Here is a 201,479-nt window from a genome sequence, read left to right on the forward strand (position 1 = left end):
CACCTTTACAAGGCGATCAAATTCATCCGTCTCGGAGCGCTGGACCTCCCGGAGTTTTTGTATCGGTCTGGCGACTCGCTTCCGATCGTACGGTTTCAGAAGATAGTCGACGGCATTTACCTCAAACGCTTTCAGTGCAAAGTCGCTGTGTGCCGTGCAGAAGACAATCCGGGGTGCATGATCAAGATGTTCGATGACCTCGAATCCATCCATCCCCGGCATTCGAATGTCCAGGAAAACCACGTCCGGCTTTCCTTCGTTGATGGCCTTGATGGCTTGCCGACCCGATCTGCACTCTGCGATGACGCTGATTTGCGGGTATTCCTGCAAGTACTCATTGATGAGCTGGCGGGCAAGTCCTTCATCATCGACGATGACTGCTTTTAGCATCAGTGGACCTCAGGATCAATCGGAATGGAAAACGCCACTTCGAATCCTTCCGCTTCTGCCGTCTTTGTTTGGAGGGCTGAGCGTTCACCATATATGGTCCGCAGCCGAAGGTCGGTGTTGCGCAGTCCGATGCCATCCGTGCGGCCGCCCTCGTTGGGCCGGGCGCCTACTCCGGTGTCCACGATCCGAATCATGAGGCGTGAACCGTGCACCTCAACGACAATCGAGACCTTTCCCCCTGTCTCGCTCGGCTCGATGCCGTGCTTGATTGCGTTTTCTACGAGGGGCTGAAATATCAGCGGAGGGACCCGATGGTGCAGGGCTTCGGGTGCAACGTTGTACTCGATCTGTAGACGATCGCCGAGTCTCTTCGACTCGAGACTCAGATAGGACCGCGTGAACCCAAGCTCCTCCTGCAACGACACAACATCCCTCTTCGAAATCTCGGTTGCATAGCGGAAAAGATCGCCCAGTTCGGCTATCATCGTCCTCGTCTCCTCGGCGTCCCGGGACGCTACAGCACTGATGCTGTTGAGGGTGTTGAAAAGGAAATGAGGATTAATCTGGGATTTGAGCGCCGAGAGCTCCTGTTCCTTGGCCAGGACTGCCAATACAAGCGCCTCCTGTTCCTTCTGTCTCAGCCGTGCCATTATTTGAATCCCATGGTAAATCGCAAACTGGAGGAGGTAGACCGTGGTATACGAAAAGATGATCCACTGAGAGAACGGGGTAATATATCGCGATCCATTCGGAGCAATCAGGTTCAAGTATTCCGCGTAGACAGTGAACGCCGTGATCGCATAGATCGGGGCCAGCAGAGCATGGGCGGATATGACCCAAACCCACTTCTTTCCGTCCATCCACCGGATGACCACGAGCCATGGGATCACGCTCAGTGCAGCCAGGAAGAAGTTCTGTGAGAACTCGCTCACGAGCGCAAGACCGAAAGAAATCGAACTCCCCGTCGCCAAGGGGATCGTCCCCAGAAAAGCAAAGACAGTCCAGGCCAGAGCAGAGAGACCAACGCCGCGGGGAGTGATTCGTGGTTTCATCGTGGTTGAGTAGTCAAGTGGTGAAGAGTTTTTGTGTGTTTCGAGATCGATATCTTCGGCACGGTCATTTTGCTTCGGCCTGAGCCGCGAGCTTGGGCAGCAGGTCGTGTTTTACCCAGCCGTTTTCCGGGTTGATTTCCAGCGCTCTGTCGAACGCGCGCTTCGCTTGAATCGTCTCTTTCCTGTCCATGTGCGCGATACCAATCCACACCCAGACTTCGTCCTTCCCCCAATCCGGTTGGAGTGAATCGACAATCCTCCACTGATCGAAGAGCTCCACTCCCCACTTCAGTTCCCCCAATCCTTTGTCCTTGCCGCCACCAAACAAAGCGGGGGTGTTGTAGGTGCTGATAGCCGAAACCAGCGCAACACGCGGATTCATCGGCGCAAGTTCCTTCGCCTTCTTGAGTGCAGCACTGGATTGAGGACCAAGGATGATTCCTTTGATCGGCGAAAAGGAGATTTTCAACCCATAACAACTGGAAAGGAGCGCATACGCTTCTGCGAATGTCTTGTCCCTGGAGATCGCTTCCTCCAGCCGGGAGACGGCTGTGTCAAGATACGCAACTGCCCTCTCTTTGTCTACTTGCTGCAGAACGACCGCTCGCCGGTACGCCACGTACCCAAGATAGTAATTCCCGAGAGCGCTGAAACGACTGTCATGTTGAGCATGACTCAGAAGGTTTTCTGCGGTCGCAAACAAATCCTGATTTGCTGTATTGACCCCCCTTTGGATAATGGCTTTGGCCTGCGAAATTCTCTCCGCTCCGCCAGGTTCGTTTGTCTGCGCAAGGAGCATTTTGCAGAGAATAATTGTCAGAACTGCTGTAGTTGTCGCGCGCATTGTTACTCCTTTCGAATAGTGTGGTTTCCGCTTTATATACCAGCGCCAAGGGCCCCGATGGAAACGGCAACGCCAAAGTAAATTGACTTCCTAAAGTCGGTTGTTCGAAGCCGCCGAACGGAATAGTCCTTGGAGTACTCGTAGAGCACCGGGTTTGCCCGATCGAGCAGGTTGGAGACTGCAAAATAGAAGACGGCTGAGTTCGAAGTACCGAACGTCGTGTAATAGCTCAGGGTCGCATCGAGACGGACAAAATCCGGCATACGTTCTGAACTCACCGGTCCATCTACCGGCAAGTAGTAGTCTCCCTGCGGTTGTAACACCGCTCCGACGATCGGCGTGGTGGGTCTCCCCGTAGCATATCGAAACGTGATTCCTCCACTCACAATCGAGATCTGGCCTTTCGCGACAATCGTCAGGTTATGAGTGATATCGTAGGGGGAGGGGGCATCCTCGTACACATAGCGCTCAAGTTCGTCGCGTGCCTGAAGACGGTTGGAGTGAAGGTAGCTGTACGAAATCCAGCCGTTGACCGGCGTTTGCAGAAAGGATCCGTACTTGAAGAAGAAATCGATTCCACGCGCCGCACCATCTCCGTCATTCACAAAATACGCTGTCTTGCTCGGCACAACGAGATGAGAATAGACCTTATAGTATGCTTCCAGCCGCACGATCAGCAAATCGTTCGAGTGCTCTAGTCCCACAATCAAGTGTTGTGAGCTCTGAGCTTTCAACGCAGGATTGCCGCTTTCCGGGTTGAATTGGACCGGCGCAGGAAACTGGTGATAGATCCCCCAGCTCACGCGCACATTCGAACCAGGAGAGAAATCGTATCGCAACGACGCTCGTGGGTCGACGACAGCCTGCGCAGACAAATTGTGATAGTCAGTTCGGAGACCGATGCTTCCAACCACGCGACGAATCAGATGCATCTCCATCTCCCCGTAGATCCCCGATCGCTTCGCTGCATATCGTTCGTCGAACTGATAAACGTCAGCGCTCGGATCGAGGACGTTGTTGTTCTTCGGAGACGTGCCGGAGAACACGTTTTCGAGACGCTCAATTTCACCCCCGGTCGAGATCCGAACGCTTTCGCCTATCATGCGCTCGGCGTCAGCACGGACCTTGTAGGTGACATCGGAAGAACTGAGGTTCAGGTTCCCCAGGTGCCGATCATCGCTGAAACGGTTCTGCGAAATGCTTGTTTTGAGGAGCCAGCTCCCGACGAAATCAGACCATTGGAGGTTGTGGAACCAGCCCGTCTCTTGAGAGCGATATTCTCCTGCAAATGATGGCTCGTCGATTCGAACACCGATCCGATCGTCCATCACGTAGTTGAAGAACTTGACCTGACCGGTGGATGAGTATTTGTAGATCACGCTGAGATTTCCGTCCTTCCCATTCGGAGGATCCGCAAACTGATTGCGGACTCCGTTCACGCGAAACATCAGATCCGTCGTGCTTTGATTGCCCGAGAACCGGATACCGAGCTTGTCCTGAATAATGGGGACATTCACGCCCAGCGAGATGGCTGCAAGACCTACACCGACGTCAAAACCCTGCCTGGCAGGAAGGTTCAGGCTCTCCATCGAGAGCACGCCGGAAAGCGCGTTGCCGTACTTCGCCGAGAACCCTCCGGACGAAAAGAAGGTCCCGCCGACCAGGAAGGGAGAGATGACACCAAAGACCCCCCCCGTCGGGCTTTCGTATTTGTATGGATGGACAAGCGTTGCCTGGTCCAGAAGGATCACCGTCTCGCTGACATCGCCTCCCCGAACAAAAAGGCCGGAACCTTCGTCCACCGACACCACTCCGGGAAATGTCTGCACCGTCCGGAAGATGTCGGCAGCGGCCCCCGGCGTCGTGACGACGTCAAGAGACCGGAGCGTGATCGCCTTCGCCTCGTCGCCGGTTGAATATGCGCTGGCCGTTACGAGGACTTCATTGAGGCTCACGGCCGACTCCCGCAGAACTAACTTAACGTAGAGGGAATCTCCCGGCGCAATTCTGATATTCATTGTCGCCGCTTCCATGCCGACCATTGATGCTCGCACAACCTGAGAGCCAACGTGCGATGTGCGAAACGTGAATTGACCCTTCGGCCCGGTGACATCTCCTTCAAGTGTCCCGACGATCAGCACATTGGCAAATTCCATGGGCTCACCGCTTTCGTTCTCCACCCTCCCGGCGACGATCGCCTTGTCACGTGACTGTCCCGGGGCGAGACAAGACAACCAGACAAGAAGAAGAATGACTTGGCAGACCTTTTTCTGTATCGCATACGACATGACGTGGCGCGTCATAGTTCTCTTTCCTCGATGGATGAATGACCACTCAAAGTTACGACAACGAAACACCGGAGTTGTAGTCTTTCCGATGAACCGCGGAATGAGTCGCCGAAAGGCGGATTGGAGGATACAACTTCTGTCGGTGATGAAGGGAAGGTGGGGTTCCCGCATGCCAAAAGGAATCTCCGGCGGCGGGCAGGCTCAAAACGACAAACGAGTTAGCTAACAACGCTAACTCGTTCTTGTCCACACCGATAGATCAGATCCCGACAGAACACGTCGGGTCATTTCATCAACAGCATCCTGCGCGTCTGAACAAAACCTCCGGCCGTCAATCGTGCGAAATAAACGCCGCTGGAGAGATCCGAGGCATTCCAGGTAAGTGAATGATAGCCGGCAGATTGTTCGGCTTCTACAAGATTCGTTACCGCGCGCCCCTGGAGATCGTACACTCTCAGCGTCACGCGGCCCTTTGCCGGCAGCTCATAGCTGATGGTTGTTGCCGGATTGAAGGGATTCGGAAAACAGTCGTGGAGGGCAAACGAAGTGGGAACAGATTCTCCGGTGGCGTGAACCGCTGTTGCTGTTCCGGCGGTGGTGAATTTCAATCCAGGGATCCGATTCCCTTTGTAGAGCGTGTTTGCCTGGACTTCGCAGATGTTCAGGCTGAAGGTATATTTCCCTGTGCTTTGATATGATTTCACAAGGAGCCTGTTCATCCCCTGCTGGACGTTGATCGTGACGATCTCTTTGTAGAACTCGTTCCCTGCAAACGTTCTTGTTCCTGTGTAGTTGTACACGACAACGCCGTTGAGGTAGATCTTCAATGGCTCATCCGACCCAACCCATAATTCAGCCTGCTGCGCGGACGGAGCCGTGAAATAGCTGAAGGCGTAGCTGACGGCTGCCTGAGAACCGAGTGTTGAGTAATAGTCGCTCAGGAGGATTTGATCATCGATGAAGTAAACGGGCTGACTCCATCCGCCTGCACCCGCGGCAGGCGCAACAGAAGATTCGTTCGGAATGAACTCCTGGCTCATCGGATTGCTAACCCCGCTGGCAGGAAAGAAACCGGTCAGCAGCCATGTTCTGTTGCTTTGACCGAACGAAGAAGAGTTCGTGGTCCCGAATGGCTGTGGATATCTGAAGAGTCTCTTGGCTTGTTCGATGGTTGAACCCACAACCGTAATATTGACGGGATTATTCGTGCCGAGGCCGACACGTTCCGCCAGTGTGATATGATCAATGTCGTCCGGATTCAGACCCATGACCCGGCAGCAGACATTATCGACTGCGACAGGATCAGCTCCGGCGATGATCGTGTTCATTTTGACGCGATGGGAGATTTTCAGGTTCGAACTGTCGGATCTATTATAGTTCGGGGACTTTGTCGAATCGAGACAGGTAATGGCGTCGACCACCGAAAATCTGATCCGGGCAATCGATGCCAAATCGACGATCTCCTTGTCCTGCCAGTTATGCCAGGTCGAAGACATTTCGCTCATGTGAAGCAATTTGTGAGTTTTGCCGTCCTGTGATACACCGCTCATTTTGTTGAATCCGTAGCGCGAACTCGCCGCCAATCCGATCTGATTCTTGAGTGCGCCCGTGTAACGAACATCTTTATGAATTTTCATGACCGGCACCGAGATGTAGACACTCGCATGAGTGACATCCCGATGAACGAAGTACTTCCCGCCTTGCGGCTGCGCCTGTCCGCCCCCGGGTACCGCCACATTGTCAAGTTCCGACCAGGGATCGGTATCAGAGTTACCGTTGAGATTCGAAAGCCGAAAATCGATTCCTGCAGCGAGGGCTTCCGTTTTGAGACCCTGGTATCCAGGGACATCGAAGAGCTGCTTCCAGGCAGCGGCCGTCGTGCCGCTTGCTTTCTCGAATGTCGTGAACGGCCTCGGAGATCCTTCCCCCACAATAACTTTGATCTTGCCATGGTCAATTTCGTCGACCAGGAAGACCAGCGCCTTCACCACACGCACGTCAGTGATGCCGCCGCTGCCGCTGGAATCCTGCTGAACAAGATTCGGTTTGATCAGCACCGTATCGCCGCTCTTGATGACGTTCCGGAATCCGCCGGCAAGATCCACAGCGCGTCGGACCATTTTTGAAATCGTGGTGTACGTAATTGCTTCAGAGGTCAGGCCGCACGTATCCTGTCCGAGCGCAGGATCATTGGATTGCACGATCGAGACGGTCGCCGGGAGCGCCGCAGCCGCCTTTGTGTCCGAATCCGGGAAGAAGGAAGAATACACCATGGCGAGCTTGCTGTGAGCCTGGGTGAGATCCCACAGGATGAATCCGGACATCACACCGGCGTATGCAGCGAGCTTGATGAAACGAGAGAGTTTGGTATTCCGGATACGGGGGAGTTTCATTTCGTCTTCTTTCGCTAGAGAAAAGAATACACTACACCAGCAACATACGAGAAGACAAGCGTAAGTGCCAGATAAAAAACGAGGACTCTGATGCCCAGCTGTGATCGGTACGCATACAGGGTCTCGAGTTTTGTGGCCGGACCTGCGATGAAGAAGGCAAGCATGGGCCCCTTCTGCATCCCCATTTCCATCAGTGTTTCCATGAATGGAATTGCTGAACCCCCGCAAGTATAGAAAGGGACTCCCATGCCGATCGCAATCAGTGTGCTGACTTTTCCGTCCCCTCCCAGAAGGCTTGCAATTGTTTCCGGCGGAACCAAGGCACGGACTGCCGAACTCAGCAGGAGGGCGATGGAGAAATATTTCAACATGTACTTCGAATTGCCCACAATATCCTGTGCCAGCGTCTTCTCTGCAGATCCCCGCAATGCGACTATGCCAGGCTGCTCCTGATACAATCGTGTGAACACTTTCGAGGTCAGAAATCCTCCCCCGACAGCAAGAAGGAAAGCGGCGACGGTCCGTGCGATGGCCATGCTTAAGCTTATCTGCGTCGCTGTCAGGAAGAAGATCGTCGGATTCATCAGCGGAGAAGAAAGGATGAATGCCATCACCGCGCTGAACGGAAGACCCGTTGCCATAAGGGAAAGGCCGATCGGCACGGCCGCGTACGTCGGCAGCGGAGAGACAAGCCCGACCATGGCTGCAATGACGATCGAAAGGAATTCGTTGGAATTTGGAATCGACAGCTTCTTGGTACGCACATAACGCGCGCCTGCGACATTCAATCCGATACTGATGATGATATAGGGAAGCATCTTCCACCACAGTTCGAAGAAGTCTTCAAGGATGCGGAGGGAGTACGTTCCTGCAAGCCAATTCCGTATGTGATAGTACAGTTCGATGGCTGATAGCTCGATGTTGGTATCTGAGCACGGCTTGAGCACAAATCAACAATTCTTCTGCCAGAAGATCAAACCGCATCTGCTCTCAACAAATCTAGCAATTTTTCTTCAAGAAGCTCCGATCTATCTACAGTTCAACACCATTTTCCCGCGTACGTGGTGTGCACTGGCGGAAGGGGAGACGACCTGACTCACATGAAGAAGGCAACATACCCCACCAGCAATGATGGAGTTCCGTCTTCCCGACCCCAATTCATTGACCCATAAAAAAGCCCCGGCACATCGTGTCGGGGCTCTGAATTGCACATCCATGAATCAGCTGCTTATTTCGTGAGAACCATCTTCTTTGTCTGCGATGCGCCGTTCACTTCCAGGCGATACATATAGACACCGCTCGGTTGCGAGGAAGCATCCCATTGCACGGTACGGTTTCCAGCGGAGAGCGTGGCGTTTACAAGCATTGCAACCTCTCTTCCGAGAATGTCAAATACCCTGAGCGTCACGAAGCTGTTAGCTATTAGCTGATAGCTAATAGCTGTTGTCGGATTGAACGGATTCGGATAGTTCTGCTCAAGCCCGAATGATGATGGAATTGATTTGGATTCTTCAACTGCCGTGGCCGTACCATTCGATTTGCCGCGGGTGCGCGCATTCGCGAGCTTCCATGGACCGCCATCCGGAACCCTGCTGTACGATTGCACGGTATCCATCGCTGCGAAGGTGACCGTGTCAATGATCGCTCCGGCTGAGTCTTCCAGCCAAACCGTTTCCCCCCCACTGGAGAGACCGAATCCACTGGGATCTGTCGTCGTCGGAATATCGGTTACGACAACCAGGAACCCTTTCGCGGGTATTGTCGTCCCCGTGGGCAGCACCATCTTAGGCTTGGTTCCTCCCTGTCCGCCGACGTCATAGATCTTGTAGCCGTTCAGCTTTACCGGAACCGTCGACGTGTTATAGATCTCGATCCAATCAGGGTCGGTTGTCACTCCCCTTGAGTAGATCTCATTCATCTTCAACAACACGTTTGAGGTCCCACGCGTGCGTGTATTCACAAGCTTCCAGGCTCCCGCGTCCGGATACCGGCTGTACGATTGGACCGTGTCCATCGCAGTGAAGGAAATGCTGTCGATAATTGCTCCGGTAGCATTCTCAAGCCATGCCGTTTCACCTGCGCTCGAGAGGCCGAATCCGCTCGGATCGATCGTCGTTGCGATGTCGGTGACGACGACGAGATAACCGGTGGCGGGGATCGTTGTCCCGGCCGCGAATGTCATCTTGGGCTTTGTACCACCCTGTCCGCCAACGTCATAGATCTTGTAACCGCCGATATTCACGGCGACAAGCGAATTGTTGTAGAGTTCGATCCAGTCAGGATCTCCCGTTACTCCCCTGGAGTAAATCTCGTTCATCTTCACGACCGATGCCTGGGCATGACCAACTTCGGTCACCACGAGCACCACGACCAACACTACAAAAAGCATGCTGATATATTTCATTGTGTACCTCCCTTGATAGAAAGCTGATGTGTCGCCAGCCAGCAGTGATAAACCGCGAACGCATTATCATATCGGTTTGTCAAATACATACATCTTGTTTTCCGCGTCATTGACGATATAGATCTTGTTCTGAACGATCGCCAAACCTTCGCCTTTGGTGAAGGGGACAGACCACGAACCCAATAGGTCACCGCTTCTCGACATCTTGATCACCCTCATCGATTCGTCGCTGACAATCCAGAAACAATCCGTCGAAGACTCGTAAAAGATGTCAGAGCAGTCCAGTGTGAAGTTGATTTCCTTCCTCCAGACCTCTTTGCCCTGGTTGTATTCCAGTATCATTGTTGGGAATTTTTCATTCAGCACGAACACGTGGTTGTTCTTGTCAACAGTCACTCCTTCCGGGCCGTGTTTGAGAACAGTTGCGACGTTGACCGGGAATGACGACAACTTTGTCCCGTTGATCAGATATTTCGTTATGATTTGGTTCGTTTCTTCCGCTATGTACATCGTATCGCAATTGGAAGAAAGTGTAATGCCTTCCATGTCAGAACTTGGAACAACGAGCGACTTCAGAATACGCCCGGTGAAATCGATCTCATATACCGTCGAGTTCCCGTCTGAAACGGTCATCAGCGTATTGTTCTTGCTGTTATACACAAGACCGGACGGCTCGGGAACTTCGATGTTGTAGACGGCAACCTGCACGAGAGAGGTGACGGCCGGAGAGATAATGCCTCCACCTGGTTCCTGTCTTGTACATGTCCATGACAGAAGAGCCAGAAAAACCATGACGAGTTGTTTCTTCACTTTTGCATCTCCGTGTTGCATCGTTCGCCGGACATACCGTCTCCGGCCGTTTCTCACTCTTTGACTGCTACTTGTTTGCTGTGCCTTTGGTCATGCTGGATGTGAGCACCCATGTGCCACCGTCTGGGACTCTGCTGTACGTCTGCGTCACATCCATGGCCGGAAATACAACATCGTCGATCACCTTGCCCGACGCGTCTTCCAACCACACTTCTTCGCCCGCGCTCGACAAGCCAAAACCACTTGGGTCGATCGTAGTCACTATGTCAGTGACAATGACATAGTATCCTTTTGCAGGTATCGTGACACCTGCAGGGATCGACATCTTCGGCTTCGAGCCGGTTTGGCCGCCAGTGTCGTAAATCTTGTACCCGGCCAGCGTGACCGGGAACGACGACGCATTATAGATCTCAATCCAGTCAGGATCTGTCGTGACGCCCCGGCTGTAAATCTCGTTGATCTTGATAACAGTCGGTTCGACCACAATGGGAGCTACTACTGGTTCGGGTCTGGAACAAGAAACGAACACGAGCGAAGTAAAGAGGAAAATAAGAATCAGGTAGTTTTTCATGATTTCACCTCAGGCCTTATAATGATGCTTGAATTCTGACTTGAAGGAACGAATGATCGTCGTCCCCTACAAACTTCCCCTTGCTCGTTGCGTATTGATCAAGGTTTACCATGCCGTAATTGAGCATCAGCTTGATGTTCGGATTTGGGTAGTAGTTGATCCCGAGCATGAGGATATTGGACTTCCCGCCATGGATCCCTGCCTCCTGATCGTTCAGATCGCAGATGCTGTAGCGGGCGGCCAGCTCCAACGCACCCCATGAATGGATCGGAGCGTCGATCGGACCTATCTCACCTTCATCGACAAAGTACTGCCTCGTTTCTCCCGTGACCATCCAGGATAGCATCGCATAGGCCCCACCAAGACGCACGGCAGGTTTGCCGTACCAACGGATCACTCTTGTTCCGAGGTATTCCGCCTGCAGATAGAGCGGGCCCTGGATCGCAAGCAATTCGCCGCTGATACGGTTGAAGTAGTTGACATCCCCAATATCCCCCGTGTGCAACAGCTTGGGATCGAAGACATCCGTTTCTGTTCTCGCCTTTATCTCGATGGTGTTGGCGGCCAGATCGGGAACTGCATCCGGAGTTTTAAAGGCTGCCGCGGTGCCAAAGTGGAGGTTTGAGCCATGCCTGTTGATCGGCGCGAAGGTCACGCGGGCATTTGTCGAATAGCCTTCATCACGCGTTCCCTTGTCGATCTTGGTGCCGGCCTCATGGCCGAAGACTCCAATCGTCGCCTGCCCATAGTCGGTATAATACTGTGCGCTGATTCCAACACGCCGCCCCAGGGCAAGCGCATTCGAAACGGCAGAGCGTTCCATGAAGGTCACCAGGCGAGAACTGTTCAATTCTTCCATCCCGAACGGTTCCTTGAAATTGCCGGCCTTCAGCGAGAGATTGAAAGTCGGGAAACTATACATCACGAAAGCGTCCCGCATATCAAGCACGGCTTCCGAAATGTCGAAATCGATCTCGGCTTGCCAGTCTTTCCAGAGAATGGTCTTCATCGCGAAAGTGACGCGGCGCAAGATCGTTCCGTCGCTCATCTCATTCTTATTCTCGAAGTACTTTGCTCCGTCCACCTGGATTCGGGAATCAAACCACCATTGAAACGTGGTATCTTTGGATTCGAAAACGAGTTTGCCCTGGCGCGCCTCGACGCCAAGGGGGACTCTCGTGGCTTCCTGCCCCGGGATTCGGCCATCCTGCGCAGCAACCATGCCGATGCCCGCAAGCGTCAGCATGATGACCAACGCTAATTGATTCTTCCATTGATTCATTGTTCTTGCTCCTTTCCACCCTCAGGTGTTGTTATTTGATTACAGGACTTGCGAATCGTCCACCGCAGTACATGACTATTTGGTTTTGCCTGTTTTTTCAATCGTGAACAATCTTGTCAGTGCAGCTTTCTTGTCGGTTATTTGTTTGTCAACGAGTTTGTTCCCGGTCGGCGACCACGCGGCCTGACTGTCGAACACCAATCGCTCGAAGTCGATCTTGTGCCCGAATGTGGCGCCATGGTTGAGCCGAAGAGATTGGTACTGCTCCTCGGTCAGTCGTCCCGCATCAAATCGTTTCAGAACGAGAGACGTATCCACTCGTATGCTGTCAACGAGGGAGTACTGGAAAATATCAAAAACCTGTTCGCTGGAAAACGGTGTCCGGCTCATCAGTTCATTTTTGAAGACTTTCTTGTTGTCAAACCGCCGGCCAACCAGGTCTTCGATGGTGCTCGTCGGGATTCCCGACGTCCGCAGCCGCTCAATCACCGACCCTGTGACTTCGTACGGCACAGGGTAAATGACATTTTGCTCGAACACATTCTGAATGAAAAAAAGCGAGAAAAATGTGATGATCCCCGCGCCGACAGGCGCCACGATCCATCCGATGCCGATTTTTCCCAGAACTTTGAAGTTGATCGAGAGCGGGTCTTTTGCCAGGCCCACGCCGATAACAGCACCGATGAATGCCTGTGTCGTCGACAACGGGACGAGGGGAAACGACGGAAGCCTGAGCGAGATGAGAAACGTCTCCAAGGTCTCGGACGTAAAGAGCATGAGCACGAGGAACTCGGCAAAGACCACGACAAGACCCGTGAGAGGTGATATCTTATAGAGATCCTTCCCAACGGTGTTCATCACCCTTTCGCCGTAACTGTAGATGCCAACCGCAATTGCCAGTCCGCCCAGAAAGAAGAGCTGCTGTGCTCCACTGACTGCGAAGAGGCCTCCGACTTTGAGATCCCCGAACAGGGGGGCTGAGGCGAACATCCCCATAACATTGCCGATGTTGTTCGCACCGAGCGAGTAGGAAGCCAAAGCGCCGACGACGATTAATCCAATACGCGTGTACTTATCGAGCTCGAGGAGGTGGATGTTCAGCTTGCGCAGCATCCGTTTAACGAATTTGAAAAGAACGAATCCAAACAGAGCGGCGATAATCGGCGAGGCGACCCAGCTGAACAAAACCTTCGAAAGCGAGTTTTGATCGGTGGGAGAGCCCGTGAAGAGGTTCCAACCGATGATGGCACCGATGACCGCCTGCGATGTCGATACCGGCAGCTGAGCTTTTGTCATCGCGGTGACAGCAATCCCCACCGCCAGGGCAACAGCGAAACTTCCTGCCAGCGCGTTGATGGACCCGAGATCTGTCAACGTACGCGTCGTTCCTGCACCGCTGAATACGGCGCCAAGAATGACGAAGATCCCCGCGATCACAGCAGCCACCCGGAAACGAACCATCTTTGAAACCACGGCCGTTCCGAATACATTGACGGCGTGGTTCGCACCGAGCGACCAGCCGAGAAAAAGACCGCTTGTGATAAAAAACCAGATGGTGATATCCACTGCTATTCAAACCTCTTTATGATCGCGATCGACAATCTGTCGCACACATCTTCGGATTGCTCGGCAATCCGTTCTATATGAAATGTGAAATACCTGATATGGATCTTGTAGCTGTAGTCTTTTTTCGAACGGAAGACCGTCCTCTTGATGCGCTCTGCGATTCCGTTGGTTTCCTTCCTATAGAACTGGACCTTGGTAACATAATCGCGCACTGCGTCGATGTTCTTGAAGTACGATCGAACGCCGCTGACCGTGTTTTCAAGACACGAGATCGAGCTGTCTGCCAATTCTATGAAGTCCTGCTTGAGCCCCCTGGCAATGTCCGGTATCTCGACGGAGAATTCGAGCAATGTCTCTGTGGTAATATTGAGCACCTTATCGCAGCTCTCCAGCAATCCGAGGACATCGCCCCGGGCTTCAGGGATGAGCGTTCTCGTGTAGAGCTTGATCTCGATATTCCTTCGCAGATCATCAGCGCGCTCTTCGATCTTCCGGAGCTCGGCGAGATGGTTCTCGAATTCCGCGGTCTGGCCTTCGAGGTAGCACTTGATCCCGATCTTGAAGATCAGCCCGCCTTTGATGACGGAATCGAGGTACTCATCGATCTGCGATTCCAGTTCTTTGGTTTTCTTGAATAGCACGGACATGCGAACCTCGCCAAAGTAAGAAACATGCTACAGAGGACAGCAGAGAACACCGGTGACGGGTCTCTGCGTCAGAATAATCCAAACACGCCGTTCGGAGTGATGCCGAGAAATCTGAACCACGTTTCACCGGCGACAATGTTCAGCACCCAGGCGATCACCATCATGGTCATGCCGAACTTGAACGTATCAGCGAGACTGTAGTGATCGGTTTCATACAACAACGCCGCAGGCTTGCTGTTGAAGGGGAGAACATACACATGCTCGATCATGAAAGCGACCGGGAGCGCAAGACTGATGACGGGAAACCCGAATCTATTCGCAACGCCTATGGCAATCGGGATGAAGATCATCGCGCGCATCGTTTTGGACTGGAACAGCAGAGCGCTGAAAACCATCACGCCGGTCAGCATGAGATACAAAATCCAGAAAGGGGTTGCCGTGCCGATGCCGAGATGATCAAAGAAGGCGTTCACGCTGATGGCGGGTAAATCGGTAGCGTCCAGGCCCGCACCGAGCGTATAGGCCCCTGCAGAAAAAAGCATGAGATGCCACGGGACATCCACCTCGTTCCACTGAACAATGCCGTACCGGGGAATCAGGGCGATGATTGCCCCAACGAACGCCACAGCCGTTGGGCTGATGCCGTGCAGACTGTCCGTGGCCCAGAACCCCAGGATTGTCAAGAACAACACAGTAGCTTTTATTTCCGCCCTGCTAATACGCCCGAGTTTGTTGTATTCCTCTCTGAGCCGATCCATACCACCTTCTATCTGCGGCAAACGCTCGCCGGGGGCAAGGGGGAAAAAGATCTTCATCGCAACGAGATAGCCGATCAACATCAGGCAGATCACCACCGGCAGCATCGCTTCCATCCAGTCGGCGAAAAACAGGCTCGAACTGAGTGCGCCGCCGATCAAACCGGCGCCGAGCAGGTTCGCGCCCGATCCGGTCATGAACCCGGCAGCTCCGATATTGATGCAGAAGAGATTCTGCAGAACAACGCTTCTGCCGAAGTTATTCCGGTTCTTCCCCCCTTCCGCACCATAGATGGCGGCAATCACCATGAAGATCGGTAACAGAATGGCAGCTTTTGCAGTTGTCGCTGAAATAAACGCCGACAGGATCAGATTGATGACGATGAAACTCATAAAGATGGTGCTGGCACTCTTCCCGAAGCGAAGTATCAGCCACAGGGCGAACCGTTTTGCCAGCCCGGTCGCAACAAGCATGCTTGCGAGGACGAACGACATGATGTTCAACCACATGACCGGATGACCAAGCTGCGCATACGCTGTCTTTTCTGAGAGAACGCCGGTCAGAACCAGGCTGATGATCACTATGAGCGATGTCAGGTAATTCGGGATCGCCTCCGTCATCCAGAGGATGATCGATGCGGCGAAGATTGCAAGCATGAATTCATTGTTTCGGATGAACTGTCCCGCGCCGATTTTCTGAAAGGCTTCTTTCGCCGTCGAGGTGACGACATCGGAAGACCCGATGGACTGCAGGAACGGAAGCTTGATGACAAAAGCAAAAAGAACAAAGGCGGCCAAAGCGAGGAAGGGGCCTGAGAGGGCAAGCCATTTCTCGATCGTCCCTTTTTCACGTTTCGGGAGCCGCTCGATACGGTACTGATTCATATCGAGGGGATCGTGTATCGTCATGGAATTCTCCGTTTGAATGTATCGAGGCAGCAATGGAGAAGGGAACCTGTCACCAGCGGGTGAAGGGATTCTTCATCAGCATAGAGTTGTAGTAGCGCGTATCGCCGGTGACCTCTTCCCCCAGCCAAGCGGGTTTCTCAAACGCCTCGGTCTCCGATCCCAGTTCGATTTCGGCAAGCACGAGTCCCTGATTGTCTCCGTGAAACTCGTCCACCTCGAACGTATGCGCGACGGCCTTGACGAGATACCTGGTTTTGTCGATGACGCCCGGCTCGCAGATCTTCAGCAGGTCGTCGATCTCATTGACCGGGAGTTCCTTTTCCCACTCGAAGCGGCTGGCGCCGGAGGCGTTACCGATACCCTTGATCGTGATGTACCCCTTGTCACCCTTGATGCGAACCCGAACGGTGCGCTCGGGAACGGACGAAAGATATCCCTGCACGATGCGAGTCTGTTTACTGATAAAGGGTTTGAAGTCGCCCTTCACCAGAAACTTCCGCTCGATCTCTTTTCCCATGTCCGTTCTCCTTATTTCATTCCGACGAGGTTCTTGAGGCCCCGCAGATAGTTGATGTTGGGGAATGCATCCAGGCCAAGTTCACGGACGGTCTTGATGACCAGAGCCGGATCTTCCATTTCCACAGCAGCGGTCTTGATCCACTTATCTTCGACCTTTACTTCCGCGATCTCCACAATGCAGTTGTTGATGGTGAAGCCGGTTCTCTTCTTCACAACGTTGACCGCTTTCAGCAACTTCGACGGCTTGATCACTTCATCAACATATTGCTCGAACGTGTATTCCGACCGATTAAACTTGGGCAGAGCGACTTTGAAACATTTGAACACCTTTTCGATCTCAGCGACCGGGAGGGGAAAGGTCCCCTTCATGATCGGAAGCCACAATTCAAGCCTGTCTTCGTTCACCTGCTGGAGCGTCTTGATATCCATCAGATTGTCACGGACCTTTGTGTTGTCCATGCTCACTTCGGACAGAATGTAGACCTCTGAGCTTTCCCGGCTCTTTCCCTCCGGGAACTTCCTTATGTTCTCTTCAGCTTTTCCCAGGTCATTTGTGAACGTCCGCCATTCCCAACGTGGAATAATTTCTTGCATAGGATCTCCTTGGTTTTGTTGGTAAGAGTAAGTATTGAGGTCAATCTATATGCCAGAAAGCCTCTGAGATTCGCCTCTATTTCTAGAGAAAAAACAACCTTTCTGAAAAAAAGCTATATTGAATTGACGACCCATGGTCAACCTGACGAAAATTCGTCGCCGGCAGAAGACACCTGCGTTCGAGAGGCTCGAATTTCGTCTATGAGGACCAGCCGGACTCTGGAACGTTTCTTTATACTCTGAGAGCACATGATCTCCAAATACTCTCTGAATCAGATGTCAAAGAAAAAGCTCATTGGCAGTCTCGCCATCATTCTCTTTCTCGCCGTGGCGTTCACGGTCGCCTTCTACCAGTACTCGCTCGACATCGGGCGCGAACGTATCATCGTTTCCAATCACTCCCCCGTTGACTCCATTGCTCTTTTAAAGCCCGTTGTGTACCTGGGAGTGATCTCGCGGTATCCGCCGAATATCATCTACCGTGGCTATCAGCCCATCCTGGATTATTTGACATCGAAAACCCAGTACAGATTTGAATTGAAACTGAGTGATGACTACAATCAGGCGGTCCAGATGCTGGTGCGGAAAGAGGTTGCCGCGGCATTCCTTGGTTCCTATGTCTACGTCAAGGCTCACCAGGACTATGGAATCATTCCGATCCTGAAGCCGCTCAATGAAAACTCCGAACCGTTTTCGCGCTCCGTTGTCATCACCGGGATCACGAGCAAGATCTACAGCATCAATGACCTGAAAGGAAAACGGCTTGCCCTCCCTTCCAGGGAATCATTCTCAAGCATCTGGCTCGTCAGAAATGAACTGCCAAAGCATGCCATCAGGGAGCGGGATCTCGCCGAAATACGGAACTTCCCTCATCACCAGAGCGTCATCCACAACGTGATGAAGAATGTGTATGATGTCGGCGTTACCCGCGAGTACCTCGTCAAGCGATTGATCAACAAGTCCCTTCGCGTGCTGCTATATTCCGACCCTGTGCCGACTTCACCCATTGTCGTCGCGGCAGATTACCCGAAAGACGTCATACTGGCAATCAAGAAGACTCTGCTGGCGATCGATCAGACGCATCCGGAACGGTCGACCGTTACGAAGGGTTGGGATATCGAATTCGTTTATGGATTTGTGGAAGCGTCGGATCACGATTACGATATCATCCGGAATCTCGGAAGGTAACCGAAAGCATGATGTTCACATTGCGGTCAAGCTTGAAAACAAGGATACTCCTGCTCATCGGCTCCGTTGTCGTGCTGCTGATGCTGCTCATTTCCTCTGTGCTGCTGCTGAAATGGCGGGAGCTCATCATACAGAAGGAAACCGACAATGCGATCTCGATTTCGAAGACATTTTCGGTCACGGTGATCGACGCCATGATTTTCGAAGAAAAGAGCGTCGTTCAGAAGGAGAATATCCTCGACACGTATGTCGACAATTTTATCAACAGCCTGAAGACTGTGCAGTATGTGGCCCTCTTCGACCGGAACGGTGCATCGATTCTTCAGACAATCCGCCATGAGAACGGTCGTCCGGATCGGAGCACCGATCACGAGCTCACTCCACAACCCGACGAGCGTGTCACAATCCGCCGCGACCCTCAGTTCGGATGGGTACTGGAAGTCAACCTCCCCTTCATGTTTTCCGGCAAGCACTGGGGCACCGCCACAATCGGGTTTGATGCTCAGCCCATACGGGATGAAATCCAGAGCATCTTCCTGCTTCTGTTGTCCGCGACCGTCCTCATTACCTCCATCGTCCTCATCATCCTGTTCTTTTCCATCGACCGAATGACCTCTTCGCTGGAAACGATCGTCAGGGAGATCGACAAGATCGATTTCGTTTCCGATGTCGACATCTCCTTGCCCAGCCAGAACGACGAGATCGGCTTTCTCTACCATCATTTCAGATTGATGATGGACAGACTTGACGTCTCGAAGAAGGAACTCGAACAGGCGCAGCGACAGATTTACCAGGCCGAAAAGCTGGCATCGATCGGAAGGCTCGCATCGGGGGTGGCCCACCAGGTAAACAACCCTCTCAACGGCATCCGGGCGTGCCTGTATGCGATTCAGCAGAATCCCGCAGATATCCCGCAAACCCGCGAATACCTCGGATTGATCAGCGAGGGGATTGCCAGCATCGAAACGGTGGTAAAAAAGCTCCTTGGCTTCGCACGTCAACAATCAACATCCGACCACGTCATCAACATCAACGACTCCATCGCGACCGTTGCGAACCTCTTTGACCTTCGGCTGAAGGAGAAGAACATCGAAACCACGCTGGAGCTCTCCGGGGATATCGGCTCCGTCAGGATCGATCATCATCTCTTTCAGGAAGTTGTCATGAACCTCCTGCTCAACAGTTACGATGCGGTGGGAAACGGCGGCGTCATTCAGATGGCCACCGGCAACAAGGGCAATTCGTCGGTTTTCATGCGAATCAGCGACAACGGCTGCGGTATCAGTCAGAACGACCTGAAAAGGATTTTCGATCCATTTTTCACAACGAAAGAAGTTGGCACCGGGACCGGATTGGGGCTTTCCGTATGCATGGGAATCATCGAATCTCACGGAGGGACGATCGAGGTCCGGAGCAATGAGGGAAACGGAACATCATTTACGATTACACTACCACGGGCTGACGCTGATGAAATTACTGATCATTGAAGATGAGAAGATCACCCGCATTTCGCTGAGCGACATCCTCAAACGGGAAGGATATGAAGTCTATTCCGCTGAGGACGGCGAAGAAGGACTCGCCACCTACAAATCGGTGCTGCCTGAAGTTGTGATCACCGATCTGCGATTGCCCAAGCTCGGCGGCATGGAAGTGCTGCAGACCGTACTGTCGCTGGATCCCCGATGCAAGGTAATCCTTATCACCGCGTACGCGAGCGTCGAGACTGCCATCTCGTCGTTGAAGCTCGGCGCATTCGACTACCTGACAAAACCCTTCTCTCCGGAGAAGCTGTTGTCTATCCTGCGGAACATCACGCTGCTCCAATCGGCGCTCAACGAGAACGCAGAACTGAAGAACCGGATTGAGATCCTCGAAGACAAGACGATCATCGGCAATTCGCTGATCATTCATAAGCTCAAGGAAACAATCCTTCAAATCGCCCACAACGATTCCACGGTACTGATCGAGGGGGAAAGCGGAACAGGAAAAGAACTGGTGGCGCGTGCGCTGCACAAAGCGAGTCCACGGCGCGATGGGAGCTTCGTGGCCGTGAGTTGTTCGAGCATTCCGGAAAGCCTCCTGGAGAGTGAACTGTTCGGGCATGAGAAAGGGGCCTTCACCGGAGCCATAAGAAAGCACATCGGGTACTTCGAGCGGGCGAACAAGGGAACGATCTTCATCGACGATGTTGACGATTTTCCTTTGAGCATGCAGGTGAAGCTCCTGAGGGTGATTCAGGAGAGAGAGCTCATGCCTGTCGGCGGGAGCGCAAACGTGAACATCGATGTGCGGATCATTTGCGCCACAAAAATCCATCTCAAGAAACGGGTTGAGGAGAAATTGTTTCGCGAAGACCTCTTCTATCGATTAAACATCATCCCCATCAGAATTCCCCCGCTGCGAGAGCGCAAAGAGGATATTCCTCTGCTGGTCGACCATTTCTTCAGAAAACACCGGGCCGAAGACAAGATCATGCTCCTCACCCACGAAATCTACAATGCCCTCAAGGAGCACGATTGGCCGGGCAATGTGCGCGAGCTGGAAAACATCGTTGAAAGGATGATCGCTTTGTCGTTCAGCGGAACAATCGATCTTTCTGTTCTGGACTTGTCGGAGAAAAAGCGGGGCGTGCTGCTGAAGGAGAATTATGGTGACTACGGTTCATTCGATGAGTTCATCTCGAAGAAGGAGAAGGAAATGCTGGAATGGGCGCTGGATGCCTGTCAGAACAACGTCACTGGCGCTGCGAAACTCCTGAACATCCCCAGAACAACTCTCAACAGCAAACTCGGCCGGCTGCTTCCCCATCTTAAAACTCACTGACAACACTGGCGCAGACTGCATTCTTCGGACAGCCCGCGATAAGAACCTTCCTCATTGGTTCGTGGATCAGTTTGACGGGGCAGGTCAGTTTTTGAGATGTCTTCCGGCATCACTGGTTGTCAAATGGAGCATTTGGGGCGTTCCACGCACCTATTGGCCCTGCTTTCGCTTGCGTCATGCCAACGATTTCCATATCTTGTAAACAGAGTGTGCGCCTTGGGTTGACGTCTGACCCGGGCTCGGTTGTGCGGGTTCCAGGCAAGGGAAGCCTGGTTTTCTTGTCGCTGGCTCTGGTAGCTTTGTCACCCCCCTGCCTCACCAGAGTCGTTCTCGTCATCGCGCTCTGTTCCACTCTCGATCTCCGCTGAGCCGTCTGGCTGTTGTGTTTCACCAGTTGGGTGTTCACGATCAACGTGCACTGTGATGGCAACGTCCTGGTGCAACTGGTCGGGTTTTTCACTTTTCGCAAAGGTCGCATATGAGCGAAACCAGAGTGCACACATTTCACATTCCGGTGATGGGGCTGGCGTTCTCCATCGACACACCGGTCAAAGTCGCGCGGTTTGGGATATCCTCCGTGGTATCCATCGTCGACGACATCCTCATCGAGCATATGCGGAAACAACATGCCGCCGAGCGCGGTGAGGCTTACACCCCCATCACGACGAAAGATTACGACTACCGCGCCCGCAGAATTACCGAGTACCTCAATCTCCTGCAGCGAATCGTGCATGATCAAATCGCGTCGCTCAGGACCTCTGCGTTCGAAAAAGGAAGCGAAATAGTTAAATACTTCGAAATGCTCGCGGACCAATCTCCGTTGAAAGCGATGTACCAGCGACTGATGCACACGGACGACTCTGCTGCACGTGCGCAACTCGAACAAGAGCTGCGCTCAAAGATCGTCGCCGGCGAGATCGACGTCAACATCATGACGAAGCTGGACCGCCTGGCGCCGCCGAAAAACGGGCAGCCGCTCCCGTCTGAGTTTTCCGATGCACTGTCTTCACTGCGGGGATTTGCGAAGAGCGACCTCAACTCGTCCGTCGTTCTCTCCGCCGGATTGAATTCGCGCCTCTTCAATTATATGGCGCAGTTCCCCGATTTTCTTCCCGATGAACACGGAGAGCTTCGAAAAAGAGTCACATTAAAAGTGAGCGATTACCGGTCTGCCTACATTCAGGGCAAGATCCTGGCGAAGAAGGGAATCTGGGTTTCAGAGTACCGCGTCGAGTCGGGGCTGAATTGCGGCGGTCATGCGTTTGCGTCCGACGGAGACCTTCTCGGACCGATCCTCGAAGTTTTCAAGACTAATAAAACCACCCTGATCAACGAACTTCACGAGCTCTACACCGCAGCCCTGGTGTCAAAGGGCGTGCATGTGCCGGATCAACCATTGCCGGTGCTGGTTACCGTTCAAGGAGGAATCGGCACGACGAAAGAAGACGAATTCCTCCGTGACTTCTATCAGGTTGATGGCACGGGCTGGGGATCTCCCTTCCTCCTCGTTCCGGAAGCAACGAATGTGGACGACAGGACGAGGCAGCAACTGGCCCAGGCAACAAGGGAAGACTTCTATATCAGCGATTCATCTCCGCTCGGCATTCCGTTCAACAACATTCGCAACACAACAGGCGAGCAGCAACTCTACCAGCGCGTCGCAAAGGGAAAGCCCGGCAGTCCGTGCGAGAAGAAGTTCCTCTGCAGCAACACGGAGTTCACCAAAGACCCTATCTGCACGGCGTCGTCACAGTATCAGCGGTTGAAGATCAAGCAGCTGGAAGATATGGAACTTCCGTCGGACGAGCTGCAATATAAGCTCGGGAAGCTTCACGAGAAGACCTGCCTGTGCGAAGACCTCGCGGCCACAGCCCTGAACAACAACGGCGTGTGCGGAGACACCCCTCTCCCCGTTGCCGTATGTCCGGGTCCAAATCTGGCCTATTTCTCCAGAATCGCGACGCTCGAGGAAATGGTCGGACACATCTACGGCCGCATTCAACTCATGACCGTGAGTAACCGGCCGAACATGTTCATCAACGAGATCAGGCTGAACATCGATCACCTGAAGAGCGAAATCCAGAAGGCTCTGAATTCGATTTCCGCGAGGGAGCAGGCACGATTCTCTGAATACAGGAAGAACTTGCTGGAAGGAATAGAGTACTATAAGAAGCTCGTTCCGCATCTGGTGAAGGAAAGTGAACGGTATCATGAAATCATGCGTGCGCAGCTCCTGGAGCTGGAAAACGAGTTGATGCAAATCGTCATCCCTTGCCCATTCGAAGCACAAGGGGAATACCTACAGACGGCGCGTGTTGCGTCCGTTGGCTAAGCACATTCGATAGATAGAGTGGAGAGTGATCGTGTCAGCAGAACTGAAACAATGTCTTAGCTGCGCCAAGACTGAAGAATCTGTGCCGCTTGTTACGCTGCAATTCAAGGGGGCTGCTCAGTGGATTTGCCCTCAATGCCTGCCGCAACTTATCCATGCCCCCCACAAGCTCGCCGGAAAGCTGCCGGGAGCCGAAACCATGGGCGGCGCGGAGCACCACCACTAGAGGCTATCTCAAAAACCCTCAAAGTCATTGCGAGCGACGCAATCTCACCAAGGTTTGTCGAGACAAAAGAGAGATTGTCCGCCTTTCTGGATCCCGCATAGAGGCGGATCCAAAGAGCGGGACTTCGGCAAGAAGCGCCTCGCAATGACGTGGCTGGTGTTTTTGAGATGAGTTCTAGAAATGTTGAAGGTCGCCCTCCGCCGGATTGCCTGCGGCTGAAAGCGACCTTCATTGTGTACATCTGCTCAAAGCTTCGAAACGATCTTCCGCCTACTTGTTCGCCGTGTAAAACTCCTCCATGAACTTCGCCAGCGTTTCCACCGACTCCAACGGGCACGCGTTGTATTGGGACGAGCGGATTCCGCCAACGGAACGATGCCCTTTCAATCCCACCATCTGTTTCTTTTTCGCTTCTGCCACAAACTTGTCCTCCAGCTCGGGGGTCGGAAGATTCCAAGTGAGGTTCATGATCGACCTGTCCGACTTGTCGGGCACGGTCCCTTTGTAGAAATCAGGATGTGCGTCGATCACATCATAGATCATCGCGGCTTTCTTCTGGTTGCGGGCTTCGATCGCATCGAGTCCTCCCTCCTTCTGGATCCACTTCAGCGTCTTGCCGAGAACGAATACAGCCAGGACTGGCGGAGTGTTGTAGAGAGACTTGCCATCGACGTGCGTCTTGTATTTCAGCATCGTTGGCACCTCCTCCTTCGCCTTTGCTTCGAGATAGGCTCGCTTGATGACAATCATCGTGACGCCTGCCGGACCGAGGTTCTTCTGAGCTCCGGCATAGATGAGGCTGTACCGGCTCCACTCCCGCTTCATACCAAACATATCCGACGACATGTCAGAGATGAGCGGCACGCTGCCGACATCCGGAATTGATTTCCATTCCGTTCCGTAGATTGTATTATTGGTCGTAATGTGCATGTAGTCAGCATCAGGTGAGAACTTGAAGCTCTTGGGTAAATAGTTGAAATTCTTGTCCTTGGAGCTTGCGGCCTCATTCACGGTTCCAAATGCCTTCGCTTCCTTCGCGGCTTTCGTGGCCCACTCACCGGTTACAAGATAGTCGGCTTTCGTATGGAGAAAATTCATCGGCAGCATCGCGAACTGAAGGCTTGCCCCACCGCCGACAAAGATGACGGCGTAGTCCTGGGCATTCAGTCCCATGATTGCCAGCGCGTCCTTTTCTGCGTCCTGAATAACGACATCGAATTCCTTCGAACGGTGGCTGATCTCGAGAATCGAGACCCCCAGATTGGCAAAATTCACAACAGCATCCCGCGTTTCTTCGAGGACCGATACCGGAAGAACTGCTGGGCCCGCATAGAAGTTATGTGCTCGATTAGACATCGGAAGTCTCCTTCGTCAGGCTTGAAGTGGGTGGAGAAGCAGAAATTGTACATATGCAATATATGATTTTTTCGATCACGCGGAAAGTGAGGCGTTTTATTTTCTGTCCTGGCGTCAAATGAAAACCGGCGGTCTGTCGTCTCGAAAACAGGAATTGTCACGCCGCTCCGATCGTTCTCAGTTGTCACTTCAAACAAAATTCATTACGTTTCGCCCCATCAAGCCGGGAACCAGAGCGATCATTGACGCGGCTTCCTGCAAGCGTTCTCTGTATGTACTGACTCTCGTCCGGGCTCACAATCTCATCTTTGAATTCGGAGGCGTCCATGAAGATACTCATCACAGACGGAATTTCTCCTGAGGGGGCAAAAATCCTGCTTGATGCAGGGCACGATGTCGACCAGGTAAAGTATACGCCGGAAGAACTGCTGACAAACATCGGCAAGTACGATTGCATTATCGTTCGTTCGGCCACAAAGGTTACCAGGGAAGTCATCGAAGCTGGGAAGAACCTGAAGGTCATTGCACGGGGCGGCGTCGGGCTGGACAACATCGACGTCGAAGTTGCAAAGGCGAAGAACCTTGCGGTCCTCAACACTCCCGGCGCATCGGCGATCTCCGTCGCCGAGCTGGCAATCGGACACATGTTTGCCCTGAGCCGGTTTCTGCACGTCAGCAAAATGGACATGATTGCAGGCAAGTGGCCGAAGAAGGAATACTCGAAGGGCATCGAACTGACGGGCAAGACGCTCGGGGTCATGGGATTCGGAAATATCGGCAAGGAAACAGCCCGCCGGGCTTTGGGTCTGAGCATGAACGTGCTCGCCTTCGATCCACCGTTCACGATGATGGACTTTGTCGTGCGGATCACGACGCGCGAGAAACTCCTCGAAGCATCCGACTTCATCACGCTCCACATCCCCGCGGATAAGAAAGCCGGTCCGGCCATCGGGAAAAAGGAATTCGACATGATGAAGAAGGGGGCTATCCTCATTAACTGCTCTCGCGGCGGTGTGGTCGATGAATCTGCGCTCCTCGACGCACTCGAAAGCGGCAAGGTCGCCGGCGCGGCGCTGGATGTATTTATGAACGAACCGCCGACGGATGCTCAGAAGGCCCTCATCAATCATCCGCGGGTCAGCGTGTCTCCGCATATCGGTGGATCTACAATAGAAGGCCAGGAGCGGGTCGGCATCGAGATCGCTCAGCGCGTCGTGAAGGCGTTCAATCCCGACGCATTCCACTAGCCAGGGTGCGGAAAAACAAAATATCGTCACGTTGAGCGAAGCCTGACGAGGTTTTTCTTTTGGATGCCTTTTTCCGCATCATCCTTGGGTCCACTTACAACAATCGCTTCACCACAAAGGCACTGAGCCAAAGGCTCATGCGCCTCTGGCGCAGAAGACTCGAATTGAGTTGCGGAGACGAGAGGTTATTTGTTTCTCTTTGTGTCTTCGTAGTTGAAAAAAGGAATCAACACTCTCTATGGCAACTGTTCGTCCGTTCAAAGCATTTCGTCCAAAACCGGAATTCGCAGGCGAGGTCGCAGCGAAACCGTATGACGTCCTGAGCTCTGAAGAAGCGCGTCTGGAAGTCCGCGGGAACCCCCTGTCATTTCTTCACGTCGGCAAACCAGAGATCGACCTGGATCCGGCGATTGACCATTACGATCCTCGTGTCTATACGAAGGGGAAAGAGAATCTTCAGAAGCTGATCGACCAGAAGATTCTGGCAGAAGACCCGGCTCCGTATCTGTATGTGTACGCGCAGACAATGGAAGGACGGACACAGTACGGCATCGTCGGCTGTGCCTCGGTAGAGGAGTATCTGAACGACACGATCAAGAAGCACGAGCTCACTCGTAGAGACAAGGAGGAGGACCGCTGCAACCACGTGCGGGTCACCAACTCGCACTCCGGCCCGATCTTTCTGACGTATCCGGACAACGCTGAGATTGATGCCATCGTGGAGGCGGTCACGAAGCAGCCTCCCGAGAATGATCACGTTGCTGCTGACGGGATTCGGCATCAGTCGTGGGTTATCAGGGATTCGGGCACGGTTCAGAAGCTCCAAGATCTCTTCAGCGGAATCCGGAACTTGTACGTTGCTGACGGACATCACAGGACAGCCGCGGCGGCAATCGTGGGACGCGAACGGAAGCTCGCAAACCCGAATCACCGGGGAGACGAAGAGTACAACTTCTTCCTGGCTGTCTGCTTCCCTGCCAGTCAGCTCAAGATCCTCGACTACAACCGTGTTGTGAAAGACCTCAGCGGTCTGAGCCCGGAAGCGTTCTTCGAGAAAGTGAAAAAGACCTTTGCTGTGGCACATATCCAGGGCCGGCCCCGGCTTGCACGAAAGGGAGAGTTCGGCCTGTATCTCGACGGTGAGTGGTACTTGTTATCGGCGCCGGATTCATTGCTGATGAACAGCGATCCCGTTGAGCGGCTTGACGTGACAATCATCCAGAAACACCTGCTCGACCCGATACTTGGCATCAAGGACCCACGCGTGGACAAGCGCATCGATTTCGTTGGCGGCATTCGCGGCCTGGGCGAACTTGAGAAGCGGGTAGACTCCGGAGAGATGAAGCTCGCGATCTGCATGTTCCCCACTTCGATCCACGAGTTGATCGCCATAGCCGATGCCGGCAAAATAATGCCTCCCAAATCGACTTGGTTTGAACCGAAGCTGCGGGACGGGCTGTTTGTGCATTTCCTGGAGTAGAAGAAACCAGTTAATTGGTTAAATGGTTAAATAACCAATCACCAATTAACCAGTCACCACATACCCCCGTGAACTAAACCTGAGAATTGTTGGTTGATATGTAGCAGACCACCACATTGAACCAATACTCGGAGATGATCCATGAAATCCAGCCTGACAGCAGTGTTGACCTGCGTGCTCGCCTTCACAGCTGCTGCTCAACACGATATGCAGAAGATGGGAAACGTGCCGTTGAAAGCCATCGCGCTTCTGGCTCCTGCCAAAGACAAGACCGTGAAAGGTGTCGTCACTTTCACCCAATCGGACAACGGTGTCAAAGTGTATGCACACCTGGAGGGGCTCACTCCCGGAAAGCACGGATTTCACATTCATGAGTTTGGGGATTGCACGGCGGCCGATCTGACGAGCGCTGGCGGACATTTCAATCCGACTCAATCATCCCATGGTGCGCCGGCTGATGAGATGCGCCACTCTGGCGATCTTGGCAACATTGTGGCAGACGAGAAGGGGATGGCAATACTGGAGTGGGTGGACCCAATGATGCAGCTCTCAGGTCCGAACGCGATCATCGGTCACGCAGTCATCGTCCATGCAAAAGAGGACGATCTGAAGACTCAACCAACGGGGAATGCCGGTGCGCGTGAGGCGTGCGGAGTGATAGGTATCGCGAAATAGAATCGACCTCATCCGTCGAGAATTCCAAAGGCCCGCACACCGGGCCTTTTTTTTGTTTGAGCCCTTTCGAGGAATCGAAAACATTGGATAGCAACCACCTTGGAGTGAACCCAAGCTAACCCTCACCTGCCGGCTCGAACATCGAATCACCAAACCTCCCCTCCTTCTGTGAAGGAGGGGGCAGGGGAGGTCAGCCCAGGAACAACCCATTCGACGTTCCCACCCACCCTCCTTTTTCCGCCAATCATATTTTCTTGTTCCCCGAATTGCGACTGACTAAGTTTCCCTTCAATTGACTAGAACCTATCTCAAAAATGCTCACGCCCGCCTGCCTCTGGAATTGCCCGAGGCGGGCAGGCAAAGGCGCCCCCGACAATCCTTCGACTCCGCTTCGACTCGTGCTGGCAAGAACGCACTCGCTCAGCGTCGCTCAGGACGTCGGGGCAAGCAAGACAGCAAAGGTAAGATCTTGAGTTGAAAATTCTCTCCTTTGCGGCTTTGCGTGAAATTCTCATCTTACCGAGGTGTTCTTGAGATGGCTTCCAGAACCAAAGCGCTCTCTGCAACGATGACTCTCCACTTCAACATCACTCCCCTCAAGAAGAGGCGCCGCTACCTTCGGACCCATCTTCCGAAAGCCGAAGTGCTCCTCTGGATGCGACTCTCGAACCGTCAGATGCTTGGGTTCAAATTCCGACGTCAGTACAGCGTTGACAAATTTGTGATTGACTTCTATTGCACGGAGCTGAGACTTGCGATCGAAGTCGACGGCGACAGCCATTTCACACCGCGGGCCAGGATTTACGACCGTGGCCGCCAGCATCACATCGAGTCGTTTGGAATCAGGTTCCTGCGGGTAATGAACGAAGATGTCTACCATAATCTGGAGGCGGTGTTGGATGAGATTGAGTCAACGATTCGAGCAATCGAAGGCAGGGGATAGCGACCAACCCTTCGATGTGTCCCCTCCTTTGCAGGAGAGAATCTGTGGGAAGCAGCCTGAACTAACCGTCATCAGCGAGCTCCATCATTGACCCGCCAACCCTCCCCTCCTTCATTGGAAAGCGGGGGCAGAGGAGGTCGGCCCCTGAACAACCTGCCCGACGATTCCTCCCCTATTGTATGAGCAGAGCCGCTGTTTCGCTTACCCAAAAAAAACAAAGGCCCGCACACCGGGCCTTTGTCGTTCGCTGGTGGACAGATAGTCAACCAGTCCGACAGTAATGATCACAAGAGAGAGCTATTTCGTCAGTTCATACCCCCGCGTCTTCCCCTTCTCGATGGCCGGTATCCCCCTGGTCATCCACACAGGCTCCGGTTGCCCCATCAGGTAATGATCGAAGAACTGGAGCATGCGCACCGAGAGATCTTTCCGGTTCTTGCGCTGCACGAGGTTGTGCGCCTCGCCGTTGTACGTCAGCATCCAGGCCGGCTTGCCGAGGCGGCGGAGAGCCGTAAACAGTTCGATGCCCTGATACCAGGGAACAGCCCCATCCGCATCATTTGCCATGATCAGAAGCGGTGTCGTGATGTCCGGAGCACTGAACAACGCTGAGTTCTCGATGTAGAGCAGCGGCTTCTCCCATAGCGTAGCCCCAATCCGACTCTGGGTCTTTTCATACTGGAACATTCGGCTCATGCCCGACTCCCACCGTATCCCGCCATACGCACTCGTCATGTTTGAAACGGGAGCCCCCGCGCCGGCTGCAGCAAACATGTGTGAATGCGCCACAAGATACGCCACCTGGTATCCCCCCCAGCTCTGACCTTGAATGGCGATCTTTGAGCTATCCACATATCCCTCTCCGATCAGTTTCATGATACCGGGGATGACACAATCATACGCGCCTTTCCCGGGGTATCCTACCTGATAGCGAATATCGGGGACGAAAATGACATAGCCGCGGCTGACGAAGAGTGAGATATTGACCGTCGATGCTGATGGAGCCGGCGCAATGTAGCGATGGAGGAGATCGGAATTGCGTTCATAGAAGTACGAGATCAGAGGATATTTCTTCTTCGGATCGAAATTCTCCGGCTTGAAGAGCAGGCCTTCGATCGGCTTGCCGTCCGCTGCGATCCACGAAATCAACTCCACCGAACCCCAGAGATACTCTTTTTGCTGCGGATTGATGTCGCTGATCCGCTCGAGCTTTGCCATCGCCATATCGGAGACATACAGATCAGGACACTCCCTGAACGTGCTGCGTGTGAGTATCAGTTTCTCCGCCTTGTCGGCCTTCTTCGGGGCAGAGTAATCACAAGCCTGCATGACGATCTTGCGCGGCGCCTGCCCATCGTTGAGCTTCATCGTGTAGAATCCTGAGGACTTGTCGGTAAACGAAAATGCATCGAGAAGAATCTGCGCGTCAGGGTTCAGAAACTTCTCTTCGGGATCGAGTCGGACGTACCGGAATCTCAACTGCTCCTTGCGTCCAAGTCCGCGCGTCAGATTCTCGGGGGCCTTCTTCCCTTCCGGATCGATTCTCCAGATATCATGGCGATCATAGATCAAAACGTCCTGGTCATCTTTCGTCCACCCCATCATACCATGGGGGTTGGGGTCATCCGGCACGTCATTCAGCTCGTTCCACACCGGGAAGGGAATCTGAGCGGATAAATTGATGGTCTTTTCTTTCTTCAGCGAATACGCGCGCCAGCAGGTGTCCTCCTCAGCATACCAAACAACGTACTGCGCGGAAGGGGACAGGGTTGGATTCCCTCTCGTTTTGCCGGCAATCTTCTTTGCTTCACCCGTCACGGGATCTACCACGTACACATCCCGGTACGAAGCATCCCACGAAACGAGCTGGCGGTACGGGACATCGGTCGAGCCGACAGCCACGTCAGCGTTTCCGTCGAGCCCTACCGTCACATTCGGCATGGCGACCGTGGCAAGCTGCGAGAACTTTCGCTTCTTCAGATTTACGACCGCCGTATATGATCGCTTCTTTTCCGTATCGAGGTTCTTGAGCTGCTGCGGCTGCAGCAAAGGATCCTGCCAATTCCATACGTCGAGCTTCGCAGATTCCTCATCGTTCATGGTTGTGTCTTCCGGCATCGGAACCGGCGCCGTTCCAAGGAACAGCCTCTTGCCATCCTTCGAGAAAAACAGTTTTCCATTTTCGCTGACCAGCCACTTTTTCGGTAATCCCTGCGTGAGCGTGTCGGCCAGAAGCTCCGGAGCTGTTGAATTCTCCGACCAATAATAGAGAGAGTAATACCTCTGCTTCGCCTTGGAAGTGTCACGGTCTGCCACGTATGCCGCCTGCGTTCCTTCGTCGTCGCAGACGACGCCCTTGAACTTTCCTTTTCCGGCAGCGAGAGTGTCGATGTACGCTCGGGATGTATCGGTAAACGCCTTTCCCGTGTTCACCGTGATCACCCCTGCTTTGACCGTGCTGTCATTCCCGGTTGTCGCGGCGATGAAACGCTTTCCGTTCTTCGAGAATGCATAGTCACCGCCAAACGGGAAGCTGTAGTCTTTGCCCGAGAGGAGATTGCGGAGAAGAATGGTAGTTCCCTTTTCTTCCTTCTTGGTCGTCTCTTCGTCCGCCGGATCAGCATCATCGCTCTTCTTTTCGACGTTTCGCTTCCCTTTCTTCGTGGTATCCGGGAGTTCCTTTTCGAGCTGATATGCGACCCATCCCGATCCCTTCTCGGGGAGCTTGAATGATTTCACTCGCGCGATCTTTGTCAGTTTCATCGTCGAGAGCGCGATGATGCCGAGGGAGTCCTTCGGAAGATCGTCCTCTTTCTTCTTGGCGATCTTGAGCTTCCTAACCTCTGCGAAGAATGGCTTGATCGAGAAGACGACGTAGTCTGACGACTCCGATATCTTCGCGTTCATGCCCCGAGGAATCGTGTCATACCTGCGAGATTCGGTGTTGTAGATTACCAGATGCGCATCCCCCTCCTGGGGTTCGACCGAGTAGACAACCCATTTGCCGTCGTTGGAGATCGATTCTCCGGCGACTCTTTTCCACTGATCATATACGTCATGACTCAACGGTTTCTTCCCGGCCGTCTGGCCTAGCGCTATGCACATGGATGCGATGATGAACCCCGCGAGGAGAATGAAGCGCGATTTCATAGGCACTCCCAGATTAATCGTTTGATGGACTGCGTTCGGCAACCTAAGTTACGGCAGAGATGTGGCTGGAATAGTAATGATAATCCTGAATTCATCCAAGCCTTTGTTTTTCCCCGCCGTTTGTCGTAGATTTATCCAGCGGCATAGAAGTCTTCCATCCTACCAACCGATCAAACCGCACCATGACTGCACCCAAAGAGATCGTCAGGCTCGTCGAGCGCTTCGACCAGAACAGAGAACAGTATACCTCGGGAAACTACAACGAAGCGCAACTGCGCCAGGAGTTTCTGAACCCGTTCTTCTCAGCTCTGGGATGGGATGTTGAGAACCGGCAAGGGTACGCTGAGCCATATAAAGAGGTTATACACGAGGACGCAATAAAGATCGGCGCAGCGACGAAAGCGCCGGACTATGCGTTCCGCATCGGCGGCACGAGAAAGTTCTTTGTTGAAGCAAAAAATCCATCGGTGAATCTGAAAGAAGATTTTTCACCTTCCTACCAGCTTCGCCGTTACGCATGGTCGGCGAAACTCCCGCTCAGCATCCTTACCGACTTCCAGGAATTTGCCGTCTACGATTGTCGCACTCAACCTTTCAAGACAGACAAAGCCTCAACGGGCCGGGTTCGATATCTTACTTACAACGACTACGCAACGGAGTGGGAGTCCATCGCGACCGTCTTTTCCAAGGAAGCCGTCTTAAGAGGCGCCTATGACAAATTCGCCGAATCGACGAAAGGCAAGAAAGGAACGGCCGAGGTCGACGACGCGTTCCTCAAGGAAATCGAGTCGTGGCGCGACATACTTGCGAAGAACATCGCCCTCCGGAACCCGAAGCTCTCGCAGCCGCAACTCAACTTCGCCGTGCAGCGAACAATTGACCGGATCATTTTCCTCCGCATTTGCGAAGACCGCGGGATCGAACAGTACGGCCGCCTCCTCGCCCTCGTCAACGGAGAGCGCGTCTACCGGCGGCTGTACGAGCAATTCGAACACGCGGACGAAAAATACAACTCGGGACTTTTCCACTTTGAACCGGAGAAGGGGCGACCGGAACAGCCCGACGAGCTGAGCCTCTTGCTCCACATCGACGACAAACCGCTCAAAGAGATTATTGGCAACCTGTACTATCCGGATTGCCCGTACGAGTTCTCGGTGCTTCCTGCAGACATACTTGGCCAGGTCTACGAGCAATTCCTCGGAAAGGTCATCAGGCTCACAGCGGGCCATCAGGCGAAGGTCGAAGAGAAGCCGGAGGTGAAGAAGGCCGGCGGCGTCTACTACACGCCAACGTACATCGTCGATTACATCGTCAAGAACACCGTCGGCAAGTTGCTCAATCCCGAAACTTCCGAAACAGGGTCCGACAAAAGCAAACGTCACCCTGAGCGCAGTCCCGACGTTCTTAGTCGGGACGGAGTCGAAGGGTCTGCACACAAGCCAACGAAGCCCTTTACCCCCAAGGAAGCCGCGAAGCTTCGCATACTCGACCCCGCGTGCGGCTCGGGTTCGTTCCTCATTGGAGCGTACCAATATTTGCTCGACTGGCACCGCGACTGGTACTTCAACGACGGCCCTGAGAAACACGCAAGCGGCAGGAACGCGACGGTTTTTCGCGGGCCGGGGGGAGAGTGGCGCCTCACCACTGCGGAGCGGAAGCGTATTCTATTGAACAACATTTACGGTGTGGACATTGACTCGCAGGCGGTTGAGGTAACGAAGCTCTCCCTTCTGTTGAAAGTGCTGGAGGGCGAGAACGAGCAGACGATTTCGCAGCAGCTCAAGATGTTCCATCAGCGGGCTCTCCCCGACCTCGGCAGCAATATCAAGTGCGGCAATTCGCTCATTGGACCGGATTTCTACGATGGGAAACAACTCTCCCTACTGGATGAGCAGGAGAAGAATCGGATCAACGTCTTCGACTGGAAGAAAGAATTCATGGAGATCATGGATGCAGGCGGGTTTGACGCGGTGATTGGGAATCCGCCATATGTGAGGCAAGAGGGCCTCAGTTTTGCGAAGGACTATTTCGAAGCGCACTTCAAGACCTTCCGAAGCACTGCGGACCTATATGTCGGGTTTGTTGAGATGGGACTCAGACTGCTGAGGCCTCTCGGCCATTTCGGGATGATCATCTCAAACAAATGGCTCAGAGCAGATTACGGCGATCGGCTTCGTGATTTTCTTCAGAAAGAGGCATCACTTAGCTGTATCATTGATCTTTCGGGACTGCCGGTTTTCGAAGGTGCAACAGTCCGAACGATCATTTTGATTTGCTCTCGAAGTAAGGTCAAACGGCTTGAGTTTCAATATCTACCTCCGATGTCGATAGAGGACTTCAGAACAATTCGCAGCGGCGGCGAATTAGAACGCATGGCGTGTAATCGAAGCCACATGATCTCCGTCCAATCCTTGTCATCGACAGGCTGGTCACTATCGAGGTCTTCATCAACTCGGCTTGTTCAGAAACTCGTTGATGGGAAAACACTGTTGGGGGAATACATTAAGCGAGGACCATTTTTCGGAATCAAAACTGGTTTCAATGAGGCGTTCATCATTGATCAGGAGGCGAGGAACAAGCTCGTCGAGAAAGATAGGCGCTGCGCCGATATTATCAAACCTCTTGTCGGAGGTAGGGATGTGCAGAGATATCATCTTGATTTCGACCATAAGTACCTTATTTGGACTTACATCGGAGTCCCGATAAATAAGTATCCCTCTATCCTGAAACACTTGACGAAATTTGAAGACCGGTTAAAAAAACGCTCGGATCAAGGTAACGAATGGTGGGAACTTCGTGCATGCGATTACTATGAAGATTTCCAGAAGCCAAAGATTATTTATCCGGACATTTCAACGAGTTGCCGGTTCACCTTAGATCTCGATGGTTTCTTTGGTTCTAATACCAGTTATGTTATTCCTAGTGACAACTTGTACTTGCTGGCACTATTGAACTCACGAGTCGCCAATTTCTATTTTCACGAAGTTTGCGCGGGACTCGAGAGCAAAGGAACGACGTATCTCAGGTTCTTCGGGCAATATCTGAGCGGATTCCCTGTGTGCCAGATTGATTCTACGATCGCATCCGACAAATCCCGCCACGACAAAATGGTGCAGCTTGTGGAGCAGATGCTGTCATTGCACAAGCAACTTCCCGCCGCGAAGACTGAGCAGGAGAAGACGGTGATACAGCGTCAGATCGATGCGACGGACAAGCAGATAGATCAGCTTGTCTATGAGCTGTACGGGTTGACTGAGGAGGAGATAAGGATAGTGGAGGGGATAGAATAGATCCGAATCGTCTGGACGGCCTTATTGGCATCCGTCCGAAACGAAATGGCGAACATGAACAGAGTACAAACTGTCGGGGGCGAATCGCTATTCGCCCCCGACGATGACGCCATTTCGTCCGCCCCGACCAGGCCCGCTAATTGTACCGCGCCTTGTACGCTTTCCTGAGCTCCTCCGCCTCTTTCGGGCTCAATCCTTTCATCCAGATATGCTCGTCCTGTGTCAGGATTTGATTGACAATGGCCTCATACTTCTTCCCCATCGCAGGACTCCGCTGCGATGCCGCTTCAATCACCTGAGGAAGGAACTTTGTATAGTAATGCTTCGAGACTTCGTAGAGACCGTGCCAATGCGTGTAGTCCGGGCCCATCATCGCTGCTCCGTGACGTGCGCGCCGCCCCTCATGGTGCCATAGTTCATAGTATGTCCATTGAAGCTCGTGCTCGAAGGGCGCGGTCGCCTTCAACACGCTGTCCGCGATCAAGTCGGCCATCAACTTCGCTGACGGTTTCCCGAATTTGTCGTTGAAGAGGCCCACGAGGTTGTCGTACTGCGCATAGAAATTGTCCGTGTGCATCTCGCCGTGACAGTTCTTGCAGACTCCTTTCATGCTCGCCCGCCTCTCCTCCCAGCGAATGATCCGCTCGACCTTCCGATCGACATTTTTGTTCACGAGTTTTTCCCCTTCCACAACTTTGTCGATTGTCTTTAGGACATCACCGATCTTGGGAAGCGGCCTGTCTTCCGGATAGTCTTCCTTCTCTCCATCCTGAAAAACCACGAGATTCTGTTTCTTGCTGATTGCCGGGCGAAGTGTCCAGCTGATCCGTTCTCCGACATCATGGGTATTTCCGGCAACAACCCCCGTCGGAGTGTTGTAGCTGCTGATGTGGCACGTTGCGCAGGTCGGAGCTGCCGAGTAGTCCTTGCCGAGCACCCAGTCGCCCTCCTTGTCGAGCGCCATACGATCACGGTTTGCATGGAACGCGATGCCGTGTTTCGATTCATTATAGATCTCAATCTGCGGATGGTCCGGTCCCATATGACACTTACCGCAATTCTCAGGAGACCGGGCGAGCTTCGCTTCAAACGAATGTCGTGAATGACAGGCGTGGCACGATCCCTGCGATCCATCGGGATTCATGCGCCCCATGCCGCTGTTCGGCCACGTCGTTGCATCAATGACCGGTATTCCCTCCGCCCCCTTCTTCATCATCTTCCCCTCCTTGTCACGGACAAACTTGACGATCGTGCCGTGACACTGCCAGCATCCGCTCACCGCGTCGGCATTGTTTCCCGGCATGCCGGCTGCCCGCTCCGCCAAAACGTTATCGAGACTTGCAAGAATCTGTCCGGCTTTGGCGTGGTGGCTTCTCGCGAACTGCTGGTATTCCTGGTCGTGACATCGCGCACAGTCTTTAGGCGTCACGAGGGCTGCGACCTGAACACCATGATGATTCCAGCTGTCGACGTCTGTTTTTTCCGCACCGTGACACTCCAGACATCCGATGCCACTCTGCGCGTGACGCGATCGCTGCCATTCCATGACGAGTGCCTGGTCGAGTTTGCGATGGCAGGAAACACACTGGTCGCTTGGATCGGAGCTCTTGGGTTTTACTTCCTGGCAGAGTGCGCTGGCGAACAGGATCAGAGTCATGGCTATCGCGAAGGGAATTGCCAGCGAAAAACTGGAAATACCTCTCTTATGGTGAGTCATCGTAACCTCCTTGGATCGGTGTGCCCGTGAGAGCAGTCGGTGCGGTGGGTAGTTGAAATCAAGGTATATCAGATAATGCTCGGAATCAAGGGAACTCAATATCGTTCAGCGCCACATGGATCCGTCCATTCATTTCACATTCCCGCTTGAAAGGCTGCACATCGGCGGCTATATTCAGATGTTAAAAAGATCTCAATTCGGCTGCTGCTCATTGGGAGGATTTCTCATGGAAACAAACAGACTACTTTCGGCCGCCCTTATTGCAATTGGCATTACTGCCGCGGGATGGTTCGTCGGACGCGGTTTCATCAAAGCACGATCCGCTGACCGCTGCGTCACGATGAAAGGCGTGGCAGAACGTGAAGTGCAGGCAAACATTGCCTTGTGGCCGCTTCGGTTCGTTGCAACGAGCGACAATCTCGCGGAAGCACAGAACAGGATCAAGAAGAACAGTGCCGCAGTGTATTCCTTCCTGAAGCACAGCGGGATCGACTCGGCTTCAACGGAGGTCCAGAAGACCGAAGTGACAGACGTTCTTGCCAATCAGTACAGAAGTGGGACCACCCAGAGCCGGTATATCATTGCCCAAACGATCATGGTGCGAACAATTCAGATCGAAAAGGTCGTTCGTGCAAGCCAATCGGTGGGAGGACTCGTCGACGCCGGCGTTGTGCTGTCTTCTGCAGGCGGACCCGAAAGCGGCCCCACCTACCTCTTCACCGAACTGAATGCTCTGAAACCTGATATGATCGCTGAAGCAACAGCAAGTGCCCGCAAAGGGGCAGAGCAATTCGCCAATGACTCGGGAAGCAAGCTCGGTGGAATCCGGAGAGCGAGTCAGGGGGTTTTTGAAATCCTCCCTCGTGATCGCGCTCCCGGCATCTACGAGGGGACACAGTTGAACAAGACTCTCCGCGTCGTCACGACGGTTGAGTACTTTCTGGAAGATTAGCTGAACCGAAATCAATGCCGGTGAACTCCAGTCATTCAGACACGAAGCGTTTTTCGATTTGAGAATTCCCCTGCAGCACTCTTCATTGCCTGTGTTCTTCGACAGTTACACTGTCGAAGAAGGCTCATGCTGGAGTTACACTCCAGGAAGTTGGAAGCGAACCCGGGGCAGGGTGCGAGAGTGCAACTCTCGCATAGACGGTGAGGCTGTCCAAAAAGTAATCCCGACGGACAGAGAAACCTTTGAAGGTTGCGGAATTCATGCGATTTGTGAATCTTTACCAGGTCGAAATTGCATTCCCGCCTGACCTCTCGGAACAGAAATGGCGGGCAGGTCGACCTACAATTTGGACAACCTCAACTTCGCGTCTTTTCCGCCCAGCACAATGGACGCCGCGTAGGATTCCCATCGGATCTTCATTGCACTTCAAGGCGATTCTTCCTTCTTTGATTAGCCCAAGAATGAAGAACGCCGATGTTGAACGAAGATATACCCGCCGATGATCGCCTGTAGAATCTCGCGGCCGAAGTTCCCTTCGGCCTTTCTCGTACTTGTTTCTCTTCTCTCCTTCATTCCCCACATCAGCGACGCCCAGGTCTCTCTCCGTCGCAAGATCGGCCAGATGGTCATGGTGACGTTCGTCGGCGACTCGTTGGAGAAATCCTCCGCCAGCCTCGATACGATGAAATCCGATCTCGCGAACGGGTTCGTCGGCGGAACAATCTTTTTCACGTGGAGCAACAACCTCAGGCGGCCTCAACAAATTACTCACCTGACGAGCGAACTTCAGCGGCGATCTTCTATTCCCCTGCTGATCGCGACAGACGAAGAAGGAGGCCAGGTTGCCCGCTTGAGCAGCTCAAACGGCTTCGCAAACACCCCCTCTGCGTATCAGATGGGCACAGTGACCAACTCGGAAGCATACACACGATCCACCGCCTCCATGATGGCAGGATGGTTTCAGCAAACGGGCATCAATGTAGATCTTGCCCCCGTCGTGGACGTCAACGTCAACCCGACCAGCCCGGCAATCGGAGCGCTCGGACGCAGCTTCTCTTCAGATCCGTTCCTCGTAGCTTCTCACGCTGGATGGTTCATCGATGAATTCCGTAAGAAGAGCCTCTTCACAACATTGAAACACTTCCCGGGGCATGGGAGCGCGAAGACCGACTCTCATCTCGGACTGGTCGATATCACAAAGACGTGGGCAGACAGCGAACTCACTCCGTATCGCAGACTGCTGAGTGCCGGAGTCGTCGACCTGATCATGACGGCGCACGTGTTCAATGCAAACCTCGACAGCGTGTATCCTGCAACTCTTTCAAAGAAAATTGTGACCGGTCTCTTGCGCCAGAACCTCGGCTACCAGGGGGTCGTTGTCAGCGATGAAATGAGTATGCAAGCCATCGTCAACTATTATGGATTCGATGAAGCGATCACACTGGCGGTGAAGGCGGGCGTCGACATCCTCCTCTACAACAAGAACCAGGACAGCAGCGGGTTTTCCCTGGCCAGGCATGTCGTCGATTTCCTCGAACAGAAGGTGCTCGATGGCACGATCGCCGCCAGCAGAATCGACGAGTCGTACAACCGCATCATGGCCCTCAAGCAACGGATTGTCTCCGACGTTCCCGCCATATCGATTGCGTCGGTACCGGCCAATTTCGACCTGGGCAATTATCCCAATCCTTTCAACTCTTCAACAGCTATCAGCTACCGGCTACCTGCCCTGAGCGGAGTCGAAGGGGCAGCGAACAGGTACGTAACGCTGAAGTTGTACGATGTCCTTGGCAGAGAAGTCGCAACACTTGTTGACAAGCTTGAATCTCCCGGCACCCACATTGTCCGATGGGATGCATCCCGATTTTCCAGTGGAGTTTATTTTTACCGGCTTTCGGCCGACGCAATCGTCCAGACCAGGAAGATGGTTCTGACCAAATAGCCGTTTCGTCCCACTCAACTAGTACGCATTCCTTGCGTCCACCTCCTTTTTTTCGTAATGTCGAGGTGCTTCCTCAACTGTTCACGTCTCCTGACCGGTCACAATACTTTCACCCAGTCATCACTACGACAGGATCTCATCATGAAACGCTCTGCGATCTTCCTGCTTCTGCTTGTGCTCCCCTTGCTGGCGCTCGCGGGTTCCCCGCAAGGGTACTACCGCTTCCCGACTCTCACCTCCGACAAGATCATCTTCACCGCTGAAGGCGATTTGTGGAAAGTCGATCTCAACGGCGGCATCGCGCAGCGACTGACATCTCACCTGGGAGGCGAAACAAATGCGGCCGTCTCGCCCGACGGTAAACTCGTGGCCTTCTCGGCGCAATACGAAGGTCCGACGGAAGTATATACTATGCCGGTCGAAGGAGGACTTCCAACCCGCCGCACGTATGACGGCGACGCCATCGTTGTCGGGTGGACACCCGACGGCAGGATCATGTATCAGTCCGGCCATTACTCGACGGTCCCGAACCGTCAGTTGCTGACGATTGACCTGAAGACTGGGATTTCCGAGTTGATTCCCCTGAGCCAGGCAAGCGATGGATGTTTCAACCCGCAAGGGACGACGTTGTTCTTCACCCGGCTTCCTTTCCAGGGAAGCCATACCAAGCGCTATAAGGGAGGAACGGCTCAGAACATCTGGAAGTACGAGCTCGGCAAACCGGAGGCCTCCCCGGTGACTGCGGATTTCACGGGAACGAGCAAAGTCCCGATGTGGTGGAACAAACGGATCTACTTCGCGAGCGATCGTGACGGCACGATGAACCTCTGGTCGATGAACGAAGACGGAAAGGATCTGAAACAACTCACCGTTCATAAAGGATGGGATGTCAAGTCCCCCTCATTGAGAGATGGGAAGATCGCATACCAGGTGGGTGCCGACATTCACGTGTTCGACATCTCCTCGAACACTGACCGGCTCGTGACGATAACGCTGTCTTCCGACCTCGATCAGGAGCGCGAGCGATGGGTCAAGAAGCCGTCCGATTATCTCACGGCGACAAACGTCTCGGCGAACGGAGACCGTGTCGTCCTGACCGCGCGCGGGCAGGTGTTCGTCGCACCGGCACAGCAAGGGAGACTGGTGCGCGCGACCAGCCGGAACAACATTCGCTATCGCAGCGCCCAATTCATGCCCGACGGTAAGTCCCTCCTCGTCCTTTCCGATGAATCGGGTGAGCTCGAATTCTGGAAGGTTCCCTCGAATGGCGTCGGAGATCCGGAGCAGCTCACGAACGACGGGAAAGTCTTCCGCAACGATCCTACGATATCACCGAACGGGAAATGGATCGTATTTGATGACAAGAATCAAGATCTCTGGCTATTCAATCTCGAAACGAAAAAGATGACGAAGATTGCGTCGTCGGAGTTCGACGGATTCAGCGGCTTCAGCTGGTCGTCCGACAGCAAGTGGCTGACGTTCGTCCAGACGGCAGAAAACACCTTCTCACAGATCATGCTCTACAATGTTGCTGACGGGAAAACGGCTGCCTTGTCACGCGACCGCGTCGACAGTTACAATCCCGTGTGGAGCGCTGATGGAAAGTGGATCTACTTCATCTCTGAACGCGTCTTTCAGTCGCTCGTTGGCAGCCCGTGGGGAGCCCGACAGCCCGAGCCCTTTTTCGACAAGACCAGAAAGATCTATGGCATTTCGCTGAGGAAGGACGGGCGATTCCCGTTCCTCCCGACGGACGAACTCGTCGCTCTACAGTCAGAGGACAAAGACAAAGAAAAAGAGAAGGACAAGAAGAAAGAAGCGGACGATCAGAAGAAAGAGAAGACAGTCGATGTCGTCGTCGACCTTGACGGGATTCAGGACAGAGTTTTCGAGGTTCCGCTGCCGGCAGGCAGATACCGCGCACTTTCGATCAACGATAAAAACCTGTTCTGGACAGAGTCCGAGGGAGTGTTCGGTTCGAAAACCAAGCTCATCGCGCTTGAAATCAAAAACAAGGATATCACCCCGAAGACCCTGCTCGATGAGGTCGACGGCTACGATCTCTCCGGCGACGGCAAGAGGTTGATGGTCCAGAAATCAGGCGACCTCTACGTCATTGAAGCTTCGACATCACCTCCTTCTGATCTCCCGAAGAGCAAGGTAAACCTCGACAACTGGACTCTTTCGATCAGTCCCCGTGAAGAATGGCGCCAGATGGTCATGGAAGAATGGAGACTCGAACGGGATTATTTCTACGATCCAGATCTTCACGGTATCGACTACAAGGGTCTGCTGCAACGGCATCTGCCGCTTGTGGACCGCGTGACCGACCGCGACGAACTCAATGACCTCATCACAAACCTGGTGGGCGAACTTGCTGCCCTTCACATTTTTGTAGGGGGCGGCGACAGGCGGCTAGGACTTGACCAGATCAACCCGGCATCCCTGGGCGCTCTTCTCGTGAAAGATGAGGCGAATGGCGGGTACAGGATTCAGCACGTGTACCGCTCCGATCCGGATTATCTTGAGGTCTCTTCGCCTCTTGCGAAGCCCGGCCTGCCGATCAGAGAGGGAGATGTGGTCAAATCGATCAACGGAGTTTCGACGTTGTCCGTCCAGTCACCTTACCTGCTCCTGAGGAATCAGGCGAATCAGCAGGTGCTTCTCAAACTGAAATCCGCCACGACCGGGAAGGACTATGACGCGGTTGTAAAGCCGATCTCGCAGGGAGACGAATCAAATCTCCGGTACAGCGAGTGGGAATACACCCGCCGGCTGCGTGTCGAGGATGCGAGCAAGAACGACATCGGCTACGTCCACCTCCGCGCGATGGGAGGAGGCAACTACACAGAATGGGTGAAGAACTTCTACCCGGTGTTCAATCGCAAGGGCTTAATCATCGACGTGCGGCACAACCGGGGCGGGAACATCGACAGCTGGATACTCGAGAAACTGATGCGCAAGGCATGGTTCTACTGGAAACAGCGCACACAGCAGCCAACGTGGAACATGCAATATGCATTCCGCGGCCACCTCGTAGTGCTCTGCAACGAGTTTACAGCTTCCGACGGCGAGGCGTTTGCGGAAGGATTCAGACGGCTCGGTTTGGGCAAAGTGATCGGCACAAGAACGTGGGGAGGTGAAATATGGCTCTCTGCGCGACCATGGCTGCAGGACAGAGGAATGGCGACGGCGGCCGAGACCGGCGTCTACGGACCGGAAGGCGAATGGCTCATTGAGGGACACGGCGTCGATCCCGACGTGGTTGTGGACAATCTTCCGCGGGCGACGTTTGACGGGAAGGACGCGCAGCTCGACGCGGCAATCAAATATCTGCAGGAACAGATCAAGCTGCATCCTGTCGAAATACCCCCTGCTCCGAAATTCCCGAACAAATCGTTCGAGTATCGATAGCCCATCTCTTCAATGATGGGACATGGAAACCGAAGGTGACCGTCACTTCCAGAGATTCTCGCTGAAGTGCCGGTCACCTTCCTGTCCATGCGCCCCGCGTCACCGGGTTAAACCAACCTTTTCCCCGCGTTGTCTCACCTTCAGAAGACGTCAACCACCGCATCATTCACGGAAGACAGTTGAACGATGTCTGAGGTCCCCGGCCCCTTCTCCGGCAAGAACAAAAAACCCTCAAACAACTTGAGGGTTTCTTTATTGCATCGACGATGCCTGTCCATCATTCCATGGGATATCGAATTGATGTCACAGGGGACCACGCCTAGATGAGTTCGAGGTGATCCCCCTCGCCCATATAGATCAGAGTGATGCCCGCCTCTTTTGCATAGGCCGTAATCCGCTCATCGCGATAGAACTCCTTATAGTAGACCACTTTGATGCCGCAATTCGCAACCAGCTTGAAACACGCAAGACACGGTGAGGCGGTGACATAGATTTCGGAGTTGTCGATGGACACGCCATTCTTCGCAGCCTGAGCGACCGCGTTCGCCTCGGCATGCACCGTTCGCACGCAATGATCATTTTCCATGTCGTGGCCGGCTTCATCGCAATGCGCCGCTCCGCGAAGACTTCCGTTGTATCCCGTGGAAAGTATTGTTTTGTCCCGAACGATCACCGCGCCGATGTTTTTCCTGTCACAGGTGCTTCGCGTCGCGACCTGTTCGGCGATTTTCATGAAATACTCGTGCCATTCGAGCCTTTTTTCATCCATGATGATTTCCTTCGAGAGGTGGGGGTCGACACAATGGGGGTTTTGCCTCGACCTGCGAATGATATTCAAAGAAAACCCTGAAAGCAAGCGCTCCACCCGTCCAAGTCAGAGGAAAAAGACCGCTCGATCCGTTGTTCCTTTTCAATTTTCAGACTCGTATCTTGTTCTCTACGAAAGCTCTTCTCAACCAGCACCGAATTCCAGCGAGATTTATGGGACGAATATTCGAAACACGCAAAGCGAAGATGTTCAAGAGATTTGCCCGCATGTCGAAGGCGTTCAACCGGATTGGGCGTGAAATCGAAATCGCAGTCAAGTCGGGGGTGACCGACCCGAAAATGAACCCGCGGCTGCGGATGGCCATTCAGAATGCCAAAAGCGTCAATATGCCGAAGGACCGCATCGAGTCGGCTATCAACCGCGCTGCATCAAAGGATACGGCAGGATACCAGGAAGTGCTGTATGAAGGGTATGGACCGCATGGGATCGCGATCATGGTGGAGTGCGCCACGGACAATCCGACGCGCAGCGTCGCCAACATTCGCATGATCTTTTCCAGGAACAGCGGGTCCCTGGCATCGACCGGCTCGATCGCCTTCATGTTCGAACGGAAAGGACTTTTCAAGGTCGCGGCAGACAAAATTTCCAACGTAGATGAGTTCGAACTCGAAATGATCGACCACGGGCTGGAAGAAATGGAACAACAGGATCAGGAGGTGTTCATCTATACATCCTTCCAGGACTTCGGCAAAATGCATAAAGCTCTGGAGGAGAAGGGGATCGAAGCGATCAATACGGAGCTTCAATACATCCCGACGACAACGAAAGAGCTCTCCGAAACCGAAGCGAAAGAAGTCCAGGACCTGATCGACAAGCTGGAGGAAGACGACGACGTGCAGTCGGTGTTCCACTCGATGGCGTAAACGAGACAGCTTGACATTGTATCTTCTTGTTAACAAATCTGAAATTCGAATACCGAAATCCTAGGCAAATACTGAGCACGAAATCCGAATTTCGAGTTAGCGCGTCCTTCACACCTCTTCACCAGAACCGTCTAAACTGCTGCAATAATTCGATTGGCAATTCTCTCCCACTTCAGATAATGTCGGTAACTTGGTGTATATTCGATTGAAACTGATCTGATCGAATCGAAATGACTCAAGTGCACGCACCACCAAAGTACGATTTGGAAGAGCGAACTCTTCGCTTCGCGAAAGAGACAATCAAGTTTGTAGGTCTCCTGCCAAAAACCCTCCCCAATATTGAAGTTGCCAGACAACTTGTCAGGTCGGCTGGTTCAGTTGGAGCAAACTACATTGAAGCGAACGAGTCCTTGGGAAAGAAGGACTTTCTGATGAGAATTAAAATCTCAAGAAAAGAATCGAAGGAAAGTCGGTATTGGTTGGAGCTTGTGACGTGTGAGGCCACATCGGAACCAGCTCGAGAGCAGCTCATTCAGGAGTCAACGGAATTGATGAAGATCTTTGGAGCAATATTGCGCAATTCAATGAGCTGAAACGGTGGGAGCGAGGATGAATAGGAAGGAAGTTATCATCCCCCACGGTTTCGTATTTTCGAATTGGGATTTTGGATTTGTCTCGGATTTCGAGATTCCTGCCGGCAGGCAGGATAATTTCGAATTTGTCGTGATCCCTTTGGATATTGGATTTCGAGCTTCGAATAATAGATGTCGCAGTTTGGTTTGCGGCAAATGAAAACGCCAGGAATCCCTCCCTTGGACCCCTGGCGTTTCCTTGTACAGCCGACCTGCTTCTTTACGCGAGCGCTTTCTCTGTCTCGTTCTTCAGCACCTGCAATCCGTACTCGTACCCCTTTTCGAATGCTGCAAAGTTGAGTTCCTCCGTTCCCTTCGGCACTGAAACCTTCACTGCGCTCCGTGCCGCTTCGCGGCCTACGAAGTTCGTCACCGCCGTCGCGAACCCCAGCATCACGATGTTCAGCACAAGCCTCTTTCCAAGTTCCTCGGCGAAACGGGTTGCCGGAATGGAAAAGTGCTTGACGTCCGAGCGAAGGTTGTGCGTTACAACCAGATCCTCCTCCGTCAGAAGAACACCGCCGGGGGCAAGTTCGAGTGAAAACTTCGAATACGCTTCCTGCGACATCAGCACCATGACATTTGGCGCAATGATGTAGGGATACGTGATCTGTTCGTCCGAGACGATCAATTGAGCGCTGCAGGCGCTCCCGCGGGCCTCGGGCCCGAACGCCTGGATCATCGTAGCATATTTGTTGTCATAAATCGAGGCAGCGCGTCCAAGGATGTAGCCGCTGAGAATTACCCCTTGTCCGCCGAACCCGCCGATTTTGATTTCAGTCCTTGGCATGGAACACCTTCCTCATTTCTTCTGAAGGGACATAGCGTTCGCCATACTTTTTCTGATAGTGTGCGTTCATCGCTTCAAGGTAGGTCGGACGTTCTTTGTCAACAAATTTGCCGACGGTGATTTTCCCCTGGAAATCGAGCGCAACGCTCTTTGTGTCAGCGCCATTCTTGATTTCGCTGTTATCTCGATAGAATTCCATTTGATCCAGACCGTCACCAAGCTTGTTCCGCCGGCTATACAGCGTTGGGCAGGGGGCGAGGATCTCGACAAACGAAAACCCCTTCTTGGCAAGAGCTTCTTTGATGGACTTCGTCAGGTGACGCACGTGGTGAGCTGTCCACCGTGCCACGTACACCGCACCGCACGACTCGGCAAGGAACGGGAGATTGAATGTTTCCTCAAAGTTTCCGTGCGGCGTGGTTGATGCCGTTGCACCCACGGGAGTCGTAGGAGCCGCCTGTCCGCCGGTCATTCCATAGATCATGTTGTTGATCAGAATCACGGTGAGATCCATGTTGCGCCGCGCCGCGTGGATAAAGTGATTGCCGCCGATGGCCGTCAGGTCCCCGTCGCCGCTATAGACAACGACTTTCATCTCCGGATTGGCGAGTTTGAGGCCGGTGGCAAAGGGAATTGCCCGGCCGTGCGTGGTGTGGAACGAATCCAAATTCATATATCCTGCGACACGTCCCGTGCAGCCGATCCCGGACACGACAGCCACCTTGTCGAGATCCAATCCGCTGGTCTGCAGCGCGCGGACAAAACAGTTGACCGTTGTACCAATTCCACAGCCCGGACACCAGATGTGCGGCATCCGGTCCATGCGCAGATAATCCTCGATCGGGTTCGACGGGATGGTAGCTTCGATTTCGTAAAGTTCTTCCGGCATGTTCACTTCCCTCGCAATGATTTCTCAATCGCCGCAAAAATCTCTTTTGGCTGGTGGACAGTTCCACCTGCGTGCGGCACGGACACAACACTGCACTTCCCCGCCGCGCACCGCTCAACTTCAAACACCATCTGACCCATGTTCAGTTCAGGCACGACGATCGATTTTACGCGTCCCGCCAGTTCCCTGATTCGCTTCTCCGGAAACGGCCACGCGACGATGAGTCGCAAATGACCGACCTTCAATCCTTTGGCCCTCGCCTGCTCGATTGCCGGAATTGCAGTACGCGAAGTAATCCCGTACGTCACCACGACAACATCTGCCCCCTCAACGTTTTCCTCTTTGTACATGATGATGTCATCCGCGTGGAGCCGTATCTTGTCCATCAACCGCTGGACCAGTTTTCCCTGGGCGCTGACGGACATGTCGGGATATCCTTTTTCGTCGTGCGTCAAACCCGTCACGTGAATGCGGTACCCGTCTCCGGCCTTGACCATCATCGGCACGAGGTCTCTTCCGGCGTCGAACGCACGGTAGTTTTCCTTCGGACCTTCATACACTTTTCTGTCGACCACTTCGATTTTGTCCGCCGCCGGGATGACGACGCGTTCGATCATATGACCGACGCACTCATCCATCATCATCATCACCGGAACGCGATAGCGTTCGGAGAGATTGAAGGCATGGATCGTGAGGTCGAAACACTCCTGGGGCGAATTGGGGCACAGAGCAATAATCTGGTAATCGCCATGCGACCCCCAGCGAGCCTGCATCATGTCGCCTTGCGCCGGCATGGTCGGCAATCCGGTGGACGGACCGGCGCGCTGCACGTCGACAAACACGCACGGTGTCTCGGTCATCGCCGCGAGGCCGATATGCTCCATCATCAGAGAGAACCCGGGTCCGGAGGTCACGGTCATCACTTTCTTTCCTCCCCACGCCGCACCCTGGATTGCAATGGAGGAAGCTATTTCGTCTTCCATCTGGATGAACACTCCGCCGACAAACGGGAACCGGTCTGCAATACGCTCGACGACTTCCGTTGACGGGGTGATGGGATAGCCGGCAACAAACCTGCATCCGGCCGCGATCGCTCCTTCGCTGCACGCGTGGTCGCCATCGATAAAATGGGCTCCGGTAAGAACTCCAATTGGATCAGCGTGCACGGTTAAGCCTCCTTCGTCTTTTTCTTGATGATATAGCCGTAGATCGCAAAGTCAGGGCACACCATTCCGCAAATATCGCATCCGGTGCACTGATCCTTCTTCACCAGAACCGGTACGTGATATCCTTTGGAATTGTACTCGGTGGAGAGCTCAAGCACTTCAGGGGGGCAAAACTCTACACAAAATCCGCAGCCTTTGCAGCGTTCGGCAGCGATGACTACACTTCCCTTTGCCTTTTTCGTCGGTTCCGCCACTTGGGCCATATCGGGTATCCCTCTCAGTGATAAGAATCTTGTCAAATGGCACAAATTGTATGCCGACCAAAATTGGCTGTTTTTGGCCGTTAAGGCGGTGAGACATAAGAAGAGGGGACAGGAATTCTTATTTGTGGTAAGTCAATCCTGTTTGTCGGGGAAAATTGAGGGAATTTGGAACGGTGTTCAGCAATTAATCGCCTAGCCAGACTGAAGGAAATTTTACCACGAAGACACAAAGAACAGCCTTCTTCTATGACTTCGTGCCTTTGTGGTTGAAAACCCTTTGCATGAGGATTGTCAGAATTTGTAGGTGTACTTCGTCCAGAGTTCATCTCCCAGCTGCCAGTACCTTTCAACTGCGTCGTTGGCAAGCTTGTGACTGTACTCCGTCAACTGTCGTTTTGCTTTCGCGGGATCTTTCTTCCAGAGTTCCAGCACCTTCTTCTCAAACTCCGGCTGGTTGTCGAATGCCTTCTTCTCAATCTCCTGCCACACCAGTTCGACATCTTTCTGCATCTCCTGGAAGCGGAGGTAGCAAAGCTGACCCACAGATCTGTACGCCCACCAGGCACAATCTCTTCTGAACTTCTGGCGGCCATCGATCATATAGCTCTGAGGCATGCTCTCAATGCCGGAATAGAATGGGGTGTGAGGTGTTGTGGCAGGATTGTCGTATCCTAACCACACAACTCCGCCGATCGCATCTGGCAGCCACGCTCTCGATTGCGTCACATGAACATACGTTGCCCTCGCACACGCGATGGTCCTTTCGCCTTTCACTCTGAAGAGCTCTTTGTAGTCGTTGCTCATGAACGGATTCGCGACAGGGCTCTTGACAGCCTTCCCGTCCTTGTCCTTCACGTAGATACCATTGGTCATGTCAAATTCTGTTCCCTGGTAGTAGTCACGAAATATTTCCAGAACATCCTTCACCGAGAGCTTCTTCTCTGCTTTGACTGAGAGCGGATAGTTTTCTGCGTTCGGATCCAGCTTGAGAGACGGAGCTGCCTGGCTGAGAACACGCCACTCCCTTCTGCGGCTATATAAACCATTTCTGTCTGCATATGCATTACAGAACACGAACGGCTTTCCGCTTTCCGGTTTCCACCATCCATGTTCTTGTGCGAGCGAGAACACGTTGTCCGAAGCCAGGACATTGGCCGTATCGTTCACATCGATTTGTTGTATCCTGCTCGCATTTGCCGATACACCGACGTGATCATCGGGTATCCGCACCGCTGCCCAGACGGCCCCCTTCTTTCCTTTCCCCGGACCCATTATTTCGAAGTGCCATGCTTCTTTCGTGTCCGCGAATGTGAAACACTCCCCATAGTCATTGTACCCGTAGGCCTTCGTAAGTTGATCAATGACACGAATTGCCTCCCTGGCGGTGCCGGCTCGTTCGAGGGCCAGCCGGTAGAGCTCGGGACAATCGAGTATTCCTTCGTCGCTCTTGAGTTCCGATTTCCCCCCGAATGTCGTCTCGCCGATCGCGAGCTGCTTCTCATTCATGACAGGATAGGCGGAATTGATGTAGGCGTACGTTTCCGGTATCTGCGGAATCTGACCCACTGAGATAGCGTCCGGATCACCCGGTCCCTTTGTCTCTTTTGAGCCCATATAGACCAGCGCCATATCGCCCTGCTTGTGCTTCATTCGCGGGACAACATTGATCCATGTTCTGTCTGTCTTGGAATCGCAGGAATGAGATGTCATCGTTGAACCATCGGACGACGCGGCTTTCCCCACGATGACGCTTGTGCAGGCGTCAAGATCGGGTCCGGCATCACGCCTCTCAGGTGCGTTCGCTGGCCTCGCGGAGAGAATTGAAAGGATGAGGATGAAGAATGGGATCATTACACGGTGCAGGTGGTTCATTTGTTTCCGCCTTCTGGATTGGTGCTCTGTTCTCACGTTTTCCGGGCTTCACAATTCGTTATTTCTGGTTCGATAATCACTATCCATACGAAAGAGACGGAGGTTCCGGAGAATATCCAATATCGAACAAATGAATTTCGAATCATGAAGTTTGGTTCTGCTAGTACCCCAGCTCTTCCCCCACGAACACAACCGCCAGCCGATCCTTGACCCGATTGGACTCGATGATTGTGATCTGGCTGCACACGCGTGCTGGCGCAAGACAGTTCGCGTCATCACAGAACCCGGTGCGGGCGCATGGCGTGTCGAGGCCGAGTCGTATGCAATTCAGAGGTGCTGCAATCTCTCGTATGCGTGTGATGCCGTCTTCCACGCTTTGGACGATCTTGTTCACTCCCACCATGATGATGACCTTTTTGGGACCGAAGATCAATCCCGCAACGCGATTCCCACGACCGTCTTCGTTCACAAGCTTTCCGTCGGACGTCACCGCGTTGCAGCTCATGAGCTGGATATCGGCTGTCATTCCACGAGCCATCACCGCTTCAACTTCCTCGCTCGAGATGCCTGGACGATAGCGGTCGAGAAGATCGATCTTTTTGTTTCGCAACTCGTCGAGAAGGCCCGACTGCATGATTGTGACCGATCCTCCCAGTGAAACGGAGGCACCTTCCGGTATCATCCGACAAATCTCGGCGACTGCCTCTTTCGTTGTATGGCAGTAAATCCCGTTGATATTTCTTTTCTTCAGCTTCTCAATGACAGACTCGGCTTTCTTCCTGAAGATGATTTCCCGCGGTTTTGTTACGATGTCGTCCATGTTCATCATGACGGTTGCCATACAACCTCCTTTGGTCTCTGAACAGATCTCCCGGCCCGGAGAATGTAAGATCTTTTTCTTGAAACGTCATCAGATTGATTTCGTGCTCGGAAGACGATAGTCGGCTTGTTTATCAGATTTGGGAATCGATAGAACATAACGAGGTAAGAAGGAAGAAGCAGTTCTTCGACAGATGATCTGTCGAAGAGGATTCGTGTCTCACAGCTGACCTGTCGGACAGGATGACATCCTGTCCGACAAGTATTTTCTAGTGATGCCCACCCGCTCCATGTGCGTGCCCGTGGTCGAGTTCATCGGAGTTCGCCTCGCGTACGCCGACGACGATAACATCGAAGTTGAGCGTCTTCCCCGCAAGCGGATGGTTCGCATCAACCGTAACCGTTTCATCCTCGACTTTTGTTACAGTAACGATCTTCTCTCCCACGTTACTGTGGACGCTGAACTCCATGCCGACTTGTATTTCCTCCACACCGCTGAACTGTGCTTTCGGGATGATCAGGATTTTCGACTCTTCCCAGATACCGTAAGCATCTTCCGGAGGAATGGAGACATTGATCGATTCGCCGGCTGATTTTCCCTCGAGCGATGCCTCGAGTCCGGGTATGATATTTCCCTGGCCGTGAAGATACGTCAACGGCTCCTGCCCTTCAGAGCTTTCGATGAGGCCGCCGGTATCATCCTTGAGCGTATAGTTGATTGTCACGACTGAGTTCTTCTGAATGGTCATGCGAAGTCCTTTTTCTGGATTGGAGGAAATTGACCGTTCAAGATAAGAAGAACAAGGGAAATCAGAAAGCGATTTTTGGAAACTGCGGAATGATATGAAGGGATGATTCCTACGCGATGTAATTGCAGCATGAGATGTTCGATGCCGGGATTCCGATAGACCTCGAATTGAGAAGGTCAGCCACTGAACGTGGTCTGAGACCCACCCTCACAATTCCCTTCTACCGTAGAGCCAGACTGATAACCGCCAGGAGATCGACAGGGCGATGCATATGACGACTACCGAAAAGAACATCCACCGCTCCAACCCCAGGAAGAAGCCTGTATACAATGAAAAGCGAAGCAGTTGTTTGACCACCGTTGACCACGCGAATATCAAGGCAAGATATCCCAGGAGGATTCTCCACAGCGACCCGTAGCGAATGATCAGCGGAACCGCAAGAGAGATCATAATGGTGAGTGTGAGCGCGCGTGCGATGAGCGAATGTTCCAGTGCATATCCTGAGTCCACCTGAGTGGTCAGGTCGTGGACAATCCTTCCCGGGAATCTTCGCACCCACGGGCCCAGGCGAGAGTTTGTTGATTGGACCGCCACTCCGTACGCGATATTTGCGATACCAATCAGGAAGATCGCGATGTACCTCGCCGAGACGATCTTCGCGTGACTCAACGGAAGGCTGCGATATATGATCTGTCCTTTGTTTTGATCTTCCCTCAGGAACAAAGCGAGCACCATGACTGACGTTATGGCGAGGCCCATTCCGATGCCTCCGGGACCGTAGCCCCATCCGAGCATGTCAATCCGCGCCAGAAGCAAGTACAATAGATTCGAGATTACAAACAAGGAGAAGAACAGGACGGCATTTAGTTTGAAATCATTCGCGACAAGCCTACGCATGGTTTCCTCCCGCGTGCATATAGTACAATAGATCTTCCAGGGTTGGGTGCTCAATGATCACGCTGCCCGCCAGAAGTTGCCGTACTTTCGGAACGTCGGATGTCAGGGCCTCAAAACCGTGCGGATGCTTTCTCCACCCTTTGAAAAGCGCCTTGTTTTCCTGTGTGATGAAATCTTCGCGCCCCTTGACCACTCCCCACTTTTCCTGTATCTCGTCCTTCCATAGAGAACAGAGAATCTCGCCGTTGTCGATGATGACCGTGTAGTCAGCCGCGCGGTCGAGATCGGAGGTGATATGCGTCGAAAAGAGGACTGATTTCTCCTCGTCCTGGATGATCTCTGTGAGCATGTCGAGGAACTCCCTTCGAAACAGCGGATCGAGTCCCGCCGTAGGTTCGTCCAGAACGATCAAATCAGCATCATGCGACAAAGCGAGGGCGAGGGCAAACTTCGTCTTCATCCCTTTGGAGAGCGACATGAACTTCTTCCTCGGAGATAATCCGAAGCGGTCAAGCAGCGACGAGAATTTCTTGCCGTCCCACTTTGAATAGAATGGACCGATGCCACTCATCAGCGTTTGCAGGTCCTGATCTTCGTAGAAATACGGCGTGTCGTAGACGAAACCGATACGGTCTTTTATTTCAACATCGTGCTCGAGGTTATCAAGACCGAATACCCTGATCGTCCCGCCTTGTTTCGTGATCAGGTTCATGATGAGTTTGATGATCGTCGTCTTCCCCGCTCCGTTCGGCCCGACAAGTCCGGTGATGTAGCCCTTCGGGATACCGAATGAGACATCTTTGAGCCGGAATCCGGTGTACCCTTTGGCGAGCGAATCCACTTCAATGACGTTTTCCATTAGTCTTCCTTCAGGAGCAATGAGAGCATCCGTTCGAGTTCTTTGGGTTTGACGCCGAGCATGTTTGCTGCTTCTATTGCTTCTGCGAGCTTAGATTCGAGAAGTTTGAGTTTCTTTTCTTTCAGAAAGTTTTTGTTCTTTGCCGAAATAAACGTCCCCTTCCCCGCGACCGAGGATATGAGTCCCTCCTTCTCCAGATCGTCATAGGCGCGTTTCGTTGTGATGACACTGATCTGCAGATCCATCGCGAGTTTCCGGATGGATGGGAGTGCTTCACCGTCGCCGAGAGCTCCCGTGACGATCTGACGCTTGATCTCGTTCTTTATCTGCTCGTAGATCGGATCAGGGGAGGAATTTGAAATAAGGATTTTCATGTACGTTGTGGACGCGCGGCGATGATGGGATTCGATGACTGTATATACTGTATATAAGATATATATACAGTTAACAAATGTCAAGAAGAAAGTGAATCCTCTTTCTGGGGGGCTACAACGAAGAGAGAACCAAGGGGCTTTGAGTGGCCTAACGAAGGCGGAGAAACCGCCCGCTCTCATCGGGAGCGGTGCTCCCGATGAGTACTGCGGCGAGTTTAGTCGGAAAGTGCGAAATCGACAGCAGCCAGCGAATGAATGTGCGTCGTATCAAAGACCGGGAGGTCCGTATCTTCCTGCTTAACCAGAAGCGGTATCTCGGTGCAGCCAAGAATGACACCTTCAGCACCATGGGTCTTGAGTTTCTTGATGATTTCAAGAAATCCCGCTTTGCTTTTCGGCAGGAAGAGATTTTTCACCAGTTCGTCATTGATGGTCCGCTGAATGAAGTCCCTCTCCTCTTTCTCCGGAACCAGGACCTCGATGCCGGCATCGTTCAATTTCTTCTTGTAGAATTCCCGTTCCATGGTCATCCTGGTCCCCAGGAGCCCTATCTTCTTCATCGATTTCGCCCGGATTTGCTTCGCTGTCGCCTCCACGATGTGAATCAAAGGAACCGGAACCGCCGCCTGGACGCGTTCGGCGTGCATGTGCATCGTGTTTGCGCACAGGAGGATGCAATCGGCACCAATGCTCACGAGCTTTTTCGACGCGTCCGTGAGCAATGCGCCCACACCATCGATATCCCCCTTTGCGTGGAACGCATCAATTTCTCCGAAATCCACTGAATAGAGAACGATCTTCGCGGTATTCTGGCCGCCGCGGCGGGCGTTCACTTCAAGATTGATGAAGCGGTAATAGTCGATCGTAGAAATCCAGCCAGTCCCTCCAACCAATCCAATTGTCTTCATCGAATGATCTCCTTCCAATCTTGGAACTTATTTCAGCGGCGAGCCGTCAGCGTTCAGCCATCAGCGCAGAACACCAGCAACTTGAAACTCAAAACTCACCTGCTTCCAGATTGAATTTCCTTCGCTACGCGTTCGACATCTCTCCACACGCGAAGCAGGTTCCCTCCCCAGATCTTATCAATGTCTTCCTCCGTGTAGCCGCGCTTCACCAACTCCGTCGTGATGTTCATTGCTTCGCCCGCATCGTTGAATCCCGTCACCCCTCCGCCGCCATCAAAATCAGTTCCGATCCCGACATGATCCACGCCGATGACCCTTACGACATGATCGATGTGGTCGACCATATCCTGGACCGTTACGAGCGATCTCGGGTATTTTGTATCGAGCCCCCGGATCTTCTCCCTGAACTTCGCGCGTTGTTCCTCACTGAGAGCCTGCATCGCCTTGCGGGCTGCGTCGCCGCGACCTTCGGGAATGCCGTACTCCTTACGAATGGAATCTTGTGCAGCAGAGCGTCCCGGCGGATCCACCCGCGTCTTGATGTAATCGGCCAGGGAAACCACCTGCACGACGCCGCCATTCTTTCTTATTGCCAGCAGCGATTCATCATCCAGGTTCCGAAGATGCTGATTGACAGCGCTTGCACCGGAGTGCGATGCGATAACCGGAGCCTTTGAGAGCGCGATCGCTGCGAGAGTTGCCTTTTTCGACGTATGAGACACATCGACCATCATGCCGAGCCTGTTCATTTCTCGAACAACATTTTTGCCGAAGTCGCTCAGTCCTCCGTACTCTTCGTTCGGCTGGCCGTCCCGCGGCGTTGAAGAGTCGCAAATTTGATTGTGCGCAGTGTGGGTCAGCGTGATATACCGAGCCCCCTTGTCGTAGAACTCCTTTATTCTCCCCAGATCGGCTGCAGCCGGGTAACCATTCTCCATGCCAATGCAGGCAACCAGTTTGCCACTCTTGTGAATGCGGAGAACATCGGCAGCCGTGTATGCGATCTCGACCAGCTCGGGATACCGCTGAGGGAGCCGTCGTATCGCATCGAAGAGAGCGATTGCCGTCTTATAGGCCGCCTCGTAGGATGCAGCCGAACGGTCGCCAACGCTTGTGAAAACGGCGAAGAATTCAGCATCAAGTCCTCCTTTTTTCATTTTGAAAAGGGTGACCTGTCGTTTGTTCTCCGGGCTTGCCTCATCATCCCCCTCCGCTCCAAAATTGCCGGATATGTCGTCGTGCGTATCCATTGTAAGAGCCCGTTCATGGATTCCTGCGGCCAATGCCCTCAGCTCCGCTTCAGGGATAGATTTCGCCTGACGCTGCAGCGTTCCTGTGGAAGAACAGCCGGAGAAAAACAGAACCAGTACTGGTAGAATGACGACCCCTAGCAAAACTCGGCGGAAAACAACGACGAACAAACGGTGTTTGGTCATGGCGGTCTGGAATTGAAGTGATTGTTCCGGTGCGAATCTGGATTTCATGATAAACGGAGTCAATCTACGAAGGTTTCTGAGAAAAGAAAGGGGCGGCGGAGAATTGTCGTTACCCGGAGCAGGATGGTGTCCCTCGGGACTCAAGCCGGGCTGGCAGCCCAGATTGTTCCGAGGCTGAAGTGCATTTGGTGCAACGTGAAAATGCGTTGTTGTTCTTCAAGAAATGTCAGAGTTCGGTGGTATTCCTTCTGCGCTTCGATAAATTGTTCCACATCCTTGACGAGCGAATTCGCCGTTGAGATCGCCGTGTAAGCTTTTTGCCAAGCGAACTTTGAAATAATGAAATCGTTGCTATTGACCCAGTGAGAAGATTCACCCTTGATGTTTTTGAGTATGTCCTTCACCGCGTAATTCGGATTGAGGAGGAAAAGAAGGTGGAGATGGTCTGAAGTTCCGTTGATACTTTGAAGGAGGCAATGGAAGTCATTTTCAAGATGGTCTTTGACATGGGCATGGAGCTTGGGTTCAAACGATGCATCGATAAGGGGCATGCGGTTCTTGGTGCAGAAGAAGGTGTGAATCCAGATTTTGGTGAGGGAGGAGGACATGGTGGGGAGCTGCAAACCGGGTCTGCATTGAAGAAAGAATGGTCTAAACGGTACACCAGAGTGTGGGATAAATCTACATCATCCGAGAAGATGAATCAACCCCTCCCGCCTTACTATCGCTTGACAAAAAAGAACCCCCCCTCACATCCGCCACAAGTATGACATCTTGAAGAAGAACCCGCGCTGTGATTCCAGAAACCGGTCACTGCTCACATAGCTGCCACGCGTGTTATCCCATTCCACTCTCTCGTAGAGCGAACCATAACCGGCATGTGCAACGGTGCCGGGAATGTACGTGAACGAAGCAAGGAAATCAGTCAGCATCCTCCCCCGGTACTTGTTGTACTCGAGAATTCCCCGGAAGAAGAGGTACTTGTTCATCTGATAGGTGATCTTCGCGCGCGCGATAGGATACTCGTAGACTTTTTCCGAGTTCGATGCGCGATAGAAATCAGAGTACACAAAGCTCACGTTGGTCTCGAGGTTCGCCGTGGGCTGATAAATGACCGCCGCTGAAGCCCGGCTGCTTCTTCCCTGATACGGTGTCGAAGAATAATAGATCGCACTCCCGGCTCGGAACGAAAGAGAGGTGCGCACTTGCTTCGTCACCAACCCGCTGACAGAAGCCTGCCCCCCCCCGGTGTTGAATGATTCGCCCGCGAAAATCTCCGTCGCATACGCATAGAGGAGCGTCGCGTTCATCGCACCGAGAAATGCGGGACGTATGGCAACGTGGTTGTAGGTCTCCCACATGCGGGCAAACTTGTCCCTCGTTTGGGCCGATACCAACTCAAACGAAATCCGCTGGAACATGCTTCCCTGAGGATAGATCTTCGGCCGAACCATTCCGGACAATCCGAGGAGGCCTGTTCGGGTGACATAACCCGATTCGGTAGCAAAATCTTCAGAAATCGTATTGGCACTCAGCGAGAAGTCCAGATCCCGCGTCCCGTGCGAAAAATCCGCGCTGACCGAATATCCCGGCGCCTGCTTCGTCGCTGCATCAAGTTTCGTCGCCGAATACAGTCCATTGAATTGAACCATGCTCGCCTGCGTCGCCCTCAGCATTCCATCAACTCCCAGCACACGATTATAACGATCCTTGAGCTCCCGGCCGGCGTAGATTGCTCCGAGATAGCTGTCCTCTGCCAACGACCGCTTATACCGGAAAATCGGAAAATGGGAATAGTCGCCCGAAAGCGTCCGCTCATCAGATGGGACCTCATCCATAACGTACAACGAGGCGATGGTGTTTTTTGCATCGATCTTGCCCGAGAGCTTTCCGCCCACGAGCGGATTCACCATCATCCTTGTATGAACAACTGAGACAACAGGGTCAATCGCCGACATTTGTGTAGCGGCAACATTGTAGATTTCGCTTCCCTCGAGGAAGAACGGCCTTTTCTCCGGATAGAACAATGCAGAGCGCAGATTCACGTCTACCTGCCCCGCATCCGCCTCGACCTGGCTGAAATCGGGATTATATGTCCCGTCGAGGATGAGATCAGAGGTGAGCCCATAGGTAGCAGTGAGACTGAAGTCCCCTTTGTTCTCGTCGACGATGAGCTTCCCTGCGTCCAGCTTGTATTTCTGGCTGTACGTCACTGCAGGAAGAATATCAAGGAGGGAAAAGTGCTTCACATCCGGATAGAGCAACGGAGTCATCTGAGGAAGGAAATTCATTCCTTTTGCGGGATTGAGCTCCGGATACGAGGAATGCTCGGAGAGCCGCGTGATGTATCGCTCGAAGAAGACCGACATTTGAACAGGATTCGTTTCGGAATATCGTATGCTTCTCAGCGGGATCTGCATTTCTATGGTGTAGCCATCGGGGGTCTTCTGTCCTGCACTGTACCAAACTATGTCAGCGCTGAAATCTTCACGTCCGGCCGCGAAGCGGCTGTCCATTTGGATACCATCCGGATTGACGTAGAACGCATACAGCGATTGCTGATCGTTGAAGGAATCGAGATTGATGCAAACCCAATCGTCCGACCCCACATTGTCGCGACTGCTGACGACGCTCTTGATCTTGTCGGGCTCCCCGTCGAAACACCGAAATGCAAAATAGAGGTTCTCGCTGTCGTACGCCATATAGCCGATCGTTTTGCCCGACCCGTCACGTCCGAAATCCGGAGCGAAGGTCTTGAAATTCGTGACGCTGGGACACACCTGCCAGATGGCATCATCCAGCCTCCCATCGATGATCGGAGGTGTATCGGTTCGCAGAGGCCTCAGTATCTCCTTGGCTGAGAGGGTGCTGAAGATACACGCGACCAAGAGACACCCGCTTGCCACTGTGAACCGCTGAATCGGAGTCTTCATTACTTCCCCTTTACGGAGTCTGTGTCAATTGTGATTGATTTGACGCGCGCGAAGGTACCGGTTTCTTTTGCCCGAGCTATGGTTCTGACGGCCCCGGGAGCCAGGTAGATTGCCGGTTGTGGCGAAATTCCGCAGGTGATCGAATAGTGCTGAAGAATCAAACCAGAAAACATGTGCAACCCGCCCGGATTTGTCCCTTTTCCGACAAGACTGATCGATATCGACCAGCGTGACTCATGGCACAGCAGGAGAATTGGCGGCAAGCTATCATTGGATAACACCGTTCGATTTACTAACGGTATCTGGCGCTACTTGTTGCATCAACACAAACGAATACTCGCTTGTCCTGCAATTTGGAAGCGCTCGACGCAGGCGACCGGCTTGGTTGACTTTGGCTGCAGGGAGCTTCGGGTTTTGCAGGTACCTGAATCGGGACAATAGACTCGGTTTTCACCCACAGTCTTGTATTAGCTAGGGATGAAGAAGTCCTGCAACCAATTGATTTGCAATGAGATACAGGTTGGTGACGTCGGGCACTGCGCTTCCCGCTGATTCCTGCTAATATTGTGCTGGATTCTTGAAGTTGAAAGCGCGAACTTGAAACAACCACTATGGATGAATCAACTAAAATAAGAGCCCTGGTCGCCGAGGATGAAGAGTCTTTCCTCCGTGTCCTCACCACCGTGCTCGAATCGACGAAGCGCTTTGAGGTGTATCCTTGCGAGTCGGGTGATGAAGCGGTAGAGACGCTCAAGAGGTCTCATTTCGACATTATCATCCTCGATCATAAGATGCCGGGCATGACCGGGCTGAACGTTCTTCAGTGGCTGCACGAGCAAAAATCGGAAATACCGGTCATCATGCTCACCGGCGCCGGATCAGAGAACATCGCTGTCGAGTCAATGAAGCTGGGCGCCTACGACTATCTGAGGAAGGATCAGTTCGACAAGACGCACTTTCCGATCTTCGTCAACGGTGTATACGAGAGGTACCTTTTCAGAAAAGAAAAGGAACAGCTTGAAGCCACCGCACGCGAACGGGAAAAGAACCTGGCTGCTCTTGGCCAGATCATCAATTCCGTAACTTCACTTTCTGAGATTGTTCAAATGGCGATTGCGAAGGTGGCGTTCCTGACCGACGAAAGTGAACACCTTCTCCGCTCGCACGTTCAGGCAGGCGGAAAGGAAAAACTCGATCACTATTTCCGGCAACTCCGTGAAGAACTCGAAACGCTCGCTTACGCGAGCAAGTCGATGGTTGGCGTTCCGAGCTCCCCTGGCGTGACTTCATCGAATGACAAGCACAAGCCCGCAACGGACAGATCCGATCTCCCGCAGAAGGAGACAGTGTCGCTGAAGTCGACCCCCAATCGATAGCGCAGCCGACCCTGTTCAGTCCTACCCCCCAGTACGCGGTTCCTGCACCTGCTTCATTGAAACTCTCTCTTCCCTCCACTTTCCGCGCCTATGCGGCTTTGCCTCGAACAGGACTATCCCATCTTTACTTTGGTAGCCTGGTGCGCTGCGAACTATCCGTTCCGACTGAGCTACGAAGTTGAGATAGAATAAGCGCCGCCCCACAACCAAGCCAAGACCTGACAGGGATCGTCATATCTCAGGACAACGGCGGAGGGGATAACAGGCGGAGCAACAATCCGAGGACCACGATAAGGAAAGAAGCCAGGAGGGAGATAATCACTTCATTCCGCCCGAGTTGATCGAGCTTGACCACTTCTGCTTCAAGAAATGTTCAGACCAAGAGGTATCGGGAGAGTTCCATGACACGCACTTTCCCGTTGTGCGTTCGTCACTTTGATGACATTCCCGCACTCACCGCACACGTAGACAAATCGCGTCAATCTGTAGGATTTATATCGAATCACCCAGGCCCATTCGAGTCGCTTGGAACAGCGAGCGCAAACAAGCTCAATTTTGACCTTTTCAACGCGGGAGTCCATTCGTGAGCAAATGCCTGCAATTCTAGGGGTTTATGGGGGTTCTTGCAGAGTCGCTGGCAGCATTCCGGCTTCTGTATCTAAGACGTTATGAAGTCCCTGAGGGTTCCCCCCAAAAAGGACCGCTCGTCCCCGATTGAGGGCTGTTCACGTCAGCCTGAACACCATTGGAGGAAATGTCAGAACACGGAGAGAGTGAAGGCGTATCCACTCCTGAACGCACCTGGTATCTTGACACTCGGGCCACCAAATTACAACCATCGTTACGGAGGATGCAATGAAGCGGAGCGGAAAGGTTTTCGGAGTGATTGCACTGGCTATCATTCTGGCCCTGCCAGCAACGGCAAGTGACGTGAAGAAAGAAATTGGTGAGGCAAAATATGATCTCGCCGTCCAGAATCTGCTCAAGGGCGTGTCGAGCACAAACGACGGTTTGCGCCGAAGTTCGATTTATCAGCTGGGCGAACTGGAAGCTCAGGACGCAGTGATCCCCCTGATGAGAGTTCTGCGGTCCTGTACCGATGTACGATGTCGGGTTGCTGCAGCATGGGCGCTGTGCAAAATCGGCGACGACCGTGGAGTCTATGCGGTGAAGCAGGCCGTGCGATTCGACGACAACCCGAAGGTCCAGCTCCACAGCGCGTGGTATTATAATCTGTATGTGTCGGAGGGAACATTTGCCTTCATTCCTTCTGTCAGCGCCCCAACACAGATTGCAGAGAATCGCTAGGTTCTTCGTTCTATTGCATCCCGAGGTCATGAGTTCCGGCGGGTGAGCAACGCATGCTCACCCGCTTGTCTTGTACGTCCAGCAGGCGACGTCGCAGACCCCCGCCACACCCATACCACCTGTCACACCCGAACCTGCGCACCTCCGACGCATCAATGTCTGCACACACATCAAGAGATCCTTCACCTGTTCGCGCCGGATGCAATAACAACAGGGCAAGGTTTTTCCAGAATTATTTGGTATACTCTCCTGTCCGAACGAGGGACTTGTTGTCTTCTTGCAGACTAGAAGAGAGACCTTCTCGTTGCGTAACTCGATGCACTTGTTCTCTCCACGCACATCCGAATTTCCTATTTGCAAAGTACACCGCACCTGTCATGCATAGAAACTGGATTCACGGGGTCATTGCTCTTGCCACCGCCGCATCGTTCTTCATGCTGTCACTGCATGGAACAAAACAAAGGGTGGAAGTCACACTGCCCTTTCAGCCGGAGGGTCCTCCCGTCGATCGAGTGGCCAGCACTGACAGCCTCACGATTCCTCTTCTCGCAACCGCGAAACCATCCGGGACTATTCAACCAATTGCTCCGGTCGTGATTCTCCACGGCCCCCGGGATCTCAAAGTGATTGCCCTGACGTTCGACGCTTGCTCCACCACGCTGCCGAGCCGCTACGATGAGCGAATCACAAACATCCTGATTGAAACGAAGACTCCAGCGACGCTTTTCCTTGGCGGCAAATGGATGGAAGAAGAACCGGAGCATACACGACAGCTCGCCTCCCATCCTCAGTTCGAGCTGGCCAATCACACCTATCAACATCCGCATCTGAATACGATGTCGGACGACAGCATCCGCCACGAGCTCCAGCGAACGCAGGACGTCATGGATTCGCTTACGGGCAAACGGCCCACGCTCTTTCGACCTCCGTATGGTGAATACAACGACAGGGTCGTGCGTGTTGCGGCGGAGCTCGGACTCAAGACCATCCAGTTTGACCTCGCCTCGGGTGATCCGGATCCCGGCTTTACGAAAGAGAAGCTGATCAGCTACGTGACGTCGATGGCGAAGAACGGTTCCATCGTCGTCATGCATATCAACAGGCGGGGATGGCACACTGCCGAAGCGCTGCCGGAGATCATTGCCCGGCTTCGCGGGCGCGGATTCACGTTCGAGACTGTCTCCGAAATGATATCACAGACAAATCAAAGGTGAATGAACACATGACTGTCGCCTCCATCCTCATTACGCTCGCACTCGTCTTCTATTCCCTGGGGGTCTGGTCCGAACGTCTTGTACGCTACCTTAAACCATGGCACGTAGCCGCGTTTTGGACCGGATTCCTGTTCGACGTCTCCGGAACCTGGGCGATGCATCGAATGGCCCAGGGGCCCTTCGATCTGACCGCCCCTCACACGTTGACCGGGCAGATCGCCCTTATACTTATGCTCTCGCACGCGTTGTGGGCTACATACGTCAGCTTGAAGGGAACCGAAAGCAGCAGATCAGGCTTTCATCGGTTCAGCATGATCGTCTGGCTGATATGGCTGATACCGTATTTCGGCGGGATGTACATGGGGATGCACAGGTAGCATACTCATGAGAAGATTTGTTCTGCGAACGGGACCTTCTTTGTTCCGTCTTACTTCTTGCCTTCTTCGAATCGCTTGACGATGTTCTTGTTCTGATGATTGCAGAAGTCCTTTCCTTCAGGCGTCAACGCGTACTCGATACGGTTCTGATAGAACTCTGAAATACGCCCGCGCACAATCTTCATCGTACTGTTCATCAATCGGTTCTGCTCCGTAAATCCCTCACCAAGAACTGCGACCGCTGCAGGGAGCCATCGCTCAGGGAACATGCCGGCGCTTTTATTCCCTTCCCGGTACCGGTTGATCTCCGATTCCAGCAGCCGCAACGCAGCCGTCTGCCCTTCGTCGGTGTGGCAGGAAAGATGCTTGTGTTTCAAATAGCCGAGAACCGCTTCTTTGTTCGGGACTATGAGCCCAACAGTGTACGACGATTGATTGTTGTACAGCATGACCTGTTCGATGAAGGGCGAATGGGCAACGATCGTTTCTTCGATTCCTTCCGGACTGTACTTCTCGCCGTCGTGGCCGATGAGAACACTCTTCTCACGCCCCAGGACAAAGAGGAATCCATCCGCATCCAGGTAGCCGATGTCGCCCGTGAAGAGCCATTCATCGCGGAGGGTTTCTCGCGTTGCGCGCTCGTTGTTCCAGTACCCCGCCATCACGTTTTCGCCCCGGACAACAATCTCCCCCTTCTGTCCAACAGGCAGAGCATTTCCCTGATCGTCACAGATCTTAACGTCGATACGCGGGAGCACCGTGCCGGAAGAACCGAATTTGTGCTTCGTCGGAGTGTCGCAGGAGACAACGGGTGCGGCCTCACTCAAGCCGTAGCCTTGATACATCGGGAGGCCGATAGCATTAAAGAACCGCTGCAGTTCGACGTCGAGGTGCGCCGCGCCACCAACGAAGTAATCCAGCCGGCCGCCAAAGCTCGCACGGATCTTTCTGAAGATGAGCGTTTCACAAAGAGTGTAGAGCGGATGTATCGGCTTGCCGACATCCTTCCCGCCATTGTAGCCGTCACCGTAATGTGCGTACGCGATTTCCAATCCTTTCCGGTACAGATTCCAGACCAGCTTTCCCTTCTCGCTGATTCCTTTTTCTATGTTCTTTCTGAAGTTTTTGGCCAGAGCGGGTACACTCAGCAAGAATGTCGGCTTGATCTCTTTGATGTTCGTTGGGATGTTCCTGAGTGTCTCCAGCGCAGTCTTCCCCGACTGTATCGAAGCCATACTTGCCCCGATACTCGTCAGCAGATAGATACCCGCGGTGTGACCAAACGAGTGGTCCCATGGGATGATGATAAGCGAACAATACCACTCTGGCTGCGGCAGGTGATCTGAACATTGTTTGACATTCGCCGTGTAGTTGCGGTGCGTCAGCGTGACCCCCTTCGGGTCTGCTGTCGTCCCCGATGTATAGCTGATCGTCGCCGGGTCATGTTCCTGAATAGACTGCCACCGTCGTTCAAGATCAGATCGATGCCGCTTCAGGTATTCCTTTCCACGACTGAGCAGTTCGGGAAACCCTATTTCATCCTCAGCAAGCTGTCCCTGCGGATCAAGCAGGATGATCTTTTCAAGATCCGGCAGGTCGACCCTCATCTTCATGACCTTCTGGGCCTGGTTACCTGAGACGACGACCATTCTGCAACCCGAGTGGGCGAGGCGAAACTTCAAATCCGAGCGCTCCTCGAGCTTGACAGAAAGCGGGACGTTGATGGCCCCGGTGTAGAGGATCCCGAGCTCCGCGATGACCCAGTCGTTTCGCCCTTCGGAGATGAGTCCGAGGCGGTCCCCTTTTTCCAAACCCAGGCTTATCAATCCCGCAGCACATTGATGGACGGATTCCTGAATCTCACGATACGTCGACCCTTTGTACGCGTCTCCTCTTTTCTCCCACATCATTATTTTCTCGGAGAATTTCTGGACACTGTCTTCAAAGAGTCTTGGGATTGTGCGTGGATACGATGCGGACATGACGTTCAGGCCTGTCAATGTTATTGGTGAGGGATGGTGTCGACGAATTCCTTTTCGGTGCGTGCGGAACCGGCGACTGCAATCTATGAAAGAAAATGAAGATGTGCTTGAAGATTGGAGATGGGATTGTCCGCTGTCTCAAGAATGAGAAACGCAACAAGGGTCAATGAATGCGGCAAAAGAAAACGGTCGGGACGAATGCTGTGGAATAATCCGGCGTGTGCGGGAAGTTATTGTTCGGTGCGGACTTTCTCGATTTCGGTCTGGATCGTCTCCCACTGATCGTACGCGTGGGCGAGGTGTTGTTCAATCTCCCTGCGTTCTGCAGATACTTTCTTGGTCTCCGTTCCGTTCTTGTAGAGCTCGGGGTCGAGCATGGCTTCTTCGATCTCTTTGTGCCGAGACTCCAGCTGTGCAATTTCGCGTTCAAGCGTCTCCACACGCTGTTTCAGGGGACGGAGTTTCACTGAGAGCTGCTGTCGTTTCTCCGCTTCGCTCCGCTTTCGCTCCTTGTCGCTCAGTTCGCGTCCTGTCGAGAGTTTCAGCTCGTCCAGCGCAGGCGGTGCAACCGCTCTCTCCTTCTCCTGACGTTTCTTCGCAATGTAATCCGAGATGGTTCCGATATATGTGCGCACCGTCCCGTTCCCCGCTTCGATCACTTTGTTGACAATGGGTTCGAGAAACGCTCGGTCGTGCGAAACAATCAGAAACGTCCCGTCATATCTCGAGAGCGCTTCCTGCAAAACCCTCTTCGATTTCATGTCCAGATGGTTCGTCGGTTCGTCGAGGATCAGAAAATTCGCCGGCTTGAGGAGCATTTTTGCAAGGGCGAGCCGGCTTTTTTCGCCGCCGGAAAGTACAGATACCTTTTTGAACACATCATCATCGTGGAACAAGAAGGAACCAAGGAGCGTGCGCAGCTTCTTCCGTATCTCCCCTTCGGCGATCTCATCCAGAGTATCGAACACGTCACGCGCGGGATCCAGTTCTTCCGCCTGATGCTGGGCGAAGTACGAGAGCGTGACGCTGTGCCCGGGTATCCTCTGGCCTCCATTGAACGATTCCGCGCCTGCAAGAATACGGGAGAGCGTCGATTTACCCGCACCGTTCGGACCGACGACGGCGATTCTGTCCCCCCGTTCGATCTTGTAGTCCAGGCTTTCAAAAACCTCCAGCGCACCATAACTCTTCGAGAGATCTTTCAATTCCATCACGATACGACCGCTCGCCGGGGGCTGCGGGAAATCAAATCGAATTCCGCTCTCCTCGGGCTCGATTTCAATTATTTCGGTCTTCTCCAGCTGCTTAATGCGGCTTTGCACCTGTCGGGCCTTTGTCGCCTTGTAGCGAAACCGGTCGATGAACTCCTGCGTTTCCTTGATCTTCTGCTGCTGGTTCCTGAGGGACTGAACCTTGAGCTCCCTTCTCTTAATATGCTCTTGCTCATAGAAAGAGTAGTTCCCTGCATAGTGCTCCATTTTCCCGAGGCTAAGGGCAAGCGTACGGGAACAGAGGCTGTCGAGAAAAGCCCGGTCGTGCGACACGAGGACGACCGCCCCGTTGTAGTTTCTGAGATATTCTTCAAGCCATTGGAGCGTTTCGAGGTCGAGGTGATTGGTCGGTTCGTCCAGAAGCAGGATTGAAGGTTCGCGGAGAAGCAGTTTCGCGAGCTCAATGCGCATCTGCCAGCCGCCGCTGAATTCTTCCGTCATCCGGTCCAAATCTTTGACGGCAAATCCAAGCCCCATGAGCACTCGCTCCACTTTCGATTTCATACGGAACGCATCCAGGTCTTCGAGTTTGTGCTGCAACTCGCCGTAGATCTCGAGCGTTTCGGCGTATTCTTCAGATTCCGGATTCAGGCGCGTGAGGTTCACCTGAGCTTCTTCAAGCTCCCCCTGCACTTCGAGAACATCTTCAAATGCCGACTCGGCCTCCCTGTAGAGCGTGCGTCCGGAAACAGCGACCCCTTCCTGCGGCAAGTACCCTACGGTGACATAGTGTGCCTTGCTGATGACGCCCGAATCCGGCTGCACAAGCCCGGTGACAATTCTGAGGATTGTGGTCTTCCCAGCGCCATTCGAGCCCACCAAGCCTATGCGGTCGTGGGGACCGATCATGCACGACAGGTCATCAAACAGAACTCGTCCGCCGTACTGGAGCGATATGTGATCAAGTGTGAGGATGGGATTGTGTAAATATGAAAGTAGTGGAGTATTAAGTAGTGAGTATTAAGTGGTTGAGTAGATGAGTTGTGAAAGCAACGAATGCCGCTGCAATCGAATACTGTAATAATATGCAAAAACCTGTGCCTAATATACGAAAATGAGTGATGAAGTTCAGATTGATCATGGTCTGAAAACAAAAAAGCCCCCTCGCGGGGGCTCTGAGATCTCTGAGAGAGACTTCTCGCTATTTCACGAGCTGCATTTTCTTTTCCTGAACAAAATCGCCTGCACGAATCCGGTAAAAATAGACTCCGCTGGAAAGATGTTGTCCATCGAACGTGAAGCTGTGACTCCCCGCACCAAGTTCTGAATCGACCAGCGTGGCGACCTCCCGGCCGAGTGCATCATAAACGACGAGGGAAACGTGCTGTGCCTCCGGGATGGAAAAAGAAATCGTTGTCGAGGGGTTGAAAGGGTTCGGATAATTCGACTCGAGAGCATACCCTGCCGGAGCACCATCCGTTGCCTTGTCGGGATTCAAATTCGCTTCATCGAAAAACTGGCCGATTTCAGGAAGGTCGTTTCCGTCCCACAGCATGAAACGGGCAGCAGCGAGCTTCGCTTTCAGCCCCGCATCCATGCCGGCAAACAGCTTCAGCTTCTCGATTCCCTTCGCGAACGCCTTCTTGTGGTCCGCCGAGAGATCGCCCATATGCTTGAGATACCATCCGGCGACGAGCTTCTTCACGTCCTCCTGCCAGACTTTTCCGGAAGGCTTCGCATCCTTGCCGATCTCCTCCAAAGTAGTCTTGTATTTCAACCCCAGTGGTTTGAGGTCTTTGAGGAGGTCATCGCGCCCGCTCTTGAGGTCTTTGATCTTCCCCACGTACAATTTGACATCAATGATGTTGTTGCTCTTCCAGGCTCTCTTGAGCATCAGAGCATCCTTCTTCCCCTCGGCCTTCATCTGTGAGGCCTGGTCACGGAGCTTGTCAAGACTCTGAAGGTCTTCGGACGACATTGAGTTGTCCAGCCTGGTTTTCATCTCTTTCATCTTCGGGATAATGTTCGTCTGAGCATAATCCCGCAGCTGCTGGAACAGTTCCTTCAACGCGAGCAGCGACTTCTGATTGGCCGGATTCGGCGCTTGTGAGAATGCCGAGGTTGCAGTCATCAACCCGAGCACCAGCGTGACGATGAGAACTTTCTTCATGAATCCTCCTTTGGACAGCCGAGGGGTCCGATTGTCTTCCTTCTGAAACACTTTCTTAGGGACATTCCGTTGAGCCAAGCCCGCAGTATGGACACACGCAGCAGCCGGTCGGTTTAAGACGAACTCCCAACGCCACACAAAGTTGGGCATTTGGTAGCAAATCCGCAAGCGGTTCCACACTCTCTTAGCAATTGTGGCGCGAAAATGCTAAATTTTGCCTGCTTCGTGATCTTATTCAACAAGCTCAATGGCGGAAATGTATGGGAATCAGGGTTTTTGTCACCGGCGGAACCTTCGACAAAGAATACAATGAGCTCGACGGGACGCTCTTTTTCAAAGACACGCACCTCAAAGAGATGCTCGGCCTGGGAAGATGCAAACTCAGCGTTGATATCCGGACTCTCATGATGGTCGACAGTCTTGAGATGACAGACCAGGATCGGCACATCATCGTAGACCAATGTCTGAAGACAACAGAGGACAAGATTGTTATCACGCACGGGACTGATACGATGGAAGTGACTGCAAAGGTGCTCGGCGCGACGGTTCAACAAAAGACGATCGTCCTGACTGGAGCGATGATTCCGTACAAATTTGGAAGCTCAGACGGGCTGTTTAACCTTGGCAGCGCGCTCGCATTCGTCCAGACGCTTCCGCACGGTGTCTATATTGCGATGAACGGGAAATATTTCCAGTGGAACAATGTCCGGAAGAACAAGCAGACCGGACAGTTTGAGGAATTGAAGTAGAGACTCTCCGGACCACTATGATATCTCATCTCACAGACCATGAAGTTATCAAGCGCGCAAAGCAAGGGGACGATCGCGCCTTCACGGAGCTTGTGAAGCGGAATGAGACCCTCGTATACAGTTTCGCATACAAAGTATGCCGTGACAGCGACAAAGCAAGCGAGACGTGGCAGGATACATTTGTCAACGTGTACCGCAAACTCCACCAGTTCGACGGACGGTCGAAGTTCACAACCTGGCTTTATAGCGTCGTGGTCAACAGCTGCCGGATGAAGCGAAGACAGCGGAAACTCGATAAGGCCTCGATTTCGATTGACTCCGCCGAGATGTCGCAAGACCATTCTGATGTCGGCCACGATGTGCAAACAGCTCAGACAATCCCATCGTGGCGGGACACGCCGCTCGACAAGGTGATGGATAAGGAACTCCGATCCCTCCTGGATTCCGCAATTCAAAAACTGCCGTACGACTACCGTCTGGTGTTCTTGCTGCGCGACGTTGAAGGACTCTCAGCCGAGGAAGCGGGCAAGATATTGAAACTGAGCGTGCCGGCGGTGAAATCCCGGCTGCGTCGTGCCAGGGTCTTTCTCCGTGAGCAACTCAACTCCTACATGGCCATATGAAAACACGCACCATGCATTGCCCGGAAATTCTGGACCACATTTGTGAGGAACTCGACACGAAGATCTCCTCTGCGAAGTGCCGGGAAATCAAGCGCCACCTCGCCCAGTGCCCGAATTGCACGGCCTATCTTGACAGCCTGAAGAAGACCATCAGGCTCTACAAGACCTATCCGGACAAGAAAGTCCCTCAAAAAACCCACAAACAGCTTTTCGCCGTGCTCAAAATCAAAGACTAGAGGCGCTCGAAAGGACTCACACGCAAACGCGCTCAGCCGTCAATGCCAGGGCTCTTCTCACCGCGAATCCTTTTTGAGATCCGCGCATCTTACATGGTGAAATCAATTTCACCTATCCCATCACTCAATCTCCGTGGAGAGCAAAATGAAAAAGAACATGGGCAATGCCGACCGCATTATCCGCGTGTTGGCCGCCGTAGTTGTTGCAGCTCTTTATTTCACAGACCAGATTTCCGGAACACTCGCAGCGATCCTGGGGCTTTTTGCCGTGATCTTTGTGGTCACGAGCGCGATGAGTTTCTGCCCATTGTATCTCCCGTTCAAATTCTCAACAAAGAAATCGGACGCCTGAATCGAACGCCGATCGCAAAGGGGAAATCGGGTCATCGGCGATACGAGGCGGCGACATAGCGGATCCGGCTCCCCTTTTCTATTCAATTCAAGAAGATCATTGATGCAAAGAATCCATCGACATACGCCAGCGTGCAGGGAGGTTGCAGCACATCTGCAGGAGGAGCTTGACGCACGGCTTCACTCCCGCGCATGCGGTGAAATCCGCAAACATCTCGCCCGGTGTTCCAATTGCACTGCATACCTGGACAGTCTTCGGAAGACCGTCTTGCTCTACAGGCGTTTCCCCGATCCTCAGGCACCGAGAAGGATGCGGGAGAAGTTGATCGCGGTTCTCGAGCTCCACAGACCCCGGGGCTGAGTCTTCAAACCCCCATTGGTATTCCAGAACGAAAAGGAAGATTTGCTATGACCAAAGAAATAGTGCTGAAACAGGTGGACGGGATTACGTTTGTGGCCAAAGGCAACTCAAGTCATTGGGTGGTGATGGACGGATCACCCGATTTCGGCGGAAGCCTCGGCGGTTCAACGCCAAAAGAGCTGCTTCTTATGGCCCTTGCCGGCTGCACATCATCTGATGTCATTCCGATTTTGAGAAAGAAACGCATTCCGCTGCAACGATACGAAGTCCACGTGAAGGGAATTGAGAGGGAAGAACATCCGAGAATCTTCACGGAGATCCACGTGGAATACGTATTCTACGGAAACGGCATCAGCCCGGCCGACGTTGAACGCGCCATAGAGCTTTCCGACACGAAGTATTGTTCCGTCAGCGCGATCCTCAAAGCAAGCGCACCGATCAAACATACGTATCGTATCGAGCCCGGAATCTGAACCACCGCGCGCCACGCCCCGCAGGCTTCCTAAAGTTGTAACACCTCTGATTATCACTTATATTCCGCCGTGCAAGAAATGGCCGAGCGAGAACCCCCAAGGGTTCCCGCTCGGCCGTGGCGATCGGGTCCACTTACTTCTCGCCTGCTGAGGTCACATGTACAAGCTCGAACGCGTGCTTTGTCCGACAGATTTCTCTCCTGCCTCGATCGAAGCGATCCGCTTTGCCTCGTTCCTCGCTCAGAACGCTGCATGTCAACTCACGTTGATCCACGTCGACGAACAGGAAAAGAACCCCCTCGGCTTTTTCGAGAAGGACGAACAAACCATCAGCCATCACCACGAGGAGGTTTCAGCATTTGCGCAAGGCAAGTTCGCCGAGATCGTGAAACAGGAAGGTCTCGCGCCTGAACGAACATCGTTGCTCGTACGCTTTGGGACGGCGTATCACGAAATCGTTGAAGTGGCAGAGGTCAACCGCTTCTCGCTCGTTGTCATCGCCACCGAAGGACTTGGACGATCATCGCCGCACCTGATCGGTAGAACCGTAGAGCGAGTGGTGCGACTTTGCCGCACACCCGTCATAACGGTGAAGCCGAGACAGGAAAAGCCGACCAAGAAGATCGAGACGATCCTCTGCCCGACCGATTTTTCTGAATACAGCAATTTTGCCATCCCCTACGCCGTTTCGATTGCGCGCACCTATGCAGCGAGAATCATCCTCGTGCATGTCACAGACCTTACCGTTCAGCACCCCGAAGCACTTCTGCAAAAATTTCCAGACCCGCGATTCTACCACGACGAGGCTGATAAGATCCAGATCGAGAAAATCGTTGGAAGGGACGTCGAGCCGGAAAACACGATCGTTCGGCTTGCTGAGGAATACCAGGTCGATCTCATCGTCATCGGTACGCACGGAGCGCGCGGCATGCGACGGGTCCAGATCGGCAATACCGTGGAAGAGGTCGTGCGCCGCACAGCATCACCGGTTCTGACGATCACCCACCCGATTCACAAAGCCGTCTTTCCCCGCAGATTCAAGGAAGACTATGCCGGAGATCAAAACTAGGGGGGCGTGCAAAAAAGGGGGTCACAGAGGCTCAAAGATCTCCAGGACGACTACGAATGTGCACTTCCGTCCCAGGTTCGGGAAATCTCTCTTTGTTCTTTTGAATTTGCGCCAATCCTTCTCTATCTTCGACGCACACCGGAATTTCTATTTTCGACTGTGACCACAACACAATTCAGGAGATACTCCTCTGAGCACGACAGCAAACGACCAACTGTGCATCAACACTCTTCGCACATTGTCCATGGATGGTGTCCAAAAAGCAAATTCGGGCCACCCCGGCATGCCGATGGGTGCTGCCCCCATGGCCTATGTGCTTTGGACCCGCCATCTCAAGCATAGTCCAAGCAATCCACATTGGTATAATCGGGATCGTTTCGTCCTTTCTGCCGGTCACGGCTCAATGCTCCTCTACAGCCTTCTTCACCTCGCCGGCTACGATCTGACTCTGGACGATCTAAAAAACTTCCGGCAGTACAAGGGCAAGACTCCCGGCCATCCGGAATATCACCTGACCCCCGGTGTTGAGACGACCACCGGACCTCTCGGGCAGGGTTTTGCCAACGGCGTCGGGATGGCGATCGGCGAAAAATACCTCGCTGCCCGTTACAACCGGCCGAATTTTGAAGTCGTGAAGTACCGGGTCTACGGAATCGTCGGCGACGGCGATCTGATGGAAGGCGTCTCGTCGGAGGCAGCCTCGCTCGCGGGACACTTGCGGCTGGGAAACCTCATCTACCTGTACGACGACAACCACATCAGCATCGACGGGAGCACGAAGCTTGCCTTCACCGAAGACGTGGCAAAGCGATTCGAAGCGTACGGATGGCACGTTCAGATCCTGGAGGATGGAAACGACGTCGACGCGATCCAGAACGCGATCAAAGTCGCAGAGGAAGAAACGAACCGCCCGTCGCTCATCAAGATCCGGACCCACATCGGATTTGGAAGTCCAAACAAGCAGGATACGTCGGAAGCGCACGGTTCCCCGCTGGGCGAAGATGAAATCCGGCTGACGAAGAGGAAACTCGGATGGGATCCGGACAAACAGTTCTTCATACCGCCCGAGGCGCTGCAGCATTTCCGCCGTGCCGTGGAGCAGGGGAAGAAATGGGAATCGCTATGGAAAACGATGTTCGACAACTACCGACGCGCCCACCAGGACCTGGCGAGCGAGTTGGAACACGTCCGGGAGCGCAACTACGGAGACGCTTGGAAGAACGCTCTTCCCTCCTTCAGCATCGAAGCAAAAGCAATGGCGACGCGTGACGCGTCGGGCAAAGTGCTGAATGCCATCGCTGCTCACCTTCCGACGCTCCTTGGCGGCTCCGCTGATCTTGCGCCGTCGAACAACACGATGCTCAAAGACATTCCTGAATTCCAGGCAGGCGTTTACACGGGACGTAATTTCCACTTCGGCGTCCGCGAGCACGCCATGGGTTCGATTCTGAACGGCCTCGCGCTCACCGACGGTATGATCCCGTACGGCGGGACGTTCCTTGTGTTCTCTGATTACATGCGCCCACCGATCCGGATGGCGGCCCTTATGGGCATCCGGCCGATTTATGTTTTCACGCACGACAGCATAGGCCTCGGCGAAGACGGACCGACACACCAGCCCGTCGAACAGTTCGCAGCCTTGCGTGCGATCCCGAATATCACGTTCATCAGACCCGCCGATGCAAACGAAACGACTGCCGCCTGGAGAGTCGCAATCGAGCACACAACGGGACCCGTTGCACTCGCATTGACAAGACAGAAAGTCCCAATCATCGACCAAGCCAGGTACGCCTCTGCAGACAATTTGTCCAAGGGCGCCTACATTCTGGCTGAGAACTCCAAGACGCCGAAGATCATTCTTATTGGCACCGGCTCCGAAGTCCAGTATGTGATGGGAGCCTACGAACAGCTGGTGAAGGACCAGGTGCCGGCGCGGGTGGTCAGCATGCCGTCGTGGGAGCTCTTCGAGAAGCAATCGAAAGAATACCGCGAATCGGTCATCACGCCGTCGGTCAAGAAGCGGCTGGTAATCGAAGCCTCGATCGCGATGGGGTGGCACAAGTACGCCGGCGATGAAGGCGTCATTATCGGGATGACCGGCTTTGGGGCTTCTGCTCCATACGAATTGCTCTACAAGGAATACGGCTTCACGGTCGACAACGTGCTGGCGAAAGCACACGAGCTTCTCGGCTGATCCCCCATCCACAATGCCATAACTCGATCCACTATGCCGAACACTGCCTCAGAACGCCCCGTCCACAGTGCCGCGTTCAAGCGCCGCAGGGCAATCAACTGGTTGACCCTTGGCGTCACGTACGCTGCGATGTACATGGGTCGATACAATCTTTCGTTCGCTAACAAGGCCCTCTCCGATACCTACGGGTGGGATAAGACACAGATTGGCTCGATCATATCGATCGCCCTGACGATCTACGGCGTGTCGGCGTTGTTCAACGGTCCGGTTGCCGATCGGATCGGGGGAAGGAAGGCGATGCTCATTGGCGTCTTCGGAGCCGTTGTTTTCAATATCGCCTTCGGCCTGGGAGCGTACATCGGGTTTCTGGGAACGGGCACCGTCCTGATCGGGTATTTTGCCACAGCCTGGGCGCTGAACATGTATTTTCAGTCCTACAGCGCGCTGTCGCTCATCAAAGTCAACTCAAGCTGGTTCCACGTTCGCGAGCGGGGAGTCTTCTCCGCCATCTTCGGCTCAATGATCCAGAGCGGCCGAGCATTGATCTTCGTGATCGGTGGCTTTGCGGTCACCGTGCTCCCCTGGCAGTGGGTGTTCTTCATTCCCGCGGTGATCATGTTCACCATGGGAATCTTTACTTACAAATTCGTCCGTGATACGCCCGAGGAAGCCGGCCATCCACCGTTTGATACGGCAGATGCATCGAGCGGCGACACGGACAAAGTCGACTTCAAGTATCTTGCGAAGAAGGTCTTTACGAATCCGGTTACGCTCACCATTGCAGCGGCCGAGTTCTGCACCGGGTTTGTTCGGCACGGGTTCGAGCAGTGGTTCCCCCGCTATATGATCGAGGCCCAGCACCTGACGCTGGAATCGAGGATCTTCCAGGGAGGCGCGCTTGTTGTCGTTCTCGCCGGCATTCTTGGGGCATTCGCTGCAGGCACGATCTCGGACTGGGTTTTCAAGTCGCGCAGGCCGCCCGTGGCCTTCATCGGGTACTTCCTTCAGATCATCTGCCTGGCGATCATCTGGAGGTCACCGGGACTTGAATGGATTATCGGAGCGTTCGTCGTCAACTCCTTCGCGATCAGCATGGTTCATTCGATGCTTTCCGGAACGGCCTCCATGGACTTCGGCGGGAGGAAGGCAGCAGCAAGCGCCACGGGGATGTTCGACGGCATGCAGTACATCGGCGGCGCTGCGGTCGGGTCTGGCATGGGCTGGATGCTCGAGCGTTTCGGGTGGGGTGCGTGGGGACCAAGCATGATCGGCTTCTCGCTCATCGGTGCGATTCTGATGATCAAGCTCTGGAAGGTTGTGCCGAAAGGGAGCGGGGGGCACTAAGAAGACCGCGGCTGGCAGTCAGCCATCAGCGTTCAATCAACGAAAAGGCGAGAGCAGAAGCTCTCGCCTTTTTTTCTTCCTGAGAAAGAGGTCAATCCCGACTGCCGATTGCTGAACGCTGACAGCTATTTCTTCACCCCCCACAGCTTCTTCGTTACTCTTTCCAACTCCTCCCCGATCAGTTTCGGATCCAGCGTTTTCTCCGGCATGTTCTCAAAAACACCGTACGGGATCTTGAAACCTTTCACCTCGATGAAGTTCGGGTCTTTCGCTTCCAGCTTGTCCCAATCATTGGTTTTGTAGTAGAAGTCCATTTTCTCGTCGGGAAGAGAATGGAACAGGATCGAATCCTCCTGCCCTTTGCGGGCGCGGCGATGGTTCTTGCGGACGGACTCTTCGTACGAAACCTTGATATACATGAGGTGTACACGCCGGAGAATGTCTTCATGCAAATAACTCAACGCCTCGTGAATACCATTATCGCCGCCGCGGGCAAATTCGACAAGCGTTGTCTTCTTGTCGTGATAATTGGGATCGCGGGCGAGTTTCTTTCTGTACTCGAGATTGATCCGCTCCATGTAGAGGTTCCAGATAAAATGGTCTTTGAACCAGTATTTCTCATCCGTCCAGATCCGCGGCTTGCCGTGCTTGGTGAGCATGTCGTCGATCTCGAACGTCTCCCAGACGTAGACGAAATCATCCAACTCTTCGAAATCCGCGATATGAAATCTCTCCAGCCGCTCCTTCGGATCCGCCTTCCTGAGGAAGTCAATGACTTCAGACTTACCGGCCGCAGGTCGGCCCGTGATGATCAGAATGGGAAAATTGTTCATGCTCTCTCCATGATTGACTACTTGATTTCTTTGAAAGGTCTCTCTGCTTTTGCTTCAACAGTTTTCATTTCGCGGACTCTCTTCTCCACCGCGTTAAACACCGTCTCGTTCATATAGGTAAGCTGAGGGGCGTCAATCCCGAGATATCGCTTCGCTTCACCCATCAGATAATCGCTTGCGGCCCCGGTGTAGGTCGCATTCAGGTCCACCGGCTTTCCGTTGATGAGGAGTTTCAGAATCTCAACGTCACCGGACGCGCTTTTCTTCCATTCGCACGAGAGGCCAGCAATGATGATGCCGGGACGGCCGTTGAGATAATGCAGCACCATGGTCTGGACCTGTTTTCCGGTGAGATCGAACTTCATCAGCAGATTCCTGAATGGGAGAACCTCGAACAGATCCTGTTTGGTGATGGGCCCGGGCGAAAGCTTTTTCCGGACGCCGCCGTTGTTCATGAACCCGAGATCCGCGTGCGCCGCATCGCGCTGCGCGGCGGCGAGAAATGCGCCGAGGCCGGCTTCGGGCTGGTCGCTGGTCGGGTCAGCCACCCATGTACCGATAACCTGACTGTACTCCCGCTTGATCTCCGTATTGAAGGAATCCACGAGTGCCGTCACGACAGTTCTCCGGTCCGAATGATACCAGAGTTGATTCAGATTACCGTCCCATCGTGTCACTGTTTTGTTCTCGATCGTCAGGTCGAGCACGCCGAGGTTCTCGGCGTTGGACCCCGCCTGGGCGATGATGACACCGTTGACATACTTTGGTTTCTTCAGCCGCGTGTGCGAGTGTCCGCCGATGATCACATCCAGTCCCTTGACGTTCGCGGCGAGAACCGAATCGTCATCGACGCCTGTGTGCGTAAGCGCAATCACCAGGTCGGTCTGTGGACGGAGGAAGTCGATCATCCTCTTTGCCTCGGCGAGATACGGAAGCAGCTTCACTCCCTTCGCGCTGTTCACGCTGACGAGACTGTAATACTCCTGCGACATCACTCCAAAGACCCCTATCTTCAGCCCGTTCTTCTCAACGATGACGTATTCCTTCCGTGTGATGGGGAGACCGGACTTCTCATCGACGAGGTTTGCCGTGAACACAGGAAACTTCGCGATCGAAGCGAGTTGCAGGAAGTTTGCGTACGATATGTCGAAATCATGATTCCCCGGTTCCCAACCCTCGTATCCCATCAGGTTCAGCATTTCAACGAGGGCACCCCCTTCCGCCCCCTTGTAGACGCGGTCGGTAATCGGGTTTCCGGTCATGAGGTCGCCTGCATCGAGCAGAAGCGTCGCGGATTTGGTCTTCCGCACGCTGTCGATTGTAAACGCAAGTTCATTGAATCCGCCGACGAGGGGTTTCGGAGTCGTCCGTACCCAATACGCTTCGTGCGGAAGGAAGCTGGCGTGCATGTCGTTTGTGTGCAGAATCGTAATCTGTTTCGGCTGCGTAAGAACCGGCAGCGAAACGAGGATGAGGGTTGTAAGGATGAAGGTGAACAACCTTGCGGTACGGGATCGTGTGGAGATCATAGATGTGATGGACCGGGAATCGTGTGGAAACAGTTAGTTTGGGAACGCAAGATACTGAGAAATTTGTTATGTTGGAACAGATGCATACCCGCAAAAACATGCACCCATTCCTAGCCGAGGGATTGTACCCTGTGAAACGTGCCGTGTTGTTCCTGAGTATCCTGATTGCCAGCGCCGTCATTGCGGCGGAGGCATCCGAACGCCCAAAACTCGTCATCTACATTTCCATCGACCAGATGAAGGCTGAATACCTTGATTGGTACAAGGCCGAATTCATTGGCGGATTCAAACGGTTTCTGAAAGACGGAACCGTCTTCACAAACGCCGACTTGAACTTTGCTCCAAGTGAAACCGGCCCGGGCCACGCTGCGCTTGGAACCGGAGCATATCCTGCGCACAGCGGGATTCTCTCGAACGAGTGGCTTGATCCCAAGTCCGGCAGTCAGGACTACTGTGTCCAGGACTCGTCAGCTGGAAAAGTCGATGGAGAAGGGGGCGGAGTCTCGCCGCGTATGCTCATGGTCACGGGGCTGGGGGACTGGTGGAAACAGGCCATTCCTCACTCCAAAGTGGTATCGGCATCGATCAAGGACAGGGCAGCAATCCTCATGAGCGGCCAGCATCCCGACTACGCCTTTTGGTACGACAGGAAATCGGGGCATATGGTGACATCCGACTACTATGTGCGCCACCTGCCGGAGTGGGTGAAGACATTCAATGAAGAAGATTGGGTCCAGCACAACTTGCCCGATGCATGGACGAAGCTTCTGCCTGACTCAATGTACACCAAGTACGGCCCGGATGAATTGCCGGGCGAGCAGCAAACAGACGGCTCGACATCGTTCCCGCATGCCTATCCGCGCGAGAAAAAGAAATCGCTGCTTCCGTCGGGCCCGTTTGGCGACGCTATGGTGCTCGATTTTGCGCGCGCGGCCGTGCGGTCGGAACAACTCGGCCAGCGCGGCGTCAGCGATCTGCTCACGATCAGCCTCTCGTGCGCAGACTACGTGGGCCATGCATATGGAGGCAACAGCCACGAGTTGATCGATCTGATCATCCGGCTCGACCGGGCGCTCGGTGAGTTCTTCGCGGACATGGAGAACATCGTCGGCGCCGGAAATGTTCTTTTTGTGTTGAGCGGTGACCATGCCGCGATGCCGCTGCCCGAGTATCTATCATCCGTCAAGCACACAACGGGCCGGCGGGTTCTCGTTCGGAAAGAAGTCTATCCGAAGATCGAAGCCCTTGATCAGAAACTTCAGAGGGAGCTGGGGACGAGGGACCACATTATCAAGTCGAACGCTTTCCTGAACTATGCGGCGGCCTCAATGGCAGGTGTCGATTCTGTTGCGCTGGAGCGACGGGTGAAAGAGGGACTGCTGCGCATCGACGGAATCGCCGGAGTCTATTTCCGCCGCGAGATCCTGCACCCGGCGAGCAGAAACAAACCGTTCGTCGGGTATTATCAGAAAGGGTACTATCCGCCCCGAGGCAGGGATTTCTTGATCCTCCCGCGCAAGAACTACCTTTTCACGACATCAACGACAGGAACCACCCACGGCACCCCCTATTCGTACGACACACATGTGCCGATGCTCTTCCTGGGCAAGGGAATGAAACCAGCCAGAATCACAAACCCGGCCCAGACGGTTGACATTGCGCCGACAATCGCCCGTCTCATGGGCATCCCGTTTCCGAAGACTGTCGATGGCATTCCTCGAAAAGAGCTTGTGAGGTAGGGATTACCAGGAGAATGTGCCAGCCTTCGCTGATCCGCCCTCTCAGGATCGAGGGCCCGGGAGGATACTTCCTGGCAGAGAGCGTGAATTGACGATCTTGTCCGGTCATCAATGATGATTTCCCTCTTTCCTTTTTGAGCGGTGTTTTCTACATTCCACTGAGACCCCGCACCGCATTTGAAATCACCTCCTCTCGCTCGTTATGGATCATATCGCACCACGGCCCATGAACGATACACCGCAATCACACTTCGCGCTCCAAGAGAAACGATGCACACCAACCATCAGGAGGAAGCACCATGGCTCATACCTATGAAGAGCTTCACAAGATGACGGCTATTCAACTTCGTGTCATTGCCGACGGCATCGACGATGAATCACTGAAGGGGCACAGCGTGATGCACAAGGAGCAGCTGCTGCCGATCCTGTGCAAAGCGCTCGGCGTCACGGTCCCGCATCATCACACGGTCGTACAGAATAAAGGCGAGATCAAGGCAAAGATCCATGCGTTGAAGAAAGATCGGGGAGCAGCAATCGAAAAGAAGGACTACAAGAAACTTGAGGCAATACGGGACGAAGTACACAAACTGAAGAGAAAGTTGAGAAAAGCGATGGTGTAGGGGGGGGGAGCAGTGTCCGATCCGCGACCGGACTGACAATAGATCGCTCAATGTGCAAAGGGGCGCTGGCTTGCTCTTCCAGCGCCCCTTTTTGTATTTTGCGAAGCAGTTCTTCCAGAGTCAATGAGCGGAGTAGAATTCCGCCATGGGTCTTCTTCGACAGTCCAACCTGCCCGAACCATGCTTTTTGGGGCAGGCGGGCTGACGAAAAACAATCCTAGCCTGAACTCGACTCGTCTACCAACGCCGCCCTCTCCTGTTGTCCGACAGTTGTACTGTCGGACTGACCTCATGCGAGAGTTCCACTCTCGCTCCTTGCCGAATAGTCGCCAGGGCGTTGACACTGTTTCCCTGGAGTGAAACTCCAGCATGGGCCTTCTTCGACAGTGTAACTGTCGAAGAACAACAGGCCGTTCACTCCAGCGCCGCTTCTGCCGTCGCAACAACGTTTATCCTCGACTCACACGAGAGTTCTACTCTCTAGCCCTTCCCAAAGCGTCAATCGTTTCAAGTAGCACGCTATCACCAGAACCTCTATCTTGATGATAAACCCATTCGTGCCGTTGATCTCCCGGAGCACAACTCCGGCATGGATCCTTTTCGATAGTGCAACCTGCCCACCGGATCCTTCATCTTGGGCAGGGGCTGTCGAAGAACGACAGACTCTTGGTGTCAGCCCAATCTTCTGTTGTCCGACTGTTGTACTGTCGGACTCGACTCAAGCGAGAGTTCCACTCTCGGTCCTTGCCAAACAACCGCCAGGTCGTTGAAATCGTTTCCCTGGAGTAAAACTCCAGCATGCGCCTTCTTCGACAGTCTAACCTGCCCGCCAAACCATGCTTTTTGGGGCAGGCGGGCTGTCGAAGAACAGCAGGTTGTTGCCACGACGCTTCCCCCAAGTCGCAAACGTTGTCCGACAGTTGTACTGTCGGACTAACCTCATGCGAGAGTTCCACTCTCGCTCCTTGCCCCACACCCTGTGAGTCCGGCATGAAAAAGCCATGGACATTCGATGATTCGAATTCCCTTTTCTTCTGCACTGACGTCATTGTCGGATGGCAGTACGTTTTCACATCAACCGAGTTCTTCGAGACGATCATCGATTCGCTCAAATATTGCCAGGAGAACAAAAGCCTCAGATTGTTTGGATATGTTGTCATGCCAAACCATGTACATTCCATAGTCTCTGCCGCACAAGGTAACCTGGCATCAATCATACGAGATTACAAACGGCACACGTCCTGGAGGATCTCAGAACTTCTCGGAGAGGCAAGAAACAGGCGTTTGCTAAAGTACTTTCATACGGTTGCAAGACGGGAGGATAGGGGAAACGAACACAAGATCTGGCAAAGCGGAAGTCACCCCGTATTGATCGAGAGCAGCCATTTTTTCGAACAGAAGCTGGAGTACATACACAACAATCCGGTCACCAAGGGTTATGTTGAAAGGCCTGAAGATTGGAAGTTCTCAAGCGCGAGGAACTATGCTCTAGGGGATAACTCCATCATCAAGGTCGATTTCTTGGAGTGAAACTCCGGCTTGGGCCTTCTTCGACAGTGTAGCCTGCCGAACCATGCTTTTTGGGGCAGGCGGGCTGACGAAAAACAATCCTAGCCTGAACTCGACTCGTCTACCAACGCCGCCCTCTCCTGTTGTCCGACAGTTGTACTGTCGGACTGACCTCATGCGAGAGTTCCACTCTCGGACAGCGGGAAGTGAATTGCTCGTGAGGTTGCTCATCCTGGAGTATAACTCCAGCATGAGCCTTCTTCGACAGTGCAACTGTCGAAGAACAACATTGCCGAATAATCGCCAGGGCGTTGACACTGTTTCCCTGGAGTGAAACTCCAGCATGGGCCTTCTTCGACAGTGTAACTGTCGAAGAACAACAGGCCGTTCACTCCAGCGCCGCTTCTGCCATCGCAACAACGTTTTCCGGCGGCACGTTGGGAAGCAGCGCCTCGTGGCTCGGGCTCACAATCAGCCGCGGCCCCAGTAAGTTCTTGATTCGCCGGACCTCCGCCCTCACTCCCTCCGGCCCGGAATTCACCAGCACATCCTGCGTGTCAATACCGCCAAGGAATGCAATACGTCCGCCGAACTCACTGGCAAGCGTCTGCGCATCCATATTCGCCGCCCGCGCCTGCAGCGGATGGAGACAATTGACGCCGGCATCGATGAGCCGGCCTATGACGCGGTGGACCGATCCGCACGAATGCAGGATGACCTGGTAACCGTGCCGGTGTGCCTGATCGGTAAACTTCCGAAACCAGGGAAGAACGAATTCATCGAACACCTCCGGCGCAAGGATCAGGTCCCGCTGCGTTCCGAAATCATTGCCGAAGAAAAACCCGTCCATCGAATCCCCCGCCTGCGTGAACAGCTGCCCGTTTGCCGCGTGGTAGAACCCGCAGACCCGATCGGTCACGGCGTGCACAATCTCCGGATGCGTGTACATCTTCGTCAGATAATTCTCGGCGCCGAAGATATCCATCACATTATGGAAGAAAGGCGTCCAGAATCCACCAGCCCGGTAGAATTCACCCGCGTTGTTCATGGTCTGGAGGCATTCGGTGAGGTCGAGGTACTTGATGTCCGGCCAGTCGTACGACTCCACTTCGTCCAGACTCTCACACTCCGCAAGCGGACCGGGTTCCCCAAGGTATTTCTTGTATTTCCACAGGTCGAAGATCCCCTTCCCGTCGGGATGCTGATAGCTCGATTCGATGAAGAGCGGCGTGATCCAACGGAAATCATCGCCGACTGCGCGTTGGAGCCCCTCAAGCGTGGAGGTGCCAAAGTACTTGTGATAGATAGGCAGTGTGTCGGGATGCGGATTTCCCAGCCAGAACCCGCAGCGGTCTGCCGGCTTTCCATCGATAATATTGCGTATGCGTTCGCGGCTTGTCATATGGTCCTGATGCAAGGAAAGTAATCATTCAAAATCTCTCCCGCAACCAGCGACGTAAGCTGGCATCGGCCCACATTGACACTAGTTTTCAACGCGGAGGCGCTGAGTTCGCAGAGAAACGCGGAGATCTTCCTCTATTTTCAACCCTCTGCGATCATCCGCGTGCTCCGCGGCTCTGCGATGAAAGATCAGGGCTGAAGATACACCCCGCGAATTTCTTGAATATCGCCCGACAAGTATCTACATTGGCCTCACACGTCACAGTGCCTCCCCTCCTCACAACCGGCACCCAACAATGAACTTCCATCCGATAGACCTCACCATCATTGCAGTCTATATGTTGATTACTCTCTCACTTGGATTTCTTGTCCGGCGCAGAGCAGTGAAGAGGCTTGAATCGTACTTCCTGGCCGACCGGAGCATCCGATGGTGGATGCTTGGGCTCTCCGGGTGCTCAAGCTACATCGATATCGGCGGAACGATGGTGATCATCGGCATGATGTTCTATGTCGGCCTGAAGTCCGTCTGGGTGACCCACGTCTTCTGGGGCTTCTTCATGATGGCGTTCTATATGGCCTTTCAGGCGAAATATATCCGCCGCTCCGGTGTGATGACACTCGCCGAATGGAATGAAACCCGCTTCGGCCAGACACGAGAGGCGGAATACGTGAGACTCGCTACCGCGACGTTCCTGCTCTTTCTCATGGTGTTTAATTTGATCTACCTGGCAGTCGGCACGGGCAAATTCGCCGAGGAGTTTCTCCCGTTCTCACGCGGGACATCGACATTTCTCGTCTTCGCTGTTGTCGGCGTTTACGTGACCGTTGGCGGCTTCTTCGGCGTCGTGCTCACAGATATTTTCCAGACCATGCTCATCGCCATCGGCACGATCGTTTTGACGGTGATGGTGTTTCAAATACCGGAGACAGCGAATCTCCTCGCTATGAAAGATCCGGCCTGGAGCACCCTGGCCCCTTCCTGGACGCTCTGGACTTCCTACGCTTCTCAAACCCCCGAGAGTCACCTACACTATTATCATTTCGGACCGATCATGCTTGCCGGACTAAGCTGGCTCGTGTTCAAAATTCTCGCGGGACCGGTGGTGTGGGATTTCACGTTCTTCCTGACTACAAAGAACCCGCGTGAAGCATCGCTCGCAGCCGGAATGTGGACAGTCGGACACACGCTTCGATGGTTCCTCGCAGGCTCATTTCTCTTCCTGGGCATCTTCTATCTTGGGTCCAGCGCCGATTTTGATGCCGAAAAGATCATGCCGCTTGTTCTCAAAAAACTTCCTGTCGGGCTTTCGGGCCTCTTCATGGCTGTCCTCCTTGCAGCCCTGATGTCGACGATCAGCGCCATGGTAAATGTCACAAGCTCGGTGATCCTCAACGACTTCCTGAAGCGTTACTTCGCGAAGAACATGCCCGAGAAGCAGCTCATCCGTCTCGGCATGGCGGCATCCATCATTACCGTCACGCTCGCGTTTTCGTTCAGCTTTCTGTATGACAAGATCATCTCCATCTGGGAGCTTATGATCTTCGTGATCCTGACCATGATCCTGCTCCCGGGGACGATGCGTTGGCATTGGTGGCGCTTCGGCTCACGAGCCTTCGTCTGGAGCATGGCGGGGACAGGATGCATCGCTCTCGCTCAGAAGCTCATGTTTCCCGGCTGGCCCACGCACACAGCCATCGCAGTCAATGTCATCGCATCATTCGTGCTGACGGTAATCGCCACGTTTCTCACCAAGCCGGCGGACACAGAACTGCTTGTGAAGTTCTATGCGAAGGTTCGCCCGTTCGGATTCTGGAAACCGATCCGGCTAGAAGCCGAACGCCGGGGCCTCGTACCGGTGAACGACAAGATGCCATCCATCGACCTGATGAACGGCTTCATCGCATCGCTCTTTCAGCTCACGCTCGGAATCATTCCGTTTTACATGTTCCTGAGGAAATGGGATCAGGTCTTGCTCTGGTCCGGGATTTGCATCGTCGTGACGATTGTTCTCTATTTCACGTGGTATAAGAACCTGCCGTCGCCTGATGAAATCTAGAACACTCTCAAGTCCTGACGGCTCAATACGACATCAAAGCCGCCACCCACGGCCTGACCGAAACAACTCAATGAACGAGACGTCCCCTCTGGAGCTGGGGGAAGCGGGAGGTGAGAGGGGAGCAGAGGGGTGTGTGTTTCTGACCTGCGCCTCGAACAACTAAGGCACACACCGCTTCCGCCCAACATGACGGCGGACGAGTCCATCCCCTCTCCCCTTCTCACGAGCGACCGCACAGAGGGGACTGTTTGAACCGAGCGAGACATTTCATGGGGACCAAATGCGCTGCACTGACTCATAAGTGCGGTTCGTGTGTTCGGATATTTGAGAATCTTGGATCTTTTCATACTAGATCGGAAAATCTAATGATCAAACGAACCAACCCAACCCGAATCGCGTTGCTGTTCATCATGCTCTGCATTGGCATCCTCGATGTTCACGCCCAACGCCTCCCTCTCAAGGGATTCGACGCGTACGTTCAGAAGGCCCTTCAGGACTGGGGATGTCCGGGGCTTGCCATAGCCATAGTAAAGAACGACAGCGTTGTCTTTGCCAAGGGATATGGCGTGCGTCAGATCGGAGGCACCGCCGCGGTCGATGAGAAAACAATTTTCGGCATCGCTTCCTGCTCGAAAGCGTTCACCTCGGCATCCGTTGCGATCCTCGCCGATGAAAAGAAAATCCGGTGGGACGATCCGGTGACGAAGTATCTCGACGGATTTCAATTGTACGATCCGTACGTGACCAGAGAGATCACCGTCCGGGATCTCCTCTCGCACCGGAGCGGCCTCCCTGCATTCGGCGGGGATCTGATCTGGTGGGGATCGACCCACAGCCGGGAGGAGACTCTCAAGCGCATCCGTTCTGTGAAGCCAGCAACGAGTTTTCGGAGCCGATACGCGTATCAGAATATCATGTTCATCGCCGCCGGACAGGTTGTGTCGGCCGTGGCCGGAAAGCCGTGGGAGGAATTCGTGAGGGATCGTTTTTTTGTCCCACTGGGAATGCACTCGTCAAGCACCAGCGTGAAAGCACTGGAGGGAATCGGGGATATCGCCACACCTCACATGCGAGTCGGAGGAAAAACCCGAGCGATCGCATGGCGGAACCTGGACAATGGCGCTCCGGCAGCCGGCATCAATTCGAACGTACTCGACATGGCTCGCTGGATCCGCCTGCAGCTGGGTCACGGCACGTTCGAGCGAAAGCAGATTTTCAGTTCGGCAGTCAGCGAGGAAATGTGGTCACCTCAAACCATCATTGCATCTTCCACGCCTGAGCCTCCGCTTCCATCATTCCTCAAGGGACGTTTCAATGCATACGGCCTCGGCTGGAGCCTCGGCGAATACCGCAGCCGATTCTTCGTGCGCCATTATGGCGAAGATGACGGGATGTCTTCTGTTGTTGGCTTGCTCCCCGAAGAGAAACTCGGCGTTGTGATCCTCACGAATTTGCACGTTACGTCCCTGCACACCGCGCTTCTCTACCGCATCTTCGATGCATTCCTGAAAGCCAGGCCGGAAGATTGGAGCGCGTTGTACCTCAAAGTGCGGACAGATGCGGAAGCGAAGGCCGCGGCGGAGGACACTGTCGCAGAAAAGGCGCGGGCACGCCATTCCCAGCCATCTATCCCCCTGAGCCGGTATGCGGGGAAATATTCAAACACGACGTACGGTGACGCAACGGTGAACGAGGAAGGTGGAAAGCTCGTTGTGCGATTGAGCGCCTCACCGACGTACATCGGGGACCTCGAGCACTGGCAGTACGATACGTTTCTTTCCCGATGGCGCGATCCGGTGGCCGAGAAGACCTTGGTGTCATTCACATTGAATGCCGACGGAGACGTCGATGAGATGAAACTGAAAATCGCCGATTTCATTGATTTCGGAGAATATCTGTTCAAACGCTCAAAGTAGTTTTGTTAGGATTTTTCTCGTATCTTGATGAGGGGAAGTCGGAGTTCATGCTCCGGCGACTCTCAGGAACGAGTTGTGAATCCGACACGCATGAACAACTGAAAGTGGGAAGGCAATGACTCATTATAAAGAACTTGGTCTTACTAATTCCAAAGAGCTGTTTCAAAAAGCCGTGAAGGGGGGCTATGCGATACCCGCCTTTAACTTCAACAACCTCGAGCAGTTGCAGGCAATCATCGGGGCGTGCGTAGAGACGAAGTCGCCCGTGATTCTCCAGGTCTCGAGTGGAGCCCGTAAGTACGCTAATCAGACGCTCCTGAAGTATCTGGCGAAGGGGGCTGTCGATTACGCAAAAGAACTTGGCTATGCAATTCCCATCGTGCTGCATCTGGATCACGGGGATACGCTTGAACTCTGCAAGTCGTGCGTGGAATCCGGCTTTTCGTCGGTTATGATCGACGGCTCGCATCATCCATACGACAAGAATGTCGAAGTGACGAGGCAGGTTGTTGAGTATGCACACAAGCACGACGTGAGCGTGGAAGGCGAACTCGGTGTGCTGGCCGGCATCGAGGACGAAGTCTCAAGCGCCGTTACGCACTATACCAAACCGGAAGAAGTTGAAGATTTTGTGAAGAAGACAGGGGTCGATTCGCTGGCGATTTCCATCGGCACGTCGCACGGCGCGAACAAGTTCAAGCCGGAACAATGCACGCGGACACCTGAAGGCATTCTGGTTCCTCCCCCGCTGCGATTCGACATCCTGGAAGAAGTCGAAAAGAGAATTCCCGGCTTCCCCATCGTACTTCACGGCGCATCATCCGTTCCGCCCGAGCTGGTAAAAAGTATCAACGCAAACGGCGGGAAGCTGAAAGACGCAGTGGGAATTCCTGAGGAGCAATTGCGGCGGGCAGCTGCTTCGGCGGTGTGCAAAATCAACATTGATTCTGACGGCAGACTGGCGATGACAGCAGCGATTCGGAAGACGTTCGTGGACAACCCGGCGGAATTCGATCCGCGCAAATATCTCGGTCCGGCACGCGATCAACTCAAAGAGCTGTACAAACACAAGATCGTCAACGTCCTGGGAAGCGCGAACCGGGCGTAACATCACCACCGTGAGCCACTTGAAGGTGACCTTCTCCGTTGCGCAAGCAAGGATGAAGGTCATCTTCGCGTAAAGCCGTATTCTCAGAAGAGCGTGTAGCTCAACCCCAGTGCCAAGACCTCTTTCGCCTGCAATCTCGACGATGCCTTCGAGTCATTGATGAGCTGAATATTGAGAATGACAACAACATACTTGCTGACGTTTGCCGTGAGCGTGTTGTCCATCCTCATTGTGACCTGCTGAAAGTCCTTAATGGGAGCGAAGAGTTCCAGTTTTGATCGAAGCAGGAGATTGTCATCAAGCTTCAGCTCAAGATCAGTCACAGATTCAACGCCGCCATCGATCTTCGTTTTAACACGCTGGTTTTCCGGCGTTGACGCGTCGTTTGCGTAGACTGTGTACGCCGATGTTACAATCTCTCGTAGAGCCGCTCCAAATCGCGTTCTGATTATCGACGACGGTCTGTACCCGAACCCTGCGCTTTGTGTCAGGTATGCCGGATCGAAGAACTTCGAAACAGGGGTCGTTTTTCCCAATCCATCGATCATAACACCTTCGGCAAATTGCGTCTTCAATGTCGCACCAAGATAAGGATTGACCTCGGTTCCCAATTTGTATGTGAACACTGATTCAAACTCCAGCCTGTCCTCCGTCTTGCGCGTGGTTTCGCTTCCAAGCTTCGCCTGGCCGTATGACATTTTATATGTATTCCCCCAGACGTACACCGTGTCTTCAAGCTTCGAGAGCCCGTCGACTCGGATCGTCCAAGCCAGAGCGTCCTCGCCCCCTTGTGCCCAGTCCTTAAATGAGACCTGGGTCAGCGTGAGGCCGGAAACCACCGAGTGTTTCCACCCCCACTTGCTGGAATCGGGCTTCTGTGGTGCCGGCGTCTGAGACAAAGCGCGTCCCGCAAGAACAAACAACAACGCCATGATGATCCTTTTCATCTTGCATTTCCTTCCAGTTCTTGTTCCGTGAAACTCGACAGGTTCGTGGCTACAGTTTCGTTGTGCAGTGGCCGCATCGTTTCGCTTCCAGGGGGATATCCATCAGGCATTGAGGACATTTTTTCGTCGTTGGAGCGACAGCCGGAGCGGGCTTCTGCTGCATCCGGTTCACGGCCTTGACGACCAGAAAAACAGCGAACGCGACGATCGTAAAGTCGATGATATGGTTCAGGAACACACCATACTTCAGGACAGCCGCCGGGTTCTTGTCGACCGCCTCTTTCAGAGTGAGGCCGAACGAGCTGAAATCGACGCCGCCAATAAGGACGCCAATGGGGGGCATCAGCACATCGTTGACCATCGAACTGACCACTTTGCCAAAAGCCGCCCCGATGATGATACCGATGGCGAGGTCCAGCACATTTCCCCTCATCGCAAATTCTTTGAATTCCTTGACCATAGACATTGGAAAACCCTCCTTGGTTGTTCGTTAGTTCTGAGAATGGATCCGGTCGACCACAGCGATCAGCTGCCAGTAAGCTTCGCAAGGTCAGACGCATCCACCGGAGAATAGGGCGGACTCCTCAGCGCGTGAACAAGAAGGTAATCACCGATTGTCAGAATGGCAAAGGGGACGGCAGGCTGTCGATCAAGCCGACGGACCTGAACGACACGTGATCAGTCGCTCGACAGGGCTGTTGATCGGAGCGGCGCATCGACCAACGTCTTCCCTCATTCCCGGAAAAACCGTATCTTTCTGCCAACCACAGGGAGAGAGCATGACAGCCAACCAAGAACCTCTCAAAGCCCCCATTCCAGAAAGCGTCGTCGTTGAGCATGGCCCGAATGGACTCGTATGTACGTACAACTGGTTCTCATGGAAGTTCATCGCGCTCGCGGTCTTCGCGCTCTTCTGGGACGGGTTCCTCGTGTTCTGGTACAGCATCGCCTTTTCCCAGGACGCTCCTTGGATCATGTTTGCGTTTCCGCTGATCCATGTGAGCGTCGGTGCAGGCCTTACCTATTACGCGCTTGCCGGATTCTACAACAAGACCATCGTCACGGTCGGAATGGGAAGGCTCTCGATTCGTCACACGCCATTTCCCTGGCCCGGCAGCCAAACCGTGCAGGCGTCGGACCTTCTTCAGCTCTACTCCGAAGAACAGTTGACACGCTCGAACAATGGCACGCGCATAACGTATCAACTCAGCGCAATTTCAAACCAGAACAGGAAGATCAGGCTGCTTCGCGGACTGAACTCTCCCGACGAAGTCCGCTTTTTTGAGCGCCAGATCGAAGAGCAGCTGGGAATCCAAGACAGACCGGTCGACGGGGAGATGCGTCGATAGGCACACTCAATCAATCCATTCTTCTACAGGACCACTTATGGCTACCGACAAATTGAATATCGGATCAACTGCGCCGGGCTTCGACAACCTCGTGGGTGCAGACGGGAAGAAGTACTCCATGAAAGATTTCGGAGACAGGAAGGGGCTTGTTGTCGTCTTTGCGTGCAATCACTGTCCAACCGTTCAGACATACGAAGACAGGATGATCGCGTTCCAGAACGAATACGGCCCGAAAGGATTTCAACTCCTCGCAATCAACTCCAACGAAACGAACAACTACCCGGAGGACAACTACGAGGAGATGGTGAAGCGCGCACGAAAGCTCGGGTTCAATTTTCTCTACCTCCGTGACGACGATCAGTCCACAGCGCGGGCCTACGGCGCCACGCACACGCCGGAGTTTTTCGTGTTGGATGGCACGCGGACGCTGCGCTATCATGGGAAGATGGACGACAACAAGGTGCATTCGGCCTCGAGAGTAAACTACGTTCGCGACGCTGCCGATGCGATCCTCGCAGGGGAAGAAGTGAAAGAAACTGAGACATACTCGATCGGCTGCACGATCAAGTGGAAGTGACATCGCCTGCTGATCGTGAGCTCCGCTCACAATCTTTCTTGCGCTTCACAGTATCGGGTTACACCAAACAACCATTGCTGGTCGTGAGCTCTGCTCACGACCATTCAGCGTTATATCATCGGGAGCGAACTCCCGATGAGCCTGGGATTGAGGAAACGGCACAATGAAAGGTCAAGATCCATATCCCGAATTCATAGCACGCTTCTACGACGTCATCTACGCTCATCTTCGTACAGTCGATCGCGACTACTTTCTCAATGAGATCCTTGCGGTGAGGGGGCCGATCCTTGAGGTCGGTGTTGGAACGGGCCGGTTCTTTCTGGACGCTCTGGGCCGGGGAGCAGACATCTACGGCATCGACGTCAGCGAGACGATGCTTGATGAGCTGAAGAAGAAACTGGATCCAACACATCACCGGCGTGTCTTTGTTCAGGATACACGGTCATTGAATCTGGACAGGACATTCGACCTCGTCGTGGCGCCGTTTCGTGTCTTCTCACACCTCATCAGCGTCGAAGACCAACTGAACGCGCTGAACAGCATCTATGATCACCTGAATCCGGGAGGGAGATTCATTTTCGATCTCTATGTCCCCGACCTGAAGATCCTTCAGAACGGAATCAACGCGGAGACGGATTTCGACGGTGAATATGCGCCCGGAAAGAGACTGAAACGAGTCGTATCGGCTAAAGCAGACCTCATCAACCAGGTCAACAACGTGACGATGACCCTGACCTGGGATGAAGGGGGCGGGCAGAGGACTTCATCGTGGCAGCTGCTGATGCGGTTCTTTTTCCGGCATGAACTTGAACACCTCGTCGCCCGATCGAAGTTGAAACTCGACCGTATCGACGGTGACTATGAAGGGCACGCATTGACGAGCGAGTCGAAAGATTTCATCGTCGTGTGCAGGCGCTCATAGGTACGATGAGCCTCCACAATACGCCGGCTTCACGCGAAGGGCTTGGAGCAGCTTTCGGAAGGAATCGAAGAGAGAAACGGGCTTTCGTCATGGTTTCACTGGTAACACGCGGATAACTCGTAATCAATAAGGCAGACCTCATGCGTCGAAGTATACTTGCTTTCGTGCTGCTTCCGATGTTGTGCTTTCCATGTCTTCGTGCGCAGAATTCGCTCAGCTTCAAGCAGTTTGGGGACGAGACAGCCGATTTTATCAAACAACCAGCACGTTGGGATGGCAATGATTGGCTGAAGCTCGGACTGACAGGGGCGGGGACATTCCTGGTTATGCAGCTCGATCAACCTATCCGGGATGCCGTGATGAAGGACAGAAGCTACTACAACAGTGCACCGATCAGGTTCGGAAAGTTCTGGGGGGAAACATACTCCACAGCCGTGTTCGCGGGCGCGTTCGGTTTGCACGGAGTGCTCACAAACAACAACGCGACGAAGAAGGTTGGATTTGAGATCGCGCAGGCGGCTCTTTACTCAGGAGGAATCACTACCATCCTGAAACTCGCGCTTGGCCGGGCGAGACCCTACACCGATGAGGGTGCAACGAAGTATCTGCCTTTCACAATCATGGACGACGGATTCCACTCACTCCCCTCGGGACACTGCACACTTGCGTTTGCCCTTTCGACGGTGCTCTCGAGAAACGTGGAGTCCAGGGCGCTGAAAGTGCTTGTGTTTGTTCCGGCAGCTCTCACTGCGTTGTCACGGGTTTACCAGGACTATCACTGGGCATCCGATTGCGTTTTGGGGGCCGTCATCGGCTACGTCGTGGCCACGTGGGTGGTGGACCTTCACGACAGCAAGGATTCGCCGGTCCACATCTCCGGAATATATCCCCTCACGATCAGGATCAACCTCAACTGAACAGTTCAACACACTTTGAGATTCGGAGATCGATTACTCGATATTCGTTATTCAAACGGTGTTACGTCAGTGGAGTGACTATCGAACGCCGAGCAAGGGATACGGACTGTTGAAGTTGGTTGAGGTGATCATCTCTCCCCCTCACAATGAGCGTGGATCAGTTCCGACCTCAGCCTCACTTCCGCAGAAGAAGAACGTAGTTTTCATCCTCGAACACCACATCATAGTATCGCAGAAACAGCTCCTTCCGATCTATCCAATAGTTAACCGTCTCCCGCGAATCGGGCAGCCTGACCTTCCCCAGAACGACATACCGGTCGCCTGACCGGACTGCTGCCTGAATATCCTGACCCCCGGGAAATTTGACAAGGTGGAAGTTTTTCAACGGGATGCCGCTTGAAATCATGATTCTTTCACCAAGACCCGTTCCCGTGAACAGAATAATCGACCCTCCTTTGTACGTTGCTCCGAGCTTCTCGCCAAAGGCAGTCGCGTATTTCGTCAGTCCGCTGAAGATCTTTGCAGCATCCTCATAGGTTGCCACGCTGACCGACGGCACTGTCAATTGAATGATGGGCATGGCTAGAAGTGCAGCGACTACGACTCCGCGCACAATACGTGAACGCACGTTCTTGAAGAGCTCTGACAGAGCGATCCCGACCGCGACAGAAGCGAATAACCCGAAGACAATCACAAACCGCCAGTTCCACCACCATTGGTCGATGAGAACATTGTCGGTCAGAATACCGCCAAAAATGAAGAGGGAAGGAAGGACCAGAAACACAAAGAGAAGATACTGTTTTGGTTCCCGGATCACCCTGCGCAAAACCCCGATGCCGCCCAGGCAGGCGAGGAGCACAACCGGACCAAATATGTTCAGGAGGGCTCTGACGAGCGTCAGTGAAACGGCCTCCTGCCGGTACCACATCGGGTTATTCGCTGCCGAAGGAGGCGGGCGGTATTTCCATGGAGCGAATTGGAGAAAATCGCCGTACACCAACTTGTTCCAGAACAGCCAAATCACGATTCCGCTGAGGCTCAGCACTGCGACCCAGAGCATGGCGTGAATTCTGCTATGCTCCTTCCGCTTCCAGGAGAGCACGGCTTCCGTCGTTGCAACCAGAGCAACACTTGGAGCAAGGACCCATGCTTCGTACCGGGTGAGGGTCGCGAGCATGACAGCGGAGGAACAGAGGAGCAGCCAGCGATCATCCCGTCCATATAGCCATCGCTGGATCGCGTACCCGCCAAGCGTGATGAAGAAGAAGAAGGTGAGCTCGCTCATCGGAGTGAGGGCGAGATACACGACGTTGGGATTGAGTCCAAAAATAGAAGCGCTCAGCAATGCAATCGGGCGGGAGCCCGTGAGCCGCCGGACCATTGCGAACAGCAACAACGACGTCCCGATCAGGAGGGGAATTCCGACAACGGGCCCTGCGGCACCTGACGAGAAGAGCGAGTCGATCACACTGAACGGGAGCAGCACAACATGAGGAATCGGGAGCCAGACCGTTCCGAAGTTCTCTATCCCCGGTTGCCAGGAATCAATGAGCTGGCGCGCTTTGACGAGATGCGATGCAGCATCCCCGTACAGGATGAAAGAGTATTTGTCGGCTGAGTACAGCCTTACTGCAGCTGCAAATGCTGCAAGGAGCAGGGCGATGCCAAGCAGGAATTCTTCGCGTCTCTTCAGGACCGCCGGCTGGTCTTGTCCTGAAGGCGGGCTCTCGCTTTGTAGTGGTCGTGGCATGTTGTTATTAAGCACAAAAATCCTGCCGATGGCAAGTGGTTTGTGGGACCCGAAAAGCCCTTGATTTCGTCGGACACATTTTGCTATTTGTGTTCGCCAAGCGGAGAATACCTCAATGGACCTGGAATCGGAAGTACTCAGAGAGCATTCGAAGCTCAACACAGTCAGAATCGCCCGCTGGATCGGATCGGACCGCCTAAGGTTTGAGCATCTCATGGAGTTGTTTCTTCACGGTGACTATCGCGTCACACAGCGATCGGCATGGATCGTTGGCGAATGCTACGAACAAAACCCCGGGCTCATCGTTCCCTGGCTTCCCGCAATGCTGAAGAAAATGCAGGAGCCCGGTGTTCACGTTGCCGTGAAGCGAAACGTTGTCAGGATACTTCAGTGTGTCGACATTCCCAAAGCTCTCCTCGGAACCGTAGTCTCCCTCTGCTTCGACTATGTCAATTCCTATGACACGCCGATCGCAGTCAAGGTATACTCTATGACTGTCCTGGTCAATGCTGCTGAGCGCATGCCCACCCTCCAACGCGAACTCAAAGCCACTATCGAACTCCAGCTCCAATCGCCGATCCCTGCAGTGATGTCTCGTGCCCGTAGAATGATGAGAACACTCCGGAAGATGGAAAAGCACGCTCTGGTTTCAACTCGCCGAAAACAAGTCGGCTGAGTTCATCTTCCTCCCGGCATGTCGTCCTGTGGCTCGCAGTGAAGCTTCCCGAATTCCGTCGGGTGCTCCTCGACGAAGGAGGTGGAAGTTTTTGACTGGATTTCGCTATATTCCAAAACCGCTCTGTGTGGTCAAGCCAGGCGGGGACACCTGCAATTCTCTTTCTATTGACACTATGATCACTGCATTCTTACGGCAAGCTACAGGCGCAGTTCTGCTGCTGACCGGGTTTGTCTGCGGCGCGATATCCGGCCTGGAGGCTCAGCAATCACTGCGAGCAGCTCAGGACACAACCATTGTTGTCATGCTCGGCACTGGAATGCCCCGGCCGAACCCAGGGGCTTCCGGCCCGTCGGCTGCCGTCGTACTCGGTGATAAGGTCTTTCTCTTTGATGCGGGGCCGGGAGTTGAAAGACAGCTTAGCGCTTCGGGGCTCCCCATCAACGGCGTCACAGCGTTGTTCATCACGCACCTCCACAGTGATCATACTCTCGGGTATCCCGATTTGATTTTCACATCGTGGGTCATGGGTCGGAAGAAATCTCTCCAGGCTTACGGCCCCCCGGGACTGCAAAAAATGACAGACCACCTCATCGCCGCATACTCCGAAGATATCGCCATCCGCATCGAAGGCCTGGAGCACCAGACTCCACAAGGTTATGCGGTGTCTGTCCACGAAATCGATACAGGCGTGGTCTATGATTCTGTCGGAGTGCGAGTGACCGCGATGAAGGTCCCCCACGGGAACTGGCAGGTCTCGTATGCGTATAGGATTGATACGCCTGACAGACATGTTGTGATGTCGGGAGACACGCGGTACAACGAAGACCTTGTCGGTTTCTCCGAAGGCGCTGACGTCCTTGTTCATGAAGTGTACTCATCGGCGCATCTCAAGCCCGAGTCCAGGCCCGGTGGAGAGGACTGGCCGAAGTACATGCAGCAGTTTCACACTTCCGACATTGAGCTCGGGGCTCTGGCCATGCGCATTCAGCCAAAGCTGCTCGTTCTCACGCACATTATCCGCATGGGAGCCAGCGACGAAGAACTCCTTGCGGGAATCCGGAACGGTGGATTCACCGGACGGGTGGTTGTTGGACACGATCTCGACAGATACTGAGCAAGAGACTATGAAAGAACTCCGGGATATCCTGCGCGGGTACGAAGCCGCCAAACTCGCCGAAGAGAAAGCGATGCTCGCCACGATTGTCGACGTGAGAGGATCAACCTACCGGCGTCCCGGCGCACGGATGCTCATTCGTCAGGACGGGACAACGATTGGTGCAATCAGCAGCGGCTGCCTCGAGGCTGACGTCGCGGAGCGGGCAAAGAAAGTCATGAACTCCCACGATGCGATCACTGTTCTCTATGACCTCACGGGTCCTGAAAACGATGTCTGGGGACTTAACCTCGGCTGCAACGGCGTCATCCAGATATTGCTGGAGCCCCTCCCGCTGAGCATGCGATCATTCCATCTCAAATCAATCGCAGACTGCCTGAATTCGGGTAGAGTTGGAGTGCTCGCCAGCGTATTCCGCGTAGAAGGTGAATTCAGGGCAACGATCGGATCGCATCTCTTCCTTCTTGAAGACGGTTCCGTCTCAGAAGACATCAAGAACCCCGCTCTGACAGCAGCGATCACGGAAGATTGCCTCACAGTTTTGCGAACGAAAAATTCAGCTGTCAAAGAATATCGGTTCATGGAAGGCACCGTCGAGGCCCTCATCGAGGTCATCCGCCCTCCCCTTCCGCTGGTTATCATCGGCGCAGGGGCCGACTCTGTACCGCTTGCACGAATGGCCAAAGAACTGGGCTGGACCGTCACAGTAATCGATCATCGTCCCACGTCTATCACACAAGAACGATTTCCAGATGCGGACTCTCTCATACTTTCCCGCCCGGAGGAAATCTCGGAGAAAGTCAGAATCAAAGGAAATACTGTCCTTGTGATCATGACCCACAACTTCTCCCACGACCTCCAGCTTCTCCGGACACTTCTCCCTTCCCCGGCCCCTTATATCGGAATTCTCGGCCCGTCGAAGAGAACAGAGCAATTGCTTGAAAAAGTTCGCGAGTCGGGTTTCACCCCCACGGGGAAACAGCTCGACCGTCTACACGGACCGGTCGGTCTCAACATAGGGGCAGAATCACCGGAGGAAATCGCTCTGTCAATTCTCTCCGAGATTCTGGCATTTGTGAACGGCAGGCGAGGCGGTTTTCTGCGTGAGCATGGCGGGCCGATCCATGCATAGAGGACACCAGGAGATCTTACCATCGGGTCATCTGACCATCCGAAGATCTGACATTGTAGTGATCTGTTCATCGCATCATTGAACCATCGAAGAGGCTGACGAAACGGTTTTTTGGCTGGAACTACTCATTGAAGCCGATGTAGTGGAAAAAAGAAGAGTCGAAGCCTTGCTCTCCGAAGCCAATGAACTCCTCGCAATATTCGCCGCTTCTCAACGCACAGCCAAAGAAAACAGGAATTGACACTATCGAGCTAATTCCTGATGAGCAGATCACCCGATGACCCGATTTCTTCTCCCCACATCCTCCTTGCCGTTTCTTTCAGCAACGCGTACATTCAGGGAGTTCCTGATCGGCCGTCACCATTCCAGTATGTTCTTTGCCAAGACTATCGATGAAATCATTTCACTCACATTTCAGCCCTCAATGCGCGCCTCAGAAAGGTGATCCAATGCATCCGTTCACAGCCATTGCCGTGTCGTTTCTGACCCTCTCGCTCTCAGTTCCCGATATGTCGTATTCACAAGAGCGCGACCGATCCAAGATCCCCGACAAGTATAAATGGGATCTCACTCATGTATACCCCAGCGATGATGCCTGGAAGCAGGCAAAGCAGCTCTTAGCAGGAGAGGTTCCTTCCATCGAGAAGTTCAAAGGAACGTTGAGTAAGTCGCCGTCGCAGCTTCTCGGGTGCCTCGAACAGGTCAGTCACATCGCCAAAGAACTGACGCGGCTGGGCAGTTACGCGAGCATGAACTCAGATCAGGACACCAGGGACTCGAAGTACCTCGCGATGCAGCAGGAAGTGAGACAGGTTTCGTCGGACTTCGCGGCAAAGGCGGCGTATATCGAGCCTGAGATTCTTGGGCTCGACAAGAAGACCGTCGACGGATTCATTCAGCAGGAGAAAAAGCTGGCGGTCTACAGACATTATCTGGATGATATCCTCCGCAGAAAAACCCACACCGGCACTGCCGGCGAGGAGAAGATCATTGCCGATGCCAGCCTCATGTCCGACGCCGCATCGAGCATCTATGGCGTTTTCTCCGACGCTGATTTTCCATACCCGGAACTGAAGCTGAGCAGCGGCGAAACCGTCAAACTCTCCAAGTCTGCCTTCTCGCTGTACCGCACGGTTCCCAATCAGGAGGACAGGAAAAAGGTGTTCGCGGCCTTTTTTGGCAGGCTGTATGAATTCCGCAGAACATTCGGGACTCAGACAAATGCCGAGGTGAAAAAGAACATGTTCTATGCCCGCGCACGCAACTACGGCTCCAGCCTCGAGAGCGCGCTCGACGCCAACAATATCCCCGTCAAAGTCTACCACAGCCTTGTGGACGGCGTCAACAACAACCTGACGACATTTCACCGCTATCTGAATCTCAGAAAGCGGATCCTCGGACTCAAGGAATTGCACTACTACGACCTCTATGCACCGCTGCTGAGCAGCGTGGACCTCAAATACTCGATCGAAGAGTCGGAGAAGAACGTCGTGGCATCACTTGCTCCGCTCGGCAAGGAGTACGTGTCTGTCATCGAACAAGCGTTCAAGGGCCGGTGGATCGACTTCTATCCGACGGAAGGCAAGCGGTCAGGGGCATATTCAAACGGATCGGTGTACGACGTGCATCCCTACATGCTGCTGAACTACAACAACAAGTACGACGACATGAGCACGTTAACCCACGAACTGGGTCACACGATGCAGAGTTACCTTTCAAACAAGACGCAGCCGTACCCCACAGCCGATTATCCGATTTTTGTTGCAGAGGTCGCCTCCACATTCAACGAGGCGCTGTTGATCGATTATATGCTGAAGTCGATTACCGACGACAAGGCGCGCCTGTCGCTCCTTGGAAACTACCTGGAAGGGATCAAGGGGACCGTGTTCCGTCAAACACAGTTCGCGGAGTTCGAGCTCCGGATGCACGAAATGTCAGAGAAAGGCGAATCGATCACCGGCGACGCGCTCAACGACCTGTACATGCAGATAACGAAGAAGTACTACGGCCACGACAAGGGGGTCTGCATCGTCGATGATGAGATCAAATCAGAATGGTCCTTCATACCTCACTTCTACTACAACTTCTATGTGTATCAGTATGCGACGGCCTTCACGGCGTCTGCTGCGCTTTCAGAGCAGGTCCTTGGCGGCGACAAAGCTGCGACCAAGCGGTATCTTGAATTTCTCTCGGCAGGAGGATCGGACTACGCTATTGACCTTTTAAAAAAGGCAGGTGTCGACATGACAACACCGGCGCCGTTGGAATTGACGATGAAGAAGATGAACCGGGTGATGGATGAGATGGAGAAAATCCTCGACAAGATCAAACAGTAGCTCCCACTCGTGCTCGTTCGTCCGTCACCGATAAGGAGGAGTTATGCACAGAACCATAGATGATTTCGTGCTCGACTGGGAGTACGAGAGCGGCGCAACCTTGAAAATCCTTCGCACTCTCACGGATGATTCGCTCAAACAGAGAGTCACTCCTGAAGGACGCTCACTGGGATTCCTTGCGTGGCACCTGGTGCTCACGCTGAGCGAGATGGGATCGAAGATGGGCTTACAGGTCACCGCTCCCGCCGAAGATTCCGAAATGCCGACGGTTGCTGCCGAGATCGCGTCGACGTACGACATCAGCTCTAAATCCGTTTTGGAGGCCGTGCGGCGCTCCTGGACTGATGCTTCTCTCAACGACGAGATACCGATGTACGGCGAGATGTGGAAACGCGGCGGGGCTCTCACCTCGCTGCTTCTGCACCAGACACACCATCGCGCCCAAATGACAGTCCTCATGCGCCAGGCGGGCCTGAAGGTGCCGGGTGTCTACGGTCCTTCCAGGGAGGAATGGGCGCAGATGGGAATGCAAACGCAGGAATAGATTTATGTCCGAGTCGGAGGAGAATTCCCAATGCAGCGGAACGACGCTGGCCATCCTGCGACTCCGTCCCGACAGAAGACGTCGGAACTGCCCGCCCGAACGACTGCGTCGTTCAGTCGGGCGGGCGCCCAGGATGACGATCGTTCATGTTTTGATTTGCCTGTAGCCAATGAATCCTTCCTCTACTGCTATCATCATACTCGCGGCGGGGAATTCTTCGCGCCTGGGATTGCCCAAGCAACTTTTGCAGTATCATGGAATGAGCCTCCTGCGCCACGCCGCCGAGACGGCGCTTGCGACGCATCCCGCAGAGATCGTTGCAGTCGTTGGCTTTGAATCCGACCGGATGAGACACGAGCTCGACGACCTCCCCGTTCACATCGTAGTAAATTCCACCTGGCAGGAAGGGATCTCCTCATCAATCAGAGAAGGAATTGAATCGCTGCCGCCAGCTTCTGACGCCGGTCTTCTCATGCTCTGTGATCAGCCGTTCGTGACCACCGAGCTGCTCATCCGGCTTATCACCGGTTGCACAGATTCGAGACCCATCGCGGCCACAGGATACGAGCAGACCTCCGGAGTCCCGGCCTGCTTCAAACGATCTCTCTTCCCGGAATTGATGGATCTTACTGGTGACCGTGGGGCAAAACGGGTTATCGACAAGAATCCAAGCCGGGTAGCGACAATTCTCTTCGACGCTGCGAATATCGACATTGACACACTGGAAGACTACCAAAAATACATCAATTCCACACACTAGCCCTCCGTATTCTCCACCGTTCGCCGATGCAGAACCTCCGTTGACCGAATAGGCCGAAACTATCCGCTCCAGCTGAAGTATCTTTGAAATGAACACACAGATCAAGGAGACTTCGATGGATTACACTTCATCCCCTCAGTACCGGGGATCACTTATCGCAGGAATTCTTCTGCTTGCTGTCGGCGTTGCTTTTCTTCTCGATAATTTTCATGTCATCTATATCGGCGAGCCAGTCTCGCATTTTTGGCCCCTCATCATCGTCGCTCTAGGACTCGTCAGAATCTTCCAGGGCGAGAATTCGTCAGAACGGCGGAAGGGCTTCGGCTGGATGTTTTTCGGACTCTGGCTTTTAGTCTCGGTTCTTCATATGTTCGGATTGACCTTTCACAACTCCTGGCCACTTCTCCTGATCGGCTTCGGCATCAATGCCATCTGGAAAGCGGTGACACCGCATGCCGAGTGGCGCATATCAAAGGGATAAGACCATGGCAACAAACAATTTCAAGATGAGCTTTCAACTCATGCTCGGCGTTTTCATCATCCTTCTGGGTGTCCTGTACACCCTGGAGAACCTTGGAATTCTGTACGCCCACAACATTCTGCGATACTGGCCGATCCTGATTGCCTTCTATGGTGCTTCGCGGGTTGCGCAAAGCCAGACCGTTGCGCAGAAGGCATGGGGTGTTTTCTGGATCATCGTGGGGTCATTCTGGTTCCTCGATCGGCTCGACATTCTCTACTTCAACATCTGGGATCTCTGGCCGTTGATCCTCGTCGCACTTGGCGCCAGCCTGATCTGGAGACCGACACGGAGCCGCCATGGGTTCCCCGGAATGAGCACTGTCGGTGACAGCAGCTCAACGATCAACGCGTTTGCGCTGATGGGCGGGTTCAAGCGTTCGAACGATTCGCAGGATTTTCGCGGCGGCGAAGCAACGGCGATCATGGGGGGATGTGAACTCGACTTGCGGAGAGCCTCCATTCAGGAAGGTGAGGCGGAATTACACGTGATCGCGATCATGGGCGGCATTGAAATCTGGGTGCCCGAAAATTGGATCGTCGTCATGCAGGGGGTTCCCCTGCTGGGCGGTTTCGAGGACAAGACTCATCCTTCTCAGGCAGACACAAACAAACGCTTGATTGTGAAAGGGTATTCTGTGATGGGCGGCGTGGAGATCAAGAACTGATCCATGCACCCCATCCTCGCACATCAGGAACGTATCAGCATCTACCTGCTCGGCTGGCTGGTGTTCGGCATCATGCTGGCAGCGGTGCTTGCGTTGCCTCACGACGATTTCACATGGACTGAAGCGCTCGGCGTCGCGATCCCACTCACCATGGTGTACGGCGCTATCTGCCTGTCATCATGGTATGTATGCAGAGTGTACCCGCTGCAGAAAACGCCGTTTGCACGCGTGCTGCTCGTGCAGGCGCTGGCCGGGATCCTGACAATTCTGATCTGGGTGGCGGTCGCGGCCGCCTGGGTCGTGTTCCTCCAGAACGCTTTTTCTCTGCCGACGCTGCGACCTCATGTGCTCGCCAAAGCTCCCCTCTTCATCGGCGTTGGATTCATCATGTACAGTCTGACCGTGGCTATTCACTATCTCATCGTTACGTTTGAGGCCTCGAAGGATTCGGAGCAACGAGAGCTTCAGTCGAGGATCTTCGCCCAGGAAGCAGAGCTCAAAGCGCTCCGTGCACAGATCAATCCGCACTTCCTTTTCAACAGCCTGAATTCCATCAGCGCTCTTGCGACACAAAACCCTGCAGCTGTTCGGGCGATGACGCTCCGCCTCGCTGATTTTCTCCGGAAAAGTCTGCGGCTCGGCGCTCAGGAGTCCATTCGGTTGGAGGAAGAAGTGTCGATGTCCCTCAGCTTCCTCGAAATCGAACAGATCCGCTACGGTTCCAGGCTCCAGATCGTCCAGAAAATCGAAGAGGTTTGCAGGGATTGTGTTGTCCCGCCGCTGATCCTCCAACCGTTGATCGAAAATGCCGTTCATCATGGAATCGCACATATGCTCGACGGTGGTACGATCACGCTTGAGGCTGAATGGCGGGGAAGCGTTCTCCACGTGAGAATCGAAAACCCGATAGATCCCGATCGCCCGAGGAAAAGCAAGGGGGGGCTCGGGTTGGAGAATGTCAGCAAGAGGCTCCGGGCAATTTACAAAGACGATGCGCAGCTGCAAACGTCCGAGAGTGATGGTATGTTTCATTCGGACCTGTGGCTGCCGGCTCAGACGAGCCCCGGGTTCCGCCGAACTGCTCCGGTCACTGCACCATCTACTGTCCAGCTATAGCCATCCTCCTTCTTTCCGCAGGCAGAATTCCCAGATGTGCAATCGGAATTGACTGAAAGAGATGCCGGAAATCGATCTCTTTTGCTATCTTTACTACTAGACCTATGGACACGACACGAGCTATAATCGTTGATGACGAGGAACTGGCACGCAGTATCATTCGCGAGTACCTCGCCGAGCACGTAGAAATTGAGATTGTGGCTGAGTGTTCGAACGGATTTGAAGCCGTCAAGGCGGTCACGGAGCTGAAACCTGATCTTCTCTTTCTTGACGTTCAGATGCCGAAGCTGAACGGGTTCGAAGTCCTTGAGCTCGTCGAGTCCGATATCGTCGTCATCTTCATCACGGCCTACGAGCAGTATGCGGTCAGGGCGTTCGAGGTTCACGCCGTCGACTATTTGCTCAAACCTTTCAGCAGGGAGCGATTTGATGAGGCGCTGGAACGCGCCAAGGAAAAGCTCGACCTGCGCCAGTTTCCTCCCCAGCAGGAGATCATCAGCTCGGCACGACCAAAGGGAGAGACTGTTGAGCGGGTTCTCATCCGCGACGGCTCGCGCGTCTTCGTCATCCCCGCAGAGAAGATCGACTATGTTGAAGCTCAGGATGATTACATCGCGATCAAGTCAGAAGGCAAGACCCATCTCAAGAAGCAGCGGTTGTCCGATCTTCAGGCGCTGCTCGATCCGGCGCGTTTCGTACGCGTCCACCGGTCGTACATCCTCAACATCGATCGCCTGGTGCGTCTCGAGCTCTACGCAAAAGACAGTCGGATGGCTATTCTGAAAGACGGGACGCAACTCCAGGTTAGCAGATCGGGTTATGACAAGTTGAAGGAGATGCTGTAGAGTCGATCTGACAGGTCTCACAGACCTGTCAGATTTTACAAGGACGGAGATACCATTGCAGAAGATCGTCAAACTCGAGTCGGGTAAGTTCTATCATATCTATAACCGGGGCAACAACAAAGGATACATCTTCTTCGAGGAGCGAAACTATGCTTACTTCTTGGATCGCTACAAGGAGTACATAGGTGGAATTGCTGACACCTTTGCATATTGCTTGTTGCGGAATCATTTCCACTTCCTCGTTCGTTTCAAAGACACTTGCGACTCTTCGCAGAGTATTGCTCCGCTGCAAGTTCCCGTGAACCTCTCCAAGCCATTCTCTGACTTCTTCAACTGCTACACAAAGGCCATCAACAAGGCATGCTTTCGGACAGGAGGCTTGTTTGAAGGACCGTTTCGCAGGATTGAGGTTGCCACTGAGGCGTACCTGATACAACTACTTCTCTATATCCATCTGAATCCTCAGCGACATGGAGTTGATAAGAACTTTGAGGAATACCCTCACTCTTCATACAGATTGCTGATCTCAGATGAAAGCACCACCCTAAAAAGACGTGAGGTGCTCAGCTGGTTCGGATCGAAGCAGTCCTATATCGAAGCTCATCGGTCTTATCGCGATGAAACGGTTCTCAAACGACTAGTTGGAGATGATGACGAGGGAGGCTGGTGAGATCTGACAGGTCTCAAAGACCTGTCAGATCTACCATGCAGCCAACGGTGTGTTCCATTGTTTCAGGTTTCGACTCTCAGTTCCCAAAATTCCTAACGATATGCCCGCCGGAAATCCAGCTACCAGCAATCCCTCCATAGTGCAGACGGCTCAACGCGGTGACCCCGCCGAGAGAGCGAAGGCCATCGAGCACATTGTCGTTGCCCATTGGAAACCGTTATACAAGTATGTCCGCGCCCAGTACCGACTGTCGCATACGGAGGCATGGACGATCACGCTGAATTTTCTCAAGCTCCTTGACGAGGGGATATTTTTCGCCAAGTTCGACGGCAGTAAGACGTCGTTGCGGGAATTCATCAGGGGAAGACTTGATGTGTTCATGCCGACTCCGGCTGCGAGAAAAGTCATCGCCCCCCCGACAACCATTGACATCGTAGGCGCTGAGGAGGAGTTTCTGGCGGATCAGACAGCCCCGAATCAATCCGCAATCGAATACTATAACAACGAATGGGTGCGAAACCTCCTCACGCTGGCAGTCGAAGAGCTGCATAACAAGCTGGCCTCAGAAGGGAAGAGCCGGGATGCCGAGCTGTTCATGAAGCTCGATCTCCAGGACAGGTCTGGAGATCAGCGCGTCACTCTCGAAGCCGTCGCCAACGAACTCTCGATGCCGTTGGGCGACGCCTGGAACTCTCTCGCAAAAACACGCCAGCGGTTTCAGAACATCCTCATCGACCTCATCCGGTCGTTCATATCTTCAGATGCGGAATTCCGCCGGGAAATCCAGACATTCATGCACTCATGATTTTCTCCCAGCCCTCATTGAGACCTTAGCGCATTGAAAGGAAGCATCCTATGAAGCTCCGATTCTCTTTGTGCCTTCTCGCCCTGCTTCTCCCCATCCCGGGAGCCGGACAGGGAAACCCTGCCTTCACCGGGAAGTGGACATTCGTGCAGCAGATGAGTGACGACATCGGCCTGTATGCCAGCCTCTCGATTGAGCTCAGGCAGGAGGCTTCTCACCTTGTCATCCTGCAGAAGTGGGGAACCGGCCGGTCGTTTCTTGACTCCCTCTCTCTCGAGGTTGGCGGCAAACTCAACACCGTGCCGATCAACAACCGCGTGTGGCCTACCAATGTCTTCATGGGTCTTTCAATGCCGGTCGGCGGAACGAGACACATCAAAGCCACGTGGGAGAATTCAAACAAGGTGCTGAAACTCGAGGAATCGTATTCGATCAGGGGATCCCAGGGCATGAGTTCCATCTCCGCCGTTCACACCTATGAACTCTCGAGCGATGGAGAACTGCTGACGTACGTCGTCTCCCGATCAACCCGCACATCGGGTCCCCCCGTCAAATATGTTCTCAAGAGAGCAGGATTGAAGGAATCGTACTTCATGAAGCTCGAGAACAACTGGGAAATCCAGGGGAAACTCCCAACGCAGGCCTTCCTCATCAGCCTCCAGGGGCTGGCAAATGCCGATGCCCCGCGCCTGTACTTCATCTATCCTCCCGGCTGGGATTTCACCTATACAGAGGACGTGTTCAGTTTCTTCAAGAACAAGCGGAACTTCACATTCACAGAGCTGCGGAATGAACAGGCGGCGCTCCAGACGTTCAAGAAGTATGTCAAGGGTTACGTCGTCTGGGACAAGTCCGTGAGGACATCGCTCATCGTCGCCTTCACGGTTGCGGGACTGGAGCGATCTGTGGTCGTCAGCGAAGAACAGATTCCGATGGTGGAAAAAGCTGGATTGAAAATGACGGCCGATCTCCGCGGCAGGTTCACGGGGCAGAAGGACGCTCAGATTTACGCATGGGCGTATGAGCAATACGGAAGCCGTTGCAGCAAGGACTACATCGTGTGGCTCGGAGGCGAGCACGGGGGCATCATGAGGCCGGGCATCGTCGACTTCGGCGTCAACAAGCAGGCGTTTTTCAACGACCTCTCATGCCGACACACGGATACGGCGGAATACCAGCTCGCACGCAGAATTCTCAGCGAGATGAAACCCATGTCGATGGTCATGGGCTGGCACTCGTATGCGAAAGATCTCGAAAGGGAATTCGTGACGCTTACATCGAATTTCGGACTGCGTGTTGAGGGGCTGCACACGCTTCCCAACCTGAGCTTCACCAGCCAAGTGCCTGTCTCTCAGGGTTTCAAGTTCATCAACAACAACAAACTCGTCGCCGGAAGAACATACAAACCGGAGAACAAGATTTATGTCTCCTGTGTGCAGACAGACGGCATCGGTCTTGGCGCATGGCTGGAACCAGGCCGCGGTGAAATACCGATGGCGTGGGAAGTGCTGATGAATTACGTCTGGATGGCTCCTTCGATGGCGGAGTACTTTTATACGGTGGCGACGCCGAACGACTATTTCATCGGATGCCTCTCCGGGCCGGGTTACCTCTATCCGAAAGCCGTACCGCCAAAACTCCTTCCCGGATTGATTGCAAAAGCGAACGAGGACATGACAGTCCTTGATCTCTCGGTGTTCGAAACCATGGACTATTCCGAAGGAGCGACGGTGGAGGGGAACACCGAACTCACGAAAGATGTTGTCGACGCGTACTATAAGGGTATGCCGAACGCGATCGGATTTATCAATGGCTATGCTCCTTCCTATACGTTCACGGTGAGGGACGGCAAGCCGTTTATTTCCTTCGACTACTACCTCTCCCCCGAGCGGCCTGAGGCAGAGGCGGCAGCAGATTTGGAAGAACTTGCGAAGATCAACGCGAAGCGTCCCTACTTCCTTCTCATCCACGTACGCGAATACAGCAACGTGAAGCGTGTGAAAGGGATCCTCGACAGGCTCAGTCCGCAATTTGAAGTTGTGCCGCTGGATGTCTTCCTGACACTGGCGGGCAAGGCCCCGACGTATCAGGAGCGATTTCTCGAGCCGAAAAAGAAGTGATCCCATCGCGGCGCGCGGACGATTTCGTTTTGCACGACATTTGGCTACATTGCAGGCAGCCATCTCAAGAGCCGTCTCCACATTCAACAATACACAACCATGCCCGGACGATCCTACATTCTCGCTGAAACACCCTGGAAAATAATACAAGAAACCCCGTACGTGCTGGCGATTCTCCCCTGGGGGGCAACTGAAGCTCATAATTATCATCTCCCCCACGGTACGGACATCATCGAGTCCGACTACATCGCATCGGAATCGGCGAGGATCGCATGGGATGCAGGCGCAAAGGTGATCGTCCTTCCTACCATACCGTACGGCGTCAACACGGGGCAGATGGATATCAAGCTCACGATCAACATGAATCCGTCTACTCAGGCTGCAATCCTGAGAGACGTTGTTGACTCGCTTTCAGGCCAGGGAATTCATAAGCTCGTCATCCTGAACAGTCATGGCGGAAACGATTTCAGGCAAATGGTGCGCGAGCTCCAGCTGCGCAACCTGGAGATGTTCATTTGCACAATCAACTGGTGGCAGATTGTCGATCAGAAGAAATATTTTGACGAAGCGGACGATCACGCGGGCGAAATGGAAACGAGTGTCATGCTGAATATCGCCCCGAATCTCGTCCTGCCTCTCGATCAGGCTGGCGACGGAAAGGCGCGGAAGTTCAGGCTGAACGGTCTGCGCGAGAGGTGGGTCTGGACCCCGCGCCAGTGGACCAAAGTGACCGACGACACCGGTGTTGGGAACCCCAAGCGGGCAACAGCAGAGAAAGGGGCCGGTTACCTGAAGGCGGCTACAGAAAAGATCGGCGGTTTCCTCAGGGAACTCGCCGCCGCCGACACGAATGACCTCTACGAGTAAGGCGGAATTCACTTCGCCAGCAAGGACCAGCAATGTCAACATTGACCGCATCATCCTCCTGGAAAGCCCTCGAGCTTCATCACAAAGAAATCGCGCCCATTCATCTGCGTGAGCTTTTTGCCGCTGATCACCGGCGATTCGACGCGTTTTCGATCAGATGGAACGACTTCCTCGTCGACTATTCGAAGAACCGGATCAGCGAAAAGACTATGGAGCTTCTCTTCGGGCTTGCCCGCGAAGCCGGGGTGAAGGAGTGGACGGAGAAGATGTTTGCGGGGGAGGAAATCAACTCCACGGAGAAGCGCGCCGTTCTGCACGTCGCCCTCAGGAACCGGTCCAACACACCGATCCTGGTTGACGGGACCGACGTGATGCCGTCTGTGAACAAGGTTCTGCTTCATATGCGTGAGTTCACGGAGACAATCCGGAGCGGCCGGTGGACCGGATACACCGGGCAGCCGATCACCGACGTCGTCAATATCGGCATCGGCGGGTCGGACCTCGGACCGGTTATGGTCACCGAAGCCCTCAAGCCGTACGGCCACCAGCGCATCTCGGTGCATTTTGTTTCCAATGTCGACGGTACGCACATCGCCGAAACAGTGAAGAGACTGAACCCTGAGACGACGCTGTTCATCATTGCCTCCAAGACATTTACGACGCAGGAGACTCTCGTCAACGCGCAGTCGGCAAAGAAATGGTTTCTCGATCAAGCGAAGGACCCCTCGGCAGTTGCGAAGCACTTTGTCGCTGTCTCAACGAACGCCGAAGCGGTCTCGGCCTTCGGCATCGACACAAAGAACATGTTTGAGTTCTGGGATTGGGTCGGCGGACGCTATTCTCTGTGGTCAGCGATAGGTCTTCCCATCGCTATCTATGTCGGCATGGACCATTTCGAAGATCTGCTCGCCGGCGCCCACGAGATGGATCTCCATTTCCGCACTGCTCCCCCCGAGAAGAACATCCCCACCATTCTTGCTTTGCTGGGAATTTGGTACAACAATTTCTTCGGCGCAGAATCACACGCCATCATCGCGTACGATCAATACCTCCACAGGTTCGCTGCGTATCTCCAACAGGGAGATATGGAGAGCAATGGCAAGGGGGTCAGACGCGACGGAGTCAGGGTGGACTATTCAACAGGTCCTGTGATCTGGGGAGAACCGGGGACCAACGGACAGCATGCGTTCTTCCAGCTCATCCACCAGGGGACGAAACTGATACCGGTTGACTTCATTGCCCCGGTGCAATCGCAGAACGCGCTCGGCGAGCACCATGCCATTCTGCTCTCCAATTTCTTCGCCCAAACCGAAGCCCTGATGCGCGGGAAAACTAAGAGCGAGGCCCGCCAGGAGCTCGAATCCGCAGGGATGAAGGGGGAAGATCTCGCCAAACTCCTTCCACACAAGGTCTTTCCGGGCAATCGGCCGACCAACTCGATTCTGATCAAGAAACTCACGCCTCGAGCGCTCGGATCCCTCATCGCGATGTACGAGCACAAGATTTTCGTCCAGGGAGTGATCTGGGACGTGAACTCTTTTGACCAATGGGGTGTTGAACTGGGAAAGCAGCTCGCGAAGGCAATTCTGCCCGAGCTTACCGGGGATGGTCAGGTCACAAGCCACGATTCCTCAACGAATGGATTGATCGGATTCTACAAATCGAATCGCCGGTAGGTGCAGTGCGGGTTTTCTGATGAATCAGACCAGCTCTTCTTTTTTGAATCGTTCATCAACTCACGTCCCGGAGATTTGACCATGCGCAAAACGCTCACGAGGATCGCCATCGGACTTGTCGTTCTGTTCCTGGCAGCTCAAGTCTACCAGCCAGAGCGGTCCAATCCCCCCGTCGATGAATCGAAGACGATCTTCACATCTCTGAACGTTCCTCCCGATATAAAAGCGGTACTCGATCGCTCATGTACCGACTGCCACACGAACAATACCACATGGCCTTGGTACAGCCATGTCGCTCCCATGTCGTGGCTCGTCGCACGCGATGTGAAAGACGGCCGATCGAGCATGAACTTCTCCGTTTGGGGAACCTACAAGAGAACCAGGCAGTCAGGAAAGCTCGACGATATTTCCGAGCAGCTCTCCACTGACCAGATGCCACTTAAGCCCTATCGCATCATGCATCCGAACTCAACCCTTTCAAAAGAAGAAATTGATCTTGTCGCACGATGGGCTGAGAAGGAGCGCGACCGGCTGTCGGAGCCTGACACGACTGACGGACCTGCGAAGAAATAGGCCGGGTTCCTGACGTTCCAAAGCACCGGACTAGCGGATCATCTTCGTGCTCTGGGGTTCTCTGTGTGTGCACATAGGGAGCCTCATGGCTCCATACGCGCACGTAAACACAGTCATTTCTGATTATTCCTAGGCTCAGAAACGCGATCGACGAATCCCCCCTCTATGCGTGTGGTTTTTCTCCGATTTCTTCCTTAACCTTGCCACATCGTTTCACTGCTGACCAGACTGCTCAGGCATCAATATTGATGGTATAGCCTGCGATGCGCGCACCGGCATCCTTCCAACGCATGTGAACATCTTCGAGGAACTATTCCAATGACTCGTCCGATCTACACGTACACCGTAGCTCCCTCCCTGCCGAAAGAACTCGAATCACTCCACGAGCTCGCGTATAACCTCCTCTGGGTTTGGGATCACGATCTCATGGAACTCCTCATTCGCCTTGACCCCGACCTGTGGGAGAAAACGAATCACAACCCGGTGTTGATGCTTGGCATGATCAGCCAGGAGCGGCTGAATTCGGCTTCACGCGACGACGCATTGCTCGCCCAGCTTGAACGCGGATTTGAACGGTACAAAAAGTACCTCGACACGAGCTCCACGTGGTTTCGCAAGGCCTACTTTCAAATTCCTCCGAATCAGATCGCTTACTTCTCGGCTGAGTTCGGACTTACGGAGTGCCTGCAGAACTATTCAGGAGGGCTGGGAGTCCTTTCGGGGGATCACCTCAAGTCCGCGAGCGATCTCGGATTGCCTCTTGTCGGTATTGGCTTGCTGTACCAACAAGGATATTTCCGCCAGTACCTGAATGCGGATGGCTGGCAGCAGGAACGAAATCCCGAGAACGATTTCTTCACGCTTCCAATTATCCTCGAGCGTGACAAAGAGGGCAAGCCGCTGATTATTTCCGTCGATCTGGACAACCGGCCGGTCTACGCGCAGATATGGCGCGTGCAGGTAGGCCGCGTTCCGCTGTACCTCCTGGACACGAACTTCTCAATGAATTCCCGGACAGAGGATCAGGACATCACGGATCAACTCTATGGCGGGGATCGTGAACTGAGGATCAAACAGGAGATTCTTCTGGGCATCGGAGGATACCGGGCACTGAAGGCGCTCGGACTTTCCCCTGCCGTTTTTCACATGAACGAAGGACATTCTGCATTCCTCAGCCTCGAACGATGCCGGGATCTAATGGAGACTCACAAACTCTCTTTCGCAGAGGCACGCGAAGCATCGACTGCCGGGCTCGCGTTCACCACACACACACCCGTCCCTGCCGGCAATGACTACTTCACGCCCGAGCTTATCGAGCAGTACCTCGGACGCTATTATCGGGACCTCGGACTGGCCCCCAAGGAATTTCATGGTCTTGGCAGGCAGGACCCGAACAACGATCAGGAAGCGTTCTGCATGACGGTGCTGGCGCTCAAGATGGCAGGGAGCAGCAACGGAGTTGCAAAGCTGCACGGAACCGTCTCCCGCAAGATGTGGCAAAACGTGTGGCCTGGATTGCCGGTGAACGAGATCCCGATTCATTCGATTACCAACGGTGTTCATGCTCCTTCATGGATCAGTCGTGAATTAGCGGGACTGTACGACCGCTATCTTGGTCCCCGGTGGCGGGAGGATGCCGGCGAATACGGTCTCTGGAGCAGAGTGCACCACATACCGGATGAGGAATTGTGGCGCACGCACGAGCGCAGGCGCGAACGCCTTGTTGCATTCGCTAGGGCGCGTTTACGTGCCCAGCTTGAGGCGCGCGGCGCGCCGCCGTCCGATGTTGCCCAATCGGAAGAGGTCCTGAATTCTCAGGCCCTGACGATCGGTTTCGCCCGCCGGTTCGCGACGTACAAACGATCTACGCTCATCCTCAAAGACGCTGAGCGGCTCATCAAGATTCTTACGGACAAAGACCGTCCGGTTCAGATTATTTTCGCAGGAAAAGCACATCCCCACGATAATCCAGGAAAAGATCTGATTCGCCAAATCGTTCATTTTGAGCGCCGACCAGGCGCGCGGCGGCGCATGGTATTTCTCGAAGACTACGACATGGTTGTCGCCCGGTACATGCTGCAGGGAGTGGATATCTGGCTCAATACACCGCGCCGGCCTCTCGAAGCGAGCGGAACGAGCGGCATGAAGGCGACCTTCAATGGCGGCATCAATCTCAGCGTTCTCGACGGCTGGTGGGATGAAGCCTACAATGTTCACACCGGCTGGGCGATCGGGCGGGGAGAGGAATACGCTGACGAAGACATGCAGGATGAGATCGAATCGAACGCGCTCTACGATCTTCTGGAAAAGGAGATTGTGCCCCTGTTCTATTCACGCGGCGCTGACGACTTGCCGCGTCAATGGATCACGAAAATGAAAGGGGCAATGAGGGCGATCGGACCCGAATTCAACACGAATCGCATGGTGAGGGAATACACGGAAAAAATGTACCTGCCAGCCCTCGATCGCGAGAACGAACTCAAATCGAACAACTTTGCCAGAGCCAAAGAGATCTCTGTTTGGAAGGAACGCCTGCGGGAGCATTGGCACGGATTGAAAATCCTTGACGTGCTCGTTGATAACCACAAGACTCTCAAGGTTGGTGAGTCTGTTACCGTGCGTGCTCATGTCGACGTCGGACAACTCAAGCACGAAGACGTCTCCGTCGAGCTTTTCTATGGTGTCCTGAACGCACAGGGAGAAATCGAGAATCCGAAAGTGGCGCTGATGAAGCCGTCGGATAAGCCGAAGGGGACCGTATTCGAATTCGTAGCCATCAATAAGCTCATCATGAGCGGACGTTTGGGTCATACCGTTCGGGTGCTGCCGCGGCATCAGGACCTGGAGAATCCACTGAAGTTGGGATTGGTCCTCTGGGCGAAATAATGGTCAATCGTCAATAACTAATTGACAATTGTCAATTCACCATTCACAGTTCACAATTAAACACAAAGCCCACCCCGCGTTACGAGGTGGGCTTTGGTTACATAGCAAATGTTGATTAACGAACTACGAATGTAGAAGTTGGGGCGTGGATAGGAGGCGCCTAGAACCCCCCCGAGAACATGCCCCAGAACTGGTCCCCCAGCTCCCACCAGCGGACCATAGCGGCCCGGGCGGTCGTGTTGGTGTACGTAGTCAGAAATTCCCGCACCTTCTGGTGTCCCGCTTCCGAACCATCGCTTTTCAGCATCTCCTGAACGCGTTGTTCCAGCATCGGCAAATCCGACAGACCTTTCTGCTCAATCTCTGCTGCGGCTTTTTCCATGATGGGTCGTGTCCTCCCCCACATGATTGTCGCCAGCCGGTTCGCGCGACGGAACCACCACGTCGCTGCATCTTCGCGATATCTCTGCTGGCCGCATACCTCGAAGCTTTTTGGAAGCTCAAGGGCACCCGCGAAGATCGGGAACCGGGGACTTTGAGCCGGATTATCAAATGAGAACCACGCCACACCGCCGATTTCATTTGGCAGCCACCCGCGAAGCTGAACAACCTGTGAATAGGAGCATCGCGCGATTGCAATCGTCCGGGTCGGAGTCACCGCACCAGGCTTTAAGGTGTTCAGGAGCGTCATCAGTTCCCGACTCATCCAGGGGTTTCCCACAGGACTCTTGACCATCTCGGGCGCCTTTCCTGCGATGCTGTCCTTTACGAATTCCTCCCGCGAGCGCTGAAAGCGCGGGACCATGAAATTCTTGAGCATGTCGTTCTCAGTCCCCTCGTACGTCTCGTCATACATCTTCAAAACATCCTGCAATGATACCTTCTTCTCCGGCTTGATGCTGAACGGAAGCTCTTCCGATTCCATCGAAATATTCAACGATGGGGCAAAGCTCTTGAAAACATACAGCTCACGGGTTGAAAACGGCTTCCTGCCGCTGTACGCCTTCCAGAACTTGAACGTTTCTTTGCCGTCCCACCATTTCATCTCTTTTGCGAGGGAGAATACGTTTTCGGAGGCGAGGCAGTTGTCCGGGTCGTTGATGTTGATGTCACTGATGCGCGGGATGTTCGCGGAAACTCCGATGTGACCATCGGGAATCCTGACCGCAGCCCATACCGCCCCTTTCTCTGCCGGACCGCCGCCGAAGATTTCAAACTGCCAGACTTCCTTCGTGTCAGCAACGGTCAGACACTCTCCCCAATCTCCGTAACCGTATTTCGTGGCCAGGCTTCCCATCAGCTTGATGGCATCGCGGGCCGTCGTGCAGCGTTCGAGAGCGATCGCCTGCAACTCTTCGATCAGGAACCACCCTTCATCATTCCGCAGCTCATCGCGGCCGTTGATGGTAGTTTCACCGAACCCCAATTGCTTCTCGTTGAGGGACGGATACGCGACATTCACGTATGAGTACGTCTCTTCGACGTCGGGCACCTCGCCCTTGAGGATCTTACCGCGCATATCGGTCACAAATTCAGTGTGCAGGTTGCCCCAGTAGATCTTCTTCATCGCGCCCTTGTCGTGTTTCTTGTGTGGCACGATGTTGAGCCACGTCCGGTAGTTGCCGTCGCATGTGTGTCCTACCATGACGGACCCGTCCGTGGAAGCAAGCCGGCTCACCATGATGCTCGTGCATCCTTCATCGGTTTCAATTTGCTTTTTCTGCTGCGCGAGAGTCTGCGAGCAGATCGCCACAAACAGCAGCGAGAACAGAAGCACCAGGAGTTTCCGATGCCTTGGGTGCGTGAGGAGTTTCATTATTGTTTCCTTTCGGTGTTATCGAGTTGAGTCCCGAGTTGAACTATCTTCTCATTCAAACATCAGACGATCCGGTTTGGCCAGCGCCGGGTTATGGAGGAACGCGCCGATTCCCTTTTCGATTACTTCGGCGTAGCGCGGCACTTCGCCGCATACCATGGGCTTCTCCGGATGGGCTTCCGTCCAGCTGGCCATCGTCTGCAGAACGGCTGATGTGTGCCTTCCCACCCGAACATCGATTGGCCAGCCATTCTCATCGATCTTCTCGAACAGGAGTCCATGCTTGCCGGCCTTCACAACAAAGTCATCTTTTCCGGTCAACAATTGTTCCGTTGTCGTCTTACCCCTCGTGGCGTCGAGAAACGGCTCGGGGGCTTCGAACAGCAGCGAAATGGCGTCTGAGTGATCCCCGATCTCGCGGTGTGAAAGACCATGGAGGTTCTTTGGAGAAAACTCCATCCCCATCTTGAATCCTTCCATGTCCGTCAGGGTCATCGAGACAATGGTGGCAAGTTCCTGGCCTTTTTCATGTGCCACAATCGTGCTGATCACCGGGTATTGCAGCTCCGCTTCGTGCAAGTCGATGACAATGTCGACTTTCTCCTGCCTGATCATCTCGAGAAAAGCATAGGTGGTTTTCTCAGTCAGCGTTCCGTTCGGCCGGCCCGGCCAGCAGCGGTTCAGATTGCGACCGTCCATATAGGCAAGATATTGCCCGCTGGGATAATGAATATACACTTCGGGATCGGGCCATTGGTCGAGCGGATTTGACCACCGGTCGCCCATACGAAACGTCTGACCGCCCCACGGGGCCGGAATAGTGAACACAGGCGGATACGCGCCTCCGACGCGGGTGACCGTGGTTGCGCTGCGGTTGGCGCTCAGAACGACGATGAGCCGCCCCTTTTGCATCACAGCGTTTTCGGCGAAGAGCCAAGCGGCAAGCCGCCCCGCCGGTTCCTCAGCATGTGTCCCGCCGAGGATGCAGAGCGTCGCGCCCGGTTCCTTTCCTTCGAGCACATAGATGTTGCAGTCATTCGCTGTCCCCTCGATCGCAGGGAAATAGCTGCTCAGCTTCTGCACCCTCGTCACGCCGTTTCCGATGACGACCGGCTCCTTGAGGCGTCTGCTCTGATAGAAATCCATGCCCGAAAGAACGAGCAGGACTATTCCCGCAGAACACACAATGATCTTTCGAATCGAAGCGTTCATGCGAGGCTCACTTCACCATGAAAAGTCGGAGGAGGAAAGGAATCAGGACGATGACGTAGAGGATCTCCTTCTGCCATTCCTTTGTGTTGATCAGATTGTAGATCATCAAGGCGCTCACAAAGCCAACGAGTGCGTAGTAAATGACTGATACAATAAGTTCCATAAGAATTCCTGCGGCTATGACAAATCTGAATCTAGACCTAGAGACCCGTAAGGAAACCAAGCTGCTTACTGTAAACGACCATCAGTGTGCCGATCACCATCATGATTATCGCCGGAACGAGACACGCTTTGAGGAACTGACTGTACGGACCGTCGTACCCGGTGACGTCAATTGTCAGTCTTCCGATGATTGCTGTGGGCGGCAGTGCATCACCGAGCGGCCAAATGATGCTCATTCCTGCAAGGGCGACGATGGGGTTCAGGCCCATCGTATTAAAGAGCAGAACAAGCGGAACGCCGATCACCGGCGCGGCGCCCCACATCAACACTGCCTCGGACACCGGAAGCACGATGAAGAGTGACGCATAGACGACTGCGATCGGCAACGTCACCGTGGTCACTGCAAGCAAGCCCCGGACACCGGTGAGTGTCATGATCTGAACAAGAATCCCAACACACGTCAATGTGCCGAGAAGCGGCAGCAGCTGTTCGATCGTCCGGCGGGAAATCTGCAGGAAGTGGATCTTCTGCGGCGAGAGGATGTAGGACGTCAGCGCCGCACAGAGAAACATCAGCGGAAGGCCTGTGACAACCGTGGAATGAGGCCACGTCCTGCCTATGAAAATCAGGCCGAGAAATACAACGAAGGGCAGTATAATCTTCAACCAGTTCATCCCGGCAGGCGGCATCGGCAGTTCATCCAGCGCTTTGTCGAGATCGGCGGGAGCTCCTTTCCATCCGAGGTAGAAGATCGATATCAAACCAGCAATGAGACAGGGGAGCATCAACGGCCAGAAGAACCCGACATACGGCATGTTCACGCCCGCTGCCGTCATCATGGCCCAAAGGCTTATCGGAGGGGCCGCGGCGCTCAGTCCGGCAAGAATAAAGACAATCGCGGCAGTCTTCACCTTCGGCACTCCGAGCCCGAGCAATACGGTGGATACCATGCCGCCGGTAATGAGAACGGTGACGCTTCCGGCTCCGGTCAGCGCTCCCGGGATCAGGAGCAAGATCGTTAAAAGGACAAGGAGGATTGCGCGCTGATGACGGAACCGCCTGAACATCGCCCGGACCACAAAGGCAACGCCGCCCGACTCTTTCAGAATATTCATGAACAGCGTGGCGGTGATGAAAATCAGGTTGATGTCGAGATACGTCATCGCCCCTTCGGCGATGTGCCGGGGAGAGATCCCAAATCCTCCCGCGACGCACCCCGCAACGGCGGCGATGAACATCGAGATTTCGGTCGAGAGCTTCAAGAGTTTGGCGACGGCGTACGCCAGCACCATGACGCCGAGAATGATCAGGGCATATGTTGTGAGATCCATACGCTACTTCTGGTAGAGGTTTTTCAGGACGTCAGAGAGTTCCATGTTTTTCTCGAACGTCACGAGAGGGATCTTTTTTCCTGTGGAGATAGCGGTGAACCGTTTGTCTTCATCCCCGTCTTTTCGAACGAGGAGAAGATCCGACTGCGGACAGACTGCATCGATGGAGAGTTCATCAGAGTTGTCGCCGGGCGAAGCTCCCTGCGACCGACGCTCCATCCCTTCGACGTGGGCGCCCACGATCTTGATCCCCTGCTTCTTCGCTTCTGCGATCAGCTTCTTGATCCGATCGATCTCATCTTCCATGGATACTTTGGCTGCCCCCATTCCCTTCAGGCTCGCCCCTGTGACAATGATGAGGGACTTGAAGGGCTTTCCTTCTTTCTTTTTCGCTGCGAGATCGTTCACAGACGCAACCGTGTTGTACACATAGTCCATATTCAATCGGCCGAAGAATACCTTGATCTTCAGGGGACCGGGACTCTGACCGCACGACGTGAGAAGCACCGGCTGATCAAGCCTGACCGTCTGTTTTTGTGCCTGGGCCGGTGACATCACCAACCCTGCCAGGATCATACACAGAATGACACAGGAGAGACATTTCATGGCAGTATCCTTCAGGAATATTTTCGAAAAAAGGCTTTTCTGTAGTAAGCAACAATCAGAGTAACCGAAATGAAGTACGCCACCGCGAGTATCCATTCAGATCGGGAGGCAACGGAATGCACCAGGAAAATCCCGCCTCCCGAGACGGGCGGCAGAGGAATTGGATCCCACGGGAGACCGTATGCAAGAGCCAGCCCCTTGATATGCAGGAGGTGGACTACTGGAATATGGTGCTTGGACATCGCAAAAACAACTCCATGCGTCCTTTCATCCGAAGGAACTGTCATATGCGTATTCACCCCCGGCTCGAGATTAAGAATCAGAGGATTCGTTCCCATGTCCGCATAACTGCCTCCGATGTTCACGAACGCGGCAATTCTTCTTTTCGAGGACGGTCCGAAATATATGCGCATACGCTCGTCGACATTCTTCGAAAGGTCGGGTTCGTTCAGAAACGGGATACCTGACATTTGGATCTTCTCGATCAATTTGTTCCTGATTTCAGGCTCAAAGTCCGAACCGGAATCGTTCGCACCCCCGAGCGACACCGCCGCAGCAGGGAAATTGAGGTCAGTGCGGCGTCTGACCAGCTCGTAGATGTCAAGGAGCGTCTGGTCGACTCTTGTAGCTCCAAACGATGACGCCCCAATCGAAAGGATCACAACGGGATAGACACCCATGGCCTTCGCCGCCGACAACGTGGCCACAGCGAGAGCCGGAAACGAACCCGAGCACCCCACAGCGATTGTGTCGCCTGCACTGACGCCCGCTTCCCTTAGCAGTTGGACGAGCAGCGCGGCAGTATTCGGATTTGTCGTGGTTCGCTTCGCCTCGAGGCTGCCAAGCGTCGAGGTGAGTCCTGTATATTCTTCACCGATCAGGGAGGTATGATTCGGATCGATGGCATCGTCGAATCGGCCGCCGCATGAAACAAACTCTTCGCGGACTACAGAAATTGCCCGCTCCATCGTTGCGGCCGCAGTTCCTCCTGCTCCGGCCCCTCCCAAGACTCGCTCCGTGGAAAAGAGTTTTGCGAGCGCGAACGCGGCGAGACTCACCAGCGTCAGGAGTAGCAGCGCGCGATGATTTGGAGCAAGTGAAAAACTGCGGGGCCGTGTGCCTGGCGATTCAGTCACGATTCAGCCGACCATCCCAAAAATCCTGCCGATCAGGTAAACAGCCACGGTGACGGTCACAATACCCGCCGAGGTCGGAAGGATCCCCTGGCGCTGGAAATTATTCGCGATCAGTCCGGGCACGACCCAGCCAATGACTCTGAATTGAAGCGCGGCAGGATACAGCAACGGAAAGAATTGAATCCAGCAGAACGTCCAGACTGCTCCGGTCAGCACCATGAAGACGAACATTCTTTTTCCGAAAATGATGAGGTATCGCGACGCGATCTTGTAACAGGCATAGGTGAGCAGTGCAGCGGCGATTGTTCCAAGTAATCGGGTTGGCTGATTGATGAACAAGACGAGATAGCTCGGGACGATGATTCCCCCCGGATAAAATCCCGTGATTCCGGCAAAAAGAAGGGACGCCAGAAGTGCGACAAAGATCAGCTCAGTGTCCATATTCTTCACCTACGTGCTGCCAGTGATCAACCAATGCATGTCCCATCCCACCGATGTTTCCGAACCCGAAAAGGACTCCCCCTTCCTCCATTGTTTCAGTCACGGCGTCGGTGAGTTTCTTCGCATCGGAATGCGGGAGCACGGTTACCGAATGTATGTTTCTTCTGAGAACGTTGGCATGACCGTCAATCGCATAGATCCTCTTGAAACGTGATGCCGCACCTTCGTGCAGCGATTCGATCCATTGTATCGTCCTGTCGGCCCGGTCATGCCGGAGATTGAGAAGCCCGGAAAACGATGACGGCGCGGCCGACAGGGCCCGAGCAACTTGATCATAGATTATCATCGTCGAATCAGGGTCATTCGCAGCGAAAGCATTCACGAGAAAAACGGTCTTGCCGCTGACCTTGTGTTTCCAGATTCTCAGCTTTCCGATGTCGTAGGGGACATTCTCCATGCCTCGCGCCAGTACTTCATCCGCCACGCCGAGATCTTTCGAAACTGCCGTCACAAGATCCATGTTCTCGGCGAACTCAGTTGCACCCAGTCGGGTGTTTTCCTTTGCGACTGGCAGGACACGTACCACGATCGGGCCTTCCTGCGAGGAAAGAAAAAGAGGCGCATACTCTTCCGGAACATAGACCGAGGAGCCGCGGGGAAGCGCCTTCGTAAACACGCTTGCGATCTCCGGCCCGGTTTCGCCCATTGCCTCGACATGGTCCCGCCGGACGTTTGTCACCACAACGATATCGGGTTTGAGAATTTGCTGCGCTTCGACGAGATGGTTTTCGGGGCGGATGCTCATGATTTCCACGACGACGTAGTCCACGTTCAGATCTGCCGCTTTCTTCAGGATTTTTTTCTGCTCGAGAATCGAGACGACCCCGCGCCGCGGGATATCCTGTATCGATCCATCCGGAAGCACAAGCTGGGCCTGCGAACCTGTCGTTTTCGCAAGCACGCGGCGGCCATCTTCGCGCAATACTGAGGCAAGCATGCGGACCACGCTGGATTTGCCACGGGTCCCGGTTACTGCAATCACCAACGGAATCGAGCGGCGCAACTTATTCAAGACTACGCGTTCGTAGACAAGGTAGAGCAGGAACAAGACCAGGAAAATCAGAGGAATTGTCACGATGATTCTGGGGAATACTGGGTGGGAGAATTCGAGAGGCGAAAGAACTGCACGTTGTTACGGAACCTCAAGATTGTAGAAGCAGACTTGCCCAAGCTTTTCTGTGGGGGATTGGAGAAGACGCCCAATCAAGTTCCCTCCCAACTTCGTGAAGATACTCCACCCTTCCGGTTTCACCAAGAAGGATAAGTATGCTTTTCGCGAACGCAACGATATCTGTAACATAGACGTTCTGACCGCTCCCAAATTCGTGCGCAATTCGCTGTTCGACCGCATTGACTTCTGAGATCTCAATCCCACCCTGGGCCAAGAACATTAGTTCATTGATTTTCTTTGATCGCGCCGTCGCTAATTTAGTATCCAACTGCACCAACGTCAATGTCCTGTCTTTGACCTCAACGATGAGAACTATCTTTCCTTGCCTGCAACATTCGATGTCACCCGCCATCCCTGATGAAACGTCTGCTACGTTCACCGTTTGACGGCGGACTTCATCGTACAAGTTGAAAGCCTTACCCATCACGCGAAAGAGAGCTGTCACGAGGGCTTCCAATCTATCCCCGCCTGATCTTGCGGTTAGGAATTCTGCCATCACATTCAGTGTGCTCGAGAGGCTTATCCTGTTGGGCACCGGATAAGTCACCTTCACGTCGTCAAGCATACTGTAAATGATGAACAGAATCTGATCAAAAATCACTTTGGTAAACTTTGAGTCGTCCTTTTCCTGAACCGTTCCCAACACTCCCACAAGTCTGTCCCAATCCACTTTGTTCTTCTGATTGGACCTGTTCTTGTCGGTGATTGAGTCGCAGCGCAATGGGTTGTTCACATATGGCTCAGTAGAGCCACCGAGGACTTTATGATTCCTGACGTCAAATGGAACGATCACTTCGTGCGCTATGCTTCTAGCATCAAAAGAGCCAGGCGAGTCAAACGATTTTTGGATTGAACGACAGTCAAGATTGGGATCCACACACTTGCAGAGGACCTGGGTTGGCAAAACGTATCGGTACGTTTTCGTGGAGCTTCTTAGACAAGCACTTATGTCTTCCTTCAGCTTCTGGTGTTCGCTTATTAACGGCTCTACTATACCTCCCTCGGTCCGGAGAGCTTCCATTTCGGTCCACCGGAGATTCAAGAAGTCAACACACTCTTGTGAGAAAGATACGTATTCTACTTTTTTGGCCATCTGTAGTTTGTCCACAACACTTCAGTTCGGTCAGCCTTAATAGACAGTGCCTTCTTCGTTCTAGCTGTATGAACATGCCAACCCTTGTATAGTCGATCCATCAATTCACACTTGTATCCAGAGACCGCCACCTTTCCCTTGACCGTTTTCAGAAGAGCCGCTAGCCTTTCGTGGTCCCCATCTTTCATTTCGAAACCATAAGCCTTGGAATCTCCCCTTGATTCGTGAGGATACGGGGGATCACAATAGAATAATGTCTCTTTGCTGTCGTATCGCCGAATGACATCGAGCGCATGATCGTTTTCAATCTGAACTCGGAGAAGCCTTGATGCGATATACTCCAAAGCTTCAACGCTGCCCAACCATCTGGACACTGCACCAGCCATCCCGGCCCGAGAAGTTGCGAGGCAATTCGCCCATCTTCCAACGGACGCAGTCTGAGCAAGTCCAGTTCTGACTTGTCGGGCTCGTACGAAGAACCTCCTTGCTCTCTCGATCTCGGAGAGATCTCTCCCGTTGCCATTAGACTCTATCGCGATTTGAAACTCCTCGCGAGAAAACGGAGTCATTCCAATTGAATAAATAAGTTTCTCTTTTTCCTTCCGTAGGACCTTAAAGAAATTAACTACTTCTCCGTCAACGTCATTGTATGTTTCGACCGGTGAAGGCCTTTTATTAAGGAGAACAGCTGCCGACCCTCCAAATGGTTCACAGTAGTGAACGGATTCGGGGAGAAGTGGCAGAAGCCAATCTAAGTGGCTGAATTTTCCTCCATACCAGCCAAATGCGATCAGTTTCTTTTGCCTACTTTGAATCGGCCTATCGCTTCTCAATACCAGTTGGGACATTGATTTCTCCTTCTGAATCCAATATATCGCATCTTCGCAAAGGTATCAAGAAGAGAGATAGAATTCGCTTGGCAAACTCGGTTCTCAGTCCTTGGATCCTACACCTTGTTGTCCGCCCATCGTTTCTTGACTCTGGCTGATCTTTGGTGAACTGAGGATTATTCAAGCGAGGTTGGGAGATCTCCCGACGAGCATGGGGGCCTCGCTTCCTCCCTCACCATTCATTCCCGTTCATGAGCCCCGCCCAACCGTGTTGTTTGAACAGGGTGGTCTACTTATGAAGATTCACAAGCGGTATCGAAGCGTGTATGCGGACTACAAGAGGAGTTTTTCAACATACCTCGCTATCGCAGCGGAAGCAGTCAGCGCAGGAGATTCCATACCGATCAGGTTAATGAAGCCCTCCAACCCCCTCTCCTTTTCATGCACGATGACCCAATCTTTCTCCGGCTCCCCTTTTCGCTGCAGCTTGGGTCTGATGCCGCTCATGTCGGGTACAATGTCCTCATCCGTAATGGAAGGAAGGATTTTTCGCACGGACTCTGCGAACACCGCTCGTTTCGATTCCGCCACCGAATAGTCGGTGTTCAGCTCGTCCATGTAATCCGTGTCAGGACCCATGCGGAGGCGCCCGCCGGTATCGATGACAACGTGGACACCGAGCGTTTCCTTGTTGGGAACCGGGTATACGAGCCGTGAGACAAGTTTTGCCTTGGAGGAGACGACAGAGAAATACGACCCTTTCGCATACACCATGCGATACCCGGCTTTGTCGATATCGATGCCCGCCAGCGCTGCAACACGATCAGAATAAAGGCCCGCGGAATTGATCACCTTCTCACTCGTGAACGTGGATCGCTGCCCCCCTTCGCTCACCGTGATCGCATACTCTCCCCCACTCTTCTCAATTCCCACTACTTCGCAATGATGCTGCACTGTGACTCCATTGTTGACTGCGATTCGATAGTAACAATCCATCAGCTCGTGTGCGCTAACAATACCAGTCGTCGGCGAAAAGATCGACCCGACCGTATTGATGTGTGGTTCAAGCTTCAACGTCTGTTCCTTCGTGAGCATCTCAAGGGGAACGCCGTTCTTCCTCCCGATCTGCAATGTCTCTTCGAGAATCTTCATCTCACGCTCATTCGTCGCCGTAATGAGCTTCGTGATCCGGTTATGCCCCACGTCGTGCTTCCTGCAGATCGCATAAAGCTCGTCCCGCCCCTCGACACAGAGCGTGGCTTTGAGCGAACCCGGATTGTAGTAAATGCCGGCGTGAATCACCTCGCTGTTCCGGCTGGAAGTCTCCATGCCGTACTTTTCGTTCTTCTCGAGGATGAGCAGGTTGGGATGTTTTTCCGAAAGCCGGGCGGCAACCGCCAGGCCAACAACTCCGGCACCGATTACAGCTACTTCAAAATCGGCCATAGTGAGGGTCAAGTCTGGATTGTTCCACATTCGTTGACAGCGTATGGAATAGTACCAAAAAACCAAACGAAACGACAGGACAAATCCGGCGTCACCACACATATCACGATCGTGAACATCCCGTGGTCCTTCCGCCTGCTGCTTACCGCCGGCTGCTTCCTGTCCTCGGTCGCGAACATTCCGAGATTAGTCTGCCTGCTGCCCGCTGCAGGCTGTTTTCTGTTTTACTCTTTCCTCATTCATTGCTACTATGGATTGCGACTGTATCTGGGAGCGAGTTTCCCAATTCACTCCCACAAAATCGGAATGAAAGGGACCTGATGAGAATAGCTTTGATTCAGCAACGCGCAACCAACGACAAAGCAGCCAATGTCCGAAAGGGCCTGCAGGCAGCGGAAGAAGCCGCCAGGCAAGGTGCCCAACTTATTTGCTTTGCCGAGCTCGCCTTTGAGCCCTTCTATCCGCAGGAGATAGCATCCGGCAATGTCGCTGACCTGGCCGAGGCCATTCCCGGTCCGACAACTGAAGCCTTCCAAACGCTCGCCCGGAAATACCGCACAGCGTTCGTTCTCAATCTTTTCGAGCGGGATGGAGAACGAACATACGATACGTCGCCGGTCATTGCGAGCGACGGAGCGTTACTGGGCAGAACGCGCATGATTCATGTGACCGACTACACATGCTTTCACGAGAAGGGATACTATGCGCCGGGTGACAGCGGAGCGCCGGTCTACGGCACGGAATTCGGCAGAGTTGGTGTCGCCATCTGCTATGACCGGCATTACCCGGAATACATGCGCGCACTGGCCCTCGCAGGCGCCCAGATTGTCGTTATTCCACAGGCAGGGGCTGTTGACGAGTGGCCCGAGGGACTGTACGAAGCCGAGATGCGTGTCGCGGCGTTCCAGAACGGATATTTCACCGCGCTCTGCAATCGTGTCGGCAAGGAGCCGAAGCTGGAATTCGGAGGCGAGTCGTTCGTCTGCGATCCCGACGGACGAGTCATTGCACGCGCAGGAAAGGGACGCGAGGAGATACTCTTCTGCGATCTCGACCTGAGTATGATCGAACGATCACATGCACAGAAACTTTTTCTGCGTGACCGACGACCGGAGCTGTACGGGAAATGGCTTAAGTGACTCCCGGGCCAAATCCTCCGCCGGAGGCGCCAGCCCGCCGCATTGAGTTCTTGAGGCCGGCAGGGATCCACCTTTGGCGGAGAAATCCGAATATCGCCTGCCGGCAGGCAGGAAACACGAAACAAATTCTAGATCCGAAAAACAAAGTTGACGCGGCGAAATGCGGGGCGGGCAGGCAGGTGAAGCCATGAACCTGCTGATCTATGATTTCGAGCATCGGATTTGTTTCGGATTTCGTTTTTCGTGCTTCGAGTTCAGCGCCTCGAATTTGATTGGGATTTAGCATTTCGTATTTCGGATTTTGAAATAGACTGAGCGCTACAATGAGCAATCTCGAAAGCCTCATCCTTGCGTTTTCACTGTCTCTTGACGCAATGGCCGTCGCGCTGGCGTTGAGCGCAGCAGGTCATCTCGGCAACACGCGTGCAAAGTTCCGTATCGCATTCCACTTCGGCCTCTTTCAGTTCCTGATGCCGGTTGCCGGCTGGGCCATTGGGACCCGGATCGAGCCTTACATCAAGTTGTTCGATCACTGGATCGCTGCCGGCCTTCTTGCATTCGTGGCCATACGTATGATCCGATCCGCGAACGAGCCCCCCGACACGCGGTCGGCAAATGACCCCAGTCGCGGATGGACCCTCGTGACGCTTTCAACCGCCACAAGCATCGATGCACTCGCTGTCGGACTCGGACTCGCCGCACTCCGGATTTCCGTCTGGTATCCAAGCGTCGTTATCGGACTCATTACACTGGCGCTCTCGACACTCGCGATCTTGCTGGGCGAGCGGGCCGGAAGCAAGCTCGGCAAGCATGGTCAAATCCTGGGAGGAATCGTCCTTCTCCTGATAGCTCTCAAGATCGTTGTCACCCACAATCCCTAGCTGCATCCTGAGGGGCGAGATCCTCTCGCGGTCATATCTCCCGACAGGTTGCACTTCCTCCCTTTCGCTCTAATCACCGTCCGGGCAACAATTTACCATTGGTGACGCCGCGACCTTTTTCCGTGAACAAGAGAAGCTGGCTCCGCACTACCAGCCTTGAGGTTTGATGAGGAAATAGTACATTTGGGAAGACCTTGGTGATGCGTTCAGAGTACTCGGAGGTCTGTCCTGCGGGTTCAAAAAGCAGGAACAGGAGTAATCCTACCAAGCGATTGAGAGGCCAACGCCCGGAAGAATAGACCTTCGTGGTAGTTTCACTCTTTGTGTCTTCGTGGTTTATTTCAAGATCGAGGAGTACATCATGACAGAGACCATCCAATTCAAACTCAACGGCAAATCCGTGCAACTGACCGCCGACACAGATCGCATGCTTCTGTGGGTTCTCCGGACCGATTTGGGGTTGACGGGGACGAAATTCGGTTGCGGCGAGAGCTTCTGCGGGGCGTGCACTGTCCTCGTCAACGAGCTTGCAGTTCGATCATGCTCTACCCCCCTCAAGTACGTGCACAACACGGAGGTTGTCACCATCGAAGGACTCTCGAAGGACGGAAAACTCCACCCCTTGCAGAAAGCGTTTATGGACCACGACGCCCTTCAATGCGGCTACTGCACACCGGGCATGATCATGAACGCATACTCCCTGCTCAAGAAACATCCGCAGCCGTCGGATGCGGAGATCGTCGAAGGGATGGACGACAACTTCTGTCGCTGCGGAGCGCATCCTCGTATCGTGCAGGCGATTCACGCAGCCGCCAAAGACCTGAGAGGAGGGCTCTGAGATGAACAACGATGAACACACAGGCCTCGAGTTTCTCGAACAGCCATCCGGCAATGATCTCACCCGACGCGATTTCTTCAAATCGGCAGGAGGCGGCATCTTCCTCCTCTTCACCATTGGAGATTCACTGTTCGCAGGCCAGGAGAGACAAGGGAGACCACAACGTGGAGTTCCTACCGACTTCAATGCATTCCTGAAAATCGGTGAGGATGGACGCGTTTCATGTTATGTGGGAAAGATCGAAATGGGCCAGGGCGTCGTCACTTCGCTCGGACAAATGCTCGCGGATGAACTTGATGTGCCGCTCGAGTCTGTGGACATGGTCATGGGCGACACAGACTTGTGTCCATGGGACATGGGGACGTTCGGCTCGTTGTCGACGCGCTCCTTCGGACCTTCGCTGCGTAAGGCCGGCGCAGAAGCGCGGCAAGTCATGCTGGAACTCGGCTCCGAACATCTCAAAGTCCCGATTGACCGCCTTACGGCGGAGAACGGTTTCGTGCTCGATGCGGCCGACAGGAAGAACAAAGTCTCGTACGCTCAGCTCGCCAAGGGAAAGAAGATCGAACGCCGCCCCACCGGAACGGTGAGCGTCAAGAAACCCGGCGAATTCAAGATCATGAACAAGTCGCTGGTTCGGAGAGATGCGCAGGAGAAGGTGACCGGCAAGGCGAAATACGCCGGCGACATCCAGCTCCCCGGTATGCTCCATGCCAGGATCCTCCGGCCGCCTGCCCACGACTCCAAACTTGTCAGCGCTGATATTTCCGAAGCGAAACAGGTGGACGGCGTGCAGGTGATCAAAGAAGGGGACTTCATCGCCGTCCTGCATGCGCATCCTGATGTTGCCGATGCCGCACTCTCGAAAATTCAGGCGAAGTATGATACGCCGAAAACCGATCTCGACGACAAGAACATCTTCGACCACCTTCTGAAGGTCGCTCCTGCGGGAAAAGTGGTCGCGAAGGATGGAAACCTCCAGGCAGGAGAAAGCGGAGCAAAGACAGTTGTCGAAGCCACGTATTTCAATGACTACGTGGCGCATTCGCCGATGGAGCCGCACACGGCCGTTGCTCAGGTCGTAGGGGGCAAAGCAACCGTGTGGGCTTCGACCCAGAACCCTTTTACCGCAAAAGAGGAGATCGCAAAAGAGCTCGGCTTCCCGTCCGAAGACGTCAGAGTGATCACTCCGTTTGTTGGCGGCGGCTTTGGCGGGAAGACGCGCAACCTCCAGGCAGGCGAAGCCGCGCGGCTGTCGAAGCTGACGGGGAAACCGGTGCAGGTGGCGTACAACAGAAGAGAAGAGTTCTTCTACGATGCCTTCCGCCCGGCAGCGGTGGTGAAAATAAAATCGGGAATCACCGACAAGGGAAAGATCAGTCTTTGGGATTACCATGTTTATTTTGCGGGCGAGCGGGGATCGCAGATGTTCTACGACATTCCGAACCACAGCACGATTGCTTACAACTCGAGCTGGGTGGGAGCACCGGGATCGCATCCGTTCGTCACCGGCCCGTGGCGTGCGCCCGGGAACAATACAAACTCCTATGCGCGAGAAATGCAGATCGACATCATGGCGGAGAAGGCGGGAATGGATCCGGTTAAATTTCGCCTGCAGAACATGGCGAACAAGAAGATGCTCGGAGTCCTGAAGGCAGCCGCGGAGAAATTCGGATGGAAGCCAGCCAAGTCACCCAGCGGACGGGGATTCGGCGTGGCCTGCGGCGTGGACGCAGGGACGTTTGTGGCATCGATCGCCGAGGTTGAAGTGAACAAATCGACAGGCGGCGTACGTGTCAAGAGAGTCGTCTGCGCTCAGGACATGGGATTGGTCATCAACCCCGAAGGTGCCACGATCCAGATGGAGGGGTGCATCATGATGGGGCTCGGCTACGCGCTGACAGAGCGGGTGAAGTTCAAAGGTGCCGAGGTTCTTAATCACAACTTCGATTCGTACGAGATACCGAAATTCTCATGGCTGCCAAAGATAGAGACTGTCATTCTTGACGACAAGGGGGCCGATCCGCAGGGGGGCGGCGAACCTGCGATCGTCATCATGGGAGCCCTCATCGCCAACGCCATCCATGACGCGGTCGGAGTCCGGCTTTATCAGCTTCCCATGACTCCGGAGAGAATCAAAGAAGCTTTGAAAAAAGGCTAGGATCTCACGACTGCCCGAAAGGGAAAGAGGGGACTTGCCATAACCGTGTCATCTGAGTGTAAGGAAACGGCACACTGATAACACAGAAGAAATACGAGATAATCACAGTTTGAACACTCAGTGGAAATCATTTAGCATCAGCGTCATCAGTGTGCAGTACAATGATGGAGTGCATCACTTTTAGGAACTCGAGAATCCCTACGCTGGTCAGCAATCTCCAATCTGCTCCCTCCAAATCTGCAAATTGACAATTTGAAGTCTGCAATTTCTTTCGTACAGTCGAGAGGGCTGGAGCGAGCGGCATCGACGTCCTCGGCCGCTTGCGTGACGGTAGCCCTTGGTGAATAATGAATCACAAACATTCGAATATTGAATATCGAAGGGGTTGGAGACAACGATGACACACTATGCTCCATCAGAAACGCGATATGATTCAATGAAGTACAACAGATGTGGACGCAGCGGACTGAAGCTGCCGGCGATTTCGCTGGGACTGTGGCACAACTTTGGCGGCGTGGACACACTTGAGAACATGCGAGCAATACTCCGCCGCGCATTCGATCTCGGCATCACGCACTTCGATCTGGCAAACAACTACGGCCCTCCCCCCGGTTCCGCTGAAGAGAACTTCGGCAGAATATTGCGCGATGATCTGCGTCCCTTCCGCGACGAGATGATCATTTCAACGAAAGCCGGCTACCTCATGTGGCCTGGGCCGTACGGCGAATGGGGTTCACGAAAATACATGCTCGCAAGCCTCGACCAGAGCCTCAAGCGTATGGGGCTGGAGTATGTCGATATCTTCTACCATCATCGCACCGATCCCGAAACCCCGCTCGAAGAATCCATGGGGGCGCTCGACACGGCCGTCCGGAGCGGCAAAGCACTCTATGCCGGGATATCCAACTATCCCCATGACCTCACGCGAAAAGCGCATCAGATTCTGCAGGATCTCGGGACACCGTGCCTTATCCATCAGCCTGTCTACAACATGTTCAACCGTTGGGTCGAAAGCGATTTGCTGCGCACTCTCGACGAGGACGGGATAGGGTGCATTCCCTTCTCCCCTCTCGCGCAAGGCCTGCTGACAAACAAGTACCTCAACGGAATCCCGCCCGACTCCAGGGCCGGCAAGCCGCATGGATTTCTCAGACCTCATCAGATCACGGATGACAAGGTCGCGAAGGTCCGTCGACTGGATGAACTCGCTCAGACCCGCGGTCAGACGCTGGCCCAGATGGCGCTTGCGTGGATACTCAGGCATCCTCAGATTACCTCCGCTCTTATTGGCGCGAGCAGCATTGCCCAGGTGGACGACGCGGTTGGAGCGTTGAAGAAGCTGGCCTTCTCAAGCGATGATTTGCAGGTGATTGACAAAATTCTGGCAACCAGTTGATTTTTGCCCAGACGCGATGTCTCGGGTGCCATCTTCAAAAAGATCTATCGTAGTAGTGATTGTCTTGGTTTCTAACGCAGAGACTATTTCCTGGTGAGAGCTTGAAAAGGGACAAACCACTCTCCCCAACACAAAAGCAGCCGCACTGAGGGGACTGTTCAATCTTCTGAAAGGATTCAGGCCAAGACTCCAGGAATCATGCGTCCCCTCTCGTGTGAAGGGACGCGGGGTGCGAGAGGGGAACGAGGGGTGTGTGCTCTTGACGAGTAAAATGGAAGATCATTGCACACACCCCTGACATCCCCTCTCCCTTGCGCACAAGCGATCGCACAGAGGGGACTGCTGAAACTCAGAGAAGGATTAGATCGACGCGCGAACCAAGGAATTGCGAGTCCTCTCGATGATGAGCACGCCGGTACGACGAGCTCGTCAGGCGTTTGGCGTGAAATCCAGGCGGCGCTTTCTGGACTCCCGACAATAACGTTCGGGAGTGACAAGTTGTTTTTGAGATGAAATATGGCATCTGGCTAACACGATCCTAACTGCGCACCGAAGCACATTCACAGAGCAAACAAACAGGGAGAAGCACAATGACAACAACGATCGACAATTTAAAGGAAGCTTTCGCCGGCGAAAGCCAGGCGAACCAGAAATACCTCAGCTTTTCCAAGAAGGCCGAGCAGGATGGATTCAAGAACATCGCGAAACTCTTTCGCCTGACCGCAGAGGCTGAGAAAATCCACGCTGAAGGACATTTCAAATCGCTTGATGGCGTTGGCTCCACGGCACAGAATCTTCAGGCAGCCATCGACGGCGAGACCTACGAATACACGAAGATGTACCCCCCGATGCTGCAGCAGGCGGAAACGGACGGACACAAAGCCAAGCGGATGTTTGCTTATGCAGTCGAAGCCGAGGCAGTTCACGCGAAACTGTACGCTATGGCACTCGAAGCGGTGAAACAGGGGAAGGATCTGACAAACGTGGAGTTCTATCTGTGCACCGTATGCGGTTACATCGAGATCGGGAAGCCCGCAAACGACTGCCCGATCTGCGGGGCAAAAGCGGAAAAGTTCATTACGCTATAGATCCTCGCTCATTATTGACTGCTCAGTTCGAACTTCTGTAGCAAACGATACCCCCGCCTGTAAATCTCAAGGAGATTGGCAGGCGGGGGTTCATATCAAAAAATCTCCGAACTTTCATTTCTTGCTCAGGAAATAGACATGCGATTTCAGAAAATGACCCGGCTTCCTCAATTCCTCACACGTTTTGCCCTCCTCTTTGCCTGTGCCCTTGCAACTGCGGCCCAAACTGCGATTGGTCAAACGGTGCCGGCAAAGCCAAGCCCCGTCGTCATCGACTTGAAAATGACTTCGTCCGAGTATCAGGAAGTCCTTGGCGGGCCGCCGAAAAGTGTAAGCATGGAATCCGGGCTCGTGACGCTAGCCCCATCAAAGTCGGGTCAGAAACACTCGACAAAGAAATACGAAGAAGTCCTGGTTGTTTTTTCCGGCACCGGCGAAATGCGAATTACGGGGAAACCGTCCTTGAACCTCAAGCCGAATGTCGTCGCGTACTGCCCGCCAATGACGGAACATTATATCGTCAGCACCGGCTCTGAACCACTGAGGTACCTTTACGTTGCATCGAAGGCACTGCAATAGGAATCAGGTATCGCGCTCTGACGCGGCGCGCTAACAGCTCATCAAACCAGGCCTTGGGGCTCCTTTTCTGTTGAGGGAATTCAGATGAACTTGACTCTTGTTGTGACGCTCGCAATAATTCTGTTCCCAGAATTGTCCCCGGCGTTTCAACAGAATCCGGCTTCACCCGTTGCAGACATTGTCTTGCGCAATGGGTACGTCTACACGGTTGACAATTCCCGATCCAATGGCACTGCCGTTGCAGTCAAGAACGGGAAGATCCAGTTTGTCGGGACGGATGACGGAGCGGCGGCGCTCACCGGCCCATCCACGAAAGTGATCGACCTCGCCGGAAAGATGATCCTCCCCGGGTTCATCGACAGCCACTGCCATCCAACCGGCGCATACAAACATTTCTTCGAGATCAATCTCACAGGCCTGCCCACACTCCAGTACTACCTGAAAACGATCAGGGAGTTTGTCCAACAGCACCCGAATTCAAAATTCGTACGAGGCAGAGGATGGAGCAATACCCTTTTCCCAAAGACAGGGCCTGACAAAAAACTCCTCGATGACATCGCGAGTGACATCCCGATGTCGTTCTCAGACGATGGCGGCCATGCCAAATGGGTGAATTCACGAGCCCTCAAGCTTGCCGGCATCACACGGGAAACGCCAAATCCTGCCGGAGGCGTAATCGAGCATGACCCTGTAACCGGAGAACCCACCGGAACACTCCGGGAAAGTGCCGAGGATCTGCTCGCGAAAGTGTTCCCCGACTACACCACCGAGGAAATGACCAAGGGACTCGAGGCGTATCAAACCATGGCGCTGGCGTTCGGCATCACCACAGCGCACGCCGCATCGCTCGACGTCGGGGGAAGTGACACTCAAGCCTACGAGAACCTCAGTCAGGCGTCGAGACTCTCGATGCGATTTTGTGGATCGCTCTATGTCAATCCAAAAGGAGGACCAGCGCAAGTTGCTGGTCTCGTGCAGGAAAGGGACAAACACAAGAACCCGCGGTTCCAGATCACCGGAGCGAAATTGTTCGTCGATGGAGTCGTCGAGGGGAGCACGGGGTACCTGAAAGAACCCTACCTGCACATCAAGGATTTCAGGGGCGAGCCTTTGTGGAAACCGGCCGACCTGAACACGATGTGCGCCGAGCTCGATAGAAACGGATTCCAGATTCACGTACACGCCATCGGCGACGGCGCTACCACCATGACGCTGGACGCCATGGCGTTTGCAGCAAGCGTCAACGGGAAACACGATTCGAGGGGCATGATCACACACCTGCAGCTCGTTGATCCGCTGGACATTGCCCGGTTCAAGAAACTCGGTGTCTGCGCAATTCCTCAGCCGTACTGGTTCATGAAAGACGACTACTATTACAAAATCCAGGTGCCCTACCTGGGTCTGAAGCGTGCCGACGAGGAATACCCGATGAAAAGTTTTTTCGATGCCGGTGTCGTCGTCGCGTCGTCGAGCGATTATTCCGTCACCATTCCGTGCACCCCACTCAATGCGATCCAGATCGGTATGACCCGATGCAAACTGGACCAGACAGATCCGAACGAAGTCTTGTGGCCGGCCGAGCGGGTCACGCTCGACCAGATGATCGCCAGCTTCACGATCAATGGGGCCTATGCAAACTTCCTCGACCGAACAACCGGATCGATCGAGGTGGGAAAAATGGCCGACCTCATCGTCCTCGACAGAAACCTCTTCGATATTCCGGTCACAGAGATCAGCAAGACAAAAGTCCTGCTCACCCTCTTCGAGGGGAAGGAAGTATTCAAGGACAAGTCATTCACATACTAACTACGGGGCTCCCCCGATGAAACTCGGTCCGATCCTGATCATCGCATCCGTATCACTCTCCCTGTTCACGCTCCGCGCTCAAACATCCGTCGATCACCGCACCGATTCCCTGATCGCCTTGATGACGCCCGATGAAAAAGTCGGACAACTCGTTCAGTATAGCAGATCGTCCGCCGAGCGAGAAACGCTCCTGCGTCAGGGGAAGATCGGATCGTTCCTCAATATTACCGGCGCAAAGGCTACGCGCGAAGTGCAGCGCATCGCCGTGGAGGAAACGCGGCTGAAGATACCCCTCCTCTTCGGACTCGACGTCATTCACGGCTTCCGCACAACATTCCCGATTCCTCTGGCGACTTCCTGCAGTTGGGAACTTGAGCTCATAGAAAAATCAGAACGGGTCGCCGCCGTCGAAGCAACTGCGGCCGGCGTCAACTGGACTTTTTCTCCCATGGTCGATATCGCACGTGATCCCCGCTGGGGCCGCATCGCCGAGGGGGGCGGTGAGGATCCGTATCTGGGGGCTGCGATCGCCGCCGCCCGGGTTCGGGGACTGCAAGGGAACGACCTGCGTTCCCCCACCTCGCTCCTTGCCTGCGCCAAACATTTTGCAGCGTACGGCGGCGCTGAAGGAGGGCGGGACTACAACACAGTCGACATCTCTGAACGCACCCTTCGGGAGATCTATCTTCCTCCTTTCAAGGCGGCTGTGGATGCGGGAGCAGGTTCCTTTATGTGCTCATTCAACGAAATCGCAGGAATGCCGAGCAGCGCGAACCGAAAACTCCTCACCGACATCCTGCGCGGTGAATGGAAGTTCAACGGTTTCGTCGTGAGCGACTGGAATTCGATCGGCGAACTTGTCCCTCACGGGCTTGCCGCAACTCTCAAGGACGCCGCCGTACTCGGCCTCAAAGCCGGTATCGATATGGATATGGAGGCGAATGCGTATCATGATCACCTCGCGACGTTGGTGAAAGAGGGACGTGTGAGCGAGACAGAACTGAACGAAGCTGTGCGGCGGGTTCTGCGCGCCAAGTTCCGGCTCGGACTGTTTGACAATCCCTATAAGAATTGCGATGTCGACCGGGAAAAGAGAGACCTTCTTACAAGTTCCCATCGGGAAGCGGCCCGGGCAATGGCGCAACGCTCCATCGTCTTGCTGAAAAACACCGGCCGTCTCCTCCCCCTTTCCGGGTCCGTCAAGACAATCGCCGTCATCGGTCCGCTCGCCGACGACAAGAAGAATCCGCTCGGCTCCTGGCACGCAGCCGGCAGTCCGGACGATGTCGTGTCGGTGTTGGACGGAATCAAATTAAAGGCCGGGACAACTGCCCGCGTGGTCTTCGCCCGCGGGTGTGATTTGGAGAAACCGGCAACCGACGGATATGCTGAAGCACTGGCTGCCGCACGAGCAGCTGATGTCGTCATTGCAGTAGTCGGTGAAGCCGAGACGATGAGCGGCGAAGCTTCGAGCCGTTCTTCTCTTGGACTCCCCGGCAGCCAGGAAGAGCTTGTCCGCGCGTTGCTAGCAACCGGCAAGCCGCTGGTAGTGGCGCTCATGAACGGACGACCGCTGGCAATCGACTGGATTGCACAGCACGTTCCGGCGATCCTCGAAACCTGGTTCCTCGGTGTTGAAACGGGCAATGCCATTGCGGATGTTATTTTCGGTGACTACAACCCCAGCGGCAAACTCACAACCTCATTTCCGCGTGCAACCGGTCAGGTTCCGATCTACTACAACCATAAGAACAGCGGACGACCGGCGAACGATACGGTGCATTACACTTCAAAGTACCTTGACCTTGAAAACACTCCGCTTTTTCCGTTCGGATACGGCCTCAGCTATTCATCGTTTGTCTATTCACAGTTGGAGCTGAGTTCGAAGATTCTGAAGGAAGGCGGGAATCTACTTGTGCATGCCGTGGTGAAGAACACCGGAGATCGCGGTGGAGAAGAGATCGTTCAGTTGTACGTCCGTGACGAGGTCGCCAGTGTGACGCGTCCGGTCAAGGAACTCAGAGGGTTTCAGAAAGTCACCCTTGCTCCCGGCGAATCAAAGCGCGTCCAATTCACGCTGAATGCAGAGCAACTCAAGTTCTACGATCGCGACATGAAGTGGACGATCGAACCGGGAGCGTTCACAGTCTATGTTGGGCCGAGCAGCGCTGAAGGATTGGAGACCCGATTCGAGTATCAATCGCGATAGAGATCAAAGGAAATGCTATGAAACCACGAGCCAGAAAACAGGTCACGCCTCGCAAAGAGGCGAAACAAGCTCGGCACACCAGTCACACAACGTATCGCGGTTTTCTTGAGTCCGCCGGCGATGCCATCTTCCTCCTCAGCGGCGGCACAGGCAAGATCGTCGATGTGAACAAGGCGGCGTTGCGAATGTTCGGATTGCGTTCGAAGAAAGCTATCCTGGACGGGCAAATCGACGGATTGAATGCCGGAGGGACGCCATTCACGATCAAAGAGTTACATCGCCGGATGCGTCTCGCCTCGTCCGGGAAGCCGCAGAGGTTCGAGTGGTTGGTCAAAAAACCGAATGGAACGAAGTTCTGGGTCGAAGCTTCGCTTTGCGCCACGGAGGTTGAAGGAGAAAAGCGCATCCTGGCCCTTGTGCATGACATCGATGAACGAAAACAGACGGAACAGACGCTTCGCGAGAGCCGGGATCGATACCGCAATCTGATCAACCTCGCTGTTGATGGTGTGCTTGTCGGTTCATCCGAGGGGATTATCATTGAGGCGAATTCATGCATGTGCGCCATGACAGGGCGGAGTCGCAAAGAACTCCTCGGCAAACACATAAGCAAAGCGTTCTTTGCGCCGGAAAGTCTGAAGCATACACCGCTGCGCTTTGATTTGCTTGAAAAAGGTGAAATGGTTGTCAGCGAAAGAACCATCGTGCGCCCGGACGGGACGGAAATCCCCGTCGAAATGCGATCGAAGAAAATGCCTAACGGTACGTACCAATCGATATATCGCAACATCACTGAGCGCAAGCGGGCGGAGGAGACACTGCAGGAAAGTGAATCCGAATTCCGCCAGTTATGGGGCGCCACAGTTGAGGGAATCGTGATCCATGACGGAGGTGTGATCCTGGAAGTGAATAATGCGATGTGCCAAATGTTCGGAATTGCCCGTGAACAAGTCCTTGGCAAATCGTTGTTTGCTTTTGCGCCACCTGAGTCCCGCGACGGCATCCGGGCACATGTTGCGTCAGAATCAGGGGAACGCTTTGAGACTCCTGCTCTGCGTGCCGACGGTACCCCGTTTACAGTCGAAGCATTTCCGAGTCAGATTTACTATCACGGCAAGATGGTGCGGATGGTAGCGTGCAGGGATATCACAGCGCGAAAACAATCCGAGCTTTCGCTCGCAAAACTGAAACAAGCGATCGACACCTCCGGCGAGGCGATATTCATAACTGACCGGGAAGGTGTTTTTACGTATGTCAATCCCGGCTTCAGTGACCTCTACGGGTATACAGGAGATGAGGTGATTGGAAAAGAGACGCCGCGCATTCTTAAGAGCGGCCTGCTGAACGAGAAGACATACGAACAATTTTGGAAAACGATATCTTCCGGCCAGGAAGTAAGAGGAGAACTTCTCAACAAGCACAAAGACGGCCGTGTGATCGAAATCGATGGATCGGCAACCCCTATCGTTGATGAGAACAAAAGAATTATCGGCTACCTGGGGATTCAGCGCAACATCACGGAACGCAAAAACGTCGAGAGGGCGCTGCGTGAAAGCGAAACACGTCTGCGCACCATCATCGATGCCGAGCCGGAATGCGTTAAAGTCCTCTCTCTCGACGGCAAGGTTCTCGAGATGAATCAGGCGGGGCTTGCGATGCTTGAAGCAGAGTCGCTCGAAGAACTCCGCCGGCAGAGCCTGGCAGAGTATGTTGTTCCGTCTTGTCGTGACAACTTCCTCAAATACTTTCGCGATACTCTCCGCGGTCCGACCTCCCGGACCCTGGAATTTGAAGTCGTTGGCCTGCGGGGTACGCATCGGTGGCTCGAAACCAGTGCGGTCCCTCTGCTCGACGATCAGCAGCGGACAGCGGCAGTGCTTGGCATCACCCGCGACATCACCGAGCGTAAACGGGCAGACGAAGCACTCCGCGAGAATGAGGAGAAATTCCGCATCGCCTTCGATAATGCACCAACGGGCATGAGCATCATCCACCCCGACGGTACGTACGTCGAAGTGAATCCTTGCCTCTGTCAAATGTTTGGCTATACCAGGGAGGAACTCCTGTCTGGGACAATCAACAGGATCACCCACCCTGACGATGTCGAGCGCGGAAACCAGTGGATACAAAAGATGATTGCCGGCGATCTCAGTGAGCCTGAGTTCGAGAAACGATACATTCACAAGGACGGACACATCGTCTGGGGCCTCGTGCGGGCTCGGTGGACAATAAAGGCAGACGGGACCGTGCTGATGTCCATCGCGCATATTCTGGACATCACCGAGCGCAAGAAGGCGGAAGAGGCGTTGCGTGACAGCGAATCACGATATCGATCCCTGATCGAGGGCATCGCCGATATTGTTCTTGTGACAGACTTGTCGGGTACATTCTTGTTCTGTAATCCGGCATTCGAGTTGCAGACCGGATATGCGAGCCAAGATTTTCATACACAGGAGATCACCCAGTCCCTCTATCACCCCGATGATGTTGACAAAATACGCACAATCATGGGCGACTTCATCCGGGCTCAGGATACAAGCACGGACATATTCGAATACCGCCTGCGACACAAGACGGGGAGTCTTTCCTGGCAGAGTGCCATCGCGAACCGGATCGTCTATCAGGGGAAACCAGCAATACAAATTATCAGCCGCAACATATCCGAACGCAAGCGGGCGCAAGAGGCGTTGCGCGACAACGAAGAACGGATGCGCTCAATTATCGATCATGCTCCCTTTGGCGCACACTCGTACACACTGCAAGCGGACGGGCAGTTGATTCTTGACGGGGTGAACAATTCCGCAAACCGCATGCTCAACTTTGATCATTCCGCCGTCCTTGGAAAACGGATTGAAGATGCGTTTCCAGGACTCTCGGAGACCGTAGTTCCCGAAACGTATCGGCGCGTCGCTGCTTCGGGTGAGAGTTATTCAACCGACCAGATCGCGTATCACGAGGGGACCATTCATGGGGCTTTTGAGATCCATGCGTTTCAAACTGCGCCCAACCGGATGACCGTCTTCTTCCGGGACATCACGGAGCGTAAGAAGGCGGAAGAGGCTCTGCGCGAAAGCGAAAACCGGATGAAGAGTATCTTTCGGGCTGCACCGGTGGGGATAGGATCAGTTACCAATCGCGTATTGTCTGAGGCGAACGCGAAACTCTGCGAAATCACCGGATATCAGCGGGAAGAACTTCTTGGCAGGAGTTCAAGAATCCTCTATCCCACGGAGAAGGACTTCGAATTCGTCGGAACGGAGAAGTACCGTCAAATCGCAGAGACGGGAACCGGTACGGTTGAAACCCGCTGGAAGCGAAAAGACGGGTCGGTCATCGACGTGCTGCTTTCCTCAACGCCCATTGATCCTTCGGATTTGTCTCATGGCGTAACATTCACCGCCCTTGATATTACGGAACGCAAACGGTCAGAAGAAGCCCTCAAACGGTATCAGCTTCTTTCACAGAACACGCGCGATATCATCCTGTTTGTTCGGGCGAGCGACGGGCAGATTCTGGAGGCCAACGATGCGGCTGTACAGGCCTATGGCTATGGTCGCGAAGACCTCATGATGAAGTCCATCCGCGATTTACGTGCTCAGGAATCGACGGCGGAGCTGGCGAAGCAGATAGATGAGGCGAACCGGGCGGGCCTCTCATTTGAGACACTCCATCGTCGGCGGGATGGCACCACATTTCCCGTTGAAGTGAATGCTCGAGGCATGACCATGGGTGAGGATCGCATTCTCATGAGCATTGTTCGCGACATCACTGAACGCAAGCAGGCAGATGAAGCCCTCCGAAAGAGCGAGGCACAGTACCGCGATCTCATTGAGACCATGCCGGACGGCGTGTACCGAAGCTCGCACGACGGAAAGTTCCTCGAAGTCAATCCGGCGATGGTGAAGATACTCGGATACGACAGCAAGGAGGAGCTCCTCGCGATCGACATCAAGTCGCAACTGTATTTTGACGAAGAGGATCGTGACAGTGCCGCGCTGGAGGAGAAGAATGAAGAAATGGCCGTCTTTCGTCTGAGGAAGAAAGACGGATCAGAGGTGTGGGTTGAAGACCATGGAAGGCACGTGGTCGATGAGGCGGGTACCATCCTCTACCATGAAGGCATCCTGCGTGATATCACGGAGCGAAAACGCATGGAAGGGGATCGGGCGAGAATCGAGAATCAGATTCAGCAAACGCAGAAACTTGAATCGCTTGGTCTGCTCGCCGGCGGTATCGCCCACGACTTCAACAATCTTCTGAGCGGCATCTTTGGGTACATCGAGCTGGCAAAAAAGAGCGCCGATGCCGGCCAGATTCAAATAGCCTCCGAGCGGCTTTCCAAAGCCATGAATGTCTTTGGCAGGGCACGAGACCTCTCACGCCAGCTCATCACGTTTGCCAAAGGAGGTGCTCCCGCCAAAACGGCCGGCGAAATCGGCCGAACCGTGTCGGAAACGGTCCAGTTCGCCCTGAGCGGCTCAAACGTGAAATGCGACTATTCAATCGCAGACGATCTCTGGCCGTGCATGTACGACCCGAACCAGGTCGGCCAGGTCATCGACAACATCGTCATCAACGCAAAGCATGCAATGCCGAATGGCGGTTCGCTGGCGGTCTCGGCCTCCAATGTTCTCATCGATGCCGGTTCGGGCATCGCACTTCCCAACGGCAGCTACATTCGGATCTCGATCAAAGATCACGGCATCGGCATTCCAAAGGAGTATCTCCAGAAAATATTCGATCCGTTCTTTACCACCAAACATACGGGGAGCGGCCTCGGGCTCGCCACTTGCTGGTCAATTGTGAAACGGCACGAAGGCACCATCGTAGTGGAATCAGAACCGGGGAAAGGCTCAACATTCCACGTCTTCTTCCCCGCGGAACACGGCGCTGTGTCCGCGGGCAGCACAGTATCTGTAACAGATTTCGTCGGACACGGACGGGTCCTTGTCATGGACGACGAGGAACATATCCGTGAAATCCTGGAGGAGATGCTGACCGATCTTGGCTACGCCGTCCAAACCGCCCGCGACGGTGCGGAAGCGATCGAATACTTCTCGAGAGCAAGTACGGAAGGAAATCCGTTTGACATGGTCTTGGTCGACCTCACAATACCCGGAGGGATGGGGGGAAAAGAAACATTGACCAGGCTTGTGGAATTGAAACAGAATGTCTGCGTGATCGCTTCAAGCGGGTACTCCGAAGATCCTGTCATCTCGGCGCCGCGCGACTTCGGATTCGCCGCGAGCATTCGCAAGCCGTACCGCAAAACGGATCTCATTGAAGCGATTGTGAATGCCCTTGCCACACGGACAGAGTAGAGGTTGTCTCAACAACAACTCACGCAAAGCCGCAAAGACGGCAGAGAAACCTATTTTTCGCTGAGGATCAAAATCTTTGCGTTTGCTGCGTTCGCCCCCGATGTGGTTGACCGGGGTTTTGCGCGAAAGACATGGAGTGACATCGGTCTTTTAAATTGTCTTCTTTTTGGAGGAAGCGATGCCAGGCATCAATTCAGAAAATGTGACCTATCGCGACCGCTGGACTGTCGCTACGGTCTTTGGGGGATTCATGGCGGGAGGACTGCCACTCTGGCCTGTTCCGTACGATAGTCTTGATCTGACGAGCCCGGGGTTTCTGGGACAATGGATGGTCGCGGGCATGATCGCCGGAGGATTGCCCGCATTGTTTAGCAGTCTGTCAAAGTACCGCACAGCTTGTTTCGTGGCGGCAGGTTTTGGATTGTCCGTTCTCGCGAGAGTGCTCGTAGAGACAATCCAGGATCCCACGAACCACAATCTGTGGCCTTTCGAGTTTGTGATTGGTGCCGCTGTCGGACTGGTCTCCGGCTTCGCAGGGAGTTACCTGGTCTCCCTGGTAAGAATCAAGTAGAATTGAAAAAGGCCTGAACGCTTCTTCCCACTTCCCTGAGGAGGTCAAGTCATGTTCCCTGACGAAAAAGTTAACTCCGGCTCCGGTTATCTGAATCGCCGAAACTTCCTCAAGACAGGCTTGACGGGCGGAATAGCCATCGCAGCGTTCCCGCAGGAGGCCGGAGCAAAGGAAATCTCCCCCTCTCCCCTCTCTTCTCCTGAAATCAAGTCCTTCGAATTGGACGAGGTCACAGTCGCAGAGCTGCAGAAAGGAATGAGTACCGGAAAATACACCGCCCACATAATCACGCAAAAATACCTGGCCCGCATCGCAGCAATCGACAAAAAGGGCCCCGCTCTCAACAGCATAATCGAGCTCAACCCCGATGCGCTGAAGATTGCCGATGAACTCGACAAGGAGCGAAAGGCAAAAGGACCGCGCGGACCGATGCACGGCATACCCGTCCTCATCAAGGATAACATCGACACTGCCGACCGGATGTCGACAACAGCCGGATCGCTCGCGCTGGTCGGCTCGAAACCTCCGGCTGACTCCTTTCTCGTCCAGCGACTGCGTGCGGCAGGCGCAATTATCCTCGGCAAAACAAACCTCAGCGAATGGGCAAACATACGGGCAAGCCGCTCCACCAGCGGATGGAGCGGACGTGGCGGCTTGACGAGGAACCCGTACGCTCTCGACCGCAATTGCTCCGGATCAAGTTCGGGAACCGGGGCGGCCGTTGCTGCAAACCTCTGTGCGGTGGGGATCGGGACGGAAACAGATGGATCCGTCGTCAGTCCTTCGTCGATCAATGGTATCGTCGGTATCAAACCGACGGTCGGACTTGTGAGCAGGTCGGGCATCATCCCCATCTCTCATACACAGGACACTGCAGGTCCGATGACACGAACTGTCAGTGACGCGGCGGCACTTCTGAGCGCAATGGCGGCCATTGATCCGCAGGATAACGCGACGTCGGAGAGCCGGGGGAAATCGTTCGCGGACTATACACAATTCCTTGACTCAAAAGGGCTTCAAGGGGCGAGGCTCGGCGTCGTGAGACGGTACTTTGGATTCCACGATGATGTCGATGCGCTGATGAATGATGCCTTCGAGGCGATGAAAAAGAGCGGTGCGGTCATCATAGATCCGGCAGACATTGATGCTCTCGGACAGCTGGGTAAGGCAGAAGGAACCGTTCTTCAGTACGATCTCAAGGCCGATCTGAACGCGTATCTTGCACGCCTCGGCCCGAACGCTCCGGTGCATTCGCTCAAGGAGATCATCGAATTCAACGGGCGGAATAGGAAGACCGAACTTGCATACTTTGGTCAGGATACCTTCATAAAAGCAGAAGCACGCGGACCGCTCACCGACAAGGAGTACATAGATGCTCGCGAAAAAAACCTCCGTCTGTCCAGGGCAGAAGGGATCGATGCAATCATGGACAAGTACAAACTCGATGCCCTGCTCGCGCCAACCGAGGGTCCGGCATGGGTCAGCGATCTTGTGACGGGCGATCATTTTCTGTGCAGCAGCTCAACGGCCGCCGCGGTAGCGGGGTATCCGCACATCACAGTTCCCGCGGGGTTCGTATTCGGACTTCCCGTCGGGATTTCCTTCTTCGGGCGGGCGTGGAGCGAGCCTACACTGATCAAACTTGCCTACGCGTTCGAGCAGGCCACGAAGCATCGCAAGCCGCCCCGTTTTATGCCTACGGCCGATACACGTGTATGATCAGAATCCGACGATAATTCTTGGAGAGATGTGAAGGTTGCTTCAGTCAGTCTGGTTCAACGACGGCCCGCGTGTCAGACTGATAGCCGACCGGAGCAAGGAAGGAGAGAGTGACAGCAGAGCGACCCCGAAGCGGCGGAGCGGAGTCGAAAGCACGATGCGCTGCAATGCGGCTGCGGCGCGTATGCGAGAATTGAACATGAGCTCCCATCGCCTGCGATACTCCGCCTCCAGAGCACGCTCATCGGGAGTTGAACTGCGGGCATCCAGAAAAAGCCGCCCCAGCATATGAGCACTTTGCATCGCCATGCTGATGCCATCACCTGCCAGCGGCGAAATCACCCTGCCTGCATCGCCTATCATGAAGATTCCGTTCTCAACGAGATTTCGCGCACCGAAAAAGATGTTGCCTGTCCCATAGACTTGTGCACGTTCTGCCGTCGCAATTCCAGACCCGCCCATGACATCAGCAAAGTGCGGGTTTGCCCTCATCAGTTCACGCAGGCGTGCCCGAGGCGGAACATCGTCGCCCGATCGCCGCTCAAGGAAACAAATCGTTGCGAATCCGTTTCCAACATGGTTGACTCCGCAATACATCCCGGGCCCGGCGAAAATCCGAATCTCGTCCTCATCTATTCCGACCAACGCTTCCGACGGCACGTGAAACTTCATGCCGTTCATCTGTGTGCGTGCTCCTGCACACTGTCGACCCAACCGCTTGTCAAGCGGAGAAGTCTTTCCGTACGCGCATATACACCACCGTGAGTAAAGTATCAATGGTGCGCCGTCCATTCGACAATGAATCTCGAAACCATCCGCACTCCGAAGAATGTCATCCGCTTCAGCCGGCTGTAGCAGCTTCACTCCGTTCCTGGCTGCCGTGTTCAACAGAAGCTCATCGAACGCCCCACGCTTCATGCCATATCCCGCAAAACCGAGCAGTTCGGAGAACATCGGTCCCCGATCTGGACATAGCGTGAACCTCGAGATCCGAGCCGGGCCGAGTGAAAGGAATTCACTCTCGATGCCAAGGTCGCGGGTTATGCCGACCACCTCGTGTGAGAGGAATTCGCCACAAAGGATCTCGCGTGGAAATGTCCGGCGTTCCACCAGGCAGACGGAATAGCCCGCTCGTGCCAACTGGAGTGCCACAGTTGCCCCGGCCGGCCCGCCTCCAATAACCACGCAGTCATACCTGTTTTCGGCCATGGCGATCTTCGGGGAATGAAATGGAAACCAGCCAGCGGAACGCCCAATGGCGCGTGATGGTCACCGATCCGTGTCTGGAAGCAATTTCGGATAGTTCCTTCTTCAAAAAGCCGCGTCGGACGGATAGCGGCCCATCGTGTCGCACCATCGAACTGCGTGAAAACAGGGACGTCAGAAGCGTGATGCCGAGGAATGCCCAGACCGATCTTCGCAGATCATTGATGACGATGCCCACTCGGGCCACTCGTGACCATTCGGCGAACAACCCGTCAAGTTCAGGCTCAGTAAAATGATGACAAAACAGAGCGGCGTGGACGATATCGAATGAACGATCGCAGAACGGCAGTCGGAGCGCCGACGCGTTAACCACGCTCATCGGCGAGATCCGTGGCCGGGAAGATTGGCAGGCGCGGAAATTCAGATCAAGGGCTGTAACGTGGAACGGTCGTCCGAGCTCGCGCAACGCGTGAACAAGGTCCGAGCCTCCCGCTCCACAGTCGAGGATTTGGAGCGGACGATCAATCGGTATTGCCTCGGTTGCTCGTCTGATGCCCGACGTGGAAACCCGGTCGCCACCGAGCAAACGATTGATCACACTCAATTCCGCCAGGGCAGCGTCGATCCGTTCGTCGTTGATCGACATATCGTCCATGATTTCCCTGGACGTGCTGCGTGGACCCAGCATCAAATCCCTTTCAGGAAGGCCAGTTCCATGGACAGCCCGGGACCGAACGCAATCGCGCAGAGCCACTCATCCTTTTGCAGTCGCGTACGGGAAAAGAGTTCTTTCAGGACAAAGAGAATTGACGCGGACGACATGTTGCCGTACCGACGAAGAACGGCACGGGACGGATCAGTTTGCTCATCGGTCAGACGAAGTCCGTTCTGAAGCGAGTCAATGATCGCACGCCCGCCGGGATGCAGGGCCCAGTGACGGATACGCTCCGGCTCGAGCCCCATGCGCCCGATTACCTGTCTGGCTACCGGCACTGCTTGTTGGAGAATGATCTCCGGCAATTCCGAAGAGAGCATCATCTCAAATCCGGTATTCCCGATTTCCCATCCCATCAGTTGCGCTGATGCAGGGAATATGTGCGAAGAGGTTCCAACCAGGCGGGCTTTAGCCTGAACGTCGTGCGAGGCGGAAAACAGCGCAGCTCCGCAACCGTCAGCGAAAATCATGTTGGCCAAAATATTGTCGCGTGTCGGCTCTGTTTGCAGATGGAGCGAGCAAAGCTCGACGGAGACAAGCAGTGTTGTACGTTCCGCAGCGCCGGCCCCGCGCAATGACTCAAACACGGATGTAAAACCGACAAGCGCCGCGGCACACCCCATGAAACCGATATGCGTGCGTTGAACATCGGGCGGAAGACCAAGCGTTGTGATAAGATGATGATCGAAGTTCGGTGCAGAAAATCCGGTGCACGAAACCGTGATCAGCCGGCTGATCGACGATGGCGCATAGCCGGTCGATACAAGGAGATCAGTCACCGCGGCAACCGAAAGCGTATTTGCCCATTGTTTGTACAGTTGCATGCGCTCCCTTGTACCCGGCGCTGGTGCGGCCGGATCCGTGGAATAGAAGCGGGTGGCGGCGGACGGATCTGCATCCGGAACGACAACGGCGCGGGTTTCGATGCCCGAACGGGCAGCGGCAGCGTCGATCATGCGCGCGACCGCGGGCCGTTCGCCCATTCGGCGTTTTAGTTCTTCGGCGGCTCGTTGCTGGGAGACAATGTAGGGGGGTGAAGTTGTGGCAATCTGTATGAGCACGCGGTCCCTCCGTCCTTTCTGACGATGGACCAATGTAAAGAATAGCGATGTGAGTCTCAAGCGGCTTGAGCGCTGCAGAGAATTTCCGTACTATTCTGCGTCATTGCCCGCCTGCTCAAAGGCGCAAGTTCGTTGTGGGCACAAAATCCTTCAGCATCACAACACAGAATCGGTCATGAAGAACCGTCTGAGTTTTCTACGAATCGTTTTTTGCGTCGCGATCCAGTTCGGAGCCTGCAACAAGTCAAACAACATCCTCCTGGGCCGCGTTGAGGAAAAACTCGGGAGCCACGTTATCATCGTAACAGACTGCTTCAAGACAAGCGTGCCACCCGCTCTACTCCTCAAGAGCGCAAGCGACAAGCCGTTCTATCGCTTCACTCCCTGTCTCGATGCTGATGTGGTTATTGACGGTGATGTACTCATCGTCAACGGAAGATCATACGGTGCCATCAAGCAGGCTGACACGGTGACCGTCGACCACGGAAAGGTCCTGGTCAACAACATCGTGACACCGGTCGCCAATGCGATACGCTAAGACACGCCTGGCATCCTCACTGCACGGAGAAGATATGGGCGAGAAAAAGCTTGCCGCAAGACGTCGCCATCCGCGGTCTTTGGCAGGAGTGGTATTGGGGCAGGCTTTGACACTTCATAGAGGGATGAGAAGAAAACATGGAACAAGACAAGGACATTACGCCCGCCGAGATGCTTGCCCACCTCAAATCGAATCGCTTCATCGTCGGAATCCCATTCGCAGCGCTCATCCTTGATTTGCTGGGGCGCTCGCTGAGCGATTTCGACATGTCAGTGTTCCGGCCTCTTGAAGCCGGGATCTTCGTCGTCGCCGGACTTTCCCTCCTGGTTGCAGCACACTTCGACAGACAACACTCCCTGAAGTCACACCGCATCGAGATATGGCTCGCCCTGGCATTCGGTTTGGGCGCCCTTCGCAGCGGACTCTGGGCAGCCGGGATGGATATACAGGATGTCAACAACATCGACATGGCTTTCGGCGTGGCGGGAGCTGTGTGTGTCTATTTTTGGACGACCCGGTCTTCGCTTCAGGTTGCTGTCAAGCCAGTGCCCAAAATCCGGGTACCTACCCCTCCTGCCACCAAAATCGCTCAGAAGCCATCTGACGAGCGATATGTGAACTAACGATCATCGTATGTGAAACACCTTACTCCGTTTCTGCCCGGCTTCGAGAACCGCACGGTCAGTGAGTTGCCGATTTCAGTCAATACGCTAACCCAGGCATGATCATCATGAAAACAATCAATCTCCTCAATATCGGCCATGCAACGCTTCGGTTGCTGCAGACTGACACCGAACAATTCTGCCGTTCCCACAATGTTCAGATGGGTCAGAATGCCGGCATCCTCCTCGACGTGGTCGCTCAAACAACGAAACTCATGACCACGGTCGGCGGAGATCCAAAGTGGTTCGGTTACCTCGCCATCGACACCAGCACCAGACAGATGGTCGGCACGTGCGCATTCAAGGGAGCACCGACAAAGGAAAGAAGCGTTGAGATTGCCTACTTCACATTCCCTGTATTCGAAGGAAAGGGCTATGCGACAGCGATGGCATCCATGCTCATTCACGCCGCACAGTCGTCTCCGGAAGTCGACTCCGTCATCGCTCATACTCTGCCTGAGACAAACGCATCGACGAGAATTCTCCAGAAGGTGGGTATGAAGTTCCTGGGAGAAGTCATCGATCTTGAAGACGGCCGTGTGTGGCGGTGGAGTCTGGATCCGGGCTGACAGTCTGCAATTTCGAAATTCTCCATTCCTTGTTCGTTATTCGAGATTCATCTTGAATTCTGAATAATGAACAAACGAATTTCGAATGCTGAAGTAATGTGAGTGCTCTGTACATTGGTGTTCATCGTCGCCCCCCTTTTGTTGACACTCCACGCAATTTGCGTTACCTTTGCGGCACAGAGCCCATCGTCGCACTACACACCATCAGCACCGACCTGACAAGAGGAGGCACGCTCTTGCTCCACCATGTAACCGGAAAGCAACAGAACAGCAAGATGTGTTTTGTCTGCGGGTTGAAAAACCCCTTTGGATTGCACAGTTCCTTCTACGAGCTGGAGAGCAAGGAGCTCGTGTGCGTTTTCACCCCGTCAGATCAGCATCAGAGCTACCCGGGGCGACTCCACGGCGGAATCACCACAGCAATTCTCGATGAGACGATCGGTCGAGCCATCATGGTGCTGCACAAGGAGATGCTATGGGGAGTGACGGTGGAGTTCGCGACGAAATTCAAAAAACCGATTCCTCTCGGCCAGGAGCTTCGCGTGGTTGGCAGAATTACGAGCGATACCAGCCGTTTTTTTGAAGGAACGGGAGAACTCCTCCTTCCTGACGGCGTGGTTGCTGCAACTGGCCACGGGAAGTACATCAAGATGCCGCTTGAGAAGATTGCGGACTTTGATGCAGCCGAGCAGGAATGGAGAATCGTGCACACAGAGCGGGATCCAAAGACCATCGAACTGTAATTGTTTTCACGGATGCAGTTTCTCTCATGTTCAAAGGAGTCGCCCCATGAAACGAATCGCACTCATCACGGCGCTGCTGTTGGCCGTCGTAGCGTTGCCGCTCCTCGGCCAGCCGAAATACGAGAGTGACACGCTCAAGTCAGCTGAAGGAAACATCATCATCTCCTTTCTCGGCCACGGTTCGGTGATGTTCGGGTTCAAGAGTATGGTCATCTACATCGATCCTGTCAGCCGATACGCCGATTTTGCGACAATGCCCAAGGCCGACCTGATTCTCGTCACGCATGAGCACGGTGATCACCTCGACAGTGCGGCAATCGAGGGACTCCGAAGTGATAAAACGAAGATCCTTTGCACCGAAGCCTGTCTTCCGAAGGTACGCGGTGGAAGCGTCATGAAAAACGGCGAAACTCAAACGATAAGCGGCATAAAAGTCGAAGCCGTGCCGGCATACAATATCGTTCATATGCGGAGCGAGGGTGTTCCCTACCATGCAAAGGGAGCCGGGAGCGGGTACATCCTGACTTTTGGCGGAAAAAGAATCTACACTGCCGGCGATACGGAGAATATTCCCGAGATGTCGAAGCTCGGTACAATTGATGTTGCCTTTCTCCCGATGAATCTTCCTTACACCATGACGCCCGAAATGGTCGCCGAAGCCGCGAAGAGAATGCAACCGAAGATTCTGTATCCCTATCACTTTGGAAAGACCGACACTGCCCTTCTCATGAACCTGCTCAAAGACGAAAAAGGGATCGAAATACGAATCAGGAAAATGCAATAGTATGGGCGCCGACGCACTCATAGGGGCCGTAACAATCCCGTTCGTCCATATCACCGATCTCTATCATCCTCCGCAGGATCCGGACGACCACTTTGATCTTGCAACGGTGATGGCATTGCCGGAGCTCGACCTCAGGGGAGTCATCCTTGATACAACGACGAGATTCCTGCACGCGGCCCCGCAGGGATTCGATATTCCCCGAGATCCCGGTTTTGTCCCCGTGGTCCAACTCAGTTACCTGCTTGGTCGGACAATTCCAATCGCCGTTGGTCCTTCTGAGCCGCTGAAACATGAAGGGGACAATTGTCGCGATCGTGCGCCGTCAGAGCAGGCGGGCGTCGAACTGCTCCTGAGCATCCTGCGTTCAAGCTCCGAACCGGTGGTGATCTCGATGGTGGGTTCGGCACGCGTGGTCGCTGCGGCATTCCTGCGCGAGCCCGAGCTGATGCGCACACGGACGCGGGCCCTGCTACTCAATGCGGGAGCGACGGCAAAGACCAAGACCGAATGGAATGTTAATCTCGATCTCATCGCATACAAGGCACTGTGGAACTCCGGATTGCCGATTCATTGGTACCCTTGCGCGACAGAGCGTGGAGCGTTCGACGAGGACCACGAGTATGGCACCCACTGGAAGGCCTCTCATGAATCCCTGCTGCATGACCTGTCTCCCGCCCTTCGGGCATGGTTTTGTTACTCACTCACTGGCAATGCACGCGGAGACATCATTCGCGCTCTCAGAGAAGAGGGTAAAGGTTCCGCGTGGGAGCATGTCTTGTCTGCGAAGCGCAACTTGTGGTCGACAGCATCACTCGTGATGGCTGCTGGCCGCACTCTGGCAAACACACCGCAGGGATGGCGTTTTGTGGCCGGCAACGGGTCTTCGATATCCGGATGGCCGATGTTTCTCGACCCGATTACTGCATCCGTTCGAGAGGACGGTCAGGTGGACTGGCAATCGGATGCCGGGGCTTCAAGGTACAGGATTTTCCGGCGACAGCCCGGGCGGCAGTACGGGGCCGCGATGGCTGAAGCTCTTCACGCGTTGCTCCAATCAATGCAGTGCTGAGCATCGGTGTAAACGTTGTTGGTTTCTGCAGGAGACGGTCATGAAACATCACGCTCTTATCCTGGCGTGTATTTTCGTCCTTGCCGCGTGGGATGGGTGCAAGGACTCGGGTTCCATACTCGATGACGATTCCGGCATCGAGGGACAGGTCTTTTTGATTTCCAAGCCCGGTCCCATCCCGATCGGGTGGATCCCACCTCCGCTCGAGCAGGTAAACACCATACAGGTACTGGATGCTCAGCGGAAGATTGTGCGGGAGGCGGCCACGAGTGACAAAGGCAAATTCATCATCCCGGTTCAACCCGGGACCTACTATCTTAGAGTGAAAGAGTCTCCGATAACCGCCGAGACAGGCCCCTTTGTCATCGCAGCCGGGAGATATCTGATTGTAGAAGCTCACTACGACAGCGGAATGCGCTAGCACAAGATCATTCGCATCGCCACTCTCGTCACCATATCACAAGGAGAAGATTATGACAGGTCGAATCAGCGCTCTCATAGGATCGTGCGCACTTATCTTCGCAGTCAGTACAGCCCAGGATGCCGGTCAGTACACGCGCGACGAAGTCGGAGCCGTCAAAAAGAAGATCGTAGCCGTGCTCGACGCCGTCGGACAAATGCCTGAGGGGTATTCGAAGGAACGAGAGAGTTTCAATCTTCCCACAGATGCAGGCAAGAACAGTTCGTCGGGTCTCTTCCATCCTGTGTACGCGAGCGGTGAACGCAGGTTCGGGAGTGAAAAAGCGGTCCAGAAAGACGCCAAAGAAATCCAGAAGGAATATCAGAAGAAGATGGCTGAAGCGCAGGCAAAAGGCGATATCTCCGCCATCTCGAAAATGGCACAGGAGATGCAGCAGAAGGCAGCCCAGGTTCAGATGAAGGCTGTAACGTCTCAAAAAGTGCCGATCAATCTCCGGGTTCAGATCAACTCAAACCCGGGAGCGACGATCGATCCGGATGCTGTTGTGTTTGAGAAACCAGGTGTCATCGCGCTGAAAGAGAAGAAAGATGGGACTGAAGACGAAGGAAGCATCCACATTTTCTTCGATCCCGTCAGCCTCAAGAACACCAAGCAACTTTCACGAATCGATACCAAGTTGCCGGAAAAGGGGACAAGCTCGAAAACTGCCGTTTTCAATGTTACCGTTGAATTCTCTGGTCCGATCGCCGAGATTGAAGCCTGGGCGAAACGAATGGATACGGCTAAGGTGCTTTCCCTGATCGATGGGAAGTAGCGCGTACAGGAGAATCGTATGCTTGCCAAAATGAAGAAATACGTTGTCGTCTGCCTGCACAATCAGACTCCGCTCTCTGAGAACGAGGCAAGGAGACTCAAAGAGCGAATCATCGCGTCGAAGCCGCATTACTGGGAGGAATACGAACCCGGAGTCTATCTCGCATTCTTCCTCATCAAATGGGGCGGCAGAACGAAAAGCATCAAGTTGACCGCGAGCGCCAGAGTACTCAAAGGACCCGGGACACCCTTTGAGAACATGGGTGTTGACAGAGCCATAGGCGAACTTGTCACTGAATCAACGTGGTACGGCAAAATCCTGACCTGCCCGTTCGGCGACGCCGTCAACCAGGCGATCAAGAAGGCCCGTGAGGATGGAGCCAGATACACCACACCGGGCGATAGCAGGACCGGGGAGGAGAAGCAGTGACCCGGGACCGAATGAACATCCTTTCTGTTTCAGGCTTTCTGATCATGGTCGCCGGACTGATGTTGTTGTATCTCAACCGCGGGCTTTTTTCGTTTTCACCTGTTGTGATTGCGCTCCAGGCAGCGGCGGTTTCTCTCATGGTCTGGGCACGCGTCACGTTCAAAGCGCGGAGCTTTCATCTCTCTGCAGCTCCGACGGAGGGAGGACTCGTTACCACAGGTCCATACAAGTATATTCGCCATCCGATCTATGCGGCGGCTCTCCTGTTCGGTTGGTCGGGTGCCGCCGGCAACTGGTAGGCTGAGAATGCTCTTCTCGGGTGCCTCGTGTTCGCGGGTGCAATCACGCGGCTGATATGCGAAGAACAGCTGGTACGAGCACGGTATTCCGAATATCAGCAGTATGCAGAGAAGACAAAGAGGCTGATACCGTACGTGTTTTGAATTCATTGAAGCTTCTCCGGAAGGGAGGCGGCGTATGCGTTCCAGTGAGGCCATTGTGGCAACTGTTCTGGGAAGATCATTGGTGTCGATCGCGTGTTGTTTCGTAGTCGGCTTGATTGTCTTTCAATCGCGCGTCTTTCACCCGTACTTCTGGACTTCGCAGCTTATCATGTTCGGCATCGCAGGTTCGCTGTTCTTTCACACGCTGCGGATCAATCGAAGAAACGCCTTCGCGGTGCTGCTGGTGGTGTTCGTCGTGACGATCGGGTTGCTCTTTCGGCATCTCCAGCCGGTGATGATACTGAGAGATTCCATCTTCTATGCGACTCTCGCCGGGGTTCTTTACGCCTTCTTCACCGTATTCTACGTGAAGAGTGTAAGACTAAGGAATCTCCAGCCCCTCGTGCTGGCAACGCTCTTCGCCATAGCGTTTTCGATCGCCACTGTTTTCCTTGGCTTCCTGGATGAGACGTTCTTCCGTCCCGTCGCTTCCAGCCTCTTTGAGGCAGTCCTGACAAATGCGAAGTATCAGTTCCTTGTGGGATTGGGAATTGGGCTCGGCATTCTCTTGCTGGACATTGGCTATGTCCACAGGGCCTGTGTGCTCATACAACGCCTGCTGGGCTCGCTCGGCGCGTCGTTTCGTGAATTTGGAGAGCGGCTATAACTTTCTCGCACAAATGCCGTCCTCATGGTATCCATTGTTCCTTTTTCCCTGACACCGTAGACCTATGACCTCTGGCAACCCCTCCTCTGATTCAAAACCTAACCTCGGCAGGACTATCATGGATGATTTTCGTCGCGGCGATTTTGAGCGGACGATGCGGCGCGACTTCAGCGAACTGAAAGATTTCATGCTGACCGAGGAACGCCAGAAACGGCTCAAAGAAATGAAACAGGTGAAACGTTGGCTATTCATCGCCTGGTGGTTCCTGGAGGGGCTCTTCCTGAAGTTGACGCCCGCACGGCGCATCCTGCTCCTTCTTGCGATCCTGTTGCTGATCTCCAACGTCAGCGTGAGAACCGACGGACAGGGATCGAGCTTCGAAGGATTTCATTTCATAGGTGCGCTCGTTCTGTTGTTCATCATCATGCTCGAGCTCAAAGACAAGCTTCTCGCGCACGAAGAGCTTGAAGCCGGCCACGCCGTGCAGAATGCGCTCATGCCGGAACGCACGCCTCAGGTTCCGGGGTGGAGCCTCTGGCTCTATACGCGGTCTGCCAACGAGGTCGGCGGCGACCTGGTGGACTTCATTCAAATCACCCCCCAGAGGATCGGGATCACGCTCGGCGACATTGCGGGCAAGGGCCTGCGCGCCGCTCTGCTCACAGCGAAACTCCAGGCAACAATCCGGGCGCTCGTCCCGGACGTCATATCTCTTGATGCACTCGCCTCAAAGCTCAACTTCATCTTTTGTCGTGACAGTCTCCCCAACCTGTTCGCCTCTGTCGTCTATGTCGAAATCCAGCCTGACTCCGGCTCTGTCCGCATGGTAAACTCCGGACACTTTCCTCCGGTCATCCTGCGCGGCGGTCAGATCGAGAAGACAGAAAAAGGGGGCATCGCTCTGGGCCTCTCATCGCAGTCGACATTTCATGAACAATATATCGAACTCGGCAAGGGAGAAACGATGGTGATCTATTCCGACGGACTCACCGAAGCCCGGAACCTGGAGGGCGCGTTCCTCGGAGAACAACGTATTCTCGACCTTCTTCCCCAGCTCACGCCGTACTCGGCTGAACAAATCGGCGATCGACTGCTGCAAGAGGTTGACCGCTTCATCGGCGAAGCGCGGGCATTCGACGATGTTTCGATCGCCATCCTCAAACGCATCTAACCAGAATCCACAGAAGTGTGGTGCCTCCGCATCCTCGGCGACTCTGCGATGATCATCTTCTATCAAAGAAGAACACCCCCTTTTCCCGACGTGTTCGACCTTCTCCTCAAGAATCCGTACATTGCCCTGTAAGCACCCGACCAGAGGTTCAGGTGTTCACCTCGCCGTGAAACTCTGAATCGTCTTCCTCTGTTATCTATTGAAGTCCACCTTGATGAGCGTAAGGCATCATATGAAACGCGCAATCTCGAAGTCTCAATCGCCCCGGCTGGATGATCTTGTTTTTCAGGTCGATCAGTCCTATCGCAGAAAGGCCTGGCACGGAACGAACCTGAGGGGTTCTTTGCGCGGACTGTCGGCGCGCGAGGCTGCCTGGCGTCCGGGCACCGGCAGGCACAACATCTGGGAAATCGTGGTGCACTGTGCCTATTGGAAGTATATCGTCCGCAGGCGGCTCCTTGGGGAAAAGAAGGGATCATTCCCTTTGAAGGGAAGTAATTGGTTCCTGCGATCAACCAATCTGACAGAAAAGGCGTGGACGCAAGATCTCAAACTGCTGGAAACATGCCACTCATCCCTGCTTGAAGCCGTCGCTCAGTTAAACGACCGGGATCTGGCCCTCAACCCGAAGGGAATCAAAGTGAGTAATCTGGCCATTATCGTCGGCATCGCTTCGCACGACGTCTATCACGCCGGTCAAATACAAATCTTAAAGAGGCTTCAGCGTTGAACTCAACTGACAAACAGAAACACATGAACCGTATGAACTTCATCATATTCTTCTCGATTTTCCTTCTCCTCTACGGACTCATCAATTACTACATCTTTCTCCGGGGGTGGCAGGCAATACCCTCGGATTCGCCGCTGCGTCTCCCCTATGCGGCGATCTTCTGGGTCCTCGCGTTGTCATTTATTGCAGGTCGATTCCTGGAGCGAGTAGGCATCACACCGTTCAGTACAGCGTTCGTCTGGGTCGGAAGCTTCTGGTTTGCAGCCATTGCCTATTTCACCTTGTCGCTTCTGCTCATCGATATACTGCGCCTGATCAACCACGTCGTACCCATATTCCCGTCATTCATAACGGCCAATATCGTTCGCACGAAAACTCTGACCGCCATCGGGCTCTGCTTCATCGTCACCCTCACCCTTGTCGCAGGATATTTCAACGCCCGTTCTCCGCGCGTGAAGGTGCTGGAGTTGAACATTCCGAAACAGGCCGGTTCTATCAAGTCCCTCGAGGTCGCTGTCGCATCCGACATTCATCTGGGAACGATTATCGGGCGCGAACGATTGAACACCATCGTGGAGAAGATCAACAGCCTCCACGCCGATCTCGTGCTCTTTCCGGGGGACATCGTAGATGAAGACCTCGCACCGGTGATCAAACAAAATCTCGGGGAGATGCTTCGCACCATCAAGGCGAAGTACGGGGTCTACGCAACGACGGGAAACCATGAATACATCGGAGGGGTAGAAGAAGCCTGTACATACCTGACGGAACACGGCATCAGAATCCTGCGCGACGAGGTCGTGAATGTCAACGGTGGCGTCGTTCTCGTCGGAAGAGAAGATCGGAGCATTTCGCAATTCAACGGCAAAAAGCGCAGACCGCTGGCTGAGCTCATGACCGGCGTCGACAAGAAGTACCCGATCATCCTGATGGATCACCAGCCCTTCGGCCTGCACGAGGCAGTGGAACAGGGTGTTGACCTTCAACTCTCCGGCCACACCCATCACGGCCAGCTCTGGCCCTTCAACGCAATCACGAACGCGATCTATGAGCTCAGCTGGGGGTATAAGAAAACGGACCAGACGCATTTTTACGTTTCCAGCGGTGTCGGCACCTGGGGCCCACCCGTGCGCCTCGGCAATACGCCGGAGATTATTCACCTCAAGCTCACATTTGGAACATTACCACCTTCGTAGCATCAGTGCTGAGCAACGCATGACACCACAGCAACTCTTCGCCGCGATTGAGGCGGGCCAGACCGACACGCTTCTCGAACTGCTCTCTGCCGATCCCTCGCTCGTCGACGCACGCAACACATCAGGGCTTTCCGCAGTCCTCTATGCAACGTACATCGGACTGAATGAAATCGCGAGGACTCTGATCGATCGGGGAGCACGGCTCGACATCTTCGAAGCGGCGGCCACCGGTACGCAAGAGCGGCTGGAACACCTCCTGCACGACAATCCGTCAAAGGTCAACGCGTATTCCGCCGACGGATGGACTCCACTGCATCTCGCGGTGTTCTTCGGTCGGGCGAATACCACTCGCGTGCTTCTCTCAAATGGGGCCGATCTCAACGCTGTGTCCCGCACACAAGAACGCGTCACACCCCTTCATTCCGCACTGGCGAATCCACACAATACGTCACTTGCTCTGATACTCGTCGAGGCCGGCGCAGACATCAATACCGCGCAAGCGCAGGGATACACTCCGCTCCACTATGCAGCTGCGAACGGGCTTGAAACCATTCTGCGAACGCTGCTTGACAAGGGTGCAGACAAGTCGATGCGCGATAGTACCGGAAAGACCGCAGCTGATCTCGCAAACGAAAAAGGCCACTGTTCCCTCGCAGATCTTCTTTAACTAGCCATCGACCGCCATGCCTTCTCTGCACCTGACTGAAATACACATCTACCCCATCAAGTCCGCCCGGGGAATTTCCCTCTCCTCTGCCCGGCTTGATGACCGCGGCCTTGAACTCGACCGCAGGTGGATGGTGGTGGATGAAGACGGGCATTTTCTGACACAACGCACGCTTCCCAGGATGGCCCTCATTCATGTGACGCTGGGGGAAGATCATCTCTCTGTCACGAGTCGGGGATTGAGCGAACTGATCGTCCCCTTTCGGAGACCTTCGGGCGCAATGATTCGTGTCCGCGTGTGGGAGGATTCTCTCGATGTCATGGACGTTGGCCAAGATGCAGCGTCGTGGTTCACCGAACTCCTCGGCGTACGCTGCCGGCTCGTCCAGATGCCCGAGAAATCCGAACGATTCATCGACAGCAAGTACGCCCCGGTAAAATCTCCGGTCAGCTTCGCAGATGCGTTTCCTCTCCTCCTCATGTCAGAAACATCCCTCGACGATCTCAACACGCGCCTTGCAGAACCGGTACCCATGAACCGCTTTCGTCCAAACCTGGTGATCGCCGGATCGTCCGCATATGAGGAAGACACGTGGCGAATTCTACAGATCGGTTCAGTTTCCTTCCGCGTTGCGAAGCCATGCGCCCGATGCTCAGTCCCGACAGTCGACCAGGATACTGGCGAGGCGGGTAAGGAGCCGATTCGGACGCTCAGCACGTACCGGACTCGGGATTCGAAGGTGTACTTCGGTCAGAACCTCATTCACGAGGGGCGCGGTATTGTCAATGTTGGCGACGCTGCACACGCGATGACCAGATGAGCCCGCGGTTGTCCAATTCCCGGTTTGAGATTCTGGAAAAAAAGCTCTACTCTGCATTGGGTTGCTGCCCGCTTCGCCCCTCTTGAACAATGGTTCACATTTCTTCGGCGGTCACAACAACTCCATCAGGAGACCGCATGAAACTGCTACGAATGTGCTCGTTCGTGCTCATTACCGCCGCCACACTCTCAGGCTGCTCAGGTGAAAAAATGACTCTGCGACAGGGAGATCGGATCGTCTTTTTCGGTGACTCGATCACCGAACAGGGCGTGAAACCCGGAGGATATGTCTCACTCATCCGGGAAGAACTCACAGCCCGCAATCCGGATCTCGGTATCGAGGTCATCGGCGCCGGCATCAGCGGCAACAAGGTTCCCGACCTTCAGAATCGTCTTGTGCGTGACGTACTCGAGAAGAAGCCCACCGGGGTCGTGATCTACATCGGCATCAATGATGTCTGGCATTGGAATCTGAAAGATCTGAAAGGAACGACGAAGGAGAAGTTCGAAAGCGGACTCCGGGAGATCATCGCGAGGATTCAATACTACGGTTCAGCTGTGATTCTGTGCACGCCCACAGTCATCGGCGAGAAGCGTGACTCGCTGAACGCTCAGGATCCGATGCTGAAGGAGTATTCCGATATCAGCAGGAAAATCGCGAAAGATCGAAACGTTCAACTCTGTGATCTCCACAAGGCATTTCAGGACTATCTCGCCGTTCACAACACCGGCAACAGGGAACATGGAATCCTGACGACCGACGGTGTGCACCTGAACGACGAAGGAAACAAGCTCGTCGCGAAGGAACTGCTCAAGTACTTCGTGAGGTGACCATCACCTTCCCGGTGCCAACTTGGGTGCCGGTCACCTTCCATAGAAACGAAAAAGCCCGACCGTTCGACGATCGGGCTTTTTTCCTGTACTCGGATTGCTGATGACTCAGCCTTTTGCTCTCGCGCCAACTCTCGAGTCGAGCATCGCCATGCCTGCCGGCGATTCACCGATAGTCTTGAGCATCTCAATGATATCCGTGGCATTCTTCTCCTCTTCGACCTGCTCCTTGATGAACCAGTGGAGCATGACCTGCGCCGCATAGTCCTTTTCCTTCAGCGCCAGCTCATACAACGCCTCGATCGTCCCCGTCACTTTCTTCTCGTGCTCGAGCACTTTCTTCATCACTTCGAGCGGTGTCTTGTAATCCGTCTGCGGTTTCGCAATCGCTTCAAGGACCACCTTGCCGCCCCGCTCGTACACGTAATGGAAGAACTTCATACCGTGCTCGCCTTCCTCTTCGCTCTGGAGTTTCATCCAGCGCGCGAAGCCAGGAAGGTTGACGGATTCAAAATGAGCAGACATCGCCAGGTAGAGATAGGACGAGTAAAGCTCGTGATTGATCTGTTGGTTTAAAGCGTCCTGCAGTTTCTTTGATAGCATGATGGTTCTCCTTATGATAGCACAAATGGAATCAGCCTAGGATATGTTAAACCACGATTTTCGTCATCGGGTTCCCAGGTACCTGGGAAGCCAGAGGCTGAGCTCCGGAACATACGTGATAATGAGCAGCGCGACTACTTCCATGAGTATGAAGCCGATAACTGCTTTGGAAAGATGGTAGATCGATTTCTCAAATCTGAGACTTGAAAGGAACAGGTTGAGTCCCATCGGAGGCATCAGATACCCCAGCTCGAGATTCGTCAGGAATATGATGCCGAGGTGAACCGGATCGATGTTGAACTGTGCGGCGATGGGGAGGATCAGTGGAACAGCGACAATGGCCGAGAAGATCTCCATCATCATCCCGATGATGATCAGAAAGCCGTTCAGGATCAGCAGGAACATGACGCGGCTTGAGACATGCGCCTTCACGATCTCAAACAGCTGCTGCGGAACTTGTTGATCGATGAGATAGTTCATCAGTCCCAGGGCCGATCCGAGGATCATCAATATGGCACCGACGAGCACCATGCTCTTTTTCATGACCCGCGGAACATCCCGGACGAAATGCAGGTCCTTGTAGATGAATACCTCGACAACAAACGCATAGAACGCCGTAATCGCCGCCGCTTCTGTTGCTGTGAAGGCCCCCCCATAGATTCCCCCGATGACCACGAACGGCAACGGGAGTTCCCAGGCAGCCGCTCTCAGTGTTGATGCCACTTTGTCCCAATGGAATGGAATCTTCGGCACTTTGGCCTTGATGCTTACGCGCAGGCTGTACACAGACAGGAAGGCAATCAGCAGTACGCCCGGGATCAGGCCGGCGACAAAAAGCTTGTCGATGCTGACTCCAGCCACGAAGCCATAGAGGATGATCGGGAGACTGGGCGGGAACAACAGGCCGATGCTTCCTGACGCCGTGACAAGCCCAAGGGAGAATTGCTCCGGGTAGTTTTCTTTGAGGAGGATCGGATAGAGCAGACCTCCTAGGGCGACGATCGTGACACCTGAGGCTCCGGTGAACGCAGTAAACAATGCACACGTGAATAGTGCGACGATCGCCAGTCCCGCAGGCATCCATCCGAAGAGTGCTTGGGCGAGATCGACGAGACGCTTTGGCGCTTTGCTCTCCGCGAGGAGATAACCGGCGAACGTAAAGAGAGGCACTGCAAGGAGCGTCGGCGTGTCGGCGATTTTGTAGAGATCGATGATGAGAGCGGACGTGTCGATGTCCGCTGAGGTGAAGGCATACAACCCTATGGCACCAAGGATCGTAAAGAGCGGTGCACCAAAAAACGCGAGCACCAGGATGGCGATGATGAAGAACCAGACGCTCATAGCCTCTCCCCCTCTTTCGCCGCCCCCCCTGCACGAAGGAGTGCCCGGATAAGAAAGTGCACCATCAACAATCCGAAACCGACTGGTATGATGATTTGAGCGTACCACGAAGGAATATCCGCAAAGACAGTCCGGTGGTCCGCTATCTCGCCATGCACGAAAGTCCATGATGCGCGCGCAAGCAGGTAGCAGATTCCTGCCGCGAACAAATCAGTCAGAACCTCCACAACTGACCGGATACGGGGAGGAAGGAATCGGCGTAACGCGTCGATGTTGATGTGGCGGTTCTCGCTCGTCGCAATCGCGGCACCCAGGAACCCGAGCCATAGAAGCAGGTGACGCAGCAGGATATCGGCCCAGAAAATTCCGGAGGAGAACAAATTGCGCAACACCACCTGAAGAAAGGCCATCACAACCATGACCGAGAGCAAAGTGATCAGCACCGCTTCTTCGGCCCTCGTAAGTGCCTTGTCAATACTCTTGAGTATGTTCATTTTGACCCGCGGCGAGTCTTCCGGAAATCAGTGACGGCCTTCTCCACCTTGTTCAGGAAGTCCTCCGTGTAGAGTTTTCCGACAAGCGCACGGCGCGAGCGATTTCCCACTTCGACATATTCCTGGATGTCCTTCTCGGTCGCAGGAAGAACCGCAATTCCCCGCTTCTTCAGCTCGGCAAGCGCGTCTTTATTGTCCTTCCTGCTCATCTGTGTGAGTTTCGAGAGGTAGAGGCGACCGTTCCTCAAGAGAATTTCCTGCAGGTCTGGCGGGAGCTGATCGTAGAATTTCTTTGAAACGAGAACAGAGCCGGATGCGTCTGCCAGCGGGACATCCACCATATATTTCACTCTGGCATACCATTGCAGTGCGATGGCCGCGTACGGAGTGGTATAGAATGCGTCGATCAATCCGGTCTGGAGCGACGTCATGACGTCGACAACGGACAATGGAATGGGGTTGATACCGAGGGTCCGGAACGCGGTCTCTGCAATCGGATCGCCCTCCCACGTCCACATCTTGATTCCTTTCAAGTCCTCTCTCTTCCGGATCGGCGAAGAGGTGAAGACGTGGACGAATCCGACTTCGGCCCAGCCGAGAAGGACGTATCCCCCCTCTTCAAATGCCTGTTCGAAATCCTTTCCGAATTCCTTGTACAGCATGTCAATTTCGTCGTCGCTGCGGATGAGGAAGGGTGAGTCGAGAATTCGGACTTTGGGGGCAATCTCGCCCATGCCAACCCCGGTAAATCCGCCGCTGTGGAGCTGCCCCACGCGGATCTTCCGCAGGACGGATTTTTCGTCCCCCTGCACACCTCCGGCATAGATCTTAAAACCAAGACGTCCGCCGCTTTCCTTGCGTATGGCCGCGTCATACTCCTTCATCACGTTCATCCATGTGCTTCCATCGGGCGCGATGGTCGCGAACTTGATGCTATACTGTTGGGCACAGACCGTCAGCGATGCAAACAAAGCGCAGGCGAGTATTGAGGCAAGTCGTTTCACTGGTACTCCTGATGAAGTGGCTAGAACTAGGAAAAGCAAACCGCCAAGCACGCGAAGAACCGCATAGGAATAATCGAGATGTTCTGATTATTCAAAATCTCAAACATTTGGCGCTCTTGGCGGCCTTGCTTGCCCCGAACGATGTTGGTTCGGGGGCGGTTCATCTTTGTTTCTGAAAATAGATTTTCACCATGATGCTAAAAGAAGTCGTTCATATGTTCACGGAGAAGTCTGGCCTTCTTCTTGGCGATCGCATTGGTGAGTCGGGCTTCCGGCAAGATATCGAGCGAGGCGTCATCCACTTTTTTCAGCAGGCTTTCAAAAAGCTCCTGGTCCTGTTTCGGGACAGCATACATCTTTGCATAGTACACATACGTCAACAGAAATTTCCCGCCGTTGACAGTGAGCGCACGCTCGAAGTACTCCTTGGCTTTTTCAGGTTTCCCCCCAAGCACTTGCGGGACGCTTCCTTCGATGCTGCCAAGGATCAGATACGGGCCGCCATAGAAGTACGTCGGATCAGTCTGGCGAACAAACTCCATCATCGCCAGGACCTTGGGCAGGTCAGCAACAACTCCGACATCCGAGCGGGTGATATTGATGTAGCTTCCCCATCCGAATGCAGTCCAAAAAACCGCGGGCACGTCGTCCTTTGTGAGAGTTGCGAGCGCCGCCTGGAATGCGGGAAGGTCCTTGTCGAATGCTTCCCTGATCTTCTGGTTCTGCAACAGTACCCTCATTGCATAGTCACGGCCCCGGACGTAGAATACCCGGGCGCGTTCGATACTGTCATCTTCGGCGAATGCGAGTGAGTACGCATTGAATCCCTGCGCAGCCATGAGGAGGAGCTTGGAATTCTGGGGATCTCCTTTGATGAGAGCTTCGACGAGCTTGAGGTTGGAACCGAGAGCCCCCTCCGCAAGTTTCAGGTCTCCCTCTTCGTTGAACGATTCGAGCCCGAAGTCCATGATCCCTCCCATCGTTCTGATGGCCATAGTCTGGATACAACCCTGCAGAAGGAGGGCTGAGAGGAGAAGCGCGAGTTTTTTCATACGGGATTCGAGTGTTTTAGCGGACCAGGGCAGCTTGATGCGGCAACGACAGGGCGATGGTTTACCCCCGTGTCCCTTCTCACAAAGAATGATCTTCAAAGGACTGATAATACCACCGAAAATATAGTCAAAAAAGGCCCGAGTTTCAAACCCGCAACTTTTGCGAATGTCCGGCGCCGCCGGCCGGCATGCGAACAAAAACCGAATTGATACTGTTTAGAATATGAGCTACTTTGAGATCGGTTTTTCAAACCACAGTTGCGTGTGCAGCGACCCTTCCAAAACGCGTGACTTCCAATCACTCAAGTTTCTCCATGCATATACTCCTCGTCGAGGATGAAGCAAAAGTTGCTCGCTTCATCAAAGAAGGCCTCACGGCAGAAGGATACGAAGTCGACACAGCCCCCGACGGATCGATCGGTGAAAAGAAGGCGCTGTCCGGCGATTTCGATCTGATACTGCTGGACGTTCTGCTTCCGAAGAAGAACGGCTTCGAAGTCCTGCATGCACTCCGGAGCAGCGGACTTCGTACACCGGTCATGATGCTTACCGCACGGAGCGCGACCGAGGACGTTGTGCAGGGGCTCGATCGTGGAGCAGAAGACTACCTGACGAAACCATTCGCATTCAACGAGCTCCTCGCCAGGATCAGAGCTCTCCTTCGCCGTGAACGCCAGAGTCCGACCGTCTACAGGCTTGCAGACCTCCAGTTGAATACGATGACCCGGAAAGCGAAGCGCGGAAACACCATCATCGACCTGACGGCCCGGGAGTTCGCGTTGCTGGAGTACCTCATGCGGCATCCGCGAGAACTGATCACCCGACAGCAGCTTGCGAAGGAGATCTGGGGATTCAACTTCGATCCCGGAACGAATATCATCGACGTCTACATCAATCACCTTCGCAAGAAGATCGACCTGGGTTTTGAAAAGAAGCTCCTCCACACCGAGCGCGGCAAGGGGTACTATGTGTCGGATAAGAACCTCGTCAACGGTCCGAAGAAATGAAGTTTCTTCACTCCATCCGTTCCAAGCTTACTCTCTGGTATACTGCGCTCCTTGCGGCAACGCTCGTCGGCTTCGGGGGAATTTCCTACCTCTTCACTCGTTCGACGCTTTCGAACAACCTCGACCTTTCCCTCCACAGCGAAGTCAAGTGGGTGAACGAGTTCATCGAGCCCCGGGCAAAGAAGGTCCGCCTCAAGCGGTCTGCGCTCCTGGAGCTCCAGCAGCTGAAAAAGACGACGCCTTTGCCGGCAGAGGTCGGTCAGGACAATACCGATACAACCGGCACCGATGAAATCTGGAACCAGATCTACCAGCAGACGATCCTCAGTCCGCGGAGGCAGTACATCCAGATCCTTGACCGGAACGGGGACCTTTTGTACCGCTCCCCGAGCCTCGGCAAACAGAAACTGGACTACACCGAGATTCCGTACGGATGGGTGAACATTGTCACCATCCGCGATGAACAGGCACGCGATCTCCGCCTCGCCATCACACAGAACGACTACGTCAAGATCTTTGTTGCTTACCCTCTGGAAGAGCTGAATGAGGCGCTTGACGGGATCTTCATGATTTTCCGTATCCTCGCCCCCATTGCGCTGCTCATTTCCGTCATCGGCGGATGGTTTCTGGCGCACCGATCGCTGAAACCCGTCGATGCGATCACACGCACCGCGCAAATGATCAGCGCGCAGAACCTGAACCAGCGGCTCCCTGCCAAGGGAGTCGATGACGAACTCGGCAGATTGACGGCAACATTCAATGATATGATAGGGCGGCTGCAGGAATCGTTCGCCGAGATCCAGCGTTTCTCCGGCGACGCATCCCATGAATTGCGCACTCCCCTCACGATCATGCGCGGTGAAATAGAGGTTGCGCTCCGCAAGAAGCGTTTGCCGGTCCACACGCGCGAGCTGCTTACGAGCATTCACGACGAACTCGTGCGGCTCTCGTCGATCGTCGAAAGCCTCATGACGCTCATCAAATCCGAATCGGGACGGCTGACGTTTCAGTTCGATGAGGTTTCGCTCGACAGCCTGGTGCGGGAAATCGCGGAAGACACACTCGTTCTCGCTTCTGCCAGGAAGATCAAAGTCAGCGTGCGCGAGGTGGAATCCGTCACCGTCCGGGGCGATGCGGCGCGTCTTCGACAACTTCTGCTGAACCTGGTCGAGAACGCGGTCAAGTACACGCCTGACCGCGGTACAGTCACGCTGGCTCTGACAAAAGTGGGAAGCAACGCTTCGATACTTGTCAGCGATACCGGCATCGGAATCCCCAAGAAGGATCTTCCGAAAGTGTTCGATCGATTCTACCGTGTGAAGGCGGACGGAACCGGCAGCGGTCTCGGTCTCGCAATCGCGAAATGGATCGCGGAAGCGCACCATGGATCAATCCAGGTGACCAGCCGCGAGAAGAAAGGGAGCACCTTCACCGTATTGCTGCCGCTTGTGAAGAGCACAACGTAGAACGTCTGCAGTGCCGCTCATTCCTGCTCCGCTATGTCCGTGCCTCCCCATCCGTTACCTTGATTTTCGCCCCATTTTTCGCTAAGTATTGTGTGCACACCACGCGACGGAACGCTGCGAAAGCACAGGATCTTCCGTCGGCCGAACGTCCATTGTAGTCAGAGGCCTCCAGTCTGCGACCGTATGCGAAAATCTTATTTCTTCTCTGACGTCCACCTCGGGGTCGGTTCAAAAGAAGATGATCGTCGAAAAGAGAGCGCACTGATTCAATTCCTGGAGCAGGTGCGCATCGACGGGGAACAGCTTTTTATCGTCGGCGACCTGTTTGATTTCTGGTTTGAATATCGGACCGTCGTCCCAAAAGGATATGTCCGCCTCTTTTCCAGGCTTGCCGATCTTTCAGACGCCGGTGTCAAGCTGACCTACCTGGCCGGTAATCACGATTTCTGGTTGCGTGATTATTTTGAGGAAGAACTGGGAATGAAGATCGAGCGGGATCCCGTCGAACGCGTGATCCAGGGAAAACGATTCTACCTCCACCATGGCGACGGTCTCCTGAAGAACGATACCGGATACAGGATTTTGAAGCGTGTCCTGAGAAACAAGTTGAACATCGCACTTTTTTCCCTCATCCCGCCCGATCTGGCAGCCAACATCGCACACTGGTCCTCGCACAAAAGCCGCCAGTACACGTCTAAACGTCAGTATGAAGGGGATGACATGGCGAAGTTCGCCGAACAGAAAATCGCAGATGGATTCGATTTCGTCGTGATGGGACACAACCATATTCCGTGCAGGCGGAACATCGGTTCGGGTGTCTACGTCAACCTGGGGGACTGGATCGGCGAGCGGACCTATGCGGTGTTTGACGGTGTTTCGCTCGACCTCAAGAAATGGGAGTCAATCAAGTCCTGATACCGAAATCCTAGACAAACACAAATGTCGAAACAGAAGATGAACGGTGTTGTTCGATCCTTTGGATTTTGGAAAAGACGCCAAGGCGCAATGCAAGGGAAGAGATAACTATTCTTGGTGTCTTTGCAGCTTTACGTGAGACTCTTTTCCCTGCAAATTGTGTTTTTGAGACTGAGAACCGATGACCAAGAGAACCTACAGTTCCGAGGATATGGATCGCTACTTCAACGATACCTCCTACCGCCATTCATTTCTGAATCGGGGCAAAGGGTTTCTGAAGCGCAACTGGAAAATCCTCTCCATCGTCACAGTAGTCGTTCTCAGCCTCCTGACCTGGTACGGGCGGTACATCCTCCAGGGGCTCCCCTCCCTTGAAGCGATCGAAAATCCCCGGCCTGCGCTGGCATCCAAAGTCTACGGCGAGGACGGCGCTGTGCTCGATCAGTTTGCAGAGCAGAATCGTACGCGCATTTCCCTCTCAAAGATTCCCCAGGGCCTCATTGACGCACTGATCGCGACAGAAGACAAGGACTTCTACACTCACTGGGGTGTCAACCTCCACCGCTTCGCCCGCCAGATGGTAATCAATGTTTTTACCTTCCGGGCCTACGGCGCAAGCACGTTGACGCAGCAACTTGCGCGTAACCTGTACAAATTGCAGGGAAGGGAAGAATCGCTGTTCGATAAGATCACGAGAAAGATCCGCGAGTTCATCACGTCTGTTCAGATCGAACGGAACTTCACGAAACAGGAAATTCTCGAGTTGTACCTCAATGATTCCTTCTTTGGGCGCAACGCGTACGGCATCGAATCGGCCGCCCAGCGGTACTTCAACAAGTCAGCGTCCGAACTAGCTGCTCCGGAATACACACTCCTCGTCGGCATGTTGCAGGGGCCAAACTACTACGATCCAATCAAGAACATCGAGCGGGCCCTTCGCCGCCGCAACATTGTCATCAGCGCGATGGTCCACGACGGGCGCATCGATGTGGCACAGGCCGACAAGATCAAAGCCGACAGCCTGAACTTCAGAACACTTGAAGCTGATTACCGTGTCGGCATCGCACCACACTTCGTGGAATGGATCCGGCAACAGATGATGCAGAAGGCGGAGGCCTATGGATTCAACCTCGAGCGCGATGGATTGCGCATCTACACCACGCTTGACAGCCGCATGCAACGGTACGCCAACAAGGCGGTCGATGATCATCTGACCGGATTCCAGGAGAAATTCGACAAATCATGGGACTGGAGTAAGAACACGGAGATCCTCCAAAGCAACGTCGACAAGATGATTCGCGACCTCGACGTCTACAAGAAAGCCCGGAATGCATCGATTCGCGACAGCATTCTCGCATCGCTGCGGACAAATGTCCCATTCGTTGATTCGGTCAAAAAGGCCGCCCGGCAGATCGAAGTTGGCATGGTCGTCCTTGATCCCCACAACGGACATATCAAGTCCATGGTGGGTGGAAGAAACTTCCGCGTCTTCCGGTACGGACTGAACCACGTGACGCAGATCCATCGCCAACCGGGATCTGCTTTCAAGCCGTTCGTGTACACCGTTGCCATCGATAATGGCTGGCCGGTGTGCTACGAAATCATGAATCAGCCGGTGACTGTGCCGATGCCTGACGGAACCCGTTGGACGCCGCAGAACTTCGAAGGAAATTTCGGGGGCAAGTACACTCTGCGCGAAGCTCTCAAGCGTTCTGTGAACCTTGTCGCTGTCCGCCTGATGCTTGAGATGCAGCCCACACAAGTCGTCGACTATGCACATCGGATGGGAATCAAATCGAACGTACCCCCCTATGCATCGATCGCGCTGGGGACCGCTGAAGTTTCTCCGTTGGAGCTTACGTCAGCATATGGAGTGTTCCCGAACGAGGGGGTGCTTGTTGACCCGATCGCCATCCTGAGGATCGAAGACAAAGATGGGAATGTGATCGAAGAAAACGTGCCTGAGAAAAAGGAAGTCCTGAGCAAAGAAACAGCGTTTCTGATGACGAACCTGATGGAAGGGGGCGTGAACGACGAAGGGGGTACGGGGCGTGTAATCCGGACGTTTTTCTCCCAGCCCGCAGCAGGCAAGACCGGCACCACAAACGATTATGGGGATGCGTGGTTTGAAGGGTTCACCCCCCACCTGGCGGCAGGAGTCTGGGTCGGGTTCGATGACAACAGGATTAAGTTTGGAAGTTCCGACGGCCAGGGCGGGCGTGCAGCCGCTCCCATATTCGGCCGGTTCATGCGGGACGCCTACGAAGACCCGGACATCGGTTTGGGATTTGACTACTTCCATCAACCCGACGGAATCATCACCGACACTATTTGCGTTCTGACAAAAAAGAGGGCGCGCTCTTTCTGTCCGGAAGATACCACGGAGATCTTCAATTCGAAGTACCCCATCGCTCCGTGCGACGTGCACACGAGCGCCCACTGGCGGGAAGAGAAAAGCGGAAACAAGATAAACTGGTAGGTAGCCGTAAACAGCAAACTGTGAACGGTGAACAGTTGATCGTGTATTCGTCTGTGCGCTGTTATCTGCTTTCTGCAATCTTCTAACTGCTTGCTGCGTTTCGTCGCCCCAAACTCTCCGCAGCTCCGATTCTCCAAATCTCCATTACTCCATTACTTCACTACTTAATACCTACTACTTGCTACTTTGTACTTGATACTTCTCTCCTCCACTCCCTACTTCACCAATTGCATCTTCCTGCTCTCCACGTTCTCACCGGCAACGATTCTGTAGATGTAGAGCCCCGAGGCGAGCCCGGATCCGTCGAACTGAATGCTGTGCGTGCCGGCACGCAGAACCCCCTCTGTGAGAATCCGGATTTCACGACCGAGAACATCGTAGACCCTGAGCGAGATACTCTGCTCCGATGGCAGCTGGAAGCTGATAACAGTGACGGGATTGAAAGGATTGGGATAGTTCTGGTGCAACGAGAATCCGAAAGCGACGGCTGGATGGTCTTGCACACCAACGACGCCGCCCGAATTGAGTCCCATGATATTACTCAGCCGGCTCTCGTTTTGCATATGATCCAACGCCGTAACCCCGTAGTAGTAGGTTACCCCTGCCGCCGGCAAAGACGTTTCCGAAAAGCTCGTCGTGGTTTGAATGGAGGCAATAGTGCGCGGATCATCGACGAGGATCGGAAGTGATGGAGAGCGATACACAACATATTGTTCAGCAGCCCCTCCGTCAATCGCCGCCGGCGGGGCAGACCACGTGACAGTTGCGGAGGACGCAAGTTTCGTCACCACCAATGCTGAAGGAGTGGCTGGTGGAATTGTGTCCTTCCACGACATGATCGGCCTGAGCGCCGGATACCTGTACAAATCATTGCGCATGGAATCCACCAAACCCTTGGGATTATCGGTGACGCCCAACCTCGCTCTGAAGAAAATGCTCCCCTGCGCATAGGAATTTGTGCGGTTCAATCGGATCTGATTTGGAATCTCAGATGCTCCCCAATTGCTGCCGTCGACGATTCGATAGGAAGCTTGGCCGACATACAGGTGACGGCCGTTCCTCTGCGATGACCACCATGGCATCAGTTTGCCGTAGTCCTGGTTTCCGCCGAAGGGCCAGTACAATTGCGGTGCGATGTAGTCGATGTATTTTCCCTGAAGCCACGCAACCGCATCACAGAATATCGCGCTGTAGTTATCTGAGCCGATGATCCCGGAAGGGACGCCGTTCTTCCAAATTCCCCTTGGACTGATACCCCACTTCACGTTCGGTTTGATTGCCTGGATACTATCATTGATCTGTTTGAGCAGCGAGTTGACGTTGTCCCTTCTCCAATCACCGATGTTCGCAAAGCCTCTCGATTCTGTTCGAAAGGCCGCAGTGTCCTGCATCGTCACGCCGTCCTGATAAAAATAATCGTCCATATGCGCCCCCTCGATGTCGTACCGTCGGACAACATCAGAGATGACACTGGCGACGTAGTCGCGGACAGCCTTCATGCCCGGATTCAGGAAGCGGTACGTCCCCATCTGGATAACCCAATCGGGATGCAGCACTGTGACGTGCCTGGGATCAAGCGGGTAGTTGCCGGCAGCTCGCTCGGCTCTGTACGGATTGAACCAGGCATGGAGTTCCATGCCGCGCTTGTGTGCTTCGTCGAGGGCGAACTGAAGGGGGTCAAACGGTGAGGTCGGGGCCCTCCCCTGTCGTCCGGTAAGCCAGTAAGACCACGGCTCAAGCAAGGAAGGATAGAATGCGTCGCATTCTGGTCGGATTTGAAAAACGACGGCATTGATTCCGGCCGATTTCAGTCCGTCGAGGATTACAACCAGCTGAGCGCGTTGAGTATTTGGGTCAGCGGTGTTTGACGTGGGCCAATCCAGATTCACAACAGTTGCTATCCAGGCTGCCCTGAATTCGCGCTTCGGTGGGATCTGAGATTCGGCGATGGTGGACAAACAACTCAGCAGCACAACTACACGGATGAAAGGGACAACAATTCTCATTCTGCTCTCCATGACACGCCGGGCGGGATCGACACCCTTGCTGCAATATTCGGGGATCGCTTCCGCCATGCAAACTTCTTTCTATAGAAATAAAAGCGAAGCCTGCCTACTTACATCTGAGTGCTTCCCATTCAAGCACTCCCATACTCCCATACTCATCTACTCCACTCCTTACTTCACCAGCTGCATTTTCCTCGTCTCCACGAACCCGGGTGCTGCCAATCGATAGAAGTATATTCCGCTCGACAAATTATGCCCATCGAATTGAGCGGCGTAGTAGCCCGGTGCGAGGAAACCGTCGAGAAGCACAGAAAGTTCGCGGCCCAGCAGATCATACACGCGGAGAGACACCGGGCCCGACTGCGGAACAGCAAACCGAATTGTCGTCGAGGGATTGAAAGGATTCGGATAGTTCTGGCTCAAATCGAACACGTTCGGCATCGATCCGCCATGCTCCACAAGCGTGATTTCCTGGCCGGTCTGGAACCTTGCTTCTGTGGACCAGTCGCTTGCTCCATAGGCATTCGACGCAGAGACGATCCAGGAATAATTCGTGCCCGCGGTCAGAATCGCCGAGCTCAGGAATGTCGTGTCGATGGTCGTCTGATCTATGACAAGGACATTTGGTGTATGGGTAACCTCGGTCACCCGAATTCGAAATGAAGTGGCAGATCCTTTCCGCCATACGAAAGTTGGAGTCCGAGAGACATTCCGCAGGCCGGAAGGAGGTGACACCAACGTGGGAGCTATCGGCCAACCCGTCCTGAAGCTCCAGGGACTGGAATACACTCCTGAGCCCCCCTGGTTGCCCCCCAGAACTCGCCAGTAATAAGTGGTCTGCGCAACAAGCCCGCCGATGGAGGCAGAGGTGTCTGCCGTGTTGACCGTCGAGATCAGGGACGATGGATTGAAGTCTCCGCTCAACGCCACCTGGAGTCTGTAGAAGAGTGAGGTCGCGTCACGGCGCCAAGTCACATTTCCACCCTTCGCGTAGTTTGGCTCAAGGTTGTTCGGTGCCAGAAGCATGGGAGTTGCCACAGTCGCTGCAATCGGAACAACATTACTGAGCGTACTTTCGTTGTTGTTCTTGTCGAGCGCTGAAACCGCGAAATAATACTGTTGATTGACGCTATCAAGGCGTGCTGATGGAACGACGGTCGGCTGACCCGTGAGTGCAAGCAAGTTCGACGACACATCGAGATCGGCAGGTTGATAGGTCGGCTTCATGAACCGGTACAACAAATATCGTCGTGCAGTATCGCCGTCGGCAGCCGCAAACGGCGGGACCCATGTTAGTGCGTAGAGTCCGGTAACGGGATTGAATGTCGCTTTGATATTTGTCGGTGCTTTGGGCGCGATCGTGTCTTTCCAGGGCATCACCGGGATGGCGGCCGCTGACGCGTAGTATTTGAATTTCAGGGAATCTAACAGCGATCCGGAGATGCCGCGCGCTGAAAACACGACGGTTCCCTGGGCATTGGTAACACGATTGAACGCGATCTGCAGTCCCATCTGAGCGGTACCCACGGAAGTGATGATTCCCGGGTAAAGATGCCGTCCATTTGTCTGCGACAACCACCATGGCTCAAGTTTCGCGTAGTCCTGTCCGCCACCGAAGGCCCAGTAGAGCTGCGGTGTGATGTAATCGATATATTTTCCACTCAACCATGCGACCGCATCGCAGTACAATGCGTCGAAGCCGCTCGTCCCTGATGTCCCGGCGGGAATACCATTCTTCCAGATTCCAAACGGACTCATTCCCACTTTGACAACCGGCTTGATCACCTGGACGCTGTCATACATTTGTTTGATAAGGAGATTCACATTGTTCCGGCGCCATGGGGCAAGGCTGTCGGGATACTTGAAACCGTTCGGGTTCAGGCGAAAAGTCTCCAGATCCTCATTGGTGAACCCATGTTCGGCGTATGGATAGAAATAGTCGTCCATATGCACGCCGTCAATATCATACCGCCGCACGACGTCAGAGATCACTTTGGCAACGTGGTTCCGCACCTGGGGAAGTCCTGGATTCAGAAACGTATAGCCGTCGGCGGGACAGACAATGCCCCAATCCTTATGCTCGACAACGACATTGTTTGCGGCGAGCTGAGAGGGTGAATTGCTTCCGAGCTTCACCCTATAGGGATTAAACCATGCATGAATTTCCATTCCGCGCTTGTGTGCTTCCTCTGCAGCAAAAACCAGCGGATCATAGTAATCGTTGCTGGGGGCCAGTCCTTGAACGCCCGTAAGCCACGAAGACCATGGCTCGTACGGCGATGCATAGAATGCGTCACAGGCAGGGCGGATCTGGAAAATGACCGCGTTGACCCCTGCGGCAGCAAGCCTGTCGAGGAGGGTTGTAAGTTGGGCCCGCTGGACCGCTGAACTGATTCCGGGGCCGGACGGCCAGTCAATGTTCGTCACAGTCGCAACCCACGCTCCGCGAAATTCGCGTTTCGGCGCAGTTTGCGCTTCCATGGTGGATAGAGCAGTTGTGAACAGAAACGCGAACAGGAACACCTTGTGCCAAGATTTCATGCAAATCTCCTATCGTAGCGGTGTGTGCCGGAGAGTTTATTACGATCGATGTCCCGCCTTCTCCGGAAGTCCGAGCACATACCGGAGGGAGGACTGAACAAGCGCAGCATCAACTTCATCCACAACCTGGACTTCTCCGAGGCGGATCGGCAGGACGAAACGCGGCTTGCCATCGACTGATTTTTTGTCGAGCGCCATGGCCTTCACAACACGGGCTGGTGAGACTGCGGTTTTGTTGAACTTCACAGGGAGGCGGAGGATCATCTCCACGATTCGCTGGTGAACGTCCGGGGCCAGCAATCCCATCTCCCGGGCGATGAAACTTTCTGCGATCATGCCCAACAGCACGGCCTCACCGTGTTTCAGAGCGCGATAATGGCCGGCGGCTTCGAGAGCATGGCCAACAGTATGGCCGAAATTCAATACGAGACGCAACCCCTGTTCACGCTCGTCCTCCGAGACCACATGAGCCTTGAGTTCGCAGCATCGCGCCTGGACGTGAAGCACGGACTCGGGTTCTAGGCTCACGACCTGATCAAGACTTGATTCCAAATACGCGAAGAAGTCAGCATCGAACACAATACCGTACTTCACAACCTCTCCCAGACCGCACACGATCTCACGCGGGGGGAGCGTCCGGAGAGTCTCGGCATCAACCCACACAAATCTTGGCTGATAGAACGCTCCGATCATGTTCTTGCCAAGGGAATGATTGACGGCGACCTTCCCCCCTACTGAGCTGTCAACCTGCGAAAGGAGCGTCGTGGGTACTTGAACGAGGAGAACACCGCGCTGGTACGTGGCGGCCACAAATCCAGCCAAGTCTCCAATGACCCCTCCTCCCAACGCGACGATGGCTGATGCGCGTCCCACCCCTTGTTTCAGAAGCGCCGTGAACAGAGCGTTGGAGCGTTGAAGGCTTTTTTGATTTTCCCCCGGTGGGATGACAATGGAGGAAACGACAAAATCGAAATGCTTGAGGTTGTTTTCCAGCGCGCTCAGATAGTGGTGCGCAACATTTGTGTCCGTCACGATGATAACACGCCGCGGAATACCATGCTGCTGGCATGTAGGAGCGAAAGACGCCGTGAGACCGCTGCCGAAATAGATCGGATAACTGCGGTCACCAAGGGATACGTCAATTTGTCGTTTGATCACTGCACCTCCTCAGGCATCGACAAGGCCGCGAAGCTTGCGGACAATTTCGTCGACGGTCGCGCCGACGCGTTTCCTGTCGGTTTGAATGACGACATCGGCCCGGCCATAGAACTCTTCGCGCCGTCGAAGAAGATCCTGCACACGCTGCTGGATTTCTTCCCGGGGGAGTTTTGTCCCGTCGACGCTGGTAAGCAACGGGCGGTCGGTGCGATGGTGAACGCGCTGCAGGATCTCTTCAGGAGAAAGCTGCAGATAGACGATGATGCCGCTCTCCCGAATCAATTGAAAATTCTCCTCATTCGCAATGGTACCGCCGCCGAGGGAAATGACGCAATGATCGCGGGCGGCGATTTCTTTGAGTGAATTACGCTCAAGAGCCCGGAACGCCTGTTCCCCTTCGCTGGCGAAAATGTCCACGATTCTCTTCCCCGCCTGCTTCTCGACGAACTTGTCTACATCTACAAATTCGAAACCGAGCGTGTTGGCGAGAATCGGCCCGATCGTACTCTTGCCGCTTCCCATAAAACCGGCAATGTAGACGAGGCTCTTCTTGTGTGGATGATCACGGTTGAACATGCGTCGATGTCACTCCTGCATCTGTGTCGCGACGGCGGCATTCGAGCCGTTGGTCGCTAGAACAACTCGAACCCTGCACCCAGTCCAAAATTCATGCCGTTGACGTTGATTTTTGCGCGGAATGGATCCAACGGGAGGCGGATCAACACACCGCCATATTGCGTTGCCTCCTGCTGAAACCTGCTCTCCGTGATGTACTCGGGATCCCTGAACCGCATGTCCAACCGCGCAAATATTCTCGGCGTGATCCGATAGTCAAAACTCGTTTCCACATGAATGCCGTACGAGATTGGCTTGTTCTGTTGCGGTGCTTCGACACCGGCGATGGTAAGATACCTGTGTCCGACGTACATTCCGACCCCTCCCCCCAGCGTGAGCCGCACACGATCACCGCCGAGAGGAACAAAGATGATCGCCCCAAGTTCGATCGGAATCAGGCGAAGTCCTTCCTTCACCGGCAAGGCACGCGGTGGATTCAGAAAGCCGACGAGCTGAATTTGTTCATCTGACCTCGAGAGATATTCCGCTGCAAGCGAGATCGCGACCGGCTGTCCCGGGATCAACCATCGGAGTTCAAATCCGGGAGAATAGATATTGTCGATAGCTGTGTATTGCCCGCGTACATCGGGCGAAGGAGAATCGGGATTCGTGAATATCTTGGAGGTTGTGGTGTACCCACCACGAAAAGCGAGGGAAAACTGGTGCTCCTGGGCTCTTGCACAGAACTGACCGAGGAGAGCGAGAACGGCAGCAATCGATGCGATCGAACGCCTCATCAAAGTCCTCAGGATCAGTCAGGTAGTGGAAGCCTTTCGACGCCCTGTGTGGCCGCCCCAGAAGCAGCATCGATGGCCGGGGCACAGGGCTCTCCGACGAAGTCGGAGAGCCCCTCAGGCACCCACAAAGCTTACCGGTAAAACTTGTCTCGAAGGTCCTCGATGTCAGCCTTGTCACGCAGAGCGGTCAACCAGTCCGAAAACATGCGATTACGCTTTTCCTGAAGGATCTGTTCCCGCAGCGTGTTTTTGGTGCTGGCAAATTGTGTCGAATCAAATGCGGACTTTGAAAGCAGTTTGACGATGTAGTAGCCCCGGGCTCCTTCGAAAGGTTTCGAGATCTCATTGGGCTTCAGCGCTATGACATGGCCGACGAATGCAAGGTCGCGTCCCACATTCGGCGGTGCGTCCTGGGCTTTGAACGGACCAGTCTTCTGATCGACAACATTCCTGATGGAGCGGGCAGCCACGGCGAGATCGCCGTTCGCACCCAGGTTCTTGGCGAACGAATCGACCTGTTCCTTGAGCTGCTGCATCTTCTTCTCGCGGAGCACCTTGAACCGAATCATCGCTTTCACCTCGTCCAGCGGACGCACTCCTTCTTCACGTACACCCGAGATCTTGAAGACGGCAAGACCGCCCGTCATAGCCGTCGGTTCGCTGAGTGCGTTCAGTTTTTTCGAGAACGCGAATGTCATGGCGGCGTCATTCATGCCAACCCCGGGAATCACCGAACCCTTGACAAACTCCGGAGTCTCTTTCACCTGGTATGCGCTTGTCTCGGCCGCTTTTTCGAAACCCTCTTCCTTCGCGAGATAGGCGAAATCCTGTGCACGTGCACCGGCTGCATCGGTGCTCTGCGACGTTGCTTTTACTTTCATGGTCAGCGTCGCGACCTTCAACTGACGGCTGTCGCGTCCTGTCACCTTGATGATGTGCCATCCGAACTGCGTTCGGATCGGCCCGACAATGTCGCCGACTTTTGCGCCAAAGGCCGCTTGCTCAAAAGGCTTCACCCATCCGCCGCGCCCGTACCAGCCAAGGTCGCCATCCATCACCTTCGAACCGTAATCGTCGCTGTTCTCGCGTGCGAGGGCGCCGAAGTTCTCGCCTCCTCGTACACGTTTCAACAGAGTTTTTGCTCTTTCAATTTGCTTGACACTGTCCGGTCCGGTGACAGCATTCAGGAGGATGTGGCTGGCACGCACGAATTCAGCCGTCCCCTTCTTCTCGTCCAGGATCTTCATCAAATGGATGCCAGCGTAGTCGGCAATCGGACCGACAACTTCGCCTTTGCGTGCCGAGAATGCAATTGTCTCACGCTGACGCCCAAGATCGCCATGTTTGAAAAACGTTGTGTCGTTTACAGGAACTTCCGAATACGTCTTCGCGAGGTCAACAAAATCTGATCCGGCTTTGGCTTGCTCAGCAAAACGGGTCATCTCCGTCAGCACAGCAGCGGAATCATCCTTGGAAGGAGCAAGACTGAAGAACACGTATTTCAATTTCCGGGCAGGGCGGAGCTTATACTCTTCCTGGTTGGCATTGTAGTACTTCTTGAGATCGTCGTCGCTGATCTGAACTGCGGAATCAGGGACGAACAGATTCGGGTCAAAAAGAACGTATTCCGCATCCATGGTGATCGATTGATCTTCAAACCGCTCTCTCGCCTCCCCCTCCGTCACACGGGTCGCAGCCGAAAGCAGGCTCTGGAGTTTTTCCAGACGGCGCTGACGGCGCACTTGTTCTTCAACCTGGATTACTGCAGCGCGGTTCTGTGGATTCATCACGGCCTGCTCGTACGCCGACCGGTTGAACGTCCCGGTAGAATCCCTGAACTGCCCTGCGATCATCTCTGGCGGATTGGAGCCGAGAAGAATCTCGCGTATCTCGTCGTCGGTGACTGAAATACCAAGCCGGACGAGTTCCTTGTCCACGAGCGCCTGCTGCACGAGCATGTTCCACACTTGCGTACGGAGTTGACGCTCAGTTTCATCGTCTGGATCGGCACTGGTCTGCTTCTTATATGATTCGGTTTGCTGTTTTAGCAGCTCGCTGAATTCCCGAAAACTGATCTTCGCTCCATTGACCGTCCCGATGTGGTCTTTTTCGGTGAGTCCCTTTCCCTTCCTACCGGTAATGTCCATTCCCCAGTCAAGGACGATGTAAACGATGAAGAAAACGGCGAAGACGGCGAACGCCTTTGTCAAATTGTCTCGGATCTTGGTCATCAACGGCATAACGTCTACATCTCCATAGTTGAATGCGAAAAGTTGGAACGCGGATTGTAAATATAGCCGTGAAACCCTTGAAATGCAACGATTTTCTTATTGACTTTACAGGCACATTGGTTTATATTTTGATTCGCTTTTCAAACCTTTTCACCTCCAGTTCGCATTCGATGTGAGTTGATTATTCCTCCCACAACGGTGCCTGAGAGATTGATTATCGATTTAGCTCGGAGAACGATTTGTGAGAAACCAATTATCGAGAATCTTTTTGATTCTTGCGGCTGTCGTTGTGTCGCTGATTTTTCTGTATCCAACCTACCAGGATTACAGCTACCGCAAGAAGCTTTCCGCGCTGTCAGGGCAGGATAGCATCGCCTACCTTGACCAGAATCAGGAAGGCATCCTTGCTGCAAAACTGAAACGTATCAAGCTAGGACTTGACCTCCAGGGAGGCATGCGTGTCGTCCTGGAAGTAGACGTCATTCAGTTAATCGATGACCTGGCGAAAAACAAAGACGACAATTTCCGCGCGATCGTCAAGGAAGTGCGCGACCAGTCGGTTAACAACGATGAATCGGTCATTCCTGTGTTCGGGAAGAAATTCCAGGAACGCGGCATCCGCATGAGCCGATACTTCGGCAACATCCGTGATGCCGATAACACGATTCTTGCTCAACTCGACGGTGAGACGGGCAAAGCAATTGATCGTGCAATTGAAATTGTCCGGAACCGCGTCGACCAGTACCGAGTGTCCGAACCGAATATTCAGAAACAGGGAACGCGACGAATTATCGTTGAGCTCCCAGGCGTGAAGGACGAACGGGAAGTACAAAGCCTCCTCCAGGGAACGGCGCTGCTCGAGTTCCGCCTTCTCCGCGACCCCCAGGTGTCTTACAAGGTCATGGAGTCTATTGATAACTACCTCTCGGGAAAGATACCCGGAGATACCACCAGTGCTGCAAAAACAGCGCAAAAAGAGGAAAAACCCAAGGACGCGCTCGATGAACTGCTGGGAAACAACAAGCCTTCCTCCACCGATACAACGCAGGAAGCCAGGTTCATCCGCGAACATCCGTTCTTCGCCTATGTTACGCCCGATCAAAGAAGTACAGGAGAGGGTTTTGTCCTCGACATCAACCGCGATCGCGTCAGACGGCTGCTCGATCGCCCCGACGTTCAACGGTTGATCCCCCCCGATTTCGAGTTCCTCTGGTCGAATAAGACAGACCCCACACCGGAAGGTAAGAAGTTCTACCATCTCTATGCAGTCAAGAAAGCGGCAGAATTGACAGGCAAAGTCATCGTGGATGCCAGGGCTAGCGTAGATCAGGAAACCAACCGTCCGATCGTGAACATGGAAATGAATTCGGAAGGTTCTCGTGATTGGGCCCGGATTACAGGCGCCAACGTGAACAAGCGCATTGCGATCGTTCTTGATAAGGCTGTGTTTTCCGCACCGAATGTGATCAACAAGATTACAGGCGGGCATTCCCAGATCACCGGCATGGAAAGTCCGAATGAAGCCCGGCTGCTGGAAATCGTCCTCAAGGCTGGCGCTCTTCCAGCTCCCGTTGCCATCATCCAACATGGTTTAGTCGGATCGTCGCTCGGCGAAGATTCGATCCGTTCAGGGTTGACGGCAGTCGTGCTTGCGACTATCCTCACGGTACTGTTCATGGTCGTATATTACCATACGTCAGGAGCAGTCGCAGACATCGCGCTGCTTTTCAATCTGCTGTTCATTCTGGGCGTGATGGCCGGCTTCTCGGCGACTCTCACGTTGCCAGGGATTGCAGGCATCCTGATTACGATTGGTGTCGCCGTCGACGCGAACGTACTGATCAATGAGCGCGTGCGCGAGGAACTCGCAGGGGGAAAAACGCTGAGGGCATCGATCGATGCCGGTTACAAGCGTGCATGGACGGCTATCATTGATGCTCACGTGACCTCGTTCCTAACCGGTGTCATTTTGTATCAGTTCGGCACAGGCGCCGTGCAGGGATTTGCCATGACCTTGATGATCGGAATCGCGGCAAGTCTGTTCAGCTCAATCGTAATCACTCACGTGATCATTAATATCATGCTCGACAAAGGTGTCCACCCGAACTTTGGGTAGACGACCAAGACCCGACCTGCAGACAGTATTTTGTCACAATTGATTCTCCAGAAGGAGTTTGAAACTCAATGCGGCTTTTCAAGAAAACAAATATCGATTTCATGGGGATTCGCGGAAAGATGTACATCCTCTCTTCCACGATCATTCTGCTCGGCATGATTTCTCTCTTCGTCAAAGGCGTCAATTACGGCATAGATTTCCGCGGCGGAACCGAGCTTGTGCTTTCCTTCAATGCCACTCCTGACTACGGCGTCCTGCGCTCGGCGCTCATGAAAGCGGGCCTTCCTGACTGCGAGATCAAATCTTTCGGCAGTGATCAAACGATCCTGATCCGAACCTCCAAGCAGGAAGAAGGCTTAGCGGTCGCCAACAGGATCAAGGAATCGATCCAGACCGATCTCTCCAACCTCAAATTCTCGGTCCTTCGCCAGGATAAAATCGGACCCAAGGTCGGCAAAGAACTCCGCACCAGCGCTATCTATTCGGTGCTGGCAACACTGGCAGTGATCCTTTGCTACATTGCTATTCGGTACAAGTTCATCTACGGCTTTGGAGCGGTCCTCTCACTCTATCACGATGTTCTGCTGACACTGGGCATCATTTCTGTGCTTGACGGTGTGATCCCTCACCTCAACCTTGAAATCACACAGGAGATTATCGCCGCCTTTCTGACGCTCATCGGCCTCTCCGTGAACGATACAGTCGTTGTTTTTGATCGTATCCGGGAGAATTCGAAGATCTATCGCAGCTTGTCGCTCGGCGAAGTGATGAATAGGAGCCTCAACGATACACTGAGTCGAACCATTATCACGTCCGGCACCATACTCGTGGCACTCCTTGTTCTCCTCTTTGTCGGCGGCGAGGTCACCCGGGGGTTTGCTTTCACGCTGACGATCGGCATCATCACCGGCACCTATTCATCGATCTATATCGCCAGCGCAATCGTGCTCGACTACACGCTCAGCAGGAAGAAGTCGCAATAGTCAGGATATCGGATTTTCGAAGCATTGCCTGTTATGTAGCGCCATAATAAAGACATCCGGAACAACCAAAGGATCAGCGAATGAAACTCAAGATCAAAGAAGTCAAAGGAGTCGTGCTTATCGAATTGAAGGGCAATGTGATGGGTGGACCCGATGCGTCATCTTTGAACGAGGAGCTGCACAAGCTGATTGATGCGGGAAAAAGCAAGGTGGTAGTTGATCTTGGAGAAGTGAAGTTCATGAACAGCTCCGGTCTCGGCATGCTGATCGGCGCACTGACGACGGTCCGGAATGCCGGCGGCAACCTGAAACTTGCACGCGCTTCAGACAAGATCGAGCAACTGTTGATTGTGACAAAACTCGTGACGGTCTTCGAGCACTTCGATGCCGTTGATGAGGCGCTCGCTTCCTTCAAGTAAGGAGTTCGTCTTCGACACTTTCATCAAGAGCGGATCACTGTGATTCGCTCTTTTAGTTTCGCCTTCACTGTATGAAACTCCGCATTCTCATTCTGACGGCTGCAATACTCCTCGCATCGTGCTCGCGGGAAAACAAGCAGGAAACGCGCGGACCCATCACCAGAATAGATGATGTTGGCCACTCCGTCTCGCTGCAGCGCACCCCCCGACGCATAGTCTCGCTCGCACCCAGCATCACGGAAACGCTGTTTGCTCTCGGACTTGATTCTTCTATCGTCGGTGTCACCGATTACTGCGATTCTCCGCCTGCCGCAAAGCTGAAAACCAGCATCGGAGGCATGATGAATCCCGACGTCGAACGCATCCTCGCTCTCCATCCCGATCTTGTGCTGATGTCCGGCTCGGGCAACACAAAATCAGATTACGAGAAGCTCGCCTCCGCCGGCGTCACGGTGTTTGTTTCGTATCCACGAACTCTCGAGGGCATCTTCAAGTCCATCAGCGACGCCGGATATCTGACCTCCAGCACGGCACATGCGGATTCACTTCTCCGGCTTCTTCGCCAACGCACAGAAGATCTCGTCTGCAGGGCGGCCACTCAGCCAAAGAAGTCGGTCCTGATGCTCCTCTCCCTGAGCCCGATTGTCGCGATAGGCCCGGGGACCTTTCTCGACGAAATGCTCACTCTGGCAAACAGCGACAACATCGCACACAACGCCGCGACGGCATATCCGCTGCTCAGCCGGGAGGAAATTCTGCGACGCCAGCCGGACGTCATCATTGCCACGAATGACATCGTGCACTCCACCGACGACATCCTGTCTTTCTACCCGGAATGGAAATCCCTTCCAGCAATCCGCCAAAAGAGAGTGGGCATTGTCGATGCGAGCATCGTCAGCAGGCCAGGACCCCGCATCGTGAACGGGCTTGAGGCGCTCGTGCATGTGCTTCACCCTTCCCGCTAATCCGCAAAAGCTCTGAATTCTTGCTTTTCTTCAATGATAAGAATACATTCAACGTGCCCGTGGCATACATACCAACCAATGATCTCTAAGCACTGACAACTATGACAGACTCTTCAAAATCACTCTTCGTGGCTGTGGCGGGAAATATCGGCGCCGGAAAGTCCTCTCTGACCCGGCTCCTCGCCGGCCGATTCGGCTGGAAGCCGTATTTCGAATCAGTGGATGACAATCCGTATCTTCCCGATTTCTATGCGGATATGTCGCGCTGGTCGTTCCATCTTCAGATCTACTTCCTTGCGAACCGTTTCAAACATCACAAGCGGATGACAGAATCTGGCGATCCGGTCATCCAGGACCGTTCAATCTACGAGGATGCTGAGATCTTCGCGCGCAACCTCCATGATATCGGTAAGATGGATGATCGCGATTACAGCAACTATGTGTCGCTGTTCGAAGTCATGACCGATTATCTCAAATCCCCCGACCTGATGATCTACCTCCGGGCCTCCATCGACACGTTGGTCCAGCAGATTTCACGCCGGGGACGCTCATTTGAACAGAGCATCCCGCGAGAGTATCTCGAGCAGTTGAACAACCATTACGAGCGTTGGATCGCCAATTATCACCGCGGCCCGCTGCTCATCATCGAAAGCGACAATCTGGATTTTGTGAACAGAGACGGGGATCTGGAACAGATCTGTCGATCGGTGAAGGGAAAGCTGGATTCGATCCGCACGTGAGCTGCGCGGGTCAACCTGGCAACAACAGAAAAGGCATCTTCACGCGAAGTCGAGGATGCCTTTTTCTTTGTCGCTCGTTGAGGCGGTGTGCCGGTACCGCTACTTCTTCTCACCCGCAAGAAGTCTGGCGTATGCACCTTTGCTCTTGAGGAGTGTGGCTGCAACCTGAAGCTGGCGATCGTCTTTGAACGACGCCTGGATCGCTGTCTTTTCCCCCTTGAATCGCTCAATGATCTCCAGTTTCAATGCTCTGCGTACCTCTTTGTCATATCGCTCAAAAGCCCGGCCTTTCTCTTCGAGAATGATCTTCGCAAGCCGGTCGACCTCCTCATAGAACTGTTTTCCGTACCGCGCCTTTCCTGCTGACTCACGGAGCGCCTTGAGTTGAACCTCCGAGTCTTCTTCGTACTGGAAATCCTTCTCTTTGAGGAATGCGTCGAATTCGAGAACCAATGCATCCGTCACCTCAAGGTTCTCATGGAGATTTCTCTTCTCGGTTGCGAGATGGTTCGCGAACTTGAAGAGCATTGCCTTGCGTGCTAGTTCATCGAGGAGCTTACTCGACGGTTCATCGGCCACCGTTGTATCAGGCACAATTCCTTCGCCATCGAGCACAACCCGATTATGGGCTGTCCTGAATTTCTTCCGTGCGCTGTCCGGTTTCACAGTGAAGACACCATCTTTGGTCCGGTGGAAGTAGTCGACTTCCTGGATGCTCCGCCCGCTCGGTGTGTAGTACCGGCCAGACGTGATCTTGAGCGAGCTGTTTTCAGTAATCCGGGTGATTGTTTGCACCAGACCTTTTCCAAACGACCGCGTACCAACGATAACACCCCGGTCTACATCCTGTATGGCGGCCGCGACTATTTCGCTTGCGCTCGCACTCCCTCGATCAACCAGGACTGCAAGAGGGACATCCCCCAGCATCGGAGTTTCTGTTGAGTAGTATTTCCGTTCGGAATCAATCCTCCGCCCTTTCGTCGAAACGACAAGTGTGCTCTCAGGAAGGAACTTGGAAACCACATCGACTGCAATATCGAGCAATCCGCCGGGGTTGTCGCGCAAATCGAGAACCACGCCTTTGATCGACCCTTTGCTCTGGAGATCTTTGATCGACGAGCGCACATCATCACCGGCTGTTCTCGAAAACCGTTCGAGTCTGATGTAGGCAATGCCATCCGAAACAAAGCCGGCGAAGGTCACATTCCGGACCGGGATCTCCTCCCGAATGAGCACAAATTCGAGCGGCTTAGGCTCTCCCTCCCTTTCGATTTTCATTTTCAGTGACGTCCCGGGGACACCCCGAACCAACTCTCGAACTTCCTCCGTCGAGCGAGATTTCAGAACTTTTCCGTCGATTTCCAGTATCCTGTCCCCGCTTTGGATGCCTTGCTTCGCGGCAGAGAACCCTTCCATTGGACTGATGACAGTAATGTATCCGTCCCGGAGTCCTATGGTAATGCCGACGCCGGCGTATTTCCCCGTCGTCACGAGGTCAAGTTCATCGGATTCTTTTTCGCCGAGATAGACTGTGTAGGGATCGAGCGTTTTCAGCATTCCATCGATTCCCGCGTGCATGAAGCGCTCCGGATCGATCGGATCGACATAGTTCAACGCGACGTCGGTATACACCTTCCCAAATACCCCGATCCATTGTCGGGTTTTCAGCATCAGATCATCATCACTTCTCCCAAAAAAGCCGACCAGGAATCCGCATGCGATGACAGCGATCGCCAGCAAACCCAGCGCTCTCACCGAGAGCGTCATGCGTTTCCCCAATACCGCGAGCCATCGGTGCCGTGTGTGATTCGTACTGCTTTCCTCTTTCCCTGAACCCATTCGCTTCTCCTCACTTGACTCTGTGATACTCCTGTTCAAATGACTCTGTGATACTCCTGTTCAAACCGGCTCCATACTTTCTTGTGGATTTCCTGGATATCAAGCGTGCCGTCAATGACCTCGAATCTGGGTTCGGATCTTGCCAGACTCAAGAATCCCCCGCGGGCCCGCTCATAGAATTCCCGGCCGCTCATTTCCATCCGGTCAGCGCCCGATTTTTGAAGGAGCATCCTGCGCTCGACCTCACCAACGGGGATGTCAATGAAGAATGTAATCGCAGGAATGAGACCGTGCGAAGCAAGCTGATTGACTGTCGAGATCGCCTCCAGAGGGAGGCCTCTTCCCCATCCCTGATACGCGGTCGTGGAATCGTAAAATCTGTCCAGGACGACGACCGTTCCCTGCTCCAACGTGGGTTTGATTATTTCGTGGACGAGCTGCGACCGACTCGCCGAGAACAGGAAGAGCTCGGTGTAATCGGACATTCCAAGGACGTTTCGGTCAAGCAGAATGGAGCGAATACGCTCGCCGATAGCTGTGCCCCCGGGATCTCTGACGACGAGGCTTCTCACACCCGCGCTTGTAAGTTTCTCGGAGAAGAGTCCGACCTGGGTCGATTTACCTGAGAAATCGAGCCCCTCGAACGTAATGAACATTGCCTGATGTTGATGACTCTTCATCATTTTGAAAAAGTAATCAAATTCGCACACGGATGCAAACAGAGATGCTTCCTCCGGTTGCAGCTCATACTTTTTTTAGGTATTTTTTGTGGTACGCTTCTTCTGATTCGGCTTTTGGACATACATTCATACGGGAGTTGTTCAGCCGTCACAGGCGAATCACCGACCACAGGTTTATGCAGCATGGCCAAAAGCACAAAGACCAATAGCGCCACCAGTACTTTCCCTTCCCGCGATCCTTCCAGCAAGTCTGAACAGAAACGAATTGAATCACGCGAAGAGGATGCCTTGCTGATCAGGCGCGCCCTTACAGGCGACCAGCGGTCATATAAGAAACTCCGCCAGAAGTACCACGAATCAATCTACAATCTCATCTACCGTATGATCCGCGACAAGGACGAAGTCGAGGATCTCACCCAGGAAGCGTTCATCAAGGCATTCATGTCTCTCTCGAGCTTCAACGATGAATTTGCCTTTTCAACCTGGCTTTACAAGATTGCGACGAACAACTGCATCGATTACATCCGACGCAAAAAGTTGCTGACCTTCTCTATCGACAAGCCAATCGAGTCGAAAGAAAGCGATTACACCTACGAGCTTCCCGATTCCACGTATGAGCCCGATCAGGACCTGATCGACAGGCAGCGGAAGAAGCTCCTGGAAGACGCCATCGATTCCCTCCCTGCGAAGTATCGCCATGTCATACACTTACGGCATGTTGAAGAGAAAGAGTATCAGGAAATTGCCGCAATCCTCAAACTTCCGTTGGGCACTGTCAAAGCTCACATTTTCCGCGCCCGTGAGATGCTGAACAAGTTCTTGCGCGACCGACTCCGCCATTACTAGTGACTTCCTGTAACTCCGCTTCCCTCTTTGCGTAAGCTTTGGTAGACCATTTTCTCTTAATCTACCGCGATGACACATTCATTCAAGAACAGTCGACTCGTCCTTGCCTCTCTCTGTGTGCTGGGGACTTCTCCAACCCTCACTGCATTTCAGCAAGAGGTCTTGCGTCGCGAAGTGACGCGAACTTCGGAGAAGGAAGTCGCGGTCTCGCTGGATGCATCGTTCGGAACATTCAACATTTTGAAAGGCGACCGGAACAAGATCGTGGCCGCTGAATACTGCAGAGAAGCTGACGACAAGCGCCAGCTCGAGATGTTCTATGACATTGAGGACGATCGCGGGAATCTCGAGATCAACTTGACTGATGAGAAGAGGCAGAAGGCGCGCCGTTCGTCATCCATCTCGTGGGAAGAGCTTAAGGGAGAACACAGCCATCCCGACGAACGACATCTGACAGCAAAATTCACAGATGCCGTTCCTCTCAGTATGAAAATTGGGGTCGGCGCCGGAAGGGCGATTCTCGATTTCACCGGTCTGAAAATGAAGAACCTCAAGGTTTCTGCCGGTGCAAGTTCGGCTGAACTTCATTGCGATGAGCCAAACACAATCTCGTGTGAGTACGTCACAATCGAATCAGGCGTCAGCAAATTCTCGGCAAGTCATTTGACAAACCTCAACTTCCGCAAGCTCAAGTTCAGCGGCGGCGTTGGGGCATATACGCTTGACTTCGCCGGCACGCTGCAACAAAAAGCATACGCAGAAGTCGAGGTCGGGCTCGGCGCAATCACGGTCTATGTCCCCAAGGCAACTCCCACGCGCATCATCACAGACGACAGCTGGTTTTCGAGCGTCGATGTCGATGACAATTACGAGAAGACCCGCAAGAACACGTACGAGAGCGAGAATTTCGCACAGAGCGAAAGAACCCTCACCATCAAGATCGGATCCGGACTCGGAAGTATCAAGGTTCGTTGCCGATAGCCGACACAATCTGAGTCATGGGGAACCCGGTTGTGGTTCCTTCCCTGAACACAAGCATTTCTCCCTGCCCGGTGGACTCCTCATCGGGCTTTTTCACGTACCGCCGAGCTGGTGGTCAGGAACGACATGGGGCTTTCGCGGGAGAGTTTTGCTTCCATCCGGGGAACTGACTCGTGATGTGCTTGCTTCGGACTGCCAGACAGGTCAGGTTCTAGCCAACACCAAAGTGGAAGAACTGGCCCCATGAATGGGGATGGCTGACATCGCGCGTGCGGATCAGGTTCAGAAGGGCTTGCCTGTACGCATCGCCGGGAGCGAGGCCATTGGCAAGGTGAGTGTAGAAGAATTCACTGAAGAACTTGGTGGCTTTCCTGTCCGATGACCATGCGTTGAGGAACACATCGGACGTTCCATTCATGCGCAGGACGAGCGCGTGAATCGTTGAAAGCCCTACGCCCTGGCCATACTGATTCGACAGAAACACCAGAGGGGGTGCCTGGATTTCCGTCAGCTTCTCGTACGGGACCTTGGCAACCTCATCGGGATTCTGAACCTTGGTGAGGCCAATGACACCGAGCGGAGATTCTCCCTCCCCCATAAGAAACTCCGATGAAATCTGAAGCACGTCGGCTTTAGCATTCTTCAGATTTTCCCACGATGCTTCCTTACCAATGAAAACCATCGCGTCCTTGAAGAAACTCCGGATGTCTCTCAGTTCGTAGTCAATCGACCAGTTCTTTCCCGTCGGGTTGCCGAGCGCAACGACTCTGGTGAACCGTTCTGCTTCAGTTGTTTTGTATCTGATCGAGGCCAGTGACGGAAGATAATCCACACTCGTAATTTCAATCAGATACTTCACAGAGCCGCCACGATCCTGGCGTTCGATCGTGTGGAAGGGGAACTTCTCGAATTCCGGGCTGGTGATGATCACAAGATTCCGCTCGAGCATTGAGTCGATCGGGCGCAACAAATAATCATAGAGCTGCGTGGATAACGTGGCAAAGCGGGTCATCGTCGAGACGCTGGTTTCCCCCGCCGACCCAGTGAAGACGCTTGGATCGTTCAGGAGACGCAGGTACTCGGCGACCATCGACATCAGTTTCTCCCGTGACACGATCGTGCTCTTAATTTCAAATTTCGTTCGCGTCAGCGCGAATACATGAAGCTGCTCGTTGGCAGGCAGGAATCGAACGACGAGCGTGCCTTGAGGAATGGCGGCCTGAATGTCCTTCATTCTCGAAGATCCGGAGTGAAGAAGCGGCTCATAATTTGGATGCTGGCCCGTGATGCGATCGGAGAGGGCGGCGAATTCCCGCTGCAACGAGGTTATTCTTGAATGCAGGCCGTTTACAACTGCGTCATTGGCCATCTCCCGCCGTATCGAGAGAATGCTCGATTGTTCAATTTGCAGCATCCGGAGGTCCCGCTTGACCGCGCGGGCCTTGAGAAGATCCGGTTTGAGATTCGGGTGCCGGATTGCGAACGCCACATCCTCCAACGTGCCGGCCTGCAGCCGCTGAGATCCCAACTCGACAACAGCAAGGGCCTCCTCACGCACTTTCATCTGAATCAGAATTCCGGCGAGCTGCGCATACCACGCAACGCGCTCGGCTTTCATATTGAGGGCGTTCAGATACGATTGATGATAGCCGGGATCAACGAACTCGCCGAACGTTGCCTCCTGAACTTCAATGGCCTCCCTGTATTCGTCGCGGGCCTTGACAAGATTGCCCACCATCTCGTTGAGACGACCAATCTGGGCGTGTGCGTACGATTCGCCCGAGCGATGTCCGGCGAGCTGAAACTTCTGAGCCGCGGCCTGGTATTCCTGAACAAGCCGGTTGACCTCCTGGACTTTCTGGTTTGCATTCAATCCCCGTTCGTCGCACCGGATGGTGAAGAGGCGCAGATACGCTTCGGCGAGCCCCTCTCCTGCCCCGCGGGCAAGCCCCTCGGCGTCCGAATAGTATTTTTTTGCATCCGCGAAACGTCCGTTCGCCTCATACACCGTACCAATCCTGAACATCAGCACGATTTCCAGCTCTCTGCCGGATTTTTTGCTGCGAAGATTGTTGACCGCATCGCGAAACCATTGAAGGGCTTCGTTATGATTCCCAAGAGCTTGTTGAATAAGCCCTAAATCCATTCGGAGCTGCGCGTCGAGGACGGTCTGTCCGTCTTTCTGCGCAATCGAGCGTGCTTCTGTGTATGATGTCTGAGCGAGATCGAATTTTTTCTGCCGGAAGTACACTTCACCGAGCCTGCGGAGTCCTTCGGCCGCGCGCTCTCCCCCTTGCGCGCTGAAGTAGGATGATGCCGATTGGATGTATGACAGCGCATCGTCCGGATGATCGTCAAGCAGGGCGAGTTTGCCCATACGCAGTTCGAGCGAGGCTTTCATCTCAAGGTCATTGAACGCGGAACTGAGGCGGTGCGCTTCACGGAATGACGTGAGAGCCGAGAGATTGCTGCCCAATGCGGCATATGCATCGCCAATCAGGCCATCAATCATCATTTCACTGCGAAAGTCTTTCACGGATTGGGTCTGCCGCAATGCGGTCTCAAACCGGCCCAAGGCCGTATAGAATCGACCTTCTGCCTGATAGATCTGACCGAGATAACGATTCGCTTGCACGACGGTGTACATCTGTCCGGCGCGTTCGAAAACAGGAATTGACTGCACGAAGAGAGATTCAGCCCGAAGATATGCCCGATCTTCATAGAGCGATACCGCTCGCTCGAAAAGGTCTGTCGCGTCAGCAAGCGGCCGATCACGCATTTCGCAGTGAGAGAGGAACAGGAGAAGAGCGCAGGAACAGATCGAGATTCGTGAAACCATGGGTGCGAGTAGTCTTATCAACCGCGTTGGGTTTGATGGCTCTTGGCCGCGGACGCTCACTCGAGTACGCGCGCGTCGTTTCGCAGAAACCACATGCTTATCGGAACGAAACCCCTACACCGACTGCAACCACCGGCTGCTTCGCGAACGAGTAGTCCGCGTGCACATTGACGATCAGCAGAAGGAATCTGACACCCGCATGAAACCGCGACGTATTTTGTCCATCCACGGTAAACCCGGGGGCCGTGATCGACACTGTGGTCGAAGGATCGACATACTTGTATGGCTCGATCGTCCAACTGGATTTTTCGATCTGATATCCGCCATAGAGTGTGAACAGAACCAGGCTCTTGCTGACTTCAATGCCATACGCTGTCCCGCTTGCGCCGAGGATCTTGTTGTCATTCATGTCGGAGATAGTGAGCTTCTGTGTCATGAAGTGAATGGCAACATCAATCGGCATCATCGGTACGTACTGATCGAGACTGTGGCGTACGCCGAAGCCGATGAAGTTCACTTTCCCCATATCCTGAGCCAGCGTGATGTTGGGGACGAACCGGCCGACGACCTCCAGGCCGAACGGCAATCCGATCGACGCCTGCGGCATCAGGAGCGGCACATATTTCACATCGAATCCACGCGGAGTAGTGAAAATCGTCTGTCCGCGCAATGGTATGAAGGAAGACGTGGATTTCACTCTCACGGCTTTCCCTGAAGGATCTCCCAGCGCGGTCGGCGTTCCTGGAATGACATTGTCATAGTCGACGCCCGCAACGAGTTTGAACGGAACTCCCTGGTATGTATACGAAATCTGAGAGGGCAGGACAAAGTCAAACATTCTATCGTCATCCTTCACCAACACAGCTCCCGCCTTCAATCCAATATCAAACCCAAGGACATCGTGCAGATCTGCGGAATGGTAAAATCCGCTGTTCAGATCAGCGCCCCACGCAGAGAGAAGTGGTGAAAGATAGTTGACTGCGTTCGAGCTCGCGACTTTCGAAAGCTGCGTGGAGAGATCCTCCTGGGCAAACAGACCCGCCGAGAACGCCAGGAGAAACCCCGTGACCATGAGAAATCTCTTTGCCTTCATATCGTCTTGAATCCTTCTGCGGTGCTCGTGAGACAGCTTTGATAATGTAATATGGAAAAAAGCATTTTCAGAACCAAGGGGCGCGTGACCGGGATCATCTCCGGGCGACGTGGACGATGTTATCGGCGACGTCGGAAAGAATACCATCCACGCCAAGCTCCACCATACTGCTCACAGAAGATGTTGAATTGAGCGTATACACATAGAACGCCACGCCGTGTGCGCGGGCATCGTCGACCATCCGTTTCGTGACTTCCCGCTTGGCACAGACGAAGACCGATGCCCCCACCCGATGCGCCAGTTTGGACGGCATCCGTCCGAAGTCCCTGCCAACACTATACAGGACTCCCGTCACAGCCCGTGGATTGAGACGCTTGAGGTTTGCCATCATGCGATGATTGAATGAAGAGTACATGACACAGTCGTGCTGCCCGAGGGTTTCCACTGTCTCGAGCACGCGGCGTTCAAGGAGCTCAGACTTCTCGGGAAAGAAGAAATCTGATTTGAGCTCAATGTTGATCCATCTTCTCTTGTCCACAAGGGCGAGGACCTCGGCGAGCGTGGGAATCCGCTCCCTGGAAAACGCCGGGTCGAACCATGAGCCGGCATCAAATTCCTTCAACTCCGCCACCGAGTAGTTCCGCACAGCACCGTTGCCGGTTGACGTGCGCTGCAATGTTCGATCGTGCAAGACCAACACTTCGTCTTCTTTCGAAAGACGAACATCCAACTCGATCATATCAATGCCCGGTGTTTCGCAGGCGAGAGCGAAGGAAGCCAGCGTGTTTTCAGGGGCTTTACCGGAAATCCCGCGATGGGCAACAATGTACGGCCGGCGGCCGGCGGGCGGTATCTGTCGAAACGGATCCATCGCCTCCGCTAAACGGCCTTCTCGGATGACTTCGCCTTCCGGAGAATCTCTTCAATTTCCTCGAAGACGTAGGATACACCTCGCATACCGTCAATCTGAGTGAGCCGGTCCGTTTGCCGGTAGTAATCCTTGATGGGCTTGGTATCTCGCACATACACGTCCAGACGTTTCTTCGCCGTCGCGAGCGTGTCGTCAGACCGCTGGAAGAGCTCACCGCCGCATGTTGGGCAGGTGGTTGGTTTCGCTTCCATGATCTGTCCGGAATTGAAAATGCGCCCGCATGTCCGGCAGACACGGCGATCGGTCAGCCGTCTGAGAACCTCTTCGTGTTCAACTCTCAGACTGATCACCGCGTCCAAATGGACGCCGATCTCCCGAAAGAGCTTGTCGAGCGCTTCTGCCTGGGGAATCGTCCGGGGAAATCCATCCAGGAGAAATCCGTTCTTCGCCACACCCCCGGTCACGACTTCCCGAATTAGACCGATCATGATGTCATCCGGAACCAGCGCGCCGGCATCGAGGTACCCTTTTGCCTTCAAGCCGATGGGAGTCTGGTGTGTGACAGCCTCGCGCAACAAATCGCCTGTTGAAATGTGCGGTACATGGTATTTCTCTGCAAGCAGTTTTGCCTGCGTCCCTTTGCCTGAGCCCGGTGGGCCGAATAATATGATACGCATGGGTAGGTCTTTCTTCTTCTACGTCGGTGGTACATCAGTGCACGAACATTGCTTCGGTGCTTTACCTGAGGCCGCCCCGGTCAATCTGCCCTTTGCCTCTTTGCGGCAGCCGCGCGTGTTCGTGACTGCTCCTCCTGCACGGCGAGTTGGCCGCATGCTGCCTCAATATCCTCTCCAGAACTGCTACGGATCATCACCGTGATGTTGGCTTCCCGCAGATCCTGGGCAAATTGCTCCATCCGATCCTTCGGTGTAGGCCGAAGCGTCGCTCCGAACCCCGAGATCCCGGTGAAGGCAATAGAGTGGTACGGGATAATATTGACCTTGCATGGAATTCGTTTCGAGAGTTTCACAAATCTCCGTACATCGTCCACTGTATCGTTGAATCCTTCGAACGGAATATATTCAAACGTCGGACGGCGGCGCGTTTTGCGATAGTAGTACTCGAGCGCTTCAACGAGGTCCTCCACACTGAATTTCTTCGTGATGGGCATCAGTTGTGCGCGCTTCTCCGAGTCCAGAGAATGCAGCGAGAGGGCCAGCTTCACTTTTCTGCCCTCGTCCGCCATTTGCCTGATCCTGTCGGCATATCCGGCGGTCGAAATTGTGATGTGCCTCGCTCCGATGTTGAGCGACCTGTCGTCATTGATGAGGTCAATGGATTTCATAACCTCGTCAAAATTCAGCATTGGCTCGCCCATGCCCATATAGACGAGGTTTGTGATCCGTCGATCCGCAAGCCGCTGAGCATGGATAACCTGGTCGATAATTTCGCCCGCCGTGAGGTTGCGGAGAAACCCCATCGTCCCTGTCGCACAGAATTTGCAGTCAAGCGGACATCCGACCTGGGTTGAGAGACACAACGTCAGGCGTCTGCCCAACGCCGGTTCTTCTTCGGATTCCTCCTCGTCATCCTCCGGGCTGTCCGGATCAGCCGCCGGGATCAACACGCTTTCGATCATGAGCCCGTCGTTCAGGCGGAAGAGGAATTTCGTGGTCCCATCGGTCGGCGAGACGCTTTCGCGAACCAGTTCGGTGCTGTCGATCCGGGCGGATGACGCAAGCACTTCCCGGAATTCCTTCGAAATATCGGTCATTTCTTCGAAGGAATTGACTCCTTTGGCGTACATCCACGAAAAGAGCTGTGCAGCACGGTACTTCTTCTCGCCAAGAGACTCAACAAATTCCTGGAGTTCCTTGAGCGATAATCCTTTGATACTCTTCTTGTCCACAGGTCCTGATTCGTCGATGGGACACAAAAGTACGCAAAACTGTCAAGGGGAGCAAGGATGTTCCGTGAAATCTTGCCCGAAGGTGATTTCTCTTCGAAATGCGGAATGATTGCAGAATTGAAAACCATCACCACTTCCGCTATATTCAAGCGGCTGTCCAATTTCATCCTTTCTCAAGAATGGAGCACACCATGAAACTGCTATTTGGTCTCCTGCTGATCTTTGCCACATCACTGCATGCTGGTGGAGATGATCCACGGCTGAAACACTCTTCCCGCGAAAACAAGAACGGGTGGATCTATCTGCACCTGGAAGGGACTCCCTCAGAAATCGGCTACCAACACGGATACCTCCTGGCTCCCGAGATTGATGATTGCCTCAGGATGTTTGCATTCTATTTCGAGAAGGGATCAACGCAGAAGGACTGGAAGTTTTTCCGTGAAGCGACGGAGCGCATCTTCTGGCCAAGGATCGAAAAGCAATATCAGGAGGAACTCCAGGGAATAGCGGAAGGCATGGCCGCCCGTGGATACAAGTACGACAAGATCGATATTACAGCGCTCAACGCCAACATCGAGTTGGCGTCGTACTACGTTCCATGGCTTGCGAACAAGATCAAGGCGGACTCTCTGAACAACCGGGCACCCGGCAGGTGCAGCGCGTTCATTGCAACGGGGAGCTTCACGAAAGACGGCAAGATCGTTATCGCTCATAACAACTGGAGCGACTACATCATTGGCGAGCGCTGGAATGTGATTGCAGATATCGTCCCGGTCAACGGATATCGGATGCTCATGGATTGTATGCCGGGATTGATACACAGCGGTGACGACTTTGCCATCAACAGCGCCGGAATCCTATACACCGAGACGACGATCACCGGATTCAAAGGATTCAATGAGAACGGTACTCCCGAGTTCATGCGAGCGCGCAAAGCGGCGCAGTATGCGAGTTCCATCGATGAGTATGTCAGGATCATGACGACGAATAACACCGGTGCGTATGCGAACGATTGGCTCGTCGGCGATATCAAGACGAACGAGGTTGCGAGGCTTGAGCTCGGGCTGAAGAATTTTCGGGTTTGGAGGTCGTTCGACACGATGTACGTGGGATCCAATTTTCCGTGTGATCCAAAACTCACTGCAGAAGAAACGAATTTTGATCCCAACGACATGACGAATTCTGCAAACAGCCGGAAGTGCCGCTGGGCACAACTCTCGTTTGAGAAAAAGGGAATGATCGACGTCGAGCTCGCAAAGGTCATGGAAGGAGATCACCACGATCCGATTACCGGCGGGCAGTCGACCGGCGGCGGCGTGCTTTGCGGCCACATCGATACCGATCCCAAGGGCGCCCCGGAATGGAGCAACCCGCCATTTTATCCAGGAGGAGCGGTCCAGGGGAAGGTAACCACTGCAGCGCTGGCGAAAGAAATGAAGATCTGGGCCAGGATGGGGCATCCGTGCGGCGATGATTTTCTCGCTGCGCCGTTCTTCAAGAAACACCCTGAATTCAAGTGGCAGGAGAAGTTCCTCGTCGACATGAAGGGGAATCCATGGACCTTGTTTGGAGTGAAGAAGTAAGAACCGTATTATCCCGAAGCGCAAGCAGCCTTCGTCATTCGATGTTCAGCGTTCGATATTCGATATTGACTGAAGCATTGTGAATATCGAACAGCAGAATATCCAATATTGAATTTCGAAGTAAGACAGAATGTAACCCCTTTCCCTGTCGGACGTAGAATCTGGAACGGAAAGCTGCTGCTGGATCCCGGTTCAAAAGACTGGTGCACCTGGTATCAGCGGACCCTTCGCGCACTGCTGATGCCATAATCATGATAATGTTTCATTCCCAGGGAGGGATTATGCCACGCCAGTTGAAAGCCAGAAGTCCATTCTGGCTCTTCGCCATTCCGTTTCTCTATCTCATTTCCGGCTGTCAGATCAACGACTACGATGCTGGTCAGGATTTCGAGCATCGCGAGAACTTCCTCTACACGAGAGCCGTGGCAGGAAAGACCGAGCTCTTTGTTGCCAACATCAACGGCAGCGTGACCGTGATCGGAGTCGATACGCTCGGTGAAGCACGGATCTCCGGTACCAAGATCGTCAAGGATCAAAGCGAAGATGCGGCAACGCGGCACATGATTGAGATTGCGATTGACGTGCAAGAATCCCCGTCTGCCCTCACCATTAAGACTCTCCAACCCAACACCGGCGGTGGTCGGACGTACGAGGTGAACTACGAGATCCTGGTTCCGACCGCCTGGAAAACCACCGTAGCGAATGTCAATGGAGACATCGTCATCCACAATTTCCGCAATGCCGTGACCTCGTCAGTGGTCAATGGGACCGTGAATGCGACAGATATTTCGGCAAGCACGAATATCACCGCCACGAACGGGACAATCAACGGGAAAGTGAACCTCCCTGAAAACGCGACATGCTCTCTGACGCTGGTGAACGGAAACGTGACACTGCTTGTTCCGAGCACGCTTTCTGCTTCTGTGTCAGCAACTGTCACACTTGGGACCGTGTCTGTGACGGGGGTTCCAGTCTCCTGCACGACAAATACGCAGACGAGCGTCGTGGGTGTTGCCGGCAGTGGGAAAGGAACAGTGAGGCTCTCATCGGTGAACGGGTTTGTGAAGCTCTTGGGATTGCAGCAGTACTGACGGCGAGTGCCCGGCACGATATCCGTCACAAAAAGAGAAATCCCGTTCCAGATTGCGCTGGAACGGGATCTGAAATAAAATCTCCCGTCTAAACAAAAACCCCGAGCCATTTTCATGACTCGGGGTTGAAAATAAAATCCTGGCGTCGTCCTACTCTCCCATACAGTTACCCATATAGGACCATCGGCTCCGGGGGGCTTAACTTCTCTGTTCGGAATGGGAAGAGGTGTTACACCCTCGACATAGACACCAGAAAAAAATCAATTGAGAAGATTGCATAACCTTTACAACATTTGGCGCTTGACCAAGACATTATTGATGCACCGGTATCTGTATCTGTGATCAATAAAAAATAATGGTTAAGTCGCACGACCTATTAGTACCACTCGACTCGAGCATTACTGCTCTTACATCTGTGGCCTATCAACCAAGTCATCTCCTTGGGGTCTTTAGGGGATAAATCCCGGGAAACCTAATCTTAGGGCGGGTTTCGCACTTAGATGCTTTCAGTGCTTATCCCATCCGGACATGGCTACCGAGCAATGCCATTGGCATGACAACTCGTACACCGTCGGTCCGTTCACTCTGGTCCTCTCGTACTAGGAGCGACACCCTTCAAGTTTCCTCCGCCCGCACAGGATAGGGACCGAACTGTCTCACGACGTTCTGAACCCAGTTCACGTACCGCTTTAATTGGCGAACAGCCAAACCCTTGGGACCTTCTCCAGCCCCAGGATGCGATGAACCGACATCGAGGTGCCAAACCTT

At 53.9% G+C, this 201,479-nt stretch carries 169 protein-coding genes and 2 rRNA genes; 95 read left to right on the forward strand and 76 right to left on the reverse strand.

Translation table 11 applies throughout. The features are described 5' to 3' along the window. The 15 genes from NTU47_11405 to NTU47_11475 all read right to left on the reverse strand — a co-directional run. Positions 1-390 (reverse strand): response regulator (locus NTU47_11405; GenBank protein ID MCX6134409.1); only part of this gene is annotated, 390 nt, incomplete at its 3' end. Beyond that, positions 390-1,442, reverse strand: coding sequence for a histidine kinase (locus tag NTU47_11410; GenBank protein ID MCX6134410.1), 1,053 nt, complete (start codon positions 1,440-1,442; stop codon positions 390-392). The genes NTU47_11405 and NTU47_11410, both read right to left, overlap by 1 nt. A 64-nt stretch (positions 1,443-1,506) precedes the next feature. Then, positions 1,507-2,286, reverse strand: a complete 780-nt coding sequence (locus NTU47_11415; GenBank protein MCX6134411.1) for a tetratricopeptide repeat protein — start codon at positions 2,284-2,286, stop codon at positions 1,507-1,509. 32 nt (positions 2,287-2,318) lie between these two features. Beyond that, positions 2,319-4,589, reverse strand: a complete 2,271-nt coding sequence (locus NTU47_11420; protein ID MCX6134412.1) for a TonB-dependent receptor — start codon at positions 4,587-4,589, stop codon at positions 2,319-2,321. Between the two features lie 269 nt (positions 4,590-4,858). Continuing rightward, entirely contained in the window at positions 4,859-6,967 is a 2,109-nt protein-coding gene (locus NTU47_11425; protein MCX6134413.1) for a DUF362 domain-containing protein, read from the reverse strand. Positions 6,968-6,981: 14 nt separating this feature from the next. Next, positions 6,982-7,914, reverse strand: a complete 933-nt coding sequence (locus NTU47_11430) for a permease (GenBank protein ID MCX6134414.1) — start codon at positions 7,912-7,914, stop codon at positions 6,982-6,984. A 281-nt stretch (positions 7,915-8,195) separates the two neighbouring features. Next, positions 8,196-9,371, reverse strand: a complete 1,176-nt coding sequence (locus NTU47_11435) for a lamin tail domain-containing protein (protein ID MCX6134415.1) — start codon at positions 9,369-9,371, stop codon at positions 8,196-8,198. A gap of 66 nt (positions 9,372-9,437) precedes the next feature. Then, complete coding sequence (locus NTU47_11440; GenBank protein ID MCX6134416.1) at positions 9,438-10,181, reverse strand: SdiA-regulated domain-containing protein; 744 nt, start codon at positions 10,179-10,181, stop codon at positions 9,438-9,440. A 67-nt stretch (positions 10,182-10,248) separates the two neighbouring features. After that, positions 10,249-10,752, reverse strand: coding sequence for a lamin tail domain-containing protein (locus NTU47_11445; protein ID MCX6134417.1), 504 nt, complete (start codon positions 10,750-10,752; stop codon positions 10,249-10,251). Positions 10,753-10,768: 16 nt separating this feature from the next. Continuing rightward, a complete protein-coding gene (locus tag NTU47_11450) occupies positions 10,769-12,034 on the reverse strand; it encodes a porin (GenBank protein MCX6134418.1) in 1,266 nt (421 codons plus the stop codon). A 75-nt stretch (positions 12,035-12,109) separates the two neighbouring features. Then, on the reverse strand, positions 12,110-13,600 hold the full coding sequence (locus tag NTU47_11455; protein ID MCX6134419.1) for an inorganic phosphate transporter: 1,491 nt from the start codon (positions 13,598-13,600) through the stop codon (positions 12,110-12,112). 2 nt (positions 13,601-13,602) lie between these two features. Continuing rightward, a complete protein-coding gene (locus tag NTU47_11460; protein MCX6134420.1) occupies positions 13,603-14,247 on the reverse strand; it encodes a DUF47 family protein in 645 nt (214 codons plus the stop codon). A gap of 68 nt (positions 14,248-14,315) precedes the next feature. Beyond that, positions 14,316-15,911, reverse strand: coding sequence for a DASS family sodium-coupled anion symporter (locus NTU47_11465; protein ID MCX6134421.1), 1,596 nt, complete (start codon positions 15,909-15,911; stop codon positions 14,316-14,318). A gap of 49 nt (positions 15,912-15,960) precedes the next feature. Continuing rightward, positions 15,961-16,428, reverse strand: coding sequence for a CYTH domain-containing protein (locus NTU47_11470; protein ID MCX6134422.1), 468 nt, complete (start codon positions 16,426-16,428; stop codon positions 15,961-15,963). 11 nt (positions 16,429-16,439) lie between these two features. Next, entirely contained in the window at positions 16,440-17,024 is a 585-nt protein-coding gene (locus tag NTU47_11475; protein ID MCX6134423.1) for a hypothetical protein, read from the reverse strand. A 249-nt stretch (positions 17,025-17,273) separates the two neighbouring features. On the opposite strand from NTU47_11475, the gene NTU47_11480 reads away from it, so the two are divergent. From NTU47_11480 to NTU47_11500, 5 genes are all read left to right on the forward strand, one after another. After that, complete coding sequence (locus NTU47_11480; GenBank protein ID MCX6134424.1) at positions 17,274-18,212, forward strand: PhnD/SsuA/transferrin family substrate-binding protein; 939 nt, start codon at positions 17,274-17,276, stop codon at positions 18,210-18,212. Positions 18,213-18,220: 8 nt separating this feature from the next. Next, the gene (locus NTU47_11485) at positions 18,221-19,699 is read left to right on the forward strand and encodes an ATP-binding protein (GenBank protein MCX6134425.1); all 1,479 of its coding nucleotides are present in this window, start codon (positions 18,221-18,223) and stop codon (positions 19,697-19,699) included. After that, a complete protein-coding gene (locus NTU47_11490; protein MCX6134426.1) occupies positions 19,680-21,035 on the forward strand; it encodes a sigma-54 dependent transcriptional regulator in 1,356 nt (451 codons plus the stop codon). Before NTU47_11485 ends, NTU47_11490 begins: the two co-directional genes overlap by 20 nt. Positions 21,036-21,513: 478 nt before the next feature. Next, positions 21,514-23,367, forward strand: a complete 1,854-nt coding sequence (locus NTU47_11495; GenBank protein ID MCX6134427.1) for a hypothetical protein — start codon at positions 21,514-21,516, stop codon at positions 23,365-23,367. Positions 23,368-23,449: 82 nt separating this feature from the next. Continuing rightward, positions 23,450-23,593, forward strand: coding sequence for a hypothetical protein (locus NTU47_11500; protein MCX6134428.1), 144 nt, complete (start codon positions 23,450-23,452; stop codon positions 23,591-23,593). Positions 23,594-23,863: 270 nt separating this feature from the next. On the opposite strand, the gene serC is transcribed toward NTU47_11500, so the two are convergent. Next, positions 23,864-24,949 (reverse strand): 3-phosphoserine/phosphohydroxythreonine transaminase, encoded by a 1,086-nt coding sequence (gene serC, locus NTU47_11505; GenBank protein MCX6134429.1) that lies wholly within the window; start codon positions 24,947-24,949, stop codon positions 23,864-23,866. A gap of 326 nt (positions 24,950-25,275) precedes the next feature. On the opposite strand from serC, the gene NTU47_11510 reads away from it, so the two are divergent. The 4 genes from NTU47_11510 to NTU47_11525 all read left to right on the forward strand — a co-directional run bounded on the left by NTU47_11510 (position 25,276) and on the right by NTU47_11525 (position 29,294). Then, the gene (locus tag NTU47_11510) at positions 25,276-26,196 is read left to right on the forward strand and encodes a D-2-hydroxyacid dehydrogenase (protein MCX6134430.1); all 921 of its coding nucleotides are present in this window, start codon (positions 25,276-25,278) and stop codon (positions 26,194-26,196) included. Positions 26,197-26,434: 238 nt separating this feature from the next. Continuing rightward, positions 26,435-27,676 carry a DUF1015 family protein gene (locus NTU47_11515; GenBank protein MCX6134431.1) on the forward strand — a complete coding sequence of 414 codons (1,242 nt, stop codon included), beginning with the start codon at positions 26,435-26,437 and terminating at the stop codon, positions 27,674-27,676. Positions 27,677-27,817: 141 nt separating this feature from the next. Further along, on the forward strand, positions 27,818-28,351 hold the full coding sequence (locus NTU47_11520) for a superoxide dismutase family protein (GenBank protein ID MCX6134432.1): 534 nt from the start codon (positions 27,818-27,820) through the stop codon (positions 28,349-28,351). A 535-nt stretch (positions 28,352-28,886) separates the two neighbouring features. Next, positions 28,887-29,294, forward strand: a complete 408-nt coding sequence (locus NTU47_11525) for an endonuclease domain-containing protein (GenBank protein ID MCX6134433.1) — start codon at positions 28,887-28,889, stop codon at positions 29,292-29,294. Between the two features lie 297 nt (positions 29,295-29,591). Here NTU47_11525 and NTU47_11530 read toward each other — a convergent pair whose 3' ends face one another. Then, positions 29,592-32,444, reverse strand: coding sequence for a prolyl oligopeptidase family serine peptidase (locus NTU47_11530; protein MCX6134434.1), 2,853 nt, complete (start codon positions 32,442-32,444; stop codon positions 29,592-29,594). Positions 32,445-32,626: 182 nt separating this feature from the next. Here NTU47_11530 and NTU47_11535 point away from each other — a divergent pair, with 182 nt between their 5' ends. Continuing rightward, on the forward strand, positions 32,627-35,734 hold the full coding sequence (locus NTU47_11535; protein MCX6134435.1) for an N-6 DNA methylase: 3,108 nt from the start codon (positions 32,627-32,629) through the stop codon (positions 35,732-35,734). 136 nt (positions 35,735-35,870) lie between these two features. Here NTU47_11535 and NTU47_11540 read toward each other — a convergent pair whose 3' ends face one another. Continuing rightward, complete coding sequence (locus NTU47_11540) at positions 35,871-37,451, reverse strand: multiheme c-type cytochrome (protein MCX6134436.1); 1,581 nt, start codon at positions 37,449-37,451, stop codon at positions 35,871-35,873. 226 nt (positions 37,452-37,677) lie between these two features. On the opposite strand from NTU47_11540, the gene NTU47_11545 reads away from it, so the two are divergent. From NTU47_11545 to NTU47_11555, 3 genes are all read left to right on the forward strand, one after another. After that, on the forward strand, positions 37,678-38,403 hold the full coding sequence (locus NTU47_11545; GenBank protein ID MCX6134437.1) for an SIMPL domain-containing protein: 726 nt from the start codon (positions 37,678-37,680) through the stop codon (positions 38,401-38,403). A gap of 499 nt (positions 38,404-38,902) precedes the next feature. Further along, positions 38,903-40,345: a T9SS type A sorting domain-containing protein gene (locus NTU47_11550; protein MCX6134438.1), complete on the forward strand. Its 1,443-nt coding sequence runs from the start codon at positions 38,903-38,905 to the stop codon at positions 40,343-40,345. A gap of 141 nt (positions 40,346-40,486) precedes the next feature. Next, positions 40,487-43,759: a S41 family peptidase gene (locus NTU47_11555; protein MCX6134439.1), complete on the forward strand. Its 3,273-nt coding sequence runs from the start codon at positions 40,487-40,489 to the stop codon at positions 43,757-43,759. Between the two features lie 319 nt (positions 43,760-44,078). On the opposite strand, the gene NTU47_11560 is transcribed toward NTU47_11555, so the two are convergent. Then, on the reverse strand, positions 44,079-44,528 hold the full coding sequence (locus tag NTU47_11560; protein MCX6134440.1) for a deaminase: 450 nt from the start codon (positions 44,526-44,528) through the stop codon (positions 44,079-44,081). A gap of 212 nt (positions 44,529-44,740) precedes the next feature. On the opposite strand from NTU47_11560, the gene NTU47_11565 reads away from it, so the two are divergent. Next, positions 44,741-45,451, forward strand: coding sequence for a YebC/PmpR family DNA-binding transcriptional regulator (locus NTU47_11565; GenBank protein MCX6134441.1), 711 nt, complete (start codon positions 44,741-44,743; stop codon positions 45,449-45,451). Positions 45,452-46,303: 852 nt separating this feature from the next. Here the strand turns inward: NTU47_11565 and NTU47_11570 are convergent. The 14 genes from NTU47_11570 to NTU47_11635 form a co-directional block, all read right to left on the reverse strand. Then, positions 46,304-46,873 (reverse strand): 2-oxoacid:acceptor oxidoreductase family protein, encoded by a 570-nt coding sequence (locus tag NTU47_11570; protein MCX6134442.1) that lies wholly within the window; start codon positions 46,871-46,873, stop codon positions 46,304-46,306. Further along, entirely contained in the window at positions 46,860-47,762 is a 903-nt protein-coding gene (locus NTU47_11575; GenBank protein MCX6134443.1) for a 2-oxoacid:ferredoxin oxidoreductase subunit beta, read from the reverse strand. The genes NTU47_11570 and NTU47_11575 overlap by 14 nt, the downstream gene beginning before the upstream one ends. 2 nt (positions 47,763-47,764) lie before the next feature. Next, a complete protein-coding gene (locus NTU47_11580) occupies positions 47,765-48,928 on the reverse strand; it encodes a 2-oxoacid:acceptor oxidoreductase subunit alpha (GenBank protein MCX6134444.1) in 1,164 nt (387 codons plus the stop codon). Positions 48,929-48,930: 2 nt separating this feature from the next. Then, positions 48,931-49,191 (reverse strand): 4Fe-4S binding protein, encoded by a 261-nt coding sequence (locus NTU47_11585; GenBank protein ID MCX6134445.1) that lies wholly within the window; start codon positions 49,189-49,191, stop codon positions 48,931-48,933. Positions 49,192-49,482: 291 nt separating this feature from the next. Then, positions 49,483-51,063, reverse strand: a complete 1,581-nt coding sequence (locus tag NTU47_11590) for a C69 family dipeptidase (GenBank protein MCX6134446.1) — start codon at positions 51,061-51,063, stop codon at positions 49,483-49,485. 160 nt (positions 51,064-51,223) lie between these two features. Next, positions 51,224-51,904 carry a lactate utilization protein gene (locus NTU47_11595; GenBank protein ID MCX6134447.1) on the reverse strand — a complete coding sequence of 227 codons (681 nt, stop codon included), beginning with the start codon at positions 51,902-51,904 and terminating at the stop codon, positions 51,224-51,226. A 247-nt stretch (positions 51,905-52,151) separates the two neighbouring features. Next, a complete protein-coding gene (locus NTU47_11600; GenBank protein ID MCX6134448.1) occupies positions 52,152-52,631 on the reverse strand; it encodes a peptidylprolyl isomerase in 480 nt (159 codons plus the stop codon). A 207-nt stretch (positions 52,632-52,838) separates the two neighbouring features. Next, the gene (locus NTU47_11605) at positions 52,839-53,528 is read right to left on the reverse strand and encodes an ABC-2 transporter permease (GenBank protein ID MCX6134449.1); all 690 of its coding nucleotides are present in this window, start codon (positions 53,526-53,528) and stop codon (positions 52,839-52,841) included. Further along, on the reverse strand, positions 53,521-54,387 hold the full coding sequence (locus tag NTU47_11610) for an ABC transporter ATP-binding protein (GenBank protein ID MCX6134450.1): 867 nt from the start codon (positions 54,385-54,387) through the stop codon (positions 53,521-53,523). The genes NTU47_11605 and NTU47_11610 overlap by 8 nt, the downstream gene beginning before the upstream one ends. Continuing rightward, positions 54,387-54,761, reverse strand: a complete 375-nt coding sequence (locus NTU47_11615; GenBank protein MCX6134451.1) for a GntR family transcriptional regulator — start codon at positions 54,759-54,761, stop codon at positions 54,387-54,389. The genes NTU47_11610 and NTU47_11615 overlap by 1 nt, the downstream gene beginning before the upstream one ends. A gap of 215 nt (positions 54,762-54,976) precedes the next feature. After that, positions 54,977-55,669 carry an aspartate/glutamate racemase family protein gene (locus NTU47_11620; protein MCX6134452.1) on the reverse strand — a complete coding sequence of 231 codons (693 nt, stop codon included), beginning with the start codon at positions 55,667-55,669 and terminating at the stop codon, positions 54,977-54,979. A gap of 95 nt (positions 55,670-55,764) precedes the next feature. Further along, positions 55,765-57,105, reverse strand: a complete 1,341-nt coding sequence (locus tag NTU47_11625; GenBank protein ID MCX6134453.1) for a dipeptidase — start codon at positions 57,103-57,105, stop codon at positions 55,765-55,767. Positions 57,106-57,245: 140 nt separating this feature from the next. Next, complete coding sequence (gene tnpA / locus NTU47_11630) at positions 57,246-57,713, reverse strand: IS200/IS605 family transposase (GenBank protein MCX6134454.1); 468 nt, start codon at positions 57,711-57,713, stop codon at positions 57,246-57,248. 141 nt (positions 57,714-57,854) lie between these two features. Continuing rightward, a complete protein-coding gene (locus tag NTU47_11635; GenBank protein MCX6134455.1) occupies positions 57,855-60,038 on the reverse strand; it encodes a DUF5916 domain-containing protein in 2,184 nt (727 codons plus the stop codon). 611 nt (positions 60,039-60,649) lie between these two features. Between NTU47_11635 and NTU47_11640 the strand changes: the two genes are divergently transcribed. The 4 genes from NTU47_11640 to NTU47_11655 all read left to right on the forward strand — a co-directional run bounded on the left by NTU47_11640 (position 60,650) and on the right by NTU47_11655 (position 64,313). Further along, positions 60,650-61,414 (forward strand): response regulator, encoded by a 765-nt coding sequence (locus NTU47_11640; GenBank protein ID MCX6134456.1) that lies wholly within the window; start codon positions 60,650-60,652, stop codon positions 61,412-61,414. A gap of 855 nt (positions 61,415-62,269) precedes the next feature. After that, entirely contained in the window at positions 62,270-62,722 is a 453-nt protein-coding gene (locus NTU47_11645; protein MCX6134457.1) for a HEAT repeat domain-containing protein, read from the forward strand. Between the two features lie 377 nt (positions 62,723-63,099). Beyond that, on the forward strand, positions 63,100-63,936 hold the full coding sequence (locus NTU47_11650; GenBank protein ID MCX6134458.1) for a polysaccharide deacetylase family protein: 837 nt from the start codon (positions 63,100-63,102) through the stop codon (positions 63,934-63,936). 8 nt (positions 63,937-63,944) lie between these two features. Further along, entirely contained in the window at positions 63,945-64,313 is a 369-nt protein-coding gene (locus NTU47_11655) for an HsmA family protein (protein ID MCX6134459.1), read from the forward strand. A gap of 50 nt (positions 64,314-64,363) precedes the next feature. Here the strand turns inward: NTU47_11655 and NTU47_11660 are convergent, their stop codons facing one another. The 3 genes from NTU47_11660 to NTU47_11670 all read right to left on the reverse strand — a co-directional run bounded on the left by NTU47_11660 (position 64,364) and on the right by NTU47_11670 (position 69,676). Next, positions 64,364-66,295: an AMP-binding protein gene (locus NTU47_11660; protein MCX6134460.1), complete on the reverse strand. Its 1,932-nt coding sequence runs from the start codon at positions 66,293-66,295 to the stop codon at positions 64,364-64,366. 230 nt (positions 66,296-66,525) lie between these two features. Continuing rightward, positions 66,526-68,424 (reverse strand): ABC-F family ATP-binding cassette domain-containing protein, encoded by a 1,899-nt coding sequence (locus NTU47_11665; protein ID MCX6134461.1) that lies wholly within the window; start codon positions 68,422-68,424, stop codon positions 66,526-66,528. Positions 68,425-68,707: 283 nt separating this feature from the next. Beyond that, positions 68,708-69,676 (reverse strand): T9SS type A sorting domain-containing protein, encoded by a 969-nt coding sequence (locus tag NTU47_11670; GenBank protein ID MCX6134462.1) that lies wholly within the window; start codon positions 69,674-69,676, stop codon positions 68,708-68,710. A gap of 260 nt (positions 69,677-69,936) precedes the next feature. Here NTU47_11670 and NTU47_11675 point away from each other — a divergent pair, with 260 nt between their 5' ends. The 8 genes from NTU47_11675 to NTU47_11710 all read left to right on the forward strand — a co-directional run bounded on the left by NTU47_11675 (position 69,937) and on the right by NTU47_11710 (position 77,076). Then, the gene (locus NTU47_11675) at positions 69,937-70,425 is read left to right on the forward strand and encodes an asparaginase domain-containing protein (GenBank protein MCX6134463.1); all 489 of its coding nucleotides are present in this window, start codon (positions 69,937-69,939) and stop codon (positions 70,423-70,425) included. A gap of 17 nt (positions 70,426-70,442) precedes the next feature. Next, a complete protein-coding gene (locus NTU47_11680) occupies positions 70,443-71,048 on the forward strand; it encodes a sigma-70 family RNA polymerase sigma factor (protein ID MCX6134464.1) in 606 nt (201 codons plus the stop codon). After that, positions 71,045-71,284 carry a hypothetical protein gene (locus NTU47_11685; protein ID MCX6134465.1) on the forward strand — a complete coding sequence of 80 codons (240 nt, stop codon included), beginning with the start codon at positions 71,045-71,047 and terminating at the stop codon, positions 71,282-71,284. Before NTU47_11680 ends, NTU47_11685 begins: the two co-directional genes overlap by 4 nt. Before the next feature lie 145 nt (positions 71,285-71,429). Next, positions 71,430-71,636 carry a DUF2892 domain-containing protein gene (locus NTU47_11690; protein ID MCX6134466.1) on the forward strand — a complete coding sequence of 69 codons (207 nt, stop codon included), beginning with the start codon at positions 71,430-71,432 and terminating at the stop codon, positions 71,634-71,636. 407 nt (positions 71,637-72,043) lie between these two features. Beyond that, positions 72,044-72,469, forward strand: a complete 426-nt coding sequence (locus tag NTU47_11695; GenBank protein MCX6134467.1) for an OsmC family protein — start codon at positions 72,044-72,046, stop codon at positions 72,467-72,469. 157 nt (positions 72,470-72,626) lie between these two features. Further along, entirely contained in the window at positions 72,627-73,538 is a 912-nt protein-coding gene (locus NTU47_11700; GenBank protein ID MCX6134468.1) for a universal stress protein, read from the forward strand. Positions 73,539-73,758: 220 nt separating this feature from the next. Continuing rightward, complete coding sequence (tkt, locus tag NTU47_11705; GenBank protein ID MCX6134469.1) at positions 73,759-75,732, forward strand: transketolase; 1,974 nt, start codon at positions 73,759-73,761, stop codon at positions 75,730-75,732. A gap of 33 nt (positions 75,733-75,765) precedes the next feature. Continuing rightward, positions 75,766-77,076, forward strand: coding sequence for an MFS transporter (locus NTU47_11710; protein ID MCX6134470.1), 1,311 nt, complete (start codon positions 75,766-75,768; stop codon positions 77,074-77,076). A 125-nt stretch (positions 77,077-77,201) separates the two neighbouring features. Here the strand turns inward: NTU47_11710 and NTU47_11715 are convergent, their stop codons facing one another. Beyond that, positions 77,202-77,909 (reverse strand): hypothetical protein, encoded by a 708-nt coding sequence (locus NTU47_11715; protein ID MCX6134471.1) that lies wholly within the window; start codon positions 77,907-77,909, stop codon positions 77,202-77,204. Positions 77,910-77,926: 17 nt separating this feature from the next. Continuing rightward, positions 77,927-79,438, reverse strand: a complete 1,512-nt coding sequence (locus NTU47_11720) for a bifunctional UDP-sugar hydrolase/5'-nucleotidase (GenBank protein MCX6134472.1) — start codon at positions 79,436-79,438, stop codon at positions 77,927-77,929. 98 nt (positions 79,439-79,536) lie between these two features. Between NTU47_11720 and NTU47_11725 the strand changes: the two genes are divergently transcribed. The 3 genes from NTU47_11725 (at position 79,537) to NTU47_11735 (ending at position 83,327) form a co-directional block, all read left to right on the forward strand. Beyond that, positions 79,537-81,177, forward strand: a complete 1,641-nt coding sequence (locus tag NTU47_11725) for an alkaline phosphatase family protein (GenBank protein MCX6134473.1) — start codon at positions 79,537-79,539, stop codon at positions 81,175-81,177. 299 nt (positions 81,178-81,476) lie between these two features. Beyond that, complete coding sequence (locus NTU47_11730; GenBank protein MCX6134474.1) at positions 81,477-81,797, forward strand: hypothetical protein; 321 nt, start codon at positions 81,477-81,479, stop codon at positions 81,795-81,797. A 990-nt stretch (positions 81,798-82,787) separates the two neighbouring features. Then, the gene (locus NTU47_11735) at positions 82,788-83,327 is read left to right on the forward strand and encodes a transposase (protein MCX6134475.1); all 540 of its coding nucleotides are present in this window, start codon (positions 82,788-82,790) and stop codon (positions 83,325-83,327) included. 367 nt (positions 83,328-83,694) lie between these two features. On the opposite strand, the gene NTU47_11740 is transcribed toward NTU47_11735, so the two are convergent. Continuing rightward, complete coding sequence (locus NTU47_11740) at positions 83,695-84,708, reverse strand: hypothetical protein (GenBank protein ID MCX6134476.1); 1,014 nt, start codon at positions 84,706-84,708, stop codon at positions 83,695-83,697. Positions 84,709-85,003: 295 nt separating this feature from the next. Between NTU47_11740 and NTU47_11745 the strand changes: the two genes are divergently transcribed. The 3 genes from NTU47_11745 to NTU47_11755 all read left to right on the forward strand — a co-directional run bounded on the left by NTU47_11745 (position 85,004) and on the right by NTU47_11755 (position 89,788). Beyond that, entirely contained in the window at positions 85,004-86,764 is a 1,761-nt protein-coding gene (locus NTU47_11745; GenBank protein ID MCX6134477.1) for a hypothetical protein, read from the forward strand. Positions 86,765-87,129: 365 nt separating this feature from the next. Further along, on the forward strand, positions 87,130-88,680 hold the full coding sequence (locus NTU47_11750) for a serine hydrolase (protein MCX6134478.1): 1,551 nt from the start codon (positions 87,130-87,132) through the stop codon (positions 88,678-88,680). A gap of 115 nt (positions 88,681-88,795) precedes the next feature. Beyond that, complete coding sequence (locus NTU47_11755; protein ID MCX6134479.1) at positions 88,796-89,788, forward strand: class II fructose-1,6-bisphosphate aldolase; 993 nt, start codon at positions 88,796-88,798, stop codon at positions 89,786-89,788. An 83-nt stretch (positions 89,789-89,871) separates the two neighbouring features. Here the strand turns inward: NTU47_11755 and NTU47_11760 are convergent, their stop codons facing one another. Continuing rightward, positions 89,872-90,735, reverse strand: coding sequence for a DUF3078 domain-containing protein (locus NTU47_11760; GenBank protein MCX6134480.1), 864 nt, complete (start codon positions 90,733-90,735; stop codon positions 89,872-89,874). A 49-nt stretch (positions 90,736-90,784) separates the two neighbouring features. Beyond that, positions 90,785-91,201, reverse strand: a complete 417-nt coding sequence (gene mscL / locus NTU47_11765) for a large-conductance mechanosensitive channel protein MscL (GenBank protein ID MCX6134481.1) — start codon at positions 91,199-91,201, stop codon at positions 90,785-90,787. Positions 91,202-91,514: 313 nt separating this feature from the next. Between mscL and NTU47_11770 the strand changes: the two genes are divergently transcribed. From NTU47_11770 to NTU47_11785, 4 genes are all read left to right on the forward strand, one after another. After that, positions 91,515-92,084, forward strand: coding sequence for a hypothetical protein (locus tag NTU47_11770; GenBank protein ID MCX6134482.1), 570 nt, complete (start codon positions 91,515-91,517; stop codon positions 92,082-92,084). 37 nt (positions 92,085-92,121) lie between these two features. Beyond that, the gene (locus NTU47_11775; protein ID MCX6134483.1) at positions 92,122-92,661 is read left to right on the forward strand and encodes a thioredoxin family protein; all 540 of its coding nucleotides are present in this window, start codon (positions 92,122-92,124) and stop codon (positions 92,659-92,661) included. A 163-nt stretch (positions 92,662-92,824) separates the two neighbouring features. Then, entirely contained in the window at positions 92,825-93,583 is a 759-nt protein-coding gene (locus NTU47_11780) for a class I SAM-dependent methyltransferase (protein MCX6134484.1), read from the forward strand. 140 nt (positions 93,584-93,723) lie between these two features. Further along, positions 93,724-94,500 carry a phosphatase PAP2 family protein gene (locus tag NTU47_11785; protein ID MCX6134485.1) on the forward strand — a complete coding sequence of 259 codons (777 nt, stop codon included), beginning with the start codon at positions 93,724-93,726 and terminating at the stop codon, positions 94,498-94,500. Positions 94,501-94,675: 175 nt separating this feature from the next. Here the strand turns inward: NTU47_11785 and NTU47_11790 are convergent, their stop codons facing one another. After that, complete coding sequence (locus tag NTU47_11790) at positions 94,676-96,250, reverse strand: glycosyltransferase family 39 protein (protein MCX6134486.1); 1,575 nt, start codon at positions 96,248-96,250, stop codon at positions 94,676-94,678. Between the two features lie 115 nt (positions 96,251-96,365). Between NTU47_11790 and NTU47_11795 the strand changes: the two genes are divergently transcribed. The 17 genes from NTU47_11795 to glgP all read left to right on the forward strand — a co-directional run bounded on the left by NTU47_11795 (position 96,366) and on the right by glgP (position 115,560). After that, complete coding sequence (locus NTU47_11795; GenBank protein MCX6134487.1) at positions 96,366-96,926, forward strand: hypothetical protein; 561 nt, start codon at positions 96,366-96,368, stop codon at positions 96,924-96,926. 91 nt (positions 96,927-97,017) lie between these two features. Then, entirely contained in the window at positions 97,018-98,043 is a 1,026-nt protein-coding gene (locus tag NTU47_11800; GenBank protein MCX6134488.1) for an MBL fold metallo-hydrolase, read from the forward strand. Between the two features lie 10 nt (positions 98,044-98,053). After that, a complete protein-coding gene (locus NTU47_11805; protein ID MCX6134489.1) occupies positions 98,054-99,175 on the forward strand; it encodes an XdhC family protein in 1,122 nt (373 codons plus the stop codon). Between the two features lie 449 nt (positions 99,176-99,624). Continuing rightward, positions 99,625-101,511, forward strand: coding sequence for an oligoendopeptidase F (pepF, locus tag NTU47_11810; protein MCX6134490.1), 1,887 nt, complete (start codon positions 99,625-99,627; stop codon positions 101,509-101,511). Positions 101,512-101,554: 43 nt separating this feature from the next. After that, the gene (locus tag NTU47_11815; protein MCX6134491.1) at positions 101,555-102,055 is read left to right on the forward strand and encodes a DinB family protein; all 501 of its coding nucleotides are present in this window, start codon (positions 101,555-101,557) and stop codon (positions 102,053-102,055) included. Positions 102,056-102,224: 169 nt separating this feature from the next. Next, positions 102,225-102,815, forward strand: coding sequence for a nucleotidyltransferase family protein (locus NTU47_11820; protein MCX6134492.1), 591 nt, complete (start codon positions 102,225-102,227; stop codon positions 102,813-102,815). Between the two features lie 88 nt (positions 102,816-102,903). Then, a complete protein-coding gene (locus NTU47_11825) occupies positions 102,904-103,296 on the forward strand; it encodes a DUF5668 domain-containing protein (protein MCX6134493.1) in 393 nt (130 codons plus the stop codon). Positions 103,297-103,300: 4 nt separating this feature from the next. Further along, positions 103,301-104,002 (forward strand): DUF5668 domain-containing protein, encoded by a 702-nt coding sequence (locus NTU47_11830; protein ID MCX6134494.1) that lies wholly within the window; start codon positions 103,301-103,303, stop codon positions 104,000-104,002. A 3-nt stretch (positions 104,003-104,005) separates the two neighbouring features. Continuing rightward, entirely contained in the window at positions 104,006-105,118 is a 1,113-nt protein-coding gene (locus tag NTU47_11835; protein ID MCX6134495.1) for a histidine kinase, read from the forward strand. Between the two features lie 104 nt (positions 105,119-105,222). Next, on the forward strand, positions 105,223-105,963 hold the full coding sequence (locus NTU47_11840) for a LytTR family DNA-binding domain-containing protein (GenBank protein MCX6134496.1): 741 nt from the start codon (positions 105,223-105,225) through the stop codon (positions 105,961-105,963). Between the two features lie 55 nt (positions 105,964-106,018). Continuing rightward, positions 106,019-106,633, forward strand: a complete 615-nt coding sequence (locus tag NTU47_11845) for a hypothetical protein (GenBank protein ID MCX6134497.1) — start codon at positions 106,019-106,021, stop codon at positions 106,631-106,633. A 100-nt stretch (positions 106,634-106,733) separates the two neighbouring features. Next, entirely contained in the window at positions 106,734-107,438 is a 705-nt protein-coding gene (locus NTU47_11850) for a hypothetical protein (protein ID MCX6134498.1), read from the forward strand. A 50-nt stretch (positions 107,439-107,488) separates the two neighbouring features. Next, entirely contained in the window at positions 107,489-109,558 is a 2,070-nt protein-coding gene (locus NTU47_11855) for a GxGYxYP family putative glycoside hydrolase (GenBank protein ID MCX6134499.1), read from the forward strand. Between the two features lie 99 nt (positions 109,559-109,657). Further along, positions 109,658-110,425, forward strand: a complete 768-nt coding sequence (locus NTU47_11860; protein ID MCX6134500.1) for a creatininase family protein — start codon at positions 109,658-109,660, stop codon at positions 110,423-110,425. 32 nt (positions 110,426-110,457) lie between these two features. Beyond that, a complete protein-coding gene (gene pgi / locus NTU47_11865; GenBank protein ID MCX6134501.1) occupies positions 110,458-112,101 on the forward strand; it encodes a glucose-6-phosphate isomerase in 1,644 nt (547 codons plus the stop codon). Between the two features lie 81 nt (positions 112,102-112,182). Then, a complete protein-coding gene (locus NTU47_11870) occupies positions 112,183-112,674 on the forward strand; it encodes a heme-binding domain-containing protein (GenBank protein MCX6134502.1) in 492 nt (163 codons plus the stop codon). Between the two features lie 318 nt (positions 112,675-112,992). Continuing rightward, on the forward strand, positions 112,993-115,560 hold the full coding sequence (glgP, locus tag NTU47_11875; GenBank protein MCX6134503.1) for an alpha-glucan family phosphorylase: 2,568 nt from the start codon (positions 112,993-112,995) through the stop codon (positions 115,558-115,560). Positions 115,561-115,720: 160 nt separating this feature from the next. Here the strand turns inward: glgP and NTU47_11880 are convergent, their stop codons facing one another. The 11 genes from NTU47_11880 to NTU47_11930 all read right to left on the reverse strand — a co-directional run bounded on the left by NTU47_11880 (position 115,721) and on the right by NTU47_11930 (position 126,876). Then, positions 115,721-117,376, reverse strand: coding sequence for a C69 family dipeptidase (locus NTU47_11880; protein ID MCX6134504.1), 1,656 nt, complete (start codon positions 117,374-117,376; stop codon positions 115,721-115,723). A 51-nt stretch (positions 117,377-117,427) separates the two neighbouring features. Further along, positions 117,428-118,588: a succinylglutamate desuccinylase/aspartoacylase family protein gene (locus NTU47_11885; GenBank protein MCX6134505.1), complete on the reverse strand. Its 1,161-nt coding sequence runs from the start codon at positions 118,586-118,588 to the stop codon at positions 117,428-117,430. A 7-nt stretch (positions 118,589-118,595) separates the two neighbouring features. After that, entirely contained in the window at positions 118,596-118,751 is a 156-nt protein-coding gene (locus tag NTU47_11890) for a hypothetical protein (GenBank protein MCX6134506.1), read from the reverse strand. Positions 118,752-118,788: 37 nt separating this feature from the next. Next, entirely contained in the window at positions 118,789-120,081 is a 1,293-nt protein-coding gene (locus NTU47_11895; protein MCX6134507.1) for a hypothetical protein, read from the reverse strand. 3 nt (positions 120,082-120,084) lie between these two features. Next, on the reverse strand, positions 120,085-120,687 hold the full coding sequence (locus NTU47_11900) for a DUF6305 family protein (GenBank protein MCX6134508.1): 603 nt from the start codon (positions 120,685-120,687) through the stop codon (positions 120,085-120,087). 11 nt (positions 120,688-120,698) lie between these two features. Next, the gene (pgsW, locus tag NTU47_11905) at positions 120,699-121,823 is read right to left on the reverse strand and encodes a poly-gamma-glutamate system protein (protein MCX6134509.1); all 1,125 of its coding nucleotides are present in this window, start codon (positions 121,821-121,823) and stop codon (positions 120,699-120,701) included. Between the two features lie 3 nt (positions 121,824-121,826). Then, positions 121,827-122,264: a poly-gamma-glutamate biosynthesis protein PgsC gene (gene pgsC, locus NTU47_11910; GenBank protein MCX6134510.1), complete on the reverse strand. Its 438-nt coding sequence runs from the start codon at positions 122,262-122,264 to the stop codon at positions 121,827-121,829. After that, the gene (gene pgsB / locus NTU47_11915) at positions 122,254-123,399 is read right to left on the reverse strand and encodes a poly-gamma-glutamate synthase PgsB (GenBank protein MCX6134511.1); all 1,146 of its coding nucleotides are present in this window, start codon (positions 123,397-123,399) and stop codon (positions 122,254-122,256) included. Before pgsB ends, pgsC begins: the two co-directional genes overlap by 11 nt. A gap of 67 nt (positions 123,400-123,466) precedes the next feature. After that, on the reverse strand, positions 123,467-124,588 hold the full coding sequence (locus NTU47_11920) for a restriction endonuclease, SacI family (protein ID MCX6134512.1): 1,122 nt from the start codon (positions 124,586-124,588) through the stop codon (positions 123,467-123,469). Further along, a complete protein-coding gene (locus NTU47_11925) occupies positions 124,573-125,436 on the reverse strand; it encodes a DNA adenine methylase (GenBank protein ID MCX6134513.1) in 864 nt (287 codons plus the stop codon). The genes NTU47_11920 and NTU47_11925 overlap by 16 nt, the downstream gene beginning before the upstream one ends. Before the next feature lie 315 nt (positions 125,437-125,751). Further along, positions 125,752-126,876 carry an NAD(P)/FAD-dependent oxidoreductase gene (locus NTU47_11930; protein MCX6134514.1) on the reverse strand — a complete coding sequence of 375 codons (1,125 nt, stop codon included), beginning with the start codon at positions 126,874-126,876 and terminating at the stop codon, positions 125,752-125,754. Between the two features lie 308 nt (positions 126,877-127,184). Here NTU47_11930 and NTU47_11935 point away from each other — a divergent pair, with 308 nt between their 5' ends. From NTU47_11935 to NTU47_11990, 12 genes are all read left to right on the forward strand, one after another. Continuing rightward, positions 127,185-128,003: a hypothetical protein gene (locus NTU47_11935; GenBank protein ID MCX6134515.1), complete on the forward strand. Its 819-nt coding sequence runs from the start codon at positions 127,185-127,187 to the stop codon at positions 128,001-128,003. A gap of 323 nt (positions 128,004-128,326) precedes the next feature. Then, entirely contained in the window at positions 128,327-128,884 is a 558-nt protein-coding gene (locus NTU47_11940; protein ID MCX6134516.1) for a manganese efflux pump MntP family protein, read from the forward strand. A 361-nt stretch (positions 128,885-129,245) separates the two neighbouring features. Continuing rightward, entirely contained in the window at positions 129,246-129,722 is a 477-nt protein-coding gene (locus tag NTU47_11945) for a (2Fe-2S)-binding protein (GenBank protein MCX6134517.1), read from the forward strand. A gap of 1 nt (position 129,723) precedes the next feature. Then, the gene (locus tag NTU47_11950) at positions 129,724-131,883 is read left to right on the forward strand and encodes a molybdopterin-dependent oxidoreductase (protein MCX6134518.1); all 2,160 of its coding nucleotides are present in this window, start codon (positions 129,724-129,726) and stop codon (positions 131,881-131,883) included. Positions 131,884-132,280: 397 nt separating this feature from the next. Further along, positions 132,281-133,279 (forward strand): L-glyceraldehyde 3-phosphate reductase, encoded by a 999-nt coding sequence (gene mgrA / locus NTU47_11955; GenBank protein ID MCX6134519.1) that lies wholly within the window; start codon positions 132,281-132,283, stop codon positions 133,277-133,279. Positions 133,280-133,869: 590 nt separating this feature from the next. Continuing rightward, positions 133,870-134,367 (forward strand): rubrerythrin family protein, encoded by a 498-nt coding sequence (locus NTU47_11960; protein ID MCX6134520.1) that lies wholly within the window; start codon positions 133,870-133,872, stop codon positions 134,365-134,367. A gap of 138 nt (positions 134,368-134,505) precedes the next feature. Next, complete coding sequence (locus NTU47_11965; protein ID MCX6134521.1) at positions 134,506-134,946, forward strand: cupin domain-containing protein; 441 nt, start codon at positions 134,506-134,508, stop codon at positions 134,944-134,946. An 84-nt stretch (positions 134,947-135,030) separates the two neighbouring features. Beyond that, entirely contained in the window at positions 135,031-136,752 is a 1,722-nt protein-coding gene (locus NTU47_11970) for an amidohydrolase family protein (GenBank protein ID MCX6134522.1), read from the forward strand. 16 nt (positions 136,753-136,768) lie between these two features. Then, positions 136,769-138,961: a glycoside hydrolase family 3 C-terminal domain-containing protein gene (locus NTU47_11975; GenBank protein MCX6134523.1), complete on the forward strand. Its 2,193-nt coding sequence runs from the start codon at positions 136,769-136,771 to the stop codon at positions 138,959-138,961. Between the two features lie 17 nt (positions 138,962-138,978). Next, a complete protein-coding gene (locus NTU47_11980; GenBank protein MCX6134524.1) occupies positions 138,979-144,282 on the forward strand; it encodes a PAS domain S-box protein in 5,304 nt (1,767 codons plus the stop codon). A gap of 178 nt (positions 144,283-144,460) precedes the next feature. Next, positions 144,461-144,853, forward strand: a complete 393-nt coding sequence (locus NTU47_11985) for a hypothetical protein (protein MCX6134525.1) — start codon at positions 144,461-144,463, stop codon at positions 144,851-144,853. Between the two features lie 51 nt (positions 144,854-144,904). Further along, positions 144,905-146,572, forward strand: a complete 1,668-nt coding sequence (locus NTU47_11990) for an amidase (protein MCX6134526.1) — start codon at positions 144,905-144,907, stop codon at positions 146,570-146,572. A gap of 42 nt (positions 146,573-146,614) precedes the next feature. On the opposite strand, the gene NTU47_11995 is transcribed toward NTU47_11990, so the two are convergent. The 3 genes from NTU47_11995 to NTU47_12005 are packed head-to-tail and all read right to left on the reverse strand — an operon-like array spanning position 146,615 to position 149,587. Continuing rightward, complete coding sequence (locus tag NTU47_11995) at positions 146,615-147,781, reverse strand: NAD(P)/FAD-dependent oxidoreductase (protein MCX6134527.1); 1,167 nt, start codon at positions 147,779-147,781, stop codon at positions 146,615-146,617. After that, entirely contained in the window at positions 147,762-148,466 is a 705-nt protein-coding gene (locus tag NTU47_12000; GenBank protein ID MCX6134528.1) for a methyltransferase domain-containing protein, read from the reverse strand. Before NTU47_12000 ends, NTU47_11995 begins: the two co-directional genes overlap by 20 nt. Further along, positions 148,466-149,587, reverse strand: a complete 1,122-nt coding sequence (locus tag NTU47_12005; protein MCX6134529.1) for a type III polyketide synthase — start codon at positions 149,585-149,587, stop codon at positions 148,466-148,468. Before NTU47_12005 ends, NTU47_12000 begins: the two co-directional genes overlap by 1 nt. Before the next feature lie 142 nt (positions 149,588-149,729). Here NTU47_12005 and NTU47_12010 point away from each other — a divergent pair, with 142 nt between their 5' ends. The 17 genes from NTU47_12010 to NTU47_12090 all read left to right on the forward strand — a co-directional run bounded on the left by NTU47_12010 (position 149,730) and on the right by NTU47_12090 (position 162,107). Then, positions 149,730-150,092, forward strand: a complete 363-nt coding sequence (locus tag NTU47_12010) for a hypothetical protein (protein MCX6134530.1) — start codon at positions 149,730-149,732, stop codon at positions 150,090-150,092. 137 nt (positions 150,093-150,229) lie between these two features. Next, positions 150,230-150,715, forward strand: a complete 486-nt coding sequence (locus NTU47_12015) for a hypothetical protein (protein ID MCX6134531.1) — start codon at positions 150,230-150,232, stop codon at positions 150,713-150,715. Positions 150,716-150,822: 107 nt separating this feature from the next. Next, positions 150,823-151,323: a GNAT family N-acetyltransferase gene (locus tag NTU47_12020; protein MCX6134532.1), complete on the forward strand. Its 501-nt coding sequence runs from the start codon at positions 150,823-150,825 to the stop codon at positions 151,321-151,323. A gap of 236 nt (positions 151,324-151,559) precedes the next feature. Continuing rightward, positions 151,560-152,066, forward strand: a complete 507-nt coding sequence (locus NTU47_12025; GenBank protein ID MCX6134533.1) for a PaaI family thioesterase — start codon at positions 151,560-151,562, stop codon at positions 152,064-152,066. 46 nt (positions 152,067-152,112) lie between these two features. Beyond that, the gene (locus NTU47_12030) at positions 152,113-152,850 is read left to right on the forward strand and encodes an MBL fold metallo-hydrolase (GenBank protein ID MCX6134534.1); all 738 of its coding nucleotides are present in this window, start codon (positions 152,113-152,115) and stop codon (positions 152,848-152,850) included. A 1-nt stretch (position 152,851) separates the two neighbouring features. Continuing rightward, positions 152,852-153,919, forward strand: coding sequence for a hypothetical protein (locus NTU47_12035; protein MCX6134535.1), 1,068 nt, complete (start codon positions 152,852-152,854; stop codon positions 153,917-153,919). Between the two features lie 40 nt (positions 153,920-153,959). Then, complete coding sequence (locus NTU47_12040; GenBank protein MCX6134536.1) at positions 153,960-154,340, forward strand: carboxypeptidase-like regulatory domain-containing protein; 381 nt, start codon at positions 153,960-153,962, stop codon at positions 154,338-154,340. A 52-nt stretch (positions 154,341-154,392) separates the two neighbouring features. Then, positions 154,393-155,154, forward strand: coding sequence for a hypothetical protein (locus NTU47_12045; protein MCX6134537.1), 762 nt, complete (start codon positions 154,393-154,395; stop codon positions 155,152-155,154). Positions 155,155-155,172: 18 nt separating this feature from the next. After that, positions 155,173-155,583 (forward strand): hypothetical protein, encoded by a 411-nt coding sequence (locus NTU47_12050; protein MCX6134538.1) that lies wholly within the window; start codon positions 155,173-155,175, stop codon positions 155,581-155,583. Next, on the forward strand, positions 155,580-155,882 hold the full coding sequence (locus NTU47_12055) for a hypothetical protein (protein MCX6134539.1): 303 nt from the start codon (positions 155,580-155,582) through the stop codon (positions 155,880-155,882). Before NTU47_12050 ends, NTU47_12055 begins: the two co-directional genes overlap by 4 nt. Before the next feature lie 178 nt (positions 155,883-156,060). Continuing rightward, entirely contained in the window at positions 156,061-156,693 is a 633-nt protein-coding gene (locus NTU47_12060) for a hypothetical protein (protein ID MCX6134540.1), read from the forward strand. Positions 156,694-156,811: 118 nt separating this feature from the next. After that, the gene (locus NTU47_12065; GenBank protein ID MCX6134541.1) at positions 156,812-157,864 is read left to right on the forward strand and encodes a PP2C family protein-serine/threonine phosphatase; all 1,053 of its coding nucleotides are present in this window, start codon (positions 156,812-156,814) and stop codon (positions 157,862-157,864) included. Between the two features lie 232 nt (positions 157,865-158,096). Further along, positions 158,097-158,594, forward strand: coding sequence for a DinB family protein (locus NTU47_12070; GenBank protein ID MCX6134542.1), 498 nt, complete (start codon positions 158,097-158,099; stop codon positions 158,592-158,594). Positions 158,595-158,626: 32 nt separating this feature from the next. After that, positions 158,627-159,790, forward strand: coding sequence for a metallophosphoesterase (locus tag NTU47_12075; protein MCX6134543.1), 1,164 nt, complete (start codon positions 158,627-158,629; stop codon positions 159,788-159,790). A gap of 19 nt (positions 159,791-159,809) precedes the next feature. Further along, on the forward strand, positions 159,810-160,457 hold the full coding sequence (locus tag NTU47_12080; protein ID MCX6134544.1) for an ankyrin repeat domain-containing protein: 648 nt from the start codon (positions 159,810-159,812) through the stop codon (positions 160,455-160,457). Positions 160,458-160,473: 16 nt separating this feature from the next. Continuing rightward, positions 160,474-161,277: an MOSC domain-containing protein gene (locus NTU47_12085; protein MCX6134545.1), complete on the forward strand. Its 804-nt coding sequence runs from the start codon at positions 160,474-160,476 to the stop codon at positions 161,275-161,277. A gap of 137 nt (positions 161,278-161,414) precedes the next feature. Beyond that, positions 161,415-162,107 carry an SGNH/GDSL hydrolase family protein gene (locus NTU47_12090; GenBank protein ID MCX6134546.1) on the forward strand — a complete coding sequence of 231 codons (693 nt, stop codon included), beginning with the start codon at positions 161,415-161,417 and terminating at the stop codon, positions 162,105-162,107. 108 nt (positions 162,108-162,215) lie between these two features. Here the strand turns inward: NTU47_12090 and NTU47_12095 are convergent, their stop codons facing one another. The 5 genes from NTU47_12095 to NTU47_12115 form a co-directional block, all read right to left on the reverse strand. Next, positions 162,216-162,710, reverse strand: coding sequence for a ferritin (locus NTU47_12095; protein MCX6134547.1), 495 nt, complete (start codon positions 162,708-162,710; stop codon positions 162,216-162,218). 63 nt (positions 162,711-162,773) lie between these two features. Beyond that, positions 162,774-164,051: a TRAP transporter large permease subunit gene (locus NTU47_12100; GenBank protein ID MCX6134548.1), complete on the reverse strand. Its 1,278-nt coding sequence runs from the start codon at positions 164,049-164,051 to the stop codon at positions 162,774-162,776. Then, complete coding sequence (locus NTU47_12105; GenBank protein MCX6134549.1) at positions 164,048-164,545, reverse strand: TRAP transporter small permease; 498 nt, start codon at positions 164,543-164,545, stop codon at positions 164,048-164,050. Before NTU47_12105 ends, NTU47_12100 begins: the two co-directional genes overlap by 4 nt. Continuing rightward, a complete protein-coding gene (gene dctP / locus NTU47_12110; protein ID MCX6134550.1) occupies positions 164,542-165,549 on the reverse strand; it encodes a TRAP transporter substrate-binding protein DctP in 1,008 nt (335 codons plus the stop codon). The genes NTU47_12105 and dctP overlap by 4 nt, the downstream gene beginning before the upstream one ends. A gap of 197 nt (positions 165,550-165,746) precedes the next feature. Further along, entirely contained in the window at positions 165,747-166,601 is an 855-nt protein-coding gene (locus tag NTU47_12115; protein MCX6134551.1) for a TRAP transporter TatT component family protein, read from the reverse strand. 314 nt (positions 166,602-166,915) lie between these two features. Between NTU47_12115 and NTU47_12120 the strand changes: the two genes are divergently transcribed. The 4 genes from NTU47_12120 (at position 166,916) to NTU47_12135 (ending at position 172,468) form a co-directional block, all read left to right on the forward strand. Beyond that, entirely contained in the window at positions 166,916-167,608 is a 693-nt protein-coding gene (locus NTU47_12120) for a response regulator transcription factor (protein ID MCX6134552.1), read from the forward strand. After that, on the forward strand, positions 167,605-169,074 hold the full coding sequence (locus tag NTU47_12125) for an ATP-binding protein (protein ID MCX6134553.1): 1,470 nt from the start codon (positions 167,605-167,607) through the stop codon (positions 169,072-169,074). Before NTU47_12120 ends, NTU47_12125 begins: the two co-directional genes overlap by 4 nt. A 183-nt stretch (positions 169,075-169,257) precedes the next feature. Further along, entirely contained in the window at positions 169,258-169,989 is a 732-nt protein-coding gene (locus NTU47_12130; GenBank protein MCX6134554.1) for a UDP-2,3-diacylglucosamine diphosphatase, read from the forward strand. A gap of 181 nt (positions 169,990-170,170) precedes the next feature. Beyond that, complete coding sequence (locus NTU47_12135; GenBank protein MCX6134555.1) at positions 170,171-172,468, forward strand: PBP1A family penicillin-binding protein; 2,298 nt, start codon at positions 170,171-170,173, stop codon at positions 172,466-172,468. 215 nt (positions 172,469-172,683) lie between these two features. Here NTU47_12135 and NTU47_12140 read toward each other — a convergent pair whose 3' ends face one another. The 6 genes from NTU47_12140 to NTU47_12165 all read right to left on the reverse strand — a co-directional run bounded on the left by NTU47_12140 (position 172,684) and on the right by NTU47_12165 (position 181,756). Then, a complete protein-coding gene (locus NTU47_12140) occupies positions 172,684-174,543 on the reverse strand; it encodes a family 10 glycosylhydrolase (GenBank protein ID MCX6134556.1) in 1,860 nt (619 codons plus the stop codon). Positions 174,544-174,645: 102 nt separating this feature from the next. After that, a complete protein-coding gene (locus tag NTU47_12145; protein MCX6134557.1) occupies positions 174,646-177,015 on the reverse strand; it encodes a family 10 glycosylhydrolase in 2,370 nt (789 codons plus the stop codon). A 39-nt stretch (positions 177,016-177,054) separates the two neighbouring features. Beyond that, positions 177,055-178,173, reverse strand: a complete 1,119-nt coding sequence (gene aroB / locus NTU47_12150; protein ID MCX6134558.1) for a 3-dehydroquinate synthase — start codon at positions 178,171-178,173, stop codon at positions 177,055-177,057. Positions 178,174-178,182: 9 nt separating this feature from the next. Then, a complete protein-coding gene (locus NTU47_12155) occupies positions 178,183-178,749 on the reverse strand; it encodes a shikimate kinase (protein MCX6134559.1) in 567 nt (188 codons plus the stop codon). A 56-nt stretch (positions 178,750-178,805) separates the two neighbouring features. Beyond that, positions 178,806-179,525, reverse strand: coding sequence for a hypothetical protein (locus NTU47_12160; GenBank protein ID MCX6134560.1), 720 nt, complete (start codon positions 179,523-179,525; stop codon positions 178,806-178,808). Between the two features lie 131 nt (positions 179,526-179,656). Further along, positions 179,657-181,756 (reverse strand): peptidylprolyl isomerase, encoded by a 2,100-nt coding sequence (locus NTU47_12165; GenBank protein MCX6134561.1) that lies wholly within the window; start codon positions 181,754-181,756, stop codon positions 179,657-179,659. Between the two features lie 241 nt (positions 181,757-181,997). Here NTU47_12165 and secD point away from each other — a divergent pair, with 241 nt between their 5' ends. From secD to NTU47_12190, 5 genes are all read left to right on the forward strand, one after another. Beyond that, positions 181,998-183,872, forward strand: coding sequence for a protein translocase subunit SecD (gene secD, locus NTU47_12170; GenBank protein ID MCX6134562.1), 1,875 nt, complete (start codon positions 181,998-182,000; stop codon positions 183,870-183,872). Between the two features lie 68 nt (positions 183,873-183,940). Continuing rightward, on the forward strand, positions 183,941-184,855 hold the full coding sequence (secF, locus tag NTU47_12175; GenBank protein MCX6134563.1) for a protein translocase subunit SecF: 915 nt from the start codon (positions 183,941-183,943) through the stop codon (positions 184,853-184,855). Between the two features lie 80 nt (positions 184,856-184,935). Further along, positions 184,936-185,274, forward strand: coding sequence for an STAS domain-containing protein (locus NTU47_12180; GenBank protein ID MCX6134564.1), 339 nt, complete (start codon positions 184,936-184,938; stop codon positions 185,272-185,274). 71 nt (positions 185,275-185,345) lie between these two features. Further along, positions 185,346-186,239 (forward strand): cobalamin-binding protein, encoded by an 894-nt coding sequence (locus tag NTU47_12185; protein MCX6134565.1) that lies wholly within the window; start codon positions 185,346-185,348, stop codon positions 186,237-186,239. A 101-nt stretch (positions 186,240-186,340) separates the two neighbouring features. Further along, positions 186,341-186,979: a deoxynucleoside kinase gene (locus NTU47_12190; GenBank protein MCX6134566.1), complete on the forward strand. Its 639-nt coding sequence runs from the start codon at positions 186,341-186,343 to the stop codon at positions 186,977-186,979. A 99-nt stretch (positions 186,980-187,078) separates the two neighbouring features. Here the strand turns inward: NTU47_12190 and NTU47_12195 are convergent, their stop codons facing one another. Together NTU47_12195 and tmk are read right to left on the reverse strand one after the other, a co-directional pair. Beyond that, positions 187,079-188,818 carry a S41 family peptidase gene (locus NTU47_12195; protein ID MCX6134567.1) on the reverse strand — a complete coding sequence of 580 codons (1,740 nt, stop codon included), beginning with the start codon at positions 188,816-188,818 and terminating at the stop codon, positions 187,079-187,081. Positions 188,819-188,853: 35 nt separating this feature from the next. Next, complete coding sequence (gene tmk, locus NTU47_12200; protein ID MCX6134568.1) at positions 188,854-189,474, reverse strand: dTMP kinase; 621 nt, start codon at positions 189,472-189,474, stop codon at positions 188,854-188,856. 207 nt (positions 189,475-189,681) lie between these two features. On the opposite strand from tmk, the gene NTU47_12205 reads away from it, so the two are divergent. Both NTU47_12205 and NTU47_12210 read left to right on the forward strand, forming a co-directional pair. Continuing rightward, the gene (locus tag NTU47_12205) at positions 189,682-190,344 is read left to right on the forward strand and encodes a sigma-70 family RNA polymerase sigma factor (protein ID MCX6134569.1); all 663 of its coding nucleotides are present in this window, start codon (positions 189,682-189,684) and stop codon (positions 190,342-190,344) included. Positions 190,345-190,518: 174 nt separating this feature from the next. Beyond that, on the forward strand, positions 190,519-191,325 hold the full coding sequence (locus NTU47_12210; protein MCX6134570.1) for a LiaF-related protein: 807 nt from the start codon (positions 190,519-190,521) through the stop codon (positions 191,323-191,325). Positions 191,326-191,536: 211 nt separating this feature from the next. On the opposite strand, the gene NTU47_12215 is transcribed toward NTU47_12210, so the two are convergent. The 5 genes from NTU47_12215 to rlmN all read right to left on the reverse strand — a co-directional run bounded on the left by NTU47_12215 (position 191,537) and on the right by rlmN (position 198,037). Then, on the reverse strand, positions 191,537-194,164 hold the full coding sequence (locus NTU47_12215) for a tetratricopeptide repeat protein (protein MCX6134571.1): 2,628 nt from the start codon (positions 194,162-194,164) through the stop codon (positions 191,537-191,539). A gap of 97 nt (positions 194,165-194,261) precedes the next feature. Next, positions 194,262-195,257 carry a hypothetical protein gene (locus tag NTU47_12220; GenBank protein ID MCX6134572.1) on the reverse strand — a complete coding sequence of 332 codons (996 nt, stop codon included), beginning with the start codon at positions 195,255-195,257 and terminating at the stop codon, positions 194,262-194,264. A gap of 94 nt (positions 195,258-195,351) precedes the next feature. Beyond that, positions 195,352-196,128 (reverse strand): glycerophosphodiester phosphodiesterase family protein, encoded by a 777-nt coding sequence (locus NTU47_12225; protein MCX6134573.1) that lies wholly within the window; start codon positions 196,126-196,128, stop codon positions 195,352-195,354. Positions 196,129-196,136: 8 nt separating this feature from the next. Further along, positions 196,137-196,805: an adenylate kinase gene (locus tag NTU47_12230; protein MCX6134574.1), complete on the reverse strand. Its 669-nt coding sequence runs from the start codon at positions 196,803-196,805 to the stop codon at positions 196,137-196,139. Positions 196,806-196,885: 80 nt separating this feature from the next. Next, positions 196,886-198,037, reverse strand: coding sequence for a 23S rRNA (adenine(2503)-C(2))-methyltransferase RlmN (rlmN, locus tag NTU47_12235; protein ID MCX6134575.1), 1,152 nt, complete (start codon positions 198,035-198,037; stop codon positions 196,886-196,888). A gap of 191 nt (positions 198,038-198,228) precedes the next feature. Here rlmN and NTU47_12240 point away from each other — a divergent pair, with 191 nt between their 5' ends. Beyond that, positions 198,229-199,620 (forward strand): C45 family autoproteolytic acyltransferase/hydrolase, encoded by a 1,392-nt coding sequence (locus NTU47_12240; GenBank protein ID MCX6134576.1) that lies wholly within the window; start codon positions 198,229-198,231, stop codon positions 199,618-199,620. Between the two features lie 281 nt (positions 199,621-199,901). Beyond that, the gene (locus NTU47_12245) at positions 199,902-200,711 is read left to right on the forward strand and encodes a hypothetical protein (GenBank protein MCX6134577.1); all 810 of its coding nucleotides are present in this window, start codon (positions 199,902-199,904) and stop codon (positions 200,709-200,711) included. Positions 200,712-200,848: 137 nt separating this feature from the next. On the opposite strand, the gene rrf is transcribed toward NTU47_12245, so the two are convergent. Both rrf and NTU47_12255 read right to left on the reverse strand, forming a co-directional pair. Then, positions 200,849-200,965 (reverse strand): 5S ribosomal RNA (rrf, locus tag NTU47_12250). A gap of 101 nt (positions 200,966-201,066) precedes the next feature. Next, positions 201,067-201,479, reverse strand: a 23S ribosomal RNA gene (locus NTU47_12255); the annotation flags it as partial.

Source organism: Ignavibacteriales bacterium, from assembly GCA_026390595.1.
GTDB lineage: Bacteria > Bacteroidota > Ignavibacteria > UBA10030 > UBA10030 > UBA9647.

Coding starts and splice junctions, on each gene's coding strand:
- NTU47_11410 (MCX6134410.1), bottom strand. CDS start 1,442: ATGAAACCACGAATCACTCCCCGCGGCGTTGGTCTCTCTGCTCTGGCC.
- NTU47_11415 (MCX6134411.1), bottom strand. CDS start 2,286: ATGCGCGCGACAACTACAGCAGTTCTGACAATTATTCTCTGCAAAATG.
- NTU47_11420 (MCX6134412.1), bottom strand. CDS start 4,589: ATGACGCGCCACGTCATGTCGTATGCGATACAGAAAAAGGTCTGCCAA.
- NTU47_11425 (MCX6134413.1), bottom strand. CDS start 6,967: ATGAAACTCCCCCGTATCCGGAATACCAAACTCTCTCGTTTCATCAAG.
- NTU47_11435 (MCX6134415.1), bottom strand. CDS start 9,371: ATGAAATATATCAGCATGCTTTTTGTAGTGTTGGTCGTGGTGCTCGTG.
- NTU47_11445 (MCX6134417.1), bottom strand. CDS start 10,752: ATGAAAAACTACCTGATTCTTATTTTCCTCTTTACTTCGCTCGTGTTC.
- NTU47_11450 (MCX6134418.1), bottom strand. CDS start 12,034: ATGAATCAATGGAAGAATCAATTAGCGTTGGTCATCATGCTGACGCTT.
- NTU47_11460 (MCX6134420.1), bottom strand. CDS start 14,247: ATGTCCGTGCTATTCAAGAAAACCAAAGAACTGGAATCGCAGATCGAT.
- NTU47_11465 (MCX6134421.1), bottom strand. CDS start 15,911: ATGACGATACACGATCCCCTCGATATGAATCAGTACCGTATCGAGCGG.
- NTU47_11470 (MCX6134422.1), bottom strand. CDS start 16,428: ATGGGAAAAGAGATCGAGCGGAAGTTTCTGGTGAAGGGCGACTTCAAA.
- NTU47_11475 (MCX6134423.1), bottom strand. CDS start 17,024: ATGCAAGAAATTATTCCACGTTGGGAATGGCGGACGTTCACAAATGAC.
- NTU47_11480 (MCX6134424.1), top strand. CDS start 17,274: ATGATCTCCAAATACTCTCTGAATCAGATGTCAAAGAAAAAGCTCATT.
- NTU47_11485 (MCX6134425.1), top strand. CDS start 18,221: ATGATGTTCACATTGCGGTCAAGCTTGAAAACAAGGATACTCCTGCTC.
- NTU47_11490 (MCX6134426.1), top strand. CDS start 19,680: ATGAAATTACTGATCATTGAAGATGAGAAGATCACCCGCATTTCGCTG.
- NTU47_11495 (MCX6134427.1), top strand. CDS start 21,514: ATGAGCGAAACCAGAGTGCACACATTTCACATTCCGGTGATGGGGCTG.
- serC (MCX6134429.1), bottom strand. CDS start 24,949: ATGTCTAATCGAGCACATAACTTCTATGCGGGCCCAGCAGTTCTTCCG.
- NTU47_11510 (MCX6134430.1), top strand. CDS start 25,276: ATGAAGATACTCATCACAGACGGAATTTCTCCTGAGGGGGCAAAAATC.
- NTU47_11515 (MCX6134431.1), top strand. CDS start 26,435: ATGGCAACTGTTCGTCCGTTCAAAGCATTTCGTCCAAAACCGGAATTC.
- NTU47_11520 (MCX6134432.1), top strand. CDS start 27,818: ATGAAATCCAGCCTGACAGCAGTGTTGACCTGCGTGCTCGCCTTCACA.
- NTU47_11525 (MCX6134433.1), top strand. CDS start 28,887: ATGGCTTCCAGAACCAAAGCGCTCTCTGCAACGATGACTCTCCACTTC.
- NTU47_11530 (MCX6134434.1), bottom strand. CDS start 32,444: ATGAAATCGCGCTTCATTCTCCTCGCGGGGTTCATCATCGCATCCATG.
- NTU47_11535 (MCX6134435.1), top strand. CDS start 32,627: ATGACTGCACCCAAAGAGATCGTCAGGCTCGTCGAGCGCTTCGACCAG.
- NTU47_11540 (MCX6134436.1), bottom strand. CDS start 37,451: ATGACTCACCATAAGAGAGGTATTTCCAGTTTTTCGCTGGCAATTCCC.
- NTU47_11545 (MCX6134437.1), top strand. CDS start 37,678: ATGGAAACAAACAGACTACTTTCGGCCGCCCTTATTGCAATTGGCATT.
- NTU47_11550 (MCX6134438.1), top strand. CDS start 38,903: ATGATCGCCTGTAGAATCTCGCGGCCGAAGTTCCCTTCGGCCTTTCTC.
- NTU47_11555 (MCX6134439.1), top strand. CDS start 40,487: ATGAAACGCTCTGCGATCTTCCTGCTTCTGCTTGTGCTCCCCTTGCTG.
- NTU47_11560 (MCX6134440.1), bottom strand. CDS start 44,528: ATGGATGAAAAAAGGCTCGAATGGCACGAGTATTTCATGAAAATCGCC.
- NTU47_11565 (MCX6134441.1), top strand. CDS start 44,741: ATGGGACGAATATTCGAAACACGCAAAGCGAAGATGTTCAAGAGATTT.
- NTU47_11570 (MCX6134442.1), bottom strand. CDS start 46,873: ATGCCAAGGACTGAAATCAAAATCGGCGGGTTCGGCGGACAAGGGGTA.
- NTU47_11575 (MCX6134443.1), bottom strand. CDS start 47,762: ATGCCGGAAGAACTTTACGAAATCGAAGCTACCATCCCGTCGAACCCG.
- NTU47_11585 (MCX6134445.1), bottom strand. CDS start 49,191: ATGGCCCAAGTGGCGGAACCGACGAAAAAGGCAAAGGGAAGTGTAGTC.
- NTU47_11590 (MCX6134446.1), bottom strand. CDS start 51,063: ATGAACCACCTGCACCGTGTAATGATCCCATTCTTCATCCTCATCCTT.
- NTU47_11595 (MCX6134447.1), bottom strand. CDS start 51,904: ATGGCAACCGTCATGATGAACATGGACGACATCGTAACAAAACCGCGG.
- NTU47_11600 (MCX6134448.1), bottom strand. CDS start 52,631: ATGACCATTCAGAAGAACTCAGTCGTGACAATCAACTATACGCTCAAG.
- NTU47_11605 (MCX6134449.1), bottom strand. CDS start 53,528: ATGCGTAGGCTTGTCGCGAATGATTTCAAACTAAATGCCGTCCTGTTC.
- NTU47_11610 (MCX6134450.1), bottom strand. CDS start 54,387: ATGGAAAACGTCATTGAAGTGGATTCGCTCGCCAAAGGGTACACCGGA.
- NTU47_11615 (MCX6134451.1), bottom strand. CDS start 54,761: ATGAAAATCCTTATTTCAAATTCCTCCCCTGATCCGATCTACGAGCAG.
- NTU47_11620 (MCX6134452.1), bottom strand. CDS start 55,669: ATGAAGACAATTGGATTGGTTGGAGGGACTGGCTGGATTTCTACGATC.
- NTU47_11625 (MCX6134453.1), bottom strand. CDS start 57,105: ATGACCAAACACCGTTTGTTCGTCGTTGTTTTCCGCCGAGTTTTGCTA.
- tnpA (MCX6134454.1), bottom strand. CDS start 57,713: ATGTCCTCCTCCCTCACCAAAATCTGGATTCACACCTTCTTCTGCACC.
- NTU47_11635 (MCX6134455.1), bottom strand. CDS start 60,038: ATGAAGACTCCGATTCAGCGGTTCACAGTGGCAAGCGGGTGTCTCTTG.
- NTU47_11640 (MCX6134456.1), top strand. CDS start 60,650: ATGGATGAATCAACTAAAATAAGAGCCCTGGTCGCCGAGGATGAAGAG.
- NTU47_11645 (MCX6134457.1), top strand. CDS start 62,270: ATGAAGCGGAGCGGAAAGGTTTTCGGAGTGATTGCACTGGCTATCATT.
- NTU47_11650 (MCX6134458.1), top strand. CDS start 63,100: ATGCATAGAAACTGGATTCACGGGGTCATTGCTCTTGCCACCGCCGCA.
- NTU47_11655 (MCX6134459.1), top strand. CDS start 63,945: ATGACTGTCGCCTCCATCCTCATTACGCTCGCACTCGTCTTCTATTCC.
- NTU47_11660 (MCX6134460.1), bottom strand. CDS start 66,295: ATGTCCGCATCGTATCCACGCACAATCCCAAGACTCTTTGAAGACAGT.
- NTU47_11670 (MCX6134462.1), bottom strand. CDS start 69,676: ATGAAGAAAGTTCTCATCGTCACGCTGGTGCTCGGGTTGATGACTGCA.
- NTU47_11675 (MCX6134463.1), top strand. CDS start 69,937: ATGGGAATCAGGGTTTTTGTCACCGGCGGAACCTTCGACAAAGAATAC.
- NTU47_11680 (MCX6134464.1), top strand. CDS start 70,443: ATGATATCTCATCTCACAGACCATGAAGTTATCAAGCGCGCAAAGCAA.
- NTU47_11685 (MCX6134465.1), top strand. CDS start 71,045: ATGAAAACACGCACCATGCATTGCCCGGAAATTCTGGACCACATTTGT.
- NTU47_11690 (MCX6134466.1), top strand. CDS start 71,430: ATGAAAAAGAACATGGGCAATGCCGACCGCATTATCCGCGTGTTGGCC.
- NTU47_11695 (MCX6134467.1), top strand. CDS start 72,044: ATGACCAAAGAAATAGTGCTGAAACAGGTGGACGGGATTACGTTTGTG.
- NTU47_11700 (MCX6134468.1), top strand. CDS start 72,627: ATGTACAAGCTCGAACGCGTGCTTTGTCCGACAGATTTCTCTCCTGCC.
- NTU47_11710 (MCX6134470.1), top strand. CDS start 75,766: ATGCCGAACACTGCCTCAGAACGCCCCGTCCACAGTGCCGCGTTCAAG.
- NTU47_11715 (MCX6134471.1), bottom strand. CDS start 77,909: ATGAACAATTTTCCCATTCTGATCATCACGGGCCGACCTGCGGCCGGT.
- NTU47_11720 (MCX6134472.1), bottom strand. CDS start 79,438: ATGATCTCCACACGATCCCGTACCGCAAGGTTGTTCACCTTCATCCTT.
- NTU47_11725 (MCX6134473.1), top strand. CDS start 79,537: ATGCACCCATTCCTAGCCGAGGGATTGTACCCTGTGAAACGTGCCGTG.
- NTU47_11730 (MCX6134474.1), top strand. CDS start 81,477: ATGGCTCATACCTATGAAGAGCTTCACAAGATGACGGCTATTCAACTT.
- NTU47_11735 (MCX6134475.1), top strand. CDS start 82,788: ATGAAAAAGCCATGGACATTCGATGATTCGAATTCCCTTTTCTTCTGC.
- NTU47_11740 (MCX6134476.1), bottom strand. CDS start 84,708: ATGACAAGCCGCGAACGCATACGCAATATTATCGATGGAAAGCCGGCA.
- NTU47_11745 (MCX6134477.1), top strand. CDS start 85,004: ATGAACTTCCATCCGATAGACCTCACCATCATTGCAGTCTATATGTTG.
- NTU47_11750 (MCX6134478.1), top strand. CDS start 87,130: ATGATCAAACGAACCAACCCAACCCGAATCGCGTTGCTGTTCATCATG.
- NTU47_11755 (MCX6134479.1), top strand. CDS start 88,796: ATGACTCATTATAAAGAACTTGGTCTTACTAATTCCAAAGAGCTGTTT.
- NTU47_11760 (MCX6134480.1), bottom strand. CDS start 90,735: ATGAAAAGGATCATCATGGCGTTGTTGTTTGTTCTTGCGGGACGCGCT.
- mscL (MCX6134481.1), bottom strand. CDS start 91,201: ATGTCTATGGTCAAGGAATTCAAAGAATTTGCGATGAGGGGAAATGTG.
- NTU47_11770 (MCX6134482.1), top strand. CDS start 91,515: ATGACAGCCAACCAAGAACCTCTCAAAGCCCCCATTCCAGAAAGCGTC.
- NTU47_11775 (MCX6134483.1), top strand. CDS start 92,122: ATGGCTACCGACAAATTGAATATCGGATCAACTGCGCCGGGCTTCGAC.
- NTU47_11780 (MCX6134484.1), top strand. CDS start 92,825: ATGAAAGGTCAAGATCCATATCCCGAATTCATAGCACGCTTCTACGAC.
- NTU47_11785 (MCX6134485.1), top strand. CDS start 93,724: ATGCGTCGAAGTATACTTGCTTTCGTGCTGCTTCCGATGTTGTGCTTT.
- NTU47_11790 (MCX6134486.1), bottom strand. CDS start 96,250: ATGCCACGACCACTACAAAGCGAGAGCCCGCCTTCAGGACAAGACCAG.
- NTU47_11795 (MCX6134487.1), top strand. CDS start 96,366: ATGGACCTGGAATCGGAAGTACTCAGAGAGCATTCGAAGCTCAACACA.
- NTU47_11805 (MCX6134489.1), top strand. CDS start 98,054: ATGAAAGAACTCCGGGATATCCTGCGCGGGTACGAAGCCGCCAAACTC.
- pepF (MCX6134490.1), top strand. CDS start 99,625: ATGCATCCGTTCACAGCCATTGCCGTGTCGTTTCTGACCCTCTCGCTC.
- NTU47_11815 (MCX6134491.1), top strand. CDS start 101,555: ATGCACAGAACCATAGATGATTTCGTGCTCGACTGGGAGTACGAGAGC.
- NTU47_11820 (MCX6134492.1), top strand. CDS start 102,225: ATGAATCCTTCCTCTACTGCTATCATCATACTCGCGGCGGGGAATTCT.
- NTU47_11825 (MCX6134493.1), top strand. CDS start 102,904: ATGAACACACAGATCAAGGAGACTTCGATGGATTACACTTCATCCCCT.
- NTU47_11830 (MCX6134494.1), top strand. CDS start 103,301: ATGGCAACAAACAATTTCAAGATGAGCTTTCAACTCATGCTCGGCGTT.
- NTU47_11835 (MCX6134495.1), top strand. CDS start 104,006: ATGCACCCCATCCTCGCACATCAGGAACGTATCAGCATCTACCTGCTC.
- NTU47_11840 (MCX6134496.1), top strand. CDS start 105,223: ATGGACACGACACGAGCTATAATCGTTGATGACGAGGAACTGGCACGC.
- NTU47_11850 (MCX6134498.1), top strand. CDS start 106,734: ATGCCCGCCGGAAATCCAGCTACCAGCAATCCCTCCATAGTGCAGACG.
- NTU47_11855 (MCX6134499.1), top strand. CDS start 107,489: ATGAAGCTCCGATTCTCTTTGTGCCTTCTCGCCCTGCTTCTCCCCATC.
- NTU47_11860 (MCX6134500.1), top strand. CDS start 109,658: ATGCCCGGACGATCCTACATTCTCGCTGAAACACCCTGGAAAATAATA.
- pgi (MCX6134501.1), top strand. CDS start 110,458: ATGTCAACATTGACCGCATCATCCTCCTGGAAAGCCCTCGAGCTTCAT.
- NTU47_11870 (MCX6134502.1), top strand. CDS start 112,183: ATGCGCAAAACGCTCACGAGGATCGCCATCGGACTTGTCGTTCTGTTC.
- glgP (MCX6134503.1), top strand. CDS start 112,993: ATGACTCGTCCGATCTACACGTACACCGTAGCTCCCTCCCTGCCGAAA.
- NTU47_11880 (MCX6134504.1), bottom strand. CDS start 117,376: ATGAAACTCCTCACGCACCCAAGGCATCGGAAACTCCTGGTGCTTCTG.
- NTU47_11885 (MCX6134505.1), bottom strand. CDS start 118,588: ATGAACGCTTCGATTCGAAAGATCATTGTGTGTTCTGCGGGAATAGTC.
- NTU47_11890 (MCX6134506.1), bottom strand. CDS start 118,751: ATGGAACTTATTGTATCAGTCATTTACTACGCACTCGTTGGCTTTGTG.
- NTU47_11895 (MCX6134507.1), bottom strand. CDS start 120,081: ATGGATCTCACAACATATGCCCTGATCATTCTCGGCGTCATGGTGCTG.
- NTU47_11900 (MCX6134508.1), bottom strand. CDS start 120,687: ATGAAATGTCTCTCCTGTGTCATTCTGTGTATGATCCTGGCAGGGTTG.
- pgsC (MCX6134510.1), bottom strand. CDS start 122,264: ATGGACACTGAGCTGATCTTTGTCGCACTTCTGGCGTCCCTTCTTTTT.
- NTU47_11920 (MCX6134512.1), bottom strand. CDS start 124,588: ATGGCCAAAAAAGTAGAATACGTATCTTTCTCACAAGAGTGTGTTGAC.
- NTU47_11925 (MCX6134513.1), bottom strand. CDS start 125,436: ATGTCCCAACTGGTATTGAGAAGCGATAGGCCGATTCAAAGTAGGCAA.
- NTU47_11935 (MCX6134515.1), top strand. CDS start 127,185: ATGAGAATAGCTTTGATTCAGCAACGCGCAACCAACGACAAAGCAGCC.
- NTU47_11940 (MCX6134516.1), top strand. CDS start 128,327: ATGAGCAATCTCGAAAGCCTCATCCTTGCGTTTTCACTGTCTCTTGAC.
- NTU47_11945 (MCX6134517.1), top strand. CDS start 129,246: ATGACAGAGACCATCCAATTCAAACTCAACGGCAAATCCGTGCAACTG.
- NTU47_11950 (MCX6134518.1), top strand. CDS start 129,724: ATGAACAACGATGAACACACAGGCCTCGAGTTTCTCGAACAGCCATCC.
- mgrA (MCX6134519.1), top strand. CDS start 132,281: ATGACACACTATGCTCCATCAGAAACGCGATATGATTCAATGAAGTAC.
- NTU47_11960 (MCX6134520.1), top strand. CDS start 133,870: ATGACAACAACGATCGACAATTTAAAGGAAGCTTTCGCCGGCGAAAGC.
- NTU47_11965 (MCX6134521.1), top strand. CDS start 134,506: ATGCGATTTCAGAAAATGACCCGGCTTCCTCAATTCCTCACACGTTTT.
- NTU47_11970 (MCX6134522.1), top strand. CDS start 135,031: ATGAACTTGACTCTTGTTGTGACGCTCGCAATAATTCTGTTCCCAGAA.
- NTU47_11975 (MCX6134523.1), top strand. CDS start 136,769: ATGAAACTCGGTCCGATCCTGATCATCGCATCCGTATCACTCTCCCTG.
- NTU47_11980 (MCX6134524.1), top strand. CDS start 138,979: ATGAAACCACGAGCCAGAAAACAGGTCACGCCTCGCAAAGAGGCGAAA.
- NTU47_11985 (MCX6134525.1), top strand. CDS start 144,461: ATGCCAGGCATCAATTCAGAAAATGTGACCTATCGCGACCGCTGGACT.
- NTU47_11990 (MCX6134526.1), top strand. CDS start 144,905: ATGTTCCCTGACGAAAAAGTTAACTCCGGCTCCGGTTATCTGAATCGC.
- NTU47_11995 (MCX6134527.1), bottom strand. CDS start 147,781: ATGGCCGAAAACAGGTATGACTGCGTGGTTATTGGAGGCGGGCCGGCC.
- NTU47_12000 (MCX6134528.1), bottom strand. CDS start 148,466: ATGCTGGGTCCACGCAGCACGTCCAGGGAAATCATGGACGATATGTCG.
- NTU47_12010 (MCX6134530.1), top strand. CDS start 149,730: ATGAAGAACCGTCTGAGTTTTCTACGAATCGTTTTTTGCGTCGCGATC.
- NTU47_12015 (MCX6134531.1), top strand. CDS start 150,230: ATGGAACAAGACAAGGACATTACGCCCGCCGAGATGCTTGCCCACCTC.
- NTU47_12020 (MCX6134532.1), top strand. CDS start 150,823: ATGAAAACAATCAATCTCCTCAATATCGGCCATGCAACGCTTCGGTTG.
- NTU47_12030 (MCX6134534.1), top strand. CDS start 152,113: ATGAAACGAATCGCACTCATCACGGCGCTGCTGTTGGCCGTCGTAGCG.
- NTU47_12035 (MCX6134535.1), top strand. CDS start 152,852: ATGGGCGCCGACGCACTCATAGGGGCCGTAACAATCCCGTTCGTCCAT.
- NTU47_12040 (MCX6134536.1), top strand. CDS start 153,960: ATGAAACATCACGCTCTTATCCTGGCGTGTATTTTCGTCCTTGCCGCG.
- NTU47_12045 (MCX6134537.1), top strand. CDS start 154,393: ATGACAGGTCGAATCAGCGCTCTCATAGGATCGTGCGCACTTATCTTC.
- NTU47_12050 (MCX6134538.1), top strand. CDS start 155,173: ATGCTTGCCAAAATGAAGAAATACGTTGTCGTCTGCCTGCACAATCAG.
- NTU47_12060 (MCX6134540.1), top strand. CDS start 156,061: ATGCGTTCCAGTGAGGCCATTGTGGCAACTGTTCTGGGAAGATCATTG.
- NTU47_12065 (MCX6134541.1), top strand. CDS start 156,812: ATGGATGATTTTCGTCGCGGCGATTTTGAGCGGACGATGCGGCGCGAC.
- NTU47_12070 (MCX6134542.1), top strand. CDS start 158,097: ATGAAACGCGCAATCTCGAAGTCTCAATCGCCCCGGCTGGATGATCTT.
- NTU47_12075 (MCX6134543.1), top strand. CDS start 158,627: ATGAACTTCATCATATTCTTCTCGATTTTCCTTCTCCTCTACGGACTC.
- NTU47_12080 (MCX6134544.1), top strand. CDS start 159,810: ATGACACCACAGCAACTCTTCGCCGCGATTGAGGCGGGCCAGACCGAC.
- NTU47_12085 (MCX6134545.1), top strand. CDS start 160,474: ATGCCTTCTCTGCACCTGACTGAAATACACATCTACCCCATCAAGTCC.
- NTU47_12090 (MCX6134546.1), top strand. CDS start 161,415: ATGAAACTGCTACGAATGTGCTCGTTCGTGCTCATTACCGCCGCCACA.
- NTU47_12095 (MCX6134547.1), bottom strand. CDS start 162,710: ATGCTATCAAAGAAACTGCAGGACGCTTTAAACCAACAGATCAATCAC.
- NTU47_12100 (MCX6134548.1), bottom strand. CDS start 164,051: ATGAGCGTCTGGTTCTTCATCATCGCCATCCTGGTGCTCGCGTTTTTT.
- NTU47_12105 (MCX6134549.1), bottom strand. CDS start 164,545: ATGAACATACTCAAGAGTATTGACAAGGCACTTACGAGGGCCGAAGAA.
- NTU47_12115 (MCX6134551.1), bottom strand. CDS start 166,601: ATGAAAAAACTCGCGCTTCTCCTCTCAGCCCTCCTTCTGCAGGGTTGT.
- NTU47_12120 (MCX6134552.1), top strand. CDS start 166,916: ATGCATATACTCCTCGTCGAGGATGAAGCAAAAGTTGCTCGCTTCATC.
- NTU47_12125 (MCX6134553.1), top strand. CDS start 167,605: ATGAAGTTTCTTCACTCCATCCGTTCCAAGCTTACTCTCTGGTATACT.
- NTU47_12130 (MCX6134554.1), top strand. CDS start 169,258: ATGCGAAAATCTTATTTCTTCTCTGACGTCCACCTCGGGGTCGGTTCA.
- NTU47_12135 (MCX6134555.1), top strand. CDS start 170,171: ATGACCAAGAGAACCTACAGTTCCGAGGATATGGATCGCTACTTCAAC.
- NTU47_12140 (MCX6134556.1), bottom strand. CDS start 174,543: ATGGCGGAAGCGATCCCCGAATATTGCAGCAAGGGTGTCGATCCCGCC.
- NTU47_12145 (MCX6134557.1), bottom strand. CDS start 177,015: ATGAAATCTTGGCACAAGGTGTTCCTGTTCGCGTTTCTGTTCACAACT.
- NTU47_12155 (MCX6134559.1), bottom strand. CDS start 178,749: ATGTTCAACCGTGATCATCCACACAAGAAGAGCCTCGTCTACATTGCC.
- NTU47_12160 (MCX6134560.1), bottom strand. CDS start 179,525: ATGAGGCGTTCGATCGCATCGATTGCTGCCGTTCTCGCTCTCCTCGGT.
- NTU47_12165 (MCX6134561.1), bottom strand. CDS start 181,756: ATGACCAAGATCCGAGACAATTTGACAAAGGCGTTCGCCGTCTTCGCC.
- secF (MCX6134563.1), top strand. CDS start 183,941: ATGCGGCTTTTCAAGAAAACAAATATCGATTTCATGGGGATTCGCGGA.
- NTU47_12180 (MCX6134564.1), top strand. CDS start 184,936: ATGAAACTCAAGATCAAAGAAGTCAAAGGAGTCGTGCTTATCGAATTG.
- NTU47_12185 (MCX6134565.1), top strand. CDS start 185,346: ATGAAACTCCGCATTCTCATTCTGACGGCTGCAATACTCCTCGCATCG.
- NTU47_12190 (MCX6134566.1), top strand. CDS start 186,341: ATGACAGACTCTTCAAAATCACTCTTCGTGGCTGTGGCGGGAAATATC.
- NTU47_12195 (MCX6134567.1), bottom strand. CDS start 188,818: ATGGGTTCAGGGAAAGAGGAAAGCAGTACGAATCACACACGGCACCGA.
- tmk (MCX6134568.1), bottom strand. CDS start 189,474: ATGTTCATTACGTTCGAGGGGCTCGATTTCTCAGGTAAATCGACCCAG.
- NTU47_12205 (MCX6134569.1), top strand. CDS start 189,682: ATGGCCAAAAGCACAAAGACCAATAGCGCCACCAGTACTTTCCCTTCC.
- NTU47_12215 (MCX6134571.1), bottom strand. CDS start 194,164: ATGGTTTCACGAATCTCGATCTGTTCCTGCGCTCTTCTCCTGTTCCTC.
- NTU47_12220 (MCX6134572.1), bottom strand. CDS start 195,257: ATGAAGGCAAAGAGATTTCTCATGGTCACGGGGTTTCTCCTGGCGTTC.
- NTU47_12225 (MCX6134573.1), bottom strand. CDS start 196,128: ATGGATCCGTTTCGACAGATACCGCCCGCCGGCCGCCGGCCGTACATT.
- NTU47_12230 (MCX6134574.1), bottom strand. CDS start 196,805: ATGCGTATCATATTATTCGGCCCACCGGGCTCAGGCAAAGGGACGCAG.
- NTU47_12240 (MCX6134576.1), top strand. CDS start 198,229: ATGAAACTGCTATTTGGTCTCCTGCTGATCTTTGCCACATCACTGCAT.
- NTU47_12245 (MCX6134577.1), top strand. CDS start 199,902: ATGCCACGCCAGTTGAAAGCCAGAAGTCCATTCTGGCTCTTCGCCATT.